General features: G+C 73.8%; 175 protein-coding genes, 3 pseudogenes and 2 riboswitches (1 of these 180 cut by a window edge). Of the genes and pseudogenes, 92 read left to right on the top strand and 86 right to left on the bottom strand.

What is annotated here, in order from left to right; translation table 11 throughout:
- A protein-coding gene (locus tag ACIP82_RS04095) for an FtsX-like permease family protein (protein ID WP_400650613.1) crosses the window boundary here: on the bottom strand, positions 1 to 2,373 show its 5' portion. It extends 387 nt beyond the left edge of the window; the window shows 2,373 of its 2,760 coding nt (coding positions 1-2,373); it begins with the start codon at positions 2,371 to 2,373; its stop codon lies beyond the left edge, outside the window.
- Positions 2,370 to 3,137, bottom strand: a complete 768-nt coding sequence (locus ACIP82_RS04090) for an ABC transporter ATP-binding protein (RefSeq protein ID WP_400650611.1) — start codon at positions 3,135 to 3,137, stop codon at positions 2,370 to 2,372. Before ACIP82_RS04090 ends, ACIP82_RS04095 begins: the two co-directional genes overlap by 4 nt.
- Positions 3,138 to 3,380: 243 nt before the next feature.
- Here ACIP82_RS04090 and asnB point away from each other — a divergent pair, with 243 nt between their 5' ends.
- The 3 genes from asnB (at position 3,381) to ACIP82_RS04075 (ending at position 8,377) form a co-directional block, all read left to right on the top strand.
- Positions 3,381 to 5,213, top strand: a complete 1,833-nt coding sequence (gene asnB, locus ACIP82_RS04085; RefSeq protein WP_363605085.1) for an asparagine synthase (glutamine-hydrolyzing) — start codon at positions 3,381 to 3,383, stop codon at positions 5,211 to 5,213.
- A 162-nt stretch (positions 5,214 to 5,375) separates the two neighbouring features.
- Positions 5,376 to 5,549, top strand: a riboswitch (M-box (ykoK) riboswitch).
- Positions 5,550 to 5,900: 351 nt separating this feature from the next.
- A complete protein-coding gene (locus tag ACIP82_RS04080) occupies positions 5,901 to 7,544 on the top strand; it encodes an NRAMP family divalent metal transporter (RefSeq protein ID WP_400650608.1) in 1,644 nt (547 codons plus the stop codon).
- Positions 7,545 to 7,711: 167 nt separating this feature from the next.
- Positions 7,712 to 8,377: a YoaK family protein gene (locus tag ACIP82_RS04075; RefSeq protein ID WP_400651138.1), complete on the top strand. Its 666-nt coding sequence runs from the start codon at positions 7,712 to 7,714 to the stop codon at positions 8,375 to 8,377.
- A 24-nt stretch (positions 8,378 to 8,401) separates the two neighbouring features.
- On the opposite strand, the pseudogene ACIP82_RS04070 reads toward ACIP82_RS04075, so the two are convergent.
- A pseudogene (locus tag ACIP82_RS04070) lies at positions 8,402 to 8,641 on the bottom strand (Uma2 family endonuclease); the annotation flags it as partial.
- A gap of 117 nt (positions 8,642 to 8,758) precedes the next feature.
- Positions 8,759 to 9,427: a hypothetical protein gene (locus ACIP82_RS04065; RefSeq protein WP_363605081.1), complete on the bottom strand. Its 669-nt coding sequence runs from the start codon at positions 9,425 to 9,427 to the stop codon at positions 8,759 to 8,761.
- Between the two features lie 435 nt (positions 9,428 to 9,862).
- Between ACIP82_RS04065 and ACIP82_RS04060 the strand changes: the two genes are divergently transcribed.
- The 8 genes from ACIP82_RS04060 (at position 9,863) to ACIP82_RS04025 (ending at position 18,737) form a co-directional block, all read left to right on the top strand.
- Positions 9,863 to 10,387: a PadR family transcriptional regulator gene (locus ACIP82_RS04060; RefSeq protein WP_363605080.1), complete on the top strand. Its 525-nt coding sequence runs from the start codon at positions 9,863 to 9,865 to the stop codon at positions 10,385 to 10,387.
- Entirely contained in the window at positions 10,384 to 11,070 is a 687-nt protein-coding gene (locus tag ACIP82_RS04055) for an ABC transporter ATP-binding protein (RefSeq protein WP_400650604.1), read from the top strand. The genes ACIP82_RS04060 and ACIP82_RS04055 overlap by 4 nt, the downstream gene beginning before the upstream one ends.
- Complete coding sequence (locus tag ACIP82_RS04050) at positions 11,067 to 13,295, top strand: FtsX-like permease family protein (RefSeq protein ID WP_363605077.1); 2,229 nt, start codon at positions 11,067 to 11,069, stop codon at positions 13,293 to 13,295. Before ACIP82_RS04055 ends, ACIP82_RS04050 begins: the two co-directional genes overlap by 4 nt.
- Positions 13,296 to 13,508: 213 nt before the next feature.
- Positions 13,509 to 14,390 carry a hypothetical protein gene (locus ACIP82_RS04045; protein ID WP_400650601.1) on the top strand — a complete coding sequence of 294 codons (882 nt, stop codon included), beginning with the start codon at positions 13,509 to 13,511 and terminating at the stop codon, positions 14,388 to 14,390.
- 127 nt (positions 14,391 to 14,517) lie between these two features.
- Positions 14,518 to 15,684, top strand: coding sequence for an ABC transporter ATP-binding protein (locus ACIP82_RS04040; protein WP_400650598.1), 1,167 nt, complete (start codon positions 14,518 to 14,520; stop codon positions 15,682 to 15,684).
- Between the two features lie 63 nt (positions 15,685 to 15,747).
- Positions 15,748 to 17,073, top strand: coding sequence for an ABC transporter substrate-binding protein (locus ACIP82_RS04035; RefSeq protein WP_400650596.1), 1,326 nt, complete (start codon positions 15,748 to 15,750; stop codon positions 17,071 to 17,073).
- Positions 17,070 to 17,948 (top strand): carbohydrate ABC transporter permease, encoded by an 879-nt coding sequence (locus ACIP82_RS04030; protein ID WP_400650594.1) that lies wholly within the window; start codon positions 17,070 to 17,072, stop codon positions 17,946 to 17,948. The genes ACIP82_RS04035 and ACIP82_RS04030 overlap by 4 nt, the downstream gene beginning before the upstream one ends.
- Before the next feature lie 9 nt (positions 17,949 to 17,957).
- Positions 17,958 to 18,737 carry a carbohydrate ABC transporter permease gene (locus ACIP82_RS04025; protein WP_400650592.1) on the top strand — a complete coding sequence of 260 codons (780 nt, stop codon included), beginning with the start codon at positions 17,958 to 17,960 and terminating at the stop codon, positions 18,735 to 18,737.
- A gap of 8 nt (positions 18,738 to 18,745) precedes the next feature.
- Here the strand turns inward: ACIP82_RS04025 and ACIP82_RS04020 are convergent, their stop codons facing one another.
- A complete protein-coding gene (locus ACIP82_RS04020; RefSeq protein ID WP_363605070.1) occupies positions 18,746 to 19,546 on the bottom strand; it encodes an IclR family transcriptional regulator in 801 nt (266 codons plus the stop codon).
- A 68-nt stretch (positions 19,547 to 19,614) separates the two neighbouring features.
- Here ACIP82_RS04020 and ACIP82_RS04015 point away from each other — a divergent pair, with 68 nt between their 5' ends.
- Positions 19,615 to 20,388, top strand: coding sequence for an inositol monophosphatase family protein (locus tag ACIP82_RS04015; RefSeq protein ID WP_400650587.1), 774 nt, complete (start codon positions 19,615 to 19,617; stop codon positions 20,386 to 20,388).
- Positions 20,389 to 20,501: 113 nt separating this feature from the next.
- Here the strand turns inward: ACIP82_RS04015 and ACIP82_RS04010 are convergent, their stop codons facing one another.
- The 5 genes from ACIP82_RS04010 to ACIP82_RS03990 all read right to left on the bottom strand — a co-directional run bounded on the left by ACIP82_RS04010 (position 20,502) and on the right by ACIP82_RS03990 (position 25,447).
- Positions 20,502 to 21,386, bottom strand: a complete 885-nt coding sequence (locus tag ACIP82_RS04010) for a hypothetical protein (RefSeq protein ID WP_363605068.1) — start codon at positions 21,384 to 21,386, stop codon at positions 20,502 to 20,504.
- Positions 21,387 to 21,426: 40 nt separating this feature from the next.
- A complete protein-coding gene (locus ACIP82_RS04005) occupies positions 21,427 to 22,761 on the bottom strand; it encodes a Dyp-type peroxidase (RefSeq protein ID WP_363605067.1) in 1,335 nt (444 codons plus the stop codon).
- A gap of 19 nt (positions 22,762 to 22,780) precedes the next feature.
- Positions 22,781 to 23,794: a hypothetical protein gene (locus ACIP82_RS04000; protein ID WP_363605066.1), complete on the bottom strand. Its 1,014-nt coding sequence runs from the start codon at positions 23,792 to 23,794 to the stop codon at positions 22,781 to 22,783.
- 44 nt (positions 23,795 to 23,838) lie between these two features.
- Positions 23,839 to 24,372, bottom strand: a complete 534-nt coding sequence (locus ACIP82_RS03995; RefSeq protein ID WP_363605064.1) for a hypothetical protein — start codon at positions 24,370 to 24,372, stop codon at positions 23,839 to 23,841.
- A gap of 94 nt (positions 24,373 to 24,466) precedes the next feature.
- Positions 24,467 to 25,447 (bottom strand): zinc-binding dehydrogenase, encoded by a 981-nt coding sequence (locus tag ACIP82_RS03990; RefSeq protein WP_400650583.1) that lies wholly within the window; start codon positions 25,445 to 25,447, stop codon positions 24,467 to 24,469.
- Positions 25,448 to 25,665: 218 nt separating this feature from the next.
- On the opposite strand from ACIP82_RS03990, the gene ACIP82_RS03985 reads away from it, so the two are divergent.
- The 7 genes from ACIP82_RS03985 (at position 25,666) to ACIP82_RS03955 (ending at position 33,050) form a co-directional block, all read left to right on the top strand.
- On the top strand, positions 25,666 to 26,790 hold the full coding sequence (locus ACIP82_RS03985; RefSeq protein ID WP_400650581.1) for a M24 family metallopeptidase: 1,125 nt from the start codon (positions 25,666 to 25,668) through the stop codon (positions 26,788 to 26,790).
- Positions 26,787 to 27,707 (top strand): hypothetical protein, encoded by a 921-nt coding sequence (locus ACIP82_RS03980; protein ID WP_400650578.1) that lies wholly within the window; start codon positions 26,787 to 26,789, stop codon positions 27,705 to 27,707. Before ACIP82_RS03985 ends, ACIP82_RS03980 begins: the two co-directional genes overlap by 4 nt.
- 35 nt (positions 27,708 to 27,742) lie before the next feature.
- Complete coding sequence (locus tag ACIP82_RS03975; RefSeq protein ID WP_400650575.1) at positions 27,743 to 29,452, top strand: dihydroxy-acid dehydratase; 1,710 nt, start codon at positions 27,743 to 27,745, stop codon at positions 29,450 to 29,452.
- Between the two features lie 35 nt (positions 29,453 to 29,487).
- Entirely contained in the window at positions 29,488 to 30,354 is an 867-nt protein-coding gene (locus tag ACIP82_RS03970) for an SMP-30/gluconolactonase/LRE family protein (RefSeq protein WP_400650572.1), read from the top strand.
- Positions 30,355 to 30,387: 33 nt separating this feature from the next.
- On the top strand, positions 30,388 to 31,875 hold the full coding sequence (locus ACIP82_RS03965; protein WP_400650570.1) for an aldehyde dehydrogenase (NADP(+)): 1,488 nt from the start codon (positions 30,388 to 30,390) through the stop codon (positions 31,873 to 31,875).
- Positions 31,866 to 32,627, top strand: coding sequence for an endonuclease/exonuclease/phosphatase family protein (locus tag ACIP82_RS03960; protein WP_363605054.1), 762 nt, complete (start codon positions 31,866 to 31,868; stop codon positions 32,625 to 32,627). The genes ACIP82_RS03965 and ACIP82_RS03960 overlap by 10 nt, the downstream gene beginning before the upstream one ends.
- An 81-nt stretch (positions 32,628 to 32,708) precedes the next feature.
- Positions 32,709 to 33,050, top strand: a complete 342-nt coding sequence (locus tag ACIP82_RS03955) for a hypothetical protein (RefSeq protein WP_400650567.1) — start codon at positions 32,709 to 32,711, stop codon at positions 33,048 to 33,050.
- Here the strand turns inward: ACIP82_RS03955 and ACIP82_RS03950 are convergent.
- Positions 33,026 to 33,496 carry an NUDIX hydrolase gene (locus ACIP82_RS03950; protein WP_400650564.1) on the bottom strand — a complete coding sequence of 157 codons (471 nt, stop codon included), beginning with the start codon at positions 33,494 to 33,496 and terminating at the stop codon, positions 33,026 to 33,028. The genes ACIP82_RS03955 and ACIP82_RS03950 overlap by 25 nt on opposite strands.
- A gap of 134 nt (positions 33,497 to 33,630) precedes the next feature.
- Complete coding sequence (locus ACIP82_RS03945; RefSeq protein WP_400650562.1) at positions 33,631 to 35,151, bottom strand: SDR family NAD(P)-dependent oxidoreductase; 1,521 nt, start codon at positions 35,149 to 35,151, stop codon at positions 33,631 to 33,633.
- Positions 35,152 to 35,430: 279 nt separating this feature from the next.
- On the opposite strand from ACIP82_RS03945, the gene ACIP82_RS03940 reads away from it, so the two are divergent.
- Positions 35,431 to 36,870 carry a GuaB1 family IMP dehydrogenase-related protein gene (locus tag ACIP82_RS03940; protein ID WP_363605050.1) on the top strand — a complete coding sequence of 480 codons (1,440 nt, stop codon included), beginning with the start codon at positions 35,431 to 35,433 and terminating at the stop codon, positions 36,868 to 36,870.
- On the opposite strand, the gene ACIP82_RS03935 is transcribed toward ACIP82_RS03940, so the two are convergent.
- Positions 36,831 to 37,703: a DUF5995 family protein gene (locus tag ACIP82_RS03935; protein WP_400650559.1), complete on the bottom strand. Its 873-nt coding sequence runs from the start codon at positions 37,701 to 37,703 to the stop codon at positions 36,831 to 36,833. The genes ACIP82_RS03940 and ACIP82_RS03935 overlap by 40 nt on opposite strands.
- 217 nt (positions 37,704 to 37,920) lie before the next feature.
- On the bottom strand, positions 37,921 to 39,030 hold the full coding sequence (locus ACIP82_RS03930; protein WP_363605048.1) for a PP2C family protein-serine/threonine phosphatase: 1,110 nt from the start codon (positions 39,028 to 39,030) through the stop codon (positions 37,921 to 37,923).
- A gap of 166 nt (positions 39,031 to 39,196) precedes the next feature.
- On the opposite strand from ACIP82_RS03930, the gene ACIP82_RS03925 reads away from it, so the two are divergent.
- From ACIP82_RS03925 to ACIP82_RS03915, 3 genes are all read left to right on the top strand, one after another.
- The gene (locus tag ACIP82_RS03925) at positions 39,197 to 40,171 is read left to right on the top strand and encodes a pseudouridine synthase (protein WP_363605047.1); all 975 of its coding nucleotides are present in this window, start codon (positions 39,197 to 39,199) and stop codon (positions 40,169 to 40,171) included.
- Positions 40,172 to 40,262: 91 nt separating this feature from the next.
- Positions 40,263 to 41,057, top strand: coding sequence for an SDR family NAD(P)-dependent oxidoreductase (locus ACIP82_RS03920; protein ID WP_400650555.1), 795 nt, complete (start codon positions 40,263 to 40,265; stop codon positions 41,055 to 41,057).
- Positions 41,054 to 42,124 carry an S-adenosylmethionine:tRNA ribosyltransferase-isomerase gene (locus ACIP82_RS03915; RefSeq protein WP_400650553.1) on the top strand — a complete coding sequence of 357 codons (1,071 nt, stop codon included), beginning with the start codon at positions 41,054 to 41,056 and terminating at the stop codon, positions 42,122 to 42,124. Before ACIP82_RS03920 ends, ACIP82_RS03915 begins: the two co-directional genes overlap by 4 nt.
- A gap of 122 nt (positions 42,125 to 42,246) precedes the next feature.
- On the opposite strand, the gene ACIP82_RS03910 is transcribed toward ACIP82_RS03915, so the two are convergent.
- The 20 genes and pseudogenes from ACIP82_RS03910 to ACIP82_RS03815 form a co-directional block, all read right to left on the bottom strand.
- Positions 42,247 to 45,873 (bottom strand): SpoIIE family protein phosphatase, encoded by a 3,627-nt coding sequence (locus ACIP82_RS03910; protein ID WP_400650550.1) that lies wholly within the window; start codon positions 45,871 to 45,873, stop codon positions 42,247 to 42,249.
- 230 nt (positions 45,874 to 46,103) lie between these two features.
- Positions 46,104 to 46,757 (bottom strand): annotated as a pseudogene (locus ACIP82_RS03905) (thiolase family protein); the annotation flags it as partial.
- A 152-nt stretch (positions 46,758 to 46,909) separates the two neighbouring features.
- Positions 46,910 to 47,473 carry a hypothetical protein gene (locus ACIP82_RS03900; RefSeq protein ID WP_400650547.1) on the bottom strand — a complete coding sequence of 188 codons (564 nt, stop codon included), beginning with the start codon at positions 47,471 to 47,473 and terminating at the stop codon, positions 46,910 to 46,912.
- A 126-nt stretch (positions 47,474 to 47,599) separates the two neighbouring features.
- Positions 47,600 to 48,778, bottom strand: coding sequence for a methyltransferase domain-containing protein (locus ACIP82_RS03895; protein WP_400650545.1), 1,179 nt, complete (start codon positions 48,776 to 48,778; stop codon positions 47,600 to 47,602).
- A 3-nt stretch (positions 48,779 to 48,781) separates the two neighbouring features.
- The gene (locus ACIP82_RS03890) at positions 48,782 to 48,925 is read right to left on the bottom strand and encodes a hypothetical protein (protein WP_363605038.1); all 144 of its coding nucleotides are present in this window, start codon (positions 48,923 to 48,925) and stop codon (positions 48,782 to 48,784) included.
- 214 nt (positions 48,926 to 49,139) lie between these two features.
- On the bottom strand, positions 49,140 to 49,373 hold the full coding sequence (locus tag ACIP82_RS03885; RefSeq protein WP_400650542.1) for a hypothetical protein: 234 nt from the start codon (positions 49,371 to 49,373) through the stop codon (positions 49,140 to 49,142).
- On the bottom strand, positions 49,366 to 49,620 hold the full coding sequence (locus tag ACIP82_RS03880; protein WP_400650539.1) for a hypothetical protein: 255 nt from the start codon (positions 49,618 to 49,620) through the stop codon (positions 49,366 to 49,368). The genes ACIP82_RS03885 and ACIP82_RS03880 overlap by 8 nt, the downstream gene beginning before the upstream one ends.
- A 99-nt stretch (positions 49,621 to 49,719) precedes the next feature.
- Positions 49,720 to 50,568: a helix-turn-helix transcriptional regulator gene (locus ACIP82_RS03875; RefSeq protein WP_363605035.1), complete on the bottom strand. Its 849-nt coding sequence runs from the start codon at positions 50,566 to 50,568 to the stop codon at positions 49,720 to 49,722.
- 27 nt (positions 50,569 to 50,595) lie between these two features.
- On the bottom strand, positions 50,596 to 51,120 hold the full coding sequence (locus ACIP82_RS03870) for a DUF6879 family protein (protein WP_400650536.1): 525 nt from the start codon (positions 51,118 to 51,120) through the stop codon (positions 50,596 to 50,598).
- Positions 51,089 to 51,334 carry a hypothetical protein gene (locus tag ACIP82_RS03865; protein ID WP_363605033.1) on the bottom strand — a complete coding sequence of 82 codons (246 nt, stop codon included), beginning with the start codon at positions 51,332 to 51,334 and terminating at the stop codon, positions 51,089 to 51,091. Before ACIP82_RS03865 ends, ACIP82_RS03870 begins: the two co-directional genes overlap by 32 nt.
- 180 nt (positions 51,335 to 51,514) lie before the next feature.
- Positions 51,515 to 51,793: a hypothetical protein gene (locus ACIP82_RS03860; protein ID WP_400650534.1), complete on the bottom strand. Its 279-nt coding sequence runs from the start codon at positions 51,791 to 51,793 to the stop codon at positions 51,515 to 51,517.
- Positions 51,794 to 52,252: 459 nt separating this feature from the next.
- The gene (locus ACIP82_RS03855; protein WP_363605031.1) at positions 52,253 to 52,720 is read right to left on the bottom strand and encodes a hypothetical protein; all 468 of its coding nucleotides are present in this window, start codon (positions 52,718 to 52,720) and stop codon (positions 52,253 to 52,255) included.
- 163 nt (positions 52,721 to 52,883) lie between these two features.
- Positions 52,884 to 53,777 carry a P22 phage major capsid protein family protein gene (locus ACIP82_RS03850; RefSeq protein WP_400650532.1) on the bottom strand — a complete coding sequence of 298 codons (894 nt, stop codon included), beginning with the start codon at positions 53,775 to 53,777 and terminating at the stop codon, positions 52,884 to 52,886.
- A 98-nt stretch (positions 53,778 to 53,875) separates the two neighbouring features.
- Complete coding sequence (locus ACIP82_RS03845) at positions 53,876 to 54,250, bottom strand: helix-turn-helix transcriptional regulator (protein ID WP_400650529.1); 375 nt, start codon at positions 54,248 to 54,250, stop codon at positions 53,876 to 53,878.
- A gap of 41 nt (positions 54,251 to 54,291) precedes the next feature.
- Positions 54,292 to 55,269, bottom strand: coding sequence for an HNH endonuclease (locus tag ACIP82_RS03840; RefSeq protein ID WP_400650527.1), 978 nt, complete (start codon positions 55,267 to 55,269; stop codon positions 54,292 to 54,294).
- A gap of 246 nt (positions 55,270 to 55,515) precedes the next feature.
- A complete protein-coding gene (locus ACIP82_RS03835; RefSeq protein WP_400650524.1) occupies positions 55,516 to 56,544 on the bottom strand; it encodes a recombinase family protein in 1,029 nt (342 codons plus the stop codon).
- Positions 56,545 to 56,564: 20 nt separating this feature from the next.
- Entirely contained in the window at positions 56,565 to 57,098 is a 534-nt protein-coding gene (locus ACIP82_RS03830) for a recombinase family protein (protein ID WP_363605025.1), read from the bottom strand.
- Positions 57,099 to 57,164: 66 nt separating this feature from the next.
- A pseudogene (locus ACIP82_RS03825) lies at positions 57,165 to 57,653 on the bottom strand (steroid 3-ketoacyl-CoA thiolase); the annotation flags it as partial.
- A 147-nt stretch (positions 57,654 to 57,800) separates the two neighbouring features.
- Positions 57,801 to 58,871, bottom strand: a complete 1,071-nt coding sequence (locus ACIP82_RS03820; RefSeq protein ID WP_400650520.1) for a serine hydrolase domain-containing protein — start codon at positions 58,869 to 58,871, stop codon at positions 57,801 to 57,803.
- A gap of 126 nt (positions 58,872 to 58,997) precedes the next feature.
- Entirely contained in the window at positions 58,998 to 60,089 is a 1,092-nt protein-coding gene (locus tag ACIP82_RS03815) for a glycoside hydrolase family 19 protein (protein ID WP_363605165.1), read from the bottom strand.
- A gap of 243 nt (positions 60,090 to 60,332) precedes the next feature.
- Here ACIP82_RS03815 and ACIP82_RS03810 point away from each other — a divergent pair, with 243 nt between their 5' ends.
- Positions 60,333 to 61,109 carry a GntR family transcriptional regulator gene (locus ACIP82_RS03810; protein WP_400650517.1) on the top strand — a complete coding sequence of 259 codons (777 nt, stop codon included), beginning with the start codon at positions 60,333 to 60,335 and terminating at the stop codon, positions 61,107 to 61,109.
- Positions 61,110 to 61,164: 55 nt separating this feature from the next.
- Here the strand turns inward: ACIP82_RS03810 and ACIP82_RS03805 are convergent, their stop codons facing one another.
- On the bottom strand, positions 61,165 to 61,584 hold the full coding sequence (locus ACIP82_RS03805) for an HIT family protein (RefSeq protein WP_400650514.1): 420 nt from the start codon (positions 61,582 to 61,584) through the stop codon (positions 61,165 to 61,167).
- A 153-nt stretch (positions 61,585 to 61,737) separates the two neighbouring features.
- Here ACIP82_RS03805 and ACIP82_RS03800 point away from each other — a divergent pair, with 153 nt between their 5' ends.
- Positions 61,738 to 61,956, top strand: coding sequence for a DUF1508 domain-containing protein (locus tag ACIP82_RS03800; RefSeq protein ID WP_363605020.1), 219 nt, complete (start codon positions 61,738 to 61,740; stop codon positions 61,954 to 61,956).
- Between the two features lie 105 nt (positions 61,957 to 62,061).
- On the opposite strand, the gene ACIP82_RS03795 is transcribed toward ACIP82_RS03800, so the two are convergent.
- Positions 62,062 to 62,757 carry an MSMEG_1061 family FMN-dependent PPOX-type flavoprotein gene (locus tag ACIP82_RS03795; protein WP_363605018.1) on the bottom strand — a complete coding sequence of 232 codons (696 nt, stop codon included), beginning with the start codon at positions 62,755 to 62,757 and terminating at the stop codon, positions 62,062 to 62,064.
- A gap of 126 nt (positions 62,758 to 62,883) precedes the next feature.
- Here ACIP82_RS03795 and ACIP82_RS03790 point away from each other — a divergent pair, with 126 nt between their 5' ends.
- Complete coding sequence (locus tag ACIP82_RS03790) at positions 62,884 to 63,189, top strand: antibiotic biosynthesis monooxygenase family protein (protein ID WP_400650512.1); 306 nt, start codon at positions 62,884 to 62,886, stop codon at positions 63,187 to 63,189.
- A 145-nt stretch (positions 63,190 to 63,334) separates the two neighbouring features.
- Here the strand turns inward: ACIP82_RS03790 and ACIP82_RS03785 are convergent, their stop codons facing one another.
- Positions 63,335 to 63,583: an SCO4226 family nickel-binding protein gene (locus ACIP82_RS03785; RefSeq protein WP_363605016.1), complete on the bottom strand. Its 249-nt coding sequence runs from the start codon at positions 63,581 to 63,583 to the stop codon at positions 63,335 to 63,337.
- 400 nt (positions 63,584 to 63,983) lie between these two features.
- Positions 63,984 to 64,111, top strand: a riboswitch (FMN riboswitch).
- A gap of 192 nt (positions 64,112 to 64,303) precedes the next feature.
- Between ACIP82_RS03785 and ACIP82_RS03780 the strand changes: the two genes are divergently transcribed.
- From ACIP82_RS03780 to ACIP82_RS03735, 10 genes are all read left to right on the top strand, one after another.
- A complete protein-coding gene (locus tag ACIP82_RS03780; RefSeq protein ID WP_400650509.1) occupies positions 64,304 to 64,975 on the top strand; it encodes a riboflavin synthase in 672 nt (223 codons plus the stop codon).
- Complete coding sequence (locus ACIP82_RS03775) at positions 64,972 to 65,616, top strand: nicotinamide riboside transporter PnuC (RefSeq protein ID WP_400650507.1); 645 nt, start codon at positions 64,972 to 64,974, stop codon at positions 65,614 to 65,616. The genes ACIP82_RS03780 and ACIP82_RS03775 overlap by 4 nt, the downstream gene beginning before the upstream one ends.
- Positions 65,613 to 66,872, top strand: a complete 1,260-nt coding sequence (locus ACIP82_RS03770; protein WP_400650505.1) for a bifunctional 3,4-dihydroxy-2-butanone-4-phosphate synthase/GTP cyclohydrolase II — start codon at positions 65,613 to 65,615, stop codon at positions 66,870 to 66,872. Before ACIP82_RS03775 ends, ACIP82_RS03770 begins: the two co-directional genes overlap by 4 nt.
- Positions 66,873 to 66,949: 77 nt before the next feature.
- Positions 66,950 to 67,423 carry a 6,7-dimethyl-8-ribityllumazine synthase gene (gene ribH, locus ACIP82_RS03765; protein ID WP_363605012.1) on the top strand — a complete coding sequence of 158 codons (474 nt, stop codon included), beginning with the start codon at positions 66,950 to 66,952 and terminating at the stop codon, positions 67,421 to 67,423.
- Between the two features lie 111 nt (positions 67,424 to 67,534).
- Positions 67,535 to 67,807 (top strand): phosphoribosyl-ATP diphosphatase, encoded by a 273-nt coding sequence (locus ACIP82_RS03760; protein ID WP_030306151.1) that lies wholly within the window; start codon positions 67,535 to 67,537, stop codon positions 67,805 to 67,807.
- A 51-nt stretch (positions 67,808 to 67,858) separates the two neighbouring features.
- Entirely contained in the window at positions 67,859 to 68,707 is an 849-nt protein-coding gene (gene hisG / locus ACIP82_RS03755) for an ATP phosphoribosyltransferase (RefSeq protein ID WP_363605010.1), read from the top strand.
- A 135-nt stretch (positions 68,708 to 68,842) separates the two neighbouring features.
- Positions 68,843 to 69,280, top strand: a complete 438-nt coding sequence (locus ACIP82_RS03750; protein WP_363605009.1) for a PH domain-containing protein — start codon at positions 68,843 to 68,845, stop codon at positions 69,278 to 69,280.
- 238 nt (positions 69,281 to 69,518) lie between these two features.
- Complete coding sequence (locus tag ACIP82_RS03745; RefSeq protein WP_363605007.1) at positions 69,519 to 70,862, top strand: hemolysin family protein; 1,344 nt, start codon at positions 69,519 to 69,521, stop codon at positions 70,860 to 70,862.
- On the top strand, positions 70,859 to 71,905 hold the full coding sequence (locus ACIP82_RS03740; RefSeq protein ID WP_363605006.1) for a hemolysin family protein: 1,047 nt from the start codon (positions 70,859 to 70,861) through the stop codon (positions 71,903 to 71,905). Before ACIP82_RS03745 ends, ACIP82_RS03740 begins: the two co-directional genes overlap by 4 nt.
- Before the next feature lie 176 nt (positions 71,906 to 72,081).
- The gene (locus tag ACIP82_RS03735; RefSeq protein ID WP_363605005.1) at positions 72,082 to 73,068 is read left to right on the top strand and encodes an NAD-dependent epimerase/dehydratase family protein; all 987 of its coding nucleotides are present in this window, start codon (positions 72,082 to 72,084) and stop codon (positions 73,066 to 73,068) included.
- Positions 73,069 to 73,118: 50 nt separating this feature from the next.
- On the opposite strand, the gene ACIP82_RS03730 is transcribed toward ACIP82_RS03735, so the two are convergent.
- Complete coding sequence (locus ACIP82_RS03730) at positions 73,119 to 75,164, bottom strand: AAA family ATPase (RefSeq protein WP_400651135.1); 2,046 nt, start codon at positions 75,162 to 75,164, stop codon at positions 73,119 to 73,121.
- Positions 75,165 to 75,591: 427 nt separating this feature from the next.
- On the bottom strand, positions 75,592 to 76,236 hold the full coding sequence (locus tag ACIP82_RS03725) for a uridine kinase (protein WP_400650503.1): 645 nt from the start codon (positions 76,234 to 76,236) through the stop codon (positions 75,592 to 75,594).
- A 209-nt stretch (positions 76,237 to 76,445) separates the two neighbouring features.
- Here ACIP82_RS03725 and ACIP82_RS03720 point away from each other — a divergent pair, with 209 nt between their 5' ends.
- Positions 76,446 to 77,609, top strand: a complete 1,164-nt coding sequence (locus ACIP82_RS03720) for an acyl-CoA dehydrogenase family protein (protein WP_400650502.1) — start codon at positions 76,446 to 76,448, stop codon at positions 77,607 to 77,609.
- 164 nt (positions 77,610 to 77,773) lie between these two features.
- On the opposite strand, the gene ACIP82_RS03715 is transcribed toward ACIP82_RS03720, so the two are convergent.
- Positions 77,774 to 78,226, bottom strand: coding sequence for a hypothetical protein (locus tag ACIP82_RS03715; RefSeq protein ID WP_363605003.1), 453 nt, complete (start codon positions 78,224 to 78,226; stop codon positions 77,774 to 77,776).
- Positions 78,227 to 78,455: 229 nt separating this feature from the next.
- Here ACIP82_RS03715 and ACIP82_RS03710 point away from each other — a divergent pair, with 229 nt between their 5' ends.
- The 4 genes from ACIP82_RS03710 to fxsA all read left to right on the top strand — a co-directional run bounded on the left by ACIP82_RS03710 (position 78,456) and on the right by fxsA (position 83,055).
- Positions 78,456 to 78,896 carry an Lrp/AsnC family transcriptional regulator gene (locus tag ACIP82_RS03710; RefSeq protein WP_363605002.1) on the top strand — a complete coding sequence of 147 codons (441 nt, stop codon included), beginning with the start codon at positions 78,456 to 78,458 and terminating at the stop codon, positions 78,894 to 78,896.
- 121 nt (positions 78,897 to 79,017) lie between these two features.
- A complete protein-coding gene (locus tag ACIP82_RS03705) occupies positions 79,018 to 80,634 on the top strand; it encodes an amidohydrolase (RefSeq protein WP_400650499.1) in 1,617 nt (538 codons plus the stop codon).
- A 155-nt stretch (positions 80,635 to 80,789) separates the two neighbouring features.
- Positions 80,790 to 82,403 carry an apolipoprotein N-acyltransferase gene (gene lnt, locus ACIP82_RS03700; RefSeq protein WP_363605000.1) on the top strand — a complete coding sequence of 538 codons (1,614 nt, stop codon included), beginning with the start codon at positions 80,790 to 80,792 and terminating at the stop codon, positions 82,401 to 82,403.
- Between the two features lie 82 nt (positions 82,404 to 82,485).
- Positions 82,486 to 83,055 (top strand): FxsA family membrane protein, encoded by a 570-nt coding sequence (gene fxsA, locus ACIP82_RS03695; protein ID WP_400650496.1) that lies wholly within the window; start codon positions 82,486 to 82,488, stop codon positions 83,053 to 83,055.
- Positions 83,056 to 83,206: 151 nt separating this feature from the next.
- Here the strand turns inward: fxsA and ACIP82_RS03690 are convergent, their stop codons facing one another.
- From ACIP82_RS03690 to ACIP82_RS03680, 3 genes are all read right to left on the bottom strand, one after another.
- Positions 83,207 to 83,581 carry an RNA polymerase-binding protein RbpA gene (locus ACIP82_RS03690; RefSeq protein ID WP_030396357.1) on the bottom strand — a complete coding sequence of 125 codons (375 nt, stop codon included), beginning with the start codon at positions 83,579 to 83,581 and terminating at the stop codon, positions 83,207 to 83,209.
- Between the two features lie 290 nt (positions 83,582 to 83,871).
- Positions 83,872 to 85,509, bottom strand: a complete 1,638-nt coding sequence (locus ACIP82_RS03685; RefSeq protein ID WP_400650493.1) for a hypothetical protein — start codon at positions 85,507 to 85,509, stop codon at positions 83,872 to 83,874.
- 164 nt (positions 85,510 to 85,673) lie between these two features.
- Positions 85,674 to 85,868: a hypothetical protein gene (locus tag ACIP82_RS03680; protein WP_063346460.1), complete on the bottom strand. Its 195-nt coding sequence runs from the start codon at positions 85,866 to 85,868 to the stop codon at positions 85,674 to 85,676.
- 394 nt (positions 85,869 to 86,262) lie between these two features.
- Between ACIP82_RS03680 and ACIP82_RS03675 the strand changes: the two genes are divergently transcribed.
- The 4 genes from ACIP82_RS03675 to ACIP82_RS03660 all read left to right on the top strand — a co-directional run bounded on the left by ACIP82_RS03675 (position 86,263) and on the right by ACIP82_RS03660 (position 89,441).
- On the top strand, positions 86,263 to 86,679 hold the full coding sequence (locus ACIP82_RS03675) for an ankyrin repeat domain-containing protein (protein WP_363604997.1): 417 nt from the start codon (positions 86,263 to 86,265) through the stop codon (positions 86,677 to 86,679).
- Positions 86,680 to 86,703: 24 nt separating this feature from the next.
- Positions 86,704 to 87,288, top strand: coding sequence for a GNAT family N-acetyltransferase (locus ACIP82_RS03670; protein ID WP_400650489.1), 585 nt, complete (start codon positions 86,704 to 86,706; stop codon positions 87,286 to 87,288).
- 73 nt (positions 87,289 to 87,361) lie between these two features.
- The gene (locus ACIP82_RS03665) at positions 87,362 to 88,447 is read left to right on the top strand and encodes a serine hydrolase domain-containing protein (RefSeq protein ID WP_400650486.1); all 1,086 of its coding nucleotides are present in this window, start codon (positions 87,362 to 87,364) and stop codon (positions 88,445 to 88,447) included.
- Positions 88,448 to 88,892: 445 nt separating this feature from the next.
- On the top strand, positions 88,893 to 89,441 hold the full coding sequence (locus ACIP82_RS03660; RefSeq protein ID WP_400650484.1) for a helix-turn-helix domain-containing protein: 549 nt from the start codon (positions 88,893 to 88,895) through the stop codon (positions 89,439 to 89,441).
- Between the two features lie 47 nt (positions 89,442 to 89,488).
- Here ACIP82_RS03660 and ACIP82_RS03655 read toward each other — a convergent pair whose 3' ends face one another.
- The 5 genes from ACIP82_RS03655 to ACIP82_RS03635 all read right to left on the bottom strand — a co-directional run bounded on the left by ACIP82_RS03655 (position 89,489) and on the right by ACIP82_RS03635 (position 95,794).
- Complete coding sequence (locus ACIP82_RS03655) at positions 89,489 to 91,687, bottom strand: tetratricopeptide repeat protein (RefSeq protein WP_400650482.1); 2,199 nt, start codon at positions 91,685 to 91,687, stop codon at positions 89,489 to 89,491.
- 19 nt (positions 91,688 to 91,706) lie between these two features.
- Positions 91,707 to 92,981 carry a hypothetical protein gene (locus ACIP82_RS03650; RefSeq protein ID WP_363604991.1) on the bottom strand — a complete coding sequence of 425 codons (1,275 nt, stop codon included), beginning with the start codon at positions 92,979 to 92,981 and terminating at the stop codon, positions 91,707 to 91,709.
- Between the two features lie 410 nt (positions 92,982 to 93,391).
- A complete protein-coding gene (locus ACIP82_RS03645; protein ID WP_400650479.1) occupies positions 93,392 to 94,048 on the bottom strand; it encodes a vitamin K epoxide reductase family protein in 657 nt (218 codons plus the stop codon).
- Positions 94,049 to 94,113: 65 nt separating this feature from the next.
- Positions 94,114 to 94,947 carry a DsbA family protein gene (locus ACIP82_RS03640; RefSeq protein WP_400650476.1) on the bottom strand — a complete coding sequence of 278 codons (834 nt, stop codon included), beginning with the start codon at positions 94,945 to 94,947 and terminating at the stop codon, positions 94,114 to 94,116.
- A 166-nt stretch (positions 94,948 to 95,113) separates the two neighbouring features.
- Entirely contained in the window at positions 95,114 to 95,794 is a 681-nt protein-coding gene (locus ACIP82_RS03635; protein ID WP_363604988.1) for a hypothetical protein, read from the bottom strand.
- Between the two features lie 724 nt (positions 95,795 to 96,518).
- Between ACIP82_RS03635 and ACIP82_RS03630 the strand changes: the two genes are divergently transcribed.
- The 3 genes from ACIP82_RS03630 (at position 96,519) to ACIP82_RS03620 (ending at position 97,441) form a co-directional block, all read left to right on the top strand.
- Positions 96,519 to 96,686, top strand: a complete 168-nt coding sequence (locus ACIP82_RS03630) for a hypothetical protein (RefSeq protein ID WP_363604987.1) — start codon at positions 96,519 to 96,521, stop codon at positions 96,684 to 96,686.
- Positions 96,683 to 97,069, top strand: coding sequence for a hypothetical protein (locus ACIP82_RS03625; RefSeq protein ID WP_400650472.1), 387 nt, complete (start codon positions 96,683 to 96,685; stop codon positions 97,067 to 97,069). Before ACIP82_RS03630 ends, ACIP82_RS03625 begins: the two co-directional genes overlap by 4 nt.
- A gap of 93 nt (positions 97,070 to 97,162) precedes the next feature.
- Entirely contained in the window at positions 97,163 to 97,441 is a 279-nt protein-coding gene (locus ACIP82_RS03620) for a hypothetical protein (RefSeq protein ID WP_400650469.1), read from the top strand.
- A gap of 27 nt (positions 97,442 to 97,468) precedes the next feature.
- Here the strand turns inward: ACIP82_RS03620 and ACIP82_RS03615 are convergent, their stop codons facing one another.
- The gene (locus tag ACIP82_RS03615; RefSeq protein ID WP_363604984.1) at positions 97,469 to 97,954 is read right to left on the bottom strand and encodes a signal peptide protein; all 486 of its coding nucleotides are present in this window, start codon (positions 97,952 to 97,954) and stop codon (positions 97,469 to 97,471) included.
- Between the two features lie 244 nt (positions 97,955 to 98,198).
- On the opposite strand from ACIP82_RS03615, the gene ACIP82_RS03610 reads away from it, so the two are divergent.
- Positions 98,199 to 99,086 (top strand): CHAD domain-containing protein, encoded by an 888-nt coding sequence (locus ACIP82_RS03610; RefSeq protein ID WP_363604983.1) that lies wholly within the window; start codon positions 98,199 to 98,201, stop codon positions 99,084 to 99,086.
- 18 nt (positions 99,087 to 99,104) lie between these two features.
- On the opposite strand, the gene ACIP82_RS03605 is transcribed toward ACIP82_RS03610, so the two are convergent.
- Positions 99,105 to 99,896 carry a uracil-DNA glycosylase gene (locus ACIP82_RS03605; RefSeq protein WP_363604982.1) on the bottom strand — a complete coding sequence of 264 codons (792 nt, stop codon included), beginning with the start codon at positions 99,894 to 99,896 and terminating at the stop codon, positions 99,105 to 99,107.
- 178 nt (positions 99,897 to 100,074) lie between these two features.
- On the opposite strand from ACIP82_RS03605, the gene ACIP82_RS03600 reads away from it, so the two are divergent.
- Both ACIP82_RS03600 and ACIP82_RS03595 read left to right on the top strand, forming a co-directional pair.
- A complete protein-coding gene (locus ACIP82_RS03600) occupies positions 100,075 to 101,058 on the top strand; it encodes a slipin family protein (protein ID WP_400650466.1) in 984 nt (327 codons plus the stop codon).
- Positions 101,059 to 101,149: 91 nt separating this feature from the next.
- Positions 101,150 to 101,614, top strand: a complete 465-nt coding sequence (locus tag ACIP82_RS03595; protein ID WP_363604980.1) for a CBS domain-containing protein — start codon at positions 101,150 to 101,152, stop codon at positions 101,612 to 101,614.
- A gap of 47 nt (positions 101,615 to 101,661) precedes the next feature.
- Here ACIP82_RS03595 and ACIP82_RS03590 read toward each other — a convergent pair whose 3' ends face one another.
- From ACIP82_RS03590 to ACIP82_RS03570, 5 genes are all read right to left on the bottom strand, one after another.
- Complete coding sequence (locus ACIP82_RS03590) at positions 101,662 to 104,571, bottom strand: FAD-binding and (Fe-S)-binding domain-containing protein (RefSeq protein ID WP_400650464.1); 2,910 nt, start codon at positions 104,569 to 104,571, stop codon at positions 101,662 to 101,664.
- A gap of 201 nt (positions 104,572 to 104,772) precedes the next feature.
- Entirely contained in the window at positions 104,773 to 105,795 is a 1,023-nt protein-coding gene (locus ACIP82_RS03585; protein WP_363604978.1) for a glycosyltransferase, read from the bottom strand.
- Positions 105,796 to 105,939: 144 nt separating this feature from the next.
- A complete protein-coding gene (locus tag ACIP82_RS03580) occupies positions 105,940 to 106,638 on the bottom strand; it encodes a transglycosylase SLT domain-containing protein (RefSeq protein WP_400650462.1) in 699 nt (232 codons plus the stop codon).
- Positions 106,639 to 107,212: 574 nt separating this feature from the next.
- Positions 107,213 to 108,133: an EI24 domain-containing protein gene (locus ACIP82_RS03575; protein WP_400650459.1), complete on the bottom strand. Its 921-nt coding sequence runs from the start codon at positions 108,131 to 108,133 to the stop codon at positions 107,213 to 107,215.
- Between the two features lie 132 nt (positions 108,134 to 108,265).
- Positions 108,266 to 109,696: an amino acid permease gene (locus ACIP82_RS03570; protein ID WP_363604974.1), complete on the bottom strand. Its 1,431-nt coding sequence runs from the start codon at positions 109,694 to 109,696 to the stop codon at positions 108,266 to 108,268.
- Positions 109,697 to 109,971: 275 nt separating this feature from the next.
- Between ACIP82_RS03570 and ACIP82_RS03565 the strand changes: the two genes are divergently transcribed.
- Entirely contained in the window at positions 109,972 to 111,177 is a 1,206-nt protein-coding gene (locus tag ACIP82_RS03565) for a metallophosphoesterase (protein WP_400651132.1), read from the top strand.
- Positions 111,178 to 111,521: 344 nt separating this feature from the next.
- On the opposite strand, the gene ACIP82_RS03560 is transcribed toward ACIP82_RS03565, so the two are convergent.
- Positions 111,522 to 111,755, bottom strand: a complete 234-nt coding sequence (locus ACIP82_RS03560; RefSeq protein ID WP_400650457.1) for a hypothetical protein — start codon at positions 111,753 to 111,755, stop codon at positions 111,522 to 111,524.
- Positions 111,756 to 111,894: 139 nt separating this feature from the next.
- Between ACIP82_RS03560 and ACIP82_RS03555 the strand changes: the two genes are divergently transcribed.
- Both ACIP82_RS03555 and ACIP82_RS03550 read left to right on the top strand, forming a co-directional pair.
- Positions 111,895 to 112,890, top strand: coding sequence for a Ku protein (locus tag ACIP82_RS03555; protein WP_400650454.1), 996 nt, complete (start codon positions 111,895 to 111,897; stop codon positions 112,888 to 112,890).
- Positions 112,891 to 112,932: 42 nt separating this feature from the next.
- A complete protein-coding gene (locus ACIP82_RS03550; RefSeq protein WP_363604970.1) occupies positions 112,933 to 113,214 on the top strand; it encodes a hypothetical protein in 282 nt (93 codons plus the stop codon).
- 61 nt (positions 113,215 to 113,275) lie between these two features.
- Here the strand turns inward: ACIP82_RS03550 and ACIP82_RS03545 are convergent, their stop codons facing one another.
- Entirely contained in the window at positions 113,276 to 114,664 is a 1,389-nt protein-coding gene (locus ACIP82_RS03545) for an NADP-dependent succinic semialdehyde dehydrogenase (RefSeq protein ID WP_400650451.1), read from the bottom strand.
- Between the two features lie 127 nt (positions 114,665 to 114,791).
- Positions 114,792 to 115,073: a DUF6158 family protein gene (locus tag ACIP82_RS03540; protein WP_400650449.1), complete on the bottom strand. Its 282-nt coding sequence runs from the start codon at positions 115,071 to 115,073 to the stop codon at positions 114,792 to 114,794.
- Between the two features lie 182 nt (positions 115,074 to 115,255).
- Here ACIP82_RS03540 and ACIP82_RS03535 point away from each other — a divergent pair, with 182 nt between their 5' ends.
- Complete coding sequence (locus tag ACIP82_RS03535) at positions 115,256 to 116,254, top strand: adenosine deaminase (protein WP_363604965.1); 999 nt, start codon at positions 115,256 to 115,258, stop codon at positions 116,252 to 116,254.
- A gap of 82 nt (positions 116,255 to 116,336) precedes the next feature.
- On the opposite strand, the gene ACIP82_RS03530 is transcribed toward ACIP82_RS03535, so the two are convergent.
- The 4 genes from ACIP82_RS03530 to ACIP82_RS03515 form a co-directional block, all read right to left on the bottom strand.
- The gene (locus ACIP82_RS03530) at positions 116,337 to 116,960 is read right to left on the bottom strand and encodes a vitamin K epoxide reductase family protein (protein ID WP_400650447.1); all 624 of its coding nucleotides are present in this window, start codon (positions 116,958 to 116,960) and stop codon (positions 116,337 to 116,339) included.
- Positions 116,957 to 117,790, bottom strand: coding sequence for a DsbA family protein (locus ACIP82_RS03525; protein ID WP_400650444.1), 834 nt, complete (start codon positions 117,788 to 117,790; stop codon positions 116,957 to 116,959). Before ACIP82_RS03525 ends, ACIP82_RS03530 begins: the two co-directional genes overlap by 4 nt.
- 92 nt (positions 117,791 to 117,882) lie before the next feature.
- Positions 117,883 to 118,542: a hypothetical protein gene (locus ACIP82_RS03520; protein WP_363604961.1), complete on the bottom strand. Its 660-nt coding sequence runs from the start codon at positions 118,540 to 118,542 to the stop codon at positions 117,883 to 117,885.
- A gap of 87 nt (positions 118,543 to 118,629) precedes the next feature.
- Complete coding sequence (locus tag ACIP82_RS03515; RefSeq protein ID WP_363604959.1) at positions 118,630 to 119,070, bottom strand: SRPBCC family protein; 441 nt, start codon at positions 119,068 to 119,070, stop codon at positions 118,630 to 118,632.
- 100 nt (positions 119,071 to 119,170) lie between these two features.
- Between ACIP82_RS03515 and ACIP82_RS03510 the strand changes: the two genes are divergently transcribed.
- Complete coding sequence (locus tag ACIP82_RS03510) at positions 119,171 to 120,040, top strand: DNA-formamidopyrimidine glycosylase family protein (RefSeq protein ID WP_363604957.1); 870 nt, start codon at positions 119,171 to 119,173, stop codon at positions 120,038 to 120,040.
- A gap of 70 nt (positions 120,041 to 120,110) precedes the next feature.
- On the opposite strand, the gene ACIP82_RS03505 is transcribed toward ACIP82_RS03510, so the two are convergent.
- The gene (locus tag ACIP82_RS03505; RefSeq protein ID WP_363604955.1) at positions 120,111 to 120,965 is read right to left on the bottom strand and encodes an SAM-dependent methyltransferase; all 855 of its coding nucleotides are present in this window, start codon (positions 120,963 to 120,965) and stop codon (positions 120,111 to 120,113) included.
- Positions 120,966 to 121,172: 207 nt separating this feature from the next.
- Between ACIP82_RS03505 and ACIP82_RS03500 the strand changes: the two genes are divergently transcribed.
- The 5 genes from ACIP82_RS03500 (at position 121,173) to ACIP82_RS03480 (ending at position 127,124) form a co-directional block, all read left to right on the top strand.
- Entirely contained in the window at positions 121,173 to 122,036 is an 864-nt protein-coding gene (locus ACIP82_RS03500) for a polysaccharide deacetylase family protein (protein WP_400650440.1), read from the top strand.
- A gap of 179 nt (positions 122,037 to 122,215) precedes the next feature.
- Complete coding sequence (locus tag ACIP82_RS03495; protein WP_400650438.1) at positions 122,216 to 122,551, top strand: hypothetical protein; 336 nt, start codon at positions 122,216 to 122,218, stop codon at positions 122,549 to 122,551.
- 139 nt (positions 122,552 to 122,690) lie between these two features.
- Complete coding sequence (locus ACIP82_RS03490; RefSeq protein WP_400650436.1) at positions 122,691 to 124,415, top strand: family 20 glycosylhydrolase; 1,725 nt, start codon at positions 122,691 to 122,693, stop codon at positions 124,413 to 124,415.
- A 149-nt stretch (positions 124,416 to 124,564) separates the two neighbouring features.
- On the top strand, positions 124,565 to 125,437 hold the full coding sequence (locus tag ACIP82_RS03485; RefSeq protein WP_363604949.1) for a sulfurtransferase: 873 nt from the start codon (positions 124,565 to 124,567) through the stop codon (positions 125,435 to 125,437).
- 160 nt (positions 125,438 to 125,597) lie between these two features.
- Positions 125,598 to 127,124, top strand: a complete 1,527-nt coding sequence (locus ACIP82_RS03480) for a M1 family metallopeptidase (protein ID WP_400650434.1) — start codon at positions 125,598 to 125,600, stop codon at positions 127,122 to 127,124.
- A 94-nt stretch (positions 127,125 to 127,218) separates the two neighbouring features.
- Here the strand turns inward: ACIP82_RS03480 and ACIP82_RS03475 are convergent, their stop codons facing one another.
- Entirely contained in the window at positions 127,219 to 128,169 is a 951-nt protein-coding gene (locus ACIP82_RS03475) for an NAD-dependent epimerase/dehydratase family protein (RefSeq protein WP_400650432.1), read from the bottom strand.
- A 165-nt stretch (positions 128,170 to 128,334) separates the two neighbouring features.
- On the opposite strand from ACIP82_RS03475, the gene ACIP82_RS03470 reads away from it, so the two are divergent.
- The 5 genes from ACIP82_RS03470 (at position 128,335) to ACIP82_RS03450 (ending at position 133,096) form a co-directional block, all read left to right on the top strand.
- The gene (locus tag ACIP82_RS03470; RefSeq protein WP_400650429.1) at positions 128,335 to 129,330 is read left to right on the top strand and encodes a DUF4129 domain-containing protein; all 996 of its coding nucleotides are present in this window, start codon (positions 128,335 to 128,337) and stop codon (positions 129,328 to 129,330) included.
- The gene (locus ACIP82_RS03465; protein WP_363604934.1) at positions 129,327 to 129,878 is read left to right on the top strand and encodes a hypothetical protein; all 552 of its coding nucleotides are present in this window, start codon (positions 129,327 to 129,329) and stop codon (positions 129,876 to 129,878) included. Before ACIP82_RS03470 ends, ACIP82_RS03465 begins: the two co-directional genes overlap by 4 nt.
- 64 nt (positions 129,879 to 129,942) lie before the next feature.
- Positions 129,943 to 131,028 carry an AAA family ATPase gene (locus ACIP82_RS03460; RefSeq protein WP_400650426.1) on the top strand — a complete coding sequence of 362 codons (1,086 nt, stop codon included), beginning with the start codon at positions 129,943 to 129,945 and terminating at the stop codon, positions 131,026 to 131,028.
- The gene (locus ACIP82_RS03455; protein WP_400650423.1) at positions 131,025 to 132,509 is read left to right on the top strand and encodes a DUF58 domain-containing protein; all 1,485 of its coding nucleotides are present in this window, start codon (positions 131,025 to 131,027) and stop codon (positions 132,507 to 132,509) included. Before ACIP82_RS03460 ends, ACIP82_RS03455 begins: the two co-directional genes overlap by 4 nt.
- The gene (locus ACIP82_RS03450; protein ID WP_363604931.1) at positions 132,506 to 133,096 is read left to right on the top strand and encodes a hypothetical protein; all 591 of its coding nucleotides are present in this window, start codon (positions 132,506 to 132,508) and stop codon (positions 133,094 to 133,096) included. Before ACIP82_RS03455 ends, ACIP82_RS03450 begins: the two co-directional genes overlap by 4 nt.
- Before the next feature lie 83 nt (positions 133,097 to 133,179).
- On the opposite strand, the gene ACIP82_RS03445 is transcribed toward ACIP82_RS03450, so the two are convergent.
- The gene (locus tag ACIP82_RS03445; RefSeq protein WP_400650420.1) at positions 133,180 to 134,562 is read right to left on the bottom strand and encodes a condensation domain-containing protein; all 1,383 of its coding nucleotides are present in this window, start codon (positions 134,560 to 134,562) and stop codon (positions 133,180 to 133,182) included.
- Positions 134,563 to 134,769: 207 nt separating this feature from the next.
- Complete coding sequence (locus tag ACIP82_RS03440) at positions 134,770 to 135,579, bottom strand: class I SAM-dependent methyltransferase (protein WP_363604928.1); 810 nt, start codon at positions 135,577 to 135,579, stop codon at positions 134,770 to 134,772.
- A 408-nt stretch (positions 135,580 to 135,987) separates the two neighbouring features.
- Here ACIP82_RS03440 and ACIP82_RS03435 point away from each other — a divergent pair, with 408 nt between their 5' ends.
- The 3 genes from ACIP82_RS03435 to ACIP82_RS03425 all read left to right on the top strand — a co-directional run bounded on the left by ACIP82_RS03435 (position 135,988) and on the right by ACIP82_RS03425 (position 137,996).
- Positions 135,988 to 137,205, top strand: a complete 1,218-nt coding sequence (locus ACIP82_RS03435; protein ID WP_363604927.1) for a cytochrome P450 — start codon at positions 135,988 to 135,990, stop codon at positions 137,203 to 137,205.
- A gap of 7 nt (positions 137,206 to 137,212) precedes the next feature.
- Positions 137,213 to 137,419: a ferredoxin gene (locus tag ACIP82_RS03430; RefSeq protein WP_400650417.1), complete on the top strand. Its 207-nt coding sequence runs from the start codon at positions 137,213 to 137,215 to the stop codon at positions 137,417 to 137,419.
- Positions 137,420 to 137,558: 139 nt separating this feature from the next.
- Positions 137,559 to 137,996, top strand: coding sequence for a hypothetical protein (locus ACIP82_RS03425; protein WP_363604925.1), 438 nt, complete (start codon positions 137,559 to 137,561; stop codon positions 137,994 to 137,996).
- On the opposite strand, the gene ACIP82_RS03420 is transcribed toward ACIP82_RS03425, so the two are convergent.
- Positions 137,985 to 140,759, bottom strand: coding sequence for a BTAD domain-containing putative transcriptional regulator (locus tag ACIP82_RS03420; protein ID WP_400650414.1), 2,775 nt, complete (start codon positions 140,757 to 140,759; stop codon positions 137,985 to 137,987). The genes ACIP82_RS03425 and ACIP82_RS03420 overlap by 12 nt on opposite strands.
- Positions 140,760 to 141,069: 310 nt before the next feature.
- Positions 141,070 to 141,303, bottom strand: a complete 234-nt coding sequence (locus ACIP82_RS03415) for a hypothetical protein (RefSeq protein ID WP_363604922.1) — start codon at positions 141,301 to 141,303, stop codon at positions 141,070 to 141,072.
- 510 nt (positions 141,304 to 141,813) lie between these two features.
- Here ACIP82_RS03415 and ACIP82_RS03410 point away from each other — a divergent pair.
- Positions 141,814 to 142,587 (top strand): hypothetical protein, encoded by a 774-nt coding sequence (locus tag ACIP82_RS03410; RefSeq protein WP_363604921.1) that lies wholly within the window; start codon positions 141,814 to 141,816, stop codon positions 142,585 to 142,587.
- Between the two features lie 97 nt (positions 142,588 to 142,684).
- Here the strand turns inward: ACIP82_RS03410 and ACIP82_RS03405 are convergent, their stop codons facing one another.
- Positions 142,685 to 145,504, bottom strand: coding sequence for an AfsR/SARP family transcriptional regulator (locus ACIP82_RS03405; protein WP_400650411.1), 2,820 nt, complete (start codon positions 145,502 to 145,504; stop codon positions 142,685 to 142,687).
- 386 nt (positions 145,505 to 145,890) lie between these two features.
- On the opposite strand from ACIP82_RS03405, the gene ACIP82_RS03400 reads away from it, so the two are divergent.
- A complete protein-coding gene (locus ACIP82_RS03400; protein WP_400650409.1) occupies positions 145,891 to 146,460 on the top strand; it encodes a hypothetical protein in 570 nt (189 codons plus the stop codon).
- A 46-nt stretch (positions 146,461 to 146,506) separates the two neighbouring features.
- Here the strand turns inward: ACIP82_RS03400 and ACIP82_RS03395 are convergent, their stop codons facing one another.
- The 3 genes from ACIP82_RS03395 to eccCa all read right to left on the bottom strand — a co-directional run bounded on the left by ACIP82_RS03395 (position 146,507) and on the right by eccCa (position 154,844).
- Positions 146,507 to 147,493 carry a chitosanase gene (locus tag ACIP82_RS03395; protein WP_363604916.1) on the bottom strand — a complete coding sequence of 329 codons (987 nt, stop codon included), beginning with the start codon at positions 147,491 to 147,493 and terminating at the stop codon, positions 146,507 to 146,509.
- A gap of 111 nt (positions 147,494 to 147,604) precedes the next feature.
- Entirely contained in the window at positions 147,605 to 150,724 is a 3,120-nt protein-coding gene (locus ACIP82_RS03390; protein WP_400650407.1) for a hypothetical protein, read from the bottom strand.
- A gap of 34 nt (positions 150,725 to 150,758) precedes the next feature.
- Positions 150,759 to 154,844, bottom strand: coding sequence for a type VII secretion protein EccCa (eccCa, locus tag ACIP82_RS03385; protein ID WP_400651129.1), 4,086 nt, complete (start codon positions 154,842 to 154,844; stop codon positions 150,759 to 150,761).
- Between the two features lie 282 nt (positions 154,845 to 155,126).
- Between eccCa and eccD the strand changes: the two genes are divergently transcribed.
- The 14 genes from eccD (at position 155,127) to ACIP82_RS03315 (ending at position 207,437) form a co-directional block, all read left to right on the top strand.
- Complete coding sequence (gene eccD, locus ACIP82_RS03380) at positions 155,127 to 156,500, top strand: type VII secretion integral membrane protein EccD (RefSeq protein WP_363611126.1); 1,374 nt, start codon at positions 155,127 to 155,129, stop codon at positions 156,498 to 156,500.
- Between the two features lie 81 nt (positions 156,501 to 156,581).
- Positions 156,582 to 158,036 (top strand): type VII secretion protein EccB, encoded by a 1,455-nt coding sequence (gene eccB, locus ACIP82_RS03375; protein ID WP_400650404.1) that lies wholly within the window; start codon positions 156,582 to 156,584, stop codon positions 158,034 to 158,036.
- 132 nt (positions 158,037 to 158,168) lie between these two features.
- Positions 158,169 to 158,513: a hypothetical protein gene (locus tag ACIP82_RS03370; protein WP_363611122.1), complete on the top strand. Its 345-nt coding sequence runs from the start codon at positions 158,169 to 158,171 to the stop codon at positions 158,511 to 158,513.
- 97 nt (positions 158,514 to 158,610) lie between these two features.
- Complete coding sequence (locus tag ACIP82_RS03365; RefSeq protein ID WP_363611120.1) at positions 158,611 to 158,904, top strand: hypothetical protein; 294 nt, start codon at positions 158,611 to 158,613, stop codon at positions 158,902 to 158,904.
- 6 nt (positions 158,905 to 158,910) lie between these two features.
- Entirely contained in the window at positions 158,911 to 159,318 is a 408-nt protein-coding gene (locus ACIP82_RS03360; RefSeq protein ID WP_363611118.1) for a hypothetical protein, read from the top strand.
- Between the two features lie 96 nt (positions 159,319 to 159,414).
- Positions 159,415 to 161,520: a hypothetical protein gene (locus ACIP82_RS03355; protein WP_400650401.1), complete on the top strand. Its 2,106-nt coding sequence runs from the start codon at positions 159,415 to 159,417 to the stop codon at positions 161,518 to 161,520.
- A 75-nt stretch (positions 161,521 to 161,595) separates the two neighbouring features.
- Entirely contained in the window at positions 161,596 to 162,036 is a 441-nt protein-coding gene (locus tag ACIP82_RS03350) for a YbaB/EbfC family nucleoid-associated protein (RefSeq protein WP_363611114.1), read from the top strand.
- On the top strand, positions 162,029 to 162,343 hold the full coding sequence (locus ACIP82_RS03345) for a hypothetical protein (RefSeq protein ID WP_363611112.1): 315 nt from the start codon (positions 162,029 to 162,031) through the stop codon (positions 162,341 to 162,343). Before ACIP82_RS03350 ends, ACIP82_RS03345 begins: the two co-directional genes overlap by 8 nt.
- Positions 162,344 to 162,547: 204 nt before the next feature.
- A complete protein-coding gene (locus tag ACIP82_RS03340) occupies positions 162,548 to 198,235 on the top strand; it encodes an EndoU domain-containing protein (RefSeq protein WP_400650398.1) in 35,688 nt (11,895 codons plus the stop codon).
- A 145-nt stretch (positions 198,236 to 198,380) separates the two neighbouring features.
- Positions 198,381 to 199,847 carry a hypothetical protein gene (locus ACIP82_RS03335; RefSeq protein WP_400650396.1) on the top strand — a complete coding sequence of 489 codons (1,467 nt, stop codon included), beginning with the start codon at positions 198,381 to 198,383 and terminating at the stop codon, positions 199,845 to 199,847.
- A gap of 91 nt (positions 199,848 to 199,938) precedes the next feature.
- Complete coding sequence (locus tag ACIP82_RS03330) at positions 199,939 to 203,373, top strand: right-handed parallel beta-helix repeat-containing protein (RefSeq protein ID WP_363611106.1); 3,435 nt, start codon at positions 199,939 to 199,941, stop codon at positions 203,371 to 203,373.
- A 35-nt stretch (positions 203,374 to 203,408) separates the two neighbouring features.
- Positions 203,409 to 204,611 carry a S8 family serine peptidase gene (locus tag ACIP82_RS03325; RefSeq protein ID WP_400650394.1) on the top strand — a complete coding sequence of 401 codons (1,203 nt, stop codon included), beginning with the start codon at positions 203,409 to 203,411 and terminating at the stop codon, positions 204,609 to 204,611.
- A gap of 226 nt (positions 204,612 to 204,837) precedes the next feature.
- Positions 204,838 to 205,416, top strand: coding sequence for a sigma-70 family RNA polymerase sigma factor (locus ACIP82_RS03320; RefSeq protein ID WP_363611102.1), 579 nt, complete (start codon positions 204,838 to 204,840; stop codon positions 205,414 to 205,416).
- A 416-nt stretch (positions 205,417 to 205,832) separates the two neighbouring features.
- Positions 205,833 to 207,437, top strand: a complete 1,605-nt coding sequence (locus ACIP82_RS03315) for a glycosyl hydrolase family 18 protein (protein WP_400650391.1) — start codon at positions 205,833 to 205,835, stop codon at positions 207,435 to 207,437.
- Between the two features lie 58 nt (positions 207,438 to 207,495).
- Here ACIP82_RS03315 and ACIP82_RS03310 read toward each other — a convergent pair whose 3' ends face one another.
- From ACIP82_RS03310 to ACIP82_RS03300, 3 genes are all read right to left on the bottom strand, one after another.
- Positions 207,496 to 207,996 (bottom strand): hypothetical protein, encoded by a 501-nt coding sequence (locus ACIP82_RS03310; protein WP_400650387.1) that lies wholly within the window; start codon positions 207,994 to 207,996, stop codon positions 207,496 to 207,498.
- A 331-nt stretch (positions 207,997 to 208,327) separates the two neighbouring features.
- Entirely contained in the window at positions 208,328 to 209,011 is a 684-nt protein-coding gene (locus ACIP82_RS03305) for a response regulator transcription factor (RefSeq protein ID WP_363611096.1), read from the bottom strand.
- Positions 209,002 to 210,153 (bottom strand): sensor histidine kinase, encoded by a 1,152-nt coding sequence (locus ACIP82_RS03300; protein ID WP_400650384.1) that lies wholly within the window; start codon positions 210,151 to 210,153, stop codon positions 209,002 to 209,004. The genes ACIP82_RS03305 and ACIP82_RS03300 overlap by 10 nt, the downstream gene beginning before the upstream one ends.
- 158 nt (positions 210,154 to 210,311) lie before the next feature.
- On the opposite strand from ACIP82_RS03300, the gene ACIP82_RS03295 reads away from it, so the two are divergent.
- On the top strand, positions 210,312 to 211,571 hold the full coding sequence (locus ACIP82_RS03295) for a serine hydrolase domain-containing protein (RefSeq protein WP_400650382.1): 1,260 nt from the start codon (positions 210,312 to 210,314) through the stop codon (positions 211,569 to 211,571).
- Between the two features lie 89 nt (positions 211,572 to 211,660).
- Here the strand turns inward: ACIP82_RS03295 and ACIP82_RS03290 are convergent, their stop codons facing one another.
- The 3 genes from ACIP82_RS03290 to ACIP82_RS03280 all read right to left on the bottom strand — a co-directional run bounded on the left by ACIP82_RS03290 (position 211,661) and on the right by ACIP82_RS03280 (position 215,489).
- Positions 211,661 to 213,238: a CehA/McbA family metallohydrolase gene (locus tag ACIP82_RS03290; protein ID WP_400650379.1), complete on the bottom strand. Its 1,578-nt coding sequence runs from the start codon at positions 213,236 to 213,238 to the stop codon at positions 211,661 to 211,663.
- 181 nt (positions 213,239 to 213,419) lie between these two features.
- Positions 213,420 to 214,529 (bottom strand): hypothetical protein, encoded by a 1,110-nt coding sequence (locus ACIP82_RS03285; RefSeq protein ID WP_363611088.1) that lies wholly within the window; start codon positions 214,527 to 214,529, stop codon positions 213,420 to 213,422.
- A gap of 33 nt (positions 214,530 to 214,562) precedes the next feature.
- Positions 214,563 to 215,489: an SAM-dependent methyltransferase gene (locus ACIP82_RS03280; protein ID WP_400650376.1), complete on the bottom strand. Its 927-nt coding sequence runs from the start codon at positions 215,487 to 215,489 to the stop codon at positions 214,563 to 214,565.
- A gap of 781 nt (positions 215,490 to 216,270) precedes the next feature.
- Between ACIP82_RS03280 and ACIP82_RS03275 the strand changes: the two genes are divergently transcribed.
- Positions 216,271 to 216,912, top strand: coding sequence for a polysaccharide deacetylase family protein (locus tag ACIP82_RS03275; RefSeq protein WP_363611084.1), 642 nt, complete (start codon positions 216,271 to 216,273; stop codon positions 216,910 to 216,912).
- Positions 216,913 to 217,186: 274 nt separating this feature from the next.
- On the opposite strand, the gene ACIP82_RS03270 is transcribed toward ACIP82_RS03275, so the two are convergent.
- The 6 genes from ACIP82_RS03270 to ACIP82_RS03245 all read right to left on the bottom strand — a co-directional run bounded on the left by ACIP82_RS03270 (position 217,187) and on the right by ACIP82_RS03245 (position 223,951).
- Complete coding sequence (locus ACIP82_RS03270) at positions 217,187 to 218,542, bottom strand: serine hydrolase domain-containing protein (protein WP_363611082.1); 1,356 nt, start codon at positions 218,540 to 218,542, stop codon at positions 217,187 to 217,189.
- A 100-nt stretch (positions 218,543 to 218,642) separates the two neighbouring features.
- The gene (locus ACIP82_RS03265; protein ID WP_400650372.1) at positions 218,643 to 219,554 is read right to left on the bottom strand and encodes an ABC transporter permease; all 912 of its coding nucleotides are present in this window, start codon (positions 219,552 to 219,554) and stop codon (positions 218,643 to 218,645) included.
- A 15-nt stretch (positions 219,555 to 219,569) separates the two neighbouring features.
- Positions 219,570 to 220,517 (bottom strand): ABC transporter permease, encoded by a 948-nt coding sequence (locus tag ACIP82_RS03260; RefSeq protein WP_363611078.1) that lies wholly within the window; start codon positions 220,515 to 220,517, stop codon positions 219,570 to 219,572.
- Positions 220,514 to 221,557: an oligopeptide/dipeptide ABC transporter ATP-binding protein gene (locus tag ACIP82_RS03255; RefSeq protein ID WP_400650369.1), complete on the bottom strand. Its 1,044-nt coding sequence runs from the start codon at positions 221,555 to 221,557 to the stop codon at positions 220,514 to 220,516. Before ACIP82_RS03255 ends, ACIP82_RS03260 begins: the two co-directional genes overlap by 4 nt.
- Positions 221,554 to 222,429 carry an ABC transporter ATP-binding protein gene (locus ACIP82_RS03250; RefSeq protein ID WP_363611074.1) on the bottom strand — a complete coding sequence of 292 codons (876 nt, stop codon included), beginning with the start codon at positions 222,427 to 222,429 and terminating at the stop codon, positions 221,554 to 221,556. The genes ACIP82_RS03255 and ACIP82_RS03250 overlap by 4 nt, the downstream gene beginning before the upstream one ends.
- Positions 222,422 to 223,951 (bottom strand): ABC transporter substrate-binding protein, encoded by a 1,530-nt coding sequence (locus ACIP82_RS03245; RefSeq protein WP_363611072.1) that lies wholly within the window; start codon positions 223,949 to 223,951, stop codon positions 222,422 to 222,424. The genes ACIP82_RS03250 and ACIP82_RS03245 overlap by 8 nt, the downstream gene beginning before the upstream one ends.
- 628 nt (positions 223,952 to 224,579) lie before the next feature.
- Here ACIP82_RS03245 and ACIP82_RS03240 point away from each other — a divergent pair.
- From ACIP82_RS03240 to ACIP82_RS03225, 4 genes are all read left to right on the top strand, one after another.
- Complete coding sequence (locus ACIP82_RS03240; protein ID WP_363611069.1) at positions 224,580 to 225,371, top strand: IclR family transcriptional regulator; 792 nt, start codon at positions 224,580 to 224,582, stop codon at positions 225,369 to 225,371.
- Between the two features lie 606 nt (positions 225,372 to 225,977).
- Positions 225,978 to 226,331 carry a metalloregulator ArsR/SmtB family transcription factor gene (locus ACIP82_RS03235; protein WP_366695747.1) on the top strand — a complete coding sequence of 118 codons (354 nt, stop codon included), beginning with the start codon at positions 225,978 to 225,980 and terminating at the stop codon, positions 226,329 to 226,331.
- Positions 226,328 to 226,789 carry an SRPBCC family protein gene (locus ACIP82_RS03230; protein WP_400650364.1) on the top strand — a complete coding sequence of 154 codons (462 nt, stop codon included), beginning with the start codon at positions 226,328 to 226,330 and terminating at the stop codon, positions 226,787 to 226,789. The genes ACIP82_RS03235 and ACIP82_RS03230 overlap by 4 nt, the downstream gene beginning before the upstream one ends.
- On the top strand, positions 226,789 to 228,252 hold the full coding sequence (locus tag ACIP82_RS03225; protein WP_400650361.1) for an MFS transporter: 1,464 nt from the start codon (positions 226,789 to 226,791) through the stop codon (positions 228,250 to 228,252). The genes ACIP82_RS03230 and ACIP82_RS03225 overlap by 1 nt, the downstream gene beginning before the upstream one ends.
- On the opposite strand, the gene ACIP82_RS03220 is transcribed toward ACIP82_RS03225, so the two are convergent.
- Complete coding sequence (locus ACIP82_RS03220; RefSeq protein WP_363615340.1) at positions 228,244 to 228,516, bottom strand: hypothetical protein; 273 nt, start codon at positions 228,514 to 228,516, stop codon at positions 228,244 to 228,246. The two genes, ACIP82_RS03225 and ACIP82_RS03220, sit on opposite strands and share 9 nt — an antisense overlap.
- 190 nt (positions 228,517 to 228,706) lie before the next feature.
- Entirely contained in the window at positions 228,707 to 229,372 is a 666-nt protein-coding gene (locus ACIP82_RS03215; RefSeq protein WP_363615059.1) for a 4'-phosphopantetheinyl transferase superfamily protein, read from the bottom strand.
- 509 nt (positions 229,373 to 229,881) lie between these two features.
- Here ACIP82_RS03215 and ACIP82_RS03210 point away from each other — a divergent pair.
- Positions 229,882 to 230,325, top strand: a complete 444-nt coding sequence (locus tag ACIP82_RS03210) for a hypothetical protein (protein WP_400650358.1) — start codon at positions 229,882 to 229,884, stop codon at positions 230,323 to 230,325.
- Positions 230,326 to 230,686: the final 361 nt, after the last annotated feature.

Genomic DNA, 230,686 nt, shown 5'->3' with positions numbered 1-230,686 from the left:
CAGGTCGCTCTTGGGCTGGTAGCCGCGCTCCACCCCGACGCCGGCCATCCGGTCCAGCCGGGCGGCTGCGGCGTCGGCGCGCTGCTGCGCCTTGTCGTCCGGCGGCGTGGCGGGCAGCCAGATGGCACCGGTCGCCTGGGCGGAGAGCCCGAGCCTGTGCACCGTCGCCGGGTTCACCAGGACCTGTCCGTACCGGGCGGCCGACGGGTTGTCGACCAGGACGGCCTCCACGCCGACCTCCTGGACGTCCGGTGCGGGGATCTCGCCGGGCTGCAACGGGGCGCCGCCGCCGCGCAGCTGGAACACGGCCTTGCCGTCGAACAGGTAGGAGGGGTCGAACACGACCGCCTTGCCCGCGGCGAGCGCCTGCTCGGCGGCCGGATCGTGCACGGCGAACAGGTTGTGCAGGACGGCGTCGTCGCCGACGACCAGCCGGCCCTGGCCGGCGAACCGCCTGGTCCGGTCGCCGCCCTTGGGGTGGACGGTGCTGGAGCAGTTGGCGCAGAAGCGGTAGACGGCCTGGTAGAGGTCGCCGCGCGGGCCGAGGTCCGGCAGCTCCTGCTCCATCGTGGCGCGCAGCCTCGGCAGGTCGGGGCTGTCGACGCCGGTGGTCAGGGTGACGGCGCCGTTCGGCGTCTGCGGCCGGTAGTCCTGCCGGGCCTGGGCGTCGGTGCTGGCGGTGTAGACGCCGACCGCGACGGCACCGGCGACGGCGGCCATGACGGCGGCGACGGCGGGTGCGGTCCTGGAACGGTGCCGGGCCGAGTCGCGCAGGGCGAGCCGGGCCGCGATCGGGAGGAAGCGGGCGAGCCGTCCGAAGAGCGAGATCAGTACCGGGGTGCAGGCGAGCAGGCCGAGTTCGGCGCTGACCGAGCCGCCCAGCACGCCGAGCGTCCGGGCGTCGTACCCGCCGGCCACCGGGGTGCCGGGCATGCCGGTGCCGCTGCCCGCGCTGTAGAGCGCGAGCGCGGCGCCGCCGGCCAGCATCACCAGGCCGAGCAGGGTGATCCAGCGGTTCGGCGCGTTGACGGTGTCGCGGCCGGAGAGGCCCGCGGTGACGCTCCGCCGGGCGGCCTGCAGGGCGGGCAGGGCGGCGGCGAGCAGGGCGGTGGCCACGCCGATGCCGGCGATGGCGGCCAGGTCGAGCGGCGCCGGGTCGAAGTGGCCGAAGCGGCTGCCGCCCGCCCGTTCGATCCAGGGCCGCACCAGCGCGACCAGGCCGATCCCGAGGACGACACCCGTCACCGCACCGGCCAGGCCGAGGACGACGCCCGCGCCGAGCACCACCGCGCCCACGTGGGTCCGGTTGCCGCCGGCGGCGGCGAGCAGGGCGAGCTGACGGCGCGAGCGGCGGGCGCCGACCGCGAACGCGGGGCCCGCGAGCAGGGCGACCTCCAGCAGCGCCATGCCGGTGACCGTGGCCACCATGACGGCGGTGGTGGTCCGGGCGGAGGTCTCGGCGTACCGGGGGCCGTCCCGGTAGTAGGGGACGGCCGAGCGGTCCGGCGGGTCGAGGGCGACGGAGCGGGAGGTGACGGTGTAGCCGTACGCGTTGAACTCCCGCACCTTGGCCCAGTCGATCACCGCCCCGGCGGGGAGCCGGACCAGCCAGGCGTCCGTGCTCACCGGCTTCTCGTCCGCCGACCCGATACCGGCCACGGGCCTGTCCCTGTCCCGGGCCTCGGCCAGCGGGGCGATCAGCTCCCCGGGGCGGGCGACGAGTTCGACCTTCCTGAGGTCGCCCGGGTGTTCGACCACGCCGGTGATGGTGAAGGGGGTGCGGTCCAGCCCCTTGACCGCGGTCGTCCCGCCGAGCCGCAGCCCGGACCGTTCGAGGAAGGCCCGGGTGGCGGCCGCCTCGTGCGGGGCGCCGGGGGCGCGGCCGTCGACCACATCGAGCCGCCCGGCCCAGACCGGGTCGGTGAGGTCGGCCTCGGCGGTGTCGGTGCGGAGCAGGCCCTCGCGGGAGCCGGCGCTGGCCTCGGGGCCCGGCCGGGCCGCCGTGAGGACGCTGCCCTGGGGCAGCAACGAGGCCACCAGCGTGGCGGGTTCGACGGCCGCGCCCTTGGTCTCCTCGGGCGTGGCGGGCTTCCCGGGGGTGGCGGTGCGGGTGAGGGTGCCGTCGTCGGCGAACGGGGCCTGCTCGACGGTGCGGCCCGGGGCGAGGGCGCTGATCAGGGCGTCGGAGCCGCCCATCACCCGCTCGACGCGCTCGGCCGGGGTGAGCTGTCCGCTGCGGTGGACGATGTCGGCGCCGGTGACGCCGAGGACGGGCAGGGCGACCATGGCGACGACGAGGGCGCTGCGGCCCTTGGCGCGCAGGGCGTCGCGGCGGGCGATGCGCAGGGCGACCCGCCAGGCGCTGAGCTTCACCGGGCCACCTCCGGGTGGCCGGCGCCGAGGTCGCGGAGCGTCCCGTCGGGGCGGCGGGTGCGCTCCTCGACGATCCGTCCGTCGCGCAGGAGGACGACGCGGTCGGCCCAGCCGGCGTGGGCCGGTTCATGGGTGACCATCATGGCGGCGGCCCCGGCGTCGCAGCGGGCCCGCAGGACGGCGAGGACGGACTCGCCGGTGGCGGAGTCGAGCGCGCCGGTGGGCTCGTCGGCCAGCAGCAGCCGGCGTTCGCCGATCAGTGCGCGGGCGATGGCGACGCGCTGCTGCTGGCCGCCGGACATGTCGTCGGGGAAGCGGTCGGCGAGCTCCGGGATGCCCATCTCCTCCAGAGCGGCGAGGGCCTCGCGGCGGGCGGCGCGGCCGGAGACACCGTCCAGTTCGCGCGGCAGCGAGATGTTCTCGGCGGCGGTGAGGGCCGGGATCAGGTTGTAGTCCTGGAAGACGTAGCCGATCGAGCGGCGCCGGACGGCGGAGAGCCGCCCCCGGCTGAGCCCGCCGAGCGGGGAGCCCTCGACGAGCACCTGGCCGGCGCTCGGGGCGTCCAGGCCGCCCGCCAGGGTCAGCAGGGTGGACTTGCCGGACCCGGAAGGGCCCATCACGGCGACGAACTCTCCGGCGTGCACGGTGAGTTCGACCCCGCGCAGCGCGTGCACTTCGGACGCGCCCTGCCCGTGGACCCGGGTGACGTTCTGCAGACGCAGGACGGCCTGGCCGGCGGTCCTGATCGGATCGGTGCGGGACACACTTTCCCCCTCATTGAGCTGTTCAGCTGCATATGCAGGTGAACTATATATGCAGGGCGACGACCGCTCGTGCCGTCGGGGTGGCAGAAAATGTGTCCGATTCCGCTGGAACCGCAGGTGACCACCGCCCGACTGGTGGACCGGGCACCGCCGGGCGACGGCCCGTCCGACCCACCAGCCCCGCCTGTCCCACCCGCTCCACCTGCTCCGTCCGACTCTGTCCGCCACAAGGAGTGCACGCGCATGTGCGGAATCACCGGCTGGGTGTCCTTTCATCAGGACGTCCGCCACAGCGCCCCCGTCATCGAGGCGATGACCGCGACCATGGCCCTGCGCGGGCCCGACGCCGGCGGGATCTGGCTCGGTGCCCACGCCGCGCTCGGTCACCGCCGCCTCGCCGTCATCGACATCGACGGCGGCGCCCAGCCCATGGCCGACCGCCAGGAAAACCCGGGCGTGGTGCTGACCTACAGCGGCGAGGTCTACAACCACCACCAGCTCCGCGCCGAACTCCGCGCCAGGGGACACCGGTTCGAGACCCGCAGTGACACCGAGGTGGTGCTGCGCGCCTACCAGGAGTGGGGCGACGCCCTGGTCGACCGGCTGGAGGGCATGTACGCCTTCGCGATCTGGGACGAGCGCGCCGAGCGGCTGCTGCTGGTCCGCGACCGGCTCGGCGTCAAGCCGCTGTTCTGGACCGCCGTCGGCGGCGGACTCGCCTTCGGCTCCGAGCCCAAGGCCCTGTTCGCCCACCCCGAGGTCACCCCCGCCGTCGACGCGGACGGCCTGCGCGAGGCCTACAGCCTGCTGTTCAACACCGGGCCCACGGTCTGGGCCGGCGTCCGCGAGGTGCACCCCGGCGGCCTGCTCGTACTCGACCGGGACGGCATCCGCGAGCGCCGCTACTGGGAGCTCCAGGCCCGCCCGCACGCCGACGACCTGGACACCACCGTCGAGCGGGTGCGCTCGCTGGTCAACCGCGCCGCCCGCGCCCAGCTGGAGGCGGACGTCCCGCTCTGCAGCCTGCTCTCCGGCGGCCTCGACTCCACCGTCGTCACCGCGCTCGTCGCCGACGAACTCCGGCTGTCCGAAGGCCCGCAGGCCAAGCTGCGCTCCTACGCCGTCGACTACAGCGACCAGGCCGAGCAGTTCACCGGCGACGTGCTGCGCACCGGCCACGACACCCCGTACGCCGCCGAGGCCGGCGCCTTCATCGGCAGCGACCACTCCACCGTGGTCCTCGACCCGCGCACCCTGCTCGACATCGAGAACCGCCGGGCCGTGGTCGTCTCCCGTGACTCGCCGATCGGCGTCGGCGACATGGACACCTCGCTCTACCTGCTGTTCGGCGAGATCCGCAAGCACTCCACCGTCGCCCTCTCCGGCGAGGCCGCGGACGAGGTGTTCGGCGGCTACCCGTGGTTCCACAACCCCAAGGCACTCGCCGCGCAGACCTTCCCGTGGCTGCTGGTCACCGGCGACGAGGCCGCCATGCCGATCAACCCCGACCTCGCCGCCCACCTGCGGATCGGCGAGTTCCGCGACGACACCTACCGCACCTCGCTGGCCGCCGTCCCGCACCTGGACGGCGAGAGCGCCGCCGAGCACCGCCAGCGCGAGATGCAGCACCTCTCGCTGACCCGCTGGCTGCGCCAGCTGCTGCACCGCAAGGACCGCCTCTCGATGGCCCAGGGGCTGGAGGTCCGCGTCCCCTACTGCGACCACCGGCTGGTCGAGTACGCCTTCAACGCCCCCTGGTCGATGAAGAGTTACGACGGCCGGGAGAAGAGCCTGCTGCGCGCCACCGGTCAGGGCCTGGCCCCCGACTCGGTGCTGTGGCGGCCCAAGAACCACTACCCGGCGACCCACCACGCCGACTACAACAGCGGCCTTCAGCGGCTCGCCCGGGAGGCACTCGACGCGCCGCACGTCCGCGACATCGCCGACGAGACCGTCATCAAGGCCAGCCTCGACACCCCGGCCGACCAGTTGGAGTGGGGCCACCGGCTGCGGCTGGAGCGGGTGGTGGACCTCGCGCTCTGGCTCGACCACCACCGCCCCGCGCTCGCCCTCTGAGGCCTGCCGCCCGCGCCGCCCGCTCCCGCCCCGGACACCCCCGGGCCGGGAGCGGGCCCCGTTCCACCCGCTTTCGCCCAGGTCCCGGTCAAGATTCTACAAAGCTGTAGAGACCCGTTCGGCGGAGGGGCTATGCTTCTCAAGGTTTGACAGAAGACGAAGAAGGCACCTCGTTCGGTGAGGCGTCCTCACGGACACAGGCCACTGACCCGACGACGTCGAGAGACGCCCAGGTTCAGGACAGATCCTCCCGACTTAAGGGTTGATCCCAAGTGGCTTCCCCGCCAAGGGGATTACGCCGTGAAGTGCCAAAGCTCTGACGAGTAGGGGTGTGCCGGCCCGGCGGGTCGGCCCGCTCCTTGCCGTGTCGATCCGGCGCACCCGTGGTGCGTCGCCGGCCGGGAGGAGGCGAGAGACATGGACAGTAGTAGTCCGGGCCACAGTCGCCCCGGCCCCCGCCTGCTTTCGCTCACCCCCGGCACGCGGTAACAACCTCCCCCGCGCGTACTCCTGACGCACCGTCATGCCCCGCCGCCCCCGGCCCGGCCGTGACGCGCGTCCGGCGTGCCGCCATGCCCGCCCGGCCCTTTGCCGCCGCGGGCCGCGGTGCCGTGCGCCCGCAGGGGGGATCGCTGCTGCGCGCCCCCGACCGGCCCCCTCGCAGAGAAGGGGTCAGGGAGGCACGTCATGACGAACGTGATGCTCGACCCCGAGGTTCCCACGCCGCGTGCGGCCGTACTGGACGACGCCCACCTGGGCGACATCAAGGGTGCCCTCGGCACCATCCGCCTCGACGACGACACCCCGCGCCACGGGCTCTCCGCCCGGCTCAGGACGCTGCTCGCGGTCATTGGTCCCGGCCTGATCGTGATGGTCGGCGACAACGACGCCGGCGCCTTCGCCACCTACGGTCAGGCCGGCCAGAACTACGGCACCCACCTGCTGTGGACGCTGCTGCTGCTCGTCCCCGTCCTCTACGTGAACCAGGAGATGGTGCTCCGCCTGGGCGCCGTCACCGGGGTGGGCCACGCCCGGCTGATCCTGGAACGGTTCGGCAGGTTCTGGGGCGCCTTCTCGGTGATCGACCTGCTGCTGCTGAACGCGCTGACGCTGGTCACCGAGTTCATCGGCATCACGCTCGCGGCCGGCTACCTCGGACTGCCCAAGGCCCTGGCCGTCGTGCTGGCCGCCGCGGTCATCATCGCCTCCGCGTTCACCGGCTCGTTCCGGCGCTTCGAGCGGATCGCCATCGCCCTGTGCGCAGGCTCGCTGCTGCTGGTACCGGTCTACTTCCTGATCCACCCGTCGGCGACGCGGATGGCCCGTGACTTCGTCGTGCCGAACCTGCCGGGCGGCGCCGGGCAGTTGTCCACCGTGATGTTGCTGATCATCGGCATCGTCGGGACCACGGTGGCCCCCTGGCAGCTGTTCTTCCAGCAGTCGTACGTCATCGACAAGCGGATCACCCCGCGCTTCATGGCCTACGAGAAGGTCGACCTGTGGATCGGCATCGTCGTCGTGGTCGTCGGCGCCGCCGCGATGACGGGCTTCACCGCCGCGGCCTTCGCGGGCACCGACGGCTTCGGGCAGTTCACCGACGCGGCGGGCATCGCGCACGGCCTGGCCGCGAAGGCGGGCGAACTCGCCGGGGTGCTCTTCGCGATCGCGCTGCTGGACGCCTCGATCATCGGGGCCTTCGCGGTCTCGCTCTCCACCGCGTACGCGGTCGGCGACGTGCTCGGCGTGAAGCACTCGCTGCACCGGGGCGTGGGCGGGGCCAAGGGCTTCTACGCCGTCTACGCGGGCCTGGTGACGGTGGCCGCCACCATCGTGCTGATCCCCGGCTCCCCGCTCGGTCTGCTCACCGAGGGCGTCCAGACCCTGGCCGGCGTGCTGCTGCCGTCCGCCTCGGTCTTCCTGCTGCTGCTCTGCAACGACAAGGACGTCCTCGGCCCCTGGGTCAACGGGCCCCGGACCAACGCCTTCACGGCGGCGGTGGTCGGCGTCCTGGTCACCCTCTCGGTGGTCCTGACCGCGGCCGTGCTCTTCCCGGACATCAGCGCCGACACCATCCTCACCGTCATGGCGGTCTGCGGCGTCCTCGGGGTGTCGGCCGCCGGGTACTCCTTCGTCCGCCGGCGCACCGGCACCGAGAAGGACCGCATCGACCGCACCGGGCGGGAGAACTGGCGGATGCCGCCGCTGGAGACCCTCGCCCGGCCCACGGTCTCCACCGCCTACAGGATCGGCATGGGCGCGCTGCGCGGCTACCTGCTGGTCGCGATGGTCCTGGTCGTCGTCAAGATCGTCCAGGTCGCGCTCAACCACTGAGCCGCCGAGCCTCCGGACTCGCCCCGACCGACCTGCGGGCCCGCCCGGTGCTCGCCTGACCGGGATCCCGGGCCGACGGGCGTAGAACGGAGTACCCGCGATCATCGAAGCGCACCACTGGAGGACACAGGGTGAAGACCGACCGCCGCCACGGCCCGCTGGTACCGATGCTGCTGGTGCTCACCGTCGTCACCGGGCTGGTGGACGCGGTCAGTTACCTCGAACTCGGCCATGTCTTCGTCGCCAACATGACCGGGAACGTGGTCTTCCTCGGCTTCGCCCTGGCCGGCGCGGCCGGGCTCTCCGCCACCGCCTCGCTGGCCGCCCTGGCGGCCTTCCTGGTGGGCGCGTTCGCCGGTGGCCGGCTCTGCGAGCGGCTGCCCGGTCACCGGGGAAGGCTGCTCGTCGCCTCGGCCGTGATCCAGGCGGTCCTGCTGGCGGGCAGCACCGCCCTGGCGGCCGTGGCCGGCCACACCACCGACGCGGCCCGGTACGGCCTGATCGGCCTGCTCGGCTTCGCGATGGGCCTGCAGAACGCCGTCGTGCGCTTCCTCAAGGTCCCCGACCTCACCACCACCGTGCTGACCATGACCCTGACCGGCCTGGCCGCCGACCGCGTGGGCGCCCGCCGCCTCGCCTCGGCCGTCTGGATGTTCGCCGGCGCCCTGCTCGGCGCCCTGCTGGTCTTCCACGCCACCGTCACCACCGCGCTGGCCGTGGCGCTCGCCCTGCTGATCGCGGTCGCCGCCGCCACCCACCGTGCCGCCACCCCCGCCCCCGGCGGGCCCACCCCGGCCTGGACCCGCCCGGGGGGCGCCGGGGACAAGCCCTGAGACGTGTCCGACGGTCGGACGCCGTCAGAACCCGCCGGTGTCGAGGCTGAGGCCGAAGGGCTCCGGCAGGTGCACGGGAGTCCCGAACGGGTGCGGCCCCTCCACGTGCGTGTAGCCGAGCTTCCCGGGCTGGGAGAACAGCGTGCAATCGCGTTCCTGGCGGTCCACCAGCAGGTACACGGGCGCCCCGTACTGCGAGTGCCGGCGGCGTTTGGCCGTACGGCCGGTGTCACCGTTCGACGGTGACGTGACCTCGACGACCTGCTCCACCGTGCGGTGCGAGATCTCCGCGAACGCCCTGACCCAGTCGACGAGTTCGGCCGGCGGCTCAAGGGTGGGGCGGCGGCTCGCGGCTGCGGGTGAATCGGCCATGGGCGCAGCTCAGCCCTCCTGAGGGCCGCCCGGGCTGCGGCTGCCGCGGCCGCTCCAGAGCGGTTCCAGGCGGGCCCAGGACCGCTGCCACTCCTGGTCGGCCCGCCGGTCGAGGGCGCGCAGCCGCAGTGCGAGGCCGCCGCCGAGCGCGGCGGCGAGGGCGGCGAAGCCGGAGAGGCCGGTGCAGACCGCCTCGACCGCGACGCCGACCCGGGTGGCCGGGGGGTCGGCCCGTCCGCCGTCGTCGTCCACCCAGACGGTGACGGTGGACCCGGCGGTGGCGGAGCGGGGCGCCTCGGCCCGGCCGGTGTGCTGCTGCCCGTCGGGGTACGTCCAGGAGACGGTGACGTCGGCCCGGCTCTCGTAGCCGCCCGCCCAGCGGCTGTTCGCGGCGTTGCCGGGCCGGGCCGCGGTGAGCAGGACGGCGTCGACCCGGTGCAGCCGGGCGCGGTCCGCCGAGGCGTCATGGTCGGCGGCGTGGAAGGAGAGCAGCGCGGCGCCGACGGCGGCGGACAGCGCGAGGAGCAGGCCCAGGAGCGCCGCGGCCCACGCCCGGCTGCGGGACCGGTCCAGCGGTCGGACGAGCGGATCGCGGCGGGCGCCGAGGGCCCGTCGCAGGTGCCGGCCCGCCCGCCGCGGCAGCGACGCGGCCCGGGTCGGGCGGGGTGTGCTGGACACGATGCGTGCTCCTCCGGGGTGTTCGCCGGGCTTCGGCATCCAATCTCTCTCCGCTCCCGGTCCGCGCACAAGGGCTGAGCGGACCGTACCGGCCGGTCCCGTACCGGGACCGGCGGCCTGACGACAGGGACGTTCGGCCCTCGGCGGGGGAGGGGGTGGCAGGGCAGGCTGGTCCCGGCCGCGTCCTCTTGTTGCCGGGACGCGGCGAGGTCCGGCCTGCTGTGGGGGCTCGCCGGGCCGCGGTGTGGAGCAGGGGACGGACGTGGGGCCGTCCCCTGCTCACGCATGTCCCGCCCGGCCCGGCCGCTCCCGTGCGTCAGCGCCCAGCCGGCCCTGATCGCCTCCTGACCGCCTCCTGATCGATGTTCGAGCAGCTCAGCGGACTATTCTCGCCAGCTATACACTCGAAGTATACGTCTGGTGTATGGTCAGCTCATGAGTGTTCCTTTGACCCTTCTGGGCCTGCTGGAGCGAGAGCCGAGCCATGGCTACGACCTCAAGCGCGACTACGACGCCTTCTTCGGGCGGGGCAAGCCCCTGCCGTACGGCCAGGTCTATGCCACGCTCGGCCGACTGGCCCGGGACGGCAAGGTCGTGCCCGCCGAGGCGGAGCCCGGTGACGGTCCCGACCGCAAGCGCTACGTCATCACCGAAGCCGGGGTGACGGAGTTCGAGACCTGGCTCACCGAGCCGGTGTCGCCCGAGCCCAATCTTCAGACGGTGCTCTTCACCAAGGTCGTCCTGGCCCTGATGCTCGGCCGCGACGCCGAGCTGTACCTCGACACCCAGCGCGCCGCCCACCTGCGGCGGATGCGCGAGCTGACCGAACTGCGGCGCACGGGCGCGCTCGTCGACGCCCTGCTCGCCGACCACGGACTGTTCCACCTGGAGGCCGACCTGCGCTGGATCGACCTGACCACCGCCCGGCTGGACGCGCTCGCCGAGGCGGTGCGGTCATGACCCACCTGATCGAGGCCCGCGACATCGAACTCGCCTTCGGCGAGACGCCCGCCCTGCGCGGCGCCGGTCTGGCCGTCGACGCCGGCGAGGTGCTCGCCATCATGGGCCCGAGCGGCTCCGGCAAGTCGACGTTACTGCACTGCCTGGCAGGCATCCTCGTCCCCGACGCGGGGGAGGTCCACTTCGACGGGCAGCGGATCGACACCATGAACGAGGCCCAGCGCAGCGCCCTGCGGCGCGACCGGTTCGGTTTCGTCTTCCAGTTCGGCCAGCTCGTCCCCGAGTTGACGGCCGAGGAGAACGTGGCCCTGCCGCTGCTGCTCGGCGGCACCCGCCGTACGGCGGCCCTCGCCGAGGCCCGGCCCTGGTTCGCCCGGCTCGGCCTGGACGGCCTGGAGCGGCGCCGCTCCGGCGAGCTGTCGGGCGGTCAGGCGCAGCGGGTCGCGCTCGCCCGCGGCCTGGTCGCCCGCCCGCAGGTGCTCTTCGCCGACGAGCCGACCGGCGCGCTGGACTCGCTCACCGGCGAGCAGGTGATGGAGCTGATGGTCGGCGCCGCCCGCGAACAGGGCACCACCGTCATCCTGGTCACCCACGAGCCCCGGGTCGCCGCCTACGCCGACCGCGAGGCGATCGTCCGGGACGGGAAGGCCACCTCGCTCTCGGCCGGACGGGTCGCCTCGTGATCGAGTTCGCGCTCCGCCTCGCCGTCAGCGGAGGCCGGGAGGCCATCGCCCGGCTGATCGTCATCGCCGCCGCCGTGGCCATCGGCGTCGGCATGCTGCTCTCCACGCTCGCCAGCATCAACGCCGTCGACAAGGCCAACGACCGGGTGCTCTGGTACAACACCGGGGCGGCCGCCCGCACCGAGACGGCGGCGGTGGACCCGCTCTGGTGGCGGACCCACGCCGACTACTACGACGGCGTCAGGCTCTTCGAGGTGGACGTCGCCGCCACCGGGCCGACCGCGCCCGTCCCGCCGGGCCTGGCCGCGGTGCCGGCACCCGGCGAGTACTACGCCTCGCCGGCCCTCGCCAAGCTGCTGCGCGAGACCCCGGCCGTCGAGCTGGCCGACCGCTTCCCCGGCCGGCTGGCCGGCACCCTCGGTGACGAGGCCCTGCAGTCCCCGGACTCGCTGGTCGCCGTCATCGGCCGCACCCCGGAGGAGGTCAGGGCCCAGCCCGAGGCCAGGACCGTCACCACCATCGCCACCACGCTCCCCGCGGCCTGCGACAACGACTGCCCGGGCGGCGGCGTCCGGGGCGACGCCATGACGCTCATCCTCTCCGTCGTGGCCGGCGCGCTGATCTTCCCGGTGCTCATCTTCATCGGCACCGCGACCCGCCTCTCCGCGGCCACCCGCGAGCAGCGGTTCGCCGCGATGCGTCTGGTCGGCGCCACCCCCCGGCAGGTGTCGGTGATCTCCGCGGTGGAGTCCACGGTGGCCGCCGTCGCCGGGACGGCCGTCGGCTTCGCGCTCTTCTTCCTGCTGCGCCCGGTGGTCGCCACCGTGCCGTTCACCGGAGAACGGTTCTTCACCGGCGACCTGACCCTGACCGCGGTCCAGGTACTGGGGACCGTCCTGGGCGTCCCGGTGGCGGCGGCGGTCGCGGCCCGGTTCGCGCTGCGCCGGGTGACCATCTCGCCGCTGGGCGTCTCCCGCCGGGTGACCCCGCGTCCGCCCCGGGCCTGGCGGCTGGTCCCGCTGCTGGGCGGCCTCGCCGAACTCGCCTGGTTCGTCGACCGCCGCCCGGAGACCACCGACGGGCAGACGGCGGCCTACCTCACCGGCTTCCTGGTGGTCATGCTGGGCCTGGTGGTCGCGGGGCCCTGGCTGACCATGGCCGCCGCCCGGGCCGTGGCCCTGCGCACCAGCCGCCCCGCCACGCTGATCGCCGTCCGGCGGCTCGCGGACGACCCCAAGGCGGGCTTCCGCTCGGTCAGCGGCCTGGTCCTCGCCCTCTTCGTCACCACCGCGACCGTCTGCATCATCGGCACCATCAACGAGAACCGGGGCTCGCTGGCCGGTGATCCGCTGACCCGGACCGCGGTGGAGCACGGCGCCATGGTGGACGAACCGCCGATGACGGACGCCGTACCCGACCGCGTCCTGGCGGACGTCCGGGCCGTCCCGGGGGCCGAGGGCCTGGCGGTGGTGCACGCCAACCCGGACAAGATCGCGAAGGACCCGGCGGACCCCCGCCCCTTCGCGCCCGGCCTGGTGCTCTGCTCGGACCTGGCCCGGATTCCGGTGGTCGGCCACTGCCCGGCCGGCGCGAGCGCCGCGGCCATCCCGCTGTACGCGTTCCTCGACCTGCGGTCGCAGGCCGACACGGAGTGGCCCGCCGCGCCGATCACCCCCGAGGCCCTCGGCCGGCTGCCGGTCCAGATGATCTACGCGACCACCGACGGCTCGACGGCGGCCATGGAGCAGACCAGGACCGTCCTCACCCGCGCCTACCCGCACTACATGTCCCGGACGGTCGGCGACTGGGGCTCCGAGCAGCAGCGGCAGATGGCGGGCTGGCGCCAGCTGGCGAACGTGGTGCTGCTCGCCACCCTGCCCATCGCGGGCTGCAGCCTCGCGGTGAGCGTGGTCGCGGGTCTCTCCGACCGCAGGCGGCCGTTCGCGATGCTGCGGCTCACCGGGGCACCGCTGCGGCTGCTGCAACGGGTGATCGGGCTGGAGAGCGCGCTGCCGCTGCTGGTGGTGGCCGCGATCGCGACCGGGACGGGCTTCGGGGCGGCGGCGATGTTCCTCAAGTCGCAGATGAGCTACGACCTGGTCTCCCCGGGCGCGACGTACTTCGTCCTGGTCGTCCTCGGGCTGGTCGCCTCGCTCGGGATCATCGCCTCGACCCTCCCGCTGCTCCGGCGGATCACCGGCCCCGAAGCGGCCCGCAACGGCTGACCGCACCCGCCCGGCCCAAGGCCCCGGGTGTCGCGCCTCCTCACGGGGGGAGGCGCGGCACCCGGGGCTTTTCCGTGTCCGCGCCCCCTCGGCCGGTGACATCTGACGTTCACCTTCCGCCCATTGACCCTGTCGGAACGCCCCTGTTGTAATCCTCTTGGCGATAAGGAACGCCGTTCTGCTATCCCGAACAATCGAGAACAGTAGAGGTGAGTGGCAGTGAAGCTGGGCCGGATCAGCATCAGCGCCGCCCTCGTGGCGGCCGTGGCCGTCGCGGCGGCGACCCCCGCGCAGGCCGCGAGTTGGACGCGGACGTCGCAGTACTACCGGTGGACCGGATTCAACGCGCTGGAGCGCGGACAGGGTGTGGCGACCGACGGTACGTACTTCTACTACGCGGGCCCGGGCGGGATGGTGAAGGCGACCATCTCCAACGACCACGAGGTGGCCTCCTCCACCTTCCCGATCCCGTCGGCGCTCGGTTCCTCGTTCAAGAGCGACCACATCGGCGACCTCGAGTACTACGGCGGCTATGTGATCGCGCCGATCGAGGACGGCAAGAACGGCTACCAGCACCCGGTGCTGGCGCTCTACAACGCGAGCGACCTCAGCTACACCGGCCGCTACCTCCAGCTGCCGCTCGCGCAGATGCCGGGCGGCGTGCCGTGGGTCGCGGTGGACGCCGCGGCGGGCCTGGTCTACACCGCGCCGTGGTCGCAGAACACCGCGGACGGCACCGCCAAGCTGGTCGCCTACAGCCTGTCCGACCTGCTCGGCCTGCCGGCCGGCAGCACCCTGCCGGTGGTGAAGACCGTCACCCTGTCCCAGCCGCTGAGCCGGATCCAGGGCGCGGCCATGTGGCAGGGCAGGCTCTACGCCTCGGTCGACGACAGCGGCAAGTCCGTCTTCTCGATCGACCCGGTCTCCGGCCAGGTCGCCTACGAGTTCCACCAGGACGCCGAGCCGGGTGACGAGGTGCAGGGCATCGCCGCCTGGGACCTCGGCCCGTCGGGCGGCCAGCTGCACATCGTGCACGTCGGCTCCGGCTGGAAGTCGATCTTCCTCTACCTCCAGCACTACACCAAGACCGGCTGATCCACGCGGCAATCCGCATTTCATCGGCAGGTCACCGGCGCGCCGCCGCCACGACCGGGTGGCGCGCCACCATGTTCAGACACGCAGATCAATGTTCGGAATCACAGAACTTGAAAGGCCGGCAGGCATGCCAGACGTGGTACTGGAGCAGATCTCGAAGACCTACCAGGGTGCCAGGGGAGTCCGCCACCAGGCCCTGACCGGGATCGACTTCACCGTGCCCAGCGGCGAGTTCGCCGCCCTGCTCGGCCCGAGCGGCTGCGGCAAGTCCACCACCCTGCGCATCGTGGCCGGCCTGGAACGCGCGGACGGCGGCGACCTCAGGATCGGCGGCCGCTCGGTCACCCGGGTGCCCGCCGCCGAACGCGGGCTGGCGATGGTCTTCCAGAACTACGCGCTCTTCCCGCACCTCTCGGTCGCCGAGAACATCCTCTTCGGCCTCCGGTCCCGTCGGGTGCCGAAGGCCGAGCGGACGGCGCGGCTGGCCGAGGCGGCCCGGCAGCTGCGCCTGGAGGAGCAGCTGAACCGCCGCCCCGCCCAGCTCTCCGGCGGCCAGCGCCAGCGGGTCGCGCTCGGGCGGGCCCTGGTCAGCGGGGCCGAACTCGTCCTGATGGACGAGCCGTTGTCCAACCTGGACGCCCGCCTCCGGGCGGACATGCGCACCGAGCTGCGCGAGCTCCAGCAGCGCCTCGGGCTGACCGTCCTGTACGTCACCCACGACCAGGTCGAGGCGATGACCATGGCCGACCGGGTGATCGTCATGCGGGACGGCGGCATCGACCAGATCGCCGCCCCCGAGGAGCTGTACGCCCGCCCGGCCTCCACCCGGGTCGCGTCCTTCATCGGTTCCCCGCCGATGAACCTGCTCGACGTCCGCCGGGACGGCACCGCGCTGCTGCTCGGCGGTCCCGGCGGGGGCGGCACCGCTGTCGACAGCACCGTCGCCGACAGCACCGCCGCCGACGGTCCCCTCCGGATCGAGGCCGCCGCCCTGCTCAGGGGCCTGCCGGACGGGCTGCCCGAGGAACTGGTCCTCGGCATCCGCCCGGAGGACCTGACGCCGGGCCCGGGCGAGCTGACCCTGCCGGCCGTCCGGATCCGGGACGAACTCCTCGGCGCGGACCGGCTGATCGCCTTCCGGGTCGGCGGCCGCACCGTCCAGGTCAGGGTCCGCGCCGACGAGCACCGCCCCGGCGGCGACCGCCTCGGCGCCCGGTACGCCGCCTGCCACCTCTTCGACCGCCGGACGGGAGCCCGCCTCGACGTCCGCCGGCCGGCCGGCGTCCCGCGCTGAACCCCCGTCTTCCCCTTGCCAGTTCCACCGATCCTCGGCTGTACAGAGCATCAGGAGATACCCGTGTCCCTCTCTCCCCGCACCCGGGCGCTCGCCGCCGCGGCGCTCGCGCTCACCGCGGTCGCCGGCTGTTCCTCCGCCTCCGGCGGCCCGGGCGGTGACGGCGGCAAGGACGGCGCCGTCAGCATCGACTTCTACTACCCCGACCAGGTCGGTACCCTCAGCGCGCTGATCGACGGCTACCTCAAGGACTTCGCCAAGGAGCACCCCGAGATCAAGGTCAAGGGCGTCTACTCCGGCGACTACGACCAGACCCTGGCCGCCGTCAACACCGCGATCGACGCCAGGAAGGCGCCCGCACTGGCCATCATGGACCAGTCCTTCATGCACGACCTGGTCGAGCGCAAGGCCGTGACGGCCTGGAACCCCTTCCTGACCAGCGACGCGGACAAGAAGTGGAAGGACGGCTTCTACCCGCAGTTCATGTCCAACTCGGTCGGTGCGGACGGCCAGGTCTGGGGCGTCCCGTTCGCCCGCTCGACCATCGTCCAGTACTGGAACAAGGACTACTTCAAGAAGGCCGGCCTCGACCCCGAGAAGCCGCCGACGAGCTGGGACGAGCTGATCGCCGACGCCAAGGCCGTCCAGAGCGGTGCCGGCGCCAAGTGGGGCCTGTTCGTCCCGACTTCGACCGGTACCGCCTACTGGCTCTACCAGGCGCTGGTCCAGCAGGCCGGCGGCGACGGCGCGCTCAGCGACCGGGCCGGCACCAAGGTCACCGTCAACTCCGACCAGAACGTCAAGGCGCTGGAGTTCTGGGCCTCGCTCGGCGCCCAGAAGATCGCCCCGACCACCGAGGTCGCCTGGGGCACCTCCACCGACGACTTCCTGGCCGGCACCACCGGCATGCTGTGGACGACCTCCGGGCGGATCGGCTCCATCCAGGAGAAGGCCGGGTTCGACTGGGGCGTCTCCGCGCTCCCGGCGGGCGCCGGCAAGGGCGCGCCCACCGGCGGCGGCAGCCTGATGCTGTTCGAGGCGGGGGTCTCCAGGAAGCAGCAGGAGGCCGCGGTCACCCTGGCCAGGTTCCTCACCACGCCGGAGCGGGCCGCGGACGTCTCGATCAAGTCCGGCTACATCGCGACCTCCGAAGCAGCCTGGAACACCGAGGCGATGCAGACCTACCTCAAGCAGCACCCGCAGGCCAGGGCCCCGCACGACGCGGTCGCCGACGCCATCCCCGAGATGGCCACGCCCGACCGCGACCGGGTCGTCTACCAGACCCTGGCACCGGCCCTGCAGGCCGTGCTGCTCAAGGGCGCCGACCCGCGGCAGGCCCTGAACAAGGCCCAGTCCGACATCGACGCCATCCTGAAGACCCACCGGTGAAAGCCCGCACCGCGCCGCGCAGGCTCCCGGACCAGGTGTTCGCGTACGCCCTGCTGGTGCCCGCGTTCGCCTTCCTCGTCCTGTTCACGGTGAAGCCGCTCGTCTCGACGGTCCTCAGCAGCCTGCGGGACCGCCGGGACGAGGGGCCCACCCTGGACAACTACCGCTTCCTCGCCGAGGACGAGGTCTTCCGCAAGGCGCTGGTCAACAACCTGCTGTTCTCGGCGCTGACCGTCCCGGTCTCGCTGGCGCTGGCCATGCTGCTCGCCGTGCTGCTCCAGCGGGCGCTGCGCGGGAAGGCCCTGCTGCGGGCCGGCGTGTTCGCCCCGGCGATCCTGCCGGTGGTCGCGATCGCCGTCATCTGGCTGTACTTCTACCAGCCCAACATCGGCGTGATCAACGAGGTGCTGGGCTGCTTCGGGATCACCGGGCCGGACTGGCTCGGCGACACCGCCCTGGTGCTGCCGTCCCTGATGGCGATGATGGTGTGGAAGGAGGCCGGGTTCTTCATGATCTTCTACCTGGCCGGGCTCCAGGCCATCGATCCCGAGCTGGACGAGGCCTCCCGGCTGGAGGGCACCGGCCGGTTCACGCACTTCCGCCGGGTGACCTTCCCGCTGCTGATGCCGACCACGCTGTTCGCGGCGATCGTGGCGCTCGCCGACAGCATCAAGATGGTCGACTTCGTCTTCGTGATGACCCAGGGCGGCCCGGACAACTCCAGCAACCTCCTCCTCTACTACATCTACCGGGTCACCTTCGCCCAGCACTGGCCGCAGTACGGCGCGGCGATCTCGCTGCTGGTGATCGGCGTCCTGGTCGCCCTGGCCGTCCTGCAGATCCGCCTGCTGGACCGCCGGATCCACTACCGCTAGGAGCCCCAGGTGGACCGTATCGTCAGCTGGCCCGACCGGGTCGAGACGGCGCTGGCGTGGCTGGCCGGCCTGCTCTGGACCGCCCCGCTGCTCTATGTCTTCGTCCGCGCCTTCGAGTCGGGCACCGCCGATCTCTCCTCGGCCTGGCAGGCCGCGCCGTTCGGCCGTTACTACCTCAACACCGCGCTGCTGGTCACCGGGATCACCGCCGCCCAGCTGGTGGTGGGGGTGCTCGCCGCGTACGCCTTCGCCCGGTTCGAATTCCCCCTGCGGGGACCGCTGTTCGTCTTCGTCCTGGTCCAGCTCATGATCTTCCCCGAGGTCCTGATGTCGGAGAACTACCGGACGATCGCCGGCTTCGGCCTGCTGGACACCCTGCCCGGGGTGGGACTGCCCTATGTGGCCAGCGCGTTCTGCGTGTTCTTCCTGCGCCAGGCGTTCCTCGGGGTGCCGGACGAACTGGTGGAGGCGGCGCAGATCGAGGGCACCTCCCGGCTGGGCATCCTGTGGAAGGTGTTCGTCCCGGCCGCCAAGCCGAGCATCGTCGCGTACGCGCTGGTGTCGATCTCCACCCAGTGGAACAACTTCCTCTGGCCGCTGATCGTCGCCGTGTCGGACGAGACCAGGCCGGTGACCGTCGGCCTGGTCCGGTTCCTGGCCCCGGAGGCGGGCCTGGACGTGCCCCGGATGGCGGCCGGTACGGTCATCGTCACGGCGCCGCTGCTCGCCCTGTTCCTGATCGGGCAGCGGCAGTTCATCAACAGCTTCCTGCGGTCGGGGATCAAATAGACACCCTGCTAGAGCGCCCGGTGGCCGCCCAGCGCCCGGGTGATCCGGTCGGCGGCCTCGGCCAGCACCCCGCCGAGCTCGGTGATCTGGCGCACCGACTGGTCGCCCTTGAGGCCGGTGACGGAGAGCGCGCCGAGCACCGTCCCGGTGTGGTCGAAGACCGGGGAGGCGACGCAGAGCACCCCGTCGGAGTCCTCCTCGTCGTCCACGCCGTAGCCGCGTTCGCGGGTCAGGTCGAGCTCGGCCCGCAGCTCGGCCGCCGAGGTGATGGTCTTGCGGGTGCGGAAGGGCAGGCCGGTCTCCTCGGCGATGCGGTCGGTCACCGCGGGCGGCAGCAGGGAGAGGATCACCTTGCCGGCGGCCGAGGTGTGCGGCAGCTCGCGCACGCCGAGCGGGGTGTGGAAGCGGATGGTGCCCGGGGCGTCGACCCGGGCGATGAACATCGGGTAGCCGTCGTCGTTGATCGCGGCGCGCGCCGTCATCCCGGTCTGCCGGCTCAGCTCGTGCAGCGCCGGTTTGACCACGTCGGCCAGCGGGTGCGCGGCGGACGCCCGGTCGCCGAGCCGCACCAGCGCCATACCGAGCCGGTAGCGGGGGCCGGGCTGCACGTCGCGCAGATAGCCGGCGTCGACCAGGGTGCGGGCCAGCGAGTAGGCGGTGGACTTGGAGGTGCCGAGGCCGCGGGTGAGCTCGGTGAGGGTGACCCCCTCGGCCGGGCCCTCGGCGACCAGGTCCACCAGCCGCAGCGCCCTGACCACGCTCCCCACCGCGTAGGTCCGCTTCTCGCCGGTCTCCGTGGTGTCCGCCATCGCTGTGCTGTCCCCGTCCTGCTGTATGGAACCCAATTCTTCTCTGCCGAACATTCTAGGAGGGGTCCGTGGACCTGCTGACGCTCGCGACCGCGGTGGCGCGAAGGGGAGCCGACTTCGTCCTGAGCAGACGGGTGGCGGCGGTCTCCGTGGTCGCGACCAAGTCCTCCGAGCTGGACGTGGTGACGGCCGTCGACCGCGAGGCCGAGACGCTGATCCGCGAGGCGCTCCGCGCGGCCCGCCCGCGGGACGGCTTCCTCGGCGAGGAGAGCGGACACCGGCCCGGCGGTAGCGGGCTGACCTGGATCGTCGACCCGATCGACGGGACGGTCAACTACCTGTACCGGGCGGTGCCGTACGCGGTGAGCGTGGCCGTGGGGAGCGGGCCGCCCGAGGCGTGGACGGCCGAGGCCGGCGCGGTGGTGGTGCTCCCGGCCGGGGAGGTGTTCGCCGCCGCCCGGGGGAGCGGCGCGACCCTGGACGGCCGGCCGCTGCGGGCGAGCGGGGAGACCAGGCTGGACCGGGCGCTGATCGGCACCGGCCTGGCGTACGACCGCGAGGCCCGCGCCGGACAGCTGGCCGTGCTCGGCCGGCTCGCCCCCGGGGTACGGGACGTGCGAATGAGCGGTTCGGCCTGCGCCGACCTCTGCGCGGTCGCGGCCGGCCGGCTGGACGGCTGCTACGAACGCGGCCTCGGCCCGTGGGACCACGCGGCGGGCGCGCTGATCGCCCGCGAGGCGGGCGCCGTCGTCGAGGGCCCCGACGGCGGCCCGCCGGACGCGGAGCTGGTGCTGGCCGCCGCCCCGGGGATCGCCGCCGCGCTGCGCCGGGCGGTGGGGTGAGGGCAGGGTGCCTCCTGCGGATCCCGCCGGGCGGGCGACGTTCCCCGGCCTTCGGCCGGGTCCGGCGGGCCGAAGACGGGGAGGGCGGCCTGCCATGAACAGCGATCCCCCGGTCAGCGCGTGTCATCGGCTGCCGTGGGTCCGCTTCGCCGACGGCTGAGCACCGTAGCGATCGGGAGGGCCGCTGCCAGACCGCTGAGCAGGACGGCGGCGAGCGCGCCCAGGACGGCGGGCTGGTCGCCGAAGGCGATGCCGATTGCGGCCAGGGCGGGCCCGGCGTTGCGTACCGCGGTGACGCCGCCCATGGTGGTGCGGCGCACCGGCGGACCCGTGGCCAGCAGTGTGCCGACGGCGAAGGCGGCGGCTGCGAGCAGGAAACCGGCGAGGAGGGTGAGCGAGCCGAGGAGTGCGACGACGCCACTCCAGTTGCCGACCAGCATGCCCGCCAGCACGATCAGGAATGTCACGTTCGAGACCGCGGCCGCCGTGGGGTGCCACGACCGCGCGGTGGGCGTCGCGTAGCGGCGCAGCAGCAGGCCGATGACGAACGGTACGAGCTGTAGGAGGGCCACGGTCCGCACCAGCGCCGCGACATCGAGGGAGATCCCCCCGCCGACCTCGGCGGCGGTGAGAATTCCGTTGACCGTCGGGGCGAAGGTGAGGCTGCCGAGGGCGGCGAGCAGCACCTGCATCGCCGCGCCCGCGCTGACGTCGCCGTTCTGCACCATGGCCAGCTTCGCGCCGAAGGGTCCGCCGGGGGAGGAAGCGACAAGGACAAGTGCGATGAACGCTGCCGAGGGGAGGCCGAACAGCGCACCGATGCCCCAGCCGAGCAGTGGGACGACCACCAGGTTGGCGAGCAGCGCGAGTAGCAGCAGCGGGATGCCGGCGAAGACGCCACGCAGTGCCGCCACGGTGGCCCCCAGGCCGGCGGCGAACATGGTGGCCGCGATGAAGATCACGGTGACGGCGTTGAACAGCATGTGCAGGGTGTCCATGGGGCTTTCCCCTTGCGGTGGAGCGCGCGTCGCCGCCCTCTCAGTCCTGGGGATCGCCGAGCCAGCGCAGGGCGCTCAGGCTCGGCAGGAAGCAGTACTCGCCGCCGCGGGTGGCGACGAAGCGCGGCAGGGGGGCAAGGCGGCGTCGCACCGGCCGCCGGGGGACGGTGAAGCCGGCGGTGCCGTCGTGGGAGCCGGTGACGGGGTCTTTGGTGCTGCCCGCGCCGAAGAAGACGCCGTCGTTCATCCACTGCGACTGCACGAACTCGAACTGCCGCCCGAGGTGGGCTCCGATGAACGCGAACATCAGGCCGCGGTCGACCCCGTCGTCCTCCAGAACTCCCTCGGGCAGCGGAGGACCGTAGACGGTGCCGCGTCTGATCATGCGGTGCAGTCGCACCTGTCCTGCCACCGAGGCGTCGCGGGGGTTGGCCCGGCGGATGTGGCAGCCGCCGGGTGTGACGAATCCCGCCGGGTCGTCCCGCTCGTACAGGAAGGTGTTGCGGCGGTGCGGGTCGGCACCGATCGCGGGGTCGTCGTGCTGCGGACACAGCGCCAGGGGCGCTCCGCTGCGCCAGCGTCCCATGATCTTGGCCGCGAGCAGTTCCTCGTCCTCGGGGCCGTCGGCGTTGTCCCGCAGGTAGCGCCGGAACGCGGCGACCTCCTGGTGGAGTTTTCGGAAGACCGCGTAGCTGCCGTTGCGTCCCAGCACCTCCGGCTGCGGAGTTCGGACACCGCCGATCTCGTCCCGGTAGCCGAGCACGAACTCCCCGGCCTTCAAAGGTTCTTCCAGCTGGTTCGACCCGGCGATGCCGCTTCCTTCGACGGCCGGATGGCTGATGCCGTCGCGGTAGCCGAAATGCTCGGTCTCGGTGGGCAGCGCCTGACAGTCCTGTCGCCAGATCGCGGTCACCCCGGGAAGGCTGTCGTACGCAGGGCGGGCCCGGTCGAGGGCGGCCTTCAGCCGAGGGGTGTCAGGCGCTACTGCGGTGAGCACCACATGGACATCCGAGGTGCCCAGCGGCGCTTCCCAGTTCTCGGGGCTGCTCTCGCCGACATCGCTGAGCGCTTCGGCCCGGGCGGCCATCCCTTGCCGGAACTCCCAGGCGAAGGTGGCCAGTGATGCGCGCGGCACGCCCAGCGCCGCCAGACCGTGGCAGGTGACCGCGACACTGAGCCAGGTTTCCCCCAGGGGGCTGACCGAGTCGGCGGCAGAGGCCACCATCGCGCTCGCGCGCCGTATCAACTCCCGCCCGTGTGCCCGGTCATCGATGTGGAACACGAGGTACGTCGCGGCGTAGGGGGTCGGCCGAGGACTGAGAACCCCGCGCTGAATATCGCCGAGTTCCAACGCGACGTGCGTAGGTCCGCTCACGGTTGGCCTCCCTGCGGTACTACTTCGAGACGAGGTTCCGCCAGAAATTTCGCAGGCTCTCGTCGCCGCCGAACAGCGAACTGAAGATCGTGGAGTCCGCCAGCAGCACATCGCCGGCCTGCTCACCGCTCGGAGGCATCCACAGGAACATGTTGAACTCGGTGTTGCCGGCCTCGGTGAACGGATGCGGCCTGGAGGTGTCGATCGGCTGTCTGGCCAGCACGTGGATGACATCCGGCTCGTCGGTGGTCACGGCGTAGTGCGGCAGGTGCAGATGGAAGTTGAAGTTCGTCACCCCTTCCAGCCACCCTTTCGCGTCCAGGTCCCCGACCGTGGACAGCGGGGCGATCCTGTTCTTCTCCCGCACCGCGGGGCGCAGCCCGTAGCGGTTCTCGACCGGCACCCCGAGACCCTGCATCAAGCCCCGGACGTACGTGGCGAACCGCTGCTGGCGGGGGACCAGGGGATCGCCGTGATGGCGGTACTCCAGGTCGCGCACGGCCAGATCGTCCGATGCCCCGACGTCATGGTGAGGCCCCAGGACCAGACAGGCGTCCTCTCGGCCGAGGAAGGCCCGCAGTGCCTCGACCTCCTCGGGCCGGGCCTCCTGCCCGGCGACCATGTGGTCCAGCCCGAACACGAACAGCGTGTCGGTGTCGGCCAGTACGCGCTCGTCGAGCGGGGTCCGGAAGCCGGCCTGGTCGATGCGCTGATACACCGGGACGGGGTGCCCGGTGACCTCCTCGACGAACTGCTGGAACGGCACCCAGGCCCAGAAGAACAATTCCAGTGCGCCGGCGATGCCTTGTTGGAACCGCAAGGGGTCGGACCACTTCGGGTCCTCGTAGGCAGGCCACGCCACCCGCCTGACCTCCGTCATCGTGGAGAACCGGTTGTCCAGTTCAGCCGGATTTCTGCCCGCCTCGGCCGGATAGCTCCACGAGACGTAGATGCTCACCCGTCGCCGTCCCGGGGTGTAGTCGCGCGGGACGTGGTTCTGGTTGTAGGTGCGCGCGGTCCCGACCTTGCTCATCTCGTCTCCGATCCGCGGTGGGACAAGCTTGGGACGGCCCGTTCTCACTGCAGCTGGTCGAGCATCTCCGACAGGGCATCCTTGATCCGCAGAGCCTTCTTGATCTCATCGGCCGTCACGTACGGGTACTCCCCGTACTCGATGAAGCTCGGGCAGTGATGTTCGCGCACGAACCTGACGAACGCCTCGGGGTTGGTCTGCCAGTCCTCGGGGAACCCTTCGAGGTTCTCGAAGGCCGTGCTCACACCGGCCTTGCTGAAAAGCGCGACGGCGTCCTCGGTGTACTTGTCGAAGTCGGTGTCGAAGATCCCCTGGTACATGAAGCGCGTGTCGTCGTCGAAGAGCACCCAGCGCAGGTAGTGCAGTTTCAGCGGTGCGAGAAGATGTGGATCGCCCTCCAGCGCCTCGGCCAGGGTGTGGCCGTGCTCACGGATCGCGTCGGCCCGGCCCGGTTTGACCTTCGCGACGATGGTGAACCCATAACACGCCGGTGTCTTCGGATAAACGGGGCCGTATTTCCCCTGCTCGAACTGGTCGTTGTCCTTGGGGATGACGGCCGCCTGCGGCTTGATCTCCATGTCCGCTCCTCCCGCCGCCTACCGGCCGGGAACAATCCCCCTCATTCTCCCACGCGGTACGTCCTTCCGCGCTTCGCCAAGTCCGGCCACCCGGCTAAGGCAGCGTCAGCAGCACCTTTCCCCGGGGGCCCGCGCCGCCGCGCAGGGTGGCCAGCGCGGCGGCGGCCTCGACGAGCGGGAAGCGGTGGGTGATCACGAAGCCGGGCGCGACCTCGCCCGCGTTGAGCAGGCCCACCGTCTCGCGCCAGACCTCGGAGGTGTAGGCGAAGCTGCCGCGCACGGTGAGGTCCCCGTTGACCAGTTCGTCGATCGGAAACGCGGCCGTGCGGCCCGTTCCGGCCAGGCCGAGCAGCAGGACCGTCCCGCCGCGCCCGGCCGCGCCGAGCGCCGTCCCGACCGCCTCGGGTGCGCCGGCCGCCTCCACGACCAGCTGGTAGCCCCCGCCCGCCTCCTCGGGGTCGAGGGTGAACCGGTCCGCGCCGGCCGCCGCCGCGAGCCCGGCCTGCTCCGGGCGGCGGCCGAGCAGGCAGACCTCCGCCGGGGACCAGAGCCTCAGCAGATGGACGGCGAGCAGGCCGATCGTGCCGTCGCCGACCACCAGCGCCCGCAGCCCCGGCTCGGGCGCGGCCCGGCGCAGGCCGCGCAGCACCACGGCCATCGGCTCGACCAGCGCCGCCTCGGCCAGGTCCACGCCGGGCGCCAGCCGGTGCACCAGCCGGGCGGGGACGAGCAGTTCGTCGGCGGCCGCGCCCGGCCGGGTGAAGCCGATCTCGTCGTAGGTCGCGCAGAGGTTGGTCGCGCCGCGCCCGCAGGCGGCGCACCGCCCGCACGGGACGATGCCCTCGCCGACCACCGGGGTGCCGTCGGCCAGGACGCCGGACCACTCGTGGCCCAGCACCAGCGGGTAGCGGACGTAGGCGGGGTCGACGGCACCGTCCACCAGTTCCAGGTCGGTGCCGCAGAGGCCGACCGCGCGCGGGCGGACCAGGAGCTCGCCGGCCTCCGGGTCCGCCGCGGGGGAGGGCGCGTCGGTGAGCGCGACGGCGTGCGGCCGGTCGACGCGAAGGGTGCGCATGGTCGGTCTCCTCGGTGCAACGGGTGCGGGCGCCGTGGTGGCGTCGGGCCGGCCGGCCTGTCGTGTGCTGAGCTCGTGGCGGCGGTTCAAATGTTCTGCATTACAGAACGTTGGTTGTTAATTCAGCATAGCAGCCTTGACGATCACGAAAGCGGGCTGCTTAGCTCTCCATCGTTCACTGGAACGCGGTTCTGCACTACAGAACAGGCTCAGATGTGTTGACCGAAGCACTCGCCCGGGTCCGGGCCTGGCTGGCCGAACGGGAACTGCCCGCGCTGGTCGCCACCCGGCCGCCGGCCGTCGCCTGGCTCACCGGCGGGCCGAACCCCCCGATCGACCGGACGGCCCCGTTCGACACCCTCTGGGCGGTCGTCACCCCGACCACCGCCCTGCTGCTGACCACCGAGGTCGAGTACGGCCGGCTCATCGCCGAATACCCCGATCCCGACAGCGAGTTGCGGGCCGTCCCGTGGTACGACCCGGCCGCCCCCGCGGTCGCCGCCGCACGGTTCACCGGCCACGACCCGGCGCTGATCGCCTCCGACGGCCACCCCGCCTTCGGCGTCGACGCCACGGACGACCTCGTGGCGTTGCGGCTGGCACTCACCCCCGGCGAACAGGACGCCCTGCGCGCCCTCGGTACCGACGCCACGGCCGCCGTCGAGGACGCCCTGGACGACTGGCGGCCCGGCGACCGGGACCGCGACGTCCAGGCGGCGATCGCGGCCGGGGTGGAACGCGCCGGAGCCGACGCGCCGGTCCTGATCGTCGGCGGCGACGAACGGCTGCGCCACCGCCACCCGCTGGCCGTCGGCGCACCGTTGCACCGCACCGTCATGGCGGTCCTGGTGGCCCGCCGGGGCGGACTGCACGTCGCCCTGACCCGGTTCGCCGGGGACGCCCCCGACCGCACCGCGGTCCGCGCCATCGAGGCCGAGGCGCTCGCCGCGAGCCGCCCCGGCCGCAGCTACGGGGACGCGCTCACCGCCCTCGACCGCGCCTACACCGCCGCCGGGCACCCCGGCGGCTGGCGGCAGCACTACCAGGGCGGCCCGATCGGCTACGCCCAGCGGGAGTTCGAGATCGCGCCCGGGCAGACCGACAGCCGCTGGTACCGCCAGCCGATCGCCCTCGGGCACGCGCTGGCCTGGAACCCCAGCCTCCCCGGCGGAGCCAAGGCCGAGGACACCTACCTGCTGACCGACGCCGGGCCGGAGCGCGTCACCACGGCACCGCCCGTCGTAGACCGGCCCGCCACCACCGAACGATCCGTCACCGAACGACTCGTCACCGAACGACTCGTCACCACACGATCCGTCACCGACCCGAAAGGCAGCGCATGAGGGGCACCGAAATCCTCGCCGGACTCGGCCTGAGCGCCGAACCCGTCCCGCCGTCCAGCGAACTCCGGTTCCCCGACGGCGCCCACTACCGGGTGGAGATCCCCAGCGTCGAGGGACCGGACGTGCTGCGCGCCACCCTCGACGCGGGCGACGCCCTCGGCGTGACCGTCAACCGCGTCTCGCAGGGCAGCGGCGCCATGCTGCTCACCCGGGCCGAACTGGCCGAGATGGCCAGGATCGGCGCCGACCGGGGCGTCGAGGTCTCGCTGTTCGTCGGCCCCCGCGAGGGCTACGACACCGGCAACCACTCCCGCTCGGCCGACGGCGCCGCGCTCGCGGGCCAGCTGCGCGGTACCCGCCAGCTCCGCTACGCCGTCGAGGACGTGCTGCGCGCCGTCGAACAGGGCATCCGCGGCTTCCTGGTCTCCGACCTGGGGCTGCTGGAGGTGCTGAGCGGCCTCCAGACGGCCGGGGAGCTCCCGGCGTCCGTGGTCTGGAAGGCCTCGGTGCTGATCGCACCGTCCAACCCGGTGGCCATGCGCCAGCTGGCCCGGCTCGGTGCGCACACCGTCAACGTGCCGTCCGACATCACCCTCGGCCAGCTGGCCGAACTGCGGGCGGTCACCTCGCTCCCCATCGACCTCTACGTCGAGTCCCCGGACTGGCTCGCCGGAGTCGTGCGCGGCCACGAGACGACCGACCTGGTGCTCGCCGGTGCCCCGATGTACGTCAAGTTCGGTCTGCGCAACGCCCGCAACCTCTACCCGGCCGGCGCGCACCTGGCGGCCGACGCCGCCGCGATCGCCGTGGCCAAGGTCCACCGGGCCGCCGTCGCGGGGGAGTGGATCGACCGGCTGGGCGTCCCGCTCGTCCAGTCCGGTCCAGGAGCGGAGGGACTGGGGGTGCCGGAGCTGTGACCGGCCGACCGCCGCAGGGCCCGGAACCCGCCCCGTTGCGCAGCCGCGCGTGGTTCGCGGGCGACGACGAGGTCGCCGTCCTGCACCGGGTGGCGATGCGCTCGGCCGGGATCGAGCTGGCCGCCGACGACCACCGCCCGGTGATCGGCATCGCCGACTCCGCGAGCGACCTCAACCCGTGCAACCTGCCGCTCGCCGGGCTGGTCGACGCCGTCCGCCGGGGCATCACCGAGGCCGGCGGCATCCCGCTGCGCTTCCCCGTCATGTCGCTCGGCGAGGACCTGATGAAGCCGACGGCGATGCTCTACCGCAACCTCCTCGCCATGGAGGTCGAGGAGACCCTGCGGGCCAACCCGCTCGACGGCGTCGTCCTGCTCGCCAACTGCGACAAGACCGTCCCCGGCGCGCTGATGGGCGCGGCCAGCGCCGACCTCCCGGCCGTCCTGGTCACCGGCGGCGCCCGCCCGCCGGCCGTGTTCCGGGGCCGCCGGCTCGGCACCGGCACCGACCTGTGGCGGCTCTGGGAGGACCACCGCACCGGGCGGCTCTCCGACGACGCCTGGACCGAGGTCGAACGCTGCCTCTCCTGCGGCCTCGGCGCCTGCAACACCATGGGCACCGCCTCCACCATGGCGGTCCTCACCGAGACGCTCGGCCTGGCACTGCCCGGCTCGGCGACCGTCCCGGCCGGGGACCGGGCCGCCGAGACGTTCGCCGAGCAGGCCGGACGCCGGGCGGTCGAGCTGGTACGGGAGGGCACCACCCCGTCGCGGATCCTCACCCGGACGGCGTTCCGCAACGCGATCACCGTGCTCAACGCCGTCGGCGGCTCGTCCAACGCGATCATCCACCTCTCGGCCCTCGCCGGGCGGCTCGCCCTGGACCTGGCACCGGAGGACTTCGCCCGCCCGGACGTGCCGGTGCTCGTCGACGTGGCACCGTCCGGCGCCGGCCTCGTCCAGGACCTGCACGCGGCCGGCGGCGTGCCGGCCCTGGTCCGCGAACTGGGCGGCCTCCTCGGCCAGGACGCCCCGACCGTGGCCGGGACGACCCTCGGCGCGGCCGCCGCCGGCGCACCCGGTCCCTCCGGCGTGCTGCGGCCGCTCGCCGACCCGCTGCGCCGGGGCGGGGCCTTCGCCGTCGTCCGTGGCTCGCTGGCCCCGGACGGCGCGGTGATCAAGATCTCGGCGGCCGGCCCGGAGCTGCTCGTCCACCGCGGCCCGGCGCTGGTCTTCACCTCGTACCAGGAGATGCGGGCGCGGATCGACGACCCCGACCTCGATGTCACCGCCGACACCGTGCTGGTGCTGACCGGCTGCGGGCCGGTCGGGGTGCCCGGCATGCCCGAGTGGGGCATGGTCCCGATCCCCGCCAAGCTGGCGGCGCGGGGCGTCACGGACATGGTCCGGGTCACCGACGGGCGGATGAGCGGGACCAGCTTCGGCACCGTCTTCCTGCACGTCGCCCCCGAGGCCGCCGTCGGCGGGCCGCTGGCGCTGGTCCGTACCGGCGACACGGTCGTGGTGGACGTCCCGGCCGGGCGGCTCGACCTGGACGTCCCGGCGGCGGAGCTGGCCCGTCGCCGCGCCGCCTGGTCACCGCCGCCCTCGCCGCACCTGCGCGGCTGGCCCGCGCTGTACCAAAAGCACGTCACACAGGCCTCGCAGGGCTGCGACTTCGACTTCCTCCGCGCCCCCACCGAGGCGCACCTGGGGATGGTCCCCCCGGTGATCGGGCGCTCCTGAAGGGCCCTCACCCGACCCGACGCGGAAGGAAACGGATGGAGTGGGAGATCGCGGTCGCGGCCGGCGCAGAGCTGGGCGAGCGGCCGGTCTGGGACGACCGGACCGGTGAACTCGTCTGGGTCGACCTCGCGGCCGGTACGGTCCACCGGCACCGGCCGGGCGGGGACTCGGCCGTGCGGTACCCGGGCACGGTCGGCGCGGCCGGGCTCCGTGCCGCGGGCGGTCACGTCCTGGCGGCCGGCACCGACTTCGTCCTGACCGGCCCCGACGGCGGCGTCGAGCGGCGGATCCCGCTGCCCGGAGCCCCGGCGGGCGTCGCCTTCAACGACGGCGCGGTGGACCCGGCCGGGCGGTTCTGGGCCGGGACCGCCGCCCTCGATCTGCGGCCCGGCGGCGGCGCCCTCTACCTGCTCGAAGCCGACCTGACGGTGCGGCTGGTCCTGGACGGCGTCACCGAGTCCAACGGCCTCGCCTGGAACCTCGCCGGCGACCTGCTCCACTACGTCGACTCCGGCGCGCCCGAGCCGCGCGTCCGCGCCTTTCCGTACGACAAGCGGACCGGTGAGCTCGGCGCGCCCCGCGAGCTCGCCCGGTTCGGCCCCGGCGACGGCATCCCCGACGGGCTCACCGTCGACCGCGAGGACTGCCTCTGGGTGGCGCTCTGGGAAGGCGCCGCCGTCCGCCGGTACGGGCCCGACGGCACACTCCTCGCCCACCTGCCGCTGCCCGTCCGGCTGGCCACCTGCCCCGGGTTCGGCGGGCCCGGCCTGGACCTCCTGTACGTCACCACGGCCCGGCAGGGCCTCGACCCGGCCGCGCGGGCCGCCGAACCGTCGGCCGGGCACGTCCTGGTCACCCGGCCGGGGGTCCGCGGGGTGCCCGCCCACCGCTTCGCGAACTGACCCCCCCGCACCAGGAGAACGGCCCTGAACGCCATGGACACCCCGGACACCGCACCTACCGCACCTACCGGACCCGCCGCGCACCCGCCCGGCGGCCACCCCGCCGACGCCCTGGCCGCCCGGGCCGCCGCCGCCCACGCCGAGCTGCGCCGCCGGCCCACCGCCTACCACGGGCGGCTGCTGCACGCCGTCGCCGACCGGATCGACGCCGTCGGCCCCGACCTCGTCTCCACCGCCCACCGCGAGACCAACCTGCCCGAGCCCGGCCTCACCGCCGAACTCGCCCGCACCGTACGCCAGCTGCGGATGTTCGCGGACCTCGCCGCCGACGGCTCCCACACCGAACCGGTCGTCGACCGCGCCGACCCCGCCGCCCGTCCGCCCCGGTCCGACCTGCGCCGGATGCTCGTCGGCATCGGCCCGGTCGCGGTCTTCGGGGCCGGCAACTTCCCGCTCGCCTTCGGCGCCGCCGGTGGCGACACCGCCTCCGCCCTGGCCGCCGGCTGCCCGGTGGTCTGCCGCCCGCACCCCCTGCACCCGCGCACCGCCCGGCTCACCGCCGCCGCGGTCCTGGCCGGTCTGCGCGACGCCGGTGCCCCCGACGGCACCTTCGCGCTGCTCCCGGACCCGGCCCTGGAGGCCGGCCGCCGGCTGGTCACCGCCGACCCGATCCGCGCCGTCGCCTTCACCGGCTCGTCGACCGGCGGGCGCGCCCTGTTCGACCTGGCCGCCGCCCGCCCCGACCCCATCCCCGTCTACGCCGAGATGGGCAGCGTCAACCCGGTCGTCCTGCTGCCCGACGCCCTCGCCCGCCGGGGCGAGGAGATCGCCCGGGGCCTCGCCGCCTCCCTCACCACCGGCTACGGCCAGCTCTGCACCAGCCCCGGCGTCGTCCTGCTGCCGGCCGGCGCCGGGGACTTCGCCACCCGCCTGCTCGCCGCGCTGGACGAGGCCCCCGCCGGCCGGCTGCTCAGCCCCGACCTGGCCCGCCGGCTCACCGCCGGACTCGCCGAACTCGCCGCCCTGCGCGGCGTCGTGGTGCTGCGGGACGGCACCGCCGACGACGACGGCGCCTTCACCACCACCGTGCTCGGCACCGACACCCGGACCTTCACCGAACACCCCTCGCTGCGCGAGGAGTACTTCGGCCCGGCCACCGTCCTGGTCCGGTACGACGACCCGGCCGCGCTCCCGGCCGTGCTGCGGGCCCTGCCGCCCGGTCTCACCGTCACCGTCCACGGCGACGCCGAAGCCGAACTCGTCGACGCCGCCGTCCAGCAGGCCGGCCGGGTGGTCTTCGACGGCTTCCCCACCGGCGTCGCCGTCTCCCCGGCGATGACCCACGGCGGCCCCTACCCGGCGACCACCTCCGTCCTGCACACTGCCGTCGGCCCCACTGCCGTCCGCCGCTTCCTGCGGCCGGTCACCTACCAGAACGCGCCGCGGTCCGCGCTGCCGCCGGAGCTGCGCGACGATCGTCCGGCAAGCCCCACCAGCAGGGAGAACCCACCATGCGCGTGATGGCGTACAACATCCTCGACGGCGGGGAGCGCCGCACCGAGCCGCTGCTCGCGGTGATCCGCGCCCAGCGCCCCGACGTCCTGGGCCTCTGCGAGTGCGCCGGGTTCGACACCGACGGCACCTTCGAGTGGTTCGCCGAGGAGCTCGGCCTGGTCGGCGTCCTCAACCGGGCCCCCAGCGGCAACCATGTGGCGCTGCTGCACCGGCCCGAGCTGGCGGTCGTCCGCACCTCCACCCAGTCGGCCGGGATGTACAACGGCATGGTGGAGGCGGTGCTGCGCACCGGGCTGGGGGAGGTCGCCTTCGTCATGACGCACCTCCACCCGTTCTCGCCGCTCTTCCGGCTGGCGGAGGCGGAGACCGTCGCCGGCGCCGCCTCGTTCGCGCCGCACTCGGTGGTGATGGGAGACCTCAACAGCCTCTCCGCCGCCGAACACCCCGACACCCACCGGGCGTTGGCCCGGACCCTCCGGCTGCGGACCACCACGGCCGACGGCCGGATCGACACCGGCCCGGCCGACCTGCTGGCCGCCCGGGGCTGGACCGACCTCGACCGGGGCACTCCGCGACCGACCTACCCGACCCGCATCCCGATCGCCGAGGAGGCCCCCGGCGGCGCGGCCCGGCTGGACTACCTCTTCGCCACGCCCGAACTGGCCGCACGCTGCCGCGAGTTCACCGTGGTCGACGACGACCTCGCGCACCTGGCCTCCGACCACCTGCCGGTCGTCGCGGAGTTCGACCTCGGCTGAGCGGGTGCCGGGTCGGACACCGGGCCGGGAGCCGGGCACCGGAGTAGACTTCCGGGCCGAAGGCTTCGGTGAGGGGGAACCGTGGTGCGGCTGAGTGTCGACATCCGTGCCTCGCTGGTCGCGCGGGCCTTCCACCACGCCTTCACCCGGCCGGTGGTGGCGATCGACGGTGTGGAGACGCCCGCGGTCTGGGGCCGGACGCGACTGCCCGTCGAGCCCGGGCCGCACCGGCTGGCCGTGTACTTCCGCTACCGCGGCCAGCGCACCGCCCGGCTCGGCCTCGGGCAGAGCGCGTTCACCGCCGACACCGCCGTGCCCGAACCGCACGCCACCGCCCGGCTCGGCCCGCGCAACGGCAGCCACTTCCGCGTCACCGTCGACACGCGGACGGGTGGGCGTCAGCCCGAGGAGCCCACGGGGTAGGCGTACGTCCCCGCGCGCAGGACGTCGCGCAGCGCCGTCGGGCCCGGCAGCCAGTTGCCGAGGACCAGGGCGGACGGGTAGAACATCGGCCCGGGCAGGGCGTCGACCGGGAACCGCTCCCAGCCGGCGCAGGCGTGCGGCTCGGTGACCTCGGCGGCGGCCAGGCTCGGCGGGGCGAGCACGGCCGCGGTGAGCCGGGGCCGGCCCAGCTCGTGGTCGAGGAGGACGGCCAGGACGCGCATCTCCGAGGCGGGGAGCACGATGCCGGTCTCCTCGGCGAGTTCACGCGCGGCGGCCTGCTCGAAGGACTCGCCCGGGTCGTCCACCTTGCCCCCGGGCAGGCTCCAGGTGGGCGGCTCGCCGGCGGTGATCCGGCGGCCGAGCAGCACCCGGCCGTCCCCGGTGGGCACGATCACGCCTGCGCCGAGCATCGGTGCGGTGGTCAACTCCGGTCTCCTTCACGGACGGCGATGCGGGCGGCGATACGGCGGCGATACGGGTCTTCGGACGGCGACCCGGACGGGCGGGGGGAGCCGACGGGCCGCCACCGCGCGGCGGCCCGTCGTCGGACGGCGGTCCGTCACCAGGCGGCGCGGTCGAAGTCCTTGAGGAAGCAGCCGTACAGGTCCTCGCCCTGCTCGCCGCGGACGATCGGGTCGTACACCCGGGCGGCGCCGTCGACCAGGTCGAGCGGGGCGTGGAAGCCCTCCTCGGCGAGGCGCATCTTGTCCGGGTGCGGCCGCTCGTCGGTGATCCAGCCGGTGTCGACGGCGGTCATCAGGATGCCGTCGGTCTCGAACATCTCCTGCGCGCTGGTGCGGGTGAGCATGTTGAGCGCGGCCTTGGCCATGTTGGTGTGCGGGTGGCCGGCGCCCTTGTAACCGCGGGTGAACACACCCTCCATCGCCGAGACGTTGACCACGTACTTGCGGCGGGAGGCGGAGGCGGCCATCGCCGGGCGGAGCCGGCTGATCAGGATGAACGGCGCGGTGGAGTTGCAGAGCTGGACCTCCAGCAGCTCCACCGGGCCGACCTCGTTGACGGTCTGCACCCAGCTGTTGGTGGACGCGAGGTCGGGCACCAGGCCGCCGGCGTCGATCGCGGTGCCGGCCTCGATCCGGGCGGGCGTCGCGGAGCCGGTGACCAGGGCCAGCGAGGTGACGTCCTCGGCGGAGATCCGCTCGCTGCCGCCGGTGGCCTGGGCGGGCAGCGCGGGCAGGTCGACGCTGCCGCTGCCGAACCGGCCGATGGTGGTGGACTGCGGCAGCTCGCCGGCCGGCAGCGGCGCCGACTCGGCGGCGACCAGCTCGCGGTAGGACTCCGGCGGCCGGCGCACGGTCTGCGCGGCGTTGTTGATCAGGATGTCCAGCGGGCCGTCCGCGGCGACCTCGTCCGCGAGCGCCAGGACCTGGGCCGGGTCGCGCAGGTCGATGCCGACGATCTTGAGGCGGTGCAGCCACTCGGCGCTGTCCGGCATCGCGGTGAAGCGGCGGATGGCGTCGTTGGGGAAACGGGTGGTGATGGTGGTGTGGGCGCCGTCGCGCAGCAGCATCAGCGCGATGTACATACCGATCTTGGCCCGGCCGCCGGTGAGCAGCGCGCGCTTGCCGGTGAGGTCGGCGCGGGCGTCGCGGCGGGCGCGGTTCCTGGTGGCGCAGGGCTGGCAGAGGTTGTGGTAGAACGCGTCCACCTCGACGTACCGCTGCTTGCAGGTGTAGCAGGAGCGCGGGCGCTCCAGGATGCCGGCGATCTCGGCGGTGGTGACGGTGGTCAGGCCGAACGCGCCGGCCGTCTCGTCGTCGATCCGGGTCGGCGCGCCGGTGGCGGTCCGTGCGGTGACCTCGCGGTCGTTGGCGGTCTTCCGGGCCCGGGTCTCCTGGCGGCGGCGCTGCTTGAGCGTGCGGAATATGCCGCCGACGGCCTTGCGGACGGTGATCGCGTCCGGGTGGTCCACGTGCAGCTGGTCGAGCTCGGCGAGCACGTCGAGGCAGAGCCGCAGCCGCTCGGGGTCGAGACCGGGGCCGTAGTCGATCTCCTCCTCGGGGCCTTCGCCGCCGCCGTCCCGCTCGATGTCCTGCTCGAAGTCCACGCCCGCCGTCATTCCCGCTGCCGTTCTCTGGTCTCGCCTCGCCGTTACCGCGTGAATGCTACGGGAGCGGCCGTGGCCGGGGCGAAAAGCGGACCGGCTGGAGGAACCTCCAAGCCGGACGCCGATCCGGTGATCATGCTTTGTGCGGTGCGCCAGCAATCCTGTTCGAACTGGCTTTTGGTTCCACCGTCCCGGAGAATCGAATGCTGGGTGCGGGGCGCCCGAACGCGCCCTGCGGCACCACCGCAATCGCGCCCGAGGTGTACCTCCCCCCAGCCAGAGAGCCCCTTCATGCGCTTCCTGAACGACCTCATGCCCTCGTACGACCTGACGTACGACGACGTCTTCATGGTCCCCAGCCGTTCCGCCGTGGGCTCCCGGCAGGCGGTCGACCTCTCCTCGAACGACGGCACCGGCACCACCATCCCGCTGGTCGTGGCCAACATGACCGCCATCGCCGGCCGCCGGATGGCCGAGACCGTCGCCCGCCGCGGCGGCCTGGTCGCCATCCCGCAGGACATCCCCACCGAGGTCATCGCCGACGTCATCGGCTGGGTCAAGCAGCGCCACCTGGTGCACGACACCGCCATCACGCTGGACCCGGGCGCCACCGTCGCCGAGGCGTTGTCGCTGCTGCACAAGCGGGCGCACGGCGCGCTGGTCGTGGTCGAGGACGGCCGGCCGGTCGGCGTGGTCACCGACTCCGACTGCCAGGGCGTCGACCGCTTCACCAGCCTCGCCGACGTCATGTCCCGTGACCTGGTGCTGCTGGACGAGGGCATCGACCCGCGCGCCGCCTTCGACCGGCTGAGCGAGACGCACCGCAAGCTCGCCCCGGTGGTGGACGCCGAGGGCCGCCTGGTCGGCATCCTGACCCGCAAGAACGCGCTGCGTGCCACCCTCTACACCCCGGCCGTGGACGCCGCCGGCAGGCTGCGGATCGCGGCCACCGTCGGCATCAACGGCGACGTGGCCGGCAAGGCCCAGGCCCTGATCGACGCCGGGGCGGACGTGCTGGTGGTCGACACCGCGCACGGCCACCAGGAGTCGATGATCAGCGCGCTGCGCGCGGTGCGCGGGCTGGACCCGCGGATCCCGATCGTGGCCGGCAACGTGGTCTCCGCCGCCGGTGTCCGCGACCTGGTCGAGGCGGGCGCCGACATCCTCAAGGTCGGTGTCGGCCCCGGCGCGATGTGCACCACCCGGATGATGACCGGCGTCGGCCGCCCGCAGTTCTCCGCCGTGCTGGAGTGCGCCGCCGAGGCCCGCCGGCTCGGCCGGCACGTCTGGGCCGACGGCGGCGTGCGCCACCCGCGCGATGTCGCGATGGCGCTGGCCGCCGGTGCCTCGAACGTGATGATCGGCTCCTGGTTCGCCGGTACCTACGAGTCGCCGGGCGACCTCCAGACCACCGCGGACGGACGCCAGTACAAGGAGAGCTTCGGCATGGCCTCGGCGCGCGCGGTGAGCAACCGCACGGCCCAGGACTCCGCCTACGACCGCGCCCGCAAGGCGCTGTTCGAGGAGGGCATCTCGCACTCGCGGATGTTCGTCGACCCGGCCCGCCCGGGCGTCGAGGACCTGATCGACTCGATCGTCGCCGGGGTGCGCAGCTCCTGCACCTACGCGGGCGCCTCCAGCCTGGAGGAGTTCCACGAGAAGGCCGTGGTCGGCATCCAGAGCGCCGCCGGCTACGCCGAGGGCAAGCCGCTGCACTCCAGCTGGGCCTGATCACCCGGGCGCGGTGTTCGGCCGACGCCCGGCCGGTTCCCCGCCACGGGGAGCCGGCCGGGCGCCGGCGCGGCGGTGGTGCCGTGGAACCCCAGCGGGGTGAGCAGGGCGCGGCCGAGCAGGCCGACCGATCCGTCCAGCGCGGCGGCGAGCGCGGCCGCCGCCAACGGCACCCCGCGCAGCTCCCAGAGCGCGAGCACGCTCGTCCACGCCGTCTCGCGGGCCGCGTCGACCGACCAGGCGCCCACCCGGTGGGTGAGCGGCTCGGCCCGCTCCAGCAGGTCGGGCCCGGGCATCAGCTGCTCGCGGACGGTCGTCTCCACCTCCGCCAGCAGTCCGTTGATCCGGTCGTAGTCCCCGGCCAGTTCGTCCGGCGGGCAGCCCAGCCGGTGGCAGGTGTCCAGGACGGCGAGCGGCAGATCGTGCTGGATGTGGGCGTTCATCCCGGCCAGGGCGAACTGGACCGGGTGCACGTCCGGGTCCGCGCGCAGCTCGAACAGCGGCCGCCAGCAGGCGGGCGGCCGCCCACCGGCCGCGTCGGCGTCCACGGCCAGCAGATAGCGCCCGGCGAACGCCGCGTCCAGCTCGGCCATGGCGACCGGGTCGGCGAAGTAGGGCCGGTCGCACGCCGTCAGCCGGTCGCGCACGGTCTCCGTCACCGTGAGGTACATCCGGTTGAACACCGCCACGCCGTCGCCCCCGGGCAGGCCCGCCCCGATCTCCCGCAGCCGGCCGATCACCCCGTCGACCTTCCCGAGGCCGGGTCCGAGCCCGGGCCCGAGCCGGGGGCCCGGTCCGGGTCCGACCGCCGCCGTCACCGCACCACCCGGCATACGTCACTCCCCGACGTCGATCGCGCACCGATCGCATCATCGTGTCAGCGGAACGCCGGGCCGCAGCCGGTGCCGCGCGGCCGACGGCCGTCGGAGTGATCAGCCCAACTCGTACTCCAGGACGTACAGGACGTAGGCGTGCCTGCCCTCCCCGTCGGCGGAGAGCCGGAACGTGCCGGTGAACCCGGCCGGTTCGCCCGGCACCTGGCCGCTGCGGTCAGTGCTCCCAGTGCTCCCGGCGCTCCCAGCGCACCGCCAGCAGCGCCGCGTCGTCGGCCAGTCCGGCCTGGCCGACCCAGCGGCCGACATCCGCGAGCAGCTCGTCCAGCACGTCCGCCGGGCTCCCGGCGTGCAGCCCGGCGAACCGCTCGGCCAGCGGGTAGAACCGCCCGGCCGCGTTCCGCGCCTCGGACACGCCGTCGGTGTGGAGCAGCAGCAGATCGCCCGGGCGCGGCTCGAACCGGCCCACGCGGTACCGGCCGCCGACCAGGCCGAGCAGGCCCAGCGGCGGGGCGTGCAGGGGCGGTTCCAGTTCGCCGACCCGCCCGGCCCGGCGGTACAGCGGGTTCGGATGGCCGCAGTTCACGAAGTCGACCGGCCCGCCGTCCGGCGCCGCGTTCAGCAGCAGCGCCGTCACGAAGCGGTCGTTCTCCGGGCGGCCGGTCAGCGCCGCGTCCAGCCGTTCGGCCAGCCGGGCGAGGTCAGGCTCGGTGCGCGCCGCCTCCCGGAACACCCCCAGCACGTCCGCGGCCGTCTCCACCGCCGGGAGCCCGTGCCCCTGCACGTCCCCCAGCAGGATCCGCACACCGTACGGGGTGTTCGCCACCTCGTACAGGTCGCCGCCGATCCTGGCCTCGGCCGCCGCCGCGACGTACCGCACGGCGGTCCGCAGCGGCCCGATCCGCTCCGGCGGCGGGCGCAGCAGGGCCCGCTGCGCCGCCTCGGCCACCGTCCGGACGTGGAGCAGCTCGCGCTCCCGGGCCGCCACCAGGACGACGTTGCCGGCGCTGGCCAGGGTGGCGGCCAGCACGGTGATCAGCGCGGTGACGTGGACGGAGTCGGGCAGACCGCTGTTGGTCAGCTCCAGCAGTGCGACGGCGGCGATGGCGATCGCCCCGGCGATCAGCGGCACCCGCGCCGTCCGCGTGGTGGCCCCGGCCAGTATCGGCGCCACCGCCAGCACGGGGGAGAGGGTCGTCCCGGGCCCGGTGACGAGGTCGGCCACCACGGCCGCGCCCAGCAGCAGGAACGCGCCGCACAGCAGCAGCCTGGTCCGCCGCGGCAGATGCAGCGGCGGCACCGCGTCCGGTAGGCTCTCGGCGCTCACCTGCCAGCTCCTCCCGTCCTGGGCACGGCCGGTCCGACCTCTCACCCTCCACTTTCCTCCGCGCGCGCCGCCACCGGCACCTCGGGCGCCGCCCGATACCGGGCGGCTCCGGTGGCAGGGCTCCGGCGGCAGGGCTCCGAAGGGGTCCGGTTAGGCTGGCCGGGAGATGAGACGGAAGAGCAAGCCGCCCGCCCCCCTCCCGCAGCGCAACGGGGTGGACCCGGTACACCTGCGGCTGCCGGCCGAGGGCGCGTGGCCGACGGTGCGGGCGCACCTGGTCGACCGGTTGCCCACCGTGGACCCGGCGCGGATCGACGCCCTGCTGGCCGCCCGCGAGATCGTCGGCGAGTCCGGGCCGATCGGCCCGGACGAGCCGTTCCGGCCCGGTGCCCACCTCTGGCTCTACCGGGATCCGCCGGACGAGACCCCCGTCCCGTTCCGGCTGGACGTGCTCCACCACGACGAGCACCTGGTGGTGGTCGACAAGCCGCACTTCCTGGCCACCACACCGCGCGGCCGGCACGTCGTCGAGACGGCGCTCTCCCGGCTGCGGCACTCGCTCGCCCTGCCCGCGCTCAGCCCGGCGCACCGGCTGGACCGGCTGACCGCGGGCCTGGCCATGTTCGTGGTGCGGCCCGAGGACCGCGGCGCCTATCAGACGCTGTTCCGGGACCGGCTGGTCCGCAAGGAGTACCAGGCCGTCGCGCCGTACGACCCCGCGCTCGTGCTGCCGCGGACGGTGCGCAGCCACATCGTCAAGGAGCGCGGGGTGATCGCGGCCCGGGAGACCGACGCCCCGCCGAACAGTGAGAGCCGGATCGACCTGGTCGAGCGGCGCGACGGCCTCGCCCGCTACCGGCTGCGGCCGCTCAGCGGGCGCACCCACCAGCTGCGGCTGCACATGAGCAGCCTGGGCGTGCCGATCCTCGGGGACCCGGTGTACCCGGTGGTACTGCCGGAGACGGCTCCGGACGACTTCCGCCGCCCGCTGCAACTCCTGGCATCGGTGGTCGAGTTCACCGACCCGCTGACCGGGCGGCCGCGGCGCTTCGAGAGCCGCCGCACGCTGACCGCCTGGTCGGACCCGGAGGCGTGGGCCGCCGGGCCCGAGCCCGCTGGACGGTCCGGGACCGCCGGATGATCTAGGACCGCTGGTCTAGGGCCAAGGGACGACTCCGCTCCGGGCCCGGCGGCCGATCCGTCTCGGACCGGGCCGGGGCGATCGTGGGGGCATGAACGCACCGCAGCACACCGCCTCGACCGTCCGGCCCGGTCCCATCGCCCTGGTCACCGGCGCCTCGCGCGGTCTCGGCCTCGCCCTCGCCAGGGGGCTGGCCGCCGCCGGCTGGCAGTTGGTGATCACGGCCCGCGACAGCGCGGAGCTCTCCGCCGCGGAAGCCGAACTGGCCGCCGTCACCACGGTCTCCGCCCCGGCCGGTTCGGTGGTCGACGACGATCACCGCGAACGCCTTGCCGAGGCCGCCGCCGCCCTCGGGGGCGCCGACCTGCTGGTCAACAACGCCTCCACGCTGACCGGTTACGACCTCGCAGGCGCGCCGCTGCCGCACCTGGCGGACTTCCCGCTGCCCGGTCTGCTGGAGACCTTCGAGGTCAATGTCCTGGCACCGATCGCCCTCACCCAGCTCCTCCTGCCCCAGCTGCGCGGCCGGGCCGGCGCGGTGCTCAACATCAGCTCGGACGCTGCCGTCGAGGCCTACGAGGGCTGGGGCGGCTACGGTGCGAGCAAGGCCGCGCTCGACCACGCCTCCGCCGTACTCGCCCAGGAGGAACCGCGGTTGAGGGTCTGGGCGGTCGACCCGGGTGACCTGCGGACCAGGATGCACCAGGAGGCGTTCCCCGGGGAGGACATCTCCGACCGGCCGCTGCCGGAGACCGTGGTCCCGGCCCTGCTGGCCCTGCTCCGTGACCGCCCCGCCTCCGGCCGCTACCGCGCCGCCGACCTGACGGCCGCCGCCGCGGCCCTCGCGCCCGATGCGGCCCTCGCCACCGTCCGGGGCGGGCGATGAGCGGGACGCTCCTGGACCCCGGCATCGACGTCACCGTCCCGCCCGAACTCTCCGCCCGCGCACCGGCCGAGGCCCGGGGAACGACCCGGGACGGCGTCCGGATGCTGGTCGGCCGCCGACGCGGCACGGCCGTCGAGCACCACGCCTTCACCGAGCTGCCCGAGGTGCTGCGCCCGGGCGACCTCCTGGTGGTCAACAACTCGGCCACCCTGCCCGCCGCGCTGCCCGGCCGGCTGCCCGACGGTACCCCCGTGGCGCTGCACCTCTCCTCCGCCCAGCCCGACCAACGCGGTTCCTTCCTGGTCGAGTTGCGTCGCGTCACCCCCGGTGAGGCCGCCGCCCACTACCCGCCGGCCGAGTCCCCGGCCCGACCGGGCCTGCGGGTGGCGCTGCCGGACGGCGCGTCGGCCGTGCTCGTCGAACCGTTCACCGCCCGGCTCTGGTACGCCCGACTCTCCCTTCCGGTACCGCTGTTGCGCTACCTGGCGGGCCACGGCAAGGCCATCCGGTACGGCTACGTGGACCGGGACTGGCCGATCGAGGCGTACCAGACGGTCTTCGCCACCGTCCCCGGCAGCAGCGAGATGCCCAGCGCCGCACGGCCGTTCAGCGCCGGGACGGTGGCCCGGCTGGCCGGGTGCGGGGTGCTGGTGGCGCCGGTCACCCTGCACACCGGTGTGGCCTCCCCGGAGGCGCACGAGGCGCCGTACGCCGAGCGGTTCCAGGTGCCGGCGGCCACCGCCCGGCTGGTCGGGCACGTCCGGGCCGGTGGCGGGCGGGTGATCGCGGTCGGCACCACCGCCGTCCGCGCCCTGGAGTCGGCGGTCGGCCCGGAGGGGACGGTCCAGCAGGCCGACGGCTGGACCGAGTTGGTGATCACCCCCGAACGCGGGGTGCGGGCGGTGGACGGCCTGCTCACCGGCTGGCACGAGCCGCGCGCCTCCCACCTGCTGATGCTCGCGGCCGTCGCCGGGCGTCCGCTGCTGGCGCGCTGCTACGCGGAGGCCGTCCGGCACCGCTACCTCTGGCACGAGTTCGGCGACGTCAACCTGCTGCTGCCGGACTGAACCGCCCGCCCGGCCGGCCCCGCGAACAGGCCGCAGGCCGGGTGTCCGGGCAGGCCCGCCGGTCCCCGTCGGTGGATCCGTTCGCCGCCTCCTGCCGGTCCCGGTCCCGGTCCCGGCTACGGCTACAGCACGGAGGAGCCCGGCGGCAGCTCCAGTTCGAACCAGACCACCTTGCCTTCCTTGGTCCGGCGGCTGCCCCAGCGGTGCGCGAGTTCGTTGACCAGCTGCATGCCGCGGCCGCCCTCGTCCTCCGCGTGGGCACGCCGGATCCGGGGCGTCTCGCTGTCCTGGTCGGCGACCTCCACCGTGAGCACCCGGTTGCAGAACAGCCGTAGCTGGGTGGGGGATCCGGCGTGCACCAGGGCGTTGGTGATCAGCTCGCTGGCGAGCAGCTCGGCCCAGTCGGCGAGCGGGTCCAGCCCCCAGCCGGCCAGTGTGTCGCGGGTGAACCGGCGCGAGTGCGAGACCATGGCGCGGTCTCCGGTCAGCGGCAGGGTGGCGATCCGGTCGGTGCCGATCGGCCGGGCCTGCGCCATGATGACGGCGATGTCGTCCTCGCTGGTGCGGCCGGTGAGCGCGGCCAGCACCGCGTCGCAGGTCTGTTCCAGCGAGCCGCGCCGGTCGGCGATCGTCCGGCAGAGCAGCCGCAGGCCCTCGTCCAGGTCGTGCCCCCGGCGCTCGACCAGGCCGTCGGTGTACAGCGCCAGGATGCCCTCCTCGGGGAGGGTGAACTCGACGCTCTCGAAGGGCACTCCGCCGACGCCCAGCGGTGCCCCCGGCGGCAGTTCGAGCAGCCGGGCCCGCCCGTCGGAGCCGGCCACCACCGGGGGCAGATGGCCGGCGCAGGCGGCGGTGCAACGGCGGTCCACCGGGTCGTAGACCACGCAGACGCAGGTGGCGAACTGGCCCTCGCCGAGCGCGGACGTGGCCTCGTCCAGCCGGTGCAGCACCCTGGTCGGATCCAGGTCGAGCGTGATCAGCGTGCGTGCCACCGTGCGGAGCTGGCCCATGGTGGCGGCGGCCCGGATGCCGTGGCCCATCACGTCGCCGACCACCAGGGCGACCCGGCCCGAGGAGAGCGGGACGACGTCGAACCAGTCGCCGCCGACCTCGCTGACCACGCTGCTCGGCAGATAGCGGTAGGCGATCTCCAGGCCCAGCGCGCGGTGCACGTCCTGGGGGAGCAGGCTGCGCTGGAGCGTCAGCGCGGTGTCCCGCTCCCGGCGGTAGAGCCGGCCGTTGTCCATGGCGAGCGCCGTCCGCGAGGCGAACTCCTCGGCCAGCGCCCGGTCCGCCGGTCCGAACGGCTGCGGGTTGCGGGTCCGGATGAACTCCGCGCCGCCCAGCACCAGGCCGCGCGCCAGCAGCGGCACCATCAGATAGGAGTGCACCCCGGCATCCAGGCCCGGCTGCACCCGGTCCGGCGAGGACGCGATCCGGCGCAGCGCCTCCTCGTCGACCTCCGGGACCAGGATCGAGCGGCCGGTGCGCAGGCTCTCCGCGTACACCTGGGCGGACTGCGAGGTCGTGCCCACCTGGTCGGACGCCTCGGCCATCGTGCCGTCGGAGTCCGTCTCGCCGACCGCCACCGCCCGCATCAGCACCGAGCCCTTCTCCGGTACCGGGCCCGGCTCGTCGCCGCTGAGCACCGCGTCCCGCAGGTCGACGGTGACGAAGTCGGCGAAGCGCGGGATCACCACCTCCACCAACTCCTCGGCGGTGCGGTGCAGATCGAGGGTGGTGCCGATCCGGGTGCTCGCCTCGTTGAGCAGCGACAGCCGCTGCTGCGCGGTCCACACCTCGTCCAGGGCGCGCTGGCGGGCCGCGGCCGCGTCGCGCTCCCGGGTGAAGAGCAGCGCGTTGTCGATCGAGAGCGCCGCCCGGACCGCCAGCTCCCCGGCCAGCGCCAGGTCCTCGTCGTCGTACGGCCGCTCCACCACCGTCCGGTAGAAGCCCGCCACGCCCACCGCCGCGCCGCGGGCGATCAGCGGCAGCACCATGAACGAGTGGAGGTTCTGCTCCCACACCGCCGCCGTGCGGACCGGGTCGTCGGCGAACCAGGCCATTCCGGCGGCGTCCATCTGCGGTACCAGCACCGGCTTGCGGTGCTGGAGGCTCCACGCGTACGGCGAGCCGGGCCGGAACCGCTGCACCCCGCCGACCCGGTCGATCGGCCTCAGCGTGGAGTCGGGTGTCGAGTGGAAGGCCATCCGGCGCAGTACGGCGGAGCCGTCCGCCGGGGCCCGGGCCTCGCGCTCGCCGCGGATCAGGTCGTCCAGTATCTCGACCACCACCGTGTCGGCCAGCCGGGGCGTCGCGACCTCCGCCAGCTCCAGTGCGGTCTGGGCGAGATCGAGCGTGGTGCCGATCCGGGTCGAGGCGACGTTGACCAGCGCCAGCCGATCCTGCGCGGCCCTCGCCTCGCGCAGCGCCCGCTGGCGGGCCAGGACGGTCTGGTGCTCGCGCAGGTACAGCCGGGCGTTGTCGATCGCGACGGCGGCGCGCGAGGCCAGCTCGTCGCCGACGGTGATGTCCGCCGCCGCGAACGACTCCCGGTCGCCGCGCCGCGAGTACACCACCATGCCGAGCGTGGTGCCCCGTGCCACCAGCGGGGTGATCCGCACCGAGCGCGGGCGGTCGCCGAGGTACGCCTGGCGGCTGTTCTCGGTGATGCCCTCGCTCAGCAGCGGCAGCTCCCAGGACGGCACCACCACCGTCCGCCCGGTCGCCAGCGCCCGCGTGTACGGGGAGTCCGGTGCCAGCTCGTACACCGCGTCCACCGGCAGGGTCTCGGCCGGGTACGCCGGGTCGGCGGTGGCGAGCGCGAGCCTGCGCACCAGCTGCGGGGCCGCCGGGTCGAGCGGCGCCACGCCGCGCCCGGCGACCAGCGCCTCCAGCGCGAACACGCCGCTGATGTCGGCGATCTTGGGCACCATCGCATCGGTCAGTTCGCGGGCGGTCTGCCGCAGGTCGAGGGTGGTGCCGATGGACGCGCCCGCGTCGACCAGGAGGGCCAGCCGCTCCTGTGCGCGGGCCGCCCGGGCGTCCGCGCGGAAGTGCTCGGTGATGTCGATGACGGTCGAACTGACCCCGAGGACCCGCCCGCCGGGATCCTCCAGCCGGAAGTACGAGGCCGACCAGGCGTGGTCGTGCGCCGGGTCGCCCGGGGTGCGGCCGTGCGAGTGGGTGTCCACGACCGGCTCGCCGCTCTCCAGCACCCTCCGCATCACCGCCTCGCTCTCGGCGCCGTTGATCCCGGGCAGCAGCTCGGTCAGCCGGCGGCCCAGGTGGGCCTCGACGGGCAGACCGTTGACCCGGGCCAGCGCGTCGTTCAGCCGGACGAAGGCGAGCTCGGTGTCGAACACGCTCATGCCGATGGGGGACTGCGTGAAGAAGCCGTCGAGGATGGCGAGATCCGCCTGGATCCGGCGCAGCGTCGTGACGTCCGCGGCGACGGCGAGGACCAGCGGCGTGCCGCCGGGCCCGGCGATCGGGTGGGTGCGGAACTCCAGCGAGACCTGGTGGCCGTCGCGGTGCCGGACGGGGAAGACCCCCGACCAGCCGCGGCCGTCCAGAATCCCCTGGAAGAGGGCCAGCACCTCGGGCCGGTTCTCCTTCGAGGTCAGCAGCTGCGCGGCCTTGGCGCCGACCGCCTCCTCGGCGGTGTAACCGAGCAGCGCCTCGGCGTCACTGCTCCAGTGCAGGATCCGGCCGTCGGCCTCGACCAGCGCGGTCGCGATCGGCACCATCAGCAGGGCGTCCTGATCCGGCCCCCCGACCGGCTGCCCCCGGCGCGGTCGTCCGGGGTCGCCGGCATCACGCTGCTCGTTCACCATGGCCAGAGAACCGCCCGGAGATCGTTTTCACCAGCCCTGCCATCTTCCCACGCGGGCCCGGCCGACCGCGCGGGCGAGGGGCGGGGGAGTCCGCCGGCCGTTCTTCGCGAGGCCCGGTCCGTCCGCGCGGTAGGGGGCGCCGCTCAGTCCAGCGCTTCCAGGACGGTGGCGTTGGCCAGGCCGCCCGCCTCGCACATGGTCTGCAGCGCGTAGCGGGCGCCCCGCGCGCGCATCGCGTGCACCAGCGTCGTCATCAGCCGGGTGCCGCTGGCGCCGAGCGGGTGGCCGAGCGCGATCGCCCCGCCGTGGACGTTCACCTTCGCCGGGTCCGCGCCGGTCTCCCGCAGCCAGGCCAGCACCACACTCGCGAACGCCTCGTTCACCTCGAACAGGTCGATGTCCGACAGCGAGAGCCCGGCCCGGCGCAGCACCTTCCCGGTCGCGGGCAGTGCGCCGGTGAGCATCAGCAGCGGGTCCGAACCGGTCACCGTGAAGGAGTGCGGCCGGGCCGGCGGGCGCAGCCCCAGCCGCGCGGCCGTCTCGCCGCTGGTGATCAGCACGGCCGAGGCGCCGTCGTTGATCGGGCTGCTGTTGCCCGCGGTCACCGACCAGCCGATCTGCGGGAACCGCTCGGCGAAGGCCGGGTCCTCGCACGCGGGCCGCAGCCCGGCCAGTACCTCGGGCGTGGTGCCGGGGCGCACCGACTCGTCCGCCGTCACGATGCCGCCGGGCGTCACCACCGGGGCCGGCTCCGCCTCGAACAGCCCGGCCGCCCGGGCGTGGGCCGCCTTGGCATGGAGGAACGGACCGAGCTTGCACCTTGTTCCCGACCTGCGATAACAAGCCCAAGGTGCATTGTGATGCGACCGTGTGTCCGCCCAGTTGACGTGAGCCCGTTCGGTCCCGCCTGCACATTCCAGCGGGCATGCAAGCGGGACCGATCGCGACGTTAGGCCGCCGGAAGGGCGAGCATCGGTCGGGCGTCACTCATGCTGGTCGGGGCGGGCGGAGTCGGCGGCGGGGGCGGTTGGGGGGAGTGCCACGCCTTGGCGGCCACGATCACGCCGCCGTCCTCGGGGCCGACCCACAGCGAGAGGTCAGCGGCGTATCCGCACCCCGCCATCGCGGCCAGCGTCCGGCCGCTCACGGTAGCGTCGTAGGTTGCTTCCTCAGGACGCTCCGGCCGATGGTGGATGAACCCGCCGAGTCCGGTGCACAGTCGGGCGTACAGCAGGGTGTCCAAGACCAGTGCGTGCCAGCCTTCGTCTACGGCCGGGGACGGCGCGATGCCGACGCGTGGGCACTTGGCCACGGTCGAGAGGAACGCCAGGGCCTCGGCCACAATGCGGCGACTCAGGTGGTGTTCCATGCCCGGGTTGCTGTCTCGCACGGTAGCGGCCACGCCCTCGAACTCCTCGGGCGTCAGCAGGTCCAGGGCCCGCACGGGCACGGCCGACGGCTCCGGGGGCATCGGGCCGGGTCCGGGCGGCTGATTGGGGCCGGGAGTGGTCATACTGGTGTCCTCCTCACACTGAGGCGATCGGTCACTGGTTAGTGGCCGGGTCGTTCGGTGGTGCGGGACCGCTCCGGTCGCTGCTCTCTGCCAAGATCTCGGCGACCGGAGCGGGTAGACGGTCGGTCAGTTCTGCTGCGGCACCGGATTCTCCGGGGAGTCGAGCCAGGCGGTCTGCCCGTGCGGGGTGGCAGTCAGACCGAAACGCTCATAGCCGGGGCGGCCTCGGTCATCCCACCAGCGGTAGGCGGCCTCCACCTCGTCCCAGAGCTTGCGTGGCCCGGACTGGTACACCTCGTACTCCGTGCGGTCTCGCACGTAGTCGGCGGACGCCCACGACTGCTTGTCTCGGCTGTACAGCCACAGCGTGTACGCGCCGTTGTCATAGCGCTCCGCTCGCCAGAACGCCCCGGGCACACCGAGCCCGATGACGAACTGCTGGAACCACTCGCCGGTGTCCCACGGAGACAGAGCAGTGACGCTCTTCTCTGCGTCAGCCGGCCAGGGCACCCCGCGCAGGTAATCGTCGAACGGTGGGCGCTCGGTTCGCTGCTGACGGATTCTCATAAAAGCCGATCCGCCGGTGAAGTGACCGACGGCCCGGCTCCGGTCCTCGTCCACGGCGAGTCGGACAATCTGTTCCCCGCCGTACTCGGTGCCGAGCGGGGCGACGATCACCGCACCCGGGGCGGCCTGCTCCAGCCACATCGGAGGGATCTCCAGCACTGAGCAGGTAGCGATGATCCGGGAGTAGCGTCCGCCCTCGGCCCACCCCTCCCGGCCGTCTCCCTCGATCACTGTCGGTGCGAGCCCCGCCCGGTGAAGGTTCTCCCGGGCTCCCTTCGCCACCTCGGGGTCGTACTCCACCGTGACCACGTTGGAGTCCCCGACGCGATGCGAGAGGAGTCCGGCGTTCCAACCCGTGCCGGTCCCGATCTCCAGCACTCGGTCATCCGGACGCACGTCCAGGTCTCGGAGCATGGAAACCACCATGGTCGGCATCGAGTTGGACGACGTCGGGGTGGTGCCGAGCCCGTCCCCCTCGTGCTCGCCGTCGTCCCACTGCGTGGTCAGTGGGATGTCCGAGTAGACCGCCCGTTCCCACGCCTCGGGGTCCGTCGCGCGGTCCACGAGAGGGTTCTGCCGTGTGCCGTCCGCGATGCCCGGCCAGATGCGGTCTGGGACGAACAACTCGCGGGGTACGGCCGTGAAGGAGGGGAGCCAGTCTGATGAAAGCGCGCCGCTGGCCACCAGCGCGGAGGCGAGCCCCTGAGGGCCCGCCTCCCTGTGCGTCTCGCCGGTCACTGGCTACTTACCGCCCGCCGGGTTCTGGCCGTCCGAGGTGTTGCCGCCCTCGTCCGAGCCCCCGCCGCCGTGCCCGGAGCCCTTGTTGCTGTCGTCCTGCTGCTTGCCGCCGTCACCGGAACCGGTGCCGCCACCACGCTTACCCATGCCACTACCTCCATGCTCGTCGTGTCCGGCGGGCGGATACCCGCCGGGTGGTGCTGCCCGTTCCGGCCGTTCTTCCCCAGGTCGGCCGGGACGGGGGACTGTGGGGCCCTGCCCGTCCCATCGGGGGGGATTCGGGATGGGCTGGGCCCGGGGTCCGCTCGCGGCCGTCGAACGCCCCTTTCCTGGGCCCGCTGCGGTGGTCAAGGTCGGCGCGTCAGCGCCAGGGGTGGTTCTCCTCACGCACCCGGGCCAGCAGGCGCGCCCGTCGGGCCCGGTCCTCCGGCGACAGGGGCACCTCGCCGAACTCCTCCGGTGTGAGCACCGGCCTGGGCTCGGACGAGCGCACACGGGGCCACGGATGGGCGTGCAGCCACTCGAACGGGTCCACTGGTCCCAAACCCTCGACGGTGCCGTCCAGGGCCTCTTGCGGAGTCTCCTGGTCACTCACCGGCCACTCCCGACGCCACGCACTCCCCGCCCTCGATGTGACGGCGGGCCCGGCAGTCCGAGCAGGGGCAGGTGGCGCGTACGGCGTCGATCTGGAGCCGCGCGCCCACCGGCGGGGCCTGCCCGGCGGCATTGGCCGCCCGGTAGTCGTCCAGCGGGTTCCAGCCCGCCGGGAGCCTCGTCAACTCGAACTTGCTGGGGCCGGTCACGACCTCGCGGTACTCACGCTTGGGAGTGCGTTTCGCCATCGGTCTGTCCTCCTTCGCCGTGGCGGTGGGGGGTGCGTGACAGACCGTAGGGAGTCGACTACAGGCAGTGCCAGGAACTTGCGCCTAATTGCGCCGGTATCAGCGCAGGGCGTCTATGGCGCTGGTCAGCAGTGCACGCGCTTCGCCGCCGTAGACCGCCATCTGCGACAGGGCCAGGAACGCGGCTGCGTAGTCTCTGACCTCCCTTGGCTCCGTGTGCCGGAGATAGCCCACCGTCAGTTCGACGGAGACCACGGCATCATCGAACATGTAGAAGTCTTCGGCTGGAGACCGCGCGCGGTCCGGTCGCGTCGGAATGATTCCAAGGCTGATGCTCGGAGAGGTGCTGATGGCTATCAGATGCCCAAGCTGGCCAGCCAGCGTATCCCCGTCGCACACTGCCCCGCGCAGGACTGATTCCTCCAGCACCAAGGCAAACCGACGAGGGCCGGAGAACAGCATCCGCTGGCGCTCCATTCGAGCCTCAACAGCGGCCTCTACGTCGTCAATGGCGACTCGTGAACGCTGGATTGCGCGCAGGACGGCCGCTGTGTACTCGCGGGTCTGCACCATGCCGGGGACAACCTTGCTGGCGTACACCCGGAAATGCCGCGTGCGCTCGTACAGGTCAAACACCGACTCCTGGGCGGCTCGCAACCCAGTACGTTCCATACGCCGCCACTCGGTGTACAGCGAGTCCACGGCCCGCGCGGCTGCGATCAGGTCCGGGATCTGGCCCTCCGCGCCGCAAGCGCGGCACCATGCCCGGATATCGTCCTCGGACGGCGCGGACTTGCCGCTCTGGATTCGGGAGGTTTTGGCGGGATGCCAGCCACACCGTGCAGACAGTTCCTCGCCTTTGAGTCCAGCGTCCTTGCGTAGCTCGATGAGGCGGTTTGCCAGAGCCTTTCGAGCAGCGACAACGCTGGACGATGGCGACGACGACATGTGCTGACTGCCCGATGGTTGCTGGTATCAGAGAATCTTGTACTCGTCGTGCGGCGTTGCGCGCTCCCACACGGCCTCGAAGGCGTCGGAGCAGAGTTGAACGGCCGCCAGGTCCTCGGTGGCCTCGTTCTCCAACCAGTCACCGTTACCGGCGAAGTGACCCCACACGACGAGCCGGCCGTCGATTAGCCAGAAGTCGTTACCCGGCAGGGCGAGCGTGGACGCCTGCCGACGTGGAAGCCATCGGACCTGTTCACCCGCCGCGACGTTGGGGAACGTCACGTCGTACTCGTACCGGATGTACTCGCTCACCGGCTCGGACACGATCCGGGCCCGACGAACCTCCACGCCGCGCGAGACCGCCTCGGCCACCACGTCGAGCCACGGACGCCACCAGGCCGACCGGTCGGCCGGATCGTGCCGAATGCCTCGTTGCCATGCGTGAAGGGCCGGATCATCGAGCATGTAGCCGTCACGCATCTCCAGGTGAACGGCGGAGCGCTGAGCTGCTTTCAGCAACTCATCCGGCCTGGTCACCACCGTCCGAGACATCGCACGCCTTCCTGATCGCTTCGACCACATGTGCAGGCATTCGGACCACGGTCTCGTAGTCCGGCACGGTGCCCGCAGCCCGAACTTCTTCCTCGGCCTCAGCGTCGAGACGATAGCCCTGAAACAGCAGGTCCATGGTCTCCTCGTCAAGGAAGATGGTCGGGGAGTTCCCATCCGGGGACTTGTCGTCCTTCCAGATCAACCGTAGTGCCATGGCGCTCTCCCATGTCCAGTCAGTTGCGGCTACTTGCAAGACAGTCACTCCCATGGACAGGGAAGCCGTCAAGAGGGCGTGCCGAAACGACGGCAACTGAGTGCAGGACGTTAGGCCCAGAACGCACGAAAGGCCCCGGCTGCCCAGTTCGTTGGGCGGCCGGGGCCGGTGTGCTGGGGGTCAGATGCGGTTGCCCCAGCGGTGGGTGGCGAGGGCGCGGGCGGCGTTGGAGCGGCCGGCCGAGGGCTCGTCGGCGGGGAGGCGGACGCGGGCGATCAGGCGGCCCGCTTCGGCGCGCAGCTGGCGGGCTTCGGCGATCAGGGGGTGGGCGACCATGACCCCATGGCGGGTGCCTCCGGCGATCAGGCGCCCGTCCGCGCGGACCTGATCATCGCAGTGCGCGGCGTCGCGCAGGTGGTGCTCGGCGAGGCGGAGCGCGGCGTCTTCCTGGGGGTCCAACTCGATTTCCAGGGTGGCGAATCCGGCGCGTAGGTCGGTGATGATCTCGTTCGGCTGGGACCTCTTTCACTACTCTCGGCTCATGGGCGTGACGCTGTGTGCATGAGGGTTGGTTGACGCCCATGCGCATCGGTACTGGGCTGCTATGACGCCCCGGACAGGGAAGAGGCGCAGCGGGGAGTCGCCCCCCGGGGTACAGTGATCCACTTCACGCGCTGACGTGCGCCGACGCCTCGTGTTTGATGGCAACTTGCGCGCTTCGAGTTGGTGAATGGCAACGCCAACTCGGCTTCACGGCAAGCTTGTTCGTAGGCGTGTGCTCGGCTCTGTGATCGGCCGCGCTGCTTCACTCATGGGCGCGGATCGGGAGGGACAGGCCCGCCCCTCCCAATCTGCGTGTCGCGCCGGGACGACTCTCCTTTGCAGGTACAGCCTGTACCCGCTATTCCTCTGTCCGGGTCACCACGCCCGGCGGATCAGCCGCTCAGCCAAGGCCCGGTGGTCGGGCTTGGCGGGGGTGGTCGGGTCGAGTCCCCCCGTGCCGAATAGTGGGCGCGGGGTGGTGGCCTCGGCCAGGTTGCGGCACAGCGCGTCCAGGTCCACGAACGGGCCAGCGGCGCGGGCAGCGTCGGCGGCGAACGGCGGCAGCGAGTACGCGGTGATGACCTGCTCGACCTCGGTGCGGCGGGTGTCCTCGGCGGCTTGGTGGGGTAGCTCGTCCGCCTCGACGGACGCGCCGCTGTGCTCCTCGCGGACGTGGGCCAACTCGGCCTCCAGGTCGGCGATTCGGGCATCTCGCGGGTCGGGCTCGGGCTCCGGCCGGCTGCCGGGCTCGGCCTCGGGTGCGGGGGTCGGCACGGCGTCGCGCTGGGCGGGGGTGTCGGGGTGGGCGACACCCCCGGGGATGGCCTCGGCGGGCGTGGGCATGGGCTCTCCGGTCTTCGTGGCGGGGCGGGCGACTGGTCCGTTTGGACCAGTAGGCAGCTCTGGGGAGGCGGGACGGAACCTCGTGCCAAAGGGCACGGGGGTCATTGCGTTGTCGGGCGGGAACCTTGGCCATTTCTCGCCAAGGTGTGCGCTCCACCCGGGGTCACGCCTTGGCGGGCGGGGTGACCGTGAAGGCGATGGCGCGGGCCGGGTCGATGGTGGCCACGCCGCGCAGGGTGTCCACGATGGAGACCTCGGACTTCACGGACGGGTCGAAGTCCATGGTCACGCGTAGCGCGTACTGGTTGTCGGCGGCGGAGACGGAGCGGGCTCCGCCCTGCACCTCGCTGGGGGCACGCACCGCGAGGGCATACGCGGTCTTGTGGAAGGCCACCGCGCCGTCCAGGTACGGGGACACGACCACGCGGAAGCCGAACAGCTCGCCCATGGTGGCGTTGCGCAGCGCCTGGGAGTCTCCGGCCTCGTTGACCTTCTGGAGCTGCTCGACGTCCAGCAGGATGTTCTGCACGTCCGGGCCGATGGCAAGGAATCGAGCGGCGGCGGGGATCTCGCGGCGGGTGAAGTCGGCGGCAGCGGCGGTGAGCATCTTCACGACGTGGCCGGCCTCGCCGTGCTTGGCGTCGGCCTTGATCGCGCGGGCTCCAGTGGCCTTGCTGGCGGCGTTGAGCAGGGCGGCGGCGGCGGACTTCTCGACGTAGGCCGACACGGCGTCCATCTGGGGCTTGAGGACCTGCTCGCCGAAACTCTCGATGTTGAGCGTCATGTCCTTGGTGGTGAAGGCGGCGGCGACGGTCGGCTCGTCGGTCAGCTTCACCTGGACGTGGCCCTCCTCCACCTTGGTGTAGACGGTGGTGCCGTTGAAGTTCTGGGCGACGCGGCGCTTGGGGGTGCGCACCCGCACCACATCGCCCCGGCCGCCGGTGAACGCGGCCTCGGCGTCGCGCATCACGCACTCGCCGAGGACGGAGTTCGAGCGCATCAAGGCCAGGCTCACGGCCACGACATCGGTGATCTCGAAGGTGTTGCTGCTGGGCATCGGGAGGCGCCTTTCCTAGAGGTCCCACCATGGCGGCGGGAACGAAGAAGCCCCGGCCATCTATGGCGCGGGGATGGGCAGTTGGGGTGTGCTGGCGGTCAGCCGGCCGAAGCCGCGGGAAGCCCGTTGAACAGGTCGGCGGCGGTCGGCGGCCGGTGGCCCTCAGGGGTGCGGAACAGGCGGGCGTCACCGCTCATGAAGTGTGTGCCGGTCGTGCGGCGCAGGGTGAGCAGGGCGGACAGGAACGTGAACTCGGCGTCCGGGTTGGCCTCCCATGCTTCGTGGTTGACCACGTCTCGGTAGGTCAGTCCGAGCGCGTTGCACCACGTGAGGTAGTGCGTGGGGGTCGGGGTCTTGTCCTCGGCCTCCCAGGCGTAGAGGGTGGCGAGGTGGACGCCGACGCGGTCGGCGACCTCGGTGACGGTCAGGTCCAGGGCCTTGCGGCGGGCGTTGAGGGTGATCGGGTGGATCATGGGGAGGGGGTTCCTTTGCGGTCGGGTGGCGGGGTTCATGATCACCAGGGGGCGTGGGGTGAAACGGCACGCTGGCGGCCCCACCCGCCCCGAATCTGGTGATCATGGTCGGGGGTCCGGGCGGGGTTCGGCCCGCTGCGGCAAGGGGCTCGGCGGGCCCAGGGGGCGTGCGGCCCCCTCCCTGGGGTCAGGGGGTCGGGGGGTTTGCGCACGTCACGACATCTCCCCCGGATCTGAGGTGGGGTCAGGCGTTCGCGCGGGGAGATCCACTCGGACAGCAGCATGTCGCCCTTGTCGGTGTTGCAGTCCCGGCAGGCCCAGCGGAGATTGGCGATCTCCGTGAGCCCTCCGTGCGCCACCGGCCGGACGTGGTCCAGGACTTCGCCCGGCGTGGCCAGCTCGGGCGGGCAGTACGCACACCGGTCGCCGAACCGCTGTGACACGTTGCGGCGGATCGACTCCCGGCGGTCCTTGAGGCGGCGGCGCTGCTCGGCCTGGCAGGCGCGGCAGACGCCGTCCGGGAACTGCGTCACCTCCTTGCGGAAGCGGCAGCGTCGGCACGCACGGGGCTTCTCCCTGGGGTCTCTACCGGCCTGGCGGGCCTTGCGGTGGGCGTGCTCGGCGGCGCGGGCGCACTTGTCGGTGCAGTAGCGCCTGCGGGGGTCCGCCAGCGCGTCTACGACGCCGGTGCACCGAGGGTTGTGGCACGCCCGGGGGCCCTGTGCGGTGCGCTCCAGTAGCTCGGCGCGGCGGGCGTCCTCACGGCGGCGCGCCCTGCGGTCGGCCGCGCACGGCTCGCAGTAGGTGACCTGCCCGGAGCGGGCGGGCCGCCTGCCCGACGGCGCGCCGCACTCACCGCACAGCGCGGGGTCCGCAAGCTCTCTCAGCGCCGCGCGCTGGGACTCCTGCGCCAGGGCGAAGGCCCTGCGGCAGCGGTCGTCCGCACAGAGCGGCTGCGGGCCGTCGCGGGCCCGGGGCCGCACCCCGCACACCCGGCACCGGGCCGTGATGGTCTCCATGTCCGGCACTCCTCCCCCCGACGAAACGCGGTGATCATGAACAGGTGCAGGCGCAACCGTCGCTCTCGCCTGCGGACGAATCCCGGAGCAAATGAGAGAGACCCCGGCGCAGTGCCGGGGTCCCCCACGAAGCCGCCACGCACGTTCGAGTGCGCGCATCTGTCCACCTGCATTGAGAGGAAGCGGTTAACACCGAGCCCTCAACTCCCCACGAGAGAACGTCTCATAGGTATTAAGCCGGGCCGGTTAACGGCTCCCCTCCCCGGCCGCCGGCGTCGGGGGCTTCCACCCACGCGGCTTCTTCCACACGATGTCCAGCCGGTCCGCCTTGAGCCGTGCCCCCGAATAGGGGGCCTTCTTCAGATACACCCGCTCGATCGCCAGCCGCAGCAGCTGACCCCGGTAGTGGCTGTCACCGGACTCCCACAGCTTCAGGCAGCGCTCGGGATCCCTGAGCACCGAGATGTCCGCTATCGGCTTGGCCACCGCCTCCCAGTCCTTGCGGGCGCTCTCCACGTCCTCCACCGCCGCCCGGCGCAGCTTGATGAACGTCTCCTCGCCGTCACGGCCGGTGTAGGCCCCGCCCGCGTTCAGGCGGTCCAGGCGGGCCACGGCCTCTTCAGCTAGCTTGATCTGGCCCCGGGCCTCGGACTCCTTCTGGCTCTCCTCCGGCTGCGAGAGGGCCACCCAGCCCTCGGCGACGGCCAGCAAGACGGGGTCCAGCGGGTTGGCGGTGGTCAGCTTCGTGTGCCACTCCTGGGCGAGGACTCGTTCCACCGAGGCCCGCATGCCGGTAACCGGGTCGGGGCACGTGGTGACTCCGAGGCAGAGCGGGCCGCAGCGGAACGACTGGCCGTGGATCGTCGCCGTGTGGCCCTTCTTCGGGTCACGGCCACCGCCGTCGCACCAGATGAGGCCCGAGGCGGGCGAGTGCTCGACAGGCTTCTCCTGTTCCTCCACGGGCGGCAGGTTCTTGCGCCGGTCGATCCCGGCCGCGATCCGGCGGTGCTTGTCGAACGTCTCCTGCGGGATGGTCTCCGCCCCCTTGGCGAACACCCGCACCGGCTTGCCCTTGGCGTTCAGGTAGAGGTGGTGGTGCCCCTTCACGGTGAAGACCTGCCATCCGAGGTACACCGGGTTGCGCAAGATCTTGCCGACGGTGTTCGACCGGACGGGGCCGCCCCGAGACGAGCGGTACCCGTCGGCGGTCAGCCCCAGCGCGATCTTCCGGTTCGAAGCGCCTTCGGCGGCCTCGTTGTGGATACGCACGATCATCGGCCAGAGCTTGCCGGGCTTCAGCTGCGCTTCTTCGTGACCTTGCACCCGATCGGCGCACCCGACAGCCACTTGCCCTCCTCGCGCTGCTGGGCCTTGGTGTCGCGGACCTTCTCCGACAGGACCCGGCTGTACTCGCGAGCGTCCTCCGCCTTGCCCACGATGCGGGAGCGGTCGGCGGGGATGTCGGTGTCCAGCCGGTCCAGGTCGAATACGAGCCGCTTGCCCGGCACGTCCAGGATCTTCAGCACGTCGCCCGCACCCTGCCGGGAGTAACGGGAGGAGTCGTACACCCACAGGCAGTCCGAGTCACCTTCAAGCAGCGCGTGCACCGCCGCGTCGAACTCCGGCCGCTTCACGCCCTTCTTGTAAGCGCTCAGGTTCTCGCGGAAGATCCGCCGGATCTCGTACCCGTTGTCCTTCGCCCACGCCCGGCCCCGCACCTCCTGAGCCTTCAGGGACAGGATGTCCCGGGCAGCCGTACCCCTCACGACCTGGGACTTCCTGAGAAGCAGGTCGAGATAGCGCACCGGTCCGGCAGGCTTGCGAGCCATGGTTCCACTCTCCAGTCAGCGGCACGGGCCTGCATCCTGGAGGTGCAAGGGCAACCCGTCGCTCTGGGAGTCGGCGGCGAACGCATCCATCGCCTCGCGCGGGAGGGACCACTTGGCCGCGATCAGTTCGGCGCTGACGCCCTGCGGGACCAGCCCGCCGGGGTAGCGGGCGGCGACCGCCGCGCCGAACGGGTCCGCCCCGGGCGGCACGTTCGACCACATCGGCACCCGGCTCATCGACTCGATCCCGCAGGCCGCCATCACGTCGTACGCGCCCGCGAGCACGCCCTGGGCGGCGAAGTGGACGGCCTGCTGGGAGGAGCCGCACTGCCGGTCGACCGTGGTCGCCGGGACGGACTCCGGCAGCCCGGCCGACAGCCAGGCGTAGCGGGTGGTGTTCATCGCCTGCTCGGCGACCTGGTCGACGCAGCCGCCGATCACGTCGTCGACCAGCGCCGGGTCGATTCCGCTGCGCCCGATCAGGGCCCGCAGGGTGTGGGCGAGCAGTTCCACCGGGTGGACGCCGGAGAGCGCGCCTCCCGGTGCCACCGCCATCGCGGCCTCCTCCCGCTCCCCGGCCCGTGCCGGATCCGTCCCCCGCCCGGCATCCCGGGCGGCAGATGATCAGCATGATCCGCGCGGGCCGAGCCGGACAGGGCCAATCGGGAGTCAATGGACCGGCACCCCGGCCCGGCTGGCGCCCTACCCGGCGGCTGTCGCGAACTCGTTCTGCAGCCTGCGCAGCAGCGCGGTGCCCGCCGCGTCGGCCGAACGGCGGGTGTTGACCAGCACGACGACGCCCACCTGCTTCTCGGGATCGAAGGCCACGAAGGACCGGAAGCCCCCGGTGCCGCCGTTGTGCCAGATCTGCAGATGGCCGCCCTGGTGGGCGTGGAGACGGTGGCCCAGCCAGCCCAGATGCGTCCAGGCGAACGGGTTCACCCGGTGCCTCACCTCGCGGGTGAGCGCTATCGCGGGGGCCAGCGGCGCCTCCCTCTCCCGCCCGGACGCCAGCTGCGCGCGCAGGAGTACCGCCAGGTCGGCGGCGGTCGAGCGCAGCGCACCGGCGCCCGCCAGGTCGGCCAGGCGCCAGCCGGGTACGGGCCGCCCGCCCGGCGTGTGGCCCTGGGCGAGCCGGGCGGACCGCTCCCCGCCGACCGTCACCACGGTGTCGGCGAGCCCGAGCGGCCCGCAGACCTCCCGTGCCACCAGCTCCTCGTACCCGGTGCCGGCCCGGTGGGCGAGCGCCAGGCCCAGCAGCCCGGCGCCGAGGTCGGAGTAGCGGAAGCTGCGCCCGGGCGCGGCGCGCAGCCGGGTGCGGGCGAGCCCGGCCAGCAGGGCGTCGCTGGTGCAGCGGGCGTACGGATCGGGCCTGCGCGGGTGGAGCAGGGCGGGCAGCCGTGTCCCGGCGGGCAGGCGGGGGAGCCCCGAGGTGTGGGTGGCGAGGTGCCGCAGCCGTATCGCCTTGCCGCCCCTGGCCGGGACGGCGGCGCCGGCCGGCAGCGCGTCCGCCAGGGCGGCGGAGAGCGGTTCGTCCAGGGCGGCCGAACCGGTGAGCACCTGCCGCGCCAGGGCGAGCGAGGTGAAGACCTTCGTCACCGAGCCGATCTCGAACAGGGTGCCCGGGCCGGGCACGCCGCCGTCCGGACCGCCGGTGCGTCCGGCGCCGCGGATCTCCACCGCACCCCCGGCCAGCCCGGCGACCACCACACCGACCTGCTGGGCGGCGACCCGGTCGGCGGTCTGCTGGACAAGGCTGCCAAGATTGCTCATGACAGCGAGCCTAGGGCGTCTCCGGAGCCCGCCCCCGCCGCTTTCCGGGGGCAGGCGTCGGGGAGCCGACGAGTGCCGTGGGGTACCCGGGGGAGCGGCGGGGGCGGGGTTGCCGACGGCGGGCCGTCAGCAGCTCAGGTTGGCACCGGGGGTGGTGCCGAGAATCTGGGTGAAGCTCTGGTACGAGTTGATCCGGCTCTGGACCTGGGCGGGGTTGCCGCCGTTGCACTCCAGGGTGCCGTTGATGCTGCGGATCGTCTCACCGAAGCCGGCCCCGTTGACCATGGCGTTGTGCGGGGTCATCGTGCCCGGGCCGGTCTGGGTGTTCCAGTACCAGAGCGCGGTCTTCCAGGCGACGGCCGGGTCGGTCTGCACCAGGTTGGGGTTGTGCAGCAGGTCGATGCCCAGGGCGTCGCCGGCCGCCTTGTAGTTGAAGTTCCAGCTCAGCTGGATCGGACCGCGACCGTAGTACGCGGCCTGCCCGGCCGGGCAGCCGTACGGCTGCGAAGCGTCGCAGTAGTGCGGGTAGTTGGCGGTGTTCTGCTCGACGACGTAGACCAGGCCGCCGGTCTCGTGGTTCACGTTGGCGAGGAAGGCCGCGACCTCCTGGCGGCGGACGGTGTCGCTGCCGGTGGCGGCGAAGGCCGGGTAGGCGCTGGTGGCGTCCAGCAGGCCCTGGTAGGTGTAGAAGGGGTTGCGGTTCGGGAACATCTGGTTGAACTGGGCCTGGCTGACCGGGAATCCGCCCGGGTTGGGGGTCTGGGTCGGCGAGGGGGTGCCGGTCGGCGTGGTGCCGCAGGTGTACGGCTCCCAGTACCAGGTGCTGATCACCGGGTCGTAGCCCGGGTTGTCATGGGTGGCCCGGTAGAACCCGCCGTTGGTGTAGCGGACGATCGTGCCGGTGGTGTAGGTGCGCCCGGCGACCCAGTCGGGGTAGACGCAGGAGCCCTGGGTCGGCGTGGGGTCGGTGGGGCCGCCGCCGCAGGCGCCCTGGTCGGCCCAGACGCCGGTACCGGTGGTGCTCGGGGTCTCGTTCTGGGTCCACCACTTCGCGGACCAGTTGTGCCCGTTGTAGGAGACGGCCGCGCCGCCGGTGTACGCGGTGGCCGCGTTCCAGGGAGTGGCGCAGGCCGCCGCGTTGGCGGAGGCGGCGGGCAGCAGCAGCGCGACCGCCAGCGCCGTGACCACGGCGGAGACCAGCGCGAGCAGGCGTTTCAATGACACTTCATCACCCCTTGTGCGGTGGGGGCCGCACGGTCGTGGAGGTAGGGACTGTCGGGGCAGGGGGCCGGCCCCGTGCGAGGGCACGTCGTGGGGGACGGGCCGACCGGGGCTGGGGCCGGTACGGGGCTGACCCAGACTCAAGCGGAATGGTCTATACCTGTCAAGGGGTTCGGGGGTAACATGATGGACCGTCGGCCGGATTCGGTCCGGGCCGACCCGGTCTGGGAGGATGGCCGGATGGACGACACCCCCGGCCCCGCCGTCCCGTCCGGCCCCGGCGGGCCGATCAGATCGGGTATCCCGGAGCACGGGCGGGTGCCCAAGTACTATGCGGTCAAAGGGCAGTTGGAGTCACTGCTCGACGAACTCGGCGAGGGCGGCGTGCTGCCGACCGAGCGTGAGCTCGCCGTCCGCTTCGAGGTGGCCCGCGAGACCCTCCGCCAGGCGCTGCGCGACCTGCTGATCCAGGGCCGGGTCCGCCGGCGCGGCCGCAGCACCGTGGTGGCCGGGCCGAAGCTGGAGCAGCCGCTGTCGCTGGCCAGCTACACCGAGGGGGTCCGCCGGCAGGGTCACGTCCCCGGCCGCACCCTGATCGGCCTGGAGCAGCTCGCCGCCGACCCCCAACTGGCCGGCCGGCTGCGGCTGGCGGCGGGGGAGCGGGTCTGGCATCTGGAACGGGTGCTGCTCGCGGACGGCGAACGGGTCGGCCTGGAGAGCACCTACCTGGCGGTGGCCCGGGTGCCCGCGCTGGACCGGGACTTCGATCCGGGCTCGTCGTTCTACGCCTTCCTGCGGGAGCGGGCGGGCATCGGGCTCGGCGTGGCGGAGGAGCGGATCGAGACGGTGCTCGCCTCCCCGCGCGAGGCGCTGCTGATCGGCACCCCGCCGGCCCTGCCGATGCTGCTGCTGCACCGGCTCACCAGGGACGCGGCCGGGGTCCCGCTGGAACGGGTGCGCTCGCTCTACCGCGGCGACCGGTTCAGCTTCACCACCCGCCTCGCCGCGGCCGACTGAGCCGCGGCGCCACCCGGAGTGGGCGCCACCCCGGGACGGGCACCCCCGCCGGGCGCTACTCCGGCGGACCGAGCGCCGCGCGCAGCCGCGCGGCGACCTCCGCCGCGCCCGCCTCGTCCGGGTACGTCCCGCGCGGCCAGAAGAAGCCGCGCAGCCCGTCCTTCGGATTGCGCGGGACCACATGCACATGCAGATGCGGCACCGACTGGCTGATCCGGTTGTTCGCCGCCACGAAGCTGCCCGCCGCCCCGAGCCCGCGCTCCACGGCCACCGTCACCCGCTGCACCCGCAGGAAGAACGGGCCGACCTCGGCCACCGGCAGGTCGGCCAGCGTGGGGTGGTGGGCGCGCGGCACGACCAGGACATGGCCGGGGAACAACGGCCGCCGGTCCAGGAAGGCGACCGCCACCCGGTCGTCCAGCACCCGGTGCGCGGGGGCCGCACCCGCCACCACCGCACAGAACGCGCACTCCATCCGTCCATTCAAACCACCGCCCGCCGCCCCGGCACCTCCGCGAACGGCCCCGGCACCGCCCGCCTGCCCGTGACCGCCCGTCCATCACCCGTCCGGCCGCCGACCGGGTGCGGCCGGTGTCCGGCCGGGCGCACGGTGCTGGAGGGGCGCGCCGTGCGCCCCGTCGAGGAGGTGGCCCGGATGCCGGGCAAGTTCGAGGTCTACGAGGACGCCGGCGGCAAGTTCCGCTTCCGGCTCAAGGCGGGCAACGGCGAGATCGTCGCCACCGGCCAGGGATACGCCAGCAAGGACGCCGCCCGCAAGGGCATCGAGGCCGTCCAGCGGGCGGCCGCCGACGCCACGGTGGTCGACGTCGCCAAGGCCGCGGTCTGAGCCGCTGTGGTCTGAGCCGCCGCGGCCCGAACCGGCCGCGACCGCGCGGGCCGGTCCCGAGAGGTCTCCGGGGCCGGCCCGCGCCCCGCGCTCCGGCCGCCCGCCCTACTCGTAGCGGTAGAGCAGCGCCTCCCGCTCGTTCTGCTCGATCATCTCGACGGTCAGCGAGGGGTCCCGCAGGTGCGAGAGGGTGACCTCGGCCGAACTGGGCTGCGCGGCCTTGTCGAGCCAGTTCTCCGGCTTCCACGCCGAGCCCCGCAGAAACGCCTTCGGGCAGTGCGAGTAGACCTCCTCGACCGCCACCACGATCGCGCTGCGCGGCGGCTTGCCGACCGCCGTCAGCTGCTCCAGCAGCCGCGGGTCGGTGGAGACACAGGCCCGCCCGTTGACCCGCAGCGTGGTGTCCCGGCCCGGCACCACGAAGATCAGCCCGACCTGTCCGGTCTCGACGATGTTGTGCAGGGTGTCCAGCCGCTTGTTCCCGGTGGCGTCCGGGATGGCCAGCGTGTACTCGTCCAGCACCGACACCAGCCCGGCCGGCCCGCCGCGCGGCGACACGTCGCAGCGCCCGGCCGCGTCGGCGCTGGCCACGAAGACCAGCGACGAGCAGGCGATCAGCCGCCGGGCGACCTCGTGCAGGTGGTCCACCTGCTTGCGCCGGGCGTGGTCGCTCGGCTGCTCGTAGATCTCCCGCAGCTGCGCGGCATCCCGGACGGCGTTCGCGTCGAGGGCTGCGAACAGGCCCCCCGGACGGTCCGGCCCGGCGGTTGACGGAGCGACAGTTTCCGGTGTGCTGGTCATACCGAAAATCTAGCGGAGCCCTTGCCCGCACCCTCGGGGCACACCCTTCGAACGATCGTCCGCACCCTTCCCACCTGCGGTTTTGTGCGGATAATGGAGCAGGGGTTCCCGTCGGAGGTGGTGGCCGTGATCGTCAGACTCTGGTCCGGGCAGGTCGTGGCCGGGCACGCCGAAGAGTTCTGTGCGCTGCTGACCACGCGGGTGCTCCCGGAGCTCGGGAAGATCGACGGCTGCCTCGGCGGCGAGCTGCTGCGCTCGGTGACCGACGACGGCCGGCGGATCATGGTGCTCACCCGGTGGCGGGACGAGGCCGCCCTGCGTGACTACGCCGGGCCGATGTGGCGGATCCGACCGGTCTGGTCCGAGGGGGAGCTGCGCCATCTCGTCCACCCGCCCGAGGTCTCCCACTTCATGCCCGGCCCGGTCTTCTGACCGGGCGGGCCAGACGGGCCGGACAGGCCAGACGGGCCGGACGGGCCAGACAGGCCGGGCGGCCCGGCCAGGGCGACCCGCGGCCACCGGTTCGCCGACCGGCGCACCGGTCGGCCCGCCGCGCTCCGGACCGCTCGCGCCGCGGTCAGGCCGTGATCGGCACCGGGTGGATCTCGTCCGCCGGGTGGCCGGCGCGCTCGTGGACGCGCTGGACGGCCTCCTTGGACGGCGCCTCCGAGAGGCAGTAGACGGTGCCCGACTCGGGGTCGCCCCAGGCGTGTTCGAAGTGCACGCCCTCGTCGGCCTCGACCGCCAGGTCGGCCTGGTGGGCCCTGCGAAGATCCTCGTCGGTGATGCCGGTCATGCCGTGGTGGACATCCATGAACTTGGCCATCGCGCTCGCACCTCCAGAAGTCCGGGCGGACGGTGGCCGCCGTCCCGGCGCGGCCTCGTTCCGCCTCCACCACCAGCGTGCGCTCCCCGCACCCCGCCGCGCCACCGGGCGCCCGGCCGTCCCGGCCCGCCGGTTCGACCGCACCTCCACCCCGCCGTCCGGCGGCCCTCCACCGGACCCTGAGCACCGCCGAGCGCCGGCCGGCCACGCCGCACCGCCGACGAGACGCCGCCGCCGGAGCCCTGACGGTCCCTCGCGCCCGGCGTGTGCGCCGCCGACCCGGCGCTCCCGCGCACCCCGGCGCATTCCCGTCCGGGGCGTGAAACAGCCCACAGCGAAAGCCCCTCCCTCGGCCCGCACGGGCCATGGCACAATGACGGCAGTAGTAGCAGTGACGTTCAGCGCACTCCGGGGTCGGTGAAAATCCGAACCGGCGGTTACAGTCCGCGACCCGTCCGCAGCCAGCGGCCGGTTGACCAGGTGAAATTCCTGGACCGACGGTTAAAGTCCGGATGGGAGGCGTGCGCGGCGGACGATGAGCAGTACCCGTGGTCCCCCGGTGGACCGCGGGAGGCGTACCCGACGGGGGAGTTCTCTTTCCCGGCGGCTTCGGCGACCCCGGTGACGGGTGCTGCCGTGAGCCCGGGTGTGTCCATGCCCGTCCGTGTCATCTCCCAGTGCCGCCCCGGAGTCCGCGCCCCAAGCGCGAGGAGAACCCGGGTGTTCACCGGCATCATCGAAGAGCTCGGCGAGGTCGTGTCGATCGAGAAGATCGGCGACTCCTCGCGAATCCGTCTGCGCGGCCCGGTGGTCTGTCAGGGCGCGCGCCACGGCGACTCCATCGCGGTCAACGGCGTCTGCCTGACCGTTGTCGACACCCCCGATCAACTGGCCTCCAACAGTGGCGAGTTCAGCGCCGATGTGATGGCCGAGACGCTCAGCCGCTCCAGCCTCGGCGCGCTCGGGCCCGGCTCCCCGGTCAACCTCGAACGCGCCATGGCCCTCGGCGCCCGGCTCGGCGGACACCTCGTCCAGGGCCATGTCGACGGCACCGCCACCCTGCTGAGCCGCGCACCCGGCGACCTCGGCGCCGACGGCCTGCCCCGCTGGGAGGTCCTGCGCTTCTCGCTGCCCGCCACCATCTCCCGCTACCTGGTGGAGAAGGGCTCGATCACCGTGGACGGCATCAGCCTCACCGTGGTCGAGGCCGCCCGCGACACCTTCACCGTCAGCCTCATCCCCGCCACCCTCGCGCTGACCACGCTCGGTGCCAAGGCCGTCGGCGAGAGCGTCAACCTCGAAGTGGACGTCCTCGCCAAGTACGTGGAGCGCCTGCTCGCCGACCGCGCCCTGCCCCCCGTCCCCACCGAGACCGCCAAGGACGCCTCGTGAACTGGCTCAACGGCACCATGCACCTGCTCGGCCAGGACGTCTACCGGTCCGACATGATCGGCAACCTGCTCGGCCTGGCCGCACTCGCCCTCGGCTGGCTCCGCTCCCGGCTGACCTGGCCCGTCCAACTGCTCTCCGGCGTCGTCCTGGTGGGCGCCTACTGGTCCGCGCACCTCAGCGGCGGCGTGGGCAAGCAGTTCGTGGTGATCCTCGCCGCGATCTGGGGCTGGACCCAGTGGCGGCGCGGCCGGCGGGGCGAGGGCGGCGTTCAGATCCGCTTCGCCACCGGCCGGGAACGCGCCCTGCTGATCGGCGGTACCGCGCTCGGCACCCTCGCCGTCGGCACCCTGTTCACCGTCTTCCCGGAACTCTCCTGGGACGCCTGGCCGGACGCCTACATCTTCGTCGGCACGCTGACCGCGATGATCGCCCAGGCCCGTGGCTGGGTCGAGTTCTGGTTCGCCTGGGTCGCCGTCGACCTGGTCGGCGTCCCGCTCGCCTTCAACAACGGCCTGGTCTTCTCCGGCCTCACCTACAGCATCTACTTCGTCCTGGTCATGCTCGGTCTGCGCGCCTGGTGGCTGCGCGGCCGCACGGCCCGCCCCGCGAACGACACCGTCCTCCAGGGAGCCTCCGCATGAGCACCAGCCCCGCCACCGAGGAAGACCTCGCCCTCGACCCCGTCGAGCGGGCCGTCGCCGACATCGCGCTCGGCCGCCCGGTGATCGTGGTCGACGACGAGGACCGCGAGAACGAGGGCGACATCGTCTTCGCGGCCTCCGCCGCCACCCCGGAGCTGATGGCCTTCACCATCCGCTACAGCTCCGGCGTGGTCTGCGTTCCGATGACCGGCGCCGACCTGGACCGCCTCAGGCTCCCGCCGATGACCCAGGTCAACGAGGACCGCAAGGGCACCGCCTACACCGTCTCGGTGGACGCCAGGGACGGCGTCTCCACCGGTATCTCCGCCGCCGACCGGGCCCGCACCGTCCGGCTGCTCTCCTCGGCCGGCACCGAGCCCGGCGACCTCTCCCGCCCGGGGCACATCTTCCCGCTGCGCGCCGTCGAGGGTGGCGTCCTGGTCCGCCCCGGCCACACCGAGGCCGCCGTCGACCTGGCCCGGCTGGCCGGACTGCCGCCCGCCGGCGCCATCGCCGAGGTGGTCAACGACGACGGCAGCATGGCCCGGCTGCCCGAACTGGTCGCCTTCGCCCGCGAACACGGCCTGGCCATCATCTCCATCGAGGACCTGATCGCCTACCGCCGCCGCACCGAGCTCCACGTGGACCGGGCCGCCGTCACCGCGCTGCCCACCGTCCACGGCGAGTTCACCGCCGTCGGATACCGGGGAACGATCGACGGCATCGAGCACATCGCCCTGGTCGCCGGCGGCCTGGACGCCGACGGCCGGCTCCCCGACGGCGAGGACGTCCTCGTCCGGGTCCACTCCGAGTGCCTGACCGGCGACGTGTTCGGCTCGCTGCGCTGCGACTGCGGCCCCCAGCTGGAGGCCTCGCTGCGCAAGGTCGCCGCCGCCGGCCGGGGCATCGTGCTCTACCTGCGCGGCCACGAGGGCCGGGGCATCGGCCTGGCGCACAAGCTGCGCGCCTACGAGCTGCAGGAACAGGGCCGCGACACGGTGGACGCCAACCTCGACCTCGGCCTGCCCGCCGACGCCCGGGACTTCAGCATCGGCGCCCAGATGCTCGGCGACCTCGGCGTGCGCTCGCTCACCCTGCTCACCAACAACCCCGACAAGCTCGCCGCGCTCACCGAGCACGGCCTCAAGGTCAAGGGCCGCGAGCCGGTCGAGACCCCGGCCGGCGAGCACAACCTGCGCTATCTGCGCACCAAGCGCGACCGGATGGGCCACGACCTGCCCGGCCTCGGCTCCTGAACCGACCGCCCCGCACCCCAGGACGACCGGCGGGCCCCGCGAGGCCCCGCCCACCCGTGAGAAGAGGAAGTACGCACATGAGCGGCCACGGAGCCCCCCAGCTGACCATCGACGACGCCGCCGACCTGAAGGTCGCCGTGATCGCCGCCCAGTGGCACGACCAGGTGATGAACGGGCTGCTGGACGGTGCCGACCGCGCCCTCAAGGAGCTCGGCATCGCCGAACCGACCGTCCTGCGGGTGCCCGGCACCTTCGAGCTGCCGGTCGCCGCCAAGCGGCTCGCCGACCGCGGCTACGACGCCGTGATCGCCCTCGGCGTCGTCATCCGCGGCGGTACCCCGCACTTCGACTACGTCTGCCAGGCCGCCACCGTCGGCCTCACCCAGGTCAGCGTCGACACCGGCGTACCGGTCGGCTTCGGCGTCCTGACCTGCGACGACGAGCAGCAGGCGCTCGACCGCGCGGGCCTGCCCGGCTCCGCCGAGGACAAGGGCCACGAGGCCGTCACCGCCGCCGTCGCCACCGCCGCGGCGCTGCGCCGGGCCGCCTGACCGCCCGGCCCGGCCCACCCGCGGTCCCGGACCGTGGACGTCCACTGGACCGTCCACGGTCCGGGACCGTTTACCGCCCGTAAGCCCGCACGCCGTAAGGTGACTCCCATCATGGCTTCGAAGACATTCGAGGAGCTCTTCACCGAGCTCCAGCAGAAGGCCGCCACCGGCGACCCCTCGTCCTCCCGTACCGCGCAGCTCGTCCAGCAGGGCGTTCATGCGATCGGCAAGAAGGTCGTCGAGGAGGCCGCCGAGGTCTGGATGGCCGCCGAGTTCCAGTCGGACGAACAGACCGCCGAGGAGATCTCCCAGCTCCTCTACCACCTTCAGGTGATGATGGTCGCTCGCGGGCTGACGCTCGACGACGTCTACAAGTACCTCTGAACCGGCCCGAACCGCACACCCCACCCACCAACAGGTAAGGAACCGACCTCCATGCTGCGCATCGCCGTCCCCAACAAGGGTTCGCTCTCGGGTCCCGCGGCGGAGATGCTCCATGAGGCCGGCTACCGGCAGCGCAAGGACCCCAAGGAGCTCGTCCTCGTCGACCCGGACAACCAGGTCGAGTTCTTCTTCCTGCGTCCGCGCGACATCGCCGTGTACGTCGGCTCCGGCCGGCTGGACATCGGCATCACCGGCCGCGACCTGCTGCTGGACTCGCACTCCAACGCGGAGGAGGTGCTGGCCCTCGGGTTCGGCGGCTCCACCTTCCGCTTCGCCCGCCCGGAGGGCGTGGAGGTCAAGGACGTGCAGGGCCTGGAGGGCCTGCGGATCGCCACCTCCTACACCGGCCTGGTCGAGCAGCACCTCGCCGACCACGGGGTGAAGGCCACCGTCACCAAGCTGGACGGCGCGGTGGAGACCGCGGTGCAGCTCGGCGTCGCCGATGTGATCGCCGACGTGGTGGAGACCGGCACCAGCCTGCGCAACGCCGGCCTGGAGGTGTTCGGCGAGCCGATCCTGGTCTCCGACGCCGTGGTGATCCGCCCCAAGGGCGCCGAGTCCGACCCGGGCGTGGAGCAGTTCCTGCGCCGCCTCCAGGGTGTGCTGGTGGCCCGCCGCTACGTGCTGATGGACTACGACATCCGCGCCGAGCACGTCAGCGCGGCCGTCGCGCTGACCCCCGGCCTGGAGTCGCCGACCGTCTCCCCGCTGCACACCGAGGGCTGGGTGGCCGTCCGTTCGATGGTGCTCCGCAAGGAGGCCCAGCGGATCATGGACGACCTGTGGAACATCGGCGCCCGCGCCATCCTGGTCACCAACATCCACGCCTGCCGCCTCTGACCCCCCGCGGTCCCGGCCGCGGAGTTAAGCCGCGATTGAATAGGGCGGGGACGCCGAACGCGTCCCCGCCCTTTTCCTCGACATCCCCCCCGTGACCGGCACCTCCCGGAACCCCGGAACCCCTCGGAGACCCACGTGTCCACCCCCGCCGCCTTTCCCGTCACCTGGGCGCCGCGCCGCACCCGGGCCGTCCTGCTGCCGGTCTGCGCCCTGCTGGTCGTGATGTTCGTCGCGATCGCCGTCGCGCTCCCGGAGAACTGGCAGCTCAACGACCGGATCATGATGGTGCTCAGCGGGGTGCTGTTCGCGGGCGTCGGTGTGATGCTGGCCCGCCCCCGGGTCAGCGCCGACGCCGACGGCGTCACCGTGGTCAACTTCGTCCGCAGCCGGCGGCTGGCCTGGGCCGAGATCGTCCGGGTCAACTTCCGCCAGGGCGACCCGTGGGCGACCCTCGACCTGGCCGACGGCACCTCGCTCGCCGCGGTCGGCATCCAGTCCGGTGTCGGCAAGGCCCAGGCCATCGCGGACGCCCGGGCGCTGCGCGACCTGGTCGAGGGCCGCGGCCGGGCCTGACCCGCCCCGGCCCGCCGGACCTGAGGACCCGACCGGACCCCACCTGCGAAACAGCGGGTCCGGCGGGTCCGAACAGGCTCCCTACGCCCGTCCGGGTATGGTTTACGCTGGTAAAAGTAGGGCAAAGGTTCTGCCCTACCCGAAAACGACCTGAGGAGTGACACTTCCCCTCGATGGACGATCCGTCCGGTAGTACCTGCGCCGCCCTACTTCCGACCGTTGGAAGGCAGGCGGCACTGTGATCACCGCCTGGCTGCTGTTGTTCGCGGCCCTTCTCCTCATCCTCGCGAACGGCCTCTTCGTGGCCGCCGAGTTCGCCTTCGTCACCGTCGAGCGCGGGGCGGTGGACCGCGCCGCCGAGAGCGGCGACGCCAAGGCCGGCCGCGTGTCCCGGGCGCTGCGGCACCTCTCCTTCGAGCTCTCCGGCGCCCAGCTCGGCATCACCGTCACCTCGCTGGTGGTCGGCATGCTCGCCGAACCGGCGCTCTCCGTCCTGCTCCAGCCGCTGTTCACCGGCGTCGGCCTGCCCGACTCGGCCGCCCGCGGCGCCGCCGTCATCATCGGCATGCTGCTGGCCACGGTGGTGCAGATGGTGATCGGCGAGCTCGTCCCGAAGAACTGGGCGATCTCCCGGCCGCTCCAGGTGGCCCGCGCGGTGGCCGCCCCGCACATGGCGTTCTCCTTCGTCTGCCGCCCGCTGATCAGCTTCCTCAACGGGGCCGCGGACCGGACGGTCCGCGCCTTCGGCATCGAGCCGCAGGAGGAGCTGGGCCACGCCCGCACCCCCGCCGAACTGCTCTCGCTCGCCCGGCACTCCGCCAAGGCGGGCGCGATAGACGAGGAGTCGGCCACGCTCTTCGTGCGGACCCTCGGACTCGGAAACCTCACCGCCGAGTCGGTGATGACCCCGCGCGTCGACGTCGCCGCCCTCCAGCGCGACGCCAGCGCCGCCGACGTCCTCAACCTCACCCGGGCGACCGGCCTCTCCCGCTTCCCGGTCTACACCGACAGCCTGGACGAGGTCACCGGCACCGTCACGCTCAAGGACGCCCTCGCCGTCCCGTCGGCCCGGCGCGGACTGGTCCGGGTCGCCGAACTCGCGGTGCCGCCGCTGCTGGTGCCCGAGACCCTGCCCGCCGAGCGGCTGCTCGACCAGCTGCGCCGGCTCCAGCCGATGGCCATCGTGGTCGACGAGTACGGCGGCACCGCCGGCGTCGTCACCGTCGAGGACATCGTCGAGGAGATCGTCGGCGACGTGCAGGACGAGCACGACCCCGCCGACACCCCCGAACTGGTCCCGCTGCCGCCCGTGGACGGGCTGCCCGTCTGGGCGGCCGACGGCCGGGCCAGGACCGACCAGCTGGAGGCCATCGGCCTGCACGCCCCCGACGGTCCGTACGAGACCCTGGCCGGCCTGGTCGCCGACCTGCTCGGCAGGCTGCCCGTCCCGGGTGAGCAGGCCGAGCTGCCGGGCTGGCGGTTCACCGTGGAGGCCGTCGACCGGCACCGCACCAGCCGGGTGCGGGTGGAACGCACCGCCGAGCACCACCACTTCGGCGACACCGAGGACGGGAACCGATGACCGCGCTCCAACTGGCCGTCGCCGTACTCCTGCTCCTCGGCAACGCCTTCTTCGTCGGCGCCGAGTTCGCCGTGATCTCGGTGCGGCGCAGCCAGATCGAACCGCTCGCCGAGGCCGGGAACAAGCGCGCCCGCACCGTGCTGCACGCGCTCTCCAACGTCTCCGCGATGCTCGCCGCCGCCCAGCTCGGCATCACCGTCTGTTCGCTGGGTCTCGGCGCGCTCGCCGAGCCCACCATCGCCCACCTGCTGGAGGGCCCGTTCCACGCGATCGGCATCCCCAGCGGGCTGATGCACCCGCTCTCGTTCGGGATCGCGCTCGCCGTGGTGGTCTTCCTGCACATGGTGGTGGGCGAGATGGTGCCCAAGAACATGGCCCTGGCCGGTCCGGAGAAGGCCGCGCTCTGGCTCGGCCCGCCGCTGGACCGCCTGGCCCGCTGGCTCGCGCCGGTGATCAGCTTCCTGAACGCCTTCGCCAACGGAGTGCTCAAGCTGTTCAAGGTCGAGGCCAAGGACGAGGTGGAGTCCGTCTTCACCACCGAGCAGCTGATGTACCTGCTGGTCGACTCCCGGGACGCCGGCCTGCTCGACGAGGACCGCCAGGAGCGGCTGGAGGACGCCCTGGAGATGGGCCGCCGCCCGCTCACGGACGTGCTGCTCAAGCCCGAGCAACTGGTCACCGTGGACACCAAGGTGACCGCCGCGCAGATCGAGGAGCTGGCGCTGCGCACCGGCTTCTCGCGCTTCCCGGTCGCCGACGGCGACCCGGCCGGCCACGGCTACCTGGGTTATCTGCACCTGAAGGACATCCTCGACGTCGAGGACCCGTCGGCCCCCGTCCCGGCCCGCCTCTGGCGCCCGATCACGGTGCTGCGCGGCACGCTTCCGCTGGACGACGCGCTCGGTGCGATGCGCCGTGTCTCCTGCCACCTGGCCGCCGTGCTGGACCAGGACGGGCGCACGCTCGGCATGGTCACGCTGGAGGACGTGGTGGAGGAGCTGGTCGGCGAGGTGTACGACCCGGACCACCGCTCGGCGGCGTAGCCCCGACCGGCCGGCCACCGGACCGGGCGCCCCGTGGGGGTGCCCGGTCCGGTGCCGTTTCCGGGCCCGCCGCCCCGCCGTCCCGGCACAGAGGTGACGGGCTTTCAGCTGTGGGCGATTCCGCTCAGAGCGTGCGGCTGTTCCCATTCCGGCCGCCCGGAGGCAGGGTGGTCGGCATGAGGCTGCTACTGCTGGGTGGAACGAAGTTCGTCGGCCGCGCCGTAGCGGCGGAGGCGCTCGCACGGGGCTGGGAGGTGACGGCCTTCCACCGGGGGTCGCAGGCGGCGCCGGAGGGGGTGGCGAGCCTGCACGGTGACCGGACCGCCGAGGGCGGGCTGGCCGCGCTGGCCGAGGGGGAGTGGGACGCGGTGGTGGACACCTGGTCCTGGGCGCCCGTCGCGGTGCGCGACACCGCGCGGCTGCTGTCCGGCCGGGTCGGCCACTACGCGTACGTGTCGAGCCGGTCGGTGTACGACTCCCCGGTCGCCGCCGGGGCGGACGAGGACGCCCCGGTGGTCGCGGCCTCGCCGGACGCCGACGGCGAGGTGCCGTACGCGGAGGCGAAGCGCGGCGGCGAACTCGCCGTGCTCGCGGAGTTCGGCGAGCGTGCGCTGCTGGCCCGCGCCGGGCTGATCCTCGGCCCGTACGAGAACATCGGCCGGCTGCCCTGGTGGCTGGACCGGATCGCGCGCGGCGGCCCGGTGCTCGCCCCCGGCCCGCGCGACCTGCGCCTTCAGTACATCGACGCGCGCGACCTCGCCGGCTGGACGCTGGACGCCGTCGCGGCGGGCCTCGGCGGCCCGTACAACCTGGTCAGCGAGGCCGGGCACGCCACGATGGGGGAGCTGCTGGAGGCCTGCGTCCGGACCACCGGCTCCGACGCCGAGCTGCGCTGGACCGACCCCGAGCGGATCCTGGCGGCCGGCGTCGAGCCGTGGACCGAGCTGCCGATCTGGCTGCCGCCGGGCGAACTGTGCGACTTCCTGCACGGGGCGGACGTCGGCCGTGCGGTGGCCGCGGGGCTGCGCTGCCGGCCGGTCGCCGAGACGGTCGAGTCCACCTGGTCCTGGCTGCGCTCGATCGGCGGTACCGCCCCGCAGCGGGCCGACCGCCCGGCGGTCGGTCTCGACCCGGTGCGCGAGGCGCGGCTGCTCCAGGGCTGACCCGGCCGGCCGGGCTGTGAGGCTCGGGCGCGACGGCCGGGGCGTGAGGCTCAGCCCCGGCCGTCGATCAGTTCGCCGTACGCCTGGACCAGGTCCGGCAGCCGCAGCGTCGCCAGGTCCTCCCGGCCCGGCGGCTCGCGCAGCATCGAGAGCCGCAGGTCCCGGTAGGCGCAGGACTTCTCGTAGAGGGTGCGGATGAACCGGCCGTTGCCCAGGTCGTCGATCCAGCCCTCACGGACCACATGGGTGCAGATGCTCGCCAGTTCCTCGCCCGCGTCCTCGTCCCAGCCGTCGCCGTCCCGGTCGGCGAGGGCCGCGCCGATCGCGGTCAGCTCGCCGGGGCGGTAGCTGGGGAAGTCGACCCGGGTGGTGAAGCGGGAGTTGAGGCCGGGGTTGGTGGCCAGCAGCCGGTTCATGCCCTCCGGGTAGCCGGCCAGGATCACCACCAGCCGGTCGCGGTTGTCCTCGGCCCGCTTCAGCAGCACCTGCAGCGCCTCGTCGCCGTACGCGTCGCCCTTGCTGTAGCCGGAGTTGGAGAGGCTGTACGCCTCGTCGATGAACAGCACACCGTCCAGTGCGGAGTCGATCAGCTCGTTCGCCTTGACCGCGGTCTGACCGAGGAACTCTCCGACCAGGTCAGCCCGTTGGGCCTCGACCAGATGGTCCCCGGAGAGCAGCCCGAGGGCGTGGAAGACCCGCCCGAGGATGCGGGCCACCGTGGTCTTGCCGGTGCCGGAGGGGCCGGAGAAGACGAAGTGGCGCTTCGGGGGCTGCACCGGCAGGCCCTGTTCGGTCCGCAGCCGGGACATCCGCAACTGCGCGGAGAGCGCCCGGACCTGCCGCTTCACCGGCTCCAGGCCGACCATCCGGGAGAGCTCGGCCAGTGCGGCGTCCAACTCCCGCTCGTCGCCGCCGCGTTCGGCGGTGAAGGGGCTCGCCGTCCGGGGCGCCGCCGCCCCGCCAGGTGCCGCCGCCGGACCGGTACCGGCCCCCGGCGGGGCGGCGGCGGGCGGGAGCGGCGAGCCGGAGCGTTCACCGGCCGCCAGCGGCGGGGCCCCGGCGCCCTGGTCGGCGCCCGCCTCCGCCGTGTCGCCCGGCCCGCCGGGCTCACCGGCGCCGCCGCTCCCGACGGGTGCCGCCGTTCCGTCCGGCGGCACCGGAACGGCCGACCCGGCAGCCGCCTCCGCCTCCGGTTCCTCCGGCGCCTGCGCCGGCCCGCCGAACTCCGCCGGGTACGACCCGACCCCGAAGTCCGCCCCGAAGTCGGCCGCGTCCACTCCTGCGGCCTCCAGCCCCGTACCGTCCAACTCCGCGTCGTCGAAGGCCTCGCCCGGCCTCCCGGTCTCCCGGCCGGCCGCACCGACGGCGTCCAGCAGCGCGTCGACCACACCGTCCTCGGCCGAGATCGCCGCCAGCCGGGCCGCGGTGTCCATGAACGCCGGATCGGCCCGGTGCACCGCCCGGTAGAGCGGCAGCGCCGCAGCGCTGCGCCCCGCCCCCTCGTACGAGCGCGCCAGCCAGTACCGCAACTCCTTGCGCTGCGGCTGCTCGGAGCGGCAGCGGGCGAGCGAGGCCGCCAGCGGTGCCTGCGCCTGCGCGCACATGTCCAGCCGGACCCGCGCCATGCCCGCGAACAGTCCGGCCTCGATGCCGAGCAGCGGGTCGTCCAGCAGCCGGTCGGTGTCCCGGATCAACTGCTCCCAGTCCTTGAGCAGATAGGACCGGCAGGCGTACAGGAAGCGTGCCGACGGATCCTCGGCGGGCGCCGGACACTGCTCCAACGCCCGCTCCAGCTCGGCGAGATGGCGGCCGTCCAGCCAGTGCGAGGCATGGGCGAGGGTGAGGTCGCGGGTGTTCTCCAGCACCGGCTGCACCCACCAGCCCAGCCAGTACCAGGAACTGAGCGGGCGTTGGTGGCGTCGGCGCTGCTCACCGAAACGTTTCTGGTGCCGGTACATCGCGAGCAGCGCGCCGGAGGTGTCGCTGCGCAGCGCGTGCAGGCCGAGCCAGGCGTCGGCCATCCCCGGGTCCAGCCGGACGGCCACCCGGAACTCCTCCTCCGCGCGGGCGTACGCGCCCGCCGTGTAGGCGTCCATGGCACGCAGCCAGGCGCGGTCGGCGAGCCGGTTCGGGCCCGGGCCGCCCGCGTTGTTGCCGTCGGAACTGTCCACCGTCGTCACTCACGCCCCCCGCGGTGTGCCTCGGGGCTCGGCCGGCGGGTCGGGTGCGGAGAGCCGGCCCGAGGTCGACAGCCCCGGGGCGCATATGCGCCTCCAGGAATCGTACCGGCGCGACGCTGATCCGGAAGGGTGTCGCACCGGGTCAAATGTGATCGGGGGTGCGGTCGTTGGGCGATCACGGAGGCCGCGGGGGCCGGCCCGGGGCGGCCGAGGGCCGGGTGGGAGGAGGGGCCGAACGGCATCCCCGGCTCACGGGGGAACAAGCCGGGGATACCGCGTCCGGTGTTGCGCGATCAAGAAGTCCGGCAACTGGGGAGAACGTAAGTCCTGGCGATACCGCAGGTCAAGGGGTTGTTGAAGGTTCACCGACGGTGCCCGGCGCGATCCGGCCGGTCACCCCGTCGACCCTCGTCCCGGCGTACGGGCGGCTCGGATCGGCGGCGAAATGCGCGGATTCGGCCCGGGCCCAGCCCGCCCAGAACTCCGCCAGCGCCGGGCCGTCGCGCTCCTCCCCGCGGCGCCGGGCGTCCTCGGCGGCCAGCTCCATCCAGATCACCCGGGCCAGCCACGGCCGCACCCCGCGCCGCCCGGCGCCGACCCCCTCGACCAGGACCACCGGGGCGACGGGCGCCACGGCCGTCCCGGCGAACCGGCGCAGCGTCCAGTCGTACACCTGGTACGCGGCGTCCTGCCCGGCGGCCAGCGGCTCCAGCACCTGGCCGCGCAGCCGCCCGGTCCAGCCGAACGGCTCGGCGTGCGTGGCCAGATCGTCCAGATGGACCACCGGCGCACCCCCCAGCGCCCCGGCCAGCCGGCCCGCGAAGGTCGTCTTGCCGGAACCCGCGTGCCCGTCCACCGCGACCAGCCGCACCGGCCCGCAGGACGGCGGAAGCGCGCGCAGCTCCCGGGCGAGCGCGCCCAGGGCGTCGTCGGCGGCGAGGGCGGTCCTGCCCGGCAGCGGGGGGTGAGGGGTCACGGAAGCAGCCACAACGGCAACCCTACGGCGGCTCGCACTCCAGTACGGACAGTGATTCTCCGCAGGTCGTGACGGCAGCGCCCCGATCGGGCATACTCACTTCGCCACGCATGTGAACGGCCGTTCACCGTAACCCGGTGCCGGTCGGGCCGACCTGCCACACCCGCGTCGGGCCCGCCACGCCTGGGCCCGGTGCCCGATCGAGGAGGCGACCAACCGCCATGACCCCCGCCCCTGCGAAAGCCGTGGACCGCCAGCTGCCGAGCGAGGAGGCCCGGGAACTCCTGAGCCTCACCCGGGACCTGGTCCAGCGCGAGATCCAGCCGCGCGCGGCGGAGGACGAGGCCGCCGACCGCTTCCCGCGCGAGGTGTTCCGGACCCTCGGCACGGCCGGCCTGCTCTCCCTCCCGTACGAGGAGCGGTACGGCGGCGGCGAGCAGCCCTACGAGGTCTACCTGCAGGTCCTGGAGGAGCTGGCGGCCGGCTGGCTGGCCATCGGCCTCGGCGTCAGCGTGCACACCCTCTCCTGCCACGCCCTCGCCACCTTCGGCACCGAGGAGCAGCGCGCCGCCTGGCTGCCCGGCATGCTCTCCGGCGAGCAGCTCGGCGCCTACTGCCTCTCCGAGCCGCAGTCCGGCTCGGACGCCGCCGCGCTGCGCACCCGCGCCGACCTGGACGGCGAGGAGTACGTGGTCAGCGGCACCAAGGCGTGGATCACCCACGGCGGGCAGGCCGACTTCTACAGCGCCATGGTCCGCACCGGCGAGCAGGGCCCGCACGGCATCAGCTGCCTGCTGGTGCCCGGCACGGCGGACGGCCTCTCGGCCGCCCCGCCGGAGCACAAGATGGGCATGCGGTCCTCGCCGACCGCGCAGCTGCACTTCGACGGGGTCCGGGTCGACCGGGAGCGGCTGGTCGGCACCGAGGGCCAGGGCTTCCAGATCGCGCTCGCCGCGCTGGACTCCGGCCGCCTCGGCATCGCCGCCTGCGCGATCGGGGTCGCCCAGGCGGCCCTCGACCTCGCGGTGGAGTACGCGGGCACCCGCAAGCAGTTCGGCCGGCCGATCGCCGAGTTCCAGGGCCTGTCATTCATGCTCGCCGACATGGCCACCCAGATCGAGGCCGGCCGCTCGCTCTACCTGACCGCCGCCCGCCGCCGCGATGCCGGGCTGCCGTTCTCCAAGGAGGCGGCGATGGCCAAGCTGTTCTGCACCGACACCGCGATGCGGGTGACCACCGACGCCGTCCAGGTGCTCGGCGGCTACGGCTACACCCAGGACTTCCCGGCCGAGCGCTACATGCGCGAGGCCAAGGTGCTGCAGATCGTCGAGGGCACCAACCAGATCCAGCGCCTGGTCATCGGCCGCCACCTGACCAAGGACTGACCTCCGGGGGCGGCCTCCGGGCAGCCCCCGGGAAACGGCCTCCGGGCGTCACTCCAGGGTGCGGAGCGACGCCCGGAGGCGTAGGGCGGGCCCGGGGCCGGGCCGGACGGTCACCCCGCCTGCACGGGGTGACCGTCCGTCGACTGCGCGGTGGGGCCGCGGGGTCAGCGCCGGACGAGCCGGCCGCGTTGCTCCGGGATGGCCGGGGCCGGCACCGTCCGCACCGGGCGGTGGGCCACGGCGTGCGAGAACGGCTGGGTGCGCCAGTCGAGTTCGGAGGGCAGCGTCAGCAGCGCCTCCAGGCTGTCGGCGTCGGCGTCCGCCGTCGGCTCGACCTCCGCCAGGTCGTCCGCCGACGTGCCGGAACCGGGGCAGAGGGCGGGGGAGAAGGGGTGCCAGGCGGTCGGCAGCACCGCGTGCTGCGGGAGCCGCTCCTCGTCGCCCACCAGGGCGATCGGGCGCCGGCACTCGGGGCAGTGGACCCGGAAGATCTCCCAGGTCTCGCCCTCACCGGGGTCGACCCCCGGCGCAGGGCCGTGGGCGACCGCGAGATCCTCGCGGCCGGTCATATCGTGGGCGTCGTCGGCGCTCAGCGAACGCTGGTCAGTTGCAGGCATGGTGATCCCCCTCGGATCGGGCCCGGCGTGGTCGCCCGGGGCCACAACCAGCACTTCCCTGCGACACGGACTCATAACCCTGCGGCCTGTTGCACTGTGATGCACCAGGTGTGTCCTTGGCCACATTCGTCCGGCATGTGCCCGGTCGGCACCCCGCACCACCGCCGGTGACACCGGGTGCGCCCATCGCGGCGCCCCGCGCGCCCCCGACCCGGTAGGTTTGCGCCTTGTGGAGGATCTCGACCAACGCATCGTCCAGCTGCTCCTTGAGGACGGCCGGATGAGCTACACGGACCTGGGCAAGGCCACCGGCCTGTCCACCTCGGCGGTGCACCAGCGTGTGCGGCGCCTGGAACAGCGCGGGGTGATCCGCGGCTACACCGCGATCATCGACCCCGACGCCGTCGATCTGGCGCTGACCGCGTTCATCTCGGTCAAACCCTTCGATCCCAGCGCCCCCGACGACACACCGGAACGCCTCGCCGGCCTGCCCGAGATCGAGGCCTGCCACAGCGTCGCCGGGGACGAGAACTACATCCTCAAGGTCCGCGTCGGCGCCCCCGGCGACCTGGAGGACCTGCTCGCGCGCATCCGCAGCGCGGCCGGTGTCTCCACCCGCACCACCGTCGTCCTCTCCACCCCCTACGAGGCGCGCCCCCCGAAGTTCTGACCGCACGGCCCCGGCCGGCTCCGGCGGTGTGGCCCGGCCGGGCACCCCGAAACGCTCCGACCACGAACCCGCGGGCCCCCGGCCCGAGGACGGGCGGGCGGGAAGGTGCAGACTTAGCCGCATGACCGAACGCACCCCCCGGACCGTCCTGCTGCGCGGCGGCGCCGTCTACAGCCCCGCCGACCCCTTCGCGACCGCGATGCTCGTCGAGGGCGAGCACGTCGCCTGGGTCGGCAGCGACGGCGCCGCCGAGGCGTACACCGACGTCGCGGACGAGATCGTCGAGCTGGACGGCGCACTGGTCACCCCCGCCTTCGCCGACGCCCATGTGCACGCCACCTCCACCGGTCTGGCGCTCACCGGCCTCGACCTCACCGGCAGCCCCTCGCTCGCCGCCGCGCTCGACGCCGTCGCCGCCTTCACGGCCGACCGGCCGGAGGCCGGCGGGGTGCTCATCGGCCACGGCTGGGACGAGACCGGCTGGCCCGAGGGCCGCCCGCCGACCCTCGCCGAACTCGACGCGGCCGCCGGGGGCGCCGCCGTCTACCTCTCCCGGACCGACGTGCACTCCGCGCTCGCCACCACCGCGCTGCGCGCGCTCACCGACGGCCTGGCCGGGCGGCCCGGCTTCGCCGCCGAGGGCCCGCTCACCCGGGACGCCCACCACGCCGTCCGGCAGACCGCGCTCGCCCACCTCACCCCCGAACAGCGCCGCCGCGCCCAGCGCGCCACGCTCGCCCGCGCCGCCGAACTCGGCATCGGCTCGCTGCACGAGTGCGCCGGCCCGGAGATCTCCTCCGAAACCGACCTGGCCGCCCTGCTCGCCCTCGCCGCCGACGGCGACACCCCCGAAGTCTTCGGCTACTGGGGCGAGTTGGGCGGTGTCGAGACCGCCCGCCGGCTCGGCGCCGTCGGCGCCGGCGGCGACCTCTTCGTCGACGGCGCGCTCGGCTCGCACACCGCCTGCCTGCACAGCCCGTACGCCGACGCCGACCACACCGGCACCTCCTACCTCAGCGCCGAGCAGGTCGCCGACCACGTCGCCGCCTGCACCGAGGCGGGCCTCCAGGCCGGCTTCCACGCCATCGGCGACGCCGCCGTCGCCGCCGTCGTCGATGGCGTCCGGGCGGCCGGCGAGCGGGTGGGCGCCGACCGGGTCAAGGCGCGGCGCCACCGCGTCGAGCACGCCGAGGCCCTGGACGAGACCTCCATCGCCGCCTTCGCCGAACTCGGCCTCACCGCCTCCGTCCAGCCCGCCTTCGACGCCGCCTGGGGCGGCCCTGACGGCATGTACGTCCAGCGGCTCGGCGCCGAGCGCGCCGCCGCGCTCAACCCCTTCGCCGCCCTGCTGCGGACCGGCGTCCCGCTCGCCTTCGGCTCGGACGCCCCCGTCACCCCGCTCGACCCCTGGGGCACCGTCCGCGCGGCCGCCTTCCACCGCACCCCCGAGCACCGGATCTCGGTCCGCGCCGCCTTCACCGCGCACACCCGCGGCGGCTGGCGGGCGCTCGGCCGGGACCAGGACGGCGTCCTCGTCCCGGGGGCGGTCGCCAGCTACGCGATCTGGGCCGCCGACGACCTGGTCGTCCAGGCCCCCGACTCCCGGGTGGCCGGCTGGTCCACCGACCCGCGCTCCGGCACTCCCGGCCTGCCCGACCTCACCCCGGGCCGTCCGCTCCCGGCCTGCCTGCGCACCGTCGTCCGCGGCCGGACCGTCCACCTGGCCACCGGGGCCTAGGGTCTGTCGTCAGACCCTCGCGGCGGCCCCGGTCGCTACCACCCTGACCTCACGGTTCCGTGTCCTTCCGGGGTACCTTCTTCGGACAGCGTCCGAACATGCATGCCCCCGGGTCCGCGGGGCGGCTCCCCCAGAGAGATGGTGCGCCGGTGGCCATGCCCGTCACCCAGGAGCGGTCCGGGACCGCGCCCCAGTCGCCCGACCAGGCCCCCCGGCCCGGCCGGGCGGCCCGCGCCCTCGCCAAGGTCCGCGCCGGGCTGCCCCGCACCGGCCTGGCCGTGCTGGGCGGGCTGCTGCTCGCCCTGGCCTTCCCGCCGTTCGACCTCTGGCCGCTCTCCCTGGTCGGCGTCGCCGCGCTCTCCCTGCTCACCCGGGGCCGCACCGCCCGCCAGGCCGCCTGGACGGGCTTCGCCTTCGGCCTGCCGTTCTTCCTGCTGCTGCTCAGCTGGCTGCGGGTGATCGGCTGGGACGCCACCGTCGGACTGTCCGTCATCGAGGCCCTCTTCCTGGCGGCGCTCGGCTCCGGACTCGCCGTCACCTCCCGCCTGCCCGGCTGGCCGCTCTGGGCCGGCTGCCTCTGGATCACCCAGGAGTGGGCGCGCGACCGGCTCCCGCTCGGCGGCTTCCCCTGGGGCCGGCTGGCCTTCGCCAACACCGCCACCCCCTACACCCCGCTCGCCGCGCTCGGCGGGGCCCCGCTGGTGACCTTCGCCGTCGCCCTCAGCGGCGCCCTGCTGGCCTGGGCCGCGCTGCGCCTGCGCGGGCCCCGCAGGGCCCCGAGGGCCGCCGCGCTGGCCGCCCTCGGCGCGGTCGCCGCCCTGCTGGCCGGCTACCTCGTCCCGGTGCCCACCGCGCCCGCCGACACGGTCAAGGTCGCCCTCGTCCAGGGCAACGTGCCCAACCCCGGCATGGACTTCCTCGGCCGCCCGATGATGGTCCTCAACAACCACGCCGCCGCCACCGAGAAGCTCGCCGCCGACATCGAGGCCGGCCGGGTCGAGCGCCCGGACATCGTGATCTGGCCGGAGAACTCCTCCGACCTCGACCCGTTCAGCGACCCGCTCGCCTACCAGCGCATCGACGAGGCCGTGAAGGCGATCGGCGTGCCCACCCTGGTCGGCACCCTGGTCGACGGCCCGGACAGCCGGCACGTCCAGAACGAGGGCATCGTCTGGGACCCGAAGACCGGTCCCGGCGCCTCCTACACCAAGCAGCACCCGGTCCCGTTCGGCGAGTACGTGCCGTTCCGCGACCAGCTCGCCAAGGTGATCACCCGCCTCCAGCGGGTCGCCCGCGACTTCTACCCCGGCGACCACAACGGCGTCATGCAGCTCGGCCCGGCCCGGATCGGCGACGTGATCTGCTTCGAGGTGGCCTACGACGAGATCGTCCGCGACACCGTGGACAAGGGCGCCCGGGTCCTGGTCGTCCAGACCAACAACGCCACCTACGCCAAGACCGGCCAGCCCGAGCAGCAGCTCGCGATGTCCCGGCTGCGCGCCGTCGAGCACGGCCGGGCCGTCCTGATCGCCGCCACCAGCGGCATCAGCGCCGTGATCGCCCCCGACGGCTCGGTGGTCCAGCGCACCGAGGAACTGACCGCCGCCGAGCTGTCGGCCGTCGTCCCGCTGCGCGACGGCACCACGGTCGCCGACCGCGTCGGCGCCGCGCCCGAGTGGACGCTGGCCGTCGCGGGCCTGCTGGCCTGCGGCGCGGCCGTGCTGATCGGCCGCCGCCGGCGCCCCGCCGCCGGAACACCCGCCACCTGAGGATCGTTGCACCAGGTGGTGCCGTAGCCGGCCCGGACCTCCCGTGCGGCGCGCAGAGCACCGCTTGGAGTGGATTCGTACCGTGACCCAGCAAGCTACCCCCGCCCGTCCGGCCCCGCGCGGCAAGCTCCGGCGGGTGCTGCCGCTGCTGATCACCGCCTGGCTGGTGCTGGAGATCTGGCTGCTGGTCCAGGTGGGCTCGCGGCTCGGCGGCCTCACCGTCCTCCTGCTGCTCATAGCCGGCGCCGTGATCGGTGGCTCGCTGATCAAGCGGGCCGGGGCGAAGGCGCTGTCGGCGGCGCTCGAACAGAGCCGTGACCCGAAGCCGCAGCAGGCCCAGACCGGGACGAGCATGACGGTCCTGGCCGGCCTGCTGCTGATCGTCCCGGGCCTCCTCTCGGACGCCCTGGCGCTCACCCTGGTCTTCCCGCCCACCCGGGCGCTCTGGCGGGCCGCCGGGCGCCGTTTCGCCGACAAGGCGCTGCGCAGCACCGCGGCCACCGGCGCGGACCCGCTGGCGGACGCCATGCGGCTCCAGGAGCAGCTGCGGATCCACCGGCCGGACGGCAAGGTGATCCAGGGCGAGGTGGTCGAGCCCGGCGCCGGCCCGCAGGGCCCGGACACCACCTACCGGCCCCCGATCAAGGGCTGACCCGGCCGGGGCGGCCCGCGCCGGGCCGCCCCGCCTTCCGGTCCCGTCGCCCCGGCTCCCCGGGCGGGAGCCGGTTTCGGGCAACGCGAAAGGGACCCTGGTGGCCAGGGTCCCTTTTCGCGTGCTCCCGCCGCCGTGGGCGGGAGCGGGGTCAGGCGCTCTTACGGGTGTCCCGCGGGTGTACCGCGAGGTTCATCCCTCCGGAGCGGAGTACGGCCAGCCGCTCGGCCAGCACCTCCTCCAGCTCCTCGCGCGTCCGGCGCTCCATCAGCATGTCCCAATGGGTGCGTGTGGGCTTGGTCTTCTTCTCCTCCGGCTCATCACCGTCGAGAAGTACTGCCTCCTGGCCGCAGAAACGGCATTCCCAGGCCGAGGGGATCTCGGCCTCGACCGAGAAAGGAACCTCGAATCGGTGTCCGTTCTGACATGCGTACTCGACGGTCTGGCGGGGAGCCAGATCGATACCGCGGTCGGTCTCGTAGCTAGTGGCCCCGAGTCGCGTGCCGCGGAGAGCTCGCTCGCTCATGAATCGTGCCTCCCGGGCTTATGGCCCACAGGACTAGTGGTCGCTGTTCTTCGTCGTTCGGTCAACGCTCGGCTTCCGACGAAGATTCCCGTCCCGGGACATGCGTCGTCTGTCGTGCCGTCCCTGTTTGTACCCACCAGCGCCCGATTTGTCACATCTGGCCGGTGATATCACCCCAGGTGTCACCTATTTCACATGCGGTGATCGATCGGGCTTTCCGTGAGGAGCGTACCGGGACGGGATACGACGCCCGTCGCCGCCCCGGCCGAAGGCCGTCCGGACGGCCCCGTTCAGCCGAGCGGGCGGGAGCGCAGGGTGGGGTGCCCGTTGGCGAGGTCGACCGGTCCGGCCTCCGGGTCCAGCTCCACCGGCACCGCCGGGGGCGGCCCGGCCGGGAGCGGCGGCGCCTCGACCGGCGCGGCCGCCTCGGTCCGGGTGTCTCGGTGCGGCAGCAGGGCGATCACCGCCTCGCGCAGCTGCGCCGGGGCGTCCTCGTCCAGTGGGTCGACGGTGGCCGGCACCTGGAGGCGGACCGGTGCGCCGGCGCCGATCCGGGCATAGCCGCGCCCGGCGGGGGCGTGCGCGGCCGGCACGATGTCCAGCGGTGTGCCGAGTGCGGCCTGCCCCTCCGCGGGGCCGGTCGGGCCGAGCGTCACCCGGGCCCGGGTGGTGGCCCGGACGGTCGGGGTGATCCGGTCACGGGCCTCGATGTCGTCGGCGATCACCACGGTGACCCGGGCGGCGCGGCCGTGCCGCAGCGGCAGCTCCAGCAGGTCCTGCGGGTCGGGGCGGCCCTCCGCGTGGGCCAGCTCGCTGAGCTCGGTCGGGTGGTCCAGCAGCAGCCAGAGCGGCCGGGTGATGTCCTCCGGGGGCGCCACCCCGGCGTGCCGGGCGGCGTTCAGCGCGGCGAGCCGGCGCTCGGTCTCCCCGGCGGCCCACTCCAGTGCGGCCAGCGCGCCGTGCAGGCTGGTCTCCACGGTGTGCACACCGGGGCGGTTGACCAGACAGGCGTGCTCGCCGGTCCCGGCGCCGTCGATCACCACCAGGTCCCCGAACGGGAGCGCCTGGAGCGCGACCGAGCGGATCAGGCTGGAGGTGCCGTACCCGGTCACGCCCAGCGCCAGCAGGTGCGGCTCGGCCGAGCGCGGCCCGGTGCGCCAGACCACCGGCGGCTGCTGGACGATCGTCCCGCCCTGGCCGACCGGGATGGTCCGGGCGCTGCCCTCCTCGTCGGTGAAGCCCAGCACGATCTCGCCGGGCGCGGTGACGAACCGCTGGGCCGCGATGTCGGTCGGCAGCGGCGCCAGCGCGGTGATCCGCAGCCGGTTGGACTCCTCGTCCCAGTCGAACCGGTACTCCCGGGCGCGGCCGGCCTTGCCCTGGACGACCTGTTCGATCCGGGTCCGGGCGGCGGGCTCGGTGTCGGTGAAGTAGGCCGGGTAGACCAGCTCCAGCCGGGAGAGCCGGCCGTCGCCGTCGAACTCCCAGGCGCCGAAGACGTCCTGGTAGCGGCCCTCGTGGTGGTAGAGCGGGTTGAGGTCATCGGGGCCGGTCAGGTACGGCGTGAGCGCGGCGTACAGGGCGCCGAGCTTGAGGTCGGCGGCGTTCGGCTCGGGCGGCCCCGGCAGTCCCTTCGGGGACCGTCCGGCCCAGGCCGCGCTGGCCATCAGTGCCACCAGGGCGAACAGCAGGCCGTGCGGCAGCAGGTAGATGCCGAGCAGCATCGCGGCGGTCAGGAAGAGCGTCGGCCCGCGCCGATCCTTCGGGGTGGCCTGCCAGCGGTCCTTGGCCCAGCCGATGTGGTGGCGCAGCCCGCGTCCGATGACGGTGAGCGGCGCGAACATGTCGGAGGCGTGGTCGCCGGCCGTGCGGGCGAGGTCGAGGCCCTTGCTGAGACGGCGGTTGGGCGGCATTCCTTTGAGCGGCATTCCTTGGCTCCCCGGGCGAGTGGGACGGTCGGGTTCGGGAGTGGTGCGGGGGTCGGCCCGGGTGCGGGGTGCGGCCGGGCCCGGGTGAACGACGGGGCCCGGGGGCGGTGGGATCCGCGCCCGGGCCCGGCCGGGGAGTTGCGGCGGGAATTGTCAGGCAAGCGCTAGAACTTGAGGCCGCCGAGCAGGCTGGCCAGGCTCGCGCCGCCCGCGGTGATGCTCGGCGCGATCGAGGAACCGGCGACATAGAAGCCGAAGAGGGCGCAGACGACGGCGTGGGAGACCTTTAGTCCGTCCCTGCGGAAGAAGAGAAAGGCGATGGTGCCGAACAGGACGATGCCGGAAATCGAGAGGATCACGATCTGCTCCTCGGGGAGGGGGACAGGGACGGCATGACGGAAAGTGCCACAATCGTGACAAAAAGTAATAGATGATGGAACGGTGCAAATGGGTGGTCTTCCTGGCCAATACCGGCCGGTGAGCCGGGTGGAGGCAGGTGAACCGCCTTGGACGGGGGGCGTCTTGTCGCCCCGGTCCGGCGCGCCGAGGCATTCCCGGCGGGCGGGCGGGAGGCTTCCGGGGGTGCCGGGAAGTCGCCCGAACGGCGGCGTGGCCCGCACGCCCGGGTGCCGCGCGGGGGAATACCGCCGTCCGGCCGCCGGACGCGTGCTGGATCATCCGTGCACCGGGCCGCTACGGTGCGTACGCGCCACCCACAGCCGCAGCACCCACGACACGAAAGCAGGGTCCGTCATGACCGACGCCACCAGCCGGCCGCCCGCCGACGCCCCGGACGCCGAGGTGATCGAGCTGGCCGGGAAGCTCTTCGACGCCGCCCGGGCCGGGGACACCGCCACCCTCGCCGCCTATGTGGACGCCGGTGCGCCCGCCAACCTCTCCAACGACCGCGGCGACACCCTGCTGATGCTCGCCGCGTACCACGGTCACGCCGCCACCGTCGGCGCGCTGCTGGAGCGCGGGGCCGACCCGAACCGGGCCAACGACCGGGGCCAGACGCCGCTGGCCGGGGCCGTCTTCAAGGGCGCCGACGACGTGCTCACCGTGCTGCTGGACGGCGGCGCCGACCCGAAGGCCGGCAGCCCGTCCGCCGTCGACACCGCCGTGATGTTCGGGAAGCAGGAACTGGTCGCCCGGTTCGAGGGCCGCTGACCGCAGGTCGTAGGCTTTTCAACCATGGAGAGCACCACGGGCACCGCCGCCGTCCAGCGCGACGACAGGGGCGGCCAGGAAGACAGGGGCGGCAGGGCCGGCACCGTCGAGTTCCGGATCACCGGCTACGGCCACCCGGACGCGCAGCGACTGTCGGCGGAGGTGCAGGAGGAGTACGTCCGCCGCTACGGCGAGGGCGACCTCACGGTCCTGCACCCCGACGACTTCGAGCCGCCGGCCGGGCTGTTCCTGATCGCCTACCTGGACGGCGCGCCGGCCGCCTGCGGTGGCTGGCGCGCCAAGCAGGCCGATCCGCACGGGCTGCGGGGCGGCGACGCCGAGCTGAAGCGGATGTTCGTCGTCCCCACCGCCCGGGGCCGGGGCCTCGCCCGGGCGGTGCTGCGCCGGCTGGAGCAGACCGCCGTCGAGGCCGGACGCACCCGCTTCGTGCTGGAGACCGGCACCGAGCAGCCCGAGGCGGTCGCGCTGTACGGCTCCGAGGGGTACCGGCCGATCCAGAAGTTCGGCATCTACCGGGAGCACCCGCAGAGCATCTGCCTCGGCAAGGAGTTCGCCGGCCAGGGGCTTGCGGGCGCGGTCACCGTCTGAGTCCACGCCCGCTGGGTAGGCTCCCGGCGGGTCGGCCGGCGGCGGGCCGGCGGACGACGGGGCGGGGGCGCGCATGAACGAGGAACCGCCGGGCGGCGCACCGGGTCCGGCCCCGCTCGCCGTCCTCGCCGCCCCCGGCGGGGAGCTGGACCGGCTGGTGTCGGACGGCCTGCGGGCGGTCGGAGCCGGTGCGGTCTGGGCCGTCGGCGACGCGGGCGGTACACGCGGCCGGGGCCGTCGGGGCGTCCTCGGGGAGGGCCGGTACGCCCGGCTGGAGGCGGACCACGACACGCTCTACGACCTCGCCAGCCTCACCAAGATCATCGCGCTCTGGCCCTGCGCCGGCGTTCTCCGGCAGGCCGGGCGCCTGCCGCTGGACCGGCCCCTCGGCGACTACTGGCCGGCGGCCGCCGGCCGGCCGGTCGGCGTGGTGACCGCGCGCCACCTGCTCACCCACACCGCCGGAATGCCGCTGCGCACCAACTTCGAGGCGCTCTACGGCCGCGACCGGGCGGCCGTTCGGGCCGGCGTCCTCGCGGCCCCACTGCACCGCCCGCCCGGCACCGCCGTCGAGTACACCGACCGCGCCGCCGTCCTGCTCGGCCACCTGGTCGAGCACCTCGGCGGCGCCCCGCTCGGCGAACTCGCCGAACGGCAGGTCTGGCGCCCGCTCGGCATGGCCGACACCCGGTTCGGCCCGCTCGCCCCCGACGAGGCCGCCCGCGCCGCGCCCACCGAGTGCGACGAGGCGACCGGTGCCCACCTGCGCGGCATCGTCCACGACCCGTCCGCCCGGCTGCTCGGCGGCGTCAGCGGCAACGCCGGAGCCTTCTCCACCGCCCGCGACCTCGAACGCTTCCTCACCGCGCTGCTCGACCCGCCGTCCGCGCTGCCCTGGGTCGCCCCCTGGGCCGCCGAGTCGCTGCGCGAGCAGACCGGCGGTCTCGCCCCCGCCCGCGGCCTCTCCTGGCTCTGTGCCCCCGGCACCGACCCCGCCGAGGGCACCTTCGTCCACTACGGCTTCACCGGCACCGGAATCTGGATCAGCCTCCGGCTCGGCCGCTGGGCGCTGCTGCTCACCAACAAGGTCCACTACAACCGCGAGCTCCAGCCGCTCACCGACCTGCGCAACGCCTTCCGCCGGGCCGTCTTCGGCTGACACCCCACCGAGGGCTCCGCCGCGTCCGGTTGCGTCCGGCGGGATGCGTGGGATGGAGGGCGACGCCTGGGAACTCCTGGGGGAGTTTCACCGATATTCCGCCGCGCCGGTCCGCACGCCGGCTCGCAGTGGCGCGGGGCGGGGTATTCGCCATTGACGCACGCGCCGGTGAGCGGCATGCTGATGCGTGTTATGCGGCTGTTACACCGGCTTACGCTGCGAAATACCGGCAGCGGAATGGCCGTGCGTCGGCACCCCCCAGATATCTGGGGGGTGTTTGTCCCGGCGCCGCCCCGGGGGGAGGGGTTGGTGCCACCCCTGCCCGTCGCGGTGCATCGTCCCTGTTCGGGGGCCAGTTGCGGCCTGGCCCGGCCCCGGCGGGCGCCGCACTGCATTGCGCAGAGAGCGTGCGCTGCGCGGACCTATCCGAGAATGTGGTGATGGCATGGTATTGCAGAATCCGGAGAGCGCCAGACGCGGTGACAGATGGCCGCCGGGCAGGTCGCCGGTGACGCCGGCGGGCCGCCCGCCGCTGGCCTCCGGGGCGGATTCCGAATTCGCCGAGCGGGAATTAGGAATTGTCCTGCGTCGACTGCGGCTGGAGCACGGCCTCTCGATGCGGGCGCTTGCCCGGCGGCTGGGATACAGCGCGCACAGTATGTTCTCGGACATCGAAATGGGTCGGCGGATACCCTCCGAGGCGCTGGTCGGCTCGTACGAGGAGACCTTCGGGCTGCCGCCCGGCTCGCTCCTGGTGGTGCGGCAGCGGGCGATGGCCGGGCGTGCGCGGCGGATGACGGCCGGTGCCGACCCGCGGCCGGCCGGGGCGGGCCAGGGCGGGGCGGGCCAGGCCGGGCCGGGCCAGGGCGGGGCGGGCCAGGGCGGGGCGGGTCAGGGCGGGGCGGACCAGAAGCCGCTCTCCGACGCCGTGGCGCGGCTGGCGGTCGCCGTGCTGAGCCGCACCCGTAGCGTCGTCGGCCGCTGGATCCCTTAGGTCTTGCCCGGGTGCCGGGCCGCGGGGGTGCGGCCCGGCACCGGCGGTCAGCCCGTCATGGCCGCGCGCCGCGCCAGGCACTCGGCGCGGGCGGCGAGGACGTCCTCGTCCTCCGGAAGGAGTTCGGCGGCGATGTCGAGATCGGCGAGTGCGGCGTCCCACCGGTCGGCCCTCAGCAGGACGAAGGCGCGGTTGTACCGGACGGCCGGGTCCTGCGGAGCGAGCTCGACCGCTTGGTGAAGATCCGTCAGGGCCTTTTCCAGATCGTCGAGTTGGCAGGCCGCAGTAGCCCGGCCGCACAGGGCGGGCAGCAGGTGCGGGTCGGCGGCCAGGGCCCGGTCGAAGGCCTCCCGCGCCGCCTTGTGCTCGTCGCGTTCCGCGTGCACCCGGCCGAGTGCGGCCAGCAGGTGCGGGTTCTGCGGGTCCAGCGCGAGCCCGGCCGCGGCGTCCCGCCCGGCGCCGTCCGGATCGCCGAGGTCGAGCAGGATCCCGGCCCGGTTGACGTAGGCGTCGACGAAGCTCGGGTCCAGCACCAGCACATAGCCGAAGTCGGCGAGGGCGCCCTCGGTGTCGCCGTTCGCGTTCCTGACGTCCCCCCGGTTGTAGTAGACCTCGGGGAACGGCGGGCCGAGGCGCAGCGCCGTCTCGTAGGCGGCGAGCGCGGCCTCGTCGTCGCCCCGCGACCGGAGCAGGTTGCCGAGATCGAAGTGGTACTCCGGATAGTGCGGATCGGCGGCGATCACCGCGCGGAGGTCGTCCAGGGCCTCGTCCAGCCGGCCCAGTCCGCCGAGCACCGTCGCCCGGTTGTGGCGCAGGACGGAGCGGTGCAGGCTGTGCTCGTCGTGGCCGAGGTCGCGGTCGAGCTCGGCGAGGCCGGCCGTGACCAGTTCGAGGGCCGCCTCGGGGTGGCCGAGGTGCGCCTCGATCAGGGCGAGGCCGTTGTTGTGGAAGACGGTGTTGAAGGCGCGCTGGCGGCGGTCGGGCAGGAGCGAGGCGAGGGCGATGGCCTCGTTGATCCAGCCCAGGGCCCGGTCGTGGTCGCGGCGGTCGGGCGCGCGGTGCCTGGTGAACAGCATGGCGGTCGCGTACGCGCACTGGATGTGGACGGCGGGGTTGCGCGACCGGGCCCGGGCCTCGTCGCAGATCGCCTCGGCCTCGTCGGCCCGGCCGAGGGCGGACAGCGAGGTCGGCATCTTGCCGGTGAAGTGCCACCAGGCCTCCGGGTGCCGTTCGGGATCGCAGAGCGCGCGGCCCCGGCGGCACAGGTCGAGGGTGGCGTCGTAGAAGCCGAGCAGCATGCAGGCGTCCATCGCCTCGGCGAGCGCGGGCAGTCCGGTGCCGAGGACGTCACTGCCGTGTTCGCGGTGGTACGGGACGGCGCCCAGTGCCGCGGATCTCTCACCGGCGGCCAGCAGGGCCTCGGCCCGTTGGTCGTGCAGGGCCTGCCGTTCCCCGGCCGGGAGGCGGAGGTAGGCGGTGAGCGCGGCCGGGTCGTCGTCGGTGGCGTCCCCGGCGATGTAACGGGCCGCCGCCGCCCGGCTGTTCGCCTCGTCCGTCTCGTCGTCCGTCTCGTCCGGTACGGCGGGGGCGGCCGCCGGGGCGTCGATCCGCGTGCAGTGGAGCGCCAGGACCAGCGGCAGGTTCTCGCCGGGCGGGGTGCCGGGCTCCACCGCGGGATCGGCCGGTGGCGGGTCGAGCAGTGCGGCGGTGCCCCCGGCCAGCACGGTCAGCAGTGCCGGGTCGGTGCGCCGCAGGAGGACGGAGAGGAACTCCAGATCGGTCGGGTCGGCGTGGTCGAGGTCCTCGACGACCAGGGAACGGGTGCCGTACCCCTCGGCGGTGAGCAGCTCGGCCAGGAACTCCTGCAGCCCGTGCGCGATCCGCAGCGTGCGCCGGCGCGAGTAGAAGCGGGTCCGCTCCTGGGGCACGGCCAGCGAGGTGAGGGTCTCCCGGGTGGCGGGCAGCCGGTCGCGCAGCTCCGGTGCCACGGTGAGGAGTTCGACCTCGTGGGCGGTGACCAGCTCAGGCCGCCGCGCCAGCGCGTCCGGCAGCAGCCCCCGGACCAGTGTGCCGGCGGCCGTGTACGGGCCGCGCAGCCTGCGGTGCGCGGAGATCTCCGGCAGCAGGGGCGCCGGGACGCCGAGCCGCTCCCGGGCGGCGGCACGGTCCCGGCGCAGCCGACCGGCCACGAGGACGTGCCGCCCGCCACCCGTCGGCGCGGCGTGGTCGGCGGAGGTGATGGACATGGGCCCTCCAGGGGGGACGTCAGGACGGGAACGGCAGGCCGGCCGCGGTGCGGGCGGTGCGCCGGGTGCGCCGCTCCCGCAGGAACAGCACGGTGGCGAGGGTGAGTTCACCGACGGTCATCAGCAGGAACAGGACGCTGTCGGCGAGCCCGGCCCAGCGGTGCGCCGGGTCGCCGGACAGCTGCGTGAGCACCGTCCCGTACGCCTTGGCCACGATCGGGGGCAGGCTGACCGCCATCGTCGCCAGGGCGGCGGTGTAGCCGACGGCCATCAGGACCGAGTACCAGCGGGCCACCGAGCGGTCGCGGGGGTGCCAGCTCTCCGGGGCGTACGGCTCGGGGCGGCCCCGCAGCCGCGCCCACCGGTTCGCCAGCAGCTGCTTGGCCGTCGTCTGCAGGTCGACGCAGCCCAGCACGGTGACCACGAGGTAGTACACATCGGTTCGCAGGAAGAAGAAGCACTGCCACAGCAGCCGCAGCACGGTCGAGTACCCGAGGCCCAGGGCCACGCCGCCGATCAGGGAGAAGCCGCCGTCGGCGGTGCGGGTGGCGGCGGCCAGCAGGGTCAGCGAGGCGAGGACGGCGACGTCGGTGAGCATGCCGGCGAGCATCGGGAGCACCCGTTTGCGGCGTTCCACCGCGACCAGCCCGTCCAGGGCCGTCTGGAAGACCACGAAGTACAGCCGCCGGCCCACGGACAGGGTGGACGGCAGGCCCAGGCGGCGCCCTGCCAGCGCGTGCGCGGCCTCGTGCAGCAGGATCAGTGGCGCCTGGGCGAGGAACATGACCGCGACGAGCACCGACATGTACGGGGTGAAGAACAGGTGCCGGTAGCCGGGGGCCAGGTCGGGGGAGCGGACCACGGCGGTCAACCAGGCCGCCAGCAGCAGGAGATACAGCACCGCGCCGACGCGGGAGAACACCGCCCGGCCGAGCCGCTGCCAGCGCACCGGTGGGCGCGGCGCCGCCGGTTCGCCCGGCGGCCGCAGGAAGCCGAGTTCGCCGAGATCGGCGACGAAGTCGGCGAGGTCGACCGTCTCGCCGTAGGTCTCGGTGTACCACCGCGCGGCCTGCGCGCGGGGCATCCCGTCCACGAGCCGGCGCAGCAGTGCCGCGCCGTCCGCGGGAAGGACCACGAAGGTCCCCTCGTCGAGCCGTCCGACCGTCACCTCGTCGCCGTCCGGCTGGAAGACGAGCTCGTGGAAGGTGAGAGGCCGGTCCGGTTCCGGTGGCTGCCGTACGGCCTGCGGCGGTTGCTGCTCGCCGGGCTCGGCCGTGGCCGGCCTGTCTGGCATGGCTCCTCCAAGCGGATGACCGGGACACCGACCGCAGGACGGCTCGTGGCACGCGGCGGTGGCTCCGGGAGGATCCCCGGGGCCACCGCCGGTCCGAGCCGCTCGCGACTACGCGGGGAGCGGGATCGGGGGCCACGTCGGCCCGCACGGGGCGCCGCCGTAGAGCGCCGCAGCGCTGGTCAGACGGACCGAGCCCGCCTTGCGGATGGCGATCTTCTTCATCCTGGTCACCTCCTCTCGCCGGATGGAGCCCGTCAGCGCCCGGTGCTCGCGATCGAGGCGAGCACCGGGCGCTGACGGGAACAGGTCATCTCTAGCAGCGGAGGAGGGCTGTACTCGATACCCCGTGAACAAGCCGGGTCCATGTCGAGAACAGCCCCGGTACGACAGGCCGGTGGGGCCGCCGGGGCTCAGAGCAGGGTGCTCCAGTAGTACCAGAAGCGGTTGAGGATCAGCAGGGCGATCACGGCCGCCCAGAGGACCGGGAGCGCCCAGTGGTAGCGGGCGGCCTCGCGGACCACCGGCCGCAGCCGGGGGCCGACCGGGATGACACCGGTGCGCAGGTTGTGCAGCGTCGTGTACCAGAAGAGCGGGATCACGGTGGCCCAGACCACCATGCAGTAGGGGCAGAGCGCCCCGATCCGGTACAGCGCCTGGTCGATCAGCCAGTGCACGAAGAACACCCCGAGCAGGGTGCCCGCGTGCAGACCCAGCCAGAACCAGCGGCGGTAGGCGGCGCCCGCCAGCAGCCCGGCGCCGATCGCCGTCAGCGCGCCGAACGCGGCCAGGCCGAGCAGCGGGTTCGGGAAGCCGAAGACCTCGGCCTGTTCGGTGCGCATCACCGAACCACAGCTGATCACCGGGTTGATGTTGCAACTGGGTACGTACGACGGGTTCTCGAGGATGCGGAGCTTGTCGAAGGTCAGGACGGCCGAGGCGGCCAGCCCGATCAGCCCGCCGATCAGCAGGAACAGGGAGTACACCCGGCCCGCGCCGATCGGCGCGCGGTTCGGCGGGGTGGTGGCGGCCACGGGAGGGGAGGGGTTCACGGTGGTCGGGGCGGTCATGGCAGAGCACTCCGGTAGGTGTGAAGGGGACCGGCCCGGCCGGAGATCGGCCGGGCCGGTGGTGCTCACTGCGCGCCCGTGGCCTGCTTGATCTGGGCCGTGAACTCCTCGGGCGTCACCGCGCGGTTGCCGCTGAACAGCGTGATCGGCTTGCCGTCCAGCTTGACCGTCGGCGTGCCCGTCACCCCGCTGCTGCTGAACGCGTCCGCGACCTTCGTCGCCCACGGCGCGTACGTCCGGTCGTTGACCGCCTTGACGAAGGCGTCCGTCTTCAGCCCCGGCACCTGGCCGGCCAGGTCCAGCAGGTGGTTGACGTCGCCGAAGGCGTCCTGGCGCTCGTCCGGCTGGTTGGCGTAGAGCACGTCGTGGAACTGCTTGAACTTGTCCACGCCCTCGTTCAGCGCGGCGCCGGCGGCGGCCAGCGCCGTGCGCGAGCCCTTGCCGCCGAGCGGCTTGTCCAGGAACGCGGCCAGGTGGTACTCGATCTTGACCGTGCCGTCGTCCGCCAGCTTCTTGACGGTGTCGCCGTTGGTCGCCTCGAAGGTCTTGCAGACCGGGCAGCGGAAGTCCTCGAACACCTGCAGCGTGTGCGGGGCGTCGGCCTTGCCGTACACCACCAGGGTGCCGTCCGGGCCGGTGGTGTTGGCGGGCACGACCAGCGCGGTCGGCGCGGCGGGCTCGGCGGCGGAGGACTTGTCGTCACCCGCCGAGCTGATCGCCACCGCCGCCCCGCCCGCTATGGCGAGCACGGCGACGGCCGAGACGGCGACGACGATCAGCCGGCGGCGCTTGGCCGCCTGCTGCTCCTGGCGCTGCGCCTCCTGGATCCGCTCGCGGGCGCTGACGCGCTTGGCCTGCTTGCTGTTCGGGTTCGGCTGCCTGTTGCTGGACTGGGCCATGGTGGGTCAACTCCTGTACGGGGCGCGCGGTGTGCGCGGGGGCGCCGCCTCGGCGCGGCGCGGGGCGCCGGCGGGCACGAGGGGGCTCGGACTGGTCTGCTCGGGCGTGGCACACCGCCTGCGGGGGTGTCCGGGTGCTCCCGGGGCCGCCGTGGCGGCGGGGTCGTCAGCAGGCGGGCGCGAAGGCCGACGGCGGGCCACGCCGGGGCGCCGGGCTGAGCACCACGGCCTCGCGACGCGGCCGCGGCCGGTCCGAGACCGGCAGCGGCACCCGCAGCACCGGCCGGACCGGAGCCGGGGCCAGCAGCAGGAACAGGGCGCGCAGCGGGGCCGCGAGCGACTGGCGCAACGCGCGCAGCGAGCGGGCCAGGCCCGACAGGGCGGCGTCGCCCAGCCGCAGCCAGACGGCGGCGGCCAGCGCGACCAGCAGGTGGACCAGCAGGACGAGCAGCTGGGTGACGGCGGGTGCGAGCGGCCCGGTGTGTCCCAACTGCCCGGAGAACAGCGACCCGTCGACCGAACCGCCGCCGCACACCAGCAGGTTCATGCCGCGCGCGGGGGCGTGCTCCGCCCCGAGGGCCGGGCCGCAGCCGGCCTGGCCCAGATTGAAGGTCGTGTTGAGCATCAGCTCGACCGGGACCAGCACGGCCGAGATGTGCACCAGCCGGCGCTCCCGGCCGGCCAGCACGGCCGCGACCAGGAAGACGACCGCGGTCGCGGCCACCACCAGGGTGAGCGGCAGCGGGCGACCGGTGATGACGACCTGCCCCAGCGCGGACAGCGGCACGGCGAACGCGGTGAACACCGCGGCCCGCAGGGCCCTCGTCGCGTGCGTGGAAGTCGTCACGCCCCGGAGTATGCCACGACGTTTACACCCGGGACGAGGGTGCGTCGGCGGTCGTGGTCACAAGCCCGAACAGATTGCCCCTCCGTGGTCGTTCGTTCGCGGGGGAACGGCGGGGAGTTCACCGGCTGGGTGGGTTTGGGACGGCGAGGACGGCTGAGGCACCGTCAGGGGCTGCCGTCGGCGGCGGGGGCGATTCGACAATCTGGCGATGGACCACACCCTCGCCGCCCCCGGCCAGTGGAACCCGCACCCCGGGCCGCCGTTCAGCCCGAGCCCGCCGACGGTACGTCCGCCGGCGCCTCCGCTGCCGCCCCTGCCGCCCGCCCCGCCGGCGGTCGGTCCGCCGGTGATCGATCCGCCCGTGATCGATCCGCCGGTGGCACCCGATCCGCCGACGGTGCACCCGCCGTGGGAGCACTGTCCGGCGCCTTCGGCCACGCCCTCGCCGGTACCCGCTTCGCCCTCTCCTCCCGTTCCGTCCACTCCTTCCGCTCCGACGAACGCTGCGCCGGACGCTGTGCCGGTCCCGTCCACGCCCCCGTGGTCGTCGCCGGCGCCGTGGCAGGCCGCCCCGTCGGCCCCGGCGGCCGAGAGCGCCGAGCCGGGCCGGGAGCAGCCGGCACCGCACCGGGCGTCACCGTCGGCCGTGCCGTCGTTCTCACCCTCGCCGGCGGAGCTTCCACCGCCTCCCGCCCCGCCGCCGTCGGCCGCACCCGCGCCCGCCGTGACCGTCGCGATCGTCGGCGCACTGCCGCCGACCAGCGGCGCTCCGCCCCCGCCCGCCCTCGACCCGGTGGTCTGGACCGCTGTGCTGATCATCGTCGTCCTGGTCCCGGCCGTCCTCGCAGCGGCCCTCGGCCACTTCCACCCGACACCCCGGAGCCGCAGATGAACCCCGGCCCGCTCCTCAGCGCCGCCGCGGCCATGGCGATCGCCGTCGCCGCTCTCGCCGTCGCCCACCGGCTGCGCCCCGCCGTCCCCGAGGGCGAGGACCCACCCGAACCCCACCCCGCCATCTACGGGATCGGCTCCGGCCTGCTGTCCGGCTTCACCCTCCTCACCGGCTTCCTGATCGCCACCGGCTGGGCGGCGCGCTCCACCGGCGCGGCCCCGCCCGGCGGCCTCTACGCCGCCGACATCGCCGCCGGTGCCGCCGTCCTCCTCTACCCCTCCCTGGCCGGCCTGCCCTTCACCCCGCGTTACACCACCGCCGTCTGCCTCTTCGCCGCCCTGGTCGGCTACACCATGTCCCTGGCGCTCCAACTCCGGCCGTAGCCGGGCGCGTTGCGGTCCGGCGCGTCATCGGGCGGACGCCGCAGGAGGGTTGAGCGGTCCGCCGGGACAGGAGGCGGTCACGCACCGGATCGGGTGGCCCGGTCCCGGGCGGCGTCCGGCGCGGTCTCCCGGCACCGGGGAACCAGGGACCAGCACGCCGCCCTGGGTGCGGCCCTGGTGGCGTCCGAGGTCGTCGGCCGCACCCCCGAGATGGCCGGTGCGACCGTCGTCGGCGACACCGACGACCCGAAGCCCCCGGACGGCCGGCGCATCGGCGGCAGGGTGGTGGGCCAGGTCTTCGGCGGCGCCCTGGCCGGTCCGGTCTGGCGCGACGCCCCCGCCGGGACCTTCACCCCGGCGCCGCTGCCGTAGCGGGCGCGTCAGGCTTTTCCGGGTGAGTCAGGCGTAGAGCGCCACCCTCGGTTCGATCGTCCCTCGCCCGACCGTTCCGAGGAGCGTTCCGACGACGGTGAGCCGGTACCGCCCGGTGAGGGTGTGGTGGCCGTGGAGGACGACCTTCGCCGGGGTGAGCCGGGTGTACAGGGTGCCGGTCTGGCTGGCGAGCGGCATGGTGCGCCAGTGGCCGTCGGGTGCCAGCACTTCGAGCCGGATGTCCGACGGATCGAGGTAGGGGCCCCGCTCGGGGGACTCGACCAGGATCTGCGGCGCCACGGTCCGGTCCGTCGACGCGTCGTTGCGGTACGTGACGGTGAACACCCGCTTCCCGTGGTCGGACGGCACCGGGCTGCTGGGCAGCTCCACGAAGCCGACCGGCGGGGCACCGGTCGCCGCCTGGGCGGGGGAGGTGAGCGCGGCGGCCGGCAGGGCGGCGAGGGCCGCGACGGCCAGGGCCAGGCTCCGGCGGGGGATCTTCCGGGTGCGCACGGCACCTCCTTCGGCCGACGGCCGCGTCACCGGGCGCGTCGACGGTTCGGGCGGATCCGTATCCCTCCACCCTGCCCCCTCCCGCGGAAAGCCGCATGCGGCGGGCGCACGATCGGCCTGAGGCCGACGGCCGGTCCGATGGCCGTGCACGGGGAGATGCTCGTGCGGCACCCGTACGAGCCCTTGGCATCGATCATCTAGCCTGGAAGACGTACCGGAAGCCCCGACGAGGGGGTGAGCGCGCATGGCCGAAGCCGAGCCCACCGCGGGCCGGGTGCTGCTCGACCGGATCGGGGCGCAGGCCGCCGTACTGGCCGGGCTGGACGCGGCCGTGCGGGCGGACGAACCGGACGCGGTGCACCGGATGCGGGTCGCCTGCCGACGGCTGCGCAGCGCGCTGCGGACGTACCGGCGACTGTTCGTCCGGGGCGCCACCGACGAGTTGGTGGCCGAGCTGCGGTGGCTGGCCTCCGCCCTCGGGCGGGCCCGGGACCGGGAGGTGCTGGCCGAGCGGCTGGTGGCGCGGGCCCGGGAGCTGCCGCCGGAGTGCGGACCCGAGCAGGTCGCGGCCGAGCTGGAGCGGTGGGGGCGGGAGGAGTACCGGCGGGTCCGGCCGGAGGTCGTCGCGGCGCTGGACAGCCCCCGGCGGCAGGCCCTGGCGGCGGGCCTGGCCGCGCTGCTCGCCGACCCTCCGCTGCGCGGGCGCGCCGAGCGGGCCGCCGTGCCGGAGCTGGCCAGGGTCGCCGCGCGCGAGCAGCGCCGGACGGCCGAGCGCGTGCGGCTGGCCCGGGCCGCCGCTGACCCGCCCGCGCGTGACCGGGCCCTGCACGAGGCGCGGAAGGCCGCGAAGCGGGCCCGTTACGCGGGGGAGACGGCGGCCCCGGCCGTCGGCCCGGCGGCGGAGCGGTACGCCGAACGGATGAAGGCGGTCCAGGAGGTGCTCGGGGAGCACCAGGACGCGGTCGTCGCGGCGACCGCCCTGCTCGAACGCGCCACCGCCCCCGGCGCCGGCCGGACCTTCGGCTACGGGGTGCTCTACGGGCAGCAGCTGGCGGCCGCCGAGGCGGCCCGGCGGGACCTCGCACCGGTGTGGGCCCGGGCGGCGAAACGGCGCCTGGCCCGCTTCGGGTAGCGGGTCTCCCGCCGGTGCTCAGTCCTCGCGCGGGGCGAGGCCCGCGGAGCGGGCGGCGGTGCGGAGCAGGTCGCGGAGCATGGCGGTGGTGAGGCGCCCGGTGTTCGTGTTGCGCGGGCTGACGTGGTAGCAGCCGTACAGCTCCAGCGGCGGGCCGCCGTCGGCGGCGGCCAGGGTGACGTGGGCGCCGTGGCCGAAGACCGGACGGGGGCGGGGGAGCAGCCAGCCGGCCGCGGCGACCGCCGGGAGCAGCGCCTGCCAGGCGAAGCCGCCGAGCGCGACCACGGTCCGGACGGTGGGCCGCATCAGCTCCAGCTCCCGGGTGATCCAGGGGCGGCAGGTGTCGCGTTCGGCGGTGGTCGGCTTGTTGTCGGGCGGGGCGCAGCGGACCGGGTCGGTGATCCGGACGCCGTGCAGGCGCAGCCCGTCCCCGTGCCGGACCGACTCGGCGCGGTTGGCCAGCCCGAGCCGGTGCAGCGCGGCGTAGAGCAGGTCGCCGGAGGGGTCGCCGGTGAAGATCCGCCCGGTGCGGTTGGCGCCGTGCGCGGCCGGGGCGAGGCCGACCAGGACGAGCGGCGCGTCGGGCGGGCCGAAGCCGGGGATCGGGCGGGCCCAGTAGTCCCAGTCCTGGTAGGCGCGGCGCTTGGTGCGGGCGGTCTCCTCGCGCCAGGCGACCAGGCGCGGGCAGGCCCGGCAGCCGGTGACGACGCGGTCGAGCACGGCCAGCCCGTCCGCGCGGGCGGCGGCCTCGGCCGGGTGACGGGGGTGGCCGGGGTCGGTGGCGGGGCCTTCGTCCGGGCGCTGGGGCATGGGCACGATCCTAGGGTTCCGTAGGGTCCCGCACCGGGCCGCCTGTACCAGGGGCGTGGGGGAGCCGTTTCGGCGGCGCCCCGGCAGGCGTAGCGTGGAACCGGTGGTTCCGGCGGACCCCGGCTCGGCCGGGTCGGTGACGGCCGGGGCGTGCTGGTGCGCGCGAGGAGAGACCGCGATGCTGATTTTCGATGCGGTGCTGGGGGCGGTGCTGGGGGCCATCGGGCTGGTGGGCGTCTGGGCCGGGCTGAGCCTGCGGGTCGTGCAGCAGTTCCAGCGGGGTGTGGTGTTCCGGTTCGGCCGGGTCCGCCCGCAGCTGCGGGAGCCGGGGCTGGTGGCGCTGATGCCGGTGGCGGACCGGCTGCGGCGGGTGAACGTCCAGATCGTGACGCTGCCGATCCCCGCGCAGGAGGGCATCACCCGCGACAACGTCACCGTCCGGGTGGACGCGGTGGTGTACTTCCGGGTGGAAGACCCGGTGAAGGCGATCGTCAACGTCCAGGACTACAACTTCGCGATCTCGCAGGTCGCGCAGACCTCACTGCGCTCGATCATCGGCAAGAGCGAGCTGGACGACCTGCTGGCCAACCGCGAACCGATCAACCAGGGGCTGGAGTTGATGATCGACAGCCCGGCGCTGGGCTGGGGCATCGAGATCGACCGGGTGGAGATCAAGGACGTCGCGCTGCCGGAGTCGATGAAGCGATCGATGTCCCGGCAGGCGGAGGCCGAGCGGGAGCGCCGGGCGCGGATCATCACCGCGGACGGCGAGTACCAGGCGTCGGCGCGGCTGTCGGAGGCGGCGGCGGTGATGAGCGCGACCCCCGCGGCGCTGCAACTGCGGCTGCTGCAGACCGTGGTGGAGGTGGCCGCGGAGAAGAACTCGACCCTGGTGCTGCCCTTCCCGGTGGAGCTGCTGCGGTTCCTGGACAGCGCGACCGACGCGCACCACCGGTCGGCGGCGCAGGCCGAGGAGCCGCCGGCGGAGGTCGGGACGGGCGCGGCGGAGGCCGTGGCGCCCGGGGTGGAGCAGCTCGAACTTCCCCCGTTGGAAGAGCTGTTGGAACAGTCGCCGCTGGACGCGCCGGACGGCGTGGCGCACCCGGAGCCGGGCAGGCGGGAGAGTGGGCAGGACGGGCCGCGGGTCGAGCGGGCCGGGTGACGGCGGCGGTGGCGCGGCGCCCGGTGGCGGAGGCCCCCGGGCCGGACCACGATGGAGTAACGGGAGTGGCAGGCACGTCAGGAGGCCGATCATGACCAGAGCCAGCGACATCATGCACCAGGGGGCGGAGTGCGTGGGTGAGCACGAGACCCTCGCCGACGCGGCCCGGATCATGCGGGAACGGCACGTCGGGGCGCTGCCGATCTGCGGCGAGCAGCAGAAGCTGCTGGGCATCCTCACCGACCGGGACATCGTGCTGAAGTGCGTTGCCGAGGGCCGGGATCCGGCGCGGGTGACCGCCGGTGAACTGGCCCAGGGCCGGCCGATGACCGTGGAGGCGGACGAGGACACCGAACAGGTCCTGCGGGTGATGGAGCAGTACCGGGTGCGGCGGCTGCCGGTGATCAACCACCCGGAGCACGAACTCGTCGGGATGATCAGCGAGGCGGACATCGCGCGCGGGCTGCCGCAGGCCAGGGTCGCGGAGTTCGTGTCCGCGGTCTGCGCCGAGGAGGAACCGGCGGCGGAGAGCGCCACGAGCGCCCAGGGCGGCTGACCCGGGGCCCGGGAACCACCCGGGCGCCGCCGCTCCCGCCCGGGGGTTCAGGCCCCGGGCGCCTCCCGCAGCGCCCGCGCCATCAGCTCCGCCAGGTGCAGGGACTGGCGCCCCTGGGCGAGTTGGGAGATCTGGGTACGGCAGCTGAAGCCGTCGGCCAGGATCACGGTGTCGGCGGACGCGGCCCGGACCTCGGGCAGCAGGACCCGCTCGGCGATCGCCACCGAGACCTCGAAGTGCCCCTGCTCGAAGCCGAAGTTGCCGGCCAGTCCGCAGCAGCCGGAGTCCAGCACGCGGTTGTGCAGGCCCATCCGGGCCTCGACCCGGCGGTCGGCGGCGGTGCCGAGGACGGCGTGCTGGTGGCAGTGGGTCTGGGTGATGGCGTCCAGCGGGAGCCGCGGGAGCGGGGCGTCCGGCGCGTACGCGTCGATGAACTCGGCGAAGGTGCGGGTCCGTTCGGCCGCCGGGCGGCCTTCGGGACCGAGCAGGCGGGGCAGGTCCTCGCGCAGGGTGGCGGTGCAGCTCGGGTCCATGCCGACCACGGGGGTGTCGGCCGGCAGCCCGGTGCCGGCCAGCGCGCGCAGGCTGCGGCGCATCACCCGCCGGGCGGTGCCGAGTTGGCCGGTGGAGTACCAGGTCAGGCCGCAGCAGACCGGCCCGGACGGCAGCCGGACGTCGAAGCCCAGATGCTCCAGTACCTCGACGGCGGAGCGGAGCACGCCGGGCTGGAGATGCTCGGAGAAGGTGTCCGGCCAGAGCAGGACGGGCCGCGCGCCCACCGGGGCGGGGTGCGCGGCGCGGTGGCGCCGGTACCAGCGGGTGAAGGTCTCCGGCGGGAAGACCGGGACCACCCGCCGCGGGTCGATCCCGCCGAGCCGCTTCAGCGGGCCCGCGACGGGGGAGCGGGCGATCAGGTTGGCCGCGCCGGGGGCGAGGGCGGCGGCCCGCAGCCAGAGCGGCAGCCAGCCCATCGAGAGGTGCGCGGCCGGCCGCGGCCGGTGCCGGTAGTGCTGGTACAGGAACTCGGTCCGGTAGGTGGCCATGTCGACGTGGACGGGGCAGTCGCTCGCGCACCCCTTGCAGCCGAGGCAGAGGTCCAGGGCCTCCCGGACCTCCGGCGAGCGCCAGCCGTCCGGGATCGACTCGCCGCGCAGCATCTCGGCGAGCAGCCGGGCCCGGCCCCGGGTGGAGTGGCGTTCCTCGCTGGTCGCCATGTAGCTGGGGCACATCACCCCGGTGCTGGTGTCGACGCACTTGCCGACCCCGACGCACCGGTGCACGGCCTTCAGCAGGCTGCCGTCGTCACCCGGGTACGGGAGCGCGAGCGGCAGCGGGCGGACCGGCCCGGCGAAGCGCAGATCGGCGTCCAGCGGGCGCGGGTCCACCAGCGCACCCGGGTTGAGGACGTTGCCCGGATCCCAGATCCGCTTGAACTCCCCGAACAGGCCGATGATTTCGGACGGGTACATCCGGCTCAGCAACTCGGCGCGGGCCTGGCCGTCGCCGTGCTCACCGGAGAGCGAACCGCCGTACGAGACCACGAGATCGGCCGCCTGCTCCATGAACTCCCGGAAGACCAGCACCCCTTGGGGCTCGGTCAACGGAAAGTCGATCCGCAGGTGGACGCAGCCCTCGCCGAAGTGCCCGTACGGAACGCCGCGCAGACTGTGGCGGCGAAGCAGCGCCCGCAGGTCGCGCAGATAGTCGCCGAGCCGCTCCGGCGGCACCGCGGAGTCCTCCCACCCGGGCCAGGCCTCGATCCCCCCTCCGGCCGCGCCGCCCGGCAGCCGGGTGACGATCCCGGCGGCGGCCTCGCGCACCCCCCAGAGCTGCCGCTGCTCGCCGGGATCGGTCACCACGGTGGCGGTGGCCGGGCGCTCCCGCCGTACGGTGTCGGCGAGGAGGCGCGCGGCGTCGAGCGCCTCGGCCGGCGTCGTGCCGCCGGTCTCCAGGAAGAGCCAGCACGCGCCCTCGGGCAGCCGGTCCAGCGCGGGCGGTCGGGGGCCGGCCGCGAGCAGGGCGGCGATCAGGTCGGCGGCCATGCCCTCGACGGTCAGCGGGCGCAGCGGCAGCAGGGCGGGGACGGCGTCGGCGGCCGCGCCCTCGTCGGGGTAGCCGGCCACCACCAGGGCGCGGGCGGCCGGCTCCTCGACCAGGCGGACGGTGGCGCCGAGCAGCAGCGCGCAGGTGCCCTCGGTGCCGGTGAGCGCGCGGGCGAGGTGGTGGCCGTGCTCGGGCAGCAGCGCGTCCAGCGGGTAGCCGGAGGTGCGGCGCGGCAGGCTCGGCATGCCCTGGCGGATGGTGGCCAGGTTGCGGTCGGTGAAGTCCTGGAGGTCCCGGTGGAGTTCGCCCACCCGGCCGGGGAACGCCCGCAGCGCGGCGCGTTCGGCGGGGCCGAGCGCGCCGCCGACGGTCAGTTCGGTGCCGTCGGCGAGCAGCAGGTCCAGCGACTCGACGTTGTCGCTGGTGCGGCCCCAGACCACCGAGTGCGCACCGCAGGAGTCGTTGCCGATCATGCCGCCGAGCGTGCACCGGCTGTGCGTGGACGGGTCCGGCCCGAACCGCAGACCGTGGCGGCGGGCGGCCCGTTGCAGGTCGTCCAGGACGGCGCCGGGCTCGACCCGGGCGGTGCGGCGCTCCGGGTCCACGTCGAGGACGGCGCCGAGGTGGCGGCGGAAGTCCAGCACGACGGCTCCCGGGCCGATCGCCTGCCCGCCGACGCTGGTGCCGGCCCCGCGCGCCACCACCGGAACGCCGTACTGCCCGCAGAGCGCGAGCGCCGTGCGCACGTCGTCCAGGTCGGCCGGTTTGACCACGCCGAGTGGCAGGTGGCGGTAGTTGGACGCGTCCTGGCTGTAGACGGCCCGCTCGGCCGCGCCGAACCGGACCTCGCCGCGCAGTGTGGCGGCCAGCTCGCGGGCCAGATCGGTGCCGGGGGTGGCGGAGGGGCGGCTCATACGGGTCCTCCCGGTACGGTTCGGCGGGCGGGGCGGCAGAGGTCCCGCCGATCATCGCAGCCGGACGCCGGGACGGGTACGGGCCACCCCGGCGTGCGGCCGACGGAGTGGCGCGTACCCGCACCCGGCCCTGGCACCCGCACCCGCCTTCGACCCGGGCGCCGTCGGACCGGGTCGTTCACCGGGCCGTTCACCGGGCCGTCAGGCCGAGGCCTTCCGGCGGGCCGAGCCGGTGAGCGTCCCGCGCGCGATGTGCGAGAGCTTGGCCATCTCGAAGGCCGGGTAGGCGCCGCCCGCCAGCAGCGAGAACTTGACGCCCTCGCGACCGGCCGGCCGCCGGTGGCCCGGGGGCTGGAACCGGCGGTGGTGTTCGGCGGCGCGGTGGAAGAACTGGGGGCGCTCGGCGCGGGCCACGCACCCGGCGAGGTCGAAGACGAACAGGTAGTGCCGGATCATCCGGGTGAAGAGGGCGTCGCGGACGGCGTCCAGCCCGGGCCGCTCGTCCAGCAGGGCGAAGCTCCGCTCGTACTGCTCGAAGATGTCGAAGCGGCTGCTGCCGGGCGAGCCCACGGGGTGGACGGTCTCCCGGCGCCGCAACTGGACGCAGGCGCGCGGCAGGACGGCGATCCGCCCGGCGGCCAGCATCGCCCGGTGGGCGACCGGGATCTCCTCGTACCGGCCGTCGGGGAAGGCGAGGCCGTGGTCGTGCCAGAGGTCGCGGCGCAGCAGCCGGTCCCAGACCAGGGCGGGCGCGCCGAACAGCGCGGGCCGGTCGAGCGGCCCGGCCACCTCCGGCCCGGCCTCGGCCAGCAGTGTCTCCGCGCCACCGGGCCAGTCGCGCCCGGCGTGGTGGCGGGTGTGCCCAAAGAGCAGGACGTCCACCGGCCCGGTCCGGTCGAGCCGGTCGGCCAGCGTCCGGAGGCCGTCCCGGGGCAGCAGGTGGTCGGCGTCCAGGAACAGCAGGTACTCGCCCACCGCCCGGGCGGCCCCCGCGTTGCGGCTGACACCGACGCCGACGGCCGCGTCGAGGCGGAGGACGGAGATCCGGGGGTGGCGCGCCGCGAAGGCGTCCACGAGACCGGCCGGGCAGTCGGGGGAGCGGTCCGCGACCACGACGACCTCGAAGTCGCGGAAGGACTGGCCGACGAGTGAGTCCAGGCAGTCCGCCAGCTGTTTCCGCTGGTCATAGGCGGGGAGCACGACGCTGATCAGGGGTGAGGGCATGACGCCGGAGCGTAGGAGCGCCTGCGGGAGGTGGCAAAGCCCCGCAGGCGCTCAATTCTGATCAATACCCGTCAAAACGTACGTACGTCCGCCATATCTTCACCCGGTATGCCGGATGTGTCCACGCCGGTGAGCCGCCGCCGATCAGTACCAGTGGTGGGACTGCCAGAAGGACCAGGCGCCGCAGGGGCTGCCGTAACGGGAGTTCATGTAGTCCAGGCCCCACTTGATCTGGGTGGCGGGGTTGGTGCGCCAGTCGGAGCCGGCGGAGGCCATCTTGGAGGCGGGGAGGGCCTGGACCAGGCCGTAGGCGCCGGAGGAGGCGTTGGTGGCGCTGGGGTTCCAGCTGCTCTCGTGGGAGACGATGTTGCTGAAGCACTGGAACTGGCCGGCCGGGACCATCTGGGCGGCGATCTCGCGGGGGCTGCCGGAGTACGTGGGCTTGCTGTTGAGGTCGGAGCGCGCCTGGGAGCGGGAGGCGGCGGCCTCGGCGTCCGCCTTGGCCTTCGCGTCGGCCTCGGCCTGAGCGGCGGCCTGCGCCTGGGCGGCGGCGTCCGCCTCGGCCTGAGCCTGGGCGGCGGCCTGCGCCTCTGCCTGCGCCTGTGCCTCTGCCTGCGCCTGTGCCTCGGCCTCCGCCTGGGCGGCGGCGGCAGCCGTCGCGTCCGCCTGGGCCTGGTCCCCGACCGGTCGGCCGTCCACGGAGACACCGGCCACCGGGGCGGTGGCCTCGGCGCCGTTGCCGCCGCTCTGCGGGATGGCGAGGGCGGCGGTGGCCGCGCCGGCCACCACGAGGGTGGTGACACCGGTGATCAGGGAGTTTCGGCGGGCATGGCTGAGCTGCATGGAGCGGGCGATCCTTTTCCGTCGGGGGCCGTGCCGGTGGCACGCGGGGGCCGGACATCGCGCGAGCGTGCTCGGGGGGAGCGGGCCCGCGGTGCCGTCCGGGACGGCCGTGGCGCCCCGGCGGAGGAACTGCGGGGCGGGCGGGGTACGCGGTGGGTGGTGCGGTCCGCGCTGCCTGGCGACGGGCCATTCTTGGCAGAGCCCGGGACGGGCGGCAAAGGCGCTCGGTACTACGGCCGGTAGTGGACACGGCGGGTGCGGACGACGAAGCGCCCGGCCGAGGCCGGGCGCTTTGAAAGGTTTTGTCCGATTGAGGCAATCGATGGGCTCGGGGCGCCTCGTCGTCGAACGACGGGGTGGAGCGGGCCGGTGGCCTGGGTTCTTCCGGGGCGGCGGGGAGTGCCCGCGCCCCGGAGCCCCGGGTGGGCGGCGCGCTTCCGTCCGCCGGAGCCGGTCCGGCCCGGGGGTGACCACTATCGGCGGCAGTAGGTGGCAAAACCCGTGTGGGCGGCCTCACACGCCGGGGCGGCCCGGGCGGCGGGGAGTGGCGCAGGGTGACCGGCGGGTCACCGGTTCAGGGGGTCGGGTGCGGGTCGGGCCCGGCGACCGCCCGCGGAGGAGCGCTCGCGTACGGGTTGCCCGGGACGGGCGGCCCGGACCGGTCGTAGGGGGGCACATCCGGCACGGCCGCCCCGCCGACGGCCTCCGGTCCGTCGGCGCCCGCCTCCGTGCCCGCCTCCGCATCCTCGGCGCCCTCCTCGACCGGCACCAGGTCGCGGGCCAGCAGCGTGGCACCGGCCACCGCGCCGGGCATGGCGAGGACCGTCACCAGCGGGATCAGGAACGCCAGGATCAGCGGCACCCCGAAGCCGAGCGAGAGCCCGAGCCGGGCGCGCAGCAGCCGGATCCGTTCGCGCTGCGGCACCCCGCGCCGCTGGAGGCCCACCGCCGTCAGCTCGACCGCGAGGAAGAAGCCGGACACCAGGAACCCGGCCGCCGGTACCACCGTCTGCCCCACCACCGGGATGAACCCGCAGACGAACAGCGGGATGCCGAACCCGGCCACCCGGACCAGCACGAACAGGCTGTCCCGCGCCGCGGTCCACAGCTCGCGCCAGAGCGGGACGTCCGGCGGGGTGGGCGCGCCGCCCTCGCTCTCGTCGACCTTCGCGCAGAGCGACTCGTAGAACGGCTGCCCGACCAGCAGGGTGACCGCGGTGAAGGTGATCAGCGAGATCAGCAGCCCGCCGCCGAAGACGACCGCGGCGAGCGCGGTGCGCAGCAGGCCCTGCCACGGCGAGCCCCAGCCGTCCGCGAACGGGGTGGCCCACTCGGCGAGGTCGTCCGACCAGCCCCCGAGGAACACCAGCGCCACCGCGTACCCGGCCAGGGTGAGCAGCGCGGGCAGCATCCCGAACGCCCACCAGCGGCCGTGCCGCCCCACCCACCTCTGGCCCTTGACCAGGTATCCCATCCCCGCCGCAAGATCTCGCACAGCACGAAAGCGTAGGGGCTCCCGGTCCGCGGGTCATGTCCGTTCCGTCACGAGCGGGTACCGGAACGCCGCCGGGCCCGGAAGCCTCCGCATCGGCTTCCGGGCCCGGCGTTCCCTGGGCGGTGCGGTGGCTCAGGCAGCCGCCGCCACCGCCGTCCGCCGCCGGCGGCCCACCACGGCCGACGCCACCAGCACGATCGCTGCGGCGACCAGCGACAAGTACATCTGTTTCCGCCCGTCGGCGTCCGTGAACATGTACGCCACCACGAACCCGATCATGCCGATGGCGGTCCAGGTCAGGTACGGGTACAGCCACATCCGCACGGTCAGGCGCTCGGGGGTCTCGCGCTCGATGATCCGCCGCATCCGCAGCTGCGAGAAGCAGATCACCAGCCAGACGAAGAGCGCCACCGCACCGGAGGAGTTCAGCAGGAAGGCGAAGACGGTGTTGGGGGAGGTGTAGTTGAAGAAGACGGCGACGAAGCCGAAGACCACCGAGGAGAGGATCGCGACCCGCGGCACCCCGCGCTTGGTCACCGAGGCGAACGCCCTGGGGGCGTCCCCGCGCCGGCCGAGCGAGAAGGCCATCCGGGAGGCGGTGTACATCCCGGAGTTGAGGCAGGACAGCACGGCGGTCAGCACGATCACGTCCATCACCTGGGCGGCGCCCGGGATCCCTATGTGCTCCAGCACGGCCACGTACGGGCTGCCCTTGACCGAGGCGGCGTCCCACGGCAGCAGGGTCACCACCAGCAGGATCGAGCCCAGGTAGAAGATCCCGATCCGCCAGATCACGCTGTTGGTCGCCTTGCGGACCGCCCTCTGCGGGTCCTCCGACTCGCCGGCCGCCAGGGTGACGATCTCGCTGCCCATGAAGGCGAAGACGACCGTGAGCATGCCGGTGAACACCGCCCCCACGCCGTGCGGCAGGAAGCCGCCGTGGCCGGTCAGGTTCGTCATCCCGACCGCGTGGGTGCCGGGCAGCAGCCCGAACGCGGCCAGCGTGCCGACCACCAGGAAGGCGGCGATCGCCACCACCTTGATCCCGGCGAACCAGAACTCGAACTCGCCGTAGGAGGCGACCGAGAACAGGTTGGTCGCGGTCAGTACCGCCATCACGATCAGTGCGAACGCCCACTGCGGCACGCCCGGCATCCAGTTGTTGAGGATCTTCGCGCCGGCGGTGGCCTCCACGGCGAGCACCACGACCCAGAAGAACCAGTACAGCCAGCCGATGCTGAACCCGGCCCACCGGCCGAGCGCCCGGTCCGCGTACGCCGAGAACGAGCCGCTCTGCGGATCGGCCGCCGCCATCTCGCCGAGCATCCGCATCACCAGGACGACCAGCACGCCGGCGAGGGTGTACGAGAGCAGGATGCCGGGGCCGGTGGTCGCGATGCCCGCGCCGGAGCCGACGAACAGGCCGGCGCCGATCACACCGCCGATCGCGATCATCGACAGGTGGCGGTTCTTGAGTCCCGCCTTCAGGTGACCGTCGGCCGGGGGTGGGGTGGAGCCGCCGGCGGGGGGCGAGACGGCGGGGGTGGTGGTTTCCGCACTCATCAAGGGTGCCTGTGCCTTTCCAGCGCGGCCTGCCCCTCGGCACGTGCGCCGGAGGGTGGGGGGACGGATCCGCGCATTGCGGTGCAACCTACTTTCTCCTTCCGCATATCGGAACAACGTTCTGGTAAATGTTCGCTCACCGGACATAAAGGGGCAGGTCAGAGCGGGTGAAATGGGGTCCGGAAAAGCTCAGATCTGACGCAGCGAAAGGCGCTCGGGAGGTGCTGGAGCCCGGCGCGGGGATTCGTCAACGGGCCGTACATACTGGCGGCGTGATGATCGCCTTCTTGGTGCTCGGCCTCCTCGCCGTCCTCGCCTTGCTGACCCTGGCACACTGGTATCTCTGGCGGCGCCTGGTGCGCGACGTCTCCACGCCGGGCGGCTGGTGGCGCAGGGCCGGTACGGTGCTCGCCGTCCTGCTGCCCCTGCTCGCGGTCGGCGCCCTGGTCGGCGGGCGCGCGCTGCCGCTGGCCGTCGAGCGGTGGCTGGCCTGGCCCGGCTACCTCTGGCTCGCGGTGCTGCTCTACCTGCTGCTGGCGCTCGCCGTGGGCGAGGCCGTCCGGCCGCTGCTGCTCCGGCTGCCGCGCCGGCACACTGTGGAGCCAACCGCCCTGGAAGAAAAGGAAACTGATGAATCGTCGGTCATGGCCCCCTCGCCGGAGCGCCGGCTGTTCGTCGCCCGCACGGTCGCGATCGGCGCCGCGGGCGCGGCCGCGGCCGTCGTCGGCAACGGTACGTACGGCGTGCTGCGCGGGCCGCGGCTGAAGCAGGTCACCGTGCCGCTCGCGAAGCTGCCCGCGCGGGCCCACGGCTACCGGATCGCCGTCGTCAGCGACATCCACCTCGGTCCGATCCTGGGCCGCGCGCACACCCGGCGGATCGTCGACACCATCAACGGCGCGCAGCCGGACCTGATCGCCGTCGTGGGGGATCTGGTGGACGGCTCGGTGGCCGAACTCGGCCGCGAAGCCGAACCGTTGGCCCGGTTGAGGGCGCGCGACGGCGCCTACTTCGTCACCGGCAACCACGAGTACTTCTCCGGCGCCGGGCCCTGGGTCGACTTCATCCGCGAACTGGGCGTCCACCCGCTGCAGAACGCGCGGGTCGAGCTGGCCGGCTTCGACCTGGCCGGGGTCAACGACATCGCCGGGCGGGACCAGGGGGACGGCCCGGACTTCGGCAAGGCGCTCGGCGACCGCGACCGGGCCCGTACCTCCGTCCTGCTCTCGCACCAGCCGGTGACCATCCACGACGCCGTCCGGCACGGCGTCGACCTCCAGCTCTCCGGCCACACCCACGGCGGCCAGCTCTGGCCCGGCAACTACCTGGCCGAACTCGCCAACCCGACCGTGGCCGGCCTGGAACGCTACGGCGACACCCAGCTCTACGTGACCCGTGGCGCGGGCGCCTGGGGCCCACCGGTCCGGGTCGGCGCGCCGTCCGACATCACCATCGTCACGCTGGCCTCGTTGCAGGTCTGATCCCCGGTGCCCCCGCCCGGCGGCGAGGTGCCGGGCGCACCGCTCGCCGATGGGCCGCGGGGCGCCTGGCCGGCCCGGAGGTGCGGGCGGTGCGGGCGGTGCGGGGGCGTGGTGTCGGGGCGACGGCATGGACTCTCCGGGGAAAGGGATTTGACGGTCCGTCACCCGGGCGGGGGCGCGAAATGATCGAATCCCGATGCTAGGGCTTGTCCGACGAATCGCGTCGCATCAGCGCGCGGCGGGAATCGTCGGACAAGCCCTGGGCGGAGGAATGTCCGAATCGGCCGAAGACACGGCACGGTGCTCTCCCCGGTCCGGGTGGCGGCCCGCCCCGGCGCCGGGGGCTACCGCTCGGTCACGTCCAGCAGGGTGATCCGTCGGGCGTCCGTCGGCCGCCCGGTGAGACGGGCGGCCAGGATCCGCGGGATGTCGCGCTCCTGCGAGTACCCGGGCAGCACGGTGACGTCCGCCCGCCGCACCCCGGCCCGGCCGGCCACCGTGTACGTCACGCGGTAGACCGTCCGCTCCGGTGGCGGGGGCGGGCAGCCGGGCCGCTCCACGCCGCGCACCGCGTCCACCTCCTCGCGCCGCCGCCCATTCTCCGCCCGGACGGGCCCGGCGGCGATCCTGTGGCCGATCGGGGTAAAGGCGGGCAGAGTGGGAATCTCCGGAGCGGGATGCTCCGATGAGCGGGAACCTCCGGGAAGGGGCGACCCCATGCAGACCACCTGGAAGGGGACGATCAGCTTCGGGCTGGTCAGCATCCCCGTTCACCTGTACTCCGCCACCCAGGAGCACGACGTCCCGCTGCACCAGGTGCACGCCAGGGACGGGGGGCGGGTGCGGATGAAGCGGTACTGCGAGCGGGAGGAGAAGGAGGTCCCGTACGCGGAGATCGCCAAGGGCTACGAGTCGCCCGACGGGCGGACCGTCACGCTCACCGACGAGGACCTCGCCGACCTGCCGCTGCCCAGCAAGAAGATCATCGACGTGCTGGCCTTCGTCGACGCCGCCGAGATCGACCCGCTGATGTTCTCCAAGGCGTACTACGTCGGCGTCGCCGACCAGGCCGCCGCCAAGCCGTACGCCCTGCTGCGCGACGCGCTCACCGAGTCCGGTCGGATCGCGGTCACCAAGATCGCGCTGCGGACCAGGGAGTCGCCGGCCGTCCTGCGGGTGCACGACGGGACACTGGTGCTCCAGACCTGCATCTGGCCCGACGAGGTCCGCTCGGCGGCCGGCATCGCCCCCGAGGAGGACATCGCCGTCCGGCCGCAGGAGCTCAGGATGGCGCGCTCGCTCATGGACACCCTCTCCGAGGGCTTCGACCTCTCCCAGCTCCACGACGACTACCAGCAGGCGCTCCAGCAGGTCGTCGAGGCCCGGATCCAGGGGGTGGAGGTGCCGCACGAGGAGGAGCCGGGCGAGGCGCCGGACAACGTCATCGACCTGATGGAGGCGCTGCGCAGCAGCCTCCGGCAGGCCAGGGGCGGGCACCGGGGGCGGGCAGCCGAGGCGCCGCCCGACGCGGAGGCGGCAGCCGGGGAGCCGGAGTCGGAGGCGGCGGCGCCACGCAAGCGCGCCCCCGCGAAGAAGCCCGCCGCCGGGACCCGGACCGCGAAGGAGGCGTCCGTGAAGAGCGCGTCAGTGAAGAGCACAACCGCGAAGAAGACCACCACCAGGAAGTCCGCAGCTCCCCGCAAGGCCTCGTGAGCTGCTCACCGGCAGTCCCCCCGACGTCCGGAGGCGATCCAGATGGACCTGTTGACCTACAAGGAACTCGACACCGGCCCCGAAGCCCCGCAGCATCCGAGCCGGGCGCACCGGGCCTGGCACGCCCTGCTCGGCCTCAGCCCGACGGCGGTCGTGTTCATGGTCGCGCTCTCGCTCGGGCTCGGCGCGATCGGAGCGCAGGTGAGCTGGCTCCCGATGCTGGTGATCTTCAGCATCGTGTGGGGCCTGACCCTGATCGCGCTGGGCGGCGTGGTCGCGCGCTGGCTGACGCCCGGCCGGGGCAGGCACCGCATGGCGGGCTGACCCGGCCGGGGACGCCGACCGGAGGGGCGGGTCGGACGCCGGTCGGCGGGTGTGCCGGGGTTCAGGCGAGCCACACCGTGGTGACGTTGCAGAACTCCCGGATCCCGTGCCCGGACAGCTCCCGCCCGAACCCCGAGCGCTTGACGCCGCCGAACGGCAGCGCCGGGTGCGAGGCCGTCATGCCGTTGAAGAACACCCCACCCGCCTGGATGTCCCGGACGAAGCGCTCCTGCTCGGCCGGGTCGTCGGTCCAGACGTTGGAGCTGAGCCCGAACGGCGTGTCGTTGGCCAGGGCCACCGCCTCGTCCAGGTCCGCCGCCCGGTAGACGGTGGCGACCGGCCCGAAGGTCTCCTCCTGGTGGACGCGCATCGCCGGGGTGATGCCGGTCAGGACGGTCGGCTCGTAGAACCAGCCGTCGTCCCACCCCTCGGGGCGACGGCCGCCGCACTCCACCCGGGCGCCGTGCGCGCGGGCGTCCTCGACCAGTTCCTCCAGGTCGGCGCGGCCCTGGCGGCTGGCCAGCGGGCCGACGTCCGTCGCCTCGTCCAGCGGGTCGCCGACCGTCAGCGCCCGCATCGCCTCGGTGAACGCGGCGGTGAACCGCTCGTAGACGTCCGTGTGCACGATGAAGCGCTTGGCGGCGATGCAGGACTGCCCGTTGTTCTGCGCCCGGGCGCGGACGGCGGTGCGCACGGCGGCGTCCAGGTCGGCGCTCGGCAGCACCACGAACGGGTCGCTGCCGCCCAGCTCCAGCACGGCCTTCTTCACCTCGTCCGCGGCCGTCGCGGCGACCGCCCGCCCGGCCGGCTCGCTGCCGGTGAGCGTGACCGCGGCCACCCGGCGGTCGCGGATCACGTCTTCGACGGCGTCCGAGCCGATCAGCAGCGTCTGGAAGCAGCCCTCGGGGAAGCCGGCCCGGCGGAACAGCTCCTCCAGGGCCAGCGCGGTGCGGGGCACGTTGGACGCGTGCTTGAGCAGGCCGACATTGCCCGCCATCAGCGCGGGCGCGGCGAACCGGACGACCTGCCAGAGGGGGAAGTTCCAGGGCATCACGGCCAGCACCACGCCGAGCGGACGGTAGCGGACGTAGGCGCGGGCGGCGCCGGAGTCGGCGACGTCGGCCTGGTCCGGGTGCTCGTCGGCGAGCAGTTCCTCGGCGTGCTCGGCGTACCAGCGCATCGCCTTGGCGCACTTGGCGGTCTCGGCGCGGGCGGCCGTCAGCGGTTTGCCCATCTCCTCGGTCATCGTGCGGGAGACGGCCTCCTGGTCCTCGTCCAGCAGGTCGGCGGCGCGGCGCAGCAGTTCGGCGCGGTGGGCGAAGGAGGTGAGGCGGTGGGCGCCGAAGGCGGCCTCGGCGCGGGCCAGCCGCTGCTCGACACCGGCGGCGTCGAGCGGTTCGAAGGTCTCCAGGGTCTTGCCGGTCGCGGGGTTGACGCTGGCGATGGGCATCGGGGGCTCCCAGAGGGTCGCGGTCCGTGGGGTCTGATCCTCCACCCTCGCCGACGTCCCACCCCGGGCCCGCCACCGCCGCCCGGCGTGTCCCGCCGGGCGGCGGCCGGTCCGGCGCAGCCCGCCCCTACTCCGGCAGCGACTCCACCCGGGCCGCCGCCTCCCGGGCCCGGGCCCCGGCCCTGGTCCGGGCCGCGGTGACCTGCCGGTTGGGGAACCGGCGCAGGAACTCCGCCTCCAGCTCACCGGTTCGCGGGGTGTGCCGGTTCAGCGCCTCCTCCGAGCCGTACAGGAAGGTCTCGTGGCGGGTGCGGTGCAGCTGCTCCAGCTCGTGCAGCAGCGTGTCGTTCCCCAGGGCGTGCGCGGAGATGCCCGCGGGTCTGGGGTGCGGAGCGTCGGGGTGCCGCATGTCCGTTTACCTCCTCGGCGGAGCCGCGCAGGACCAACCCCCTCTGGCGTTACTCGTTCCCCGCCCGGCGCCCGGGATAACTCGATCGGATCATAGGATGGTTCTTTACGCCTGTTTGTCCCTCTGTGCGTCCCGCCGCGCCCTCCTTCGATCCCCTCCCCGTCGACCGAAACGAATCACGCATGCCCCTCCCCAAGGCCGAACTCCACCTGCACATCGAAGGCACCCTGGAGCCCGAGCTCGCCTTCGCCCTCGCCGCCCGCAACGGCATCACCCTCCCGTACGCGGACACCGAGGAGCTGCGCCGCGCGTACTCCTTCAGCGACCTGCAGTCCTTCCTCGACCTGTACTACGCGCTGATGGCCGTCCTGCGGACCGAGGACGACTTCGCCGACCTCGCCGACGCCTACCTGGCCAGGGCCGCCGAGCAGGGTGTCCGGCACGCCGAGATCTTCTTCGACCCGCAGGCGCACACGGCACGCGGCGTCCCGCTCGGCACCGTGGTCCAGGGGCTCACCCGCGCCCTCGCCCGCGCCGAGGAGCGGTACGGCATCAGCACCCGGCTGATCATGTGCTTCCTGCGCGACCAGTCCGCCGAGTCGGCCCTGGAGACCTTCGAGGCCGCCCGCCCCTACTTCGACCGGATCTCCGGCATCGGCCTGGACTCGGCCGAGGTCGGCAACCCGCCGGCCAAGTTCCGCGAGGTCTACCGCCGTGCCGCCGAGGCCGGGCTGCGCCGCGTCGCCCACGCCGGCGAGGAGGGCCCGGCCGGCTACATCACCGAGGCCCTGGACGTCCTCGGCGTCGAGCGCATCGACCACGGTCTGCGCTGCCTGGAGGACGCCGACCTGGTCGACCGCCTCGTCCGCGAGCAGATCCCGCTCACCCTCTGCCCGCTCTCCAACGTCCGGCTGCGCTGCATCGACACCCTCGCCGACCACCCGCTGCGCACCATGCTCGCGGCCGGCCTGCTGGTCACCGTCAACTCCGACGACCCGGCGTACTTCGGCGGCTACGTCGACGACAACTTCCGCGCCGTCGAGGCCGCGCTCGACCTCGACCCCGAGACGCTGCGCCTGCTGGCCGCGAACTCCTTCCGCGCGTCCTTCCTGGACGACGAGCGCCGCGCCCTCCTGCTCGCCGAGGTCGCCGCGTACGAGTTCGGGCGCACCGTGGCCTGACGCCCGTCAGGAGACCGGGGTCCTCCCGTCCGTCCAGGCCCCGCGGTGGTCCGGGGCGGGCGGGAGGACGCGGCCGGGGGACTCAGAGCAGAGTGCTCCAGTAGTACCAGAACCGGTTGAGGATCAGCAGCGCGATCACCGCGTACCAGAGCGCCGGCACCACCCAGTGGTAGCGGGCGGCCTCCCGGACCACCGGGCGCAGCGCGCGCGGGGCCGGGATGACACCGGACCGCAGGTTGTGCAGGGTGGTGTACCAGAACAGCGGGATCATCGCCGCCCAGACCACCATGCAGTACGGGCAGAGCGCGCCGATCCGGTACAGCGCCTGGTACATCAGCCAGGTCACGAAGCCGATGCCGAAGACCGTCCCGGCCTGGAGGCCGAGCCAGAACCAGCGGCGGTACGTCGCCCCGGCCAGCAGACCGGCGCCGATCGCGATGACGACGGCGAAGCCGATCAGGCCGAGCAGCGAGTTGGGGAAGCCGAAGGCCTCGGCCTGGTCGCTGCGCATGACCGAGCCGCAGCTGATGATCGGGTTGATGTTGCAGTTGGGGACGTACGACGGGTCCTCGAGGAGCCGGATCTTGTCCAGGGTGAGGACGGCGGAGGCGAACAGCCCGATCGCCCCGCCGATCAGCAGCAGCAACGCGAAGGGCCGGCCCGCGCCGTACGTCCGGGGGGCGGTGGCGGGGGTGGCGGCCGTCATCCGGTCACCTGCTTGACCATGGCGGTGAACTGCTCGGGGCCGACCGGCCCGTTGCCTCCGAAGACCTCCAGCTTCCTGCCGTCCAGCTTGACCGTCGGGGTGCCGGTGACGCCGCTCTTGTCGAACGACTTGTTCACCTCGTTGGCCCACGGCGCGTAGGTGCCGTCCTGGACGGCCTTCACGAAGGCGTCCGTCTTCAGCCCCGGCACCTGGCCGGCCAGGTCGAGCAGGTGGTTGACGTCGCCGAAGGCGTCCTGGCGCTCGTCCGGCTGGTTGGCGTAGAGCACGTCGTGGAACTGCTTGAACTTGTCCACGCCCTCGTTCAGCGCGGCGCCGGCGGCGGCCAGCGCGGTGCGCGAGCCCTTGCCGCCCAGGCCCTTGTCCAGGAACGTCGCCAGATGGTACTCGATCTTGTACGTACCGTCGTCGGCGAGCTGCTGGATGGTCTTGCCGTTGGTGGTCTCCAACTGCTCGCAGTACGGGCAGCGGAAGTCCTCGTAGATCTCCAGGGTGTGCGGGGCGTCGGCCTTGCCGTAGGTGATCACGGTGCCGTCGGCGCCGCTCGCGTTGGCGGGGGTGACCAGCGGGCCGTTCGCCGCCGCGTCGCCGGGGCCGGAGGAGCCGCCGACGGCGAAGGCCACGCCCGCGGCCAGGGCGAGCACCGCGGCGGAGGCGGCGCCGACGATCGTCCGGCGGCGGATCTTCGCGGACCGCTCGGCGCGCAGGCGCTCCTCGCGCATCCGCTCGGTGGCGGCTCGGCGGGCGGCGGCCTTGGCGCCCCCGGCGTTCTGCGGGCGGGCGTTCTGCGGCTTCTTCGGGGTGTTGCTCATGGCGGGGTGTCGTCCTGTGCTCTCGGTCGGGAGGGATGCGGGCGCGCGAGGGCGCGGCGAGAGACCGGCGGAGGACCGCGGAAGGGAGGTGCTCAGCAGGCCGGGGCGAGCGCCGGCGGACCACGCCGGACGGCCGGGCGGGCCACCACGTCCTCGACCGGGACACGGACCCGGCTGGCACGCGGGAACGGCACCCGGGCCACCGGCCGGGCCGGGACGGGCGCGGCGAGCAGCAGCCGCCAGTGGGCGGCCGCCGGGAGGAAGTGCCGCAGGAAGTCGCCCAGCGTCCGGGCGGCCTGCGCCAGCCCGGTCAGCGCGGCGTCGGCACGGCGCAGCCAGAAGGCGCCGGTCAGCGCGATCGCGGTGTGCAGCAGAAGGAGCAGCGGCACCCCGGCCGACTCCGGGACGCCGTGGCCCAGCAGGAAGCCGCCGAGCGAGCCGCCGCCGCAGAGCAGCGGCTCGAAGCCGCGCGCGGTGCCGGGCGGCAGCGAGGGACAGGTGGTCTGGGCGAGGCCGAACAGGGCGCTCAGGCCCAGCTGCAGCGGCAGGAAGACCGCCGCGATCGCCGGGTAGCGGCGCTCGGAGCCGGCCAGGGCGAACGCCACCGCGAAGACGGCGACGCCGGCCGGTGCCAGCGTGCCCAGCGGCAGCGGACGGCCGGTGACCAGCACCTGACCGAGCCCGGCGAGCAGCACGACCAGCGCGGCGAAGACCGCCGCGCGGAGCGTCCTGGAGACCGGGCTGATGTCCATGGCATCCGAGTCTGCCACAGGTTGAAACGTGGACCACCGGGCCGAAGGTCCGCTGTGAAGATCCTCACCGCCCGTTCTGAGCTGGGCTTATGCGGCCCCTACCCGGGCTTCGACCAGATCGCGGAACAGCTTCAGGTCGGTCCGCACCGCCCGTTCGATCGCCCCGGCCTGGGCGAAGCCGTGCGGACCGCCGAACGCCTCGTGCACCGCCTCCGGGTCGTACTCGACGCGGATCTGCAGCCGGGTGTGGCCCGGGTCGAGCGGGAGCAGTGCGAAGGCGCCCCGCAACGGCAGGCCGGCCAGCGTCCGCCAGGACATCACCCGGCCCCGGCCCCGGTCGGTGATCTCGGTCTCCACGTCCTGTTCGGCGCCGTCGATCTCCACCCCGAGATGGGCCAGGTTCCGGCCGTGCGGGGAGGCGCTGCGCACCCCGGCGACGAACCGCGGATAGTCGTGGACCCGGTGCAGCTGCTCCCAGGCGGCCAGTACCGGGGCGTCGATGTCGATCTCTTCCTCGAGCGTGCTCATGCGGGGCGGACCTCCTTCTGCCCGGCCCTCCGGGCACCTCCAGCCTGCGCCCGTCGGCCGCCGGCGGGCAATGCGGGCGCGGCCGCGCGAGACTGGGCCCATGCCGGAGCTGCCCGAGGTCGAGGCCCTCAGCGCCTTTCTGTCCGAGCGACTGACCGGGCGCGTCGTCGCCCGGGTGCAGCCGGTGGCGATCAGCGTCCTCAAGACCTACGACCCGCCGGTGACGGCGCTGGAGGGGCGGACGGTCGGCCCGGTGACCCGGCACGGCAAGTTCCTGGACATCGAGGCGGGCGGCCTGCACCTGGTGGTCCACCTCGCCCGGGCCGGCTGGCTGCGCTGGAAGGACAGCCTGCCCGCCGAGCCCCCGCGCCCCGGCCCGAAGAACCCGCTCGCCCTACGGGTCCGCCTGGCCGGCCCGGCCGGCGACGGCTTCGACCTCACCGAGGCGGGCACCAGGAAGGGCCTGGCGGTGTACGTGGTGCAGGACCCGGCCGAGGTGCCCGGTGTCGCCCGGCTCGGCCCGGACCCGCTGGACCTGGCCTTCACCCTGGAGGCCTTCACGGCCCTGCTGAGCGGCGAGCGGCGCCGGCTCAAGGGCGTCCTGCGCGACCAGAGCGTGCTGGCGGGCGTGGGCAACGCCTACTCGGACGAGGTGCTGCACGCGGCACGGATGTCGCCGTACAAACTGGCGTCGAGCCTGACGCCGGAGGAGACGGCCCGGCTGTACGAGGCGCTCGGGTCGACCCTGCGCGAGGCGGTGGAGCGGTCGCGCGGGCTGGCGGCGGGGGAGCTGAAGGCGGAGAAGAAACTCGGCCTGCGGGTGCACGGCCGGGCCGGGCAGCCCTGCCCGGTCTGCGGGGACACCGTGCGCGAGGTGTCGTTCGCCGACTCCGCACTGCAGTACTGCCCGACCTGCCAGACCGGCGGCAGACCGCTCGCGGACCGGCGGCTGTCGCGGCTGCTGAAGTAGCGGGCCGGGCGGGCGGCGGGCCGGGGTGGGCCCGGCGCAGGCGGGGTGCCTGGGCCGGGCCGGACGCGCCCTACCTCTTCCGGGCGACCCCGCCCCAGTAGTAGGCGGCGGTCGGGTCGGCCGGCGGCTCGCCGTCCGGGCGCCAGGCCATGACGGGGGCGACGCCGGGCTCGATCAGCTCCCAGCCGTCGAAGAACCGGGCGACCTCGTCGCGGGTGCGCGGGACGAGGGTCATGCCGCCCTGGCGGGCCGCGGCGGCGACCTTGGCCACGCTCTCCGGGTCGAAGTCCTGGGTGGGGTGGGTGAGCGCGAGGCAGCTGCCGGACGGCAGGGCGTCGCGCAGCTCGGCGACCTTGCCCCACGGGTCGTCCTCGTCGGCGACCAGCATCAGGACGGCGATCATCAGCAGCCCGACCGGCTGGTCGAGGTCCAGCGTCGCGGTCAGCGCCGAGTCGGCGAACAGCTCGGTGGGCTTGCCCAGGTCGGCGTGGATGTACGTGGTGCGGCTGGCCGGGGTGCTGACCATCAGCGCCCGGGCGTGGGCCAGCACGATCGGGTCGTTGTCGACGTAGACCACACGGGTGCCGGGGCTGACCGACTCGGCGATCTCGTGGGTGTTGGGCGAGGTGGGGATGCCCGTCCCGAGGTCGAGGAACTGGCGGATGCCCTGCTCCCGGGCCAGGTAGCGGACGGCGCGGCCCTGAAAGGCCCGGTTCTCCTTGGCCATCGCCTTGACGCTCGGAACCGCCTGCTCGATGGCCTGGCCCATGGCGCGGTCCGGCGGGAAGTTGGTCTTGCCGCCCAGCCAGTAGTCGTAGACGCGTGCGGAGTGCGGGGCGTTGGTGTCGACGCCGAAACGTTCCCACTGGCTCAGCTCGGCGGGGTCATTGTCGCGCTGGTCGGAGAAGTCCTGACTTGTCGTCATGGCCACGTCCTCTGAAGACAGATCATCACACTGGGAGAGGTCAGCGTAGCGGTCCCGATGTGCCCGGGGTCACGCGGTCTGCGGATCGGTACGCGCTTGGGCCGTCGGGGTGGTGCTGAGGGCCGTCGGGGTTGCCCGTGGGAGGTGGGGCGGTTCGCGGGGGAAGCATTCAGCATGTTGTCTGATCGTCATACTATTTCGCGCAGATTGTTACTGGCCGCGGCGGGAATGTCGCTGGTCGAGGTCGCCGGCTGCCGTGGCCCGCTGGACGGCGACGGGGCCGCCGCGCCGACTACCGGGGCGGCCGCTCCTCCCGCGCGGGTGGCCGGGGTGGGCGGGGCGCCGGGCGCGTCCCCGCCGCCCACCGGTGCTCCACCCGACGGGGGTTCGGCCGCCCTCGCCCCGCCCGAGCTCGCCCCGCCCGGACTCGTCCCACCCGCCCTCGCCCCGGCCGCCGGGCAGGTGCTCACGGCGGCGGAACAGCGGCCGGTGTTCGAACTGGGCCCGGAGCGGAGGGTGGTCGCCCTCACCATCGACGACGGCCCGCACCCGCGCCACACGCCGGCCGTGCTGGCGCTGCTGCAGCAGTACGGGATCAGGGCCACGTTCTTCCTGATCGGCGAGAACGCGGCGGAAAACCCCGGACTGGTACAGGAGACCGTCGCCCGGGGTCACCACATCGGCAACCACACCTGGACCCACCCCGACCTGCGGCACCTGTCGGAGGAGAAGGTGCGCGACGAGTTGGGGCGCACCTCCGACCTGATCCACCGGATCACCGGCAAGGCGCCGACCTGGTTCCGCGCCCCCGGCGGGGACTGGGCGCCGGTCACGCTCAAGGTCAGTGCGGAACTGGGGATGCGGTCGATGGCCTGGACCGTGGACCCGACGGACTGGGCCGAGCCGGGAGCGGACGTGATCACCAGCCGGGTGCTGAAGGGTGTCCGGCCGGGCGCGATCGTGCTCAACCACGACGGTGGCGGGGACCGTTCGCAGACGGTGGCGGCGCTGAAGGCGTATCTGCCGGCGCTGATCGACTCCGGGTACTCCTTCACCGCACCGGCGGGCTGAGGTGCGGTTTCTCGTCGGAATGGGGTGCGAGTACGGAGACGCCCAGTAGCGGCTTTTGGGCTTGAACCACCCGAAAGAGTGGATAGGCAGGATCGTTTCCGCAGTTTTTGGGCCCCTAGGGTGATAACGCATCAATTCCCCAGGTACCGCCGAGTACCGCCCTGAAAGGGCCACCCCACATGCGTCTCCGCAACGCCGTGCTCGCCGCCGCCAGCGCGCTCGCCCTCGTTCTCGCCGTCCCCGTCTCCGCCGACGCCGCGGGCGGCGAGTTCCGCTACAAGTACCGGAACGCCCTGGGCGAGCAGCTCGGCGCGCTGTTCGACCCGCGCAGCGGCGAGTGCGTCAAGGTGCCGGAGGCCACCGAGGAGGAGGCGGCGTACACGCCCAGCAACCGCACCAACGCGGCGGCGACCGTCTACGCCGGCTTCGACTGCCGGGGTGGCGACTCGTACGTTCTGCGGCCGGGCGGGCAGGCGGGGAGCCGGCTGCTGGTCCGCTCGGTCAGGTTCTCGTAAGCGGCGCCGGCGATCGCCGGATCCGTCGGGTCGTCAATTCGTACGAAGCTCACGACAATGCGGCGATTGGTTGAGACCATTCCGGTGAACCGCCCGTGAACGCGGGCAGGTCGCGTGCACGACGACACCGGGAGCGGCCTTGCCGATTCGAACATCCGGGCTCGCCGCCCGGACCCGCAGACTGCTGGTCATCGCCGCCGTCCTGGCGCTGGCGGCCGCCGGTTTCGGCGTGCACCGCGCCATCGGCGGTGCCGGCCGTGACGGTGACGCGGACGGGGGCGCGGCGGCGCCCGCCGCGGCGCGCGGCCCGCGTACCGGTGACCGGATCATCCCTGCGCCGCTGTCCGTCGCGGCCGGTTCGGGCCCGGCCTTCAGGATCTCCGAGCGGACCGTCGTCCGGGTGGGGGCCGCCGGCGGTTCCGGCGGCGCCGAGGAGCAGGCCGTACGGGTGCGGGCCGTCGCCGAGCAACTGGCCGAGGCGCTGCGCCGGCCGACCGGCTTCCCGCTGACGGTGGAGGCCGGGGCGGGCGCCGCTCCGGCGGGGGCGGCCGAGGGCATCCGGCTCGAACTCGACCCCGCGATGCCGGAGGAGACCGGCGACGAGGGCTACCGGCTGACGGCCGACTCCGCGGCCGTCCGGATCGCCGCCCGCACCCCGGCCGGGCTCTACCGGGGTACCCAGACGCTCCGCCAACTGCTGCCCCCGCAGGTCGAGAGCCGGTCACGGGTGACCGACGGGACGGACTGGACGGTCGCCTCCGTCGACATCGACGACCACCCGCGCTACGCCTACCGGGGCGCCATGCTCGACGTGGCGCGGCACTTCTTCACCCCGGACGAGGTCAAGGGGTACATCGACCGGCTGGCCCTGTACAAGGTCAACCACCTGCATCTGCACCTGACCGACGACCAGGGCTGGCGGATCGCCGTCCCCGCCCGGCCCGCCCTCACCGAGATCGGGGCGAGCAGCGAGGTCGGCGGCACGCCCGGCGGCTTCTACACCGCGGCCGACTACCAGGAGATCGTCCGTTACGCGCAGGAGCGCTTCCTCACCGTCGTCCCCGAGATCGACCTGCCCGGGCACAGCAACGCGGTGCTCGCCTCCTACCCCGAGCTGGACTGCACCCGCAGCGCGCGGCCCTGGCCGTACACCGGGATCGAGGTCGGCTTCAGCACGGTCTGCCCCACCGGGGACGCGGTCTTCGCCTTCACCGGCGACGTGGTCGCCGAGCTCGCCCGGCTCACCCCCGGCCCGTATCTGCACATCGGTGGCGACGAGGTGAAGAAGCTGGCGCCCGCCGACTACCAGGAGTTCGTCCGCCGGGTGAGCGCCCAGGTGGTCGCGGCCGGGAAGATCCCGGTCGGCTGGAACCAGACCGCGGCGGCCGCCGGTCCCGGCGGGGTCGGGCTGCTGCAGTACTGGGACGCCAACGGCGGCCACGAGCAGGAGGTCAGGGAGGCGGCCGGCCGCGGCGCCAAGGTGATCATGTCCCCGGCGGGCCGGACCTATCTGGACATGAAGTACGACAGCTCGTACCCGCTGGGGCTGCGCTGGGCCGGGACGGTCGACGTCTGGTCCGCCTACTCCTGGGATCCGGACACCCTGAACGCCGCCCTGCCGGCCGGCTCCGTCGTGGGCGTCGAGGCCCCGCTGTGGACGGAGACCCTGAGCAGCCCCGCCGAGCTGGACCTGATGCTGCTGCCGCGGCTGCCCGCCATCGCCGAGCTGGGCTGGTCCCCGAAGACCGCCCACGACTGGGAGCGGTTCCGGCAGCGGCTCGCCGAGGAGGGCGCGCGCTGGGAGGCGGCCGGTTTCGGGTACGAGAAGCGCTCGGAGGTGCCCTGGCCGGTGACCGCGCGGTAGGCGTGGGCGGTGCGGCGGCGTTCAGGGCGTTTCGGGGCGGGTGGCCGGGGCGGACGGTCGGACGTAGGTTCGAAGTGTCCGGCCCGGTCGCGTGGCGGAGCACGCCGGCGCCCGGCCGTGCCGTGGGCGCAGAGTGAAGGAGGGCGGCGATGACCGGCAACGGCTACGCACACCCCGAGGCGCTGGTCGGCACCGAGTGGCTGGCGCACCACCTGGACGACGGGACGATCCGCGTCGTCGAGGTGGACGAGGACACCACCGCGTACGACCGGGACCACATCCCCGGTGCGGTCGGCTGGAACTGGACCACCGACCTGCACAGCCGGGTCGGCCGCGACTACGCCGACCGCGAGGCCGTGCAGGCGCTGCTGCGCGCGGCCGGCGTGGAGGACGACACCACCGTGGTGCTGTACGGCGGCAACAACAACTGGTTCGCCGCGTACGCCTACTGGCTGCTGCGCCTGCGCGGCTTCGGACCGGTGCGGCTGCTGGACGGCGGGCGCAAGAAGTGGGAGCTGGAGGGGCGCGAGCGCACCCAGGAGGTCATGGACTACCAGCACACCGGCTACCGGCTGGCCGGCCCGGAGCGCCCCGAGCTGCGGGCGCTGCGCGACGAGGTGCTGACCAAGGCGGAGGTGTTCGCCAAGCCCGGTTCGGACGTCGTGCTGGTGGACGTCCGCTCGCCCGCCGAGTACCGGGGCGAGCTGCTGGCGCCGGCGCACCTGCCGCAGGAGCAGGCGCAGGTGCCCGGACACATCCCCGGCGCGGTGAACATCCCGTGGTCGCAGGCGGCCAACGACGACGGCACCTTCCGCTCGGCGGACGAACTGCGCGCCCTGTACGGGGGGAAGGGCGTGGAGGAGGAGCGCGAGGTGATCGCGTACTGCCGGATCGGCGAGCGGTCGGCGCACACCTGGTTCGCGCTGACCGAGCTGCTGGGCTACCCGCACGTCAAGAACTACGACGGCTCGTGGACGGAGTACGGCTCCCTGGTCCGGGCACCGGTGACACTGGGCGGGTGAGCCGGGTACGAGGCCCGGGCGGCGCGACGGGGTGCCGGCCGACTGGGGAGCGTTTCGGCTCGTTTCTTCTTATGAAAATCTCATAACTTAGGCGTGAGCGGGGGTCCGCTGGGACAGGGTTCGATCCAACCCACTGTCCCAGTAACCCTGGAGGACCATCGTGCGCAAGAGGCTGATCGTCTCTGCTGCCAGCGCTCTCGCTCTGCTCCTGGCCGTTCCCGCGTCGGCCGCGACGCCCTCGCCGGGGGCGGCGGGGGTCGGGGATCCGTACTACCCGACGTACGGCAACGGCGGATATGACGTCTCGCACTACGACATCCGGCTGAAATACCAGCCCGCCACCGACCTGCTGGAGGGCACCACCACGATTCTGGCCACGGCCACGCAGGACCTCTCCCGGTTCAACCTGGACTTCGTGCTCGACGTCCAGCAGGTGCTGGTGAACGGGCGGGCGGCCAGGTTCGCCAGCACCGGTGAGGCGGAGCTGGAGATCACCCCGGACCGGCCGATCGCCAAGGGGAGCCCGGTGACGGTGGTCGTCCGGTACTCCGGGGTGCCGGGGGAGGTGGAGCGGGACGGGTACTCGGCCTGGCTGCGGACGCCGGACGGGGGCGTCGCGGCGAACGAGCCGGTGGCCGCCTGGTGGTGGTTCCCGAGCAACGACCACCCGACCGACAAGGCCACCTTCGATGTGTCGGTCCTGGTGCCGGACGGTACCCAGGTGATCAGCAACGGCCTCTCCACCGGGCAGAGTTCGCGGGCCGGCTGGACCCGGTACAACTGGCGCCAGACCAAGCCGCAGGCCACCTATCTGGCCACCCTGGCGATCGGCCGGTTCGATGTCAGGACCGACACCACACCGAGCGGACTGCCCGTCATCACCGCGTACAGCAAGGACCTCGGCGAGAACGACGGGGCGGCGCGGGCCAGTGTCGAGCGCACCGGCGAACTGGTGGACTGGCTGAGCGGCTACTTCGGCGAGTACCCGTTCACCTCGGTCGGCGGGTACGTGCCCAACGTGCCCACCGGCTACGCGCTGGAGACCCAGACCCAGATCTTCTACAGCCCCGCGCAGTTCGCGCGCGGTGCCAACACCTCGGTCGTCGTCCACGAGCTGGCCCACCAGTGGTACGGGGACAGCGTCTCCGTCCAGCGGTGGAGCGACATCTGGCTCAACGAGGGCTTCGCACGGTACTCGCAGTGGCTCTGGTCGGAGCACGAGAACGAGGGCACGGCGCAGGAGATCGCCGACTACGTGTACTCCTACTACCCGGCGAACGACGCGTTCTGGACCGTCAAGCCGGGCGACCCGGGCGCGGACCACCAGTTCTCCAGCGCCGTCTACGACCGGGGCGCGGTGGCCGTCCAGGCGCTGCGGAACACCGTCGGCGACGAGAAGTTCTTCCAGATCCTCAAGGGCTGGCCGACCGAGCGCCGCTACGGCAACGCCACCGTCCAGCAGTTCCAGGCGTACGCGGAGCGGATCTCCGGGAAGAAGCTCGGGGACCTCTTCACCACCTGGCTGTTCACGCCCTCCAAGCCGGCGGTCCCGTCGGCGGGGGCTCCGGCGAAGGCGGCGGCCGGGCCGGCGTCCGCGGCGGCGGCGCTGCCGCAGGAGCCCAGGTCGTGGAAGAAGATCCAGGAGACCAACTCGCTGCACGACAACGGGAGCGGCCACGGCCGCTGACCGGCTGTGGATGATGTGACGGGCACAGTCCGGCCGGACCGTGCCCGTCACGACGGGGTGGTGCCGAGGTACGACCAGGCGGGGAGCGCGCCGGTCAGCCGCGGGCGAGGAGGCGGGCCTCGTCCTCGGGGGAGAAGCCGTGGCCGAGGGGCGGCTCGCCGCGGGCGCGGTCCCAGGCCAGGACGTCGGCGGCGGTCACGGCGAGCGGGGTGGCGGGCAGGCCGGCGGCGCGGGCGCGGGCCGGGCTGCGCCGCTGGGCCGGCCAGAGCGGTTCGGCGTGGACGAGCGGGAAGAACGGGGGCGCGGTGTCGGCCGGGACGGGGACGATCTCGACCTGGGCGCCCGCCACCTCGGCGCAGGTGGTGATCAGCCCGGCCAGGGTGGTCGGTTCGGCCGGGCCGACGGCGTGGAAGGCCCCGGGGCGGTCGTCCTCCAGCAGACGGACCACCAGCCGGGCGAGGTCGCGGGAGTCGACGAGCTGGACCGGCTGCTCGGGCCGGCCGGGCAGCGCGACCCGGCCACCGCGCGCGGCCCGCCGCACCCAGTAGGTGAGCCCGGACTGCGGGTCGTGGGGGCCGGCGACCTTGCCGGGCCGCACGATCGTCGCCCGGCCGCCGTACCGGGCGGTCACGTCGTCCTCGCAGGCCGCCTTGAGCGGGCCGTAGGTGTCCTCGCTCAGCTCCTCGGTGTCGCGCACCGGGGCGCGGCGCGGGGTGGACTCGTCCGAGCCCGGACCGGTGCGGGTGTACACCGCCTGGCTGGAGATGAACAGGTACCGGCCGACCCGGTCGCCGAGCGCGTCCATCGCCTGCCCGACGTGGCGCGGCAGATACCCGCTCACGTCGACCACGGCGTCCCAGCGGCCGGTGCCCAGGGCCGCGTAGTCGCCGGTGTCGCGGTCGCCGATCAGCCGGGCGGCGGCGGGGAACAGGTCGCGGCCGGTCCGGCCCCGGGTGAACAGGGTGACCTCGGCGCCGGTGCGCAGGGCGTCGTCGACGATCGCGCGGCCGACGAAGGAGGTGCCGCCCAGGACGAGGATTCGCATGGCGCCGACGGTAGCGGCACCGGCGCGGCCGTGTCGACGCGTCCGGCGGTCCGGCCGCTACCCGGAAAGTCGTACGCCGCGGGAAGGATGACAGGGCGAAAGTCGGTGTGCGACGCTGCACCGGCGCGTGATCAAGCGTGTGGCGGAGGGGACCGGGGGCACCGCATGAACGACGACGTACCGCCGAGCACGCCCCGGCGGTCCCGGCGTGGCGGCCACCGGCAGGGGAGCGCGCGGGTGCCGGGCGTCCTGCTGGTCGTCGTCGGCCTGGTGGTCGCCGCCTCGGCGCTCCGGCCGGACGGCGGACTGCTGGGGACGGGCACCGAACCGCCGCTCGGCAGCATCGGGTTCGTCGTCCTGCTCGCCCTCGGCTGGGTGATCGTCGTCGGCCGCTTCGCCTCCGGCCTCCGCGAGGAGGTCCGCCGGCTGACCGGGCCGACGCCATGGGCCGAACGCCTGCGGACGGCCGCCGTCGTGCTGCTGGCGGGCGGGACCGTCGCCGTGCCGGTGCTGCTGTTCGTCTTCCACAACCGGACCACCACCGGCGGGCCGGTCGCCGATGCGCCCCTGACCGGCCTGGGGCCCTGGACGGCCACGCCGGTACCGACGCCGCCACCGCCGCCGGCGCCCGAGGCATCGGGCACGGTGAACCTGGCCGTCGTCCTGCTGGTCGTCCTGGCCGCGGTGGTGGCGGCCGTGCTGGTGGCCGCCCTGGTGCGGGGGTGGCGGCGGCTGCGCCTCCCCGGGCCCGGGTCGCGGACCGCGCCGGCCGTCGGCCCGGCGCGCGCCGAGGACGTCCTCGCCGAGGCCGTCGCCACCGGACGGCGCGCGTTGCGCGGCGGCGACGCCCGGGCCGCGGTGATCGCCTGCTACGCCGCGATGGAGGGCTCGCTGGCGGCCTCCGGTGTCGCCCGCCACGCCTCCGACAGCCCGACCGAGCTGCTGGAACGGGCGGTGGCGGACGACCGGGTCGACCCGGTCCAGGCACGCGCCCTCACCGCGCTGTTCCACGAGGCCAGGTACTCGACCCACCCGATGGACGACAGCCAGGTACGCCGGGCCAGGACGGCCCTCGACACCATCGCCGACCGCCTGGCGGACCGGCCGGCCGCCGGTACGGCCGGCGCGGGCCCCACCGACCCGACCGGGAGCCGTCGATGAGCACAGATCCCGCCCGGAGCGCCGGTCCCGCCCGGCCGGGGGACGGCCCGGACCACGACGGCCTGGCCGCACCCGGTTCCGTCCGGCACAGCCTGATCGAGCTGGGGCTCGTCGCCGTCGCGGCCGAGATCCTGTTCGCCCTGGTCGGCGGGGTGGCCGCGGCCGGCGCCGGAGCGGTGCTGATGGCCGTCGCCGCCCTGGTGACCGGCCGGTACGTCGCCGGGGCGGGCTTCCTGGACGTGGGCCTGCGCAGCCGTCAGCGGGTGATGGACGCGCGGGAGCCCGGGCTCGGCGACTGGCACTGGACCGTCCGCCACGGGCTCGACCCGCAGGGCGACGGCGGGCCGTTGCGCGGCCGGCTCCAACGGCTGTTCGCCGCCCGGCTGTCGGAGCGGCACGGGCTCTCACTCACAGACGACCGCGACCGGGCCGCCGCGCTGATCGGCGCCGGGCTCTGGCCCTGGATCGATCCGAGCCGCCCGGCACCGGCCGAGATCTTCCCCGAACCGGTCGTCCGCGCCCTGGTCGACCGTCTCGAATCCCTGTAGCCACCGCGCAGTCGCCGCACCCCCGGCGGCCGCCCGCACCGACCCATCGCCCCTCAGGAGAGCCATGACCGCCGTTCCCCAGGCCCCCGTCGACCCGGGCGCCGACCACGCCCCGGACAGCCCCGCCGGCCGGCCCGCGCTGACGCCGCAGCAGGCCGGGAAGCGCGCCAACGCGGTGGTGGCGGAGATCGAACGGGCCGTGGTCGGCAAGCCCGAGGCGCTCCGACTGGTCATGTTCGGGGTGCTGGCCGGCGGACACGTCCTGATCGAGGACCTGCCCGGGCTCGGCAAGACCCTGCTGGCGCGCTCCTTCGCGACCACCCTCGGCCTCGACTTCCGCCGGATCCAGTTCACCCCCGACCTGCTGCCCTCGGACGTCTCCGGTGCGCCGTTCTACGACCGGAGCAGCGGTGAGATGGTCTTCCGGCCGGGCCCGCTCTTCACCCAGCTGCTGCTGGCCGACGAGATCAACCGCACCCCGCCGAAGACCCAGGCCGCGCTGCTGGAGGCGATGGCCGAGGGACAGGTCTCCGTCGACGGCGCCACCCGCCGGCTGCCGGAGCCGTTCGTGGTGATCGCCACCGCCAACCCGATCGAGTACGAGGGCACCTACAGCCTGCCGGAGGCCCAGCTCGACCGCTTCCTGCTGCGGGTGCGGATGGGATACCTCTCCACCGGCCTGGAGGCCGCGATGCTGCGGGCCCGGCTGGACCGGGCGGCCCCCGAGCCGGTGCTGGAGACCATCGGCTCCGCCGCCGAACTGCTCGCCATGCGGGCCGCGCTGGAGCAGGTCGAGGTCGACGACGACCTGGTCGAGTACGTGGTCGCGCTGATCGACGCCACCCGCAACGACCAGCAGATCCAGGTCGGCGCCTCGCCGCGCGGGGGTCTCGCGCTGGTGCAGCTGGCCCGGGCCCGCGCGATGCTGGAGGGCCGTGACTTCCTGACCCCGGAGGACGTCAAGGCGGTCGCCGTCCCCGCCCTCGCCCACCGCATCACGCTCAAGCCCGAACTGTGGGTGCGCCAGATCGAGGCGGACGACGTCCTGGCCCGCCTGGTCGCGTCCGTTCCGGCCCCGCAGACCCTGCCGCGCGCGGCCGGGAGCGCGGACACCCGGTCGTCGGATCGGCTGCCGGACGGGCCGCGGTGAGCGCCGGGCGCCCCGTCCGCCGACTCGCCGCGCCGGCGGAGGGAGGTCCACCGGGCCCCGGCGCCCGGCGCACCGGCTTCCGCACCGGCCTCCGCCCAGGCCGCCGCCTCGAACCGCGCGGCGACCGCCGGACCGGCTGGGACGCCGACCGGGACGCCGACCTGCGTACCGCCCGGATCCTGGCCCGGAGCGCCGAGGCGGCGCCGGCCGGCCTGCCGAGCACCCCGCCCTCCCCGCACTGGCGGGCCGGTGAGCGGACCCTGCGCCTGCTCACCGTGGCCGCCGTCGCGGCCGCCGCCGCGCTGGCCACCGGACACGCCTGGCTGCTGGCCCTCGCGGCCGGTCCCGCCGTGCTGCTCGCCCTGGCGGCCCCCGGGCGCGACAGGCCGACCCGGCTCGCCACCGTGGGCACGGCCGAGCCGCGCCGCTGCTTCGAGGGCGAGCGGATCACCGTCCGGATCACCGTGGAGCACGACGGGGAGATCGGCCCGCTAGACCCCACCGTCGCCCTCGGTCCGGGGCTGACCCTGGAGTCCGTGGCCGTCGGCCGCGCCGGGGTCGACCTCGGCCTGCGGGCCGACCGCTGGGGCCGCTGGACGCTGGGCAGCGTCGACCTCGACGTCTACGACACCGGGGGCCTGACCCGGCGGACCGTCCGGACCGAGCTCGGCGCGGTGGACGTCTTCCCGGTGCCCGGTGCGGCCCGGCTCACCCCCGTCCCGGTCCGCCTCCCGGAGCGGATCGGCGAGCACACCACGGCGCACGACGGCACCGGCGTCGAGGTGATCGGCGTCCGCCCGTACGTCCCGGGCGAGCGCCAGCGGCGCATCCACTGGCCGTCCACCACCCGCCGCGACAGCATCCAGATCAACCAGTTCGCCGCCGAGCGGGCCGCGGACGCGGTCGTCCTGCTGGACGCGCTGAGCGACTTCCGCGACCCGGCCACCGGTCTGTCGAGCCTGGACGAGACCCTGCGCGCGGCCGCCGGGCTGACCCGCGCCTACCTGAGCCGCCACGACCGGGTCGGGCTGATCGCGGTCGGCGGCCGGCTGCGCTGGCTCGCCGCGGGCAGCGGGGACCGGCACTTCTACCGGATGGTCGAGGCCGTGCTGGAGGTCCGCCAGGACCGCCGCCGGCGCGGACCCGCCCTCCCGCGGCTCCCGCTGCCCGCACTGCCGGGCCACGCCCTGGTGTACGCGTTCACCTCGCTCGCCGACCAGCGGATCCTGGAGGTGCTCGGCCGGGTCAGCGACCGCGGCAACCCGCTCGTCGTGGTGGAGATCCCGGCGGGCGAGCCGACGGTGGAGCCCGGGGACGAGGTCGGCGCCCTGGCCCTGCGGCTCTGGCACGCCGAGCGCGAGGCGATGCGCTCCGCCCTGCGCGGCCGGGGAATTCCGGTGGCCCGGTACACCCCGGGCGAGGCGCTCGACCTGGCGCTCGCCCCACTGCTGCGCCGCCGGATCCGAGGAGGGGCCCGATGACCGAGACCACCGCCGACGCCGGGCTCGCCCCCGGGGTACGGCCCTCGCCCTCGTGGGCCCCGTGGATCGAGCAGACCGCCCTGCGCTGCACCGGCGCCGCCCTGGCGGTCGCCGCCTGCGGAGTGGACGGCGCCCCGGGCGGCGTACTGGACCGGGGCGGGCCCGCCGCCGTGGCGGCCGCCGCCGTTCTCGCCGTCTGGGCCGCCGCACCGCCCGCCGGCCCGGCGCGCCCGGCGACCACCTGGCCCGCCCGGTTCGCCGGGCAGCGCACCACCGTGCTCGCGGTCGGGTCCGTCCTGCTGGCGTGCTCCGGCGAACCGTCGCTCTGGCCGGCCGTGGCGGTGACCGTCCTGCTCACCGGCTATCTGCTGCTCGTCGACGCCTTCGGCCCGGACCGCCGCGGCCCCCGGCCGGCGCACGCCCTCACGGCGGTCGCCGCGTCCGCCCTGGTCCTGCCGGCCGCGTTCGTCCCGACCACCGCGGGCGAGTGGTCGCGCCCCTTCGCGCTGCTCGGCCTGCTGGCCGCCGCCATCGGCACCGGTCTGGCACTGCGGCCCCGTACGGCGGGGACCCCGCCGCCGGAGTGACCTGGCCCGCCGCCCCGGACCGGCCGGCCAGATTGACCGGGCGGAACGGGCGGGACGCTCCAGGGGGCGGCGGCGGGCCGGTCTCAGTCGTGGCCGAGGGCGGCGGCCTCGGTGAGGATCAGGTCCTCGATGCCGCGCAGGAAGCGCTCCATCGTGGGACGGGGGAGGACCGAGGCGTCCGCCGTCATCGCGAGTCGCAGGGCGTCCGCGGTCCGGAGGGCGTCCAGGGCGTAGGAGAGGCCGGGGCGCGGCTCGAACTCGACCGGCCAGTCGAGGGTGGTGCGGGCCCTGGCCAGGGCGAGCGGTTCCGGGGCGGCCGGTGGGGCGGCCTCGCCGCCGGCGGGCGCGGGCGGGGCCAGCTCGCGGGTGTCGTTGAAGACGCAGGAGCGGTCGGCCGTCGGGCCGTGCTCGGCGCGGAGGCGGGCGATGTCCTCGTCCCGCAGGGTCTGGTCGTAGTAGGCGTGCCGGTAGGTGGCGATCGACGCGGCGTGGGTGCGTCGGACGACATCCCCGAACTCCTTTCCGGCGTCCGCGAGATGGAACAGGCTCTCGCCCGCCACCGTGCTCACCGCCTGGGTCAGCCCGGGCAGGAAGCGGTTGCTGACCACCACCTGGAGCGTGGCGTCCGGCAGGCCCGAGAGCCGGGACGTCATCGCGGCGGCGGCCGCCAGCAGCACCGAGGAGGAGCTCACCCGGTGGGCGGCGGCGACCAGTTCGACGGCGCGCAGCAGCGCCGGGGAGCTGAGCACGGCGTTCGGGAACGGGCGCGGCTCCCCGGCCGGGGCGGGGAACTGCCGCGGCGGGCCGAGCCGCAGCTTGCGCAGGAAGTGCTGCCGGGCGTTGGCATCACGCCGCCGGCCGCGCTCGGAGGCCTGGAACGCGGCCTCCTCCAGGGGCTGTTGGGTGGCCGCCCGGCGCTCGGCCATCGCCTCCACCGGTTCGCCCAGGGCGAGCGCGGACAGGTCCATCACCACCTGGCTCATGCCCGAGCCGTCCACCGCCGTGTGCGAGAGGACCAGGCTCATGTGGCGGACCAGACCGCCCGATTCGACCAGGCCGACGCGGATCGGCCACTCGGTCGCGCAGTCGAACGGCCGCCCCGCCAGCTCGTCGTGCAACAGGCGCCCGGTTTCGGCGAGTTCGGCCGCGTCGCCGTCGCTGTGGCGGGTGTGCACGGACAGCCGCCCCGCCGGGTCGACGGTCTGCCGCAGCCGGCCGTCGTCGTCCCGCAGCAGCCGGGTGTGCAGCCCGTCGTGCAGGTGGAGCAGGTGGGTGAGCGCGTCGAGGACCACCGGCACCGGAACTCCCGGGTCCAGCGGGGAGGAGGCCGTGACGTTGTACCTCGGCGCGTCCGCCGGGGTCAGTTTGCCGACGGCGTCCCAGATGGCCTGCTGGCCCCAGGTGGCCGGTCCGGTGCCGGACCGGCCCGACGAGAAGGTGATCTCCAGCTGTTGACTCGTGGTCACCGTGTGGCTCTCCGATGTGCGGTTCTGGGCTCGGTGCTTGCTGCGTGGTGCCAGGGAAACGCGGGTGGTGCCAGGGCAAGAGTGTGGCGCACCGCCCTCCCCGCGTCGAGCCTCGGAACGCGCACGGGAGCCGCCGGGGTCACCGGCTGCCGGTGGTTCGGCGGGCCGAACCACCGGCCGGCGGGCGTCGGGAGCCGTCCGCTGTGGTCAGGCCCGGTCGGCGGTGACCAGGTGGTAGTCGAGCAGGCCGCTGCGCCAGGCGGGGAGGAAGTTGCGTGACCAGTGGCTGGGCGGGACGGTGCCCTCCAGATAGCGGTCGAAGCCCGGCCAGACCGCCGCTCCGATCGATTCGGCGGACACGCCGGTGAAGCCGGCCGCGGCGAGGTCCGCGGTGAAGCCGGTGATCGGGTGGGCCACGTCCAGGCCCTCGGCGAAGCTGGCGAGCATGATGCTCAACCGCTCGGCGACCTCCGGGCCGGAACTGAAGAAGGTGGTGACCACCAGCCGGCCGCCGGGCCGCAGCACCCGGGCCGCCTCGTGCGCGAAGCCCGTCAGCCCGCGGAAGTGCTGGGCCGCCTCGACCGAGTAGACGCCGTCCAGCGAGCCGTTCGGGAACGGCAGCTTGTCGGCCGAGCCGAGGGCGTAGGCGAGCCGGTCCGGGAAGACGGCCATGGCCTTGGCGTTGACCGTACGGGCGCGCTCGATCTGGTCCGGGTGGATGTCCACCCCGGTCACCGCCGCGAAGCGGAACTCGCGCAGGGCGAGTGTCGCACCCAGCCCCCGCCCGCAGCCGACCTCGGCCAGCCGCAGCCGCTCGGTCGGTGCCGGGAAGGCCCGCAACACCCGGCGGTACAACTCCTCCTGACTGTGCACCCGGTCCTCGGTGGTCGGTGATGCGGTGTCGATTCCGCTCCAGTCACCGAAGTTGATGAAGCCCCCCGCGAAGCTGGCCGCTCGTGCGAGATCGTCCGCGCCGTATGTCCGTCGTACGGTCGGGGGAATGTGGTTCTGATCCATCGGTGCCCAGTCTCCTCGCGCCTTGCCGCCCGGCCCTCGGGCGCGCTGAGGTACGTACCCAAACCGGTATGCGTCCGAACGCGCAGGGTGACGGATGGGGTGCGCCAAGTACGGTGGTTGACGAGGCGTCAACCATACTCCTGGAACGGGGGGTCGTGGTGGCCGTCGAGCGTTCCGGCCCGCCTTCCGGTGCCGTCCCCGGGCCGTCTCTCCCGGGAGAAGGAGCGATAGCCGCCGCCGGGGACGCCGTGCGCGCCCGTGCCGATGCACGTGCCGGTGCGGGACGAGGGCCCCCGGGCACGGGGAGGCGCCGGGGCCGGGCGGGGGCGAGACCTCCCGGACGGAGGGGAGTCGTACTACCCTGCGAGTGGGGGCGCAACAGAATGGCTGGAGAAGGGAATACCTTCCATGAGTACAGCCCAGCCCACGGCGATGACGCTGCCGATGCACCGCACCTGCCCGTTCGATCCGCCGCCGGAGTACCGGCACCTGCGCGCGCACGATCCGGTCGCCCGGCTGTCCTTCCCCGACGGAAAGACCGGCTGGCTGCTGACCCGGCACGAGGACGTCCGCGCCCTGCTGGCGGACGACCGGTTCAGCTCGGACCGGCTGCGGGCCTCCTCCCCGGTACGCCGGATCCCGGTCCGGCCCGAGGACGTCGGAGCCCGCTCCGGCCTGCTCATCACCATGGACCCGCCGGAGCACACCCACTACCGGCGGATGCTCACCCGCTACTTCACCGTGCGCCGCATGCGCGCCCTGGCACCCCGGATCGCACAGATCACCGCCGACCACCTGGACGCGATGGAGCGCGTCGGGCCCCCGGTGGACCTGGTGCGGACGTTCGCCCTGCCGATCCCCTCCCTGGTCATCTGCGAACTGCTCGGCGTGCCCTACGACGACCGCGACAGGTTCCAGCGCTGGACCTCGACCCTGCTCAACCTGGAGGTGGACGAGGACACCGCGCTGGCGGCCCGGGACGCCCTGCGCGACTACATGCTCGACCTGGCGGCCCGGAAGCGGAAGCACCCCGACGACGCCCTGCTCAGCGCCCTGCTGGCGGACGACGGCCCGGAGTCCGGGCTCACCGACGAGGAACTGGCGGGGATCGGCCGTCTGCTGCTGGTCGCCGGCCACGAGACCACGGCGAACATGCTGGCACTGGGCACCTTCACCCTGCTGACCCACCCCGGGCAACTGCGCGACCTGCGGGAACACCCGGAGCTCACCGGCCACGCGATCGAGGAACTGCTGCGCTACCTGACCATCGTGCAGTTCGGCACGGTGCGGGTCGCCACCGAGGACGTGGACATCGCCGGCCACCACGTCCGCGCCGGGGAGACCGTGGTCGCCTCGCTGGCCGCGGCCAACCGGGACCCGGAGCACTTCCGGAGCCCCGACCGGCTGGACCTCACCCGCGAGCTCTCCCAGCACGTCGCCTTCGGACACGGGATCCACCAGTGCCTGGGCCAGCAACTGGCCCGGGTGGAGATGGAGGTGGCCTTCCCCGCGCTCTTCCGGCGCTTCCCGACGCTGCGCCTGGCGGTACCGCCGGAGCAGGTGCCGATGCGCCACGACATGGCCATCTACGGCGTCCACGCGCTTCCGCTCACCTGGGACGGGTGACCGCACCATGAAGATCCGGATCGACATCGACCACGACCGCTGTCGTGGCGCCGGGCAGTGTGTGCTCACCGCGCCCGAGCTCTTCGACCAGTCGGAGGACGACGGCACCGTCGTGCTGCTGGAGAAGCACCCGCCGCCGGAGCTGCACCGCGCCGCCCGGCTGGCCGCGGCGCTCTGCCCCAACGCCGTCATCCGCGTCGTCGAGGACCCGTGAGCCCCGGAGGTACCCAGGGGCGGGTCTCGGACATTTCCCGTCGGGCGTGCGTCACCGGTGAACGCCGGGCGGGGTGACAGCCGTTCTCGTTCACATGACGGTGATGATGATGGAGCGGGGCGCTGGCATGCTTGCGGGCATGGAGGACATCACGGGGGAGCGGGAGGCCCGGGAGCTGATCGCGGGCTGGCTCGCCCAGGAGCCGGCGGCCGGGTCGGCCGCGGACCGGGGCGAGCCGGACGATCCGGGCGTCCCGGGTGCCCCGGACGGTGCGGACGGCCTGGACTTCCCGGTCGGCGGTGGGCTCGCGGTGCCGTCGGCGAGCGGGTACGAGGTCGCGCGGGCGGCCCGGGTGCTGGCCGTGCGGGGGCTCGGCAGAACCAGGCTGCCCCTGGTGCCGGACGGGCTGCGGCTGGTCGCCGAGGCGCTGGTGGTGGACGAGCACCCGTCCGTGGCCACCTGGACCCCGCTGGAGCGGGCGGAGGCGGTGGAATGGGTCGCGCTCCTGGTGCACCGTTTCGGCGAGGACGGGGTGCAGTCGCTGCTGGCGGAGCTGGTGAACCCGTCACTGCCGTAAGGCGGGTCTGAGTGCGGCCAGCCGCTCCTCCAACTGCCGGACCACGGTGGTGTCGCCGAGTCCGGCGGACAGGCCGGCGGCGGTGCGCAGGTGCCGGGCGGCCTCGGCGGGGCGGCCGGAGTCGAGCAGGAAGTCCGCGAAGTGGCGCTCGGCCACGGCGTGCAGATGGACGGTGCCGGCCGCGCGGCAGAGCTCCAGCGTGTGCTGCCAGGCCCGGGCCGCCTCGGCCGGGCGGTCGAGCAGTTGCAGCGCGTGGGCCTCGTTGACCATCGCGGAGAGCTGGAAGGTGGCCTCCGGGTGGTCGGCGAGCAGGGCGCGGGCCTGCCTGGCCCGCCGCAGGGCCTGTCCGGCATCGCCGGCGAAGCCGTGCAGGGCGGCGGTGTTGCTGAGGGTGAACGGTGCGTGCTCGGTCAGGCCGTGCTCCTCGGTGAGGGCGACCGCCTGTTCGCCGAGCCGGACGGCCTCGCCGAACTCGCCGCGGGCCGCGGTGGCGACGGCGAGCACGGTGAGGGCGTGCACATGGACGTTCCCGCCCGTGTCGGCGGTCCGGGCGACCGCCCGGGCGGCCAGCCGGTGGGCCTCCTCGGCGCGGCCGGTGCCGCTGAGGGCGCGGGCGGCCGAAGCCTCCATCAGCGCGACGGCGGTCGGGTCGCCGGTCAGCAGCGCGGAGCGCAGCCCGGCCCGCAGGCAGCTCACCCGGTCCGTGCGGCGGCCGGTGCCGTAGTACAGGCAGTTGGCCAGGTAGGCCAGGCGCCAGGCGCGGTCGTGGTCGCCGAGGTCGGCGGCGGAGGTGACCAGGCCGCGGATGGTCGGCTCCTCGGCCCGGAACCAGTCCAGCGCCGACCGGACGGTGGACAGCCGCGGCCCGGACGGCGAGGGGAGGGCGGGCGGCGGGCCGAAGCAGTCGATGCCCGGCTGGAGCAGGGCGGCGCCGTGCGCGGCGACCGTGAGGTAGTGGTCGACCAGCGCCCGGGTGGCGGCGGTGCGCTCGGAGTCGGGCCGCTCGGCGAGGAGTTCGGCGCCGTAGAGCCGGATCAGGTCGTGCCGGCCGTAGCGGCCGGGGGTGCCCTCGGCGAGCAGGTGGTGGGCGGCGAGCGAGGAGAGCGCGCGGCGGGCCTCGGCGGGGTCGGTGCCCAGCAGGGCCGCGGCGGCGTGCGCGTCGACCTCGGGCCCGGGGTGGACGGCCAGCAGGGCGAGCAGGTTCTGCGCCGTGAAGGAGAGGTGACGCATCGTCAGGCCGAGCGCGGTGCGCACGCTGATCGTGCCCTGGGTGTCCAGGGCCTGCAACCGGGTGCGCTCGTCGGCGAGTTCGGGGACGAGGTCGGCGATCCCCCAGCCGGGCTGGGCGGCGAGCCGGGCGGCGGCGATCCGCAGGGCCAGCGGGAGCCGGTCGCACAGCTCGGCGACCTGGGCGACGGCCGCGGGCTCGGCGCGCACCCGGGTCGGGGTGAGCAGGTGCTCCAGCAGGCTGAAGGCGTCGTCGGCGGGCAGTGCGCCGAGCCGCAGCAGGGCGGCGCCCTCGGTCACCACCAGGTCCTCCAGCGAACTGCGGCTGGTGATCACGGTGGCGCAGTCCGGTCCGGCCGGCAGCAGGTCGGCCACCTCCTCGGCGTCGCGGACGTTGTCCAGGACGACCAGCAGCCGGCGCCGGCCGGTGAGCGAGCGGTAGAGCGCGGCCCGGGCGGGGAGGTCCTCGGGGAGCTCGCTCTCCTGGGCGCCCAGTGCGCCCAGGAACCGGCCCAGGACGTCGGCCGGCTGGGCGCGGTGGCCGGGGCCGAAACCGTTCAGGTCGGCGAAGAGCCGCCCGTCGGGGAAGGCGTCGGCCGCGGCGTGCGCCCACTGCACCACGGTGGCGGTCTTGCCGGCGCCCGCCGGGCCCGCCACGACGGCCAGGCTGCCGCTGCGGCGGCCGGCTCCGCACTCGGCGTCCAGCCAGCGCCGCTCGGCCGCCCGGCCGACGAAGCCGGCGGCCCGGCGGGGGAGCTGGCGGGCCGCCGACGGGCCGGAGTCCGGCCGGACGCGGCCCCGGCCGGGCTCCCGGGGGTCGGCCGCGAGGACGTCGTCGACGGCGGACTGGAGGGTCCGGCCGGGGGAGACCCCGAGTTCGGCGGTGAGCCGGCGACGGGCCCGGCGGTAGGCGGCGAGCGCGTCCGAGAGCCGGCCGGCCTGGTGCAGACAGCGGACCAGCAGGGCGCAGAGCGGCTCGCGCAGCCCGTCGGCCTCCACCGCGCGGTCGAGGTCGGGGATCGCGTCGGCGCCCCGGCCGAGCCGGAGCAGACGCTCCGCCCAGGACTCCAGCGCCCGGGCGCGGCCCTCGTCGAGGCGGTCGGCGAGGGCGTGGCGCAGCGTGGTGTCGGGCAGGTTGGCCAGGGCCGCGCCGTGCCAGAGGTCGAGGGCCTGGCGGAGCAGCCCGGCGGCGCGCTCGTCGCCGTCCGGGGCCTCCTCCCCGGCGGCCCGGGCGCAGAGGTGTTCGAAGAGCAGCGCGTCCACCGAGTCGGCCGGGCCGTCGAGGCGGTAGCCGGGTGTGCGGGTCAGCAGGGTGAGCGGGGAGCCGGCGATCAGCTTGCGCAGCGCGGCGATGTGGCCCTGGAGCGCGGCCCGGGCCTGGGCGGGCGGTTCGTCGCCCCAGAGCAGCTCGAAGAACCGTTCCACCGGGACGGTCCGGCCGAGGTCGAGCGCCAGCAGGGCCAGGACCCCGCACCGCTTCGCGCCGGGCGGGGTGAGGGTACGGCCGTCCGCCGTCCTCAGCTCAACCGCCCCCATGAGCCGAACAAACACAGTTCCCCCAGGTCAGAGCCCCCGCTTCTGGTCCTCGTCGAGAGGCAGGCCGCAGTCTAACCACGCCTGACATCCCGTCCGGTCGGCCGGTGGGACGGGTCGTTGGGCCCTGGGCCCCGCCGTTGCACGGTCGGGGCGGAATCCGGCGCGCGCCGCGTCACCCGATGTACGCCCGCAATTCGCCGGGCGTTCTCCGGCGCCGCGCCCGGTGTTCACGGCCGGTGCGGGGCCGGAGGGCTGCGGACGGGGTCGGGGGCCGGGGCCGGGGCCGGGGAGCGGGCGGTGCTCCGCCCGGTCAGCGGACCTGGCGGGAGAGGTCCACCCGGACGCCGGAGCGGGAGACGCCGGCGGCGGAGCGCTCCGCGGCCGGGCGCTCTTCTGCGTGGTGCGTGGACGCGTGGTGCGTGGACGCGTGCCGTGCGGTGGTCTGTGGCGGGCGTTCGGTGACCGACGGGTCCGGTCCGGCCCGGTGCGGTCCGGAGACGGCGGCGAGGGCGAGGACCACGAGGACCAGCAGGGGCGTGCGCACGGTCGGGGCCTCCTTGTCGGGTCCGGTGGGTCGGGTCTGGCGGGCCGGGAGCGGACGGCGGTGCCCCCGGCCCGTCGGGGAGTGGCGGGCCGGGGACGGCAGGCGCACGGTCGGTCCGCCGGGTGCGGTCGCACCCGCGGTGTCCGGCCGGCCGTGAGCGGGCGGCCGTCGGACACCCCGTCCGTGCTCCGGGAGGCCCACCGCGTCAGGGGCGACGGCGGGCGGCCCGGTGGTGGCCGTTCGGCGCCCGGACCGTGTTCACTCCGGACCGGGTGCCGACCTGTTCCACGGCCTCCGCCCTGGTCAACGGCGCGTCGGCGGTCGCCGGTTCACCACCCGGTGGACCGGCCGGACGTCGCCGGCGCGGCGGCGGCGGAGGGGACGGGCGGAGGCGTCCGGGGGCGCCGCGGACTGAACCGCAGGGCGGTTCGGTCCCGTAGACGACAGTGGCGGGACCGGTGACCACCGGCCCCGGGGACTGCGTCCTGCGGGACCTGAAGGAGATGCGCGATGAAACATGTTCGAGCCGTCGTCGTGACCGGCTGCGCGGTCGGGGCGCTCGCGGTGGCCGGCTCCGGGACGGCGTTCGCCTGGCATCCGAGCGACGCCTCACTGACCGTCGGCTGCCGAACCGAGGCCGGCCGGGTGGACCTGGTCCTGGGCAACAACTACCGCTCCTCGGGCGAGTACACGCTCACCCGGGCCGGCAGTGACGAGCGGTACCGCGGCACCGTCGAGGGCCACGGCTCGGTGAAGGTCACGGTGAGCTACTCGGGCAAGGGCGACACCTGGCGCTACCAGCTCGCCGACACCCAGATCGAGAAGCGGATCGCCGACGTGCCGCTCTGCGTCACGCCGACGCCCACGCCCACGCCGACCCCCACCCCGACGGCCACGCCGACACCCACCCCGACGGCGACGCCCACGCCGACCGCCACCCCCACGCCGACCACGACGCCCACGACGCCCACGCCCACCGGCACTCCGACGCCGACCGCCACGCACACCCCGAGCCGGACGCCCACGCCCACCGGGACGTCCAGCCGGACGCCGGGACCGTCGGCCAGCCCGACGCCGTCCGGCAGCGCGTCGCCCTCGCCGTCCGTGAGCCCGAGCGTCCCGGCGCCGCCGTCCGAGGGCGCCGGGCCCGTCCCCGGGGGCCTCGCGCACACCGGCGGTGGCGGCGACGGCGCCCTGATCGCGGGTGTCGGCGGCGGCGCGGTGCTGATCGGCGCGGGTGTGCTGGTCGCCGCGCGGCACCAGCACCGGCGTCGCACCGCCTGAACCTCCGCTCCACCGGGCCGAACCGCCGCTACGGCGGCCCGTCGGCGGGGTGCGGGCCGAGTGGCGTCGCCCCCGCCGGCCGCTCAGGTGTGAGCGGTCAGCGGCACAGATCGGCCGCCCGCCGGTCCGACTGCCGGACCACCGTGGTGCCACCGGGCCGGCCGGACGGGGCGACCGCGCCGTGCGGCTGCCCGGCGCCCCCGGCCGGGCGGCCCGAGGCGGCCAGGAAGTCCGCGAAGCGGCGTTCGGCCGCGGCGTGGAGGCGGACGGTGCCCGCGTCCCGGCACCGCTCCACCGTCTCCCGCCAGGCCCGCTCGGCCTCGGCCGGGCGGTCGAGCAGGGACAGGGCGTGGGCCTCGGCGGCCATCGCGGTGAGGTGGCCGGCGGCCTCGGGGTGGTCGGCGAGCAGCCGGCGGGCCTTGCGGGCGTGGCGCAGCGCGGCCGGGCCGTCGCCCACGAGGCCGTACAGGTCGGCCGTGCGGGCATGGGCGAACGGCGCGTACCCGGCCGGACCGTGGGTGCGGGCCAGGGCGACCGCCTGCTCGCCCAGCCGGATGCCCTCGGCGATCCCGCCGCGCCCGGCGGTCGCGACCGCGAGGACGGTCAGCGCGCGGACCCGGATCTCGCCTCCGGTGGCGGCGCCGCGGGCGACGGCCTCGATGGCGAGCGCCTGGGCCTCGTCGGTGCGGCCGGCGCCGCCCAGGGCCTCGGCGAGGCCGCACTCCAGCGACGCGACGGCGGTCTGCTCACCGGTCCGCCGGGCGGACCGGAGCCCGGCACGCAGGCAGGTCACCCGGTCGACGGGGCGCCCGGCGGGCTCGTAGAGCCGGTCGGCCAGGTCGGCGAGCCGCCAGGCGCGATCGTGGTCGCCGGTCTCGGCGGCCCGGGCGACCAGGGCGCGCACGGTGGGCTCCTCGGCCTGGAACCAGGCCAGCGCGGTGCGGACCCCGGTGAACCGGGGGCCGGGCCGGCCGTTCGGTCCGGGAAGGGGTCCGGACGGCGGTCCGACGGCGGCCAGGCCGGGCTGGAGCAGGGCGGCGCCCTGGGCGGTGGCGGCCAGACAGTGGTCGAGCAGCGAGGTGACGGCGAGCGTCCTGGTGTACTCGGTGCGCTCGGCCAGCAGATCGGCGCTGTACAGACGGATCAGCTCAGGCCGGCGGTAGCGGCCCGGGCTGCTCTCGGTGAGCAGATGGTGCGCGGCCAGCGCACCGAGCGCGCGGCGGGCGGTGCCGGTGTCGGAGCCCAGCAGCGCGGCCGCCCCGTGGGCGTCGGTCTCCGGGCCGGGGTGGGCGGCGAGCAGCGCGAGCAGGCCCTCGGCGACGGACGGCAGCCGGCGCACCGTCCGGTCGAGGGCCGTGCGCAGGCCGACCGTGCCCCGGGTCTCCAGGGCCCGCAACCGGGTCGACTCGTCGGTGAGTTCGGGCAGCAGCTCGGCGATCGCCCAGCCGGGCTGGGCGGCGAGCCGGGTGGCGGCGATCCGGAGGGCGAGCGGGAGCCGGTCGCAGAGCTCCACCAGCCGGGCGGCGGCCTCCGGTTCGGCGCGGACCCGGGCCGGGGTGAGGGCGTGCTCCAGGAGCAGCAGCGCGTCGGCGGCGGGCAGCGGGCCGAGCCGGAGCGGAGCGGCGCCCTCGGTGACCACGAGATCCTCCAGCGAGTTGCGGCTGGTGACGACGGTGGCGCAGCCCGGTCCGGCCGGCAGCAGATCGGCGATGGACTCGGCGGCCCGGACGTTGTCCAGGACGACCAGCAGCCGGCGCTGCCGGGTCAGCGACCGGTAGAGCGCGGCCCGGGACGGCGCGTCCGGCGGCAGTTCGTGCTCCGGGGTGCCGAGCGCCCGCAGGAACCGGTCCAGGACGTCGGCCGGCCGGGCGTCGTGGTCGGGGCCGAAGCCCTGAAGGTCCGCGAAGAGCTGGCCGTCCGGGAACGCGTCGGCGCCGCGGTGCGCCCACTCGACCACGGTGGCCGTCTTGCCGGCGCCCGCCGGGCCGGCCACCACGGCCAGGCTGCCGCGGCGGTCCGGCCCGCACTCCGTGTCCAGCCATCGCAGTTCCGCCGTGCGGCCGACGAACCGGCCGAAGCGGCGTGGCAGCAGGCGGGCCACCTGGCCGTCGTCGGCCGTCGGCCGCGTGCCGTCGGCGGGGGCGGTCGCCGGACCGGGCCGCCCGGCCGCCGCCGCGGAGGCGTCGTCGGCCAGGATGTCGTCGACGGCGGACTGCAGCGTCCGCCCGGGCGGGATGCCCAGCTCCGCGGCGAGCCGGCGGCGGGCCCGGTGGTAGACGGCGAGCGCGTCCGGGAAGCGTCCGGCCTGGTACAGGCAGCGCACCAGCAGGGCGGCGACCGGTTCGTGCAACTCGTCGGCGTGGACGCTCCGTTCGAGCTCCGGTATCGCGTCCGCACCCCGGCCGGCCCGCAGCCGGTACGCCGACCAGCTCTCCAGGGCGCGGGTGCGGGCACCGTGCAGCTGGCCGGCGAGGGAGCGGCGCAGCGGGGTCTCGGGGAGGTTGGCCAGGGCGGTGCCGCGCCAGAGGCCGAGCGCCTCGCGGAGCAGCCTGTCCACCTGCTCGCACTGCTCCGGTCCGCTCTCCTCGGCGGCCTGCGCGCACAGCCGGGTGAAGTGCAGGGCGTCCACGAGCCGGGCCTCGCCGTCGAGCCGGTAGCCCGGCGCGCGGGTGGCGAGCGTGAACGGTGATCCGGCGAAGAGCTTGCGCAGCGCGGCGATGTGGCCCTGGAGCGCGGCCCGCGCCTGGGCCGGCGGTTCGTCGCCCCAGAGCAGCTCGAAGAACCGCTCCACCGGGACGGTCCGCCCCAGCTCCATGGCCAGCAGGGCGAGTACGGCGCAGCGCTTGGCTCCGGCGGGTTCGAGGACGCGGCCGTCGGCGGTCCGCAGCTCGACCGGCCCCAATAGGCGAACGAACACCTCAGCCTCCCCCGCCCGGATCTCCCCGATTGACCCTCTTCTGACCCTCTTCGGGCAGTTGCAGCGGCAGTCTAGCCAGGTCGGAGCCGGTGTCAGGGGGGCCTGTCGGACCGGGCGGTGGCGGGAATACCCGGACTTTCCCGTCGTGGGGCGGGGAGTCGGGCGGCTCGTGGACACCGGGTGAACGCCCGGCCGTTACCGGAAATTCTTCGACGGTAGGTCGATTCGTTACATGAACGCGACAGGCGGGCTCCGGAGGTGGGCCCGGCGCGGCCGGTGCGGGGCGGCCGGGGCGGCCGCGCGGGTGAACCGGAGCCGGGGAGTGGTCCGTCGAGGGAGGTACGGGGCCGATCGGCACTCGTGCGCCGACGCTTGGGAGGACAGCCGTGCTGCGTATGAACGGGCCGTGGAGGGTCACGGTGATCGGCAAGGACGCCGACTATGACCAGCGGGTGGTGATCCGCAGCCCGTACGGCACCAATGTGCTGGCCGGCCGGGTGGGCGCGTGGTTCGACGTCCGGGACGACGAGTGGACGCTGGCGCTGGAACACAGCTGGGGCGCCGGCTGGCGGCCCAACGTCCGGGTGATTCCCGGCCCGGTCTCGGCGGGGGAGGGCGGGCTCCGCAGCCGGATCGTCCGCAGCAAGGACGTCGACTGGCCGGGCGGTGACCCCACCGAGCGGAACTTCGTGCTGCGGCTGGACGCCCTGGAGTCGGCCACGGTCCTGACCGACGCGGTGCGCAGGACCGCCGGGGTGGTGACGGATCAGCGCGCCTCGGCCGGCCGGGCCGCGTTGGGGCCGGCGTCGGCGTCGCGGATCAGGACCAGTTCGGACCCGGGCCCCGGCACCGTCGGCGGGCAGAGCACGCGTCCGGTGGAGACGGGGCGCGAGGTCGGGCGCGAGGCGGTCCGCGGCGTCCCGGCCGAGCGGACGGCGCCGGCCCGGCCCTGGTGACCGCGGGTGGGGCGGGGCTGCCGGTCCCGGCGGCTCCGCCCCGCGCCTACTTGTCGATCCGGAACGTCTCGCCGTAGACCTTCCACACCAGCGGGGTGTGCAGATCGAGGTTGCCGGCCTGGAGGAAGACCCGCTGGGCGGTGTCGACCCGGCTGGTGTCGTCGTGGGCCGCCTCGGTGCGCATGGCGGCGGCGCGGGCGTCGAGGAATGCGGCGATGTACGCCTTCTCGTCGCCGCCCTGGGCGGGCGTCTTCGCCTTCTTCAGCGCGGCGGCCCTGATGCCCCCGAAGCTGTCCGCGCTGTTGCCCGGGCCGTGCATCACGATGGCGTCGTAGTAGGCGAGTTGGCCGAGCGCGTGCAGGCCGTCCGTCTTCGCCTGGGAGACCGCCGGGTTGAAGTAGACCCGGTCGCGCATGTCCTCCTGGGCCTGGCGGAACGCCGGGTCGGCGGCGGCCTTCTTCCAGGCGGACGCGAAGTCCGGGTCCAGCCCGGAGTGCGAGGCGGAGCCGTTCACCTTCTCCAGGGCGGGCAGGTACTCGGCCAGTGGGTTGCCGGGCTTCAACTCGCGGTAGTGGCGGACGAGATCGAGCATGTCCCCGGTGCCGGAGCAGAAGCCGACGATGCCGCCGGTGTAGCCGCGGCCGTCCTTGATGTCCTCGAGGTAGGCGAACTGGGCCTTCCAGTCGAGCGAGGAGTTCTCGGCAGTGGAGACGAACTGCTGGGCGATGTCCTTGAGCCGGGGGTCGGTGAGGTCGCCGGAGCCGGTGGCGGGACCGGACGGTGAGCCGGACGGGTGGCCGGAGGGCGACGGAGAGCCGGACGGGTGGCCGGAGGGGGTGCCGGACGGCTGGGTGGTCCGGTGGGGCCGGCCGGTCGCGGGCGGCTTCGGAGTGTTGGACTTGGCCGTGGGGCTCGACGTGGGGCCCGGCGCCGCGGCGGCGGGCAGGGCCGGGAGGACGCCGGTCACGAGCAGGGCCGTGAGGGCGACGCGCAGGGACGCCGGCCGGATCGGCCGGACAGGCTGGGACCGCATGGGGACTCCGTGGTGGTCTTCGTCCGCCGGGCTCCACCGGCAGGGGGCTTCGGGGTCCGCAGGCGTCCGCGTGTCCCCGCTCTGGACAACGGGCCGGTGCGGGACGGCGGTTCAGTTCGGCTCGGTCGGCTCCGCAGGGGAGTCCGGTTCGGCCGGCTCAGGTGGTTCGGTCGGCTCGGCCGGCGGAAGCCCGATGCCCGGGGTGAGCCGGAACCGCTCCGGGCGCCTGACCTGGCGGCGGTCCGCCGGGGCCGTCCGGTCGCGGCGGGTCAGCCAGGCGCGCACCCGGCCCCGCGCGCCGGCGTTCCGCTCGGCGGGATCGCCCGTCAGCGCGCCGCCCGCCTCGCGCAGCAGGACCCGGGCGGGGCGGCCGGCCTCCTCGTCGGCGGCCTCCACGTCGACCACGATGAAGCCGGTGCCCGGCGCGAACACCGCCTGCGGTTCCTCGCCGGCCGAGTCGAAGGCGGAAGTCCGCCGGGCGGTGACCGACAGCACGGCGAACTCCACCGTGACCGGGCCGAGTTCGACGGCGGGCGAGGTCAGCCCGGCCAGCGGTGCGGGCTCCAGCAGCTCGCGGCCGACCGGATAGGCCGCCAGCAGGTCCGCCACCTGCTCGACGTGCGCGCCGAGCAGCACCACACCCTGGTGGCTCGGCAACCGCCGCAGGCCGGAACCGAGGCAGTTCAGGAACGCGAGGTGCGGGCCGGTGCCCCCGGCACGGGCCTCGGCGGCCAGTTCGGTCCGGCTCACCGGGACACCGGTGTCGGCGTGGTGCAGCAGGACGGCCGCCAGATCGGCCTTGATGTCGTCCTTGGTGGTGGAGCGCAGACCCGGCAGCCGGGTCGCGGCCTCCTCGACCCGGCCGACGCAGCGCTGGTAGTGGCTGCCGAGCAGCGCCCGGACGGCCTCCCGGTCGGCGGGGCTGCTGACGGCCACGGGCACGGTGAACTCCTCGGCCCGGAAGGCCCGGAAGACGTGCACGGCGAGGGGCTCCGGGTCGGGCCCGGGGGCGGAGGGCTCCGGTTCCCCGGGGCCGGGCTCGGGGCCGGGGTCCGGTCCGGGGGCCGGCCCCGGCACCGGCTCCGTTCCCGTTCCCGTTCGCGGAAGCGGGTCCGGAGGCGGGAACGGCAACGGAGCCGGTTCGGCCTCCGGCGTGGCCGTGGTGGGGGGTTCGGTCCCGGCCGGGGTCCGGAGCCCCGTGGCGGGCTCGTCCGCGCCGCCGGTGCCCGCCGTGGCGGAGGCGGCGGGACGGTCGGGCCCGGGCGGTTGCGGTACGGCGCCGGGGGCGTCTCCGCTGCTGCTGGTGGCCACCCGGGGGATGTCGGGGATGCCGGGGGCGCCGGCCGGGCCGGGCGCCTCCGGTCCGCCACGGGGGGCGTCGCCGGTGCCGCCGGTGGACACCAGCGGACCGGAGGAGGTCCGCGTCGGGGCAGGGGGCTCCGGCACGGCGGTGGGGAACTCCGCAGGGGGGACCTGCGAGGCGGGGAACCCCGCGGTGGCGAACTCCTCCGTGGGGAACTCCGCCGTGGGGAACTCCGCGGTGGGGAACTCCGCCGTGGGGGACTGCCCGGCGGTGAGTTCCGCGGCGGGCGGTTCCGACGCGGCGCCGAGGGGCGCGACCCGGCCGGTGGTGATGACGGGCCGGGGCGCGGTGAGCGGGTCCGGCTCGGCGGCCAGGGCCGGCCGGGCGGACACCGGCGCGGGGGCCGGGCCGGGGACGGGCCCGAGGCCGTAGGAGACCGCCTCGGCGCCCGCCGCCGCATCGCCGGGCTGGTCGGAGCCCAGCCACTCCAGGCCGTGCAGCCGGGCGATGAAGCGGGCGGTCCGCTCGGAGCCCGGCTCCAGGATGCCGTGGGCCAGCAGGCCGAAGTTCTGCGCCCCGGCGGCCGGGAGCCGGTCGAGCAGGCTGCTCAGCTCCTCCCACACCTCGGCGCCGACCGGGCGGTCCCGCTCGCCGACGATGAGCAGCGGGCGGCCCGGGTCGGCCCGGCGGAAGCGCGGGGCGCACAGGTGCGGCGGGTCGGGGCGCAGCCAGAGCCCGGCGGGCACGGCCTCCAGGGACCAGTACGGGAAGGCCTGGAACAGCGCGGGCCCGGCGGGCTGCCAGGACGCGCCGCCGTTGCGCCAGGCGGACGGGACGGTGGGGCGCCCGGCCGAGGCGGTGAGCCGCAGCAGGTAGGGCTCCCAGCCGGCGTGGCCGCGGGCGTCGACCGTCCGGGAGGTGGGGCCGCCGGGGCCGTGCACGGGCAGGCCGACGGCGGCCTGGACGGGGCGGCCGAGACGGGCGGCCAGGGTGCCGGTGAGCGCGGAGAGTTCGTCGGGGGCCGCCCACGGCGCGCTGAGCAGCAGGGCGGCGCCGCCGACGGGAAGGGTCCGGACGGTCTCGGCGAGGTCTTCGGGCAGCAGCACCGGCTGGCCGGGGGTGCCGACCAGCAGCACCAGCGCGCCGGGCGGGGCGGCGAGGAGGCCGAGCGCCGGGAACGGCCCGCCGGGCTGGGCGCTCAGATGGGTGAGCCAGTATCCGGCGGGCAGCCGGGCCACCCGGACCGCCGCCGGGTGCTGCGGGTGCGGCGCGGGTTCGGGCGTCGGCGGGGGTGCCGGGAGCGTGGCGGGGGCGGCGTGCCCGGCACCCCCGCCGACGGTCTCGCGCAGGCGGCGCGGCGCGGTGCCGGGTGCGCAGAGCCACCAGGTGGCGGTCTCCGCCGAGCCGTCGGGGGCGGCGACCTTGAGGTTGCCGTCGGGGGTGATCTCCACCAGACCGTCGGGGGCGATCACCGGGACGCCGGCGCGGTCGGCGACCACCTCGGCGGGGCGGCGGCCGTTGGGGGCGAGCGCGGCGAGACCGGAGGCGGCGAGGACCAGCGTGCCCGCGCCGCGCGAGCGGGCGATGACGCCGAGGTCGGCCATCCGGTCGCGCAGCACGGGGGCCGAGTCGGGGGCGGCGGCGACCACGACGAGGCTGTCCGGCACCGGGCGCAGCGCGCCGACCGCGGCGGACAGCTCGTCCTCGCCGGCGGTCGCGGGGGCGATGACGAAGTGCGGCCCGACCGGGCGCAGCACGGACCGCACCGCGGGCGACGCGGCCGGGGCCGACGGGGCGGCGGCCGGGGCGGTCGGAGGCGCGACGGCCGCCACCGGACCGCCGGACCCGCGCAGGCGCGGGAACCGGCGGCGGGGCGCGGCGGGTGGTGCGGGGTCGCCGGCGGGCGGACCGGTGCGGGAAAGACTCATCGTCCGGGTATACGGACGCCGCCCGGCCCCCGGTTCACGCCCCGGACCCGTCGCCGCCCTCCTCCGGCTCCGCGAGCAGGCCGGTCTGCACCTGGACCACCCGCCGCCGGGTGATGTGCAGGGCGCGCCCGGGCGGCAGCACCCGCGGCTTGACGCTGCCGAACAGCGTGCCCTCGCTCGGCGGGCAGGAGAGCAGGGTGACCGGGGTGTTGACGTCCTGGAGCCGGCGCAGCAGCTGGTCCGTGTACGCGCGCCCGATGCCGTTCGCCGAGCGGGCGACGATCAGGTGCAGGCCGAGTTCGGTGCCCTGGGCGAGGTGGTCGAGGACCGGGGCGAACGGGTTGGCGCCCGACTGGCTCGGGATGAGGTCGTAGTCGTCGACGATGATGAACAGCTCCGGCCCGGTCCACCAGTCGCGCAGCCGCAGCCGGGCCGGGGTGATCTCCTCCCCGGGCAGCCGGGCCTCCATGGCGCGGGCCGCTCCGTTGACGACCTGCCGGAGGACGTCCACGGCGACGGCGTAGCCGAGCCGGTACTCCTCCGGGACGCTGTCGTAGAGCCCGCGCCGGAAGTCGACGAGCATGATCCGGGCCTTGGCGGGCGTGTAGGCGGAGGTGATGGCGGAGACCATCAGGCGCAGCAGGTTGGTCTTGCCGCTCTCGCTGTCGCCGACCACCAGCAGGTGGGGCGACTCCTCGAAGTCGTGCCAGAGCGGGGAGATCGCGGTGTCCTCCAGGCCGATGGGGACCCGCAGCCGGCCCTCGGGCGCGGGCAGCGTGGCGGCGTCGAGCCGCAGCGGCAGCATCCGCACCTCGGGTGCGCCCGGGCCCGTCCAGTGGTCGTTGACGGCGTCGACCAGGTCCTCGACGCCGTCCGTGAGGCTCTCGCTGTCGCCGAGGCCGTCGATCCGGGGGAGCGCGGTGAGGAAGTGCAGCCGGTCCTGGGTCAGGCCGCGGCCTGGGACGCGGGGGACGGTCTCGGCGGCCCGCATGTTGATCATGGAGTCGATCGGGTCGCCGAGCCGCAGTTCGAAGCGGGTGCCGAGCTGGTCGCGCAGCCCGCTGGAGAGCTCGCCCCAGCGGGCGGCGGTGACCACCAGGTGCACGCCGTAGTTGAGGCCGCGTCCGGCGATCAGGGTGAGCACGGGCAGGTAGTCCATGAACTCCTGGCGCATGGTGTTCCAGCCGTCGACCACCAGGAACACGTCGCCGTGGCGGTCGTCCGCCAGCGCCGGGTCCCCGGCCGCCCGGCGGCGGCGGAAGGTGGCCATCGAGTCGATGCCCAGCTGGGCGAAGGACTGCTCGCGGCGGGCGATGACGGTGTTGATCTCGGCCAGGGTGCGCCCGACCCGCTCGGGGTCGTGCCGGCCGGTGACCCCGCCGACGTGCGGCAGCCCGCGCAGCGCGGAGAGCGTGCCGCCGCCGAAGTCCAGGCAGTAGAACTGGACTTCGCGCGGGGTGTGGGTGAGCGCCAGGCCAGCGATCAGGGTGCGCAGCATGGTGCTCTTGCCGCTCTGCGGGCCGCCCGCGATGCCGACGTGGCCGCCGGCGGCCGAGAGGTCGGCGGTGAGCAGTTCGCGCATCTGCTGGAACGGGCGGTCCACCACGCCCACCGGGACGGTCAGGGTACCGACCGCCGGGCGGCCGTCGGGCGCCAGGCCGTGGTGCGGGGACGGCGCGAGCGGCGGCAGCAGCTCGTCCAGGGTGGGCGGCGTCTCCAGGGGCGGCAGCCAGACCGTGTGGGCGGGCGGGCCGACGTCGAGCATCCGCTCGGCGGCCAGGTCCAGCAGGGTGGCGGTGCTCTCCTCCTCCGCGGCCAGGCGGGCCGCCTCGGCCGCCACGACCTCCGGGTCGGGCCGGCGCGGCGCGGTGTACTCGGTGCCGTAGGGGACGATCTGGCCGGCCGCCGCGGCCTGCTGGGCCGCTCCGCGCCGGCGCCGGTACGGGCCGGAGACGTACGCCGCCTTGAACCGGGTGAGGGTGGCGATGTCGCTGCGCAGGATGCCGTTGCCGGGCTGGGAGGGCAGTTGGTAGGCGTCCGGCACACCGAGCACGCCGCGGCTCTCCATCGCGGAGAAGGTGCGCAGGCCGATCCGGTACGACAGATGGGACTCCAGGGCGTGCATCCGGCCCTCGTCGAGGCGCTGCGAGGCGAGCAGCAGGTGGACGCCGAGCGAGCGGCCGAGCCGCCCGATCATGATGAACAGGTCCATGAAGTCGCGGTGCGCGGAGAGCAGTTCGCTGAACTCGTCGACCACGATGAAGAGCGTCGGCAGCGGGTCGAGCTGGGCGCCGCCGGCCCGGGCGGTCTCGTAGTCCAGCAGCGAGCTGTAGTTGCCGGCCGAGCGGAGCAGCTCCTGGCGGCGGTTCAGCTCGCCGTGCAGGGCGTCGCGCATCCGGTCGACCAGGGCGGCCTCGTCCGCCAGGTTGGTGATCACCGCCGAGGTGTGCGGGAGTTCGTCCAGACCGAGGAAGGTGGCGCCGCCCTTGAAGTCCACCAGGACGAAGTTGAGCGTCTCGGAGGAGTGGGTGAGCGCGAGCGCCAGCACCAGGGTGCGCAGCAGCTCGGACTTGCCGGAGCCGGTGGCGCCGATCAGCATCCCGTGCGGGCCCATGCCGCCCTGCGCGGACTCCTTGAGGTCCAGTTCGACGGGGTTGCCGTCCGCGCCGACGCCGATCGGCACCCGCAGCCGCTGTCCGCGCGGGCGGTCCGCCCAGCTGCGGGCGACGTCGTGCTGGTACAGGTCGTTGACGCCCAGCAGCGAGGTGAGGTCGAAGTCGGTGCTGAGCGGCTCGGAGGCGTCGCGCGAGTCGCCCAGCCGGTACGGGGACATCACCGTGGCGAAGCGGCGGGCGGCCGGGAGGAGCAGCGCGTCCGCGCGGCCGAGCGGGGTGACCTCGTCGCGCCGGTTGCGGTCGGCGGCGACCAGGTCCAGTCGGCCGCCGCTGATCCGCAGCCGCAGCCGGAACGGCGCGTGCTGCCACTCGACGGCCCCGGAGAGGTCCAGCAGGACGGCGTTGCGGTAGCCGGCCAGCAGGGCCCGGCTGCCGGCGGGCAGCTTGACCCCGTCCAGGACGATCAGCGTGAACGGCTCGTCCCGGCCCGGCTGCGCGTCCGGTTCGTAGGGCGGGCGGTCGGTGAACTCCGGGCCCAGCAGCTGTTCCAGCTCCAGCATCGAGTCGGCGACCAGGCGCACCGGGCCGGCGCCGTCCGTCTCGGTGGGGTGCAGGGCGTGCGGCAGCCACTTCAGCCAGGCCCAGTCCTCGCGCAGCTCGGGGGAGACGGCGGCGGCGACGCGCAGCTCGTCCGGGGCGTGGAAGAAGGCGAGCTGGGCGATCATCGCGCGGGCCAGGGCGCGGGCCGGCCCGGGATCGGCCGGCGCTCCGGCGGCGTCCGGGTCGGCGGCGGGCGCGCCGATCGTGGCGCCGACCAGGCCGCCGGGGCCGGCCTGGTCCGGTTCGCCGGAGGAGGCCGCACCGGCCGGGGCGCCCTCCTCCCCGGGGTGCTCGCAGCGCAGCAGGATGTGGGCGTAACCGCGCACGTGGACGGCGATCGGCTGGTCCGCGATCGAGCCGTACGCGTGGATGAACCGGCGCAGCGCGTGCGCGCACAGCGGTTCCAGGTCCTCCACCGGCTGGGTGGCCAGCGGCGCCAGCCTGACCGCCAGCCGCTGGGCGCCGGTGGCGATCCGCACGTCGCCGAAGTCCGGGTGGGCCGCGCGCCGCTCCCACAGCCGCGAGGTGCGGACCAGCGAGCCGAGCACGGCCGGGTCGGGGTGGCGCCAGGCGAGCGCCTGCCGCTGGTCGACGATGTGGCGGCGGACCTGGCGGCGCATCTGGGAGAGGTAGCGCAGGTAGTCCCGGCGTTCGCCGCGCAGCTGGCGCTTGCGGTCGCTGGCGCCGCGGATCAGCTGGGTCACCAGCATGCCGACGGCGGACAGGCCCATCATGCCCATCGCCACGTAGGTGAGCGGCCCGCCGTTGGACTGCGGGTTGAGGAAGATCATCACCATCGAGAGCGAGCTGAGCGCCATCGGCGCCATGGCGATCATGTTGGACATGCCGCTCTGCTGCTCCGGCAGGACCGGCGGCTCCTGCAACTGGAGCTCGCCGTCCGGCATCGCCGGTCCGGGGCGCCGGGGCGGACGGTCGACCACGACCACGCTCAACGGGGGTTCTCCTCTCGCGGCGCCGGTGACGCCGCTGGGTGGCGGTGGGCCCGGAGGCTCGGACAAGCCCTGAGGCCGGGCCGCACTCAGGCGTACGGCCCGCGGGGCCCCGGCGGTTCACCGGGGGTGCGCGCGGAACCGGGGGCCGGGGCCGGTGAACCGTCCGCCCCGCGCCGCCCGTAGTTGTTCAACGGGAGACCGGGCAGGCCGGGGCTCCACGGGAGGGCGCGACAGGTGAGCGGTACCACGGTGGCGGCAGGGCTGGTCCGGCTGAGGTTCCGCGCCCCCGAGGCCGCGTTCGAACTCGCCCTCCCCGGCGACGTCGTCCTCGCCGACCTGCTGCCCGCCGTCCTCGGCTACGCCGGCTCCGCCGTCGAGGAGGGCGGCACCGAGCACTCCGGCTGGGTGCTCCAGCGCGCCGGCGGCCCGCCGCTGGACGAGGAGCGCACCCTGGAGGGGCTCGGACTGCACGACGGCGAGGAGCTCTTCCTCCGCCCGGGCCAGGAAGCACTGCCCGAGGTGCACTTCGACGACCTGGTGGACGGCGTCCGGGCCGGCACCATCGCCCGCGGCGACTCCTGGCGGCCCGCCGCCACCCACCACTTCGCGCTCGCCCTCGCCCTGGTCGCGCTGGCCGGCGGCCTGCTGCTGCTCGCCCAGCCAGGACCGGACGGCCCCCGCTGCGCCGCGGCCGCCGTCACCGCCGTGCTGCTGCTCGCCGCCGGCGGCGCGGCGACCAGACTGGTCGGCGACGCTCCGGCCGGTACCGCGCTCGGCGCCACCGGCATCGCCTACGCGGCCGCGGCCGCCGCGCTGCTGCCCGGGGTCACCGGCCCGGCCCGGCTGCTCGCGGGCGGCTCGGTGGCGGTCGGCGCCACCGTGCTGGCGCTCGCCCTGGTCGGGGCCGGTCCGTTCTTCGCCGGGCTGCTGGTGGCGGCCGCGCTCGCCCTGGGCGCGGGCGCGCTGGCCACCAACGGCATTCCGACGACCCACTCCGCCGCCGTGATCGCCGCCACCGCCGTGCTGTTCGGCGCGTTCGTGCCGGGGCTGGCGTTCAAGCTGTCCGGCCTGCGGCTGCCCGCGCTGCCCCGCAACGCCGACGAGCTCCAGGAGGAGATCGAGCCCTTCGAGGCCGAGGACGTGCTCGCCCGCAGCCTCGTCGCCGACAGCTACCTGGCCGGCTTCTTCATCGCCGCCGGCACGGTGTGCGCGAGCGCCCTCGCCCTGCTCGCCACCGCCCGGGACGGCGGCTGGGGCGCGACCGCGATGTCCGTCGACCTGTCGGTGCTGCTCCTGCTGCACGCCCGGGACATCGGGGGCATCCGGCAGCGGCTCGCCGTGCTGCTGCCGGGCGCGCTGGGCATCGCCCTGCTGGCCGCGCGGTTCGGGCAGGACACCGACCAGTCCGGCCGGTTCGGCCTGTTCACCGTGCTGCTGCTCGCCGCGGCCGCGCTCGCCGTGACCGCCTGGACGGTGCCCGGCCGGCGGCTGCTGCCCTACTGGGGCCGGGCCGGCGACCTGCTGCACTCGCTCGCCGCGCTCGCCCTGCTGCCGCTCGCGCTCCAGGTGCTCGGCTTCTACCAGATGATGCGCGGGCTGGCGGGCTGAACCGGGCACCACCGCCCGGGCGCGCGAGCGACCGCGCCGCGCTCCCCGCCCCCTGAACCCCGCACCGAGGAGGACCACCGCATGCAGTCCCGACGCGACCAGGTCCAGGCCCACCTGTTCGTGATGAGCCGGGTCGCCGCAGGCGTGCTCCGCGCCGAGCCGGACGCCCCCGACACCCCCGTCGGCCGCACCAACCGCGGCGCCGCGATCGGTCTGGCCGTCGCCCTGCTGATCGGCGCCGGCGCCGGCGTCTACGGCATGATCAAGCCCGGCGGCGCGACCGGCTGGCAGAAGCCCGGCACCCTGGTGGTGGTCAAGGAGACCGGCGCCCGGTACGTCTTCGCCGGCGGCCTGCTCCACCCCGTGCTCAACGAGGCCAGCGCCAAACTGCTCGCCGGCGACCAGCTGAAGGTCGACCAGGTCTCCGCCCGCTCGCTGGAGAGCGCCGAGCGCGGCACCCCGATCGGCATCGTCGGCGCCCCCGACGGGCTGCCCGGGCCGGCCGCCGTCGGCGGCGCCGACTGGCTCGTCTGCACCGTCCAGACCGCGGGCTCCGCGGCCGCCCGGTCCACCCCCCAGCTGTCCGTCGCCGTCGGCACCCGCCAGTCCGGCCGGAGCGCCGGCGACCGGGGCGTCCTGGTCGGCGCACCCGACGGCGGCGTCCATCTCCTCTGGCACGGCCGCCGGTTCGCCCTCGACACCGCCGGCGGGGCCGTCCGGGCCCTCGGCTACACCGCCGCCGCGCCCGTCCCGGTCACCGCCGCGTTCCTCGCCGCCTTCCCGGCCGGACCGGACCTGCGCGCCCCCGACCTGCCCGACCGGGGGAAGGCCGGTCCCACGCTGGCCGGGCACGCCACCCGGATCGGCCAGCTGTTCAGCGGTACCGGCGACGAGCGGTACGTGCTCGCCGAGCAGGGCCTCGTCCCCGTCACCGCCACTCAACTCGCCCTGCTCCAGGGCGATCTGCGCACCCAGCGGGACGCCTACGGCAGTGGCCAGGTGGTGACCTCCCCCGTTGGCGCGGAGGACCTCGCCGCGCACTCCGCACCGCCCGCCGCCACCGCCGCGCTCAACCCGGCCGAGCTGCCCGCCCGGCCCCCGGCGCTGCTGTCGCCGACCGGCGGCCAGGCCGTCTGCGGGGCCCTGAACCCGGCGGCCGACGGAGGGGACCTCACCGTCGTCGTCCCGGACGCGGCCACCGTGCTCGGCCTGCCGCCGGCCCTCCAGCCCGGCGTCATCCCCAGCTGCACGCCCGCCGACCGGATCGCGGTGCGCCCCGGTGGCGGCGCCCTGGTGCGGGCCCTGTCCGGCGGGGGCTTCGGCACCACCCTCTACCTGGTCACCGACACGGGCGTGAAGTACCCGCTCGCCTCCGCCGCGGTGGCCGAACGCCTCGGCTACGCCGGGGCCACCCCGAGCGCGGTGCCCGGGCGCCTGCTCTCGCTGCTGCCCACCGGGCCGAGCCTCGACCCGGCGCCGCTCGCCGGCGGCATCGTGCAGCCCCCGGCCGCCGCCGAGGGCCGCTGCGCGCGGTGAGCCGCGGCGCCGCCGGCGGCCGGTGAACCGTCCGGCGGCGGCGTTCCGTTCACCCTGGCGGGCCGGTCCTGCCGGCCCGTGGCACACCTTGCCGGCCGGGTGCGGCCGGCACTCATGGAGGAGGTACTCGCGGTGGCTCAGCAGACGACGGTCGACCAGAAGGTCCTGGCCGAAATCAGGACCATGGTCGAGGCGCGGTACACGGAGATGTCGACGACCGCGGCCTACATCGAGGACATCAACACGGCCGTCCGGGACAGCTTCTCCGGCGCGGCCAGCACCGCGTTCCAGAACCAGATCAACGCCTGGCTGGAGCAGTACGCGCTGGTCAAGAAGGACTACGACGCCTTCCACATGAAGCTCGGCGACGGTGGTCAGATCTTCAACGCGGCCGACGAGCACACGGTGGGCCTCGCCAACTTCTCCGGTGGCGGCGGCGCCGGACAGCACGTCGAGGACGTCCTGAACCCCCGCTAGGCCTTGCCGACGTCGTGCACGGCTGCCGCGGAAGGCGGTGGCCGATGCCCGCTCCCCGTACCAGAACTCCGTTTGAAGGGATCGCACCATGGGCAACATGTCGCTCCACTACGCCGGCATCGACAGCGCCATCGATGACCTCGAAGCCCACGCGAAGACGATGCACGACGCGATGACCAACCTGAAGTCGTACCTCGACACCAAGATCAACGTCGAGCTGGTGGGTGACTTCGCGCTGGCGGCCGGGAACCTCTCGAACACGCTGCACCTCGCCGACGAGGAGATGGGCAAGAAGATCGTCGCGGCCCACATGGCCCTCACCGAGATCCGCAACGTCATCAAGGACGCGGACATGCGGGCGGGCAGCCACTTCGACCACGTCGGGGGCTGATCGACCGTGGCAGACGATGACGAGGGCGACGGCGGGCACGGCGGCGATGTCAAGATCACCGACGGTTATCTGAGCACGTTCGCCACGGACAACCTCCAACGCTTCATCAAGGACATCAACGAGTCCGTGCCGGTGCAGCAGCTCAGGGGATACGCGACGGGTTCGACCCCGATCCTCGTGGGCAACGACTCCGCCAATTTCAAGAGCCCCGGCACGCTGGCCGCCGCGCTCAAGGCCTACACCGGTTCGGTCAACTCGCTTCTGACCACCGTCGTCGATCAGCTGAACACGCTGATCACCGACCTTCAGCTCGCCGACCTCCGCCTGAACAACGCGATGGACGAGACCCTCGACTACGCGCAGTTCATGCAGCTGGCCGAACGAACCCTGAACCCGGGGGCGGGAGCCAAGTAGCTCGTCGGTGAATTCCGGTCAGCACTGCGGAGCCGGCCCGATCCTGGGCCGGCCCCGTCTCATGTTCGGTCGCGCTCGGCCGCAGAAGGGTCTGTCATGGTTTACAAGTGGGAAGACGCGCTCACCTTTCTCGCAGCGTCGAACGACACGGCGCCGACCAGCCGGGACACGGTTCACGACGACGACAAGCCGTGGATCAACAAGGACAACACGGTCGCCGACGACTACTCGGGCTGGCAGGGACAGGAGACGGGAGGTACTGGTCAGAATCTGGACTCCTGGGTGGCCTGGTTCTTCAAATACACCACTCCGGGTGGTTACACCTACAACGCCAGCTATGTGGTCGGCGCCCACATCCTGTATCCCAACCTCGACGGCCCGGGCGCCAAGCTGGCGGGGTTCACGGGCAGCGTGGCGCCGCTGAAGCGCATGTACAACGCCGTCCCGCGCGTCACTGACTCGTTCAACGTCCTGGTGTTCGGCGACGTGGCGAACGCCCTGACGGAGGTGACCCACTTCCTCGACGGCTGGGTCGAGGAGATCGGCAAATGGGCGAACACCGTCGCCTCGAAGGACAGTGACTGGCAGGGAAGTGCGGCGGGGGCCTTCCGTGCCGTCCTGCTCGCGTTCAGGAACGAAATCGACGCCGACCGGCGCAATATGGCCCGCACCAATGTGCAGAGCTACCTGACGGCCGGCCCCACGTCCTGCGACGCCGTTTTCAGGACGGCGATGGAGACGCTCATGACCGGGTGGAACGAATGGTGGGCCTCGCCCAACGCCTGGCCGACGAACGCCGTGACCTCGGCCCTCACGGAGGGGCTCAAGGACGCGACGCTGGAGGTGACGCAGGTCGCCCAGAACGTCTCGTTCGGCCAGAAGATCCCCGAGACCACCGGAACGCTCAAGGACACGACCTCCGGCACACTGGACCTGAAATTCACCCTGAAGGGCGCGACGTTCGGCGATCCCCAAACGACCGACTTCTGGACGAAGGTGGAGGCCAGGGCGCGGGCGATCTGGGTGGAGAACATCGTTTCCATCCTGGACAAGGCGGCCGAGACGGCGCTCGGCGAGATCGCCAAGGCCTACGGGACCACCTCGGGTGCGGCCACGCCGCTCAAGCCCTTCCCGCTCATCATGCCCACGCCGAAGAAGGACGAGACCGACCCCACCAAGGACGACAAGACCAGCGACATCGGCAACCCGAAGATCGACGACCCCACCCTCAAGACCTCCGGCGACGGTGGCGGCGGGCCCGATCTGAAGAACATGGGCGGCCCGGACCTGAAGAACATGGGCGGCCCGGACCTCAAGAACCCGGGTGGCCCGGACCTCAAGCTGGAGGGGAACGGGACCAGCGGCGGCGGGCCGAGCCTGACGAACCTCGGTCTCGGCTCGGTCGGCACCGGCACCGGCAGCGGGAACGGCACCGGCAGCGGCAGCGGCACGGGCCTCGACCTCATCGGCAACCCCAGCCCCGGCGGCGGGCTCCTGCCCGACGACCTCCTGCTGGGCGGCGGCGGATCGGGCCGGCCCGTCACCGTGCCGCCCGGCTCCGTGATCACCAAGGACGGGCGGATCGTCGACGAGAACGGCAATCCCGTGCTCGACTCCAGCGGCAACCCCATGGTGGCCGGCCCGAACTACACCATCGGGCCGGACGGCACTCTGCGCGACGACAAGGGCAACACCGTCTCGCAGTACCGGCAGCTGCTCGCCGACCGGTACTCCGGTGGCGGTGGTGGCGGGGACGACCTGCTGACGCCCAGTAACTTCGGCCCCGGCGGCTTCTCCTACGGCACGGGCGGCCTCGGCGGCCTGTCCGGTTCGGGTTCGGGGGGTCTGCTCACCCCCGGTGGCGGCCCGATGATCACCGGAATGGGCGGTGGCCTGAGCTCCCGGGCGCTCGCCTCCGGTGGCGACCCGAACGCCATGAAGGTCGCGGTCGACCAGGCCAACGCCGAGCGGATGGCCGCCGAGAAGGCCGCCCGGGCCGCCGCCCAGGAGCAGGCCCTGCTGACCGGCCGGCAGACCGCCACCAGCTCCGGCGGCATGCCGCCGATGATGCCGCCCGGTGGCGGCATGGGCGGCCAGGGCGGTCCCAACGACAAGGACCGCCGGCGCACCACCTGGCTGGCGGAGGACGAAGAGACCTGGGGCACCGAGACCGGTGCCGTGCACGGCGTCATCGGACGCTGACGCAACTGGGGTGCCGGGCCCGCCCTCGGGTGGGCCCGGCGGCCCGGCCTTTGACGACAAGACAGGAAGCAGCACATGAGCAACCCGTTCGCGGAACAGATCGCCCAGGCGATGGCTGACATGCAGAGCGAGCTGGCCAAGGCCGAGGCGATGCAGAAGGAGATGAACGAGCTCACCGCCTCGGTCACCTCCAAGGACCGGATGGTCACCGTCAAGGTCGGCTCGCAGGGGCAGGTCGTCTCGATGACCTTCCACACCAACGGCTACCGCGAGATGGCCCCCGCCGAACTGGCGAAGGTCCTCACCGACTCGCTCAACGAGGCCCGCGCGGCCGTGGGCGAGCAGGTCGCCGAACGGATCGGCCGGTTCGACGGCCTCGGCGACACCCTGCGGCTCTCCATGACCGGCGGCACCGAGCTCGACGAGATCCTCGAACCGCTCTGGGCGATGCGCCCGGGCTACGAGGCGCCGGACCGGAAGAAGAAGGCGGACCGTCAGGAGGAGTTCCATGGCTAGCCATGGCACCACGGCCAAGACCGCGATGCTCAAGCAGAGCTTCGCCGAGTTCTTCGAGCTGAAGAAGCTGACCGCGAAGGTCCTGGCGGACGCGGAGTTCATCAACGAAACGAACCTGACGGTCGGCGGCCACGACGAGATCGGCCAGCAGTACCACGCGCAGGTCGACGAGGGCACCACGAACCTGTACCAGCTGATCCTCAAGATCAACGGCACGATGGGTTCGGTCGGCGAGAACGGTGAGGTGCTGGCCGAGACGCTCGACAGGGCCGACGACCACTCCCTCGACCTCGCCAACGGCCTCTGAGCCCGGGCTTCCGACCCCAACCCTCCGACCCCAGCCCTCTGAAGCCCTCCCCGGACCGGCGGACAACCCGGCCGTAGGACCCCCGACAAGCGGTGACGGCGCGCGGGCGCCCCCTGGAACGACCGGAACGGCAGGCAGCACGTGCCCCACTCCTCGATCGAGGTCAATGCCTCGACAGCGCGCTTCTTCACGATCATCACCGGCATGCCCTGGCCGGAGGTGAAGGAGGGAGACCTGCGCGAGGTGCGGGACGCCTACGAGCGGTTGGCTCAGGAACTGCCCGAACTGCACGACCTGATCGCCAAGGTGGCGAAGCACTGCAAGGACCAGTTCGAGGGCGAGGCCGCCACGAAGTTCGCCTGGCAGCTGAACTCGTTCATCGGCAAGGCCGGCGGGAACGGGGAGGACTACGTGTCGGCGGCGGCCAAGACCGCCAAGGCGCTGGCGGACTGCGCCGGCGACGTGGCCAACTCGGTCGAGTACACCAAGTGGATGGCGATCGCCCAGCTGGTGCAGCTGATGATCGAGATCGCGCTGGCGATCTTCTGGGCGCCGTTCAGCTTCGGCGCCAGCCTGTCCGGGCTGGTGCTCAGGAAGCTGCTCACCAAGGTCGCGCTCCAGGCGCTGATGAAGTACCTGCTCAAGACCATCGCGATGCACACGTTCTCGGGCATCGTGGGTGGTCTGCTGATGGACGGCATCATCCAGAACCTCCAGATCGGGCAGGGCAACCGCGACCACATCGACAAGGAGTACACCAAGCAGGCGCTCCTCTTCGGCGTCATCGGCGGTGTGCTCGGCGGCCCGCTGGAACTCTTCGGGCTGGGGCTCGGCAAGCTGCTCGGGAAGCTGCTCGGCAAGAGCGGCGGCCGGCTGCTGGCCGACCAGCTGAGCAACTACCTGGTGCACGGCGACATCCAGGGCCTCAAGGCCCTGCTGGAGTCGGCCACCAAGGCGGCCGAGAAGGACGCGTTGAAGGGGCCGCTGGGTTCGGTGGGCAAGGGGCTCGCGAAGTCGGGGGAGAAGGTCGCGGGAGAGACCTTCACCAAGGCCGAGGCCAAGGCCTTCGCGCGCGAGCTCGGCAGCCTGATGGAGGCGGCCACCGAGCAACTGCAGCACGGCTTCGGGAAGAAGGGGACCGACGCCCTCTCCGGGATGTTCGTCAAGGAGATGGAGAAGGTCTTCACGAAGCACCTCGGCAAGGAACTCGGCGGGGCCGCGGCCGCCAAGGCGCTCGGCAAGGAGTTCGGCGAGGCCTTCGCCTCCAAGTGGGGGGCCAAGGGCGCGGAGCGGCTCGAAGGCGTCAAGGGCGCGCTCGAAGGGGCCCTCTCGCACGAGAGCGCGGAGAAGCTCTCCGCGCGCCAGGTGAAGATGCTGACCCAGGAACTGCCCGCGCTCGCCGAGCAGATGGGGAGCGGGAACAGGGCCTACGGCCTCGGGGTGGCGGTCGGCGGGTACATCCAGGCCGGTGTGCAGAACGTCCTCACCGAGGGCTTCTACAACCTCATCTTCGGGGAGAACCACGAGTTCACCGTCACCGGGGGAAGCTTCCTCGGCGGGATGCTGACCGGCATGATGGGCCACGTCATGCACGTCGGCGCCGGCCCGCTGATGCACAGGTACGTCGACTGGGTCCAGACGACCCAGAACGCGGCGGTGGAAGCCGGGGCGTCCTCGCACTTCCCGCTCTACCACCCGATCAACTTCGCCGCCCTGGCCTGCCTCGCGTCCGGCAAGGTGGTGCCGTTCCCGGTGCCCCGGATGGGGCACAGCCATGACTTCGAGGCCGCCAGCCTGCGGCACATCAACTCGCTGGAGGACGTGGCCGAGAACATCGGGCACGCCTCGGGGCTCAAGATCAACTCCCCGAAGGCCGACCCGGAGGTCGCCGAGTGGATGCAGTCGCTGCTGCAGTACGCGGACTTCGTGGCCGACGAGCGCTCCGCGCACGAGCCGGTGGGCCTGGCCGGCCTGCACTTCCTCGGTGACCTCGGCAGCCTCGACGCCCCCGCCACGCCTCCGCCGGCGCGGCCGTCGCGGACCTCCAGCACGGACGAGCACCTGGCGCCGAACGCCAAGCCGGCCACCTCGACCACCGCCGGGCCGGCCACCACCCCGCCCGTCCGGGTGCAGTCGCACGACGACCCGGCGACCGGCCCGAAGCCGGACGCGCCGAGGTCCGAGACGCCGAGGTCCGAGACGCCGAAGCAGGACGCCCCGAAGACCGGTGCGCCCGGCAGGCCGACCCCCCGGACCACCCAGTCCGTCACCGACCTGCCGCCGGTCCAGCCCAACCGGACCGAGGAGTCGAACCAGCACACGCCGCAGCAGACGCAGCAGACCGCCACGGCGACGACCGCCCCCGCGAACGGCACCGTCGGCAGGCCGGCGCCCGTCCCCACCGCCTCCTCCGACCACCCGGGTCCGAACCCTGCGCCGCCCACCACGCCGCGCCCGCCGGCGGGCACCGACCCCAACGGGCGCCACCCGGCGCAGGAGCCGCGCACCGGGACCGAGCGGCCGACCGAGAGCATCGCGTCGATCCTGCTGGGCCAGGACACCGGCCGGCCCGGCCGCACCCAGGGCGACGAGCCGCCGACGACGCCCCAGTTGCTGACCGACGACCCCGGCCAGACCCCGAAGTCCGGGAAGCCGCAGGCGGACACCGCGCGGGACTCGACGACCGAGCTGCCGCCGCTGACCCCGCGGGCGCCCACCCGGTCCACCGAATCCACCGAATCCGCCGAGCTCGCCGGCCAGTCGGCCGTGACGCCGCCGCTCACGCCGGTCGACCACCCCGTGGTGCCCGGGGACAGCACCGACCCGCTGACGCCCACGGTGGTCCCGCCGCACGGTGGCGAGGACCAGAACGTCGTGCCCGTGCCGCCCGGCTCGTACCTGGCGGCGGACTACACCTCGGCGGACGTCCGGCGGCCCGCCGGGACCCAGGACACCACCGTGGCAAAGCCGTTCGAGGCGCGGCGCGGCACCCTGCCGGACGGCACCCGGGCGACCGAACTCGTCCTGCGGACGCACCTGGACGCCTCCGCGCTCCCGGCGGGCTCCGAGCCGGCCGTGGAGGCCGTGCGCGGGCGCGCCCTGACCGCCGTGGCGGACGCCTACAACAACGGCCACAAGCTGCCGGACGGCAGCGTGCTGCGGGTCCGGGTCGAGTTCGTCGACGCGCCCGACGCCGCCCACCACACGGTGAAGCTGCACGCCGGCACCGTCCGCCAGGACGGGGCCAACTGGGGCCTGCGGGTGAGCCGCGACGTGCTCGCCCACGAGCTCGGCCACGCCCTCGGCCTGCGGGACGACCACCGTGAGACGCACGGTGAGACCGCCCCCGGTGCGCGCCGGAGCGTGCAGGGACCGGTCACGCGCGGGCTGCGTGAGGTGGGCACCGCCGTCGACGGCGCCTTCACCCCGGTGACCGGGCCGGAGGGCGCCGCTCCCGCACCGCGCCCCACCGTCGCGCCCCAGGTCCGCGACGCCGCGCTGTACGGGCCGGACGGCCGTCTGCTGACGCCCGCCCTCCGGGAGGCCGGCCCGGGCGGGACGTACCACGAGAACCCCAACCGCACCCTGCGGCTGGAGACGACGACGGGCGACGCCGTGCAGGAGCGGACGCTCTTCCCGGCGCACTGGACGGCGGACGAGGCCGTGTACGCGGCCGAGCAGGCCCACCTCGACGCCGTGAGTCGGGGGCTGCCGCCGACCGCCCGCCGGTGGGTGGGCGAGTACGCGGGGGTGCGGTTCAGCGGGGAGCAGCGCGACGGCCTGATCACCTCCTTCCAGCCCTCGGGGAACCAGGAGGGGCTGACCGCTCCGGCCTACGCACCGGACCGGCCCGCACCGGCGCACGCCGCAGGGCTCGGCCGCGGCTCCGACTACGGGGACCGGCGGACCATGACCGGCGTCCACCACAACGTCGATCCCTGGGCGGCGAACGCGAACGGCCTCCAGGTCGCCCCCGTGGACCCGGCGACCCTGCACGCCAACGGCACCGCCCGCGGGGAGGTCTGGTTCCTGGACCCGGCCCTGCCGACGGACTCGCCGCTGGCCGAGCTCCCGAGCCGCTGGCACCGCCCGGCCGACGGGCCGGCGCCGATGCGCTACCCGGAGCACTGGACGGCCGAGCAGACCGGGTGGGCGGCGCAGGACGCTGCCGCCGGCCCGACGCGGCGGGTGCCGCTGGCCGACGGCCGGACGGAGCACTGGGTCGGCGAGGCCTACGGCGTCCGGATCGAGGGACTCAGCCGGGACGGCCGGATCCTCGTCCACCGGCCGGCCGGGACGCAGCCGAACCCGCGCGCCCCTTACGGCCGCTGGGACGCGGCCGGCGAGGTCGGCGGCTCGGCGCCCGTCACCGTCAGGCTGGGGGTGGGGCAGAACGCCCCGGTGACCCTGCGGCGGGTCCTGTTCGACAGCGGCCAGGAGGGCATCCAGCTCACCGCGCGGATCCATCTGGAGGCGGACGGCGCGATGACGCCCGCCCAGGTGACCGAGGCACGACAGCGACTCCAGACACAGGCCGACGAGTACATCGCCCAGCAGTTCCCCGACGAGGTCCTGCTCGACCTGCGGCTGGAGTTCACGGACAGCCCGGACGGCAGCCACTCCAGCCACCCGGTCACCGCCGGTACGGCGCCCGAGCTGCGCAACCACCTCGCCCCCCTGCTGGAGGCGGGTGGTCAGCACACTCTGATGTTCATGGCGGAGCGCTCCGCCCCGAACTTGGCGGCCCTGGACGGCCTCCGGGTGGGCGCCCTCCCGGAGCCGGTGCCCGGCAGCCTGCGCGAGCCCGGCACGGTCCACCCGGGCGAGCCGCTGCCCCGGACCACGGACGCCATGACGCCGCTGCTGCCCGGCCTGCGGAAGTCCTTCACCGAGGAGGCCTGGGACAAGCCGCACCGGGGGCTTCCGCCGGAGTGGACCGCCGAGGAGGCCCGGTTCGCGGCCGACCAGGTCGCGCGGTCCACGCTGGGCGGTCGGCCGGACCTCCTGGCCACCGGAGCGGTGGCCCCGCCGGTGCGCCTGAGGACCATCGCGGGCGTCGAGATCGGCGTTCAGGTGGTGAACGGCCGGATCACCGACTTCTGGGGCGTCCGCACGGACGACGGGACCTCGCGGCACACCGTGGAGACCGGCCCGCGCCGCGTCCTCGCCACCGCCGAGGTCCGCCCGCCGGTGGACGCCTTCGAACGCGGGCTGTCGGGCCGCCGCTGGCAGTCCTTCGAGGCCGCGCGCGTCGGACTCCCCGACGGGGACACCCAGACCGTGCTGACGCTGCGGCTGCACCTGGACACCTCGGGGCTGGAGTCCACGGCCGGAGCGGGTCTGGACGAGCCCACCCGTACCGGGCTGGCCGAGCTGCGGGACAGGGCGAGGCGCGGCGTCGGCGAGCAGTTCAACCGGGACCAGCGGCTCCCCAACGGCGATCTGCTGCGGGTCCAGGTGGAGTTCGTGGACCACGCGGAGGAGGCCCATCACACCGCCGTCATCCACCGCAGCAGCGAGCGGGAGTCCCTGACGGAGTGGAGCCTCGGCACCGACGAGCGGACGCTCGCCCACGAGCTCGGCCACGCGCTGGGCCTGCCCGACGAGTACCGCGAGGCCCGGTTCGGCCCGCGGGCCGTGTACGAGGACGGCGCACTCATGGCCTCCAACGAGCTGAACCGGTCCGGTCTGTTCTCGGTGGACCAGGACCACCAGCTCGTCGTCGACGGCCAACGGGCCCCGCTCGGCCTGCCGCCGCGCTACCTGCGGGACCTCGGTGCCGTCGTCGACTCGGCGCTCGACGTGCCGGTCCGGCCGCAGACCCCCGGCGGACCGCCGCCGCGGGCGGGCTTCGACGAGCAGGCCCGCCGTACGGCGCTGTACGGCGGCGAGGACGGCACCGGCGGCCACCTGTACCCGGGCCCGGGATCGGACCGGCCCCGCCCGGAGCGGGCGAACGAGCCGGTGAACCGCAACGGCACCTTCCGGATCGAGACCCCGCCCGTCGAGCCGCCGCGGGTGGTCACCAGCGCGTCGGCCGGCGATCTCGCGGTGACGCCCCGTCCGGCGCCCGCCGACGGGCCGCAGGGCGGCAAGCGGACGATGTTCCCCGAGCACTGGACGGCGGACGACGCCGTGTACGCGGCCGAGCAGGCCTACCACACGGCCCGCCGCACCGGCCGGGTCACCGAGAACGGTGCCGCGTACCACTGGGTCGGCGAGTACGGCGGCGTGCGGATCGAGGGCGAACTGACCAACGGTCACTTCGGCACCTTCCGGCCCTCCGAGGACCAGACCGGGCTGGTCACCCCGACCCACGAGCCGATGCGACCCGCGAACCGGGTCTTCGGTCTGGGCACGGAGGTGCACACCCGCTTCGGCGACCGGCAGACCCTCACCGGCGTCCACCACGCACCGACCCCGGCGGCCGCCCAGGTCCACGGCATCAAGGTGGAGCGGTCGTCGTCCCCGGCCCACGACAACGGCACCTACCGGGCGGACGTCTGGTTCCTCGACCCGACCGTGGCCCCCGGCTCCCCGATGGAGAACTTCCCGTCACGCTGGCACCGCCGCGCCGACGGCGAGACGCACACGCTGTACCCCGAGAACTGGTCGCCGGGCGACGTCCTGGACGCCGCCCGGGACGCGTACGCGGCGCGGAGCAGCTCCCGGCGCACGGACTCCGGTGCGGTGCACTGGGTGGGCGAGGCACGCGGTGTGCGGATCGAGGGGATCACCCGGGACGGGCTCCACCTGGTCCACCGGCCGACCACCGAGCAGCCGCTCACCCACTGGCGCCAGGAGAGTGTGGTCGAGCTGTCCGCGCCGACCTCCGTGAGGGTCGGCGCCGGCGGCCACGAGGTGACCGTCCGGCACGCCCGGTTCGACAGCGGGCAGGAGGGCATCGAACTCACCGCCAAGGTGCACCTGAGCTTCGAGGAGGGCATGCGGCCCGGCCCGGTCGCGGAGTTCCCGAAGGCGCTCCAGAAGGCCACCGACGCCTACGTCCGCGCACAGCGGACGGCGGGCGATCCGCCGGTGAAGCTGAGGATCGAGTTCACCGAGAACACCCAGGACACCCACTTCAGGGCCACGGTCCGCAGCGACACCGACCCGGACGTCCTCGACCTGCGGACGTTCCTGCCCGAGTTGACCGACGCCCCGACCCCCTTCCCGGAGCTGGTCCGCTCGCTCGGTGACGGCGCCCCGGGGGCCGGCTGGACGGACAGCGGGCCCCCGCGCCCGGTGGCGCCCCCGCTGCGCGAGCCCGGTACACCCGGGACGGGTGAACGCCCGCCCACCGTCAGCCGGATGACGGAGGCGGAGCCGTTCCTCACACGGGCCTTCGCCGCGTCGCTCGCCCCGGACGCCGGCCGCGGCCTGCCCCGCGAGTGGACCCCGGCCGAAGCCAGGTACGCGGCGGCCAACGCGACCCTGGTCTCCAGCCGGGTGGATCCGGACAACCCGAACCAGCGGATCACCGAGCGCCGGTACGGCGGGATCGGGATGGAGATCCGGACCGAGGGCGGCCGGATCGTGGACTTCAGCGGTCTGCCGGACCAGACGTTCCCGCCCCAGCGCACCCACCCCCTTCCCGAGCCGAGCGGCGCGCCGCTGACGTCCTCCTCTTCCTCCTCCTCTTCCTCGTCGTCGGCGGCTGCCGTTCCGCACGCGGCTCCAGACCCGGCAACCGAGCTGCGGCCGGGTCACACCTCGGCCGAGGTCACGCCGGCCGGCGGTCCACAGCGCCGGTTCGAGCTGCGGAGGGGCACCTTGCGGCAGGGCGGGGAGGACGCCACGGTCCTCGTCCTGCGGACCCACCTGGACCGCTCGGTCCTGCCGACCCACGACGCGCAGGGCCGGCCGGTCGACCGGACGGCCGCGGTGAACGCGCTGGAGGCGCGGGTCAGGGCCGGGGCCGAGCAGTTCAGCACCGGCCACCGGCTGCCCGACGGCAGCCTGCTGCGGGTACGGGTGGAGTTCGTGGAGAACGCGGCCGACGCCCACCGCACGGTGCGCCTGCACGACGGCAGCGCCCGTCAGAACGACCGGAACTGGCACCTGGGGATCTCCCAGGAGGAGCTGGTCCACCAGCTGGGCCGCGCCTTCGACCTGCCGGTCGAGGTGCACACGGGCGGCGGAGCGGGCCGGGTCGTCCCGGCGCTGACACCGGAGCGGCTGAACGCGCTGGGCGGCGTCGCGGACCAGGTGTCTGGCGGGCCCTTCCGGACCGACTCCTCCCCCCTGCCGACCAGGGCGGTGTTCGACGAGGCGGTCCGCACCAGGGCGCTGACCGGAGGCCCCGGGACGGCGGGCCACCTGCCGGCCGGCCTCCATCCGGAGGCGATCGGCCCGGACCGGGTGATGTGGCGCCACGCCAACGGCACCGTGCTGGTCCGGACGGAGACGGGCGGGGAGAGCACCCTGTTCCCGGCCCGCTGGACCGCCGAGGGCGCGGTGTACGCGGCCGAGCAGGCGTACCTCCACGCACGCCGCAACGGCGGGGTCGAGGATACCGAGACCGGCCGCCACTGGCAGGGCGAGTACGCGGGCGTCCGGATCGAGGGCGAGCTGGACGGCGCGGGCGGGTTCGTCTCGTTCCGCCCGTCCGCCGACCAGGACGGCCTGACGGCGGCCGGGTTCTCCCCGGACCTGCCCACCCACGGCGGCGGCCTGCCGGGTGCGGGGCGCCGGGGCGTGCGGTTCTCGGACGGGATGGAGGAGACCGACTACGGCGCCCGTCAGGCGGATGTCCGGGAGCTCGACCCGGCCGTGGCCCCGGGCGCGCCGTTGGCGCAGTTCCCGTCACGCTGGCAGCGGTCGCCGGACCCGCGCGGGCACCTGCTCTACCCCGAGCACTGGACGCCCGAGCAGGCCGCCCATGCGGCCGCCACGGTGGCGGCCGACCCCCAGACCCTCCGCGTCGGCCTGAGGGACGGCCGGACCCGCTGGCTCGGCGGCTTCGACGAGCTGCCGATCGCCGGGATCTCGCAGGACGGCCGGGTCGTGGCGCACGGACCGGCCGAGGACCGGCCCGACCCCAACCCGTACTGGAGGCAGAGCCGCGAGCTCTTCCTGTCGGACGAGAGGGAGGTGCGGTTCCAGGGCCAGGCCATGGGCGGACGGTGGCTCCTCCGCGACAGCGGCCACGAGGTCCACCTGGTCACCCTCAGGATCCAGCTGAGGCCGGCCGTCGGGATGACGCCCGAGCAGGTCCACCAGGTGCAGGAGCAGCTGGCCCGCCGGGCCGGCCGGCACTTCGACGACTACCGTGGTCGCTCGAACCCCGACGACCCCTTCGAGAACCGGCGCCTGGCGCTGTCGCTGGAGTTCACCACGGACCCGCGGGACGCCGACTGGAGCACCGCCGTCCACCCCGGGGACGGCCCGAACCTCACCGACCTCCTGCCGCAGGCGCTCCGGCCGGAGCGGGCCGCCGAGCTGGTCGACGCCGTGTCCGACGCCACCCGTCGCGCGCGGAGGGACATGAACCCCGACTTCGCGCCACTGCTCCGCCTGCGCGACCCCGCCGAGGACCACGAGGCGTCGCTCGACACCGTCGTTGTGCCGCCCCCGGCCCCGGAGCGCGTCCTGGGCCCGTTCGCCCCCACCGCCCGGGACAACGGCGGCTTCGGCCTGCCTCCGGAGTGGACACGTGACGAGGCCCGCCACGCCGCCCACCAGGTCTTCCAGGATCTTCGGGGCAGCGGCCGGGGCCGCCCGCAACCGGAGATCCTCACCGGTGAGTTCGCCGGTGTCGGCCTCAGGCTGCTGGTCGACCGCGGGATGATCACGGACTTCTGGGCCGCGCCCGGCCAGCGCCTCGGCGACCAGGCCTTGGCGGCCCCGGCGCCGGCGCCCGTGCGGGTGCTGGCCACGGCGGAGGTCCGGCCGCCCACCGATCCGTTCCTCGCCGGCCTGCAGGCCCAGTTCATCCAGTCCTACGAGGCCCGGCGGGTGGCGGAGCCCGGCGGGGACACCAGGACCGTCCTGACCGTCCGGATCCACCCGCGCCCGATCGACCTGGGGACGAGCCCGACAGAGATCGCGCGGAACCTCGACCGGATGCTGCTCACCGCCGAGGCGGGCGTCCGGGACGTCTTCGACCAGGGCCAGCGGCTGCCCAACGGAGACCTGCTGGAGGTCGCGGTCCAGTTCGTCGACCGTCCGGAGGACGCCCACCACGTCGTCGACGTCCAGCTCGACCAGACGCAGGAGGACGCGCAGAGCTGGGGCGTGCACTCCGCCCCGAGGGTGATCGGCCACGAGGTGGGCCACCTGCTCGGCCTCGGGGACGAGTACCGGCGTGCGGAGGCCGGCCCCCGGCCGGTCTACCCGGAGCCCGGCCTCATGACCGCTCCCACGCTCGACCAGCGCGGCCGGGTCTGGTACGACGCGGACCACCCCCTCATGGAGCACGACAGGACCGCCAACCCCCCGGTGGCGCTGCGGCCCCACAACCTGGACGAGCTGGGCGCGGTGCTCGACCGGGCCTTCGGGACCGCCCCCCGGCAGCCCGACCCCGGCGAGCTCCCGGCCCGGGCGTCCTTCGGTGAGGACACCCGGCGGGCCGCGCTCCACGACGGGCCGGACGGCCGGGGCGGGCACCTGGCCCCGCCGGCGGCCTCCGAGCGTCCCCGGCCGGAGCCGTTGCCCAGGACCCTCAACCACAACGGCACCTACCTGGTGGCAGGCGCCGAGGTCCCCGGCGACCGGCTGGCGGGCGCGCCGGACGCGCGCCTCGATTCCCGGTCGCTGCGGATGATGTTCCCCGAGCACTGGACGGCCGACGACGCGGTGTACGCGGCGAAGCAGGCCTACCTGGACGCCCGCCGGACCGGTGGCGTCACCGAGACCGGCCCCGTCTCGTACCGCTGGACCGGCGAGTACGCCGGGGTGCGCATCGAGGGCGAGATCCGGGGGGACGACTTCACCTCGTTCCGGCCCTCGCTCGACCAGAGCGGGCTCGACACACCGCCCTGGCTGCCGCCCAGGGAGGCGCAGCTCTTCGGCCACCGGGTCGAGGACCTGGCCCGCTACGGCGACCGGCACACCCTCACCGGCGTCCACCACCACGGGCGGCGTATGACGCCCGCCGACCACGGCCTGCGCATCGACCCGCCCCAGCCGGCGAACGCCAACGGCACCTACCGGGCGACCGTCTGGTACCTGGACCCGGCGGTCTCGCCGCACGCGCCGCTGAGCGACTTCCCGTCCCGGCAGTACCGCCGCGCCGACGAGCCGAGCCAGATGTTCTACCCCAGGGAATGGGGGCCCGAGCAGCTCCTCGACCAGGTGGACCAGGCCTACCGGGCCAGGCTGCACGAGACGGAGCTGGCCGACGGGAGCCTGCACTGGATCGGGACGTCCCAGGGCGTCCGGATCGAGGGCATCTTCCGCGACGGTCAGCACCTCGCCCACCGGCCGACCACCTGGCAGCCGTTCCGCCACGGTGACGGCGGCAGGGTGGTGACCACCTTCGTGGCGCACCCGTTGCAGCAGGACGGTGACCACATCGGCGTCACCTTCCGCCGCGACCTGCTCGGCAACGGCGAGTTGCGCAGCGAGCTGGTCGTCCAGGTGCGGGCGGGCGAGACGACTCCCGAGCAGCGGAGGGCGCTCCAGGGGATCGCGGACACCTACACCCGGCAGTCGCTCCAGCCCGGCGACCCGTCGGTCCGGGTGAGGCTCGACTTCGTCCGGCCCGAGGCTGTCACTCCGGGGCTCCCACCACTGTCGCCGGCCATCGATTTCGTATTCGAGACGAATCTCCGTTCGCGCCTCTGGAACCTCCGCGGGCTCGTCACCGAACTCGACGGAGCGCATCCGGTCACCTGGGCCCACCGCCTCCACCTGGACGACGTGGCGCCGGCGGCGCCGCTGCGCCCGCCGGTGACCCCCGGCACCGGTGAGCGCCCGCAGACCGTGACCCGGCTGGAGACGGACGCACGCCTGGACGCGGGCGCCGGGCCGGCCATCGCGGCGGGTCTCGCCGCCGGTGCGGGCCGCGGCCTGCCCCCCGAGTGGACGGTCGTGGAACAGCGCCACGCGGCGCGGAGGGTCGCGGACCTGGCCGGGGTCGCCCCGGGCTCGTCGGAGACCGTCGTCGGGCGCTTCGCCGGTGCCGAGCTCCGGGTCGAGCTGACGAACGGTGAGATCACCGACTTCCACGGGACGCCGGACCAGGTCTTCGAGCCCCAGCACCGGCCCCGCCCCCGCGCGGAGCGGCCGGACCTGCAGATGCTGCACGCGCCGGCGCCGGTCGCGCACACCGCGGCGCAGCACGCGGCCGCGCCCGACCCGAGGTCGGCGCTGCTGACCGGCCACGCGTCGGTCGAGATCCCGCTGGTGCCGCAGCCCGGCCACCTGGCGGCAGCCGCGCCCGGTGCCGGCCCGCAGCGGCCGTTCGAGGTGCGGCGCGGCACCCTGGGCGAGGGCGGGGAGGAGGCCACCGTCCTCGTCCTGCGCACCCACCTGGACGTGTCGGCCGCGCAGCCGTGGGAGCGCGCCGGCTGGAACCGCACGGCGGAGGACCTGAAGGTCACGGCCAGGGAGGCCGCAGAGGCCTTCAACACCGGCCACCGGCTGCCCGACGGCCGGGTGCTTCGTGTTCGAATCGAGTTCGTCGACGCCCCCGGAACCGCTCATCACACCGTCCGGCTGAACCCCACGACGGCGGCCGGCGACGAGGCCTCCTGGGGTGTGACGACCTCGCGGGAGACGATGGTCCACCACCTGGGGCGCCTGCTCGGCCTGCCGGTGGAGAACCACCTGGCCGGCGGCACCGACCGGGCCGTCCCCGTCCCGTCCGCGGAGCGGCTGCGCGAGCTGGGGGCCGAGGTCGACCAGGCGTTCGGCCTGCCCGCCGGAGCCGGCCACGGGGCCGAAAACCCGCCGGCCAGGGCGACGTTCGGAGCGGACGTCCGGAGGGAGGTGCTGCGCGAAGCGGCCCTGGGCGAGGTGGTCCACCGCCATGCCAACGGCACCTTGCAGACCCGGAGCGACGAGGCCGGCGCGGGCCGGGAGCACACCCGCTTCCCGGCGCACTGGACCGAGGAGCGGGCCGTGTACGCGGCCGAGCAGGCCTACCTCGACGCCCGCCGCAACGGCGGAGTCGTCGGGACGGGGACCGGTCACCACTGGCAGGGCGAGTACGCCGGTGTCCGGATCGAGGGCGAGCTGGGGGAGAACGGCGAGTTCCTCTCCTTCCGTCCCTCCGCCGACCAGCGGGGCCTGACGCCGCCACCGTACGAGGTGCTCCGCCCCGCGCCCCGCACCGCCGGGGAACCGACGGTCCGTCGGGGCTGGTGGAGTTCCGCCGAGATCCACACCCGTCCCACGCCCGAGGAACTGCAGGCCAGGGGCGTGGACCTGGTGGATCTTCCTCCGGCGAACGTGCACGATTTCCAACGCGTGCGCGTGTGGACGCTGGACGAGGCCGTGGAGCCGGGGGCGCCGATGGCCGCCTTCGGCTCCCGTTGGCACACGTCGGCCGACGACCGTGGGCACCTGCTCTACCCGGAGTGGGTCCCGCCCGAGATCATGGCGGAGGTGGCCCAGCAGGCCTTCGAGAGCCGGAGCAGGGAGCTGTCCACGGACGGTGGCCGCACCGTCCGGTGGCTGGGGGACTACATCAGCCTGATGCCGGTCGTGGGCATCTCCCGGGACGGCCGGATCGTGGCCCACGGCCCGGCGGAGACGACGCCGCACGCCCCGTACGACCGCTGGGACCCGCGCGGCGTGGCGGACCGCTCCGAGCCGGCGGACGTGGCGGTCGGCGCACTGACCCTGACCGGTCGGCGCCACCTGCTCGACAGCGGCCAGGAGGCCGTCCGGTTCTCCGTCAAGGTCCACCTGCAGGGGGAGGCGGGGGCGACGCCCCAGCAGTTGGCCGGGGCCAGGGACCAGCTGCGACGGCAGGCCGACGATCATGTCGTCGTCCGGGCCGACGGCCGGCTGGTGACCGTGGATCTGGAGTTCACCGAGGATCCGGCCGCCGCCCAGCTGACCCGCACCGTTTCGGCCGACACCCTCCTGGTGCTGCTGGCCGACCACCTGCCGGCGGAGCTCGTCGCCGACGGGCCGGGCCTGACCGCCGCGCTGGACCGGCTCACCGAGCAGGCGCCACGGCTGGCCACGCGAGAAGACCTCCCGCTGCTCCACCTGCGCGAGCCGGGCTTGCCGGCTGCCGACGAGCCGGTGCCCGCCCTGCTCGACGGGTTCGGGGGGACCGTCGAGGGCGACCGGTTGTTGTTCAGCGGGCCGGCCTGGGAGTCCCGTCGCGGCCTGCCGGCGGAATGGACGGCGGACGAGGTCCGCCGGGCCGCCGCCGACATCTACCGCGCCCGCAGGGACCTTCTCGACCAGGGCCACTACCCACTGGCGGGCGACGTGGTCGGCGGTCCGGGCGCCGACGGCAGGCCGCCGGTCGTGCTCCGTGACGAGTTCGCCGGCGTCCGGATCAACGTGCGCCACGAGAACGGGCTCATCACGGACGTCTGGGGCGAGCCCGGACAGCGGTTCGGGCAACGGCTGTTCGATTCTTCGCCCGAGCCGGTGCGATTGCTGGCCACGGCCGCCATCCAGGAGCGCACGGGGTTGCGCTTCGAGGCCCGACGGGTCGCCTTGCCCGATGGCGACACGCAGACCGTCCTGTCGGTGAATCTGCACCTCAGGGTGGGGCAGGAGGCGGACCCGAACGCGGAGCCCTACGCGACGGAGCTGCCGCTCCTTCGGGGCCGGGTCGAGGAGGCGGTCAGCCAGGCTTTCGACCGGGGCCAGCGGCTGCCCAACGGGGACCTGCTGAAGGTCGAGGTCCGCTTCGCCGACCGCCCGTCGGAGGCCGCCCACACGATCACGGTGCGGCAGCCCCACGAACGCCGGCAGCCGGGTGACTGGGGACTGCACGATCCGTGGTCCGTCCAGGCTCAGAAGATCGGCTACATGATCGGCCTGGACGACGAGCGCCGTGCCGCGTCGGTGGGCCCGCGGCCGGTGTACGCGGACGCCGGGCTGATGGGAGGCGGCTTCAAGGACACCGTCGGCCGCTACGCGGTCGACTGGGACTACCGGACGCTGCAGAGCGAGGAGTTCGGCGGCGCGAACCAGCTGATGCCACGCAACCTGATCCAGCTGGGTGAGGTGCTCGACCGGGCCTTCGGGACGACCCCGCGGAAGCCGAACGGGTTCGAGCCGCCGGAGCGGGCGGTGTTCCCCGAGGCCGTGCGGCGGGCCGCGCTCTTCGACGGCCCGGACGGCCGGGGCGGGCACCTGACCCCGCCGGCGGCCTCCGAGCGGCGCCGCCTGTCGCCGTTGCCGCGTGACATCAACCGCGAGGGCCCGAACCTCGGCGAGGAACGTGACGTCAACCCCAATGGCGCGCTCCTCGGCGAGAACGGTGCGGTCAACCGCAACGGCACGTTCCTCGCCGACGCCGGTGAGGCGCCGGGCGGCCGGGTGGCGGACGACACGGCCCTCTCGGGGCCCGGGCGGGTCCGGATGATGTTCCCCGAGCACTGGACGGCCGACGACGCGGTGTACGCGGCGCAGCAGGCCTACCTGCACGCCCGCCGGACCGGCGATGTCACCGAGACCGGGCCGGTCTCGTACCGCTGGACCGGCGAGTACGCCGGGGTGCGGATCGAGGGTGAGATCCGGGGAGCCGACTTCACCTCGTTCCGGCCCTCGCGCGACCAGAGCGGGCTCGACACGCCTGCCTACGTGCCGTGGAGCGCCACCGACGGGTTGTTCGGGCAGCGGGTGTCGGACGTCGTCCGCTACGGCGACCGGCAGACCTTCACGGGCGCCCACCACCCGCCGGAGGCCGGGGTCGCCGAGAAGCACGGTCTCCGGGTCGATCCGCCGGTACACGGTGGCCGGCACCCCAACGGCACCTACCAGGGGAGGGTCTGGTTCCTGGATCCCGTGATCTCCCCGTCCTCGCCGGCGTCCCGGTTCCCGACCCGCTGGCAGAGCCGGGCGGACGGGGAAGCGCACACGTTCTACCCGAAGCACTGGACGTCCGAGCGGCTTCTCGCCGCGGTGGAGCGTGCTGCCGAGACGCCGGAGCACAGCTTCGTGCGCGCCGACGGGAGCACCTACTGGGTCGGTGCCGCAGAGGGCGTCCGGATCGAGGGCGTCACCAGGAACGGGCAGCACGTCGTCCATCGCCCGGCCGGTCTGCAGTACGAGCAGGGCAGTTGGGACCGGGATGCCGTGGAGGCGCGCACGCCGCGGCACGTGGAGGGGATCGGAGCGGACAACGACCGCGAGGTCGCCGTGCAGCGGGTCCGCTTCAACAACGCCGAGTTCGGCGTCGAGTTCGTCGTTCCGGTCCGGCTGCGGTTCGACGGACTCGATGCGGGCGAACAGTCGGCCTACGTGCGGCGGGTGCAGCTCGCCGCGAACGCCTACGCCGAGAACCACGGGGTGCCGGGCTTCAGCCTGACCCGGATCACCGTCCGACTTGTCGGGTCACCGGAGGGTGCGCACTCCGACACCCGGATCACGCCGGAGAACCATGAGGCCGACATCGATCTGACGACCTTGCTTCCGGACTTCACCGGCCTGGCCGACGGGGACCTCGCCGAGCTGGCGGCCAGGGCGCCGAGCACGCGGTGGCTGCCCGAGCCCCAGGTGCGGATGTCGGATCTGATCGAGCCCGGGACCAGTCGGCGGCCGCAGGTCCAGACCCAGGTGACGCCGCAGGAAATGAGCCTGATCGAGCCGGCGTTCGTCCCTGAGTTCGTCTCGCGCGAGGGGCATCTGCCGGGCGGTTGGACGGCCCACGACGCCATGTACGCGGTGACGAAGGGGACGACGGAACCCGAACGGGTGCTCCCGGGCGACCCGGACCGGGTGACCGGCCGGGTGACGTTCGAGAACGTCGCCATGACGTACGTGCGCCGGATGGACGACTGGCTGATCATCGACGTCCGCCCGGAGACCGGGATCGACGGGAAGGCCGTTGAGCCGCCGCCCGGTGTCGCGGTGCGGCCGTTCGTCCCGAAGGCCGGTGGGTCCTGGCACGTGATGGGCGCTCCGGACCTGGTACGGCCGGACGCCTGGCCGGCCGGCGGGCACACGACCGACCGCAACGGCGTGGTGCGCGTTCACGAGTGGTCGCCGGTCCCGGGGGTCGAGCCGGGATCGGCCGAGGCGGGCCTGCCGTCCAATCTCCGCCGGGCCGAGGACGCGCCGAGCAAGGGCACGTACTATCCGCGGGACTGGACGGCGCAGAGCACCGAACAGCGGGTTCAGGAGGCCTTCGGGAACCGTTCCCGTGAAGACCGCCTGCCGGACCGCGCGCTGTACTGGGCCGACGGCCCGGAGGGTCCGGTGCCCGCCGAGCTTCCCCAGGGCCGGGCCGTGCACTGGGTGGGCGAGGTCGACGGGGTACGGATCGAGGGCGTCGCGGTGGACGACCGGGTGGTCGTCCACAGCCCGGCGGCCGACCAGTGGTCCGGGGCGTGGCCCGCGGACCGCATGGTTCGGGAGGGCGCGTCCGGGCCCGTGGCCGACGGCATGTTCGAGGTGCCGCTGCGCGCTCGGCGGGTGCTGTTCGAGAACGGTCGGGAGGGTCTGGAGGTGTCCCCCCGGATCCGACTGGCGCAGGACGCCGGGACGGACGCGGCTGCCGTTGACGCGGTGAAGCGCCAACTGCAGGAGCAGGCCGACCACCTGGTCGCCATGGCCGGGAACCGCGGGGACACGCTGTTCCGGCTGCGGCTGGAGTTCCTCGACGTGCCCGGCGACGGCGATGCCGATGTCGTCGTCGGAGGCGGCCGGGGTCCGAGGACTTTGGAGGAGATCGTGCCGTCCCTGTGGGACAGGACGATCGGTGACCTCGACGGACTTCGGGCGGACTTGCGGACCGACGCACCGGAACTCCCGCCCGGGGCGTGGACCCCGGCCCCGGCGCACGACATCGGCGGCCGGTTCCACCCCGGAGTCGACGCCGCGACGCGACGCGGCCTGCCCGAGGACTGGGCACCGGAGACGAGGGAGTACGCCGCCCACTGGGTCATGACGCACAGCGAGGGCCTGCCGGACCACGCGATGCCGGCCAGGGGTGAGCGGGGCTACGAGGTACCGGTCGAGGGCACTCCTGGCCATGCGACCCCGGCCGCCGACACCCCGGTCGCGATGGTTCACCGCGGCACCTTCGGTGGTGTCCGGCTCAACGTGCTGGTCAGGGACGGTCTGATCACCGACTTCTGGGGCGAGCCACTCGCACGACGGGTCTCCGCCGCCGAGGACCTGGGGAACCGTCTGACAACGGTGGGGCCGCCGGAGGTCGAGTTCGTCCGGGGGATGCAGACCCGCCACGGGCAGCGGTTCGAGGTCCATCGGGTCGACCTGCCCGACGGTGACCGCGAGACCGTGCTGACGATGCGGCTCCACCTGGACACCAGCCCCCTGGATCTGCGGAACCCGGAGGTCCGCAAGGCGCTGGACGCGATGAAGGGGCGGGCCGCGGAGGGCGTCGACCGGGCGTACAACCTCGGCCAGCGGCTGCCCAACGGCGACCAGTTGCGGATCCGGGTCGAGTTCCTCGACACGGCCGGGCCGCGTGCCCAGACCATCGTGATCAACCCCGAGCCGGGGCGCGCGCACCACGTGGCGTGGCACCTGGGCCTTGAGTCGTACGTCCTCGCGCACGAACTCGGCCACCACCTCGGGCTCCCCGACGAGTACCGCGAGGCGAAGCCCGGCTGGGGCCACCGCGCGGTGTACCCGGACGGCGGTCTGATGGGAGGCCAGACCGTGATCCGCGGCGGCCGCTTCGACGTCGAGAGCGACAACCCCTACGGGTGGCCGGAGCGCCGCGCGGCCGACCAGGTCCTTCAGCCGCGCAATCTGCGGCAGCTGGGGACGGGGATCGACCGGGTCCTCGGCCGGCCCGAGGCGGGTTTCACGGCCGACGGGCTGCCGACGCGGGTCGGCCTGCGCGGCGAGGTCATCGAGACCGCGCTGCGCGGCAACCCGGACGGCCGGGGCGGGCACCTGTATCCGCTGCCGGGCTCGGGTCGGCCGCGGCAGGCCGAGGTGGCCGGGTCGCTGAACCGCAACGGCACCTTCCAGGTGGAGAGCACGACCGCCGAGCGGGCGACGCACAGCGGTCGGCTGGCGGGCGACATCGAGGTGCCCGGCCCCGGCCGGACGACGCGGACGATGTTCCCGAAGCACTGGACGACGGAGCAGGCCGTGTACGCGGCCGAGCAGGCGCACCTCGCCGCCCGGCGGGCCGGTGACGCCCAGCCGCTCGTCCCCTCGGCGGGTGCCGGGCTGCTCGACGGCCCGCGCCCCGGTGAGCACCCGCTCAGTGCCCGCCGGACGGTGGGCATCGAGCGCTCGGGCGAGCTGACCTACCACTTCCTGGGTGAGTACGCCGGCGTGCGGATCGAGGGCGAGGTGCGGGGCGAGCAGATCGTCTCGTTCCGTCCCTCGACCTGGCAGGACGGGCTGGACAAGCCCGCGCACCTGCCCTGGCGTTCCACCGAGGGCGCGTTCGGCCAGGCGACCGAGGACCACGTCCGCTACGGCAACCGCCACACGCTCGACGGTGTGCACCACCAGCCGACGGCGGAGTCCGGCGAGTTCTTCGGCATTCGGGTCAACGAGCCGTGGATGAGGAACGACAACGGCACCTACCGGGCCGGGGTGTGGTTCCTCAAGCCGGGCATCAACCCGGACTCCCCCGAGGCCAGGCACCCGGACTCCTGGCGCCGGCGGGACGACTGGCAGGCCCACACGTTCTACCCCAGGAACTGGACGCCCTCCACGGTCGAGCACGCGGTCTCGGAGGCGTACGCGAACCGTCGTCAGCAGAGCCCGCCCGGTGCCGGGCCCGAGCACTGGATCGGCACGGCACTCGGCGTCCGGATCGAGGGGATCACCCTGGACGGCCGGCACCTCACCCACCGCCCGACCCTCGACCAACCGCACCGGTTGTGGAACGACTCCACCATCGTCGCGGAGTCGCCCCAGAACACCGTCTCGCTCGCGCCGGGCCGCCAAGGGAGGCTGCGCGCAGTCCAGTTCGCCGGCGACCAGACGGGGACCGAGCTGACCGTTCCGGTCCACCTGAGTCCGGACGAGGTGGCGACCGACCCAGCCGGGCTCCAGGCCAGGCTGCAGTACCAGGTGGACAGGTACCTCGGCCAGGGAGGTGACCTGGCGCGGCTTCGGCTGGCCTTCACCGACGACCCGGCGGCCGCGCACAGTCGTGGGGGGAATGCCGGGGATGTGGTGTCCTGGCTCGGACGCCTGGAGAGCCCGAACGCGAGCCGGAACGATGCTCGTGGCCTCATCTACGCCCTGACGTCGGACGTCTATGTCCTCTCGGAGCATCAGGGGCAGTTCCTCGGGGAGTACATCCACTCGCTGGCCGGGCAGCATCCTGTGGGGGCCCTTGTCCCGCTCCCGCGCGCCCCTCAGGCGGTCGAGGCGGCGCCACTTCGCGCGCCCGGTCTGCCCGGGACGGTCGAACCCCTGGTCATACACCCCGATCCGGAGGAGGTCGGGCCCGGGAACCCGCCGGCGGGGGACGGTCCGGAGGCGTCGCCGCCGGGGGGCGTGTACGACGAGCACATGGGCGGGATGGTGGACGGTCTGGCGAGTCTGCTGGCGGGGGACGGTCCGGAGGCGTCGCCGCCGGGGGGCGTGTACGACGAGCACATGGGCGGGATGGTGGACGGTCTGGCGAGTCTGCTGGCGGGGGACGGTCCGGAGGCGTCGCCGCCGGGGGGCGTGTACGACGAGCACATGGCCGGGATGGTGGACGGTCTGGCGAGTCTGCTGACGGGGGGCCCGGGGGACCTCCCGCAGCACTTCGCACCGGGCACCACGGACGGCGGCCCGCTGCACAGCGGCATCGTCGGGGCCGTGGGGCCGGACACCCTGTCGGTCGGCAATCCCGCCGGCGCCGGCGCCGGCGGCCCGGCCCGGGCCCGCACCGTTCCCCCCGCCGGCGGGGTCTGGCACCCCGCGACGAACCTCGACGGGACGCCGACCGAACCGGTGCGCCCCTCCGCCTGGCCGGCCGACAGCCACAGCACGGACCACAACGGTGTCGTGCGGGTGTACGACTGGTCGCCGGTCGACGGAGTCGCCCCGGGGTCGCCGGAGGCGGCCCTCCCGCAGAACCTGCGCCGGCCGGCGCAGGCCGCGGGCAGGGGGGCGTACTACCCGCGGGACTGGACGGCGCAGACCACCGCGCAGCATGCCGTCGAGGCGTTCGTCAACAGGTTCCGGACGGAGAACATGCCGGCGGACTCCCTGCACTGGGTGGAGGGGCCGCAGGGCCGACGCCTTGAGCAACTGCCCAACGGCACTGCCCAGTACTGGGTCGGTGAGGCGGGCGGTGTGCGGATCGAGGGCATCGCCGTCGACGGCCGGATCGTCCTGCACAGCCCGACCCTGCACCAGCCGCACGCGCCGCATGCCAGCTGGCCCGGTGAGGACCACGTGGCCCACGTCGGCGACGCCCACGTGCCGGTCGCCGTGGCCCTCGGACCACCGCTGACCGTCCGGCGGGTGCTGTTCGACAGCGGCCAGGAAGGCCTGGAGGTCACCGCCGAGTTCGAGCTGCGGCACCCCGGAGGCCTCGAACACCCTGAGGCCCAGGCGATGATGGAGCACCTGCAGGGGCTCGCCGACGCCTACGTCCAGGACGCCGCGCTCCGGTCGCCCGGTGCCCCGCCGGTCCGGCTCCGGCTGGAGTTCGACGACGTGTCGGAGGGCCGCCCGCGCATCGACATGCGGGAAGACACCGTGACCGGCTTCGACGAGCTGGCGCCCGCGTTGGCCATGGAGGTCGAGCAGGCCGGGCTGCACGGTCTGCTGGACCAGCTCGTCGACGGGATGCCGCCGCTGGACCCGGGGGCCCGGCTGCACGCCGTGTCGGTCCCGTCGCCGCACGACGGCACCGGGACCGGGCCGGGCGACGGCTGGGTCCACGGCCGGGCGGAGGACGTCGCGTCGTCGTTCGCGTCCGACCTCGCCACCGACGCCGGCCGGCGTCTGCCGCAGGACTGGCCGGCGGATGCGCGGCGGTATGCCGCGCACGTGGTCCGGACGAACAACGCGGGCACGCCCCTCGCCGACGCCGTCGGCGGGGCGGCGGTCCCGATGGTTCACCGCGGTTCCTTCGGCGGCCTCCGGATCAACGTCCGGACCGAGAACGGTCTGATCACCGACTTCTGGGGCGAGGCACACCACCGCAACGTCTCCGTCACGGAGGACCTGGGGCGGCCCCTCACCACCGTGGGACCGCCGGAGTGGGAGTTCGTCCGAGGACTGGAGGCGCGCGATGCCCAGGGGTTCGAGGTGCACCGGCGCGACCTGCCGGGAGGGGACCACGAGAGTGTGGTGACGGTCCGGCTCCACCTGGACACCCGCGGCCTCGACCTGAGGGATCCCGGAATCCGGCAGGCGCTGGACGAGCTCAGGGCCCGGATGGCGGAGGGCGTCGATCGGACCTACAACCTCGGTCAGCGGCTGCCCAACGGCGATCTGCTGAGGGTCCGGGCCCAACTCCTCGAAACCCCCGGTCCGGCCGCCCGGACCGTGGCGATCACCGCCAGGGACGGGCGTGAGCACCATCAGCAGTGGCACCTGGGCACCGACGCGACGACGCTCGCCCACGAGCTCGGGCACCATCTCGGGCTGCCCGACGAGTACGCCGAGGCGAGGCCCGGTCGTGGACGCCGCCCCGTGTATCCGGACGGGGGCCTGATGGGATCCCTGCGCACGGAGCCCGACGGCCGGGCTTCGATCGGCGCGGACCACCTCGGCGGGGGGCCGGTCCGCATCATGACCGACGGGGTCCTGCAGCCGCGCAACCTGCGCCAGCTGGGTGCGGGTATCGACCGGACCCTCGACGGGGTCACCCAGGGCTACACGGCCGACGGGCTGCCGAAGCGGGCCAAGCTCGGAGCCGACGTCATCCGCGCCGCGCTGCACGGCGAGGACGGACCGCGCGGCCGGGGCGGCCACCTGTTCCCCTCGTCGAGCGGGGACCGGGAGCAGCCGCGTGTGGTGGCTGGTTCCCTGAACCGCAACGGCACCTTCGAGGTGGCGGGGGAGGCCGTCGAACGGACGGTCCGGACCAGCACCCTGGCCGGCGACATCGAGGTGCCCCGCTCCGCTCCGACGACGCGGACGATGTTCCCCAGGCACTGGACGGTGGAGCAGGCCGCCTACGCGGCCGAGCAGGCCCACCACGCCGCCCTCCGGGCGGGCGAACGGCCGTCGGACGGCGGCATGCCGGACGGCGGGAACCCGCTCACGGCCCGCCGGGAGGAGGGGTACCAGCGCAGTCGGGCGACCGCGGAGAGCAGCGCGCGGGAGCGGGGGGCGGACAGCACGTACCACTGGCTGGGCGAGTACGGCGGCGTGCGGATCGAGGGCGAGGTCCGGGGCGACCGGATCGTCTCGTTCAGGCCGTCCGAGTGGCAGGACGGCCTGGACGCGGCCGCCCACCTGCCGTACCGCTCCGCCGGCACGTTCACCACCGCCGCCGACCGGTTCCAGCACTACGGGGACCGGCGGGAGCTCACCGGTGTCCACCACCACCGGAACCCCGTCGCCGCCCGGTTCCACGGTGTGCGGGTCGACCCGCACACGCGGTCGGCGATGAACGAGAACGGCACCTACCGGGCCACCGTGTGGTACCTCAGGCCCGGGATCCACCCGGACTCGGTCGAGGCCCGGCTCCCCGCCAACTGGGAACGCCGGCAGACCGGCGAGGAGGGCCACACGTTCTACCCCGAGCGGTGGACGCGCGACCGGATCGAGGCCGCGGTGGCGGAGGCCTACCAGCAGCGGAGGGGCCCGGGGGAGCTCCTGGCCGACGGCTCGGAGCGGTGGAGGGGTCTCGGCGACGGCGTGCTCATCGAAGGCATCACCACCCAGGACGGCCGGCACCTGGTGCACCGGCCGGCGACCTCGCAGCCGCACAGCCGGTGGAGCCCCAACCAGCTGTGGCGCTCCGAAGGCCTGCCGGTGGACCTCGCCCCCGGGCGGCGTCTGACCGCCCGCCACTTCATCTTTCCCAGCGGACAGACCGGCGTCACGATCGACGTCCCCGTCCACGTGTCCAACGAGGTCACTCCGCAGGAGCGGACGCGGCTGCAGAACCGGATCAACGACTACCTCACCGAACCTGCGGGGCCGACGTTGGCCCGGGTGCGGCTGGTCTTCGTCGACGACCCCGCGCAGGCCCGCAGCCTCGCGCTGAACCCCATGGTCTTCATCGGCGAGTCGGAGAGCCGGGCCCTGGGGGCGCCGGAGCAGGACCGGGCCGCCATCCTCGGCGGGGGCCGGCGTGACGCCCTGATCGCCCTGATGCCCGACGTCATGAACATCACGCACATCACCGGCCGCAGCCTGCCCGATGTCGTTCGGGGCCTTGCCGGGCAGATGCCGACGCACCTGGGCCGGACCACGTACGACCCCCCGCAGACGCAGCCGCTGCGTACGCCGGACCTGCCCGGGACGGCGAGGCGTCCGGCGGATCTTCAACTGGTCGACATGGCGGCGTCGGTCGCCGCGCGGGTGAGCGACCAGGCCATGCCCGGTCTCGCGGCGGGGGCGGGGCGTGGCATGCCCGCACACTGGTCGCAGGCGGACCGCAGGAACGTGGCCCTCGAAGTCCTGGAGGAGTTCCGGCAGCGGCGCGCGCAGCAGGGCGGGGCTCTCCCCCGGGTGGGGACCGTCATGCACGAATTCCCGAGCCATCGGGTGACGGTCAGTTTCGTGGACGGTCTCATCACCGATTTCTGGGCCGAACCGAACCCCGCGGCCGGGCACCAGGCAGGCCCCGGGGCGCCGCTGCACACGCCGCTGCACACCACGGACGAGCACACGCCGGTGCACACCACGGACGAGGACGTGTACCCGGACAGCCAGATACTCCTGGACGGGGACGCCGAGCCGGCGCTGCTGCACACCGCCTCGGTCCACGGAGCGGGGTCCGCCGACGCGGCCGGCTCGGCGCGCACGCCGATCGGGCAGCCGGCCGGCGGGGTCTGGCACCGGCGCACCCCGGGCGGCGCGCCGCCCGAGCCGGTGCGGCCGAGTGCCTGGCCGGCCCCGAACCACACGGTGGACCACAACGGTGTCGTGCGCGTCCACGACTGGTCGCCGGTCCCGGGGGTCACGCCCGGATCGGTGGAGGCGGGCCTGCCCTGGAACCTGCGCCGCGCGGCCGACGCGCCGGGCAAGGAGGCGTACTACCCGCTGGACTGGACGGCGCAGATCACCGACCAGCGGGTCCAGGAGGCCTTCGCCAACAGGATCTACGCCGATCGCGAGACCCCCGGCACCCTGCACTGGGTCGAGACACCGCTGGGCCGCCACCTCCAGCCGCTGGGGGCAGGCGAGGTCCTGCGCTGGGTGGGCGAGGCGGGCGGCGTGCGGATCGAGGGCATTTCCGTGGACGGCCGGGTGGTCTTCCACAGCCCGACCCTGAACCAGCCGCACGCTCCCCACTCCGCCTGGTCGGAGAACCATGTCGCCCACCGTGGTCAGTTCCACGAGGCACAGGGTGAGGACTACGGCATGCAGGTCGACGTCCGACGGGTGCTGTTCGACAGCGGCCAGGAGGGCGTGGAGCTCGTCACCGACATCGAGCTGCTGCACCCCGACGGGATGGACGCCCCGCAGGTCCAGGCCATGAGGGAGCACCTGCAGCAGCTCGTCGACACCCACCTCCACGACGCCCCGCGGGTGCCGGGCGCCACCGGTCTGGTCAGGATGCGGCTCAACTTCGTCACCGGCTCCGAGGACGCGCCGCAGGTCGACGTCGCCCACGAGACCATCACCTCGTTCGATGAGCTGTTCCCCGACCTCGCGGAGGCCATGGGCACCTCCGGGCTGGACGCCCTGGTGCGCGAATTCATGGCCGGCGCACCGCCGTTGGCCCCGGGCGCGCGACTGCTGGCCGTGGCGCAGCAGCAGCAGCCTTCGGCCGGCGGCTGGGTGCACGGGGAGGCCGGGGACATCGCGCAGCGGTTCGCCCCGGTCCTCGCCGACGGCGCCGGCCGCAGCCTGCCCACCACGTGGTCGCAGGACACGAGGCGGTACGCCGCCCACTGGATCGTGACGCACAGCGAGGGCGCACCGGCCCACGAGGCCCCGGCCGGTGGACCCCCGGCTCCGGTGGTGCACCGCGGCAGCTTCGGCGACGTCCGGATCAACGTGCGGACCGAGAACGGCCGGATCACCGACTTCTGGGGCGAGCCGCTCGCCCGACGGGTCTCCGTCGATGAGCAGTTGGGGGCCCCGCTGGCAACGGTGCGGCCGCCGACGGACGCCTTCGTCCGGGGGATGGAGGAACGCGCCGGCCAGCGCTTCGAGGTCCACCGGCGAGACCTGCCCGGAGGGGACCGCGAGACGGTACTGACGGTCCGGCTCCACCTGGACACCAGTCGGCTGGATCTTCGGATCCCGGAAATCCGTGCGGCACTGGAGGCGATGAAGGGGCGGCTGGCGGAAGGCGTCGACCAGGCGTACAACCTCGGCCAGCGGCTGCCCAACGGCGACCTGCTGCGAATCCGCGCCGGCCTCGTCCACACCGCCGGTCCGGCCGCCCAGACCGTCGTGATCCACCCCGAGTCGATGCGCGAGCACCACCGGGCCTGGCACCTGGGCACTCCGGCATTCGTCCTCGCGCACGAGCTCGGCCACCATCTCGGGCTCCCCGACGAGTACCGCGAGGCGAAGCCCGGCAACGGGCGCCGCGCCCAGTACACGGACGGCGGAATGATGGGATCCCAGATCCTGATCCCCGACGGCCGCTTCGACCTCGACAACGACAACCGCTACCGGGCGGCGCCGGCCCTCGCGACCGACCTGGTCATGCAGCCGCGCAACCTGCGGCAGCTGGGGACGGGCATCGACCGGGTCCTCGGCCGGCCCGAGGCGACCTTCACGCCCGAGGGGCTGCCGACGCGGGTCAGCCTGCGCGGCGAGGTCATCGAGACCGCGCTGCGCGGCACCCGGAACGGTGACGGCGGCCACCTGTACCCGCCGCTGGGCTCGGGTCGGCCGCGGCCGACCGAGGTGGCGGGGTCCTTGAACCCCAACGGCACCTTCCAGGTGGGGGCCACGACCACCGAGCGGGCGACGCACAGCGGTCGGCTGGCGGGCGACATCGAGGAGATCCGGCCCGGCCGGACGACGCGGACGATGTTCCCGAAGCACTGGACGACGGAGCAGGCCGTGTACGCGGCCGAGCAGGCGCACCTCGCCGCCCGGCGGGCCGGTGACGCCCCGCCGCTCGTCCCCTCGGCGGGTGCCGGGCTGCTCGACGGCCCGCGCCCCGGTGAGCACCCGCTCAGTGCCCGCCGGACCGTCGGGATCGAGCGGTCGGGTGAGGTGAGCTACCACTTCCTGGGTGAGTACGCCGGGGTGCGGATCGAGGGCGAGGTGCGGGGCGAGGAGATCGTCTCGTTCCGCCCCTCGAACTGGCAGGACGGGCTGGACATGCCCGCGCACCTGCCCTGGCGTCGTACGGACAGCACGTTCACCCAGGCGACCGAGGACCACGTCCGCTACGGCAACCGCCACCTGCTCGACGGTGTGCACCACCAGCAGAACCCGGTGGCCGCCACGTTCCGCGGCATCCGGGTCGACGAACCGTGGAAGGTGAACGACAACGGCACCTACCGGTCCTCGGTCTGGTTCCTCGACCCCAAGGTCCACCCGGACTCCCCGGAGGCCAGGTTCCCGGAGTCCTGGCACCGGCGCGCCGACTGGCAGACGCACACGCTCTACCCCAAGAACTGGACGCCCGCCCAGGTCGAGCAGGCGGTGGCGCACGCGTACGCGAACGCGCAGCTGAGGACCCCGCCCGGGGTCACGCCCGAGCGCTGGATCGGGATGGCCGGCGGCGTGCGGATCGAGGGGATCACCCTGGACGGCCGGCACATCACCCACCGCCCGACCGACGTTCAACCGCACCAGCGGTGGAGCGCCGACGACGTGGTCGCACAGTCCACCCCCTGGGTGGGGCAGCTTGCCCCGGGGGTGCCGGCGACGTTCCGTCATGTGCGCTTCGACAGCGGCCAGGCCGGCGTCGAACTCTCGCTCAACATCCACCTCGGCGCCGGGGACTCGGCCCCCGCCCGGGCCGACCTGCAGCGCCGGGTGGACGAGTACCTCGGCCGCAGCGCCGGACCGTCGCTGGTCCGCCTGAGGCTGGACTTCGTCCAGGACCCGGCGCAGGCCCTGCGCACCACCGGCCACGACGCCGTCACCCTGCTCGCGGCGACGGACCACCAGGCCCGTCAGCTGGAGCCCCAGCAAGCGGCAGCGATCCGCAACGGGGCCCTCCAGTCGGCGCTCGACATCCTGCTGCCCGACGTCCGGGCGATGGCCAACGGCGACCTCCCGGGGTACATCCGCTGGCTGGCGGAGAACAACCCCGGCCAGTTGCACCAGCTGGCTCCGACGACCCCGCCGCCGCCTCCGCTGCGGGCGCCGGGAGAGCCCGGGACGGGCGTCCGTCCGCAGGCCGTCACCAGCATGACGGAGACCTACACCCCGAGGGTGGACGCGGCGATGCCCAACCCCGCCGCCGACGCGGGCCGGGGCATGCCCGACCACTGGTCGGAGCCGAACCGGCGAAGCCTCGCCCTCCACGTGCTGGAGAACGCGCAGAACCAGCTCGCCCGGACGCGGCTCCAGACACCCGGCGCGGTGCTGGCCCCGGTCATCGGGCACTCGTTCCCGACCCACCGGGTGTTCATCCGCCAGGAGAACGGACTGATCACTGACTTCTGGGCCAGGCCCGTGACGCAGGGCGGCGCCACCACGCACCCCGTCCTGCAGCACACCATGTCCCCGGGCGGGGCGGACGGCACCCCGCAGTCGAGCCGCAGGCCCGGCGACGTGGAGGAGTTCGAACCGGCCGGGCCCCGGGTGAAGGTGGCGGGCGACGGCCTCTGCCTGCTGCGGGCGGTCTCCGTGAGCGCACCCGACCTGGTCGAGCGGTGGACGGCGCGATCCACCGACCCGATCGAGGGCCTTCGGCGTCAGGTCGAGGACCACTACCGGCAGTTGGACGCGGCGGAATTCCCGGCCGAGGTCGTGTCCGCCCTCCGCTGGCAGCGGCTCGGCAGCTTCGACGCGTTGAGTGACAGTGAGCTGCTCCTGCGCATTCCGGCCGAATCCCGGGACGCGTATGTGGGACTGAGCCGACACGAACTGGTGGACTTCGCCGCGCAGCACGTCATCGCGGCCACCGAGCCGGTATCGCCCCACGAACGCGCGGCACTGCTCCGGACCATCCGGAACTGGCGGGGCGAATGGTCGTCGGACGCGGGAGAGATGCTTCCGCCGGCACTGGCCCATGCGCTGGGTGTCCGTCTCCGGTTGATGAACCACGACGGCGTCCACGACTTCGGCGGCTACGGGCCGGCGGACGGGCGACGGGTCGCGGTCTACTACGACGTGCGCGGTAGGCATTACGACGGCAGCAAGCCGATCGAGCCGCCCGTGCTCATGGAGCGAACCTCGGGCGGGGAGTCGTCGCAGCAGAAGTCCGATTCGTCGGCGGCGCGCAGGCTTGCCGAGGAGGAGACGGCGGCGCTCAAGCTTGCGGAGGAGCAGGAGGCGGCCGCGCGGAAGGCTGCCGAGCAGGAGGCGGTGCGCAAGGCGGCGGAGGAGCAGGAGGCCACGCGCAAGGCTGCCGAGCAGGAGGCGGTGCGCAAGGCTGCCGAGGAGCAGGAGGCCGCGCACAAGGCTGCCGAGCAGGAGGCGGCGCACAAGGCGGCGGCGGAGGAGCAGGAGGCGCGCAGGCTTGCCGATGACGAGCGGCTTCCGTCACAGGTCGGGGCACCCTTGCCGGTCGGTGGGGAGGACGTCCTCAGCCTTCTGGAATCGGTCACGAGCACCGCGCCCGAGATGGTCCGGCGCATCCTCGGCTACTCGCCGACGCAGGTGCTGCCGGACCGGCTGGCGACGCTCCTGCGGGAGTCTGTTTGGGAGTGGGTGAACACCGAGTACCGCCCGATGCCGAGGGAGATCGCGAACCTCGTCGACATCGGCCACCGGCCGGGGCTGAGGGAGGAACTGCGGCACGTGCTCGTCCGGAACCGGCTGAGGTCCATGGTCGACGACTGGGCGGTCACGGCGGCCGGACCGGAGGCGGCCGTGCTGCCGGCCGTGCTGGCGCATGCGCTCCGTATCCGGCTCCAGGTGGTGCGCGAGAGCGCCGGCGGGGTGGAGCTCGTCGCGGAGCTCGGGCCCAGGGACGGTGAGATCGTGTCGGTCTATCACCGCGACGGCAGCCGCTACGACGCCAGCACCTCCATCCCCCGGGAGTCCCGGTCCGCCGAGTCGGAGGGGCTCAGGAGGGAGGCGTCGGAGGAGCCGAAGCCGGAGGAGCCGAAGGAGTCGAACCAGGACAAGTCGGAGGAGCCGAAGCAGGACGAGTCGGAAGAGCCGAAGCAGGACGACTCGAAGCAGGACGACTCGAACCAGGACAAGTCGGAGGAGCCGAAGCAGGACGAGTCGAAGCAGCCGAAGCAGGACGAGTCGGAGGAGCCGAAGGAGCCGAAGCAGGAGGAGCAGGACGAGACCGACTCCCGCCGGGACGACCTGTCGCCGGAGAACAAGCCGACGGACCAGAACCCCATCGAGCCGGCCGAGCAGCGGGCTCCTGCGCAGAGCGAGATCGTCGAGGAGCCGTTGCCGACGATGCCCGAGCCGGAGAAGCCGCCGGTGCCGGTGGGCCCCGCCAAGGGCGGGCACATCGCGGGCACGGACCTCCTGATCGGCCTGACCGACCACGAGGCAGCGGCGCGGAACAAGGTCGTCGCCGTGATCAAGCGGATCATGGCGGGCGACGAAATGGCGGCCCGGGCCTTCGCCGACGCCTACTTCGGTCCGGCGACGCTGCGCCCGATGCTCTCCGCGCTCTCCCGGGGCGAGGTGTGGGTGGCTCCCTTCGACGGCAACGGCTGGAGCGGGAGCATCGCGCTGCGTGCCACGGTCGAGAAGTCGACGTTCCTGCGTCAGGAGAAGATCGAGGTCGAGAACGGCGCGGACCGGTCGGTCATGACCGGGACGCGTGGTGATGTGCGCTGGCAGTACAACCTCGGCTTCCAGGCCAAGCATTCGAGCAGCTCCGGTGACCTCGCCGAGCTCGCCGGCTACTTCCACGACCGCGGCCACGGCGAGGTCAGTCTGGACAGCGGAGGGATGGTGGCGCGTTCGAAGACCTCCGAACCCGCCAACGTGTTCACGTCGGAGATCAGCCTGGAGATCGACTACAGCAAGCTCCGGCACGAGGGTTCCACGGTTCGCACCGAGCAGGGCCACACCACGGAGAAGGTGGAGATCGGCGTGACCGTGGCCGTCCCGGTGCGCGAACCGCTTGCGCCGGGCACGCCGGAGCAGACACCTCCGCAGCGTCTCCAGGACGGTCGGGTCGGCGGCCAGGACATCGTGCTGGACCTCTCGCCCCGTGGCGAGCGCCAGGGCCGACGGCCGGTGGAGGTGCTGCTGGACCATGTGGAGAAGGTCCTGCTGAAGCCGCTGGAGGAGTCCCGGCTGAAGCCTGTGGAGGAGGGTCGGCAGGAATCCGCGGAGGCGAGGACGAGGAGGCTGGAACAGGAGGAGGCCGCCAGGAAGAAGGCCGCCGCCCACTGGCCCGAGCTGCGGCAGAAGATCCTGGCCGAGGTCGACTTCGCCCGTCTCCAGCGGGACTTGAAGAGCATGACGGCGGGTGAGCCGCTCACGGTCGTGCTGACCGACCGCTCGGGCCGGACGGTCGCCGCGGCCGAGATCACCGCCAGGGTCGACGGCCTGCATCAGGTCGGCGCCACCAAGGAGACCGAGTTCAACATCGGAACCACCGTCCAGCAGGTGCGCAGCAGCCTGACGAACCGTGGCCACGCGGGTCAGCTGCCGATCGTGCCCACCTTCGGTCCGAAGCTGGACGGTCCCGTGGCCGGCGCCGGAGCCACGGGGCGGCTGGGGCGGGAGTTCGTCGAGGTCTCGGGGCAGAGCCGGGTGTCCCAGCTCACCAGCAAGTCCAAGGTGCCCGGCGTGATCTACGACGGCAGCGTCGAATTCCAGGTGACCTTCAAGGACATGACCACGGGGTATGCGGCGGGCGACGCCGGTGTTCGGATCCTCGTCGACAAGGCGGACACGAAGACGCCGGAGCCGGCGTCGGATTCGGCCGGCGGCTCCCAGCAGACCGTCGTGCCGCCGACGTACGACGTCATCAGGCCTCCGGACAGCGTCTGGCCCACCGGGGCCGGATCGCACGGGCTGGGCGAGTCCGTCGTCCTCCGGGACCTGGAGGGCACCGCCGAGCTGCGCCAGGCGGTGGACAAGAGCGGCGCGGCGAAGTTCCCGGGCGGGTGGAACTCGGTCAGGGAGGAGGTCATGCACCTGCTCAGCCAGCCGAAGCTGGCGTCCAGGCTCACCGCGATGACCCGGGGCGAGCCGCTGGAACTGAAGCTGCACGGCAAGGACGGCATCGTGGTCACCGCCTTCGCGAAGGTCGAGAAGATGACCCTGGTGCGGGAGGACGGCAAGGCCGAGCTGAACCCGGTGAACGAGACCGGCGCCTTCGCCGCCGAGCGCCGGCTGCGCGCGCGCACCTACGCCGCCCAGGGGCAACTCGGTGGCAGCGGTGCGAGGGAGGCGCTGGGCGGTGAGGGCGTCCTCACCGGCGGCACCCAGCAGCGGGACCGCTTCGCCTGGCGCGGCCGTGACGCCGACCGGGTGTACGCCAACGGCAAGTACCCGGTCGCGCAGGTCATCTACCGCGCCGAGCTGATGGTGGACATCCATCTGGGCAAGGTCGGCGACGAGCCCGACGTCTCGGCACCCGTGCATGTCGAGGTGGGCCTGGATGCCCGGGAGACCCTCAAGGAGGGGACGTCCGACAAGGTGACCGTCTTCGAGGGACCCAAGGAGACCGACACCGGTGCCGGCGACGGCGGGACGATCTCCAGCGCGGGTGGCAGCAGCCGGGGGAGCGACGGCCACCCCACGGAGACGTCGACCAGCAGTTCCCACCGGAGCGAGGACCAGACCGACAAGTACGTCGCGCCGCGCAGGATGAGTGAGAACCATGAGCTGAACGCCTCCTACGTCGTCCACGGTCTGAGCGACGCCGGCAAGGTGCGCAGCACCATCGAGGAGGCCGTGCGGTCGAAGTACGGTGAGCCGTCCGACGAGGTGAAGCGGCGGATCGGTGAGACCTTCGACCGGGTCGCGCTCAGGACCCAGCTCTCCCAGCTCACCCGGGGCGGCAGGATCACCGAGACCGTCGCCGGCCGGCTGTGGAGCGCCGAGATCACGGTCACGGCCAAACTGGGAGACGCCAAGTACCACTCCATGGCGGGGAAGTACGAGTTCGAGTCCGGCACCCAGTCGTCGAGCGGCCAGGGCTATGCGTGGGACCGCCTCAACCGCCACCAGGGCGGATTCCTGGGCAAGTTCAAGTCCAAGTTCGTCGATGTCACCGGCGGTTACACCTACCGGCTGGACCGTACCTACGGCGATGCCACGGACACCGTCGGATCCGTCTCGAACCGGGGCAAGCACACCGAGGCGGCCGCGTTCTTCGACGTCGCCGCGAAGTACGACGTCGAGGTCAGGTACAAGTGGCTGAACGTGCACGACGGCTCGTACACCGATCACGTGACGGCGACCGCGAGGGTGGCCGTCCCGCTGCGTGATGCGGAACCCCTGCACGCGTCGTCGGAGCGGTCCACCGAGAAGCAGCCTTCGGGCTTCCTGGACGGCCGCCGGCTGGATTCCTCGGCGATCGTCAGCGATGTCTTCCCGGTCCGGGAGACCGGCGGGACGAAGGAAACGGCGACGGGCGGGACGACGGCCAAGGCCAAGCACCTGCTGGGCGACTCGATCCTGGACCAGCTGGAGTCGAAGCCCTGGCCGCATCCGGACCGGAAGCCGGAGTCGGCGTCGGCGTCGGCGTCGGCGAAGTCGGGGAGCAACCCCTTCAGGAGCGACTGGGACGGCATCCGGCGGAAGCTGGTGGAGGAGCTCACCCCGGGCAGGCTCCAGGCGAGGCTCAAGGCCATGACGGCCGGTGACGAGATCGTCGTGCGGCACGGGCGGACCACCGTGCGCGTCAGCGCCGTGCTCCGCGACAGGATGGTCCACCTGGGCGAGTCCGGGGTCACCGAGTTCAACGCCGGTACCCAGGTGCAGCGCACCTTCGCCAGCTCCGACGGCGTCACCAACTTCGGTGCCGGCCAGGGCCACAACGTCACCGCCGGGGTGACGGGCACCATCCCGGTGGCGGGGGCGGTGCCGGTGACGGTCGGGCTGTCGGGCAACTTCGGCTGGGGCAAGGACCACATGGACCTCCTGAGCCGGACCACCGCGGCCGGCTCCGCCACCAAGGCCAAGGTGGCGGGAAGCGCCTTCGAGGGCGAGGCGGAGCTGCAGTTCGAGATCGTCCGGCGGCCTCTGTTCGGGGCCTCCGTGCACATGATGCGCACCGCGAGGATCGGCTTCGAGACCATCGTCGAGTCGGGTGAGACCCGGCCGGTGCCCCCGTCCAGGGAGAACGCCGCGCCCAACACGGGGATCAAGCCGACGCGGACCCTCCCGGCGGAACCGCCCGCGCCGGTCACCGCCACGGTCCCGCCGGACCGGGTCTGGACGACCGGACTGCGCGACACCGACGTGCTGCGCTGGCTCGGCGACGTCGGAGGCGTTCAGGACCTGGTGCGGCTGCGCGGGCGGAAGTACTTCGGCACGGGGACGTGGCGCCGGATCGGCCACCTGGTCGGCAGCATCACCTCCCACAGCCACCTGTCGGCGCTGTTCGGTACCGCGAGCCAGGGCATGGAGATCGCCACGGCGTCACCGGGCCGATGGCTGCTGGGCCAGGACAAGGGCGTGGAGGTCCGGGTGAAGCTCGTCGAGCTCCGACACCGGGAGAACGACAGCGCCGTCGAGCTGAGCCCGTCGAACGGGACCTCCTTCGGCTCCGTACTGACCGAGCTGTCCGCGAAGCAGGCGGGCCTCCAGGGCCAGGTCGGCCTCAAGGTCCCCGGCGACATCACCAACACCCCGGGTCTCACCGGCGGAGCCCAGCGGGTGTGGCGCGACGGCGGCATGCTGGGCGACGCGGGCCAGGTGATCTCGAACGGCAAGTTCCCGACCCCGATGGCCCGCTACGCCGGGGCCGCCGAGATCGAGGTGACGTTCTTCGACGGAAACCGCGAAAAGGTCACCGAGAAGGGGGTCGTCCCGTTCACGGTCGACATTCCGCTGGCGGAAACGGTCAAGCGGGACGTGCCGGACGACACCTACGCCACCTTCACCGGCGAGCAGCGGCGAGGTGAGCTGCGTTTCGTCGAGAGTCCGACGGCCCTGCGTGAGATCCACCTGGCCCTGGAGACTCCGAGGGCGGAGCGGGAGGGCGGGAAGCCGAGGCAGCAGAGCGAGCTGACGGACCCCGAGATCGACCAGCTCCTGGGGACGTTCCGGGTCGGGAGGACGGCCTACGACGGGAAGTTCACGAGCACGAACGAGGACGGTCTCAAGCACATCCGCGCGACCCACCGGCTGGTCGAGCTGGCCGGCGGCTCCTCGACCGCCGCGGCCCGCCTGGTGCGGGAGCTGCTCGAATGGCCGCCCCGGGCGTCGTTGCGGGCCGAGGTGCTGCGGAGGGTGATCGGATTCATCGAAGAGCGGACCGCCGACGGGGGCACCGTCACGCTCGATGACCTCAGGGCCTGGGCCGCGACCCCGGTGGAGCCGGTTCCCGTGCCGGCGCCGGCGCCGGGTGCCGCGCCGACGCACCCGGGCCCGGACGTGGCACCGAACCTGCTGAACGACGTCGGTCCCTCGCTGGCCGACGACATCTTCAGGGCGCTGAACGGGTAGGCCGGCGCGGCCGGGCCCGGAGGTCCGCCGACGGCAGGTGAACCGTCGGGCCCGGCCGGGCCGTGACTACGGAGTGGAAGCGTCCGTGGCCCTGTCGGCCGGGCGGTTCCGCCGACAGGACTGCATGCGGAGCCGAGGAGCTGCGGTGGGCACGAGCACAAGTGGAAACGGGGCTCAGGGCGGGGCGGCGAGCATTCAGCTGCCCTCGGTGGCCTGGGAGATGGAGGAGAGCGGCGGAGCGGGGCCGGTCGCGGTGGCGAGCGCGACGCCGCCCGCCGGGGAGACGGCCGCCCCGGTGGCCGCTGCCCCGGTGGCCGCAGCCGTGGCCGCCCCGGCCACCGTGCCGCACTACGGGCGGGTCGCCGCCGTGCCGCCGATGGCCCCGCCGGGCCCGGCTCCCGCACCCCCGGCGCCCCCGATGACGCCGCACGCCGTCGGCCCCGGCCCGGTCGAGGCGCCCGCCGGGCCCGAGCCGGCCGAACAGCCGGGCCGCCGGGCACGGTTGAAGCGACCGGTGTTCGTGGCCGCCGCCACCGCGGGCGTGGTGCTGATGGGCCTGCCGTTCCTGATGGCCGGCAGCGGCCGGGACGGTGACAAAACAGTGGACGGCGCCGGGCTGAGCCAGGCGGACCAGCCGCTGGCCGAGGGCCCCGAGCTCGGCGACCCCACGGTCTCCGCGTCACCCACCGATCCGGCCGATCCCACCGCGCCCGGTACCCCGGGCGCCGAGGCGCCCACCGACCCGGCGCCGGCCCAGGACCAGGCCCCCGGGACCACCGCGCCGCAGGGGACGGAGGGCGGGACCGCGACGGTGCCCGGCACGACTCCCGGCACGACTCCCGGCACGACGCCAGGTACGGCGCCCGGCGCGGCATCCGGCACGAACCTGAACTCGCTCGCCCGGCCCGCCAACCCGCCCGCCCAGGGCGCAAAGCCGCCGACGACCGGTGGCACACCCGGCGGATCGGCCCCGCAGCAGCCCGCGCCCGGCCAGCCCGCCCCGCAGCAGCCGGCGCCGCAGCAGCCCGCCCCCGGCCAGCCCGCGCCCCAGCAGCCCGCGCCCGGCCAGCCGGCGCCGCCGAAGCCCCCGGCCGCGCCGAGCTTCAGCGCCGTCAACTGCGGCAACTCCGCCGCCGGCTACGCCCAGTACGGCTGGTGGGAGCAGGGCACCACCGGCTGGACGATCAACTCGGCCGGCGGGTACTCCGGTTCGGGCTGCAACGGCAAGTACGCGGCACTCCCGATGTCCGGCTCGGCGACCAAGGACGACGGCAACTCGGTGGTGTGGACCTTCACCACGGCCCCGGTCACCAGCGGCACCTGCCGGATCTCCGTCTACGTCCCGAACAACAGCGACCGCAAGGCCGTCGGCGGCAAGCCCGCCTACTACACCGTCCAGAACAGCTCCTCGCCCAACAGCGGAACGATCGGCTCGTTCAGCGTCGACCAGACCGCGAACCGGGGCGGCTGGGTCACCGCGAGCGGCACCTTCCCGGTGAGCGGCGGCCGGATCGCCGTGATGCTGCACTCCAGGGGCATCGACTGGGGCGGCGGCGGCGCCGACAAGGCGCACCTCGCGGCCTCCGCCGTCCGCGCGGACTGCACCGGCTGACCGCTCCGCCACCCCGGCCGCCGTGCGGCCGGGGCACCGGCGGGACGCCGCCGACCACCACCACTGGAGCAACGGAAAGGAAGGCCACGCCATGTCGCGCCACGTGCTGACGGTGTGCCCGGAGCAGCGGGACGGCCCGTACCGCACGATCGGCGACGCCCTGACGGCGGCCCGCAGCGGGGCGGTGATCTCGGTACGCCCCGGCCGGTACGAGGAGAACCTGGTGATCAGCAAGCTGGTCACCATCACCGCCGCGGAGGCCCGGGGCAGCGTCCGGATCACCGCCCGGCGCGGCTGCGTGGTCCAGGTCACCGCCGAGGCGGTGCAGCTGACCGGCCTGATCCTGCAAGGGCAGGACGAGGAGATGCCCGCCATCGACGTGCCGCGCGGGCAGGCCGCCGTCCAGGACTGCGAAGTGGTCGGCAGCTCCTGGACGGCCCTGCTCACCCGCGGGGACGGCACCCTGGCGATGCGCGGATGCCGCGTCACCAACCCGGCGGGCGCCGGCATCGTCGAGACCTCCAGCGGCACCAGCATCATCGAGGACTGCGTGATCGAACACCTCGGCAGCTCCGCGGTGGTGATCGGCGAGCGCGCCAACCCGCTGCTGCGCAACTGCGTGCTGCGCGATGCGCGCGGCAACGGCATCTGCGCCAACGGCGACGCCCGGGGCACCTTCGAGGGCTGCGAGATCTCGGTCACCGACAAGCCCGGCATCGCCCTGGAGGAGCGCAGCACCACGCGGTTGGTGCGCACCGCCGTCCGCGACACCACGATCGGCATCTACATCAGCTCCTCCGCCCAGGTCGTCCTGGAGGACTGCACCGTCACCGCCACCTCCGGCCACGGCATCGCGCTCGCCGCCGGCACCGACCCGCTGCTGCGCCGCTGCCGCGCCTCCCGCACGGCGGGCCACGGCATCCACGTCACGGCCCGCTCGCGTGGCACCTTCGAGGACTGCGAGGTGGACGGCGCGCAGGGCACCGGCATCTGGGTGGGCGAGTCGTCCGGCCCGACGCTGGCCCGCACCGTCGTCCGGGACTGTGGCACCGACGGGGTGGAACTGACCGGCGACAGCTCCGCCGACTTCGACCGGCTGGAGGTGCGGGACGTCGCCGGCACCGGCGTGCTGATCACCGACGGCGCCAACCCGCGCCTGCGCCGGGTCGCCGTCCACCGCGCGAAGGGCGACGGCATGACCGTGCTCCGGGACGGACGCGGGCAGTTGGAGAACTGCGAGGTGCTGGACGCGGGCCGGGCCGGGCTCCGGTTCGCCGAGGGTGCGGACACCCGGGTCGGCGCCACCGTGGTGCGCGGCGCCGGTGGGTCCGGTGTGCTGCTCGGCCGGGTCGGCACGGCGACGCTGCGCGACTGCGAGGTGTCCGGATCGGCCGAGGACGGCATCACGGCCGAGGACGGCGCCGAACTGACCTGCACCAGGGTCCGGGTGACCGGCAACCGCCGCCACGGCGTCCGGATCGGGGCCGGGGCGCGGGCCGTGCTGGCCCAGCTCACGGCGGCGGAGAACATCGGCGACGGCGTGCGGACCGACTCCACCGAGGCGGTCCGGCTGACCGGCTGCACGCTCTCCCGCAACCGGGGCTCCGGCCTGCGCCAGAGCGAGCCGAGCGAGCGGCTCGCCCTGGAGGAGCTGGTCAGCGAGGAGAACGGCCTGCCGGACGCGCACGGCACCGCCACCGCCGGCTCGGCGCCCGCCCACCGGGCGGCGCAGCCGGCCGGAGCCGCCCCCGGCCCCGGCCACGGACCCGCCGGGGAGCCCGCCGCCGAGAGCGCGCCCGCGCAGTCGGCCGCCGCGGCCGGCCCGCTGGAGGTGCTGGAGTCGCTGGTCGGTCTGGCCGGCGTCAAGGAGCAGGTCGCCACCCTGGTCAACCTCAACAAGCTCGCCCGGCGCCGGGAACTGGCCGGCATGCCCGCGCTGCCGATGAGCCGCCACCTGGTCTTCGCCGGGCCGCCCGGCACCGGCAAGACCACCGTCGCCCGCCTCTACGGGAGCATCCTCGCCGAGCTGGGCGTGCTGCGCAGCGGCCACCTCACCGAGGTGGCCCGCGCCGACCTGGTCGCCTCGATCATCGGCGGCACCGCGATCAAGACCACCGAGGTGTTCAAGGAGGCGCTCGGCGGGGTGCTCTTCCTCGACGAGGCCTACACCCTCTCGGCGGGTTCGGGCGGCAGCGGCCCGGACTTCGGCCGGGAGGCGATCGACACCCTGGTCAAGCTGATGGAGGACCACCGCGACGACATCGTGGTGATCGTGGCCGGCTACTCCGGCGAGATGACCGACTTCCTGGCCTCCAACCCGGGCCTGGCCTCCCGCTTCAGCCGCACCGTGGAGTTCGCCAACTACGAGGTGGACGAGCTGGTCACCATCGTCGAGCGGGCCGCCGTCGGGCACGGCTACGAACTGGCGGACGGCGCCCACGACTCCCTCACCACGCTCTTCGAACGGATGCCCAGGGGAGAGGACTTCGGCAACGGCCGGGCGGCCCGCAAGGTGTTCGAGGAGATGGTCGACCGCCAGGCGACCAGGCTCGCGACCCAGCCCGAGATCTCCGACGAGGACCTGGCGCTGCTGCTGCCCGAGGACGTCGCCGCCGAGGACACCGCCCCGCCCGAGGCCAAGCGGGACGGCACCGAACTGCTCGCCGAACTGCGCGCCATGGTCGGCCTGCCCGCCGCCAAGGAGCAGGTCGAGGACCTGGTCAACCTGATCCGCCAGGTCCGCCGCCGCGAGGAGGCCGGGCTGCCCACCGCCACCATCAGCCACCACCTGGTCTTCGCCGGGCCGCCCGGCACCGGTAAGACCACCGTCGCCCGGCTGTACGGGCAACTGCTCGCCGAACTGGGCGTGCTGCCGGGCGGCCAGCTGATCGAGACCGCCCGCTCCGACCTGGTCGGCCGCTACGTCGGCCACACCGCCCAGCTCACCAAGGAGGCCTTCGACCGGGCGCGCGGCGGTGTGCTGTTCATCGACGAGGCGTACACCCTGACGCCCCGGCACGGCGGTGGTGGCGACTTCGGCCAGGAGGCGGTGGACACCCTGATGAAGCTGATGGAGGACCACCGCGACGAGGTGGTGGTGATCGTCGCGGGCTACGACGACGAGATGCGCCACTTCCTCGCCTCCAACCCGGGCCTGGCCTCCCGCTTCTCCCGGCAGGTCGACTTCGGCCACTACAGCGACGCCGAACTCGTCACCATCGTCGGCCGGCACGCCGACTCGGCCGGCTACACCTGCGCGCCCGAGACCCTGGCGGCGCTGGAGCAACTGTTCGCGGCCGTCCCGCGGGACCGCACCTTCGGCAACGGGCGCTTCGCCCGGCAGACGCTGGAGGGCATGATCACCCGCCAGGCCGGCCGGCTCGGCCGGCTCGACTTCGCCGACGTCTCCGAGCTCAGCCTGCTCCTGCCGCAGGACATCGCGGTGGACCGGCTCGGCGTCACCGGCGGGCCCGGCGGCGCGGAGCGCCCGGACAGCGGCCCGCAGTGGCCCGGCAGCGGCGGATGACCCGCCCGGCCCGCGCAGGCGGTCCGGCGACGGCGGTGTCCTCGGCCCTGGCGCTGTCGGCGGCGGTGGCCCTGCTCGGCCCGCCGGCGCCCGCCCGGGCCGAGACCCCGGCCCCGGGCGATCAGGCGGCGGTCACCCAGACCCTCCCCGACTTCCGGCAGAGCGGCTGCCGCAAGCCCTCCGCCCGGGCCGCCCAGGGGACTCCCTGGGCCCAGGTCTACCTGCGGCCCGAGGCCGTCTGGCCGTTCGGCCGGGGCGCCGGGGTGACCGTCGCCGTGATCGCCTCCGGCGTGGACAACGGCTCCGGCATGCTGGCCGACCGGCTCCGGCTCGGGCCCCGGCTGCACGGCCAGGGCGACGCGGGCCGCGACTGCGTGGGCCACGGCACCTTCCTGGCCGGACTGATCGCCGGTCGGCGTACGCCCGACGGTGGCCCGTCCGGCCTGGCCCCCGAGGCGAGGGTGCTGGCCGTGGCCGTCACCGACGACGCCGGGAGCACCACCCCCGAACTGCTCGCCCAGGGCATCCGGGCGGCGGCCGACGGCGGCGCCCGGGTGGCCGTGGTCGGGGTGCCCGTGGCGGCCCCGAACCCGGCACTGGCCGAGGCCGTCGCCTACGCGGCCACCAAGGGCCTGCTGCTGGTCGCCCCCGCCGGGCCCGACGGCCAGAGCACCAACGGCGCGGTGTACCCGGCCGGCTACCCCGGCGTGCTCGCGGTGACCGGCGTCGGCGCGGACGGCGCCGTGGCCTCCGGGGCGGCCACCGGCCCGGGGGTGACCGCCACCCGTGGCGGGCGGGTGGACCTGGCCGCGCCCGGCGGCGCCGTCGGCGGCTTCGGGCTGGGCGGCGGCTACGCCACCGGCTCCGGGCCCAGCTATGCCGCCGCCCTCGTCGCCGGCGCGGCGGCGCTGCTGCTCTCCCGCACCCCGGACCTGACGGTCGACCAGCTCGTCCAACGGCTGGAGTCCACGGCTTACCAGCCCGGTTCGGCCCTGCCGGACCCGGCCCTCGGCTGGGGCACCCTGGACGTGGTGGCCGCCGTCACCGCCCTGCCCGGCGGCGGTGGGGGCCAATCGCCGGTTTCGGCCGATCCGGTCACGGTGCCCCCGCCCGCGGACCCGACCTCCGTCGAACGGGCCTCGGCGCTCGCCGCGGCCGCCCTGGGGGCGGCGGTGCTGGTCGGCCTGGGCGCGGTGGCCGTGGGGCTGGGCCGCCGGCGCGGCCGGTGCCCGGGGTGACCCCGGCGGGCGGGTGTGGAACCCGCTGGGGGGACCGGACCGCCGCCGGTCCTTCGTCCGGTCCAACGCCGCGCCCCCGGCCCGCCAACGCCGCGCCCTGATCTTCGTTGGCGAAGCGTTGGTCCGGTGTTGGCGGTGGCTGGAAACGTCTACCGGGCAAGGGGGTGGGCCCATGCGAACCACCCGCCCGCCGTACCGACGAACTGCTGCGAGGGGCTCAACAGCCGTGGCCATCGACGCTACCGCTCACGCCAAGGACACCGCCAGGCCCGACCGGCCGGAGCGCGCCACCCTGGACCACCACACCTTGGCGGAGCTGTACCGCCTGCACGGGGGCTACCTGCTGCGGGCGATGCTCCGCGTCACCAGCGGGGACCGGGGCAAGGCCGAGGACATCGTCCAGGAGACCCTGCTGCGCGCCTGGCAGAACCCGGCCGCCATCCACCGGGGGGCCGAGCACAGCCGCCCCTGGCTGTTCACCGTGGCCCGCCGGATCGCCATCGACCACTTCCGGATGCAGGCCGCCCGCGCCCAGGAGGTCGCCGACGACGCCCCCGAGGAGCACGCCGGCACCCACGACCCGTACGACGAGGTGCTCGCCGCCCGGGACATCGCGGTCGCGCTCGCCGAACTCCAGCCCCACCACCGCGACGTCCTCGTCGAACTCCACATGAACGGCCGCTCGATGGCCGAGGCCGCCGCCGTCCTCGGCGTGCCCGTCGGCACCGTCAAGTCCCGCAGCTTCTACGCCGTCCGCGCGCTGCGACCGATCCTCGAAGCCCGCGGCATGGCGTCCGCCGGCTGACCCGGCGAGAACTCTCCGGACCGCCCCGTGCCACTCGCGTCCACCGGTCTGAACCGCGCGGCGGTCCCCGGCCGTAGAACGGGGTGGCGGTACCGCCGCCGGCGCCCGTCACCCCCGTGCGGGCGCCGGTTCCCCCGCCCGGAGCCGACAACTCGCGCTCCGGGCAAGGCGGCTGACGGACTGTCTCTCGCGGTCCGGTGAACCGGGCAGGCCCGTCCGTCCGTAGCTACAGCTGAAGGCCGCCGCTCGGACCAGGCCCTTGGCCCAGGAACTCCCGGCTTCCGCGCCCCGGCGGGATCCGGGCCCCCCGGCGCCCCGGCGGTGCCCTTGTGGGGCGCCGCCGGGGCGCTCCGCGTGTCGTGCGCCCCACACCGGGTCGGCCCGTCCGTTCCCGCCATCAGCCCAGGAGAGTCCCGATGCCCAAACACCGGCTCAGCCGCCGCCGACGGATCACGGTGGCCGCCACGGCGATCGCCGCCGGCGGCGTGCTCATCCTCGCGCAGAACGACGCCCCCGCCGCGACCGCCGACCCGCTCGGCCTCAACGCCGCCTCCGTCTACCTCGGCTGGGGCGACGCCCCGGACCCGGTCGCCGTCATGAAGGCCACCGGTCTGCGGCAGTTCGCCCTCTCCTACGTGCTCTCCGGCGGAGCGTGCGACCCGAAGTGGGACGGCTCCCGCGCGCTCACCGGCGGCACCGACGAGGCGAAGATCAAGCAGATCCGGGCCGCGGGCGGGGACGTCCTGGCCTCCTTCGGCGGCTGGGACGGTGCCAAGCTCGGCGAGCGGTGCACCACCGCCGCCGAACTCGCCGCCGCCTACCAGAAGGTGGTCGACGCCTACGGTCTGAAGGCCGTGGACATCGACATCGAGTCCACCGAGCTCAGCACCCCCGAGGTCCGCAAGCGGGTCGTCGACGCGCTGAAGACGCTCAAGGCCAAGAACACCGGCCTGCGGGTCTTCCTCTCCTTCGCGGTCGACCCGACCGGCCCCGACAAGGACGGCGCCGACCTGATCGCGCTGGCCGCCAAGGCGGGCCTGGAGGTGGACGGCTGGACGGCCATGCCGTTCGACTTCACCGGTCACGACGGCACCATGGCGGCGGCCACCACCACCGCCGTCACCGGCCTCCAGCAGGCCGTCGCCGCCGCCTACGGCTGGGACGCCGACAAGGCCTGGCGGCACACCGGCCTCTCGTCGATGAACGGCCGCACCGACCAGAAGGGGGAGCAGTTGAGCCCCGCCGACTTCCGCACCATCCGGGACTTCGCCGCCACCCACCACCTCGCCCGCTTCGGCTACTGGGCGGTCAACCGCGACCGCCCCTGCGCGGGGGGCGCGTACGACCCGGCGACGTGCAGCGGCGTCCAGCAGGCCGTGTACGACTTCACCCGGATCGTGGCCGGCTACCACACCGACTCCCGGCCGGGGGACGGCGGCACCTCCTGCCCCAGCCCGTCCGCCACCAGCCCCGTGCCCACCGGCACGAACCGCTCCAAGATCCCGATCCCGACGGTGAGCACCGCCCGCCCGGCCGACGAGACCGGCGGCCGGGGCACGCTGGAGCCCGACCCCGTGCGGGAGACCGGGAGCCCGTCCCCCTCGGCGTCCAGCCGCGTCCCGTCGCCCACCGGTACGTCCGGCCGGACGGACTGCGCGAGCCCGACCGGGCACCCGTCGGGCTCCGCGTCCGGCACGGCCTCCGGTACGGCCTCGCCCACGGCGTCCGGCACGGCCGTGCCGACCCCCGGCCGGAGCTCCACGGCGCCGGGCGCCCCGACGTCCGGGACCGCCACCGCGTCCGGCGGCGCCGCGCCGGACGAGCAGCCCACCGGCGGGCCGTCGCCCACCGAGGTCGTCGCCCCCGGCCCGGCGCCGACCGGCGGCTCGCTCGCCTCCACCGGGGCCAACGACGCCACCAACACCCTGCTCACCGTCTCGGGCGCCCTGCTGCTGCTCGGCGGCACCTTCGGTCTGATCGGCACCCGCCGGCGCGACCCGGAAGAGTCGGCGGCCGGCTGACCGCTGGTCACGGCAGGCGGCCCCGGTGCCGAGCAGGGACCGGGGCCGCCTGCCGGGCTCACCAGCCGAGGAGGTACGCGCCCCCGGGCAGCCCGTCGAGGACGGACTTGGCGGCCGTCTCCTCGTCCATCGCGGTGGTGTCCACGGCGTGCCGGTCCAGCGGTCCGGTGCCGGTTGGGCGGAGCGCGACGTAGTGCAGCGCCGCGCCGGTGGCACGGCTCTCCCGGCGGAAGGCGCCGAGGGCGGCCGGCTCGACCGCGCACTCGACCACCACCTGGTAGCCGGCCGTGGCGTACGCGAAGGCGGCCTGGGCGGTGGCGGCCAGCACGGTCTCGTTCTGGCGCCGGGCCTCCGGCAGGTGCGGTGGGACGAAGCCCTGACGGACCGCCCGCCGGAAGTCGTCGGCGCGCAGATGCACGCTCGGGTGCAGCGCGTCCGCCAGCAGGGGTGCGACCGCGCTGTTCCCGGCCTCGGCCCCGGCCGGGTCGGAGAGGACGACGACGCCGCCGGCGCCCCGGCCGCCGCCGATCTCCGGCCCACCTACGGTCGTACGGTTCACAGCTGCTGATCCCTTCGCGGGCCGGGGTCGGAACGGGTGCGCGGAGGCCGGGCGGCCGGAACGCGCGGGTCGGTCGGACCCGGTGCGGACCGTCGGCCGCCTCGTTCCTACGATTGAATGCTTTCGGGATCAACCTAGTCCACGGCGGTACTCCGAGTCCTCTCCAACCGCTCCTCGGACCCCGGCGTGATCGGGTCGGTGAGCGCCGCCGGACCGTCCCACCCGGCCCCGACCCGGACCCGGGCGATCAGGGCAGATCGCTCGACAGGCCCGGACGGCAGCCAGGTCGAGCTGTTCGAGAAGGGACGATGCGCCTGGGGCACGGCGCTGTTCATGCCGGCGGGTGTGATGCCGTGGGGCCGGGCGCGGTACCGCCATGGCGGCGGAGGTGGGCCAGGACGGCGCGGACGCGGCGGTGACCGCTGTCGCCGGCCGACAGGCCGAGTTTGAGGAAGACGTTGCCGATGTGTTTGTGGACGCCGTTGTCGGTGATGACGAGCCGTCGGGCGATGGCCGCGTTGTCGTGACCCTCGGCCATCAGCGCGAGGACCTCGCGCTCGCGTGCGGTCAGGGCATCGACGGGATCGCTGCGTGCGGCGAGGAGCTGGGCGATGACCTCGGGGTCCATGGCGGTGCCGCCGCCGGCCACACGGCGCAGTGCGTCGGTGAATTCCGCGACGCGGCTCACCCGGTCCTTGAGCAGATATCCGATGCCGCCCCGGGCGTCGGCGAGCAGGCGGCCCGCATATTCCTGCTCCACGTACTGCGACAGGACCAGGACGGGAAGTCCGGGACGGTCGCGGCGGGCCTGGACCGCGGCCCGGATGCCCTCGTCGCGGAAGCCCGGGGGCAGCCGCACGTCCACGATGGTGACGTCCGGTCGGTGGGTCTCGACGGCGGCGAGGAAACCGGGGGCGTCGGCCGCGATCGCGACGACCTCGAAACCCCGGGAGTTGAGCAGGAGTTCGAGCCCGGATGACAGCAGGACGTTGTCCTCGGCGATCACTACGCGCACGGCAGCCCCACGGTGATGACGGTCGGCCCACCCGGTGGGCTGCTGATCTTCATGGTGCCGTCCAGAGCGGCGGCGCGGCGGCGCATTCCGTCCAGGCCGGACCCCCGGGCGGCGTCCGCTCCGCCGGTCCCGTCGTCGGCGATCTCCGCGCGGAGCAGCGCGCCGTCGCGGGTGACGCGCACCGAGGCATGGGTGGCCCGGCTGTGTCGGGCGATGTTCGCCAGTGCCTCGGTGACGGCGAAGTAGGCGACCGCCTCGACCGCTGCGGGGATCTCACCGAGCGGGCCGATGTCGATGCGGGTCGGCACCCCGGCCCTGGTGGCCAGGGTGCCGAGCGCGCCGGAGAGGCCCTGGTCGGCCAGCACCGGGGGATAGATGGTGCGGATGACGGAACGCAGCTCGGTCATCGCGTCCTCGGTCTCGGCGTGGGCCTGCCGGACCAGAACGGCGGCCGCGGCGGGGTCGTCGGAGAGGCTTTCGCCGGCGACGGCGAGCCGCATCGCGATGGCCACGAGCCGGGCCTGGGTGCCGTCGTGCAGGTCCCGTTCGATCCGGCGGAGTTCCGCACTGTGCGCCTGCAGGACGTCGGCACGCGTCCGGGTCAGTTCGGTGACGCGCTCGACCAGTTGCTCCGCGGGCGATGGCGCCAGGACCGCGAGGCAGCACCGGGCGTGCGCCCGGGCGAGCGGCGGGAGGGCGACGGCGGCCAGTGCCGCCAGGAACACGAGATTCACCAGGCCGACCGAGAACGCGGTGCCCCAGCCGGTGATGGGAACGCTGAGCACGGGCAGCCACGGCGCCGTGGGAAAGGCCCACCACAGCACCGTGACGACGGGAGTGAGCAACAGGCCGCCCAGGCAGAGCAGGGCGAGGGCGCCCGCCGGAAGACCGGTGACCACCTGCGTCACGAGCCACCCACCGTTGCGGCGGGCGGCGCGCGGACGCGGCTCGACCGACTGTCCCAGCAGCGCCCCGGCGCGCCGGCGATGCCGCTCCGTCCAGGGCTGCGCCAGCGACGGAACGCACAGCAGGGGCGCCGCCGCGAGCGTCACCGTCGCGGCCACCAGGGTGCCCAGCAGGTAACGCCCGCCGCGCCGCGTCCTGAGCCACCACGCGCGGGCCGCGCCGGGTATGCCGAGCACTTGTTTCGCTTTCCCTTGTCGCACAGGAGGATTGTGGGAGGCCCCACCTGATGCACCCTAGACAACCGGGCGGCCCTGCGGCACTACAGGTGGCTGTACCTTTCCTGCGGGAGTCCGTGGTAGCGACCCGCGACCCGACGCCTGCCTAGCGTGGCGGCATGAGATCCACAAGCCCGACCGCAGCGCCGCACCACCCGGACCCGTCCCTGCCCGACCGGCAGCACCCCCGCATCGGCAGACGGTGGTTGGCCGCGGCGGCGGCCGCCCTCCTCCTGGCCGGCGCGGCCGTTGCCCTCCGGCCGCCGGTCGACGCCGAAGCGACCGCGCCCGGATACGGGCAGGACGATCTGCGCCGGGACACCGACGCCATCCGGGCGCTGGGGGTCACCGGCGTCCAGGCACGGGTGACCACCGGCCCCGGCCGGGATCTGGTCGCCACCAGCGGCGTCGCCGAGGCGGGCACGGACCGCCCGGTGCCCCGCGACGGCTACTTCCGGATGGCCAGCACCGGCAAGGCACTTGTGGCCACCGTGGTCCTGCGACTGGTCGACGAGGGCAGGCTGGCGCTCGACGACACGGTGGACCGCCGGCTGCCCGGCCTGGTGGACGGCAACGGCAACGACGGACGCCGGATCACCATCCGCCAACTCCTCCAGCACACCAGCGGCATCCACGACGACGATCTCCCCGGCTTCACCACCCCGCAGGAGTACGACGAGCGCCGGTACGACACCTACACACCCCAACAGATCGTCGCGCTGGCGATGAGGCACCGCCCGGACTTCCCACCCGGCACCGGGTGGAGGTACTCCAACACCGGCTACGCCCTGCTCGACATGATCATCGAGAAGGTCACGGACCGCCCCTGGCACCAGGAGGTCGAGGACCTGGTCCTGAAACCGCTCGGCATGGACCACACCTACCTGCCGGGCAGCACCCCCACACTGCGCCGGCCACACGCCGACGGTTACCAGGTCTTCCCCTCCGGCGAACGGGTCGACGTCACCGAGGTGATCCTCCCCGACCCCGGCGGCTACGTCTCCACCACCGCGGATGTCAACCGCTTCTTCCAGGCCCTGCTCGGCGGCGAACTCCTGCCCCGGGCACGGCTGGCCGAGATGCGGGACACCGTCCCGGTCAGCGAGGAGATCCAGGCGTTCTGGCCACACGGACGCTACGGCCTCGGCCTGGTCGGCCGGCCCCTGTCCTGCGGCGGCGGCTACTGGAGCCACGAAGGAGGCGACGGCGGCTACATCACCCTGAACGGCGCCACCGACGACGGCAGCCGCACCGTCACCGTCTCCATGTCCACCGCCCTGAACGACTCGCCCGACAGCGCACTCCGACAGGAGCGGGCCGCCAGTGACCTCGTCGACCACGCGCTGTGCGACACCCCCGGCAACGGGCAGGACACGTAACGGCCTCCCCGGCCTTCGCGCGCCCCAGGGCCTGTACGGCGACCGCCGCCCCGGCACGGACCTCCCAAAGCCCGTGCCGGGGCGTCGCGTTACCGCTCTTCGGACCCCAGCACGATCGGGTTGGTGAGCGCCGCCATCGGACCCCAGGGGAGGTCCGGACCCATCGCGTTGCCCTTGCCGGGTGTCCCGTCCGCCCTCGGGTGCCTGACCTCGGCCCGGACGTACGCGGCGAGCGAGGCCGTCGTCCGCCAGACCACCGTGCCCGAACCCTCGGCGGGCAGCGACTCCTGGTGCAGCTGGCCCTCGTCGGTCAGCAGCCGGACCGTCCCGCCCGGCACCCCCGACACCGCCAGCCGCACGTCCACGGGCGCGTCCGGCGGGACGGTCAGCCGCTCGCCGATCCCCGCCTGGCGGCCGTGCCCGGTGGCGGTGAACTCCAGCTGGACGGCGGCCGATTCGGCCAGCCAGCTGCGCCCGGCCCGCAGCCCGTCCAGAACCGCGTCCCGGGTGAGGTCGTCGGCCCGGACCACGGTGTGCGGCGAGCCGATCACCTGCGGGGCGCTGTGCGCGTCGCTGTTGCCGACGGCCGGCAGCCAGGAGCGCCCCTCCCGCAGCGCGACGGCGAGCCGGGCGTCCCAGCCGTCCACCGCCGACTCGTCGTCGTACGTCCAGGGGCCGTTCCAGACCTCCACCGCGTCGGCGTCCTGATAGCCGAACTTCCACTGGCAGGCGACATACGGGCAGAACGGGTGGGCGGGCACCACCAGGCCGCCCTGGCGGCGGACCTGGCGGGCGAAGCGGGGGAACGCCTCGTCGCGCGAGCGGTACCGCCAGTCGACGAACCGGCCCGGCCGGAGGCCCAGCGCCAGCCAGTGGCCGTTGCGGGTGGTCACCTCCTCGCCCAGCACGATCAGCAGGTCGGGACCGGCCAGCGGCCCCCAGATCCCGTGCGAGGACGTGGTGTTGTGGTCGGTCGAGACGATGAAGTCCAGCCCGGCCGCCCGTGCCTCCGCCGCCACCTCGGCGGGCAGCCGGCGGCCGTCGGAGTGCACGGTGTGGAGGTGGCAGTCGCCCCGGTACCAGGAACGCCCCCGGCCCCGGGCCCGCTCCGGCGGGTAGGACGGGGTGAACTCCGGCCCGGGAGCGCCGAATCGGAGGGTCACCTGGACGCGGTAGTCGAGCCCCTGCGGCGCCACCTGGTACGGGCCGAGGACGACGTGCCAGGTGCCGGGGCGGATCGGCCCCGGCAGATAGCCGGGCGTCGCCCGGTCCCGGGCGATCGTGAACTCCGTCCGGAAGCCGCCCGACCAGCCGCGGAAGCCGTTCCCGCCGAGGTCGGTGCCGCGTTCGTCGAAGAGGCCGATGTCGCAGGAGTTGCCGGGGGTGCCGGCGGGGACGGAGGGCTTGTCGTAGCCGTAGGAGACGGCGATCTCCCGTACGCCGGAGGGGACGTCGAAGGGGAGGTGGACGAAGTCGGGTGCGCCGGTGGGCAGATGGCCGGTGAGGGTGAGGACGCGGTCGGGGGCGGGGGAGCCGGCCGCCTCGGCGGAGGTGGCGGCGGCCGTCCCGAGGGCGGTGACGGCGCCGGTGGCCAGGCCGCTCCGGAGCAGGCGCCGGCGGTCGAGGGCGGGCCGGCCGGTGCTGGAGTCGTGGTCGCGGTCGGACATCGGAGGGCCTCCGGGCTCGGGCGGACACCGGCGGCGGGCGGGCTCCCGGCCGGTACGCCCGCCTCCTACCCGGCCCGGTGAACCCCGGGTGAGCCATGCCCGGCCTGCGCCGGTCGGGCCGGTGAAGGAGCCCCGGGGCCGACCGGTGCGGGCTCCTCGCGGCACCGGACCGCTCGTGTCGTCATCCGAGGGGGTCGTGGTGCCACCACCACGAGATGGAGCGGATGGGCAGGGGGGTGGGGTCGTCGCTGCCGGGGTGGTCGGTCCAGCCCGTGAGGGTGACGGGGAGGGTGCCGTCTGAACGGAGGTATCGGGGGTACCGGGCGGCCTCGTGGTCCCATTCGAGGGAGCCGCGTACATAGTGGTCCAGCAGGGTGCTGTAGCGGTGGAGTGGGGGGTCCGCCTTGGCGCGGACCGCGTCTCCCAGCCTGAGGTACAGGCACATGACGCGGTCGCGCATGGCCATGGCGGTGCTGAGGGCGTCGTCGACGGGGAGGTCGTATTCGGCGGCGACGACCTCGATGAGGTTGTTGCCGTCGTTGGTGCGTTCCCGTTCCTTGACGAAGGCGAAGAAGTCGGTGTCCCAGGTGACGACGGTTGCGGCCATCTCGGTGAGGGCGTGGATGTCGCGCCGGGCGCGGGTGGCGGCGGGCAGGTCGATGTTCTCGAAGGCGGCGGGCATATGGGGGAAGACCATTCCGCCCCCGCCGTAGAGCCGGTGGACGGCATAGTCGGAGAGGTTCGGGCGGATACCGCGTGCGGAGTTGCCCGACTTGCGTAGTTCGATCATGAAGTAGTTGCGCATCCACTCGGCGAAGCGGTCGCCCTGGACGGGGGATGCGTGGGCGTCGATCCGGACGCGGATGTCGCGCAGGGCCATCGCGTAGTTGTCGGCCTGGTCCAGGGGGTATTCGGGGATCTCGATGGCGCGGTGCATGCGTCCGAAGGCGTCGGCCTGCTCGGCCGGATGGAAGCGCAGAGGGCCTTCGTCGCAGAAGTCGTCGTCGAAGGCGAAGGCCCAGGTGCAGAAGTCCGCGTAGACCTTGAGCAGGTCCGATGACGGGCAGAAGGGGGCCATGAGGGCGGCGAGCCGGCCACAGTGCGTGGTGGCCATCCGGTCGCGTTGGGTCTGGTCGGAGAAGAGCCCGAAACGGTCCAGCCAGGCGATGGTGTGGGCGTCGGCCTCGTCGGCGCCGGGATGGACCGCGCGGGGGATGGGGCAGTAGAACGCGGGAAGCCGGAGGGCGGCGGGCGGCTGTGCGGACGGATCGCCGGACGGGGCAGCGGGCATGAGAGCCCCCTTTCGCACGCGGAGGAGGGCCGGTCAGCGGGACGCGATGATGCTGTAGACGGAATAGGTGCCCTCATGCAGGGCGGCCGTCAGGTTGACGGCCGTGTCGCGGAGTTCTCTGAACGCCTTGGGGATCTCCCGCGGGAAGACCCGCTCGATGTTGGCCCGCACGTCCTGCAGCCAGTGGATGACGTCCTCGTCGGTGGGCAGTCTGCGGGCGTCCTGGAGCATGAAGGAATTCCTCATCAGCGCATCAGCCAGGAGGTTCAGAGTCTTGCGGTGGCCGCAGGCGAGCCGGTCCTCGTCGTCGGGCAGGGCGGAGGTGTAGTCCTGAAGAGGAATATTGTACAGGCTCTCGGATATGACGAGCGTTCCTCCCCCGCTCATCCTGGATGCCAGTGCGCGCAGGGCCGCATCCAGCAGTCCGGCGGAGAAGTGGGTGATGCTCCCGCGCATGAGGACCAGGTCGTAGGGCTGCTCCGGGTCGGGCAGGAGCCACAGGTCCTGAGCGTTGCACAGGTACAGCTTCACGCGGCCGGCGAGGGACAGCGCGGCCGTTCGGCGGGCGGCGTACTCGGTCTGGGTGAGGCTGATGTTGACGCCGTCCAGTCGGGGGCAGTGGGGGAAGCGGCGGGCGAGGTGTTCCAGCGCCGTGCCCCAGCCGAATCCGACGTCCAGGATCCGCTCAGGCTCTCTGCCATGGTCGTTCAGCCCGGCGATGTCCAGTTGTCGTTCGAGGTGGCGGCGTCCGGAGGCGTCCAGCGACTCGGGGGACTCGTCCTGCGGGGCCGGCATGTCGTCCTGGCCGTAGACGCCGAACTGGAACCAGAGGCCCGGGCCGATCACGTCCTGCCACAGGTGCGTGGCGTCGCTGTAGGTCTCTGCGACCCGCGGCTGGTAGGGGTCGGCCACGGGACCGTTGATGAGCTCATAGGGGATCTGCCCGCTGTCAGCTGTCATGAGAGTTCTCCGCCGTCCTCGCGGCGCCGCATGCGCCGGTTGCCGGCCCTGCCCCGAAGCCGCGCGGTCAAGGCCGAGAAGCTGGCTGAGGTATTCCCACTGGTGCGACTTCGCAATCTCCACCAAGGGCCGCCAGACGGTGCGGTGGCCGGGGTCCGTCATCAGCTGGGCGAGCGAGGTCCGGGGAGGGCGACGGGCGTGCTGACGCTCCCGCCGTACCGGGGCAGGGGCCACGCCCGACGCCTTGTGCGCGCGATCTCCCGGCACGCGCTCGCACGGAAACACCAGCCGTAGTACCGCTGCCAGCTCGACAACCACGCTTCGGTGGCGGCGGCCCGATCGGCCGGCCTGACCCGATTCGGGACCTGGGACATCGTCTCGCCGGACTCGGCCGGGTAGGGGCGGGCGGTGGCGAGCCGATCCCGGCGGCCAGGGCGGGGTTGCGGCGGGTGGTGATCGGCCGGTTCATGGATACAGATGGTCGGGTTGTCCGATATCCATGGAGGCGGGTGTGTCACTGAGTCGGCGGGCGTTACTGGTGGTGGCGGCCGGAGGCACGCTGGCGGGGTGCCAGAGAGGCCAGGGGACGACGCCGGCCGTGCCGTCCGGCCCGGCGTCCGCGACTGTGACACCCGCCCCCGCTACGGCACCCCCCGCGACATCCGCCGCCTCGCCGGCGCCCGCGGAGACCCCGGCGCCCACCGCCGCCGGGCCGAGGCCGGGCCGGGCCGAGGTGGTGGCCCGGTACGGCGGCGTGGCGCCGGAGGAGTGGGGGCTGGAGGTGTCCAGGGTGATCACCGGGCTGCCGGGCGGCGAGCGCACGACGGCCCTCACCTTCGACGCCTGCGGCGGCCCCGGCGGGAACGGTTACGACGCCGACCTGATCGACTTCCTGCGGGCCCACGACGTCCCCGCGACGCTCTTCCTCAACGCCCGCTGGATCGACGCCAACCCGGCGGAGTTCGACCGGCTGGCCGCCGACCCGCTGTTCGAGATCGGCAACCACGGCTCCGTCCACCGCCCGCTGTCGGTCCGCGGCCGCTCCGCGTACGGGATCGCGGGCACCCGCGACGTGGGCGAGGTCTACGACGAGGTGGCGGACAACGCCGAGAAGTTGACCGGGCTGCTCGGTCACCCGCCGGGCTTCTTCCGGTCCGGCACCGCCCACTACGACGACATCGCCACCCGCATCGTCGCCGACCTGGGCGAACGCGTCGCGGGCTTCACCGTCAACGGCGACGGCGGCGCGACCCTCGGCGCGAGCGAGGTCCGTCGGGAGGTCACAACCGCTCCGCCCGGTGCCATCGTGATCGCCCATATGAACCACCCGGGCGGCGGCACCGCCCCCGGCATCGCCGCCGCCGTCCCGGCGCTGCTGGCCTCGGGCCGGCGCTTCGTCCGGCTCTCCGAAGCCCTCGGCTGACGCCCGAGCGGGCCGTCCGGGCGGTCACTCCCGGCGAGACCCGTGGAAGGCGCCCCGGAGCCGGGGGCGGTGCCGGGCCGGGCCGGGGTGACCGTCCGCCACCGGGTGCGGTGAATCGGCAGCCCGTCCGGTGGGCAGGCGCGGCGCTTTCCGACGGACCGGCCCGGCCTGCGCTGGGCACCCCTGCCACGCCCTGCCCCCGCGGTGCGGCCGCCCGGAGCCGGTGCGAGTCGGAGCGGGCCGACCGGCGGGACCGGACCGACCGGACGGCCCGTCAGGACACCCGGTGGGCGATCCGCTCGTGGTACCTCAGCGCCGACACGGTGCCGTCGGGCTCCCGGACGAAGGAGAGCGCGTCACCCAGCGGGCTGCCGTCCTCGGCCAGGGCGACGAGGGTGTCCGGCGGGGCCAGGACGAGCCGGCCCGGGGAGGCGAGCTCGACAAGGTACTGGTCCGGATCCACCGGGGCCTGGTCGGCGATGACGCCCATCTCGCCCTCGGCCGCGCCCCGGACCAGCGTGACGGTGCCGTAGAACCCGCAGTCATAGGTGCCCAGCAGGGCATCGGCCAGTTCGTCACCGATCGGACGCAACTCGCGCGAGGGCTGCTCGCCGAGCACCGCGGTGAGGATCAGCCGCTCGATCTCCTCGGCCACGGTGGCTCCCTCGATCGAGTTGGTCAGGACGGTGTAGCAGAGGCCCCGCGACGGCATGAGCACCAGGCGCGCCGCGTAACCGATGGTCAGCCCGTCGTGTGCCATCACCGGGCTGCCCGCACGCTCTTCCAGCATCCAGGCGAGCCCGACATCGCGCCCCGGGCTGCCCCGGTGCCCCTGCGGACGGAAGAGGCCGCCGGGTGCCTCCGGCGAGGTGACGTACGCCGCGTAGCGGATGAGGTCGCGCACCGAGCTGAGCACGCCGCCGCCCGGCACGTCCCAGCCCGGGAGCTGCCAGTGCCGCTGCCACCCCTGGTCGGTGAGCAGCGTCGCCCGGCCCTCGGGGTCGCGGCCGTGCGGCGCGGCGACCCGCCGGGTCACGACCTGGTCGGCGGTCGTGAAGGTCCCCGCCATGCCGGCCGGGTCGAGAACCTCGTCCTGGAGGACGTCCGCGTAGTGCCGGCCGGTGACGCGCTCCACCACCGCCGCGGCCAGCATGATGCCCGGGCCGCTGTAGGAGTAGTCCGTGCCCGGCGGGAAGAGCAGAGGACGGCGGACGAAATGGGCCAGCGACGCCTGGATGGAGTCGTCCGCGTGGTCGGCGAGCAGCCGCGGGGCGTCGGCGATCATGTTCTGGGCGTCGATGCCCGAGGTGTGCGTGATCACGTGCCGCAGGGTGATGCGCTCGTCGATGCCGGTTCCGGCCGGGAAGAGCGGAGCCACGGGAGCGTCCAGTTCCACGCGGCCCCGGTCGACCAGACGGCCGACGACGAACCCGAGCAGCGTCTTGGAGATCGAGCCGACCTGGAAGATCGTGTCGGGGTCGACCGGGAGGCTGTGGGCCACGTTGGTGACACCGTAGCCGAGCAGTGTCGTCCCGCCGTCGGCCAGGACGCCCACGGCGACGCCCGGAACGCCGTGGCGCGCGAGGATTTCGGGGACCTGGCTGTCGAGCAGGCCGGTGAGGTCGGACACGGTGATGTTCCTCCTGCGAGGCGAGGGGAGACGAGGGGAGGCGAGGGAAGGGAGGGAAGGGAGGGAAGGGAGGGGACGGGACAGCGGAGGCGAGCCGAGGTCAGGCGCCGGCCGCGGTGCGGGTGTGCGGGTCCAGCCGGTCACGCAGGATGTCGCCGAGCAGGTTGAACGCGAGGACCAGCAGGACGAACGCGATCGCGGGGAACGCGACCACCCAGGGATCGGTGAGCAGGTACTGCTGGGACGAGGAGATCATGCTGCCGTAGTCCGCGTCGGGCGGTCGGACACCGAACCCGAGGAAGCTCAGCGCGGCGTACGCCCCCTCGGCGGTCGACAGGTTGATCGCCGTCATGATCACGAGCGGCGAGGCGATGTTGGGCAGGATGTGCCGGAACATGATCCACGACCTGCCCCGCCCGCAGAGCCGCGCCGCGTCGACGAAGCTGCGCCGCGCGATCTCCAGCGTGGAGCCCCGGGCGATGCGCGCGAACCGCGGAATGCTCACGATGCCGATGGCCAGCGAGGCGTTGAGCAGGCCGCTGCCCATCACCGCGATCACGAGGATCGCCAGCAGGTACTCGGGGACGGCGAACAGCAGGTCGACGAGCCGGGAGAGGATTCCGTCCCACAGCCGGCCCAGGAACCCGGCCGCGATGCCGATCGACGTTCCGATCACCAGGGCGAACAGCACCGCGTACGTCGCCGACAGCAGGGCCGGCCGGGCGGCGGCGATCACGCGGGAGAGCTGGTCACGCCCGAGCGCGTCCGTCCCCAGCCAGTGTTCGGCCGAGGGGGCGGACAGCCGCGGGCCGGCGCCGACCTCGTTCGGGCCGTACGGCGCCAGGAAGGAGCCGAACACCGCCAGCAGGACGTACCCGACGATGAGGAGGACGGCGGTGTTGGCGACGAGCCCGCGCACCGGCCGGCGGCGGGCGCGCTTCGGCCCGGGGGACAGCGGGGCGGGAGGAGGCGGGGAGGTCGGAGGGGATGGGCGGGCGACGGTGTTGGTCACGCTGGCTCCCGTGTCCTATCGGTTGATGATGCGCCGGTCGACGAACGGCAGCGCGATGTCTACGAGCAGGTTGCCGAGGATGAACGCGGCGGCGATGACGAGAGCCTGGCCGGTGAGCTGGGAGAAGTCCCGGTTCGAGATCGAGGCGAGTACGCCGCGCCCGAGTCCGGGCAGGCTGAAGATCTCCTCGACGATGAACAGGCCGCCGACGAGGAAGCCGAAGATGAACCCGATCAGGGTCAGCACCGGCGGCAGCGCGGTGCGCAGGGCGTAGACGTACCTGATCCGCCACTCCGCGATGCCGTTCGTCCGCGCCGTGGTGATGTGGGGCTGGGCGAGGACCTCGATCATCGACGACCGGGTCATCTGGGCCACGAGCGGCGCGGTGGGAATCCCGACCGCCAGCGCCGGCATCAGCATGGTCTGGAGGTTGCCGATGCCGTTGTCGGAGAACGGGATGTAGCTCGCCGAGTACAGGTTGGTCAGGAAGTGCGCCGACAGGTACAGCGCGACCGAGCCCGACACGAACCCGGGGAAGGCGAAGACCACGAGCAGCGGAATGCGGATACCCCAGTCGAGGCCCTTGCCGGAGCGGGTCGCCGCGATCACGCCGACCGGAAGTCCGATCGCCACCGCGATGAGCAGCCCCATGAGCGCCAGTTCGAAGGAGACCGGCGCCTGTTGGGCGATCACCTGGAGGTTGTCCTGCCCGGAGAGGGGCGACACCCCGAAGTCGCCGTGCAGGGCGCCCGTCAGCCAGTCGAGGTACTGGCGGTAGAGCGGCTGGTCCAGTCCCAGCTTGTGCTCGATGGCGGCAAGCGTCTCGGGTGAGGCCTTGGCGCCGGCGATCACCGCCGCGGCGTTGCCCGGTACCAGCCCGCGACCGGCGAAGAACACCAGCGCGGAGAGGGCCAGCAGGACGCCGACGGCACTGGTCAGCTTCTTGGCCAGGTAGAGGATCAAGACTCTCCTCCCAGGTCCGCGACGGTCGTGGTGGCGGCCGTTGTCAGCGTGAGCCCGCCCGGCTTGTGGCAGCGCACGCGGTGATCTGTTGTCACGTCCACGAGTTCGGGCGCGACGCGGCGGCAGTGGTCGTCGGCGATCGGGCAGCGGGGCGCGAACCGGCAGCCGGCCGGCGGGTCGACCGCGCTCGGCGGCTCCCCGCGCAGCACGACCCGTTCGATGCGCGACCCGCCCTGGAAGATGCCGGGCTCGGTGGAACGGAGCGCGACCGCGTACGGGTGCAGCAGCCCCCGGTCGAAGGCCTCGGCCGGTGCCTCCTCGACGATCTGTCCCAGGTACATGACCGCCATCGCGTGGCTGATCCGGCGTACCGCCCGCAGGTCGTGCGAGATGAACACGTACGCGGTCCCGGTCTCGCGCTGCAGCCGTTCCAGCAGGTCCAGCACCTGGGCCTGGAGCGAGGCGTCCAGCGAGCTCACCGCCTCGTCGAGCAGGATGAGGTCCGGCCCGGCGACCAGGGCACGGGCGATGCAGACGCGCTGCTGCTGACCGCCCGACAGCTGGTGCGGATAGCGGGCTCCGAGCTCGGGCGGCAGACCGACGGCCGCGAGGGCTTCGTCGACGCGCCTCTCCCGCTCGGGCCTCGCAACGCCGCCCAGCGCCTCGGCGATGGCGGCGCGCACCGTCATACGGGGGTCCAGGGCGCTCGCCGGGTCCTGGAAGACGGCCTGCACCTTCCCGCCCGCACCCGCCGTGACGTCGTGCTGGTCCGCGCCGACCAGCACCGAGCCGGACGTCGGGGCATCGAGCCCGGTGATCAGCCGGCCCAGCGTCGACTTGCCGCATCCCGACTCCCCGACCAGGCCGAGGGTACGGCCCGCGCGGAGCCGGACGCTGATGCCGTCCACGGCGTGCACCTGCGGCCGCTTGCCCGTCAGGCTCGTCCGTCTCATGCGGAAGTGCTTGACCGAGTCCCGGACGTCGAGCACCAGGGGCCGGCGCTCCTCGGAGATCCCGGACGGCTTCTGCTCGCCGGTCATGCCACCTCCTCCTTGCGGCCGTCCACGTCGTCGAGGAGCCGGCCGTGGGCTGCGGCGAGCAGCGACCGGGTGTAGGGGTGCGTGGGGCGGGTCAGGACGTCGGATGCCGCCCCGTTCTCGACGATCCGCCCGCGGTACATCACCAGCACGGTCGTGCAGAGCTCGGAGACCACGCCCACGTCGTGCGAGATCAGCAGCAGCGTCATCCCCGCGTCGGCGACCCGTTCGCGCAACAGCTCGACGACCTGTGACTGGACGGTGACGTCCAGCGCCGTGGTGGGCTCGTCGGCGATCAGCAGATCGGGGTGGTTCAGCAGCGCCATGGCGATCATGACGCGCTGCCGCATCCCTCCCGACAGCTCGTGCGGGTAACTGCGCCGTTTGACCGCGGCGTCGCCGATGCCGACCCGGCGCAGCGCCTCCTCGACGGTCGCCGTGCGCTCGCGGCGGCCGAGCGGCCGGTGCGCGGAGAGTACGTCCGAGAGCTGGCGCCCGATCGTGAGAACGGGGTTGAGGTTCCCGAGCGGGTCCTGCGGAACGCGGGCCATCCGGGTGCTGCGCAGGGCCCTCAGCTCCGACGGCCCCAGGGTCGTCAGGTCCCGGCCGGCCAGACCGATGTGACCACTGACCGAGGCCGAGGGCGGAAGCAGCCGCAGTACGGCCGCCGCCAGTGTCGACTTGCCCGACCCGGACTCCCCGACCAGCCCGACCCGGTCACCGCGCGCGATGCTGAAGGAGACGTCCTCCACGGCGGGCCGCTCCGCGGACCCGTAGCGCACGGTGAGCCCGTCGACGGTGAGCAGCGGCTCCGGATCGCGCGGTGCCCGGACCGCGCCGGCCGGGGCGCGGTCCGTCTCCGGGGCGCTAGCCACGGCTCACCTGGGCCAGGAACGTGCGGCTCTGGCTCGGCGGCAGCTCCACCCCGGTCAGTCCCTTGCGGTACGCGACGACGGTGTTCGTCGCGAGCAGGGTGACGGTGGGGTACACGTTCTCGGCCTCCCACTTCTCGACGGCGATCAGCGCCGCCTGGTAGGCCGCCTGGTCACCGGCGCGCAGCGCGTCGTCGAGCAGCTTCTGCAACTCGGCCGGGACGGCCCCCTGACGGCCCTCGGCCGGCTGCACGTACTGGTAGGGGTTCGAGTAGTACGACTGCGCGTTCCAACTGAGCGGGTACTGCGCCTTGGTGAGCCTGTCGACCCAGGCGCCGCGTTCGAGCGGGTCGAGCTTGACCTTGATGCCGACCTTGGCGAGCTGGTCCTGGAGGGCCGCGGCCAGGTCGTTCGTCCCGGGGTCGTACCCGCTGATGTACATCAACGAGGTGGAGAAGCCGTCGGGGTAGCCGGCCTCCGCGAGGAGCGCCTTGGCCTTGGCGGTGTCCTGGGTCGAGAACGGCACCTCGGCCGGCTTGGGCGCCCAGGACTCGCCGTCGGGGATGTAGAGGCTGGCACGGGCGCCGCCACCGCTGTAGGCGTGCTCCGCGAGGCTGTCGCGGTCGAGCGCCAGGGCGAGGGCCTGGCGGACCTTCAGGTTGTCGAACGGTGCGGTGAGGTTGTTGATCTGAAGGAAGATCGTGGAGTCGGTGGGGACGGTCCCGACCTCGAGCCCGTCGGAGCCGGACAGCGTCCTGGCGCTCGACGTGCCGGTGAAGATCAGGTCGACCGCACCGGCCTGCAGATCGCTGACCTGCGTAGCGGAGCCGGGCACGTAGAGGACGCTGAGCCGCTCCGACTTGGTCTTCTGGCCCCAGTAGTCGTCGAACCGCTTGAGCTTCAACTCGCTGTTGGGGCGGTACGACTCCTGCACCCACGGGCCCGTGCCGACCATGCGGGTGGCCAGGTTCTCGGAGGCGGCGGCCTTCTTGCTCATCACCGCGCAGCCCCAGACCAGCGGGTTCGCCATGTTGTTGAGGAAGCCGGCGTCGGGGCGCTTGAGGTGGAACACGACGGTCGAGGCGCTGGTCGCCTCGGCCTTCTCGAAGGTGGGGAACAGCTCCTCGGATATCCCGTCCGGACTGCTCTTCAACCGGTCGAAGGTGAAGGCGACGTCCTCGGCCGTCAGCGTCTCACCGTTCTGGAACCTGACGCCCGGTCTGAGGTCGAAGGTGTAGGTGAGCCCGTCGTCGGAGCGCTGGTAGCCGGTGGCGAGTTCCGGCTCGACCTTCCCTCCGGGAGTGGTGGTCATCAGGCACTGGTAGGAGAGCTGCCAGGCGAACCGGTCGGCGTAGAGCGCCGAACCCTGAGGGTCGAGGGTCGAGGGCGCCGAGGTCTCGGCGACGGTGATGCCCGTCGCGGACGTGCTGCTGCCGGGCGGTGAGCACCCCACCGCGACGGCGACCATCGCACAGGCCGCGGCGCCCGCGGCGGACCGCAAGGAAAAGCCGTTCTGCTTCTTCATTCGGACCTCTTCGAGGGTGGGCCGGCGTTCCCTGCTCTGACTTCAGGGAGCCGGCAGGCCGCAAGGGGGAAAGGATTTGCAATGCAACTTCCCGCGAGGTTTGCATTGCAACTTTTTGGGATGTTTGCAATGCAATTCAGCGCCATGCATTGCAGAATGTTTACCGACGCGCCATAGTGCTGTCAAGACCCGAGCACGCGGAAGAAAGGCGCTGGCCACACCGGCCGCGGCCGACCGGTCGCCCGTACCCACGAGCCCCCCCTCACTGAAATTCATGAGCGGAACCTGTCAGCGACGGGCGGGTGTACCTGTCCGCCCCCGCGGCCGGTTCCACCTGCTACATCGGCGGTCGGCGGACGGCCGGTGCAGGGGAAAGCGCCGGCCGGGTGCCCCGGGCGGAAAACCCGCACACATTCGATTGCGGCCGAACCGGTCTGGACAAAAGGAGGGTTGAACAGCACCCTGATAGCCAGCCGCCCGACGGAATAGGGCGTGGCCCGTGCCGACCTGCGCAACAGCCGCACGGCCGGCGGGATCCGCATGCTCGCTCAAAGCGATTTCGTGCTCGGAAATGACAATTCATTGACACGGGCGCCCAGCGCGCTCCAGGCAGAGAGGGGCACCAAAAGTGAGCTCGGAGCTGAGCCCCACACCGGGGCTTCGCAACAACTCGGCTTCGCTGCGCCGCGCGATCTCCATCCTGCTGCAGCTCGGAGACGAGACCGACGGGACCGGGTACTCGATCGCCGAGCTCTGCGAACGGCTCGGCCTGAACAAGAGCACGCTGTTCCGCCTCATCCAGCCGCTCCTGGAGGCCCGTCTGGTCGAGCACCTTCCCTCGGGCCGCTACCGTCTGGGACGGCGCAACGCCCAGCTCGGCAACGTGTACCTGACCGGCCTGGACCTCCCGCGCAGCATGCACGATGTCATGCAGAACCTCGCCGCACAGACCCGCGAGACCGTCCACCTCGTCGTCGCCGACTTTCCGAACATCGTGTACATCCACAAGGTGGACAGCCCGCATTCGGTCCGCATGTTCTCCCGGATCGGAAACAGCGCACCCGTCTACTGCACCAGCGTCGGAAAGGCCATGCTGGCCCACGCCGCCCCGGCGACGGTCGACCTGGTGATCGAGAGCGGTATGCCCAGGCACACGCCTCGCACGATCACGACGGCCGAGGATCTGCGGGCCGCGCTGAGCGAGATCAGGCAGCGGGGCTACGCGATCGACGACATCGAACACGAGGAAGGCATCCGGTGTGTGGCGGCGCCCGTCTTCGACCACTCCAGAGCCTGTACCAGCGCGGTCAGCGTCTCGGCGCCCGCGGACCGCCTGCCGCGTGAGCGGGTGCCGGAGCTGGCGCCCCTGGTGATCGCCGCCGCGAACGAGATCTCCACTCGCCTGGGTGCCGTTCCGTGACCATCACCCGGGCTGCGTCGAAAACGGCCGGGCCGCCGCGGCGTGGGTGCCGCGGTGGCCCGGCCGGGTGCGGGGCGGGTGGGGCTTACTCCTCCGGTCCGAGCCGGCCGTCGACGAGGCGGAAGAGTTCGTCGTCGTCCGCCAGATCGAGCTCGGTGGGCGTGGTGGCGGCCGGGGCCGGACGGGCCAGGACGGCGGACGGGCGGTATCGGGCGCGGGCGTGCTGCCGGTCGTCGTGTCGAGGGTGCCGGAGGGGTGCCTGGTCCAGCCCTCGGAATCGGCCCGGCGGGCGTGCACGGCGAAGGCGCGGGGGCCGTCGACCGCCTGGGCACCGAGGGCGAGTTGGAGCGCGACGTGCCGGTGGCGGGCAGGAGGGGCGGCGCCTCCAGGGTGCGGGTTTCGAGAGGACTTCTGCGAATGGCCACCTGGTGAAACGTGACCGCTTCCGGGCCTCTCGCGGAACTCTCACAGGTGACCATGTGTGAGAAGTGGGGCCCGGGCGCGTACTCCCGGACGAGACGTGTGCGAGGGAACGGCGCACCCCTGGCGGAAGAAAGGTTAACCAGATGCTTGACTATTTGCTGCCGGCGTCGAATAGTTAGGCGCATGCTTAACCAAGCTGGTTCGTTGGACCGGGTGTTCCAAGCGCTGGCGGACGCGACTCGCCGGGACATCGTTGAGCGGTTGATCCGCGGGCCTGCCTCGGTCAGTGAGCTGGCCCGGCCGCTGGCCATGTCGCTGCCAGCGGTGATGCAGCACCTACAGGTACTGGAGGCGTGCGGACTGGTCCGGTCTGAGAAAGCCGGAAGGGTACGCACCTGCCACATCGAGCCGGGTGTGCTGCGAATGGCCGAGGACTGGATCGCTGCGCAGCGCACTGCCTGGGAACACCGCCTCGATCGCCTCGGCGACTACCTGACCGAACACTGCGACAGCCCAGATCAAGGGAGCACACAATGACCGATCACGTGGTCACGCATGCCACGTTCACCCTCGAACGCCTCTACACGGCCTCACCGGCCACGGTGTTCGCCGCGTGGGCCGTCCCCGAAGCAAAGGCCCGCTGGTTCGCCGGCCTCGACGCCGAGCACGAGCTTGATTTCCGCGTCGGTGGGCGGGAGGTCAACCGCGGCCGCTCTGGCGGTGGGCCGGTGCTGACTTTCGAGTCCTGGTACCGCGACATCGTCCAGGACGAGCGGATCGTCTACACCTCCACTCTGTCCGAGGGGCAAGACCTTGCGACAGTGTCGCTGACGACGGTGGAGTTCCTCCCCGAGGGTGGTGGCACCCGGCTGCTACTCACCGAGCAGAGCACCTTCCTCGACGGCCGCGAAGAACCAAGCTGGCGGGAGCAGGGCACCGGCAAGTGGCTTGACGCGCTCGCCGCCGAACTGCTGCGAAGCATCGAGCAACAGTGATGACCACGAGCGACCTTTCGCAGACTCGCCGTTGGCAGGTGCTGGCGCTGCTGGGCACGGCGTTCTTCATGACGATTCTGGACGGCACCAGCCTGCTCGCCGCTCTGCCCGCGATCGAAGGCCACCTTCGCCTGCACGGTCCTGCCATCCAATGGACCGTGACGGCCTACGCGCTGGCCTTCAGCGGGCTGCTGTTGTTATGCGGCCGCGCTGCGGATCTGCTGGGCCGTCGGCGTGTGTTCATCGCCGGGATGGTGCTGCGGGTCGTGGCCTCGCTGGCGTGCGGGCTCGCTCCGTCCATCCAGGCCCTGGTGGCCGCCCGGGCGGTGCAGGGCGTCTCGGCCGCGATCATCGCTCCGGCCGCGTTGTCGATGGTCATGAACACTTTCCCCGAAGGGATCGAGCGGAACAAGGCGCTCGGTATCTGGGGCGGCCTCGGCGGGTTCGGCGCCACCGCCGGTCTACTACTGGGCGGCATCATCACCGATATCTTCGGCTGGCAGTGGGTGTTCTGGGTCAACGTCCCGGTCGGGACCCTCGTGCTGGTGCTCGCCCCCGCCGTGCTGCGCGAAAGCCGGGACCGAGCACGCTCCCGTTCCTTCGACATCCCTGGTGCGCTGACCATCGCCCCAGCACTCGTTCTGCTCGTATACGTGATCACCCGGGTGCCGACATCCGGGTGGGCGAATGGACAGAGCATCGGGCTACTGGCCGCCGTGGCCGTGCTGGTCTGGATGTTCATCCTGGTAGAGAAGCGATCGGTGGCCCCGCTCGTTTCCTTTCAGTCGCTGCGCTCGCGCATGCTGATCGGCGGCAACCTCCTCCTGCTCATCGCCGGCATGACCGTCGACGGCATGCTCGTCACCCTCACCTCTTTCGTGCAGCAGGTGCTCGGCTGGCCGGCGGCGCAGTTCGGGCTGGCGGCCGCGATGATGACCGTCACCGCGGCCGCAGGCGCACTGCTGAGCCAACGGATCGTGCCCAGGTTCAGCCTGGGGCGGGTGGCTGCCGCCGGGACCGTCCTGCTCGGTTGTGGCTGCCTGCTGCTCACCCGCATACCGGCCGGTGGCCCGATGAGTCTTCTGCCGGCGGCCCTGTTCTTGTTCGGGGCGGGAATGGGCGCCGTCACGGTATGCGCACAGATCGCCGCGCTGACCGGCGTCACCGAAAAGGACTCAGGCCTGGCCGCCGGCCTCGCCGACACCTCCTTCGCCGTCGGCACCGCCGTCGGCGCTGCCGTCTGCACCAGCGTCGCCGCCGCCCGCACGTCCGCGATCGGTGGTCCGACACCGCTCGCACTCACCACCGGGCAGCATGCCGCGTTCGGGGCAGCTGGCGTCTTCGCCGCTCTCGCCTTGATCACCGCGTTGACGCTCCTCAGCAAGCGATCCGGCCTGTCCCGCAGTGTGTCGGCAGACGCAAGCGAGAACGTATCTACCAGGGCACCGTCAACCTCACCTTGATCTACGGGACACACCCTGGCTCCCTCCTGGCGTGATTCCTGTTCCGCATTCCATGGAGGCCGGACCCGAATCCGGCGACAAGGCCTCGACGCTGATCTTCGCGTCGGCGCCGGCCTCCTCCAGCCGCTCGGCCATCTGCTTCCACGCTGCGTCCAACACCTCGTCATCCAGGAAGAAGAACCGCTCCAGCTCAGGCTTCGTCGGCTCCTCGGCGAACTTTCCGTACGCCTCAGCCTGCTCATCAGATAAGAATTCGACCGCCACGCCCGGACCGTAGCCAGGCCCACCCATGATCGAGGATCTTTCCCTGAACCCCAGCACCGGACCGGATCACTGTGCTAGGCGACCAAGATCAACTGCTTGGCGCCAACGGCTGTACCGATGGTCCCCATGGCCGTTGCGGGAGTGTTGCGGCGTCTCGTCGGCGTCTCGTCGGCGGCCGTCCGGCGACTCGCTACGGCCGTCCGGCGGGCAGGAGGGTGATCGCGGTGGCGAGCAGGCCGTGGCGCACCGCCCAGCGGCCGTCGAAGGCGTCGATCCGCCGCCCGTCCACGACCGGCCCCGGCACCAGCAGTTCGGCCCGGAAGGTGCCGTCCGGGTGGAACGTGAGGTCGGCCTCGTGGAAGTCCAGGAAGAGCCCGGTGAGTGGGAACCACGTCTTGTAGACGGACTCCTTGGCGCTGAACAGCAGCCGGTCCCAGGGAAGTTGGGGGTGGTCGGCGAGCAGCTTGGATATCCGGTCCTGCTCGCCCGGCAGTGCGACGGCCTCCAGCACGTCCGCGGGCAGCGGCTGTGCGGGCTCGGCGTCGATGCCGAGCGAGACCACGTCACGGGCCAGAGCCACGGCGGCGGCGCGGAACCCGGCGCAGTGCGTCAGGCTGCCGACCACCCCGGCGGGCCAGCTCGGTGCACCGCGCAGGCCCGGCACCAGTGGCCGGTACGGCACACCGAGGCGGCCGAGCGCGGTACGGGCGCAGTGGCGCACCGTGGCGAACTCCCGGCGCCGGGTCTCCACCGCCCTGGCGATCACCGCCTCCTCGGCGGGCTCCAGCCGGGCCTCCGGCGAGTCGTCGTACGCCACTTCGACCACCACCGGAACAGGCAGCAGTTCGCCGATCACGGGCTCCCCCTCTTCGTCCGCACCACGCGGCCCCGCGCCGCGCCGAACGAGCCTAGCCCAGCGGGCCCCGGACCGCCCGGGATGCTGTCGGCGACATGGCGTGTGGGTCCTCGACTCCGCCCCGCCGGATGTGATCCGGCGGGGCGAAGCGCTGCCAGGTGGGAGGTTCGGGTGCGGGCCCGGGGTGTGTCATGAACCAGGCGTGCGTCCCGTCCGTGGGCGGCTTCGCCGTGGTCCTGCGTGGAGGTGACGGACTTCAACGGGCCGTGCAGCGCGATGCCGTGATCCCGGTGGGCGGCGGCCGGCCGTGCCGTGGGCCTGGCCGGGGTGCCGATGACACGGCGCGGATTTGAGCCACCGGGGGGTCAGATCCGGTACTCATCCCGGCATTTGGGTCCGGTCAGGGGTGATGGGCGGGGCGTCATGGAAGCATGCGACATGTGAAGCGTGACATATCACATGCGTTTCCCGGCTCCTCTTGCTGTCGGTTTTCGAAGGAGAGAACTCTGATGAAGCGTTTCGTCGCGGTCCTCGCGGTCGGTGCCGCACTGTCCGGGCTCGGTGTCGCGGGCGCCGCCCAGGCCACCGCGCAGACCACGGGCACGGTCGCGACTCCGTCCGCGACCACCTGCGCCTACGGCCCGGTCGGCATCGTCCGGAACCAGGTCTGCGTCACGGTCGACGGCGGCCTCGTGTCCGCCGCCGGCTACTCGACACCTGCCCGTTCCGACTGGATCCCGCAGTCCGTCTCGTACAGCCTGAACCTCGGCATCACCGGCGGCGTCCCTCTCGAAACCGAGAACCTCACCGGCATCGTGCCCCGTGGCGGGCTCGCGGTCGGCTACGTCGCGAGCACCGTCCCGTGCGGCTCCAGCGTGACGGCCACCCTCCAGACCGTGAGGCAGGGCTGGCCGCCGGCGACCGCCACCGTAACGGTGCCGGTCACCTGCTGATTCCCCGGCAGCACGCATTTCGCCAACAGCATCCGCCCGGGTCGGGCGACGTCCTGGCCGCGCACGCCGTAGGGGAGTGTGTCTGGCCGGTCCTGAGCGAGGAGCGCCGCGTCGGCCTCGGTGACCGGCAGGCCCAACTCGTCCTGGATGAGCGCGATCAGGTCGCCACCGCCGCCCGCCCTGCCGGTGCCGGATGCCTGCCAGGGGTGCGGGCGGGGGATCCGGCACCGGCAGCCTGCGGCGGTCGGCCGAATCCGGCCTAGGCCCAATGCCGGTGACTTAATTCGTGTCTCGCTTGGTGATCGTGACGGTGGCTGGTTGGGGTGGTGGCCAGTTGCGGTGTTGGGCGCGTTTGAGGGGC

The organism is Kitasatospora sp. NPDC088548 (assembly GCF_044753005.1).
Taxonomy (GTDB): Bacteria; Actinomycetota; Actinomycetes; order Streptomycetales; family Streptomycetaceae; genus Kitasatospora.
Note: the sequence above shows the minus strand (reverse complement) of the source record. Positions and strands in the feature narration are given on the sequence as shown.

Bases quoted from the DNA above. Each gene is read 5' to 3' on its own strand.
- ACIP82_RS03315 (WP_400650391.1), top strand. From the start codon at position 205,833: ATGCCCAAACACCGGCTCAGCCGCCGCCGACGGATCACGGTGGCCGCC.
- ACIP82_RS03805 (WP_400650514.1), bottom strand. From the start codon at position 61,584: ATGGAGTGCGCGTTCTGTGCGGTGGTGGCGGGTGCGGCCCCCGCGCAC.
- ACIP82_RS03365 (WP_363611120.1), top strand. From the start codon at position 158,611: ATGTCGCTCCACTACGCCGGCATCGACAGCGCCATCGATGACCTCGAA.
- ACIP82_RS03835 (WP_400650524.1), bottom strand. From the start codon at position 56,544: ATGATCGTGCGTATCCACAACGAGGCCGCCGAAGGCGCTTCGAACCGG.
- ACIP82_RS03795 (WP_363605018.1), bottom strand. From the start codon at position 62,757: ATGACCAGCACACCGGAAACTGTCGCTCCGTCAACCGCCGGGCCGGAC.
- ACIP82_RS03390 (WP_400650407.1), bottom strand. From the start codon at position 150,724: ATGAGTCTTTCCCGCACCGGTCCGCCCGCCGGCGACCCCGCACCACCC.
- ACIP82_RS03840 (WP_400650527.1), bottom strand. From the start codon at position 55,269: ATGGAGACCATCACGGCCCGGTGCCGGGTGTGCGGGGTGCGGCCCCGG.
- ACIP82_RS03535 (WP_363604965.1), top strand. From the start codon at position 115,256: ATGCCCCTCCCCAAGGCCGAACTCCACCTGCACATCGAAGGCACCCTG.
- ACIP82_RS03940 (WP_363605050.1), top strand. From the start codon at position 35,431: ATGCGCTTCCTGAACGACCTCATGCCCTCGTACGACCTGACGTACGAC.
- ACIP82_RS03935 (WP_400650559.1), bottom strand. From the start codon at position 37,703: ATGCCGGGTGGTGCGGTGACGGCGGCGGTCGGACCCGGACCGGGCCCC.
- ACIP82_RS03465 (WP_363604934.1), top strand. From the start codon at position 129,327: ATGAGCACAGATCCCGCCCGGAGCGCCGGTCCCGCCCGGCCGGGGGAC.
- ACIP82_RS03580 (WP_400650462.1), bottom strand. From the start codon at position 106,638: ATGCAGCTCAGCCATGCCCGCCGAAACTCCCTGATCACCGGTGTCACC.
- ACIP82_RS03410 (WP_363604921.1), top strand. From the start codon at position 141,814: ATGAAACATGTTCGAGCCGTCGTCGTGACCGGCTGCGCGGTCGGGGCG.
- ACIP82_RS03430 (WP_400650417.1), top strand. From the start codon at position 137,213: ATGAAGATCCGGATCGACATCGACCACGACCGCTGTCGTGGCGCCGGG.
- ACIP82_RS03770 (WP_400650505.1), top strand. From the start codon at position 65,613: ATGAGCACCAGCCCCGCCACCGAGGAAGACCTCGCCCTCGACCCCGTC.
- ACIP82_RS04075 (WP_400651138.1), top strand. From the start codon at position 7,712: ATGCTGCTGGTGCTCACCGTCGTCACCGGGCTGGTGGACGCGGTCAGT.
- ACIP82_RS03875 (WP_363605035.1), bottom strand. From the start codon at position 50,568: ATGTCGTCGTCGCCATCGTCCAGCGTTGTCGCTGCTCGAAAGGCTCTG.
- ACIP82_RS03735 (WP_363605005.1), top strand. From the start codon at position 72,082: ATGAGGCTGCTACTGCTGGGTGGAACGAAGTTCGTCGGCCGCGCCGTA.
- ACIP82_RS03915 (WP_400650553.1), top strand. From the start codon at position 41,054: ATGAGCGGGACGCTCCTGGACCCCGGCATCGACGTCACCGTCCCGCCC.
- ACIP82_RS03495 (WP_400650438.1), top strand. From the start codon at position 122,216: ATGCGTCTCCGCAACGCCGTGCTCGCCGCCGCCAGCGCGCTCGCCCTC.
- ACIP82_RS03525 (WP_400650444.1), bottom strand. From the start codon at position 117,790: ATGAGCAACACCCCGAAGAAGCCGCAGAACGCCCGCCCGCAGAACGCC.
- ACIP82_RS03920 (WP_400650555.1), top strand. From the start codon at position 40,263: ATGAACGCACCGCAGCACACCGCCTCGACCGTCCGGCCCGGTCCCATC.
- ACIP82_RS03355 (WP_400650401.1), top strand. From the start codon at position 159,415: ATGGTTTACAAGTGGGAAGACGCGCTCACCTTTCTCGCAGCGTCGAAC.
- ACIP82_RS03760 (WP_030306151.1), top strand. From the start codon at position 67,535: ATGGCTTCGAAGACATTCGAGGAGCTCTTCACCGAGCTCCAGCAGAAG.
- ACIP82_RS03515 (WP_363604959.1), bottom strand. From the start codon at position 119,070: ATGAGCACGCTCGAGGAAGAGATCGACATCGACGCCCCGGTACTGGCC.
- ACIP82_RS03550 (WP_363604970.1), top strand. From the start codon at position 112,933: ATGGACCTGTTGACCTACAAGGAACTCGACACCGGCCCCGAAGCCCCG.
- ACIP82_RS03995 (WP_363605064.1), bottom strand. From the start codon at position 24,372: ATGGAGATCAAGCCGCAGGCGGCCGTCATCCCCAAGGACAACGACCAG.
- asnB (WP_363605085.1), top strand. From the start codon at position 3,381: ATGTGCGGAATCACCGGCTGGGTGTCCTTTCATCAGGACGTCCGCCAC.
- ACIP82_RS03255 (WP_400650369.1), bottom strand. From the start codon at position 221,557: ATGACCGGCGAGCAGAAGCCGTCCGGGATCTCCGAGGAGCGCCGGCCC.
- ACIP82_RS03595 (WP_363604980.1), top strand. From the start codon at position 101,150: ATGACCAGAGCCAGCGACATCATGCACCAGGGGGCGGAGTGCGTGGGT.
- ACIP82_RS03210 (WP_400650358.1), top strand. From the start codon at position 229,882: ATGAAGCGTTTCGTCGCGGTCCTCGCGGTCGGTGCCGCACTGTCCGGG.
- ACIP82_RS03715 (WP_363605003.1), bottom strand. From the start codon at position 78,226: ATGCCTGCAACTGACCAGCGTTCGCTGAGCGCCGACGACGCCCACGAT.
- ACIP82_RS03655 (WP_400650482.1), bottom strand. From the start codon at position 91,687: ATGTCCATCACCTCCGCCGACCACGCCGCGCCGACGGGTGGCGGGCGG.
- ACIP82_RS03675 (WP_363604997.1), top strand. From the start codon at position 86,263: ATGACCGACGCCACCAGCCGGCCGCCCGCCGACGCCCCGGACGCCGAG.
- ACIP82_RS03540 (WP_400650449.1), bottom strand. From the start codon at position 115,073: ATGCGGCACCCCGACGCTCCGCACCCCAGACCCGCGGGCATCTCCGCG.
- ACIP82_RS03730 (WP_400651135.1), bottom strand. From the start codon at position 75,164: ATGGACGCCTACACGGCGGGCGCGTACGCCCGCGCGGAGGAGGAGTTC.
- eccCa (WP_400651129.1), bottom strand. From the start codon at position 154,844: ATGCCGGACGGCGAGCTCCAGTTGCAGGAGCCGCCGGTCCTGCCGGAG.
- ACIP82_RS03280 (WP_400650376.1), bottom strand. From the start codon at position 215,489: ATGACAGCTGACAGCGGGCAGATCCCCTATGAGCTCATCAACGGTCCC.
- ACIP82_RS03485 (WP_363604949.1), top strand. From the start codon at position 124,565: ATGACCGGCAACGGCTACGCACACCCCGAGGCGCTGGTCGGCACCGAG.
- ACIP82_RS04040 (WP_400650598.1), top strand. From the start codon at position 14,518: ATGCCAGACGTGGTACTGGAGCAGATCTCGAAGACCTACCAGGGTGCC.
- ACIP82_RS03600 (WP_400650466.1), top strand. From the start codon at position 100,075: ATGCTGATTTTCGATGCGGTGCTGGGGGCGGTGCTGGGGGCCATCGGG.
- ACIP82_RS03565 (WP_400651132.1), top strand. From the start codon at position 109,972: ATGATCGCCTTCTTGGTGCTCGGCCTCCTCGCCGTCCTCGCCTTGCTG.
- ACIP82_RS03450 (WP_363604931.1), top strand. From the start codon at position 132,506: ATGACCGAGACCACCGCCGACGCCGGGCTCGCCCCCGGGGTACGGCCC.
- ACIP82_RS03625 (WP_400650472.1), top strand. From the start codon at position 96,683: ATGAACCCCGGCCCGCTCCTCAGCGCCGCCGCGGCCATGGCGATCGCC.
- eccB (WP_400650404.1), top strand. From the start codon at position 156,582: ATGCAGTCCCGACGCGACCAGGTCCAGGCCCACCTGTTCGTGATGAGC.
- ACIP82_RS03890 (WP_363605038.1), bottom strand. From the start codon at position 48,925: ATGGGTAAGCGTGGTGGCGGCACCGGTTCCGGTGACGGCGGCAAGCAG.
- ACIP82_RS03960 (WP_363605054.1), top strand. From the start codon at position 31,866: ATGCGCGTGATGGCGTACAACATCCTCGACGGCGGGGAGCGCCGCACC.
- ACIP82_RS03440 (WP_363604928.1), bottom strand. From the start codon at position 135,579: ATGGATCAGAACCACATTCCCCCGACCGTACGACGGACATACGGCGCG.
- hisG (WP_363605010.1), top strand. From the start codon at position 67,859: ATGCTGCGCATCGCCGTCCCCAACAAGGGTTCGCTCTCGGGTCCCGCG.
- ACIP82_RS03520 (WP_363604961.1), bottom strand. From the start codon at position 118,542: ATGGACATCAGCCCGGTCTCCAGGACGCTCCGCGCGGCGGTCTTCGCC.
- ACIP82_RS03720 (WP_400650502.1), top strand. From the start codon at position 76,446: ATGACCCCCGCCCCTGCGAAAGCCGTGGACCGCCAGCTGCCGAGCGAG.
- ACIP82_RS04060 (WP_363605080.1), top strand. From the start codon at position 9,863: ATGAGTGTTCCTTTGACCCTTCTGGGCCTGCTGGAGCGAGAGCCGAGC.
- ACIP82_RS03845 (WP_400650529.1), bottom strand. From the start codon at position 54,250: ATGATCCACCCGATCACCCTCAACGCCCGCCGCAAGGCCCTGGACCTG.
- ACIP82_RS03555 (WP_400650454.1), top strand. From the start codon at position 111,895: ATGCAGACCACCTGGAAGGGGACGATCAGCTTCGGGCTGGTCAGCATC.
- ACIP82_RS03690 (WP_030396357.1), bottom strand. From the start codon at position 83,581: ATGAGCGAGCGAGCTCTCCGCGGCACGCGACTCGGGGCCACTAGCTAC.
- ACIP82_RS03460 (WP_400650426.1), top strand. From the start codon at position 129,943: ATGACCGCCGTTCCCCAGGCCCCCGTCGACCCGGGCGCCGACCACGCC.
- ACIP82_RS03340 (WP_400650398.1), top strand. From the start codon at position 162,548: ATGCCCTGGCCGGAGGTGAAGGAGGGAGACCTGCGCGAGGTGCGGGAC.
- ACIP82_RS03350 (WP_363611114.1), top strand. From the start codon at position 161,596: ATGAGCAACCCGTTCGCGGAACAGATCGCCCAGGCGATGGCTGACATG.
- ACIP82_RS03345 (WP_363611112.1), top strand. From the start codon at position 162,029: ATGGCTAGCCATGGCACCACGGCCAAGACCGCGATGCTCAAGCAGAGC.
- ACIP82_RS03570 (WP_363604974.1), bottom strand. From the start codon at position 109,696: ATGAGTGCGGAAACCACCACCCCCGCCGTCTCGCCCCCCGCCGGCGGC.
- ACIP82_RS03810 (WP_400650517.1), top strand. From the start codon at position 60,333: ATGGACGACACCCCCGGCCCCGCCGTCCCGTCCGGCCCCGGCGGGCCG.
- ACIP82_RS03545 (WP_400650451.1), bottom strand. From the start codon at position 114,664: ATGCCCATCGCCAGCGTCAACCCCGCGACCGGCAAGACCCTGGAGACC.
- ACIP82_RS03225 (WP_400650361.1), top strand. From the start codon at position 226,789: ATGACCACGAGCGACCTTTCGCAGACTCGCCGTTGGCAGGTGCTGGCG.
- ACIP82_RS03660 (WP_400650484.1), top strand. From the start codon at position 88,893: ATGGTATTGCAGAATCCGGAGAGCGCCAGACGCGGTGACAGATGGCCG.
- ACIP82_RS03395 (WP_363604916.1), bottom strand. From the start codon at position 147,493: ATGCGGTCCCAGCCTGTCCGGCCGATCCGGCCGGCGTCCCTGCGCGTC.
- ACIP82_RS03900 (WP_400650547.1), bottom strand. From the start codon at position 47,473: ATGACCACTCCCGGCCCCAATCAGCCGCCCGGACCCGGCCCGATGCCC.
- ACIP82_RS04020 (WP_363605070.1), bottom strand. From the start codon at position 19,546: ATGGCGGACACCACGGAGACCGGCGAGAAGCGGACCTACGCGGTGGGG.
- ACIP82_RS03970 (WP_400650572.1), top strand. From the start codon at position 29,488: ATGGAGTGGGAGATCGCGGTCGCGGCCGGCGCAGAGCTGGGCGAGCGG.
- lnt (WP_363605000.1), top strand. From the start codon at position 80,790: ATGCCCGTCACCCAGGAGCGGTCCGGGACCGCGCCCCAGTCGCCCGAC.
- ACIP82_RS04000 (WP_363605066.1), bottom strand. From the start codon at position 23,794: ATGAGCAAGGTCGGGACCGCGCGCACCTACAACCAGAACCACGTCCCG.
- ribH (WP_363605012.1), top strand. From the start codon at position 66,950: ATGAGCGGCCACGGAGCCCCCCAGCTGACCATCGACGACGCCGCCGAC.
- ACIP82_RS04010 (WP_363605068.1), bottom strand. From the start codon at position 21,386: ATGGACACCCTGCACATGCTGTTCAACGCCGTCACCGTGATCTTCATC.
- ACIP82_RS03605 (WP_363604982.1), bottom strand. From the start codon at position 99,896: ATGCCCCAGCGCCCGGACGAAGGCCCCGCCACCGACCCCGGCCACCCC.
- ACIP82_RS03665 (WP_400650486.1), top strand. From the start codon at position 87,362: ATGAACGAGGAACCGCCGGGCGGCGCACCGGGTCCGGCCCCGCTCGCC.
- ACIP82_RS03435 (WP_363604927.1), top strand. From the start codon at position 135,988: ATGAGTACAGCCCAGCCCACGGCGATGACGCTGCCGATGCACCGCACC.
- ACIP82_RS03510 (WP_363604957.1), top strand. From the start codon at position 119,171: ATGCCGGAGCTGCCCGAGGTCGAGGCCCTCAGCGCCTTTCTGTCCGAG.
- ACIP82_RS03475 (WP_400650432.1), bottom strand. From the start codon at position 128,169: ATGCGAATCCTCGTCCTGGGCGGCACCTCCTTCGTCGGCCGCGCGATC.
- ACIP82_RS04080 (WP_400650608.1), top strand. From the start codon at position 5,901: ATGACGAACGTGATGCTCGACCCCGAGGTTCCCACGCCGCGTGCGGCC.
- ACIP82_RS03705 (WP_400650499.1), top strand. From the start codon at position 79,018: ATGACCGAACGCACCCCCCGGACCGTCCTGCTGCGCGGCGGCGCCGTC.
- ACIP82_RS03855 (WP_363605031.1), bottom strand. From the start codon at position 52,720: ATGCCCACGCCCGCCGAGGCCATCCCCGGGGGTGTCGCCCACCCCGAC.
- ACIP82_RS03640 (WP_400650476.1), bottom strand. From the start codon at position 94,947: ATGGCCCAGTCCAGCAACAGGCAGCCGAACCCGAACAGCAAGCAGGCC.
- ACIP82_RS03505 (WP_363604955.1), bottom strand. From the start codon at position 120,965: ATGACGACAAGTCAGGACTTCTCCGACCAGCGCGACAATGACCCCGCC.
- ACIP82_RS03590 (WP_400650464.1), bottom strand. From the start codon at position 104,571: ATGAGCCGCCCCTCCGCCACCCCCGGCACCGATCTGGCCCGCGAGCTG.
- ACIP82_RS03650 (WP_363604991.1), bottom strand. From the start codon at position 92,981: ATGCCAGACAGGCCGGCCACGGCCGAGCCCGGCGAGCAGCAACCGCCG.
- ACIP82_RS03945 (WP_400650562.1), bottom strand. From the start codon at position 35,151: ATGACGGCGGGCGTGGACTTCGAGCAGGACATCGAGCGGGACGGCGGC.
- ACIP82_RS03645 (WP_400650479.1), bottom strand. From the start codon at position 94,048: ATGACCGCCCCGACCACCGTGAACCCCTCCCCTCCCGTGGCCGCCACC.
- ACIP82_RS03880 (WP_400650539.1), bottom strand. From the start codon at position 49,620: ATGGCGAAACGCACTCCCAAGCGTGAGTACCGCGAGGTCGTGACCGGC.
- ACIP82_RS03235 (WP_366695747.1), top strand. From the start codon at position 225,978: ATGCTTAACCAAGCTGGTTCGTTGGACCGGGTGTTCCAAGCGCTGGCG.
- ACIP82_RS03925 (WP_363605047.1), top strand. From the start codon at position 39,197: ATGAGACGGAAGAGCAAGCCGCCCGCCCCCCTCCCGCAGCGCAACGGG.
- ACIP82_RS03470 (WP_400650429.1), top strand. From the start codon at position 128,335: ATGAACGACGACGTACCGCCGAGCACGCCCCGGCGGTCCCGGCGTGGC.
- ACIP82_RS03910 (WP_400650550.1), bottom strand. From the start codon at position 45,873: ATGGTGCCGATCGCGACCGCGCTGGTCGAGGCCGACGGCCGGATCCTG.
- ACIP82_RS03610 (WP_363604983.1), top strand. From the start codon at position 98,199: ATGGCCGAAGCCGAGCCCACCGCGGGCCGGGTGCTGCTCGACCGGATC.
- ACIP82_RS03295 (WP_400650382.1), top strand. From the start codon at position 210,312: ATGAGATCCACAAGCCCGACCGCAGCGCCGCACCACCCGGACCCGTCC.
- ACIP82_RS03685 (WP_400650493.1), bottom strand. From the start codon at position 85,509: ATGCCGCTCAAAGGAATGCCGCCCAACCGCCGTCTCAGCAAGGGCCTC.
- ACIP82_RS03965 (WP_400650570.1), top strand. From the start codon at position 30,388: ATGGACACCCCGGACACCGCACCTACCGCACCTACCGGACCCGCCGCG.
- ACIP82_RS03330 (WP_363611106.1), top strand. From the start codon at position 199,939: ATGTCGCGCCACGTGCTGACGGTGTGCCCGGAGCAGCGGGACGGCCCG.
- ACIP82_RS03830 (WP_363605025.1), bottom strand. From the start codon at position 57,098: ATGGCTCGCAAGCCTGCCGGACCGGTGCGCTATCTCGACCTGCTTCTC.
- ACIP82_RS03670 (WP_400650489.1), top strand. From the start codon at position 86,704: ATGGAGAGCACCACGGGCACCGCCGCCGTCCAGCGCGACGACAGGGGC.
- ACIP82_RS03865 (WP_363605033.1), bottom strand. From the start codon at position 51,334: ATGGCACTACGGTTGATCTGGAAGGACGACAAGTCCCCGGATGGGAAC.
- ACIP82_RS03585 (WP_363604978.1), bottom strand. From the start codon at position 105,795: ATGCCCTCACCCCTGATCAGCGTCGTGCTCCCCGCCTATGACCAGCGG.
- ACIP82_RS03420 (WP_400650414.1), bottom strand. From the start codon at position 140,759: ATGGGGGCGGTTGAGCTGAGGACGGCGGACGGCCGTACCCTCACCCCG.
- ACIP82_RS04055 (WP_400650604.1), top strand. From the start codon at position 10,384: ATGACCCACCTGATCGAGGCCCGCGACATCGAACTCGCCTTCGGCGAG.
- ACIP82_RS03530 (WP_400650447.1), bottom strand. From the start codon at position 116,960: ATGACGGCCGCCACCCCCGCCACCGCCCCCCGGACGTACGGCGCGGGC.
- ACIP82_RS03285 (WP_363611088.1), bottom strand. From the start codon at position 214,529: ATGCCCGCTGCCCCGTCCGGCGATCCGTCCGCACAGCCGCCCGCCGCC.
- ACIP82_RS03870 (WP_400650536.1), bottom strand. From the start codon at position 51,120: ATGTCTCGGACGGTGGTGACCAGGCCGGATGAGTTGCTGAAAGCAGCT.
- ACIP82_RS03245 (WP_363611072.1), bottom strand. From the start codon at position 223,951: ATGAAGAAGCAGAACGGCTTTTCCTTGCGGTCCGCCGCGGGCGCCGCG.
- ACIP82_RS03785 (WP_363605016.1), bottom strand. From the start codon at position 63,583: ATGGCCAAGTTCATGGATGTCCACCACGGCATGACCGGCATCACCGAC.
- ACIP82_RS03850 (WP_400650532.1), bottom strand. From the start codon at position 53,777: ATGCCCAGCAGCAACACCTTCGAGATCACCGATGTCGTGGCCGTGAGC.
- ACIP82_RS03740 (WP_363605006.1), top strand. From the start codon at position 70,859: ATGACCGCGCTCCAACTGGCCGTCGCCGTACTCCTGCTCCTCGGCAAC.
- ACIP82_RS03425 (WP_363604925.1), top strand. From the start codon at position 137,559: ATGGAGGACATCACGGGGGAGCGGGAGGCCCGGGAGCTGATCGCGGGC.
- ACIP82_RS03990 (WP_400650583.1), bottom strand. From the start codon at position 25,447: ATGCGCACCCTTCGCGTCGACCGGCCGCACGCCGTCGCGCTCACCGAC.
- ACIP82_RS03230 (WP_400650364.1), top strand. From the start codon at position 226,328: ATGACCGATCACGTGGTCACGCATGCCACGTTCACCCTCGAACGCCTC.
- ACIP82_RS03820 (WP_400650520.1), bottom strand. From the start codon at position 58,871: ATGAGCAATCTTGGCAGCCTTGTCCAGCAGACCGCCGACCGGGTCGCC.
- ACIP82_RS03980 (WP_400650578.1), top strand. From the start codon at position 26,787: ATGAGGGGCACCGAAATCCTCGCCGGACTCGGCCTGAGCGCCGAACCC.
- ACIP82_RS03290 (WP_400650379.1), bottom strand. From the start codon at position 213,238: ATGTCCGACCGCGACCACGACTCCAGCACCGGCCGGCCCGCCCTCGAC.